The following is a 227,973-nucleotide window of genomic DNA, read 5'->3' on the forward strand; positions in this document are numbered from 1 at the left end:
TGCAGATCTACGACGCCAGCGAGCTCGGGCTGCTGCAGGCCGGCTTCAACGACATGGTGCGCGATCTGGCCGAGCGGCAACGGCTGCGGGACCTGTTCGGGCGCTACGTCGGCGAGGACGTGGCGCGCCGCGCCTTGGAGCGCGGCACCGAACTGGGGGGCCAGGAACGCGACGTCGCGGTGCTCTTCGTCGACCTGGTGGGCTCCACCGAGCTCGCATCGACCCGGCCGCCCAGTGAAGTCGTCAACCTGCTCAACGAGTTCTTCCGGGTGGTGGTCGAGGCCGTCGGACGGCAGGGTGGTTTCGTCAACAAGTTCCAGGGTGACGCGGCGCTGGCGATCTTCGGCGCCCCGATCGAGCACCCCGATGCCTGCAGCGCCGCGTTGGCGGCGGCCCGCGAACTGCACGACGGGCTGCTGCCGGTGCTGGGTTCGGAGGAGTTCGGCATCGGCGTCTCCGCCGGGCGGGCCATCGCCGGCCATATCGGCGCCCGCGCCCGATTCGAGTACACCGTGATCGGCGACCCGGTCAACGAGGCCGCCCGGCTGACCGAGCTGGCCAAGCTGGAGGAGGGCCACGTGCTGGCTTCGGCGGTAGCGGTCAGCGGCGCGGTCGACTCGGAGGCGCTGTGCTGGGAGGTCGGCGAGATCGTCGAGTTGCGCGGGCGCGCCGGCTCCACTCAGTTGGCGCGGCCGTTGAAGATTGCGGGCACCGATGCGGTCTCGTCCGAGAACGCCGGGACCCCGGCCGCGGCGGACTGACTCAGCGCTTGGTGGCTTTCTTGGCCGGCGCCTTGCGGGTGGTCTTCTTGGCAGCCTTCTTTTTCACCGGCCCCTTGGCCCGCCGGTCGGCGAGCAGTTCCGCGGCCCGCTCGTCGGTGATCGACGCCACCTCGTCGCCCTTGCGCAGGCTGGCGTTGGTCTCGCCGTCGGTGACGTAGGGCCCGAAGCGGCCGTCCTTGATCACCATCGGCTTGCCGGTCGCCGGGTCGGCGCCCAGTTCACGCAGCGGCGGCGCGGCAGCCGCTTGGCGGCCACGGCGTTTCGGCTCGGCGTAGATCTTGAGCGCCTCTTCGAGGGTGATCTCGAAGATCTGCTCCTCGGTGGACAGTGACCGAGAATCGGTGCCCCGCTTCAGATACGGACCATAGCGGCCGTTCTGCGCGGTGATCTCCTCACCCGAACCGGGGTCGACACCGACCACCCGCGGCAACGACAACAGTTTCAGCGCGTCTTCGAGCGTCACCGTCTGCAGATCCATGCTGCGCAGCAACGATCCGGTGCGCGGCTTGGGCCCGGTCGGCTTTTTACCCTTTTTGGCAGCTGCACCGGACTCGTCGTCCGGCGGGGGCGGCAGGATCTCGGTGACGTAGGGGCCGTAGCGGCCGTCCTTGGCGACGATCTCATGCCCGGTCTCGGGGTCGATGCCCAGCGACCGGCCCTCCTGCGGGGTGGCGAAACGTTCCTCGGCCAGCGCCAAGGTCAGTTCGTCGGGCGGCAGCGAGTCGTCGAGATTGGCGCGCTGCGGCGTCGGCTCGCCGTCGTCGCCGGCAACCATGCGTTCCAGGTACGGGCCGTTCTTACCGACCCGGACATACACCGGCCGGCCCTGCTCGTCGTCGAACAGCTTGATCGAGTTGATCTCGCGGGCGTCGATACCCTCCAGGTTGACCCCAACCAGCTTCTTCAGCCCCCCGGCGCGGGCGATCGAGCCCTCGACTCCGTTGTCGCCGCCGAAGTAGAAGTTGTGCAACCAGTCGGTGCGGCGCTGCCGCCCGGCGGCGATGCCGTCGAGTTCGTCCTCCATCGCCGCGGTGAAGTCGTAGTCCACCAGCCGGCCGAAGTGCTGTTCGAGCAGACCGATGACGGCGAACGCCACCCAGGTCGGGACCAGCGCGCTGCCCTTCTTGTAGACGTAGCCGCGGTCCTGGATCGTCTTGATGATCGACGAGTAGGTCGAGGGCCGCCCGATGCCCAACTCCTCGAGGGATTTGACCAGCGAGGCCTCGGTGTAACGAGCCGGCGGGTTGGTGGAGTGCCCGTCCGGGGTGGCCTCGGCGGCATCCACCCGCTGGCCCTGGGTCAGCTGCGGCAGCCGGCGCTCGGCGTCGTCGGCTTCACCGCCGGCCAGTTCGTCGACGGTCTCCACGTAAGCCTTGAGGAACCCGGCGAAGGTGATGGTGCGCCCGCTGGCGGCGAACGTCACCTGCTGACTCCCCGATTGCCCACCGATCCGCAGGCTCAGCGTGGTACCGCGGGCGTCGGCCATCTGCGAGGCCACCGTGCGCTGCCAGATCAGCTCGTAGAGCCGGAACTCGTCGCTGCCCAGCTCGTTGCGCACCGCGTCGGGGGTGGCGAACGTCTCGCCGGCCGGCCGGATCGCCTCGTGGGCCTCCTGGGCGTTTTTGACCTTGCGGGTGTACTGCCGCGGCGTCGGCGAGACGTACTCCTCGCCGTAGAGCTGGCGGGCCTGGGTACGCGCGGCATCGATGGCGCTGGCCGACAGCGTCGTCGAGTCGGTACGCATGTAGGTGATGTAGCCGTTCTCGTAGAGCCGCTGGGCGATGCTCATCGTCCGTTCGGCGGAGAACCGCAGCTTGCGGCCGGCTTCCTGCTGCAACGTCGAGGTCATGAACGGCGCATAGGGCCGCCGGGTGTAGGGCTTCTCCTCCACCGAGGTCACCGTCAGCGACGCGCCCTGCAGCCCGGCCGCCAGCGCGTTCGCGGCCGCCTCGTCGAGCACTCTGACCTCGTCGGGCTTCTTCAGCGCCCCCAGCGAGTCGAAATCGCGTCCACTGGCCACCCGCTGCTCGTCGACGGCCACCAGCCGGGCGGTGAAGGTGGGCGGGGATGCGGTCGGATCCGAGACGCTGGCATCCAGCTGGGCCACCACATCCCAGTAGGAGGCGCTGCGGAACGCCATCCGTTCGCGTTCGCGCTGCACGATGATGCGGGTGGCCACCGACTGGACACGGCCCGCCGACAGCTTCGGGGCGACCTTCTTCCACAGCACGGGGCTGACCTCGTAGCCGTAGAGCCGGTCCAGCACACGCCGGGTCTCCTGCGCATCGACCAGGTCGATGTCCAGGTCGCGGGGGTTCTCGGCGGCGTTGCGGATCGCCGGCTCGGTGATCTCATGGAACACCATCCGCTTGACCGGAACGCGCGGCTTGAGGGTCTCCAGCAGGTGCCAGGCGATCGCCTCCCCCTCCCGGTCACCATCGGTGGCCAGATAGAGCTCGTCGACGTCTTTGAGCAGGCCCTTGAGCTCGGTGACGGTGCTCTTCTTGTCGGGGCTGACGATGTAGAGCGGCTCGAACTCACCATCGACGTTCACCCCGAGGCGCGCCCACGGTTCGGTCTTGTACTTGGCCGGCACGTCGGCGGCGTTGCGCGGCAGGTCGCGGATATGGCCCCGGGAGGACTCGACGACGTAGCCGCTGCCCAGGTAACCGGCGATTTTCCGCGCTTTGGTGGGCGACTCGACTATGACGAGTCGCCGCACGGGTGTTTTATCGCCATTGCGGGCGCTCACCGTCTTAGCGTCAGCCACCTTGCGCTTACCACTCCACTTCTGTCCGCACCTGCGGGCCGTGCCGCCGGTGGACAACTGACAATCTCACACTCACAGCCGTGCCGACGCAAACCGACGTTCAGCACGGAATTCTCTCAAAGGTGGCCTCGATGGCCCGGGATCGGTGCCTCGACACGCGGCCACTGGGTCAACGCCTCGGGACCCGGCGGTGATTCCCCGACATTTTCCACCAGCCGCGCAAGCCTGCGGCGGCCGGTGATCCGCAACGCCGGGTGGCTGCCGCGGGTGCCGATCAAGGTGGGCGCTATCCCGACGCGCATCAAGGCCGAGGCCAGCGGCGCGAAGGTGTCGGGCGCGTGCGGATCCAGACCGAGCAGATACCGGTCGGCTTCTGCGGCGCCGGCCGCCAGCGTCCACGCCCGCAGTTCCCGCGGGCCCGGAACCCATTGCGGCGGAACGGTCTTCACCGCTCCTCGCGTCCAGGCCTGCGCCAGTGCGCGCAGCCGCGAATCCACTGCCGTCCGCACCAGCGGGGTGTCCTCTTCGGTGCGGGTGATCTCCGGCAGCAACCCGGCCTCGGTGATCAGCTCGGCCAGCGCCACCGCCCGCCACTGCGCATCGACCACGACCGACAGCCGCGCCTCGGCGCCCATGACGACGATCTGTCCCGGGCCGGCCAGCACCCCGGAGAGGTCGGCGACGCTCGGCGGCACCGACTCTGCCGAAAAGAAGGAAAGCTGGCTCACGTAACCGACAGTAAGCCGGTCCAGCATCCCCGGCGGCGTCCGGGTCGGCTCGTCCTGCCCGACCCGCCCGTTAACGAAACCCCCCGGCTTTGCTCCGTTGGTGGGAGCTGCCCGGGGGGTGTCGCCGAATCCCGTTGCTTAGACGGCGCGGACGCCGGTGGCCTGCGGGCCCTTGGGGCTCTGCCCGACCTCGAACTCCACTCGCTGATTCTCCTCGAGGGTGCGAAAGCCGGACCCTTGGATCTCCGTGTAGTGGACAAACACGTCCGCTGACCCGTCTTCAGGCGCGATAAAGCCGAAGCCCTTCTCCGCGTTGAACCACTTCACAGTTCCCTGTGGCATCTGTCGATCTTTCCTTACTCTTCTTGCCCGGTGCATAGCACCGTTGTTCGGGGCACCGCCCTTCGCTGCCCCGGGCCTGTTCCGGCCGCCGTACCCTGGCGGTCAGTCGGTGCTGCCACCGACCCATCCCCCGCGGGCACTGCGGCCGCAACCACAGATCCTGCGAAGGCTTGACACGAACACAGAAGCTACGACCGTCCATCAGTCAACCACGTTCCTCGCGCCGAGGACAGACTGCGGTGCCCAAAATGCCGGTCGGAGGGTGAACAATACGGCGGCGGACTTTCTGTGCAGGACTGAGGACAGGATGAATGACGGTGAATTTCGGCGGTGAATTGCTGGCCGCCGCGCTCGCCGGCATCGAACCGGGTGAAGATCCGCTGCGCCACGTCGCCGACCTGCCGGCGTCGCCAGGACAAGCGGTCGCCTGGCCGGACTGGGCCGGCGACGACGTCGTCGGCGCCTTCACCGGGCGTGGGATCGAGACGCCATGGTCGCATCAGCTGGCCGCCGCCGAACTGGCACACACCGGGCGTCATGTGGTGATCGGCACCGGCACGGCCTCGGGAAAGTCGCTGGCCTATCAGCTTCCGGTCATGGCGGCGCTGGCGGCCGATCCACGCGCCCGGGCGCTGTACCTGTCGCCGACCAAGGCGCTGGGCCACGACCAGCTGCGCACCGCGCACGCCCTGACCGCGGCGGTGCCGCGGTTGAGCGACGCGGCCGCTGCGGTGGCCCCGATCGCCTACGACGGCGACAGCCCCGCCGAGCTGCGCCGGTTCGCCCGGGAACGGTCCCGCTGGGTGTTCTCCAACCCGGACATGATCCATCTGTCACTGCTGCGCAACCATGCCCGCTGGGCGGTGTTCCTGCGCGGGCTGCGCTTCGTGATCGTCGACGAATGCCACTACTACCGGGGCGTCTTCGGCTCACATGTGGCGATGGTGCTCCGGCGGCTGCTGCGGTTGTGCGCCCGCTACTCGGGATCTGGGGCGCCTGGGCGCCAGGGCCCGACGGTGATCTTCGCCAGCGCCACCACGGCGGCACCGGGGGCCAGCGCGTCGGCTCTGATCGGGCAGCCCGTCGCCGAGGTGATCCAGGACGGCTCGCCGCACGGCGCCCGCACGGTCGCGCTGTGGGAGCCCGCACTGCGCGGCGACATGACCGGGGAGAACGGCGCGCCGGTACGCCGTGCTGCGGGCACCGAGGCGGCCCGGGTGATGGCCGACCTGATCGCCGAGGGTGCGCGCACGCTGACCTTCGTCCGCTCGCGCCGCGGCGCCGAACTGACCGCGCTGGCGGCCCGCACCCGGCTGGAATCGGTCGCCCCGGCGCTGGCCGACAAGGTCGCCTCCTACCGGGCGGGTTATCTGGCCGAGGACCGCCGGGGGCTGGAACGTGCGCTGGCCGACGGGGAGCTGTACGGGCTGGCCACCACCAACGCGCTGGAGCTCGGGGTGGACATCGCCGGGCTGGACGCGGTGGTGATCGCGGGTTTTCCCGGCACCGTGACGTCGTTCTGGCAGCAGGCCGGCCGATCCGGCCGGCGCGGTCAGACCGCGTTGATCGTGCTGATCGCCCGCGACGACCCGCTGGACAGTTACCTGGTGCACCATCCCGCGGCGCTGCTCGACAAACCGATCGAGCAGGTCGTGATCGACCCGGCCAACCCGTATGTGCTGGGGCCGCAGTTGCTGTGCGCGGCCACCGAGCTGCCGCTGACGGTGGCTGAAGTGGCGCAACTGGGCGCCGAGCGGGTCGCCGAGAGCCTGGTCGACGAGGGGTTGCTGCGTCGGCGCTCCGAGAGGTATTTTCCGGCGCCCGGGCTCGACCCGCATCCGGAGGTCGACATCCGGGGCGCTGCCGGCGGGCAGGTGGTGATCGTGGAAGCCGACACCGGCAGGTTGCTGGGCAACGTCGATGCCGGGCGGGCGCCGGCCACCGTGCACACCGGGGCGGTGTATCTGCATCAGGGCGAGAGTTACCTGGTTGATTCGCTGGACACCGAACGCCGGATCGCCTTCGTGCACGCCGAGGATCCCGGTTACGCGACGTTCGCCCGGGAGATCACCGACATAGCGGTGACCGGCGACGGCGAACGCGCGTGGTTCGGACCGGTCAGCCTCGGACTGATGCCGGTCATGGTGACCCGCCAGATCGTCGGCTACCTGCGGCGGCTGCCGACCGGCGAGGTGCTGGACTTCGTCGAGCTGGAGCTGCCCCCGGCGACGCTGCCGACCACCGCGGTGGTCTACACCGTCACCGCCGAGGCGTTGGCCGGCTGTGGCATCACCGAAGCGCGGATACCGGGGGCGTTGCACGCCGCCGAGCACGCGGCGATCGGGTTGCTGCCGCTGGTGGCCAGCTGCGACCGCGGCGACATCGGCGGACTGTCCACGGCGCTGGGGCCCGGCTCACTGGGCGCGCTGCCCAGCGTGTTCGTCTACGACGGCTACCCGGGCGGCGCGGGATTCGCCGAGCGAGGGTTCCGCTCGGCGGCCACCTGGTTGGCCGCCACCGCGGAGACGATCGAAGGCTGTGAATGCCCGCAGGGCTGCCCGTCATGCGTGCAGTCGCCCAAGTGCGGCAACGGCAACGACCCGTTGGACAAGGAGGGTGCGGTGGGGGTACTGCGGTTGGTGCTCGACAGGCTCAACGGCACGGGCCGGCACTAGTCGGGAAGCACGGTTGCGGGAGTCGGCCGACCCCCCGAACGGCCGACTCCCCGAACCGATACCCCGCGGACTCCCGTGGCAAACATGCCACCGGAGACGCCGACGGAGCAGCGAGACGAACGGCCGACAACAAACCGTTCCCCAAGACCCGGTACACAGCCGGATGCGGCCGTAAGTTACCGGCTGTACGGGACCAACGCAACTCGAAAACCAACCAGGTTACCTCGCGCCGCCGGATAAAACTGGGAAACGGCTGCTGTTGGTGCTGGTAGCGAACCGTTGGCCGTAAAATCCCCGGTTATGGCACACGACTGGTTGCTGGTGGAGACGCTCGGCGGTGAACCGGTAGTCGTCGCCCAGGGGCGCCAGGTGAAGAATCTGGTGCCGATCACCCAGTTCCTGCGTCGCAGCCCGCATCTGGCTGCGATCCGGACTGCGATCGCCGAGACGATGCGCACCGGGCAGAGCCTGGTCAGCATCACCCCCAAGCATGACCGGGTGATCCGGACCGAGCCGGTGGTGATGTCCGACGGCCACGTGCACGGCGTGCATGTCTGGAGTGGCCCGGCCGATGCCGAACCACCGGAGCGTCCCACCCCCGGCCCGCTGAAGTGGGACCTGACCCTCGGCGTCGCCACCGACACCGAGGAATCACTGGCCAACAGCGGCAAGGACCCCGCGGTGGAGGCCACCCACGGCCGGGCCTTCGCCGAGGAACTGCCCACCCGCGACTTCAACCCCAACGAGAACAAGGTGCTGGCACTGGCGATTCGGGCCGAACCCGACAAGACCATCTGCAGCAGTTGGGATGTCACCGATTTTCGCGGCGACACCATCCGGGTGGGTTTCGTGGCGCGCACCGCCTGGGAGTCCGATCCGGGCGGGCGTGAGCATCTGGTGGCGCGGGGCATGAACTGGCGCGGCCAACTCGACGGCACCGTGCAGCGTCCCGATTTTCTGGCGCAGCAGATCCTGCACGGGCTGGCGCAGCCCGGCGTGCACCGGGCCATGGTCGACCTGATCGACTGGCGGCTGCTGAAGTGGCTGGACGAGCCGTGCCCGTTCTACGACTGGCGCGGCACGGTGGAGGCCCCCCGGGTGCATCCCGACGACGAAGCCCGGGTCGCCCGCATGACGACCGATTTCACCGCCGGGCCGGCGACCGGAGTGCTGCGACTGCGCCAGCCGGACGGGGGCTGGGCGCCGGTGCACGTGACGGTGAACCGGATCGAGCTCGAAGCCGGCACCTACGCCGGCCTGATCGCGCTGCGGCTGCCCACCGACGACGAACTGGCCGAGGCCGAGCTGGAGCCGCCGGCCGACGTCTCGTAGCCGATCACCGGCGCCGCCTCGCCGACGGGGCCGGCGCGAGCGCTCGCCCTGGCCGGACCGATCCGCCAGCCGGGCACCGCGACCGCCACGGTGACCGTCAGGTCGAGCCCATCGACCGCACAACCGATGTCGCGGACGGCCATCTTTCGGGCCAGTCGTTGCGCCGCCGCGCATGCCGCATCCGGGCCGGCCGGAATGCGGGCCGCGCCGGCCAGCGCGGCCAAGTCGGCGACCGCCTGGGCCCGGTGCCGAGCGATGGCCGCCGCGCCCAGCAGCAAGCCCCCGCCGGTGACCGTCAGCATCACCGCGACCATCGCGGCGGCGGCCACCGTGGCCGCGCCGGCCTCACCGGGACGGCTCGGCGGCCGACACCGCCTCGGCGCTGACCACCAGGCCCGGCAGCAGCGCCGGGCGGACGGTGACCGTCGCGACCACGAAGCCGCCATCGGGCCGCAACCGGACCGCCGCGCCGGCCGGAGCGATCCGCCGCGCCACCGCCGTCGCCGCCGGCGCATCGCCACGCGCCGCCAACCTCGCCGCCTCGCGGGCGGCGTCGAGGCAGCGCAGCTGTGCGGACACCGCGCTGATCCCCGCCAGGCACAGCACCAGCACCGCGACCAGGGCCGCCAACGCGAACGCCGCCTCGACCGTGCTGGCGCCGGCATCGTCGGTGAGTCGGCCACGGCAAGCCAACGCCCGTCAGACCTTGGTGTTCAGTGCGCGCCCGATGACCCGATTCAGCGCGGCGACGATCGAATCCCCGGTGACGACGGTGTAAAGGATCGCCCCGAAGGCGGCGGCCGCGATCGTCCCGATCGCGTATTCGACCGTGGACATCCCCGACTCGTCTGCCGCCAGCAACATCAGCTTGAGCTGGGCGATTCGAAACACGTTGCGCGCCTGCAGTATCGGTGTTTTCACCAGACCTCCTCCATCATTTTCTCCGGCACCTTCCACGACACCTCCGCGGCGCGTCGCCCGCTCACAGCAGGCCCGACCGCAGTACGTCACCGGCCAGCCCGGCCACCACCGGCACGATGCCCAGGCACACGAAGGCCGGTAGGAAGCACAGCCCGAGCGGCCCGGCGATCAGCACGCCGGCCCGCTCCGCGGCGGCCGTGGCCTGATGTGCCGCCGCCGCTCGGCTTTGGGCGGCCAGTGCGGCGAGTCCGGTGGCCAGCGCCGCGCCGGAGGCACCCGATCGCCGGGCCAGTCGGAGCACCGCGGTGGTCGAGGGGTCGAGTGCATCGGCTGATCGGTCCGGCGGCGCCGACCACGCGACGCCCGGTTCGGCGCCCAGGGCCAACAGGTCCGCGCCGCGGCGCAGCACTTCCGCCAACTGCGGCGGCGCGTATCGGGCGGTGGCCGCGGCCGCACCGGAGACCGGCATTCCGGCGGTCAGGCATAAGGCGAACACCTCGAGGCCGGCGGCCAACGCCAGCGCGTCACCGCCCGGCGCCGGCCGGTGGCGCACCGGACGTTGCGGCCGCGGCATCCCGGCCCGCGCCCGCACCGTCGACGGGACGGCCAGCACGGCCATCGCGAGCAACACCGCGGCGGCGCTCATAAGGCGGCGCCGGTACATCCGGTGATCCGGTCCGACCACAGCAGCCCGGCGCAGATCAGGCTCACTCCGACCACCGACAGCACCCCGCCCGGACCGCCGAGCAGAAAGGCCACCGGACGGGCCCCGATCACTTGACCCAGCAGCACACCGAGCACCGGCAGGCAGCCCAGGATCGTCGCCGACGCCCGCGCGCCGGCCATCCCGGCCTCGGCTTGAGCCGAAAATCGTTGTCGGGCGGTGATATCACCGTGGGCGGCCTGCATCAGGGTGGCCACCGCCAGGCCCTGTTCGCCGCCGAGTTGCCAGTAGGCCGCGAGCCGCTCCCAGTGCGAGGGCATCGCCGAAGACCCGGCCGCATCACGTAGCCCCGTGACGACGTCGGCGCCCAGTCGGGCGCGGGCGACCACGCCGCGCAAGCCGGCGGCCACCGCGTCGTGGCCGGTTTCGGCGGCGGCAGCGGCGAACGCCCGCACCGGATGCGCTCCGATACGCAGCTCACCGACCAGCACATCGAGGGCGGCTTCCAGCGCCCGTGACTCCGCCGCGGCACGGCGACCGCGGCGGCGCCGGTGATGGCGCAGCGCGGCGGTGCCGACAGCCAGCGCCCCGGCCAGGCAGCCACTGGCCGGCAGCACGACCACGGCCAGTACGGCGGCGCAGCCGGCCGGCAACCCCAACACGGCCCACCGGTTGACCCGGTGGCCGCGGCGACCGGCCGGCCGGAGCCGCCGGCGCGGGGAACCGCCGAGCAGTGCGGCCGCAGCGAGCGCAAGCGCCGCGACCCCGTGGCCGGTCACGCCGGCTTCCGCTCGCGCAGCAGTGCCCGGAACTCGGCGGCATGCTCACTCAGACCCCGATCGACGTGCCACACCGGTGCAGCCTGCACCAGGCCGGTATCGGTGCGGCGCAGCACTGAGATGTCGGTGAGGCGGCGCCTGCCACCGGACTCGCGTCCGACGTGCAACAACACTTGGACCGCGGCGGCCAGTTGGCTGTGCAGCCCGGCGCGGTCCAGGCCGCCGAGTGCGGCCAGCGCTTCCAGGCGGGCCGGGACCTCGGCTGGGCTATTGGCGTGCACGGTGCCGGCGCCGCCGTCGTGTCCGGTGTTCAGCGCGGCCAGCAGATCGACCACCTCGGCGCCCCTGACCTCGCCGACCACCAGCCGATCCGGCCGCATCCGAAGCGCCTGCCGGACGAGATCGCGTAACCCCACCTCGCCGGCTCCCTCGACGTTGGCGGCCCGGGCGACCAGCCGGACCAGATGGGGGTGGCGCGGCTGCAATTCCGGGGCGTCCTCGACGCAGACCAGCCGCTCCCGCGGGTGCACCGCGCCCAGCATCGCCGACAGCAGTGTGGTCTTTCCGGCGCCGGTGCCACCGGAGACCAGAAACGCCAGTCGCGCGTGGACGATGTCGGTCAATAACGCCACCGCCGCGCGCGCGATCCCGCCGGCCGCGGCCAATGCGGCGATGTCCTGGGTCGCCGGCCGCAGCACCCGCAACGACAAGCAGGTCCCGTCGGCGGCGACCGGCGGCAGTATCGCGTGCAGGCGCACGGTGAACTCGCCGGTGCCGATCCCGCCGAGCCGGCCGTCGACCCATGGCTGGGCGTCGTCGAGCCGGCGGCCGGCTGCCGCCGCCAGCCGTTGAGCCAACCGGCGTACGGCGGCTTCATCGGCGAACCGGATGTCCGTGCGCCGCAAGCCGGCTCCGTCATCGATCCATACCGCGTCCGGGGCGGTGACCAGCACGTCGGTGGTGTCCGCCGCGCACAACAGCGGCTCCAGGATCCCGGCACCGGTCAGCTCGGTTTGGAGCGTCCGCAGGTTGGACAGCATCTCGGTGTCGCCAAGGACCCCGCCGGATTCGGCCCGGATCGCCGCGGCCACCGCCTCCGGGCGCAGATCCGAGGGTGCCGACGACTCCGAGGCCAGCCTTTCCCGGACCCGGTCGATCAGCGAATCCCTCATGCCGCCAGGGCCGTTCGGGCGGGCAACACATCGAGTACCCGGCCAGCAGCGGCCGCCAGCGCAGACCGGCGGTGCAGGCGCAACGCCGCGTGTTCGAGCCGCTCGGCCAGCCGCGGCTCGGCCCGCAGCGTCGCCAGCAGCGGCAACCCGGTGATCTCGGCCACCTCGGCGGCGCGAAGCCCACCGGGGGCCGGCCCGCGCACCACCAGCCCGACGTTGGGATTGGCCGCCCGCAGCCGCGGTGTGATCGCGGCGCCGGCCGCACACGAACGCACGTCACATGGGCTGACCACGACCACCAGGTCGGCAGCGACCAAGGCGGTCTCGACCGGATCGGTCAGGGCCCGGGGCAGATCACAGACCACCGTGATCCCGCCGCGGCGGCCGGCCTCGACCACCGCGTCAACGGTTCCGGCGTCGGCATCGCGGGGCTGCTGGCCGCGCCGGGCGCCCGATAGCACACTGACGCCGCGCTGGCGCGGCAGCGCATCACGCAGCGCCGGCCAGGTCAGCCGCCCGGTCTGCGCGGTCAGGTCGCACCAGCGCAGGCCGGTGGCGTTCTCGGTGCCGGCCAGCAGGTCGATGCCGCCGCCCCAGGGGTCCAGGTCGACCAGCAGCGCCTCACCGGCGCGCTGTGCCAGCGCCGTCGCCAGCAGCGATGCGCCGGCGCCGCCGCGCCCGCCGATCACCGCGATCACGTGGCCGCGACGCCCGCCGTCACGTACCGCCGCTGCCGCCTCGGCCAGCTCGGCCACCAACTCGTCACCGTCGGCGGGCAGGGTCAGGACGCGCTGTGCGCCGACCGCGACGGCGCCCTGCCAGCTGGCCGGGCCGGGCTGGGCCCCGGTGACGACGATGACGTTCGCGCGGCGCGGCAGTCGGGCCGCCGAACACCGGGCGGCGGCCGCCTCATCGACCACTATGGCCGCGGCCGCGGTCCAGGCTTTGCGGCTCGGCACCGACGTGGCATCGAGCTGGATGACCCGTACGCCGACGGCCGCAGCCACCCGGGCCAGTTCGTCGCGCATCGCGGGGTGGGCGATGAGGGTCAACAGGCCGGCGGTTGTGCTCACGCCCTCACCGTGGCGGTGCGACCGCTGCCGCGCCAGGCCCTCCGCGCCAGTTGTGGAGCGTTACCGCGACTGTGCAGAACCACCCGACAGGAGGCAGCGCAATATCAATACCAATCGGATCATAATTGCAATATTTCAGTACTTCCAGGAAGGCTCAGAGCTCGTTCCAGCGAAGAATGACCGGTTAAAAAAGACGACCCCCGCCAGGGGGGGAGGAGGCGGAGGTCGTCGTGTATCAACCCCGGGGGGTCGGGCCGATACACCCTCAGCATAAGCCGAGTGATGACACTATACACACGACATGCCGGTCCGGCGCAAGTGTTGTCACCAAATGGCGACACTCGGGACCGCACGGCCGCTGAAGTGCTCTTTCCGGCATAGCCCCGGTTCCGACAGCCCCCGCACCTATGCTGTAGCCGTGATCGCCTCCGACCCGGACACCCGGCAGCCGCAGCCGCAGGGACCGCCGAGGGACACCGGCAGCCGGACCCGCACCGCCGCCTTCCTGGACCTCGACCACACCATCATCGCCAAGTCCAGCGCGCTGGCCTTCAGCAAACCTTTTATGGACCAGGGGCTGATCAACCGTCGCACCGTGCTCAAGTCGAGTTACGCCCAGTTCCTGATGTTGCTGTCCGGGGCCGACCACGATCAGATGGAGCGGATGCGGACCCATCTGACCAACATGTGCACCGGCTGGAACGTCGAACAGGTCAAGGCGATCGTCAACGAGACGATGCACGACATCGTCAGCCCGCTGGTGTTCGCCGAGGCGGCCGAGTTGATCGCCGATCACAAGCTCTGCGGTCGCGACGTGGTGGTGGTCTCGGCCTCCGGCGAGGAGATCGTCGCGCCGATCGCCCGGGCGCTGGGCGCCACCCACGCCATGGCGACCCGCATGGTCGTCGCCGACGGCAAGTACACCGGCGAGATCGCGTTCTACTGCTACGGCGAGGGCAAGGTGCAGGCCATCCGGGAGCTGGCCGCCCGGGAGGGCTACCCGCTGGAGCACTGCTACGCCTATTCGGATTCGATCACCGACCTGCCGATGCTGCAGGCCGTTGGTCACCCCTCGGCGGTCAACCCCGACCGCGCGCTGCGCAAGGAGGCGGTCGCCAACGGCTGGCCGGTGCTGACCTTCTCGCGGCCGGTGTCGCTGCGTGACCGCCTGCCGGCCCCGTCCGGCGCCGCGGTGGCCACCACCGCCGCGGTCGGCATCAGCGCTGTCGTTGCCGGGGCGCTGACTTACTCGCTGCTGCGACACCGGGTGTTCTGACCCACTCCAGCAAACGCACGCGGTCACAATCCGGTGACGTCGTCGACGACGTTTGCGATTAGGCCTTGCTGTGTCGTGCGTCACGTAGTACAAAGGAGGCACGGAAGCCGGCAAGGCCAGGGTCGCTCCGGAAGAGAAGGATCGACCTCCCGAGCCGCACTTCCCAGTACGGATAGCGGTACCCACGCGGAGCCACAGCCGCGAAGATGGCAGAAGTGTTGCGGGCCTGCGTAATTGCGGAACGTAATCGGTCCCGACAGCCCTTTGGGTGGGGCTGCAGCCGAGGAGCACCGCACGAGCGCCGAGGCCACCCACGCAACCCACGTTGGACGCTTGGTAACCGTGTACCGTACTAGCGGGCGGCGAGCCGATTTCATCGGAGCGCCGCCCGCTTCGTTTTGCTCCGACGGCCCGGGATTCAGCGCTTGGCGCCCGCTTCAGCTATCCCCAGCGCATCCAGCGCGCCGGCGTGCAGCGCACCGCAGCACAACAGCAGCCAGTCCGTCACACCCTCGGTGGAACCGTCGGCGAAAGCCTGTGCGGCACGGCGATAGGCGCCCGCCTTGCGCATCCAGTGCACCTCGGGGACGCCGAGTCCGTGCCGGTCCAGCCCGCTGGCGATCGTCACCAGCCGGGCCGCGCCCCGAGCGACCACACCGTCGGCGCTGCCGAACGGCGCGAGCGTCAACAGCTCGCCGTGCACCACCGCGGCGAACACCGGTGCCGGCGCCCTGGTGCCGCCGGCGGCCAGGTCGGCCAGCAGCTCCAGCCGGCGCCCGACCTCGCCGCCGCCCGTCGGCCGGCCGAGGTGGTCTTCGTCGACCAGATCGGCCGCAGCCAACACATGCAGCCGGGCCAGCGCCTGCAGCGGGGCCCGCCGCCATACCTCCACCAGCGAGGTCTCCCCGCCTTCCAGGGCCTGGGCCACCCGCAGCGCGCCGGCGAACACCGGATCACCGGTCGAGCGTGCATCCACGGTGGTGGGGCCGCCGTCGAGCACCGACGACGCCCGGGCCGCCCGCAACGAGGCCTCGGCGGCACTGACCGCCCACCCCCGCACGTTGGTCTTGTGCCGGTGGGCCCGCGCCAGCTCATCGCGGACCTTCTCGCTGGCCTCGGCGACTCCGGGCAATTCGAGCAGCGGGGCCAATGGGTCGGTGATCACGGGCTGTGACACTACCGGCGGGTGGTTAGGCTGCTGACCGTGAGCCGGAACCCTGACACCGCCGCCCCCGCAGACTCGCCGTCGTCCTACCCGCCCTCCCCCGAGTTCGCCGCTCAGGCCAACACCGGCGCCGAGGCCTACCGTGCGGCCGAACACGACCGGCTGGCGTTCTGGGCCGAGCAGGCCAACCGGCTGCACTGGGCGACGCCGTTCACCGAGGTGTTGGACTACTCGCGGGCGCCGTTCGCCCGGTGGTTCGCCGACGGCAGGCTCAACGTCGCCTACAACTGCGTGGACCGCCACGTGGCGGCCGGTCACGGCGACCGGGTGGCGATTTACTGGGAGGGCGAGCCGACCGGCGACGCCCGCACCATCACCTATGCGGAGCTGCTCGCCGAGGTGAGCCGGGCCGCCAATGCGCTGACCGACCTTGGCCTGGTCGCCGGTGATCGGGTCGCCATCTATCTGCCGATGATCCCCGAGGCGATCATCGCGATGCTGGCCTGTGCCCGGCTGGGGGTGTTGCACACCGTGGTGTTCGCGGGCTACTCCGCGCACGCGCTGCGCTCCCGCATCGACGACGCGCAGGCGAAACTGGTGATCACCTCCGACGGTCAGTTCCGCCGCGGCCAGCCCGCTCCGCTCAAGCCCGCGGTCGACGAGGCGCTGAGCTCAGCCGAAGCGACAAGCACCGTCGAGCATGTGCTGGTGGTACGCCGCACCGGCGCCGAGGTTGCCTGGACTCCCGACCGCGACCTGTGGTGGCACGACGTCATCGACGCCGCATCACCCGAGCACTCCCCCGAGGCGTTCGAGGCCGAGCAGCCGCTGTTCCTGCTCTACACCTCGGGGACGACGGGCAAGCCGAAGGGCATCGTGCACAGCAGCGGCGGCTACCTGACTCAGGCCGCCTACACCCACTACTGCGTTTTCGACCTGAAGGCGGCCACCGACGTGTTCTGGTGCACCGCGGACATCGGGTGGGTCACCGGCCACACGTATGCGGTGTACGGGCCGCTGGCCAACGGCGCCACCGAGGTGATCTACGAGGGCACGCCGGATTTCCCGGACCAACACCGTCACTTCCAGATCATCGAGAAGTACGGCGTGACAACCTATTACACCGCGCCGACGCTGATCCGCACGTTCATGAAGTGGGGTCGCGACATCCCCGACGCGCACCGGCTGTCCAGTCTGCGGCTGCTGGGGTCGGTCGGTGAGCCGATCAACCCGGAGGCCTGGCGCTGGTATCGCCGGGTAATCGGCGGGGACGCGGTGCCGGTGGTCGACACCTGGTGGCAGACCGAGACCGGAGCGACGATGATCTGCCCGCTGCCCGGCGTGGCCGCGACCAAACCGGGCGCCGCGATGACCCCGCTGCCCGGAATCTCCGCGCGCATCGTGGACGACCACGGTGATCTGTTGTCCCCGAACGACACCGGCGGCGAACCGGTGTCGGGATACCTGGTGATCGATGCGCCGTGGCCGGCGATGGCCCGCGGGATCTGGGGGGACGAGCAGCGGTTCATCGAGACCTACTGGTCGCGGTTCGCCGAGCAGGGCTGGTACTTCGCCGGTGACGGCGCCCGCTATGACGCCGACGGAGACATCTGGGTGCTCGGCCGTATCGACGACGTGATGAACGTGTCCGGACACCGCATCTCCACCGCCGAGGTGGAGTCCGCGCTGGTCGGTCACGCCGCGGTGGCCGAAGCCGCCGTGGTCGGTGCCCTCGATGAGCAGACCGGGCAACGGATCTGCGCGTTCGTGGTGCTGGCGGCCTCGCACAGCACGGCCGGTGGCGCGATCACCGACGAGCTGCGCGAGCGTGTCACGGTGGAGATCTCGCCGATCGCCCGCCCGCACCAGGTCCATGTGGTCCCGGAGTTGCCGAAGACCCGCAGCGGCAAGATCATGCGGCGACTGCTGCGCGACGTCGCCGACGGCCGCGAACTCGGTGACACCTCAACCCTGGTGGACCCCAGCGTGTTCGACGCGATCCGGTCGGCCGACTGAAGGCGGCGGCCCGCCGGGGCTGCGATCGCCTGCCGGCCCGATCAGCCGATCGGGACGAACCCCGCCCCGGGCCGGTTGTTGGCGTTGATATCGCCCAGCACCGCGTTGATCGACACCACGACCGCGGGCGTGTGCAACGGGATGTACTTGACCACGCAGGTGGGCAGCGCCTCGCTGAACGCGCCGTGGATCATGCCGACCAGCATGTTGTTCACCACCACGGGGCCGCCGGAATCGCCCGGCCGACCGCACACCTGCATGACGATGGTTCCCGGGTCCTGGCCCGGACCCCAGGTGACGCCGCAGGAGTTCCCGGTGGTGCGGCCCTGCTTGCAGGCGATCTGGCCGAAGGACGGGTCTGGTCCGATGCCGCCGATGATGAAGCCGCCGAAGTTGGACACCGGCGTCACCCGCTCCGGGTCGAACTCGATCACCGCGTAGTCCAGGTTGTCGTTTCCGGCCACCATCAACCCGATAATGCCGTTGGACTCCGAGCCCTCGGCCGCGACTTTGGCGCCCGGGCCACCGCAATGTGCGGAGGTGAAGCCGATCAGCGCACCGGTGTTGTCATGGCCGATCGAGGTCAGCGTGCACATCGTGTCACCGTCGACGACGAGCCCGGCGCCGCCGCCCATCACCACCTTGTTGTCGGCGGCGACCCGTGCGGCCGGCACGGCAAGGCCGGCCATCGCAACGCATGACGCCAACGTCAGCACCGTCGCGATGGTGCGCAGCAACCAGCGGCGTGCGATCTGCACAGCGGTTCTCCCGTCGATCAGCTCCACCCCCGGTGGGTATAAAAACAGCTTAACGTGGGGCCTGCCCATTTCGGCCGCTGCTTTGCCGGGGTCGTCGGGGACTGCTACCGCATGGCAACATTAAGCCGCGACGACAGCGAACGGGAGGACAGCCAGTGAGCAAGGCCGATCGCAGGAAGGCGTCACGCGCCTCGGTTAGATCCGCCAGGGCGGACCGCAACGGGGTGCCCAACACCTTGGCGACCATCCCGTTGACGGATCCCCACGCGCTGCCGGCCGACCCGTCGCTGGGCGAGCTGGTCAAAGACGCGACGGCGCAGATGTCGACACTGGTGCGCGCCGAGGTCGAGCTCGCCCGCGCCGAGATCACCCGGGATGTCAAGAAGGGCCTGACCGGCAGCGTGTTCTTCATCGCAGCCTTGGTCGTGCTGTTTTACTCCACCTTCTTTTTCTTCTTCTTCCTGGCCGAGGTGCTCAACATCTGGCTTCAGGACTGGGCCGCCTACCTGATCGTGTTCGGGGTCATGCTGACCGTCGCCTCGGGCTTGGCGTTGTTCGGCTTCCTGCGGGTCCGGCGCATCCGGGGGCCGCGGCAAACCATCGAATCGGTGCGGGAGACGCGCGAGGCACTGCGCCCCGATCCCGACCGGCTGCACTCGTCGGGTCCGCAGTCGCTGAAGGCGCCGGACGGCAAACCGGCCACCGACCCCTCGGGCTGGTAGTGCCGCCACCGGATCCGTCGATCACCCGCATCGACGGGCCGTGGCGGCATCAGGACATCCACGCCAACGGCATCCGCTTTCATGTCGTCGAGGCGATCCCGGCCGGCGAAGACGCCGCCGACGGCCCGCCGATGGCACGGCCACTGGTGATGCTGCTGCACGGTTTCGGCTCGTTCTGGTGGACCTGGCGTCACCAGCTGCGGGGGCTCACCGGCGTCCGGGTCGTCGCGGTCGACCTGCGCGGCTACGGGGGCAGCGACAAACCGCCCCGCGGCTATGACGGCTGGACCCTGGCCGGGGACACCGCCGGACTCATCCGCGCCCTGGGGCACTCGTCGGCGACCCTGGTCGGCCACGCCGACGGCGGACTGGTGTGCTGGGCCACCGCGCTGCTGCACCCGCGATTGGTGCGCGCCATCGCCCTGGTCAGCTCGCCGCATCCGGCGGCACTGCGCAACTCGGCGCTGACCCGCGCCGATCAGGGCCGGGCACTGCTGCCGTGGTTGCTGCGCTACCAGCTGCCGTTCTGGCCGGAGCGCACCCTGACCCGCCGCGGCGGCGCCGAGATCGAACGCCTGGTGCGCAGCAGGGCCGGCGCGAATTGGCAGGCGAGCGAGGACTTCTCGGAAACCATCGGTCACCTGCGTACCGCGATCCAGATCCCGGCGGCAGCACATTCCGCGTTGGAGTACCAGCGCTGGGCGGTGCGTAGCCAACTGCGTTCGGAGGGCCGGCGATTCATGAAGGCGCTCGATCTTCGGACACTGAACATCCCGCTGCTGCACCTGCGCGGCGACGACGACCCCTACGTGCTGGCGGATCCGGTGGCCAAGACCCGGCGTTACGCACCCCATGGCCGGTACGTATCCCTGCCCGGCGTAGGGCATTTCGCCCACGAGGAGGCGCCGGATCAGGTCAACGAGCAGCTGATGCGGTTCCTGTCGTCGAGCTAACCACGCCGGGCGGCGATCCGACCCGGCTCACTCACCGCCGACGCAGGTCTGGGTCGACACGGGTGCGGTGTCGCCGATCCGGGCGAGCTGGTTCGACACCTCCTCGGCGGTCATCACGAACCCGGTGTCGGCGTCGTCAACCGCCGCACCGAACACCACGCCGAGCACCCTGCCCTCCATGTCGATCATGGGCCCACCGGAATTGCCTTGCTGCACAGTTCCTCTGATCGTGTAGACCCGGCGGGTGACGGTGGTGGTGCGGTAGATGTCGGGCCCCTCGAGGTTGATCGTGTCGCGAACCCGGGCCGGGGTGGCCTCAAAGACCCCACCGCCGGGATAGCCCAGCACCAGCGCATCGGTGTCGGGCTCGGCCGGCGAGGGCGCGAACGGCAGCGGCGGCAACGGCAGGTCCGGCACCGCCAGAATCGAGATGTCTTCCTTGGGATCGAAGGAGATCACCGTGGCGTCGTAGGACTTGGTGCCGCTCTCCACCGACACACTGTCCGACCCGGCCACCACGTGCGCGTTCGTCATCACTCGGTTGGGCGAGATCACGAAACCGGTGCCCTCCAACACTTTCTGGCAGTTGGGGGCTACGCCGCGGATCCGCAGCACACTCGGCGCAGTGGCCTCGACCACCGGGCTGGCGGCCAATCCGGGGTCAGGCGCGTCCACCGCGGCGATCGGTGTGCGGTTGAACGGTTCCAGCACGGCGGGCAGCCCGGAGTCGTCGAGCACCGCCGACAGCCGTCGCGGCACGTTCTTGAGCCAGCCCGGCGCCAGGTCGTCGACCTGGCGCAGCACCCGCGAGTCGTTGACCGCAGCGGCCAGGCTCGGCTGGTCGGAGGCGGTCAGCGGGGTGGCCAGCAGCCAGGCGGCGATCAGCACCACGACCAGCTGCAGCACCACGCCGACGACCGAATCCACCCCGCGGACACCGGGGCTGCGGATCGCTCCGCGCACCGCCCGGCCCAGCACCACGCCGGCGACCTCGCCGATGACGACCATGGCCAGGATGAGAAACAGCGCGGCGAACAGCTTGAGCCGGGCACCGGCGACGTGCTCGATCAGGTGAGGCGCCAGCAGCACCCCGGCCATCGCGCCGAGCGCCACGCCGACGAACGACAACAGCGAGCCGAGCGCGCCGGAGCGCCAGCCGGACACTGCGGCAACGAAGGCGATCGCCAGCACGGCGATGTCCAGCCACTGCGACGACGTCATATCCCGCCTTCTCCTCCAACCAGGGCCATCGCCTCGTCCAGGCCACGCACCTCGGTGTCGTCCCAGGGTTGCGCCCAGCCGGCTACATCCAACATCGCCGAGATCACCTGGGCGGTGAACCCCCAGACCAGCATCTCGTTGAGCCGAAACGCCGGCATGGCCCAACGCCTGCTGCGGGCATCACGGTAAACCATCAACCGGTTCGCGGGGTTGATGAACGCCCGGAGCGGAACCCGTGCCACCACCGCCGTCTCGGCCGGATCCACCACGCCGACCGGCCCGGGGTCCTCCGAGTAGGCCAGCACCGGCACCACCTGGAACCCCGAGGGTGCGATGAAGACCTTTTGCAGCACCGTCAGCGGGTGCACCCGGCGCGGATCGATTCCGGTCTCCTCGTTGGCCTCCCGCAGCGCGGTGGCCACCGGCCCGGAATCGCCGGGATCGACCGCCCCGCCCGGGAACGCGGCCTGGCCGGCGTGGTGGCGCAGCGTCGAGGCCCGCACCGTGACCAGCAGGTCGGCAGATTCCGGTATGTCACCGGCCTGCTGCGAAGGCGGACCGGAGAACAGCACCAGCACCGCGGCGTCGCGCTGGTGTCCGGTGATGTCGGCTTCGGCGTTGGCCGCGGTGACCATTCTGCGGATGTCGGCCGGCAGCCGACGCTGGTAGGCGTTGGGCATCTTGTCGGCGTTGTCGACCAGCGGGCGCAGCCAGGCCGGGGCCCGAGACCGGGAATCGCCAGCGTTCACCGCGTCTCCCTCTGCCCGCTCCCCATCGCCGCACCTCAACGCCCACTGCCCCCGACGGCGGCGGCGATCTCATCGGCGCTGGCGAAGGACTGCGGCAGGATGCGGGCAACGCTACCGTCCGCGGCGAGCACCACGGTCGCGGGCATCACGTTGGGCACCCGCAACGCCGCCGCCAGCTGGCGCCGGCCGTCCTGCAGCGTGGGCAGCCGCACGCCCAGCTCGGCCAGCAGCGCCAACCCCGCGGCCTGGTTGTCGTCTTGGTGCACCGTCACCACCATCACGTCCGGCCCGGCACGGCGCTGGTATTCGGCGAAGGCGGGCAACTCGTCGCGGCACGGCCGGCACCAGTAGGCCCACAGGTTCAGCACCACCCGGCGGCCGGCGAACATTGCGGCCACGTCGACAGGCGCGCCGTCGGCCGCGCATGCCAGGGTGACGCCGCGCAGCGCCGCCGGGCCGGCCCCGTCGGGTGCATCTCGGCACGGCGGCAGGCCGGCTTGCTCCCGCAGGGCGGTGAGGTCTTGGGCCGGCGCGGGCACGGGCGCGCCGCGGTCCGGCCGGACCGGTTCGCGGTGCAGCTCGATCACCAGCGCGGCGACCAGCGCGATGGCCACCGCCAGTACCGCCAGGGTCCACCAGGTCGACCTGCTCATGGGCCGCATCCGCATCAGGCCGCTACAGCCCGGCCAGGGCCAGCAGATGCTCGGTTTCGGGACCCCGGACCAGCGCGGCGGCCTCCATCGGATCGGTGGGCCCGAGCCCGAATGAGGGGCAGTCCCTGGCCAGCACGCACACGCCGCAGGCCGGTTTGCGAGAGTGACAGACCCGCCGGCCGTGGAAGATCACTCGGTGGGACAGCACCGTCCATTCCTTGCGCTCGATCAGTTCGCCGACCGCGTGCTCCACTTTGACCGGGTCCTCCTCGCGGGTCCAGTCCCACCGCCGCACCAGCCGCCCGAAGTGGGTGTCGACGGTGATGCCCGGGATCCCGAACGCGTTGCCCAGGATGACGTTGGCGGTCTTGCGGCCCACCCCGGGCAGCCGCACCAGTTCGTCCATGGTGTCGGGCAGTTCCCCGTCGTGGCGTTCGACCAGCGCCTGCCCCAGCTTGATCAGTGAGGTGGCCTTGTTGCGGTAGAAGCCGGTGGGCCGGATCAGCTCCTCCAACTCGGTGCGGTCGGCCTGCGCGTAGTCCAGCGCGGACGGGTAGCGGGCGAACAGCGCCGGCGTCGTGAGATTCACCCGCACGTCGGTACATTGGGCCGACAGCACCGTCGCGACGGCCAGCTCCAGCGGCGTGGTGAAGTCCAGCTCGCAGTGGGCATCCGGAAAGGCCTGCGCCAGAGTCCGATTCATTCGGCGAGCACGCCGTACCAACCCGATCCGGGTCTCCGTCCGCGCCGCGCGGGCGGCTTTGTCCACTGTCACCTCCGACAGGGTACTAATTTGTGACCGCAATGAGACCTTGCCCGGGTTTACTGTCACCTTGTGTCCTGGCTGCTGATCACCGCCATACCTGCGTTGCTGATGCTGGCAGCGGTGGGACTGGAGCGCATTGAGACCGGGTTGAGCCAGGTGGAGACGACGAATCCGCAGTTTCCCCGGACTCGGCGCGCCAATCGTGTGTAGCGTTGGCACGACGCTTGACGTTTGGCTCTAGACTCAGATGGCTGGCCCGGTAAAGGCTGGCGTCTGCGCGTTTCAAACCTTCATTCAAGAACATCTAAGGGGCAACGTGGACGAGATCCTGGCGAGGGCCGGAATCTTCCAGGGAGTTGAGCCCAGCGCCGTCGCCGCGCTGACCAAGCAGCTTCAGCCCGTGGACTTTCCGCGCGGACACACGGTGTTCGCCGAAGGAGAGCCCGGCGATCGGCTGTACATCATCGTCTCCGGGAAAGTGAAGATCGGCCGGCGGTCGCCCGACGGCCGAGAGAACCTGCTGACCATCATGGGACCGTCGGACATGTTCGGCGAGCTGTCGATCTTCGACCCCGGCCCGCGGACCTCCAGCGCGACCACCATCACCGAGGTGCGGGCGGTCTCGATGGACCGCGACGCGCTGCGGTCGTGGATCTCCGACCGGCCCGAGATCGCCGAGCAGCTGCTGCGGGTGCTGGCGCGCCGGCTGCGCCGCACCAACAACAACCTCGCCGACCTGATCTTTACCGACGTGCCCGGCCGGGTTGCCAAGCAGCTGCTGCAGCTGGCGCAGCGGTTCGGCACCCAGGAGGGCGGCGCCCTGCGGGTCACCCACGACCTGACGCAAGAGGAGATCGCCCAGCTGGTGGGGGCCTCGCGGGAGACGGTGAACAAGGCGCTGGCCGACTTCGCCCACCGCGGCTGGATCCGGCTGGAGGGCAAGAGCGTGCTGATCTCCGACTCCGAGCGGCTGGCGCGGCGGGCCCGCTAGTTACGCCGAGGCTGTCGTTAGCGCGGAAAAGTACGAGTAGCGGCCGCGCTAACAACAGGCTCGCGGCGAAACTAACGCCGTAGGAAGTCCAGTTGGGCCTGCACCGACCATTCGGCGGCGTCCCACAACTCCTCGTCGACGTCGGTGTAGACGTGTTCGACAACCTGACGTGCAGTAGCGTCGTCGCCCAGCGCCGCCAACGCCGAGCGCACCTGATCGAGTCGCTGCTCGCGGTGCGCCAGATACCCGGCCGCCACCGCGTCGATGTTCGGCAGCTCCGGCCCGTGCCCGGGCAACACGGTGCGCTCGCCCAGGCCGCGCAGCCGGTGTAGTGAGTCCAGGTAGTGCGCCAGATCGCCGTCTTCGGTGTCGATCACGGTGGTGCCGCGACCCAGCACGGTGTCGGCGGTCAGCACCGCATCGTCGAGCACGAATGACAGCGAGTCCGCGGTGTGCCCCGGAGTGGCGAACACGGTGATGCGCAGCCCCGCCGCCTCGATCACCTGGCCGTCGACCAGGCCGCCGCCGAGCCGGCGCTGGAATCCGCTGCCCGCGGAATACACCGGCACCCCCAGCGCGTCGGCCAGCTTGTCGATGCCGTCGGTGTGGTCGAAGTGGCGGTGGCTGATCAGCACCAGCGCGACCTTGCCGAGCTCGGCGAGCCGGCCGATGTGCTCGTCGTCGTCCGGGCCGGGGTCGACGATCACCACCTCGTCGCTACGCGGACCGCGCAGCACCCAGGTGTTGGTGCCCTCCAGGGTCATCAGGCCGGGGTTGTCGGCCAGCAGCACCGACGCGGTCTCGGTGACCGGTCGCAGCCGACCGTAGGCGGGATGACTCAGCGACACACCTATCCGATTTCCACGATCAACTCGACTTCGACCGGCGCGTCCAGCGGCAACGCCGAGACTCCGACGGCCGAGCGGGCATGCGCACCGGCCTCCCCGAACACCTCCCCGAGCAGCTCGGAGGCACCGTTGACCACGCCGGGCTGCCCGTTGAAGGTCGGTGCGGAGGCCACGAACCCGACCACCTTGACCACCCGGGTCACCGCGTCGAGCCCGACGAGGGCATCCACGGCGGCCAGCGCGTTGAGCGCACAGATCCGGGCCAGCGCGTGCCCCTCCTCGGGACTGACCTCGGCGCCGACCTTGCCGCTGCGGGCCAGCTTGCCGCCGGTCATCGGCAGTTGACCGGAGGTGTAGACCAGGTCGCCGGTCCGCACCGCCGGAACGTAGGCCGCCAACGGTGCGGCCGTCTCGGGCAGTTCGATCCCGAGTTCGCTCAGCCGCCCCCGCCAGCTCATTTCGGGCGCTTCAGGAAGGCGATGAGCTGCTCACCGGAGGGCCCGGGGAGCACCGAGACCAGCTCCCAGCCGTCCTCGCCCCACTGGTCGAGAATCTGCTTGGTGGCGTGCGTGATCAGCGGGACATTGGCGTACTCCCACGCGGTGCGTTCGCTCATAGCAGCGAGCTTATCGTTAGCCCGGGCAAGCGCTTGGTTAGCATGCAGTGGTGACAGCCTCACCGGGGAAGGACGGCGCGCAGGCGCCGACAGGCACGAGTCCCATCGGCTGGCCTTCGCGATTGACGAGGGCCCGGCTCCATTTCGTGACCGGTAAGGGCGGTACCGGCAAATCGACCGTGGCCGCCGCGCTGGCGTTGTCGCTGGCGGCCGGCGGGCGCCGGGTACTACTGGTGGAAGTCGAAGAGCGCCAAGGGATTGCGCAACTGTTCGACGTGCCACCGCTGCCCATTGACCCGCTCAAGGTCGCGACCGCCGAAGACGGCGGGCAGGTCGACGCGCTGGCGATGGACATCGAGGCCGCGTTCCTGGAATACCTCGACCTGTTCTACAACCTGGGTATCGCCGGCCGGGCCATGCGCCGCGTCGGCGCGGTCGAATTCGCCACCACCATCGCCCCGGGCCTGCGCGACGTCATCCTCACCGGCAAGATCAAGTACCACGTGATCCAGACCGACAAGAACAACAAGCCGGTCTACGACGCGATCGTGGTGGACGCGCCGCCGACCGGCCGGATCGCCCGGTTCCTCGACGTCACCAAAGCGGTGTCACAGCTGGCCAAGGGCGGCCCGGTGCACTCGCAGGCCGACGGCGTGGTGAAACTGCTGCACTCCGATCAGACCGCGATCCACCTGGTGACGCTGCTGGAGGCGTTGCCGATGCAGGAGACCCTCGAGGCTATCGAGGAGCTGCGGGAGCTGGACTTGCCCATCGGCAGCGTGATCGTCAACCGCGACATCCCGGCGCATCTGGAACCCGACGACCTGGCCAAGGCCGCCGAGGGAGTCGTCGACGCCGACGCGGTCCGCGCCGGCCTGACCGCGGCCGGCATCACGCTGTCCGACGACGACTTCGCCGGCCTGCTGACCGAGACCATCCAGCACGCCACCCGCATCAACGCCCGGACGGAGACGGCCGAGCAGCTGGAGCAGTTGGACGTGCCGCGGCTGCACCTGCCGACGATCACCGACGGGGTCGACCTCGGCAGTCTTTATGAGCTATCCGAGATTCTCGGCCGACAGGGGGTTCGATGACACCCGAAACGACCGGCAAGCCGGCGGCGCTGGACATGGCCGCCATCCTGGCCGACACCGCCAACCGCGTGGTGGTGTGCTGCGGCGCCGGCGGCGTCGGCAAGACCACCACCGCCGCCGCGATGGCACTGCGTGCCGCCGAATACGGCCGCACCGTGGTGGTGTTGACCATCGACCCGGCCCGGCGGCTAGCGCAGGCGCTGGGCATCGACGATCTGGGCAACAGCCCACAGCGGGTGCCGTTGGCACCGGAGGTGCCCGGCGAGCTGCACGCGATGATGCTCGACATGCGCCGCACCTTCGACGAGATGGTGGTCCAGTACTCCGGCCCGGAGCGGGCGGAGGCCATTTTGAGCAACCAGTTCTACCAAACCGTCGCCACCTCGCTGTCGGGCACGCAGGAGTACATGGCGATGGAGAAGCTCGGCCAGCTGCTCGCCGAGGACCGCTGGGATCTGGTGGTGGTCGACACCCCGCCGTCCCGCAACGCCCTGGACTTCCTGGACGCGCCGAAGCGGCTGGGCAGCTTCATGGACAGCCGGCTGTGGAAGCTGTTGCTGGGTCCCGGGCGCGGCATAGGCAAGCTGGTGGCGGGTGCGCTCGGCTTGGCAATGAAAGCGCTGTCGACCGTGCTCGGCTCGCAGATGCTCTCGGATGCGGCCAACTTCGTTCAGTCCCTCGACGCCACGTTCGGTGGGTTCCGGGAGAAGGCCGACCGCACCTACGATCTGCTCAAGCGGCGCGGCACCCAGTTCGTGGTGGTGTCAGCGGCCGAGCCCGACGCGCTGCGCGAGGCGTCGTTCTTCGTGGACCGGCTCGCAGGTGAGCACATGCCGCTGGCGGGACTGGTCCTCAACCGGACCCACCCGATGCTGTGCGAGCTGCCCATCGAGCGCGCCATCGACGGCATCGAAACGCTGCAACAGGCCCCGAGCGAGTCGCTCTCCGACGGGGCGAAGGCGCTGGCCACCGCGGTACTGCGGATTCACGCCGAACGCGGTGCCACCGCCAAGCGTGAGATCCGGCTGCTGTCCCGCTTCACCCGGGCCAACCCGCGGGTTCCCATCGTCGGGGTGCCCTCGCTACCGTTCGACGTCTCCGATCTGGAAGCACTCAGCGCCATCGCCGACCAGCTGACGGCGAAGTAGACGCAAAGAAGACTCAGTCGCGTTTCAGCCGGCGCCGCTTACCCGGCGTCACGCTGTTTGCGCTGGGCGACGAAGTAGTCGCGCCAGGAGGTCACCTCCGGGTGCTGCTTGAGCAGCGCCCGCCGTTGCCGCTCGGTCATGCCGCCCCACACGCCGAACTCGACCCGGTTGTCCAGGGCGTCGGCCAGGCATTCCAGCACCACCGGGCAGTGTCGGCAGATCACCGCGGCCTTGCGCTGTGCAGCACCGCGTACGAACAGCTCATCCGGGTCGGCGCTGCGGCACAGCGCCTTGGAGACCCAGGCGATCCTGCTCTCGTCCTGCACGCCGCGCAGGACGGTACGGGAGGCCGGTGTCGCCGGTGGCTTGGTCTTTTGAACCGCTGGCCGTGTAAGAGACACTGACGATCCTCCGTCCCGGCCGCCCCAGCAGCCACCTATTCAGTACCTTCGATATCAGCGTCGACCCAGCCATTGCGATCTGCGCCACATCGTGTCATGAGTGTTACCTGAATCGCACTCGATGTCCAAGTTAGGTGGTCAGGTGGCATTCGCGCAACTGGTAGAGACCCACTTTTTTGGGACAACCGTGCCGTCCGATCATGATCTGCACGGTGCCGGGCCGCTGCGAACGGTCTCGACTCGTCGTTTTCCGGGCGCCGCGGACCGGCCCCGGATCCAGCGCTGACCCCCGGCGTCGGGGTCTGCTGGGGACTTCAGTGAGCCTCACCCGGTACCGGCGTTAGTGTGTTAGCCATGTCGGAGCGTCCCCCGACCGGCCCAACCGTGCTCAAACTGGCCGGGTGTTGTTTGCTCGCCGCCGTGCTGCTCGCGGCGCTGCTGTTCCCGGTCGCCGGGGGTATCGGTCTGATGTCCAACCGCGCCTCCGACGTGGTCGCCAACGGCTCGGCCCAGTTGGTCGGCGGCGACGTCCCGGCGGTGACGACGATGGTCGACGCCAAGGGCAACACCATCGCCTGGCTGTACTCCCAGCGCCGGTTCGAGGTTCCCAGCGACAAGATCGCCGACACCATGAAGCTGGCGATCGTCTCCATCGAAGACAAGCGGTTCGCCGAACACAGCGGCGTGGACTGGAAGGGCACGCTTACCGGGTTGGCCGGCTATGCCTCCGGTGACCTCGACACCCGCGGCGGGTCCACCCTCGAGCAGCAGTACATCAAGAACTACCAACTGCTGGTGCTGGCCCAGACCGACGCCGAGAAGCGCGCCGCGATCGAGACCACCCCGGCGCGCAAGCTCCGCGAGATCCGGATGGCGCTCACCCTGGACCGCACCTTCACCAAACCGCAGATCCTGACCCGCTACCTGAACCTGGTGTCGTTCGGCAACAACTCCTTCGGCATCCAGGACGCCGCCCAGACCTACTTCGGCGTCGACGCCTCGGAGCTGAACTGGCAGCAGTCGGCGATGCTGGCCGGGATGGTGCAGTCGACCAGCGCGTTGAACCCCTACACCAATCCGGAGGGCGCGCTGGCGCGGCGGAACCTGGTGCTGGACACCATGATCGAGAATCTTCCCGACCAGGCCGACGCGCTGCGGGCGGCCAAGGAGGAACCGCTGGGCATCCTGCCGCAGCCCAACGAGCTGCCGCGGGGCTGCATCGCGGCCGGCGACCGGGCGTTCTTCTGCGACTACGTGCAGGAGTACCTGGCTCGCGCCGGCATCAGCAAGGAACAGGTGGCTCGCGGCGGCTACGTCATCCACACCACGCTGGACCCCGACGTGCAGGGCTCGGTCAAGCAGGCGATTGACAGTTTCGCCAACCCGAACGTGCAGGGCATCGCCAGCGTGATGAGCGTGATCAAGCCCGGCCCCGACGCGCACCCGGTGCTGGCGATGGCCAGCAACCGCACCTACGGGCTCAACGGCGACATCGGCGAAACCATGCGCCCGCAACCGTTCTCGCTGGTCGGTGACGGCGCCGGGTCGATCTTCAAGACGTTCACGGTGGCCGCGGCACTCGAGATGGGCATGGGCATCAGCGCCGAACTCGACGTGCCGGGCCGGTTCCAGACCAAGGGCATGGGCTCAGGCGGCGCCAAGGGGTGCCCCAAGGAGACCTGGTGCGTGGTGAACGTCGCGCCCTACCGGTCGCCGATGAACGTCTCCACCGCACTGGCCACCTCGCCCAACACCGCGTTCGCCAAACTGATCTCGCAGGTCGGGGTGGGACGCACCGTCGACATGGCGATCAAACTGGGGCTGCGCTCCTACGCCGATCCCGGTACCGCCCGCGACTACGACCCGGACAGCAACGAGAGCCTGGCCGACTTCGTCAAGCGGCAGAACCTCGGGTCGTTCACGCTGGGCCCGATCGAGGTCAACGCGCTGGAGCTGTCCAATGTCGCCGCGACCCTGGCCTCCGGCGGTGTCTGGTGCCCACCGAACCCGATCGACAAGGTCTTCGACCGCAACGGCAACGAGGTGGCCGTCACCACCGAGACCTGTGAACGGGTGGTTCCCGAAGGCCTGGCCAACACGCTGGCCAATGCGCTGGGCAAGGACATCGCCGGCGGCGGCACCGCAGCACCGGCGGCGGGTTCGGTGGGCTGGGACCTGCCGATGGCCGGCAAGACCGGTACCACCGAGGCCCACCGGTCGTCGGGTTTTTTGGGCTTCACCAACCGCTACGCGGCGGCCAACTACATCTTCGACGACTCCAGTTCACCGTCGGACCTGTGCTCGTTCCCGCTGCGGCACTGCGGGGACGGCGACCTGTTCGGCGGCAACGAGCCGGCCCGGACCTGGTTCGCAGCGATGAAGCCGATCGCCACCGACTTCGGTGACGTCATCATGCCGCCGACCGATCCCCGTTACGTCGACGGCGGCCCCAACTCGCGGGTGCCCAGCGTCGTCGGCCTGGACGTCGACGCCGCACGCCAGCGGCTCAAGGAAGTCGGGTTCCAGGTCGCCGAGCAACCGAACTGGGTCAACAGCAGCGCCCGCTCCGGAGCGGTGGTGGGCACCTCGCCGAGCGGACAGACCATTCCCGGCTCGATCGTGACCATCGAGGTCAGCAATGGCATCCCGCCGCCACCGCCACCGCCGCCGGAGGGCCTGCCGGCACCGGTGGGTTCGACGGTGGTGGAGATTCCCGGGTTGCCGCCGATCACCATTCCGCTGCTGCCGCCGCCGGCGCCGGGGCAGCCGTTGCCGCCGTAACCGCGGAGCCGCTGACGAGGCGCAGTAGTCTGAAACGCATGGCTCCATCACCCGCCCTGACCCGGTCCCTGGTCGCCGCATCGGCTGCGCTCGGACCGGCGGCCCTGGCCGTCGGCTACGGCGCGGTCATCGAACGCAACGCCTTCGTGGTGCGTGAGGCGACGATGCCGGTACTGGCGCCGGGTTCGTCACCGCTGCGGTTGCTGCACATCAGCGACATCCACATGCGCCCCGGCCAGCGCCGCAAGCAGGCCTGGCTGCGCGAGCTGGTCCGGCTGGAACCGGACCTGGTGGTCAACACCGGTGACAACCTGGCCCACCCGAAGGCGGTGCCGGCGGTGGTGCAGGCGCTCGGTGATCTGCTCTCGGTGCCCGGCGTGTTCGTCTTCGGCAGCAACGACTACTTCGGGCCGCGGCTGAAGAACCCGGCGAAATACCTGACCAAGCCCACGCATCGCATCTACGGCACGCCGCTGCCGTGGCAGGACCTGCGGGCGGCGTTCACCGAGCGGGGCTGGCTGGACCTGACCCACAACCGTCGGGAGTTCGACGTGGCCGGGCAGCGGATCGCCGCGGCCGGTGTGGATGACCCGCACATCGAACGGGACCGCTACGACACCATCGCCGGCCCGGCCGACCCGACCGCCGCACTGCGGCTGGGGCTGACGCATTCGCCCGAGCCGCGGGTGCTCGACCGCTTCGCCGCCGACGGCTACCAATTGGTGATGGCCGGCCACACCCACGGCGGGCAGCTGTGCCTGCCGTTCTACGGCGCGCTGGTGACCAACTGCGGCCTGGATCGCTCCCGGGCCAAGGGACCGTCGCAGTGGGGCGGCCATATGCGCCTGCACGTCTCGGCGGGTATCGGCACCTCGCCGTTCGCGCCGGTGCGCTTCGCGTGCCGTCCGGAGGCAACCCTGCTGACCCTGGTGCCCGCACCGACCGGCGGCGATGACTCGCGGCTCACTCGCGGCTCCTGGGAGCCGTCCGTGTCGGCTCGCTGAGCGGGCGGGGCGCCGACCACGGGCATCCACGCCGCCGGGCCGACAACGCGATCCGGCTGATCGAGGCCGACACCCGGCTGCTGCGCTACCCGCTGCCCTCGGCGTGGGCCACCGAATGTGCGGCGACCGCTACGCCGACACCTACTTCAGCGACGACTGGCCGGCACAGCAAGGGCTGGACCCGAGGGGGGCCGCGGTGGCGCCGTCTGAGTTCGAGCGATCCGGCCGCTTCGGGTTCGGGTGAGTCTGTTCTTCGACGTTGTCGGGGTTGGTGGCCACCAGCCACAGCGCAGCCAGCGTGAAGAAACCCGCATACACCGCTCCGCCCAACAGTGTCATGATCCGACTCCCTTGCACAGCGTTAGTTATTAGCCAGTCTGCCTAGTTTTGGCGGTGTTTGCAGCTTCCCGCGCCGGATTGTGGGGTGTTTCATGCTGCGCCGACGGAGTGACCTGTGTCCCGCAATCGGCTTCTGGGCAGTGCGTTTGGGTAGCTGCCGGAGCGGTGCGATACGCTGTCGTGGCTTCACACGGGGTGTGGCGCAGCTTGGTAGCGTGCTTCGTTCGGGACGAAGAGGTCGTGGGTTCGAATCCCGCCACCCCGACTCGTGTGATCGCAGGTAGAGGCCCTGACCGGGAATTCCGGTCGGGGCCTTCTTACTTCCCAGTCCGCAGCTGGTCCGCAGTGGCTGCCAGAGACCGCATTCGCGCGGCATCTAGTGCAACTGAAACTTGCTCCAGGTCGTCGGGGAACAGGTCGGCATACGTATCCAGGGTCAAGACCGCAGAAGCGTGTCCCAGCATCGTCTGAACAGCCTTGACGTTGGCCCCGGCGCTGATCGACAAGGACGCTGCCGTATGACGAAGGTCGTGAGGCGTGACGGTGGGATACGCCGGGTCTGCTTCCTGAAGCCGTTGGACAGCCATGTTGAACACCCGCGGCCGCCACGTCGACACTCGCAACAATGCTCCGCCGGGTGACGTGAACACCAAATCGTCTCGTCGCTTGCCGATCATGATCGCGGCCAGCGGATCAGCAAGGAACGCAGGGAAGGGCACCGAGCGACGCTCGTGGGATTTGGGTGACGACCACACCACACGTCCCTTGACCTCGGCGACCGCCTCACGGATATTTACCCTCCGGCGGAGCATGTCGAAGGACTCCACCCGTAGCGCTGCCATCTCGCCCCAGCGCAGCCCGGTGTAGGCCAGGAATCGAACAACAACGGCGTACTCGCCGACCTCGCGGGCCAGAAGCTCCACCTGCTGGTGTGTCAGGTAGCCCCGCGCTCGGTGCTGTCGTCGCGGCGACTTCACTCCTGTGCACGGATTGCGGGGGATCCGTCGATCGTCGACGGCCATCTCCAAGATCTGCCTCAGGACGCTGAGCGCGTTCTCGATGGTGGCCGGTTTGGCTCCGCCCGCCGCCAATTGCTGCACCCACGCCCTGATATCCGACGATTGCACGTCGGCTACAGCGACCGCGGCCCACCGGCCTTCGACGTAGCCCGACCAGGCGAATGCGCGTGTCGCAACCGTCGTCTCCTTCAAATGACCCTGTGTGCCAAGCCATTTCCCATGCAGCTCACGGACGGTGATGCGCCCGGCTTTCGGCGCGACATAGGTGCCGATCGTCTGAGCGGCCGTGATCTCATTGAGAAAGGCCTGAGCGTCCACCTTGCGGTCGAACGAACGCGTGTTCTCCCCGCCTTGATCGTCGACGTAACGGGCCAACCAGCGGCGGCCCATACCGCTACGTGCGGTGGGGCTCCCGTCTGATCGACGCCACCGGTCCTCGACACCAGCCCGACGGTTTCGTCGCTGCAAGTCGACCACCTCCTACCGCCAGTTTCACACCGACCACCGACAGCCGACGAAAGCGTTCGGCTGGAGTCAATTTGTAGGCGAAGTTGAGGGTACTGGTGGACAAATGCAGGGCGCCACCACCACCGTTGGATTCGTTGACAGAACCCACTATTGAGGAGCAGCTACATGGATCTACTGAGTGCCAAACAGGTTTCAGACATCATCGGCGTTCCCGTTGGAACTCTCCGCTACTGGCGCCACTGCGACATCGGACCGGCCAGTTTCACCTTGGGCCGCCGAGTCGTCTACCGGCGCGACGAAGTGCTGCGATGGATCTCGGAGCAAGAAACCGCAACCCGGCGCGGAGGCGGAGACGCCGCGTGAGATCCGCAAATGAGAAAGACCCCGGGTCCTAGCCGAGGTCTTTCATTCGAACCACCCGATCGCTCAACCGGAGGACTCCTCATGAGAATAACCTGCCATGCCCGCCTTCAGAAGCTTCGTAGGCGGGAAAAGCATTGAGTGCCAGGGCCGAGACCGACAAAAAGTCCGTTGCCGTTCGGCTGGTGGAGATGGCCCAAGAGCGATATTGCCTCGGCGTCTCCGAGGACGGTGAACCCTTCGGCGCCGAACGCACGCGGCCGCACCTGGCGATGCTGCTACGCGCCGGCAAGGCCGGCCTGCGAGCCGAACTCGCCTCGCGCTACTTCCGCGACACCGGCACTGTCGCCGGCGGCCAGGCACTCACTGACGCCACGTTGATCCTCGAAGGCATGGCCGCCAGCCAGGCTCCGGAGAAGTTGCACCTGCGCGTCGCAGAACTGGACGGTATCAACTACATCGATACCGGACTACCCAACGGCCAGGTGATTCGTATCCGACAGGGCCGGTGGACGCTGACCGAGCGGGCACCTGTGCGCTTTCTACGCACCAAGTTGACCGGAGCGATGCCGCTGCCGGCTCAGGGCGGGGATATCGAGAAGCTCTGGGATTTCGTCAACGTCGACTTCGAAGACCGACCGGTCCTCCTCGCTGCCCTCATTGCCGCTCTTGTCCAGACCGACGTCCCACACCCGATCTTGGCGCTGTTCGCCGAGCAGGGCAGCGCCAAGAGCACAACCACGCGCATGCTGGTCGATCTCATCGACCCGTCACCGGTTCCCCTACGGCAGGCACCGCGTGATTCCGATTCGTGGGTCACTGCGGCGTCCGGGTCGTGGGTTGTTGCCTTGGACAATCTGTCGACGATTCCGCCCTGGTTGTCGGATTCCCTGTGCCGTGCCGCCACAGGCGACGGCAACGTCAAACGGGCGTTGTACACGGACTCCGATCTCGCGGTGATCAAATTCCGGCGGTGCGTCATCATCAACGGCATCGACGTCGGCGCAGTGCGACCCGACCTCGCGGAGCGACTGGCGACAGTCGACCTGCGACGCATTGATCGCCACATGCGACAACCGGAAGCCACGATGCGACAACAGTGGCGCACGGCTCTACCAGGCATTTTGGGCGGGCTTCTTGATCTGGCCGCCGTGGTTCATCAACGGCTGGAAACCATTTCGGTCGACGTGTCGCCACGGATGGCGGACTTCAGTCGCACGCTGGCGGCCGTTGACGAGATTCTGTCGACCCATGGCTTCCGGCGTTACTTGTCACGCGCCAGTCAACTCTCCGAGGACAGCCTGTCCGCCGACCCGTTCATCGAACAGCTAAGGCTGCACATCCGGGAACCACTCATCGGAAAGTCCGGCGGCGACCTGCTGGCGACAGTCACGCCGACCGGCGACACCTGGCGCAGACCAAAGGAGTGGCCTCGGAACGGCCGGGATGTCACAGCCGTCCTGCGACGGCACGCACCTGCGCTCCGGAGTCTGGGTTGGGCGATCGAAGACGATGGCGCTCGAAATCATCGGAACGTGCTGCTGTGGACCATCTATCCGCCCTACAAAGATGTGTCGGCCAAACAACCCTCGCAATCCTCGCGTCCCTCGCGCATTTCGGCTCCGCGTGAGCTGTCGTCCTTTGTTCAAGATCTGCCGGCGCCCCGCCAGACCATCCCGAACAAGCATTCGGGCGACAATCTCGACGTCGAGGCCTCATGACCGCGCTCGTCGTCACGGCTGCGCCGGACCTTTCGGGCACAATCAGCACCACGTCCCTCTACGTGAGGAGTTGGTGTCCGTGAGCGCGCAATTCGAGGCGATCGCCCAGGCGGTCATCCACGACTGGCCTGACTACGGGTGGTCCGGCCGATTGGAGGCGGCCATCAAGCAGCTGTATCTGTCAGAACTTACTTATCCGGCAACATGGTCCAGCGACCGTTGCGAGGAGTTCGCAGAGAGCCACGCCGGCGACGACGCGCTCCTTCTCACCAGCTCACTGGACGACCTCATCGATACCGTCACAGATTGCTATGTGCGCGATCACGGAGTTCTCCCCCATGGTGACGATTCAGCTCTGTTACTTACAGCGGCGCGTCGGGACGTGCTCGACGAGCTGGAGCTCCGGTTCGCGGCTGACCTACCTGCCGAGATCGCCGCGTTGACAGCCCACGGTGTTGGAAGGGCAAATGGCTCTCTGACGGCGTGCGGGCCGGCCCAACGGCGGCAGAGCAGCACACTGCGCCTAAGCCGTCCTTAGGTAGGTTCCGTTTTGCGGCGGCACCATCCGCTTCGAAATGGCCTTTCGCACTCCCGTGTCGACAGACGAGATGCGATCGAGCGGCGCATAGATCCCTTGAAGCCGCGTTCGCTATTTCCGGACCGGGGGCCGCTGCCTCTCCTGCTCCTCATCTCTGACGATAGCGCCTACACTTGTCGGTAGGTGCATCTAAGGTGCATCTCTATGGACAGGACAGTATGACCATCGATCCACACACACTTCGCCCAGCTGAGGACGTTCCATTGGGGGGGCTGCCCTCGGCCGATCCGACCCTGCTCGGAAACGCTCCCCTCGAAGTCGCAGTGATCGAGATCCGGTATACCGCCCGTACCGACGAGATCACACCGGAGGTCGCCGCTACTTTCCGGGACGACCTTGTGGAGAACACGGGGGTGGACTTCCCGAGCATTCAACCCACCGTCCAACAGCAGATGAGGATCGACTTCGGGGCCAACGGCGTTTCCCAGGTGGCAGCGGAGTCCAGTGGGTGGCAAATTGCTTCCGCGGACGGAGCACACGTCACGCTCATGCCCGACATCCTGATCATGCAGGTCAACCGCTACGAGCGATGGCGTACCAGCATGAAGGCTCCGCTAACCGTTCTAGTCGAATCTCTCGGACGGTTAGTCAAGCCATCGTTGGTGCACCGCATCGGTCTGCGGTACGTCGACCGCTTCCATGACAGTGGGTTCAACTCTGCAGAGGCTTGGCGTGGCCGGATCGACGACACCCTTCTGGGCCCTGTGCTTAACCCAGTGTTCGGCGGCAGTGTTCGAGGTGCTCAACAGCAGGTGGAGATCCGGCTTGATGATCATCACGGCGCGTTGCTGCGGCATGGACCAGTTCGCGATGATTCGGGCAAGTGCGTGCAGTATCTACTCGATACGGACGTGTTCCGCCACTCCTCATTCACGTTCGACGTGCGAGAGGTCGTCATCTCAGCGGAGCGGCTGAACCGCACTTCGTTGTCACTTTTTCAGGCGTCGGTTACCGATACCTACCTGAAAGAGCTTCGAGAAGGGAGCGCGAAATGACGATCATGGAGCAGCAGCCGACCGGCTCCCGCGTGCTCCGGTCACCTTCCTGGGCCCGAGCACAAAAGGGCCTGTACCCGGCCCCTTGCGAGGACGGACTCTGGTCCAGCACGTTCGTGGAGATGAGTTCATCGCCGGGGTTGCGGGATGTCGTCGCGCATTTCTCTGGAGCCCTCGACCCGTGCGGATGGGATCAGGTTCGCGTCGAAGTTTTCAAGAGTCTCGACGGGCAGATGAACCTTCCGGGCTCGGCGCTGTGGTTGACGATGCCGTATACATTCATCGATACGGTGCTGTCCGACGAGCAACAGATCGACGAGACGGTCGACGTTCTTGATGCCTTCGAACGAATCCGAGCCGAACTGGGCCTAACGCAGAAGGAGATGTTCAAGGCCACCGGCATCAACAAGCGCACGTTCCACTCGTGGGCGGCAAAGCCCCCCGCCAGCCGGCCCCGTGTAGCCAGCTTGGGTGGACTGTGGGAGTTGGCGGACGCCGTCGACGACCTCCGCAGCACACTGGACCAGCCGATGAACAGGTGGCTGCGTGCCGACAAGAAGCGAGCCTCCGCACTACTCGACGGCCGGTTCGACGACCTCGTTGACCTGGCTGTGGATCGGACGCCGTTCCCTCGGCGAGAGATCGGCACTTCGGTATACGAGGGGATCGCCGAACACGTCGAGACACCGATCATTCGAACCGGTGGTCCGGTGGTGACCGAGAACGTCGAGGACGGATTCGCCCGGTGACTATTGATCGACTCCTGCCGGAGCGATGGCCCCCGCACACGCTTCTCGCTCTGGAGCGGTGGCGGCAAGGGCATCTTCTCCCGATGGATCGCGGCGCATGGATCGTCCCAGCGTGGGTAGATGACCCTGTAACCGGAGAACCCGCTGCCGATGGAGCGTTGGGTGAGGTGCGTGCTCGGTCAGCACCATTGAGCGACAGCGGGTATGCCGCGGTGGTGTCACAGACCTGCGACATTGCGGGCGGTCCCGGGATGCGGCATCCGCTGGTGCAGGCATGCCCGGTACGCGACATCTCAGTCTTTTCGACGGAGAAGGTCCAGCAGATCAAAGACCATCAGCTCTCCGACTACGTCTGGCTAAGTGAGCCTCCGGTTCCTGGAGCGGTTTGGGCCGTGGACCTGCGCGCGATCGTTCCGGTCAGCAAGGGTTTGCTCGCTGCGCAGGAACCGGTCGTGGGGTTCGCCTCGATTGAGGACGAGCTCATTCTCGGACAGCGCCTTGCCAGCAAACTTGGCCGGCCTGCTGTGCACGATGCGCTTGCCGGTCCGGTATTCGAAGCTCTGCGCAAACTCATTTCGAAGGCGAAGAAGTCGCAGGACTGGTGCGATGACGTCGAACAGCTTCGTTTGGAGATCGTCGAGGGGACCACACTGTATCCGAAGCGTGTGCGACTACTCGTGCTGACAGACGTCCGCTTCGGACCGTCGGAGAAGAAACCGCTTCGCGACGAATGGAAGTCCCATCGGAAGTCATTGAACGCCGCCGGGATTACTTGGGAACCAATCCATTTCCTCACGGTCGACAAATGCCCCGTGCGACTCTATCGCGCGTCGGTACCCATCGAAGCGCCGACTCTCGAGCGCGGACGGTTTGCATAGACCCACTCGGGGTGTCCGCCTCACCAATCGCACAGCTGATTTCGGACAGGGTGGCCCCACGTACCTATCGAAGCACGCCGCGGTCCGCTCCCGGCCGGATCGCGGAGTCAGAAGGCAGGTTACGAGCGACTGCGCTCACTGGCGACGGATCCGCCCTAGGGCGCTCGGCAACGCCGATGCCGATGTTGCGCAGGACGCACATCGATTGCCTGGCGGGTTATCTGCCACGTGACCCAGGTTACGCAGCGCGCATCACGCGGGCACAACGGGCGTTGACGACCAGATGATCGATACGGTTGCTGAGCCGTTCAGGCGCGATACGGATAAACAGCTTTGGCGAGATCACGCGCCGCCGTCAGAGTCGCTCGGTCGAGGTCCTTGTGCCGTGCCCGTTCCGTGAGCCTCGCTAGCAGCGTGCACAGCGCCCGCTCGTCCCGGGAGGCAATGTCTGCGGCGTCGAGCGCGCTGACAGGGACAGGAGCCGGTGAATCTTCAGGCGTCAGGGCGAGGTCGGTCGCGGAACCGGCCCTCGGCACCTCGACGACGCGGATCGGCGTTCCGTGGCGCTCGGCAGCCATGCGTGCAGCAGATGAGTCGCGCCGACACGTGTCCGAGCAGTAGAGCCGGCGGCGTCCGCGACGTGGCCTGTCTTCAGGATCCATCATCAACACATCGCATCGCACGCACCGCGGCCACTCCGTGTCCACACGAGCGTCGCGCCATGCATCAGCGCGCGCAGCCGGTTGCTTCTTAACGGTTTTCGCCGCCTTGCTGCGCAGCAGCGCGCGTATCTCTCTGACATCAACACCGACCAGCTCGGCGATAGCCGCCAACGTCGCGCCACGTTCCCGCATGTCCTTGATCGATGCACAGGCTTCCGCGTAATAGCGGCTGCGCCTGCGCTGCGCCTCCGCCTCCGCTTGCTGGCGAGACTGCGCGACGCGACGGGCCTGCCATTCGTCCACATCCTGCAGGCGTCCGATCAACGCCCGAACGGCGGTCGCGTCATCGGCGTTGGCACGGTCATGCTGCGCTCGCACTTCGTTCGCTCGGCGTTGCGCCTCGACGGCGCGACGACGCGCCTCCAGTTTCGACACAGCAGTCATGTCGACAACCTACGAAGCAACACGAGGTTTGGTCCACGACCACAGCCACATTCGTCTCAGTTCCGCGCGTCGCTCAGCGTCACTTCCGATGGCGCGCCCCGGCCGCTGTCGTCACTGCCGAGTAACCCGCCCCGCTTGCCACCAAGCCATCCCTGCCAGCCAGTTCCTCCATTCACCACACACCTGTTGCACTCTGGGGCCAGCACGATCACTTTTCGTCGGACGATAAACAGGCATCGATCCGCAATGCCATTGACGAAAGTGCTACGGGGTCTCAACGCGAGCAACCGTACTGCGAACGCTGAGGTGGTTCAGGTCGCCTGGCCCGACATAGTCGTCGTGGGCATGCCTGCGATCTGCGTGCACGGCCCCTAGCGAGTGACGGCGAAGATTTCGCCGGTGCCATCGCCGACGTGACTGGAGTGCAGAGGAAAGTTCAAAGACCAGCCAGACTGGGCGCAGTGAAACTCGTTGTGGCTAGAGGGCTAAGCGAGCGGTCGCCCTGCACGCAGACTCGCGGCCTTCACCCGCTTGGTCTCGCCATCGCCATCGTCGCTCTTGCGGTGGGCGGCGAGAAAGCCATCGACGAGGTTCTCGCAGTCGTCGTGAGTGATGGCGCGAATGCCGGTCATCCGGGCAAACGCCAGTGGGCCGACCAGTTGGCACAGCGCCAGTTCTCGGTCGAAGTTCTCCAACTCGGCTTGCGCCTTCGGGCTAGAGAGTATGGCGTCGAACGGTTGCCGGTACTGGTCGACGACTCGGGCCCGCAACGCTCCGGATGTGTGTCGATCATCGGCTTCGTTCGTCGGGCCGGTGGGACCAAGGGACAGCCATGCCAGCGTCGTGACATGCAGTGGCGCGTCGTTGAAAAGAGCGGCTTGGCGGCTTAGCAATTCGATCAACTGGTCACGCAGAGGGCCGCTGGTCGGTGTTGGAGTTGCCACCTGTGGAAGCAGTCGCTCGAACGTGGCTGCGAGCAGGTGCGACGAACTTTGGAAATGGCGGTAAAGCGTGGTTCTGGCCACTTTGGACGCTTTGGTGACGGCATCGATCGTGACGGCTTCCACGCCGCCAGTGCTCAGAAGGGTCGCGGCTGCATCCAGCAGTCGATTTCGGGACCGGATTCGCCGCGGGTCCACGTCATCGTCAGGGACCGGCGCTGGCTGACTGTCGCTCACTCAATTCACCTCGGCGGTCGATTTCACGCGATGCTGTCCTGTCAGTCTAGCATTGTGGTACTAACGGTATCGAAGCGAAACCGATAGTATTGGAGCGTGATTGTGCCGGAAAGCGCGTCGCTGCCGAAGCGGTTACCTTCGCACACGACAACGTGCATGGGTTGCGGCCCCGACAATCCCCACGGACTGCAGTTGGTGGTGCACCGCAGCGGCGACGCGGTGTACTCCGACGTGATTTTCGACGAGCGCCACATCGGGGCTCCTGGGCTGGCCCATGGCGGAGCAGTTGCGGCGGCGTGCGATGACGTCTTGGGATTCACATTGTGGATCGCCGGCACACCAGCGGTGACTCGCAGCCTGACAGTGGAGTATCTGCGGCCGGTACCTCTGCATCAACCCCACAGGATCACCGCCCACATCCGGTCCCGCGAAGGACGGGCTCTGCACGTCATGGCGACGGGCACTGATTCCGATGGGGCCAACCGCTTCACCGCCACTGCGGTATTTGTCGCGGTCAGCACGGATCACTTCGCTGCGCACGGCGATGTCAGTGCTTTTGGCGGCCTTCTCGAACAGTTCTCACGTCACGGCGGCCTCGACGACGGGCGATCATGACGCTCCCCCTTTCTCGCAGCCATGGCAAAACCCGACCGCTGGAGGCAAATTCAGCCGGGGGCCGGACGCGGACCGCTGTAGCGCCCGCCTCGCATTCATCCACCCAGCGCCGGGAAGCGATTCTGGACGCGGCCCTGCTCGTGGCCACGTCAGGTGGCCATGAGGCGGTTCAGATGCGGTCGGTCGCCGAGCGGGCCGGTATCGCCGTCGGCACGCTCTACCGCCACTTCCCGGCGAAAACCAACTTGTTGGTGGCGGCGCTGACGCGCGAGTTTCGCCGACTCAACTCGGCCGACGACTGGGCTAGCGGTGACGGCACGCCACTGGAACGGCTCGAACGTCTCACCACACACCTACATGACCGCTGGCAGCGCGACCCCTGGCTGACATCAGCCATGACACGAGCCTTCGCCGTTGCAGACACCCGGGCAGCCGCAGAACTAGACAGCGCCGCCGCCGAGATTCAGACCCTGCTGGCCCGCACGCTCAGGGGCGGCGAACCGACTCCCGCCGATCTACACATCGCCGCGATCATCTCCGACGTCTGGCTGGCCAACCTCGTGGCCTTCAGTGGCCACCGAGCGTCGGCCGCCGATACCCGCGAACGCATCGACCTAGCCACTCGGCGCGTGGTGACCAGCCGCGCACGGCCCGCGGAAACCGCATAACGATACTTCTAGTATCGCAGCGCTACCTGAAGTACCCTTAAGGCGAGACTCGATGATGCGTCGAAGGAGATTGCCATGTACACCCAATGGATCGAAAACTGTGTCGTACAACGCGTCTCCGTGCGCGACGGCCTGGTCCTGGACCTGGACGACTACAACGAGATTGTCATCTCGTGCCCCTTGCTGCTGACACTGCCTGCGGTCGACCGGTATCCCGTAGAAGCGGTGCGCATCGATCCACTCAAGATCGCGACAGACGAACGCCCGTTGTTGAACCTCGCCGGCGCGGTGTGCACTCAAGCCTGGTCCGGCGACGATGGAGGGCTACACCTGAGGTTCTCGCGTGGACACAGCATCGACGTCGACCCCGATTCCGAGGAAACGGCATGGGAGTTGTACGGCAAGCGCCACGGCTACATGGATGCCTATCCCGGGGGCGGGTACGCGTGGTTCGCCACGACCTCCCCGACAGCGACGACGCCAACATCGTCAACAACGCCGCACAACTGTCGGCGGGGTCGGCGCGACAGACGCACTAAATGCGACCGCGGACGGGGACGGGTCAACTTCGGCGGCAATGCGTGGATCAGATTGAACGTGGACCGGACTGCCCTGGCGACATCGAGGCGGGCGAGCATTCCCGAATGATGCTGTCGAGGTTTTGCTGCACGCGCTCGGGAGCGATGCCAACCGATGGTGAATACAGCATGATGTGGTCCAGGACGCCGTCGTAGCGGCTCAGTTGTTCACGGACCTCGTCTGCCGTCCCGGCGACACCCATGGTGTCGATCATCTCCTCCGACACCGCGGCGAACATCGCCGGGAAATCGCGCTGGGCGAATGCTTCCCGGATGGTTCGGCCTTCGCTGGCGAAGCCGTTTACATCGAGTACCGTCTCGTACGATTTGACCGAGGAGTAGAACGCAATCTGCTGCGCCAGTTCGCGCCTCGCAACCTCGGCGTCGTCGTGAATGGCGCACATCACCATGGAAATGATTTCCACGTCATTGGGGTCGCGGCCCGTGTGCGCGGCACCCCGGGCGATAGCGGGCCGGACGATCTCCTCTACGTAGGTGGTCGTGAACAGGGGATGTCCGGCCAGGCCGTCGGCCACCCGCCCGGCCGCCTCGCACATCCGGGGCCGAACACCGGCAGTGACGATCGGGATCGCCCGGCTGGAGGGTCCCACGTCGCCGGTCGGGGTGAGATTCATTCTGTAGAAACGGCCCTCGTGATGGATCGGGCCTTGATGCAGGTTCCATATCCGGCGCAGCAGCATCACGAGTTCTTCCATCCGCAGTGCGGGTGCGGAGGTGTCGGGCACGCCGTGCCAGTCGCTCATCATCCGTTTGGTGCCGTTGCCGATGCCCAGCACCAGTCGTCCGTTGGAGAGTTCGTCGAGGTCGCGCGCCTCGGTGGCCAGCACCAGGGGGCTTCGGCCGACGCCGTAGAGAATGGAGGAACCGATCCGGCAGTTCTGTGTGCGGTTGGCCATCGCGGCCATGGAGATTGATCCCGACCGGGAGTAGAACTCCGAGGCCCATACGGCGTCGAACCCGGCCGCGTCGGCGGCCTGTGCGGTCTGGGCCAGTGACTTCAAATCCGCGCCGAGAACCGACAGGCCGTAGGTGCTCATGACCGGTCTCCTGTGCGCGGGCGCGGCCCGTCGAATATGACGGTGCTGACCCGTGGCCGCCGTCTGGTGGAGGTGATCCTCGGCGACCAGGTACATGAGTGCGTTGATGGTGTTTGCGTCGAGCGGGGTAAGAGACGTGGAACGCGCGCGGCCAGCCGTGCGCCACCTCCAAGGCTGGTGCTCAGCATCTTCCCTCCCTGGGTGACCGCACAATGCAGGGTGTCGAAGTAGCCTTCTGTATGGAACTAGTGAAGTGCGCCATCGTGACGACGACGAATAACCCTGAGGCGGACGCGACTAGCTGACCGGTAGTCTCCTCGCGCAATTCTGTCCGGACTTCGAGTTTCCGGCCGGTCTTGGACACCAGCTCGGCGCTGACCTCGTAGGGGACCCCCAGCAACACCGGCGCGTAGAACTCGGTATCGAACTTGCGGGTGACGGCCATCTCACCGACGACGTACAGCAACATGCCCACCATGTCGTCGAGTACGGTCATGACTGCGCCGCCATGTGCGATACCGGGTGCGCCGCGATGTCTGCCGTCGAAGATATGCCTGGCACCCACCCCGTCGCCATGCCGACGCGCTCGCAGGCGATGACCGTGCGGATTGTCTGTGCCGCAACCAAGGCACCACGGGTGGTGCGCATCAAGGTAGTCGCCGTCGGCGGCGACAGCACGATTCTGAAAGCTATGCCACCATGCGATGGCCGAATCTTCTTCCGCTTGCTCTTCGATGACGAAACCCTCCTAAATAGACCCTCGTAGCGCGTGGTTCACCACACGACTGAAGAATTGCGCCGGCGTCGACTGGGCTGATCGCCGGTAGATATGTATGTAGGACTCGTTAGCCCGCCGAGATCATCGCTGCGACACACCTTCCGATTAGGACACTGTCGGCTATCTGGTCCTGCCCGTAATCCCTTGGACTGCAGTGTATTCATAGCCGGCCAGATCGCGTCACAATGAACTGGCACACAGTCCGCAGCGCCTCACAACTCCTGGGAGAAGGCGTCACGCTGGGCTCCAGCGCCAGCCATGAGCGGGCCGTACCGGTGATGCAACTCTGTAACGATGTCGGTGAAGGGGAGATCGTGGTACCAACCGCGGTCGTTGAGGTACTCCATGTGTTGGCTTCCCCCACCGTCGTAGGCATGGAGGAGCGCATCGGTGTGGCCGTCGAAGTCGATCGGAGGTACACCGAATCGCGCGCAGAGCTCGGCATTGAACGCCGGAGTGGCCTTCACCCAGCGGTTGTTGAGTTGTAATTCGCTATATCCGTGGTAGACGAACACGTCGGTACCTCCCATCCGGGCACGCAATGTGGTGGTCTGCAGATGGTTGCGCACGTCCGCGAATCCGAGCCGGGCCGGAATGCCCGCCGCACGAGCTGCCGCGGTCAGCAGCACCGCCTTCGGTATGCAATACGCCCTCGACGCTGTCGCTACATAGCTCGCCCGATAATGCTCGGGATCGTCGTCGGTGCTATAGGGATCGTACCAAATCCTGTCCCGCACAGCGGTGAAGATCAACCTCGCCTTCTGCACAGGGTCACGAACGTCACCGACCGCGTCCTCGGTGAAGCGCTGTACATCGTCGTGCTGCCAATCGAGGAACCCAGTTGTCTCCAGGAAACTCGATTCGTTTGAAGTGTCGCTCACAGATAGCCTTTCAGATAAGCCTCGAGGCCGGTATCGACAGTGCCAACGGATCGACTGGCCGTTTCGAGGGCTTCGACGAGGCGTGTTTCGGAGTCCGGGATCGTCGCGGCGATTTTGGCCGCAGCGAGACTACGACTCCGTAGCGATGTGCCGGCATCGGTGGCTGCGGCCGCAAGCTCAGACCACGCTTGGGAAGCGTGTCGGGCCGCGGCCGCCGCTTCGGCTGCGGCGGCGTCCCCGAGGAGATCGGCGATATTCTGGCAACCTTGTGCTTGCAGCATACGAAAGAGCCCGCCACCGGTTCCGGCTTTCTCGATGAACGCCCCGAGCCCGAACAATGCCGCGGTCAGGGCGTCGTCATCAAACACCGTTGGCCAATGCCGTACGTCATCGGCGAACTCCTGCACACCCTTCAAACCGGAAGCCTCGACTTCAGCTGCCTCGATGCGCAGTAGCGGCGCACCTACGGCACCGCCGCGCATGAAAGCTGCGCTCGCGGCTAATGCAGTGGCGGCAATCGGCCCAAGGTCGGGCACTCGCTCCGGCCAGTCGACGTGATATGTGGTGTGCCGGGTCGGTGTAGGGAACCCTACCGAGGACCGCGCCCGGCGCAGGTCGTCATAAGCCACCGTTTGGGTGGTCTCGCGGTCATTATCGACCACATAGGCAACCCCTTGTTCGTCATCATATCCGGTGATGACGATGTCGTGACGGCTCATGTGCAATCGGACGCGCAGGTAAGGAAGTTCGCCGATGTCAGCCCAGACCATGACGGGTCGGCCCTTGTCGACTTCGTCGGTAACAAATGACCATCCCACGTCTGCGTCATCGGTCGATCGCACTACGCAGTTTGCACCAACTCGGGAGAGGTAGTCTTTTTCCAGGTCGCTTCCTCGTCCTACTAGGTAGATCTGGGGAAACAATTGCGTAGAGCGGACGTACGAGAAGTCCAAGGCTCCGCCGAGGGTGAAGACCAATCCTTCACTGAGTGTTTCTGTCCCCCATCCTAGTTGTGCCCATTCAGTAAGGTCACGCAGCGCACCGGAACCACAGTGCCCTCCTCTCCTGTGGGGATAGGGAATTTCAATCCTCGCCATCGCCGCTTCCTCTCTTGTCCAATAGCACTGTTAAGACTCATCGAAAGCTACGTTCCATCAAGGCGTCGCGGCTGGCGGTAGGTGCCAGAACTGGTCGACCGCAGCCAATCTCACCCGCGCAGCTCGACCGCCTATGACTATGGGAAACATTGCCTTCTTTCGATCGCTATCCCGCATCAAAGCGTCAACGGTGAGAGCCCCTGACCCGCAGCATCGCCATCGTTGTACTGAGCTCGCTTGGTGCCGTTTTGCGCTCCCCTGCTTTCGGTGCTCTGTCAGAATCGGATGAGTCCTCGGATGTTGCGGCCTGACCGCATGTCGTCGTAGCCCTCATTGATCTCATCGAGGGTGTACTCACGGGTGATCAGCTCGTCGAGTTTGAGTTGTCCGGAGTTGTAGAGTTCGACGAGCCGCGGGATGTCGTGGGCGGCGTTGGACGAGCCGTAGAGGGCACCGCGGATCTGCTTTTCATACAGCGTTAATTCCAGCAGCGAGCCCGACATCGACGTGTCTTCGGGGTGTCCGATCGCGGTAATGACCACACGGCCGCGTTTACCGACCAGTGATAGCGCCTCAGCGGTGTAGGCCCCTTCGGCGACGTCGGTGGTCAAGACGCAGACGTCGGCGAGTTTGCCACGGGTGATGTCGCTGATCAGTGACCAGGCCTCATCGATGGTGGCAACGGCATGCGTCGCGCCGAAACCGCCAGCTTGTTCGCGCTTGAACTCCACTGGGTCGACAGCCACGATGGTCAACGCGCCAGCGATGCGGGCGCCTTGGATCGCATTCATGCCGATGCCGCCGGCGCCGATCACGACCACGGTATCCCCGGCGCGCACGTCACCGGTGCGTACCGCCGAGCCGTAACCGGTCGTGACACCGCAACCGATCAAGGCCGCCTTGTCCAACGGTGTCCCGTGGTCAACCTTGACCAAGGAGGCCTTCGGCACCACGGTGTATTCCGAGAACGTGCCCAGCAAGCACATCTGGCCGACATCCTCGCCGCGGGCATGGAAGCGGTAGGTGCCGTCGATCTGGGGTCCCATCATGATCGCCGCACCCATGTCGCACAGGTTTCCCATCCCGCGCGCGCAGTAAGAGCAGTGCCCGCAAGACGGCAGGAACGTCAGGATGACCGAATCGCCCTCGGCCAGGTCCTCGACACCTGCACCCACCTCGACCACGGTGCCGGCGCCTTCATGACCACCGACGACGGGCAGCGGAAACGGCAGATCACCGGTCACCAGGTGTTCGTCTGAATGGCACAACCCGCTGGCGGTCAACCGGACCAGCACTTCATCCGCACCGGGCGGATCCAGCTCGATCTCATCAACCTCCCACTTCTCTCCCAAGCCCCAGAGCACGGCAGCGCGTGTTTTCATGTGTGTCCTCTCCTCAACGTCGGTGCTTCCGTAGCAGTGGATGGTTCACGCCAGCGTCTCGACGGCGAGCTCACCGTCGGCATGCTGGCGGCGCAGCTTCTTCTTGTCGAACTTGCCAGTAGACGTCAACGGAACGTCGGCGACGAACGCCCACCGTTCCGGTAGCCACCACTTGGCCACCCGTGCACGCAGGAACTCAGTCAACTCCGCAGCGGTGGCGGTGCAGTCAGCGGCCAGGACCACCACTGCCAGCGGCCGTTCCTGCCACTTGTCGTCGGGCACTCCAATCACCGTGGCGGTGCGTACTGCAGGGTGAGCGGCCAACTCGTTCTCCAATTCCACCGAGGAGATCCACTCCCCTCCAGACTTGATCACGTCTTTGGCGCGGTCGGTGAGAGTGATGAACGCATCGGCGCTGATGGTCCCGACATCCCCGGTGCATAACCAACCGTCCGGCGACACCGCCGGACTGTCATGCTCGTAATAGGACTGAGTGATCCACGGGCCGCGGATCTGAATCTCCCCCACCGACAGTCCGTCCCAAGGTTGTTCTGCACCGCTGTCATCAACGATGCGCGCCTGCACACCGGCCACTACCCTGCCTTGGGTTCCCCGCAGGTAAAGGGACCTCTCCGGGGTGTCGGTGTTCCGCGGCAGAGCGACCGCAGCCAGCGGGGAGGTCTCAGTCATCCCCCAGGCCTGCACGATTCGGATGCCCAGTTCGTCATAGGCAGTCATCAACGACCTCGGAACCGCCGAACCACCGCACGCCACCATCTCCAGCGAACTCACGTCGTGGCCGGGATTGTCGCGCAGGTAGTGCAAGACATCGGTCCAGATCGTCGGCACAGCGCCCGCCATCGTGGGCCGGGCCGCCTCGATCATCTCCACCAATGGCCCCGCCTGCAGGAAACGGTCAGGCAGCAGAAGCTGCGCCCCCGCCATCATCGCCGCATACGGCAACCCCCAGGCATTAGCGTGGAACATCGGAACGATCGCCAACACCGTGTCGTCATGACCGATGCCCAAGGCGTTCGAGGTGCACGCCGATTGAGAGTGCAACCACGTCGAACGGTGGCTGTAGACAACGCCTTTCGGGTGCCCGGTAGTACCGCTCGTGTAGCACATCGCTGCGGCCGACTGCTCGTCGACGTCGGGCCAGTCGAACGTGCTCGGCTGGGCTGCCACCACATCGTCGTAGCGAAGGACGTCCTTTCCGCAGCCCTGCACTGCGGTAAGATCACCCGTGCCGGTCACCAGCACCGTGCGCACCGAGGTCATCGACGGCAACGCCGCCGCCAACAGGTTCAGCACCGTACCGTCGACGATGATCACCTGATCTTCGGCATGATTGGCGATCCACGTCAGCTGTTCAGGTGGCAGCCGCAGATTCAACGTATGTAGCACCGCACCCATCGACGGCACCGCCGCGTAACAGTCCAGGTGCTCCTGGTTGCTCCACTGCAGCGTCGCGACACGCTCGTCTCCACAAATGCCTATCTCGCGCAACGCATTCGCCAACCGCGCCGCACGCTGCCCCAACTCATGATACGACACCCCAGAGATCTGTTGGGGTCCGCGTGCGGTCAACACCTCGCGATCGCCATGGACTGCCGCAGCATGGGCCACGATCGCGGGCACCGTCAACGCAACGTCCTGCATCGTGCTCCTCATCGAGAGCCCGCCCGACAACCCTTGATGAGGCGACGGTCACGCATCGATGAGGTCCTGCCGATCCTGACTCTGCAGCATCAACCGGTACTCGGGGAACAGATTCTTGGCCTGCGGAATCAACTTGATCAACTTCGGCACCGGGCCCTTTGCGCGCACCGTCCCCTTGGCCATCGCCATCGTCAGGTTCACCTTGCCCAGCCAGAACTTGTTTCCAGTGTCCGCCGACATGAACAACTCCACGTTGGGCACCGCGGTACTGGCCGCTCCGGTCTCCACCACCTTCTTCGGCATGTCCACCGTTACCACCGCGTCCGGATCGGTGTAGTGCACCCGTAACACCACACCCGAATTTGCGAGCTTGTCCGCCAGTCCCTCCTTCTCCAAGCCCCGTTGAAAGATCCCACCCAAGAAGGCATAGACCTCGTCCTCGTCCTTGAATACCGCCACCGTCAATCTCCACCAATCTCGTTGTCAGAACAGAACAGTCGCGAGCATCGACTCAAGACGATGCTCCCTCCGCAAAAATCGTCACGCCTGTTGGCGACCTCCACTAGCTTCTGATGCGCTGCGGTAACACCGCCGAGGTGCCCGGCGGCATCCGCTAGCCAGTCCCCGCGGCCAGCGGAGTTGGATGGCGGTTCTCGCTGACGTTCGTCTCCGAGACACGCGTCGCAATCGCAGTCGCCGTCCCATCGCCCATGCAGCCATGACCTCAGACCGAGCCGGCGAGCATGAGTTCGGCCCGTTCGACGGGGACCTGCTGCGTAATGACCCGCTTGCTGAACATGAAGTCGCGGGGGCGATTGATGCAGTCGGCGGCGATGAGCTCGCCGGCACGCAGGTAGAAGCAGGTGAAGTCGCGGTCGCGGGTCGGGTCGCCGCTGAGGACCACCTCGTCGTACCCGGTGTTGAGACCCGCGATCTGGAGCTTGAGGTCGTATTGATCTGACCAAAACCAAGGCAGCGCTGATATCTTCTTGGACTTCCCGCACAAAGTCGCCGCCGCGACTTTGGCCTGCTCGGCCGCACTGGGCACGGACTCCAGACGTATACGGCGGCCGTAACGAGCCATGTCGTGGCTGACGCAGTCCCCGGCGGCCATGATGGCGGAGTCGCTGGTCTGGGCTTGGTCGTCGATCACGACGCCGTTGTCGACGACCAAGCCCGCGGCAGCGGCGAGCTCGGTGTTCGGCTCAACGCCGATGCCGACAATGACGAGGTCGGCGGAAATCGATTCGCCACCGGCCAGGACTACTTCGCCGACTTTGCCGTCGCCAGACAGAGCCTCGACCCGCGCGCCCGTCTGGATGTTGACGCCCGCCTCCCGGTGGATCCGGTCGAAGAACGCCGATACCTCCGGGGCGGTCACCCGTTCGAGGACGCGCTCCGTCGCCTCGAGCACGGTGACCTCTAGACCCAACGCACGCAAGGAGGCAGCCGTCTCCAATCCGATGTAACCGCCGCCGATGATCACGGCTCGACGCCCCGGTCTGGTGGCGTCTCGGATCATCTCGACGTCCGCCGCGGTGCGTAGGTAGAAGACTCCGGCCAGGTCGGCGCCTGGGGTGGAGAGCCGACGGGGGCGCGCGCCCGTGCACAGCGCGAGCCTGTCGTAGGGCAGCACCTCGCCGGTGCTCAGCGAGAGGTGACCCGCTGCGCGATCGATCGCCTCCACCGTCGCATCCAGAACTTCGATTCGCAGCTGGGTGTAAAACTCGGCGCTGCGGATCGCGAGCTTGTCGACTGCGCAGTTCCCGGCCAGATATGCCTTCGACAGCGGAGGGCGTTGGTAGGGCGCTGCCGATTCATTGCCGACGAGGACGATCTCGCCGTCCCATCCTTCTTGACGAAGGCTGGCCGCCAGTTGGGCGCCCGCGTGGCTGGCGCCCACGATGACCGCTCGATGCAAAGTCATGCGCCGGCTTTCGGGGTGAGGCGGACCATCAGCTTGCTGATTCCCCTGACGAAGTTGGATTGCACGTATTCGGGCTCACCAATGACCTCGATCTTCTCGAAACGAGGAAGCAGCTCCTCCCACAGGATCCGCAACTGCATCTCGGCCAACCGGTTGCCCATACAGCGGTGGACGCCGAACCCGAAAGAGATGTGGTTGCGGGCGTTGTCCCGGTCGATGATGAAGTCGTCGGGCCGATCGAATACGCGCTCATCGCGGTTTCCCGATGCGTACCACATCACGACCTTGTCACCCTTGCGAATGAACTGACCATTCAGCATGGTGTCGGCCTTGGCGATCCGGCGCATGTAGGCGAGTGGCGTCTGCCATCGGATAATCTCGGAGTTCATGTTGGGGATCAGGTCGGGATTTGCTTTCAGCTTCTCGAACTGGTCCGGGTGGCGGTTTAACGCGAGAACGCCGCCGCTCATCGAGTTCCGGGTCGTGTCGTTGCCTCCGACGATCAGCAGCAGAAGGTTGCCCAAGAACTCCATCGGCCGGTCGATCAGGTCTTTGGTGCTTTCATTGCTCTGCAGCATGGTGATCAGATCGAACCCAGGCTCTTCTCCGGCACCGGTCCGGGCCGCCTTGTCGTGCCAGTGCCGGCTGAGATCTCGGGCCATGGCGCGCATGCCGACGAACGTCTCGTCAAGGTCCGAGGGACCGCCGTTGGTTTGCTCCATCGAGGTTGCCAGATCCGACCACTCGACAAGCTTGCGACGCTGCTCGTACGGAAAGTCCAGCAGGGTCGCAAGCATTCGAGCGGTCAGCTCGATCGAGACGTCGTGAACCCAGTCGAACGGCTGATCCACGGGGAGGTTATCCAGCACCTCCCTTACGCGCGAGCGAATCAGACCCTCCATTTCCCGTAGGTTCTTGGGTGCGACCACCCCTTGGACAGCCGCCCGCTGCAGGTCGTGGCGTGGTGGATCCATCGCGATGAACATCTTGATATCCAGGAAGCGGGGCGGCACCCCGATGACGATCAATGGCTCAGCGGAGAAGACCTCATGATTCTTGTCGACGGCCACGATGTCGGCATGCCGGGTGACGGACCAAAACGGGCCGAAGGCACTGTGCCGCTGATAATGGACCGGAGCTTCGTTACGCAGGCGCTCGTAGTATGACTGCCAGCGCCCCTGGCGATAGAGGAAAGGATTGCTGAGATCGATGTCGGCGAGTTCGACCTCCTCGGCCGGCGGAATAGGACGCTCTACAAAGAGTTTCTTCCCGTTCGTACCGGTCACCCAACGCCGAGTTTTGTCGTAGGCGTGTGCACCTTGAATCTGCAGGTCGATCGGGATGGTCGCCTGAACTTTCTCGGCGACCTTTTCAGAGATTTTTACCATGTTTGACCACTTCCCTTCGTCGTCACATCTGGAACTCCGGCAGATGGACGATCAAGCCGTCCCATGCCTCGGAGGCCGTCATCTGGCAGGACAGCCGAGAGGTCGGCTGACGCTCGGGGTTCATCGCGAGCATCTCCTCTTCGCCGACGCCGGAGGAGCCGACCTGATCGGACCACTGCGGATCGACGACGACGTGGCAGGTACCGCACGCCGCTTCGCCTCCGCAGTCGCCGTCGATGCCAGGCACTGCATTGTTGGTCGCGACCTGCATGAGTGACTGGCCTTCATCGAGAGGCACCTGGTGCTTGTCGCCGTCGTGGGAGACAAAAGTGACAACGGCCATTACCGACTCCTCTTAAGTTGCCCCTGAATGTGAATACTTGTTAACAGGATTGTCCAATCCGAGCGCTTCCGCTATGTTTGCGCGGATCAGGAACTTGTGGATTGGGCTCAGGGGGCACGATCGGTGAAGTTCAGCAACGCCGGTGTGCCTCCGGTCGCGTTCGTGCAAATGCTGGAGAGCCAGGCACTCGACCCGGACGCCGTCGCGCGGCTTCGCACCATCATGGCGCGCGAGGGAACCGACGAGGCGACGCTGATGCAGCACGATGTCCAGGCGCCACTGCGGTGGTTTCGCGATCTGTACCCCGATCTAGACGTCGACCGGGCAACCCTGCTCGGCTTCTCGTTTGCAGGACAGGCACAGTTGACATCTTTCGGCCCGTTGAGCGTCCCGCTGGTCAGCGCAGGCTCGGTAGCCGAGATCGTCGAGCTGCTCACCTATCTACCGTTGATCACCACGGCGATCAATGCACAATTCCGTCCAAATGACCAAGGTCTCACCGTCGGGCTCTGGGGGCACACAGGCGATCGGGCCCTGGACTGCTTAGCAGTCACATATACCGGCTCGGCGTTGTTACGACTGCTGGACATGCTCGTCAGTGACACGCTGACCGTCACGCTCCACTTGAGTTGGTCAGCGCCGGTCTCCCTGAACAAACTCGCGGCAGAGATGGTACTAGCCGGGCGTCTGTTCTTTGACGCACCGATGTCCTACCTTCATGTTCCCGTCAACGCGCTCGATGATGTGTGCCGGTTCTCCGATCCCCTTGCGTATCGACTCGCCGTCGCCGAGCTGAGGCGGACCCTCGACGAGCAGAGCGGAGCCACGTCCTTCTCCAAGAAGGTGAGACGGTTGTTGGACGAGGATCCCGGACAGCGAAGTTGCCAGCGGGTCGCAGACGAACTCTCGGTATCCACCAGCACACTCAAACGCCGGCTCGCCGAAGAGGGCACCACCTTTCGCGAGTTGCGCCAGTCGTGTCTGCGGGAGAGCGCGATGATGCTGTTAATCACCCGATCAATGTCGGCAAGCCAGATCGCGACCGAGCTCGGATACGGCGATCTTGCTAACTTCTCACACGCCTTCAAGCGATGGACCGGCCGCTCTCCGAGCGAGTACCGACGCTCACAACGCTGAGGATGTCCCCGCACGCCCGGAGATAGCCGGTCATGGGTAGCTTCTTCTTCTGAAAAGAAGTAACCGGTGCTTAAGAATCAGCCACGACGTCACCGAACGGCCGTGGAGGCCGCTGACCGAAGTCGAGTGAGTCATCAGTAGCAGGCCAAACCGTGCCCGACACGGCGACTGAACGGCAGAGCCGGGCGCTGGTGTGAATAGTCATTCGCTATTGTCGATACATGCCAGCGAAGACAGTCCGCACCGAACTCACCTCGGGCGCCATCGAAGGATTCACGCGGGACGGCGTCAATCGCTGGCGTTCCATTCCCTACGCCAAGCCACCAGTCGGCGCGCTGCGGTTCAAGGCTCCCCAGCCGGTCGAAGCGTGGGACGGCGTCCGACCCTGCCACCGATTCCGCTACTGCGCTCCACAGCCCCGCCGATACACCATCGTCGGTCCGGGCAAGTTCCAGCCCATGAGCGAGGACTGCCTCACCCTGAATGTCGTTGCACCCGTCGGCGGCTCGGACCGACCTCTGCCCGTGATGTTCTTCATTCACGGCGGGGCGTACTTCCTGGGCAGTTCCGCGACACCGATCTATGATGGCGCGTCGCTTGCCCGCAGCGGTTGCGTGTACGTATCGGCAAACTACCGCCTCGGCGCCCTAGGGGCTGTCGACCTGTCGTCGCTGTCCACCGCAGACATCCATATTGACGACAACCTCTACTTGCGTGACCTCGTGTCGGCGCTCAGGTGGGTACGCGAGAACATCGCGGCATTCGGCGGCGATCCCGATAACGTGACGATCTTCGGAGAGAGCGCGGGCGCGCACGCCGTTACCACTTTGCTGGCCGTGCCAGCGGCTAAAGGGCTTTTCGCACAGGCTATCTCACAAAGTCCGGCCGGCGCGCTATCCCGCTCCCAGGAGCTGGCCGCGGAGTTCGCCGCCAAGTTCGCATCCATTCTCTGCGCCGACGAGCGGGAGCCCGCCCGCCTCCTGTTGGCGGCGCGTCCGGCTCAACTGGTGAATGCATTCGATCGCTTGCTCACCACGAGTGCATCGGACCTTGCTGGCGGTTACCCGGTGGGATGCACATTCGGAACCGACTATCTACCGTCCGAGCCCATTCAAGCGATGCGCGACGGCGAGGCGTACCGTGTGCCGCTGATCGTCGGTACGAACGCCGACGAGGGCCGGTTGTTCACTCGCTTCCTCAAACTCCTCCCGACGAACGAAGCCAAGATCGAAGCGTTACTAGCGGGAGCGGAACCCACCTGTCGTGAGCGAATTACCGCTGCCTATCCCGAATATCCGGCCCCCGATGCCTGTATCCGACTGGGGGCCGACTTCACATTCGGATCGACACTGTGGCAGCTCGCGGATTCCCACAGTCGGCACGCCCCCACATATCTGTACCGCTATGACTTCGCCCCGCGAACTCTGCAATGGGCCGGGCTGGGTGCCACCCATGCGACGGAGCTTCTTGCGGTGTTCGACGCCTACCGCACGCCGCTCGGTCGGCTACTCAGCGCCGGAGCCGATCGCCGCTCGGCCCTACGCGTGAGCGACGACATGCAAGGGCGCTGGGATGCTTTCGCACGCACCGGAGTTCCAGGAGACGGCTGGCCGCGGTACACCAGCGACGCCCGTCCGGTCCTGGTCTTCGATCGCGCTTCGCGAGTGGACAACGACCCCCACGCCGACCGCCGGAAAGCATGGGAAGGCTTTCAAGTCCTCGGACGCTGACGAGCGGTCCCCCGCGGCGACGCATGCGTTCACAGCATTTGGCACCGATTGTTTCTGGGAGCCAAGGGTGAAACGGTGGCAAGGAGCACCTCCGGCGTGCCAATCCCAAAAGGCCGAAGAGGGCCACATTCTTGCCGAGGATTTGACGTACGAACGCAACCCGTGTTGCGGCCTTGGGATCCGATCTCGTCAATCGCTCGAACCGAATGCGGCCGACGAGGTGGCGAACCCACATTTACGGAACTGGCCACGCCGGTCGGGTTGCGCCGCCGGAGGCGACGCGTTCGCTCACCAACTGGTCCTCGCGACATTCTGCCGGGTAACGTACTGCGAGTGAACGAGCCCTCACATCGGGAGGGCGGGTGCCGATCAGGACGGGGATTGATGAGCGAGGAAGCGATCACCTACGAGGTCGTCGACGGGGTGGCCTGGTTGACGATCAATCGCCCCGAGGCACGGAACGCGCTCAACGGGGCGGTCCGGCAGGGACTGTTCCACAGCGTTCACCGCTTCAACGCCGACGACTCCGCCAAGGTTCTGGTGCTGACCGGGGCAGGCGATAAGGCGTTCTGCGCCGGAGGGGACCTTAAAGAGATGGCGGAGACGGCGCTCACGGTTCCGCCGCCGGACTTCGCGCCGCAATTCGGGCGCAACATCCAGGTCGCCAAGCCGACCATCGCCGCGGTGAACGGCGTCGCCTTCGCTGGCGGATTCCTACTGGCCCAGCAGTGCGACCTTGTCATCGCAGCCGAGCACGCCAGGTTCGCGGTCAGCGAGGTCAAGGTAGGTCGCGGCTCGCCATGGGCTGTCCCGCTGTCGTGGCTGCTGCCGCCGCGGATTGCGCTGCAGATTTTGATGACCGGCGACCCGATCACTGCCGAGCGCGCCCGCGAGGTCGGCATGGTGAACGAGGTCGTGCCCGCAGCGGAGCTGCGGGCACGAGTTCAGGAGATCGCCCTGCGGATCGCTTCCAACGCACCGCTGTCCGTACTCGCGGCAAAAAAGACCGTATACCTCTCCGCAGCGCACCACCTGACGGAGGCCTACGCCCACGCCGACCAGATATGGGAGCCGGTGTACCTCAGCGCCGACGCGCTAGAGGGTCCCGCCGCGTTCCGCGAGAAGCGCACACCGGTTTGGAAGGGACGTTAGACGTGGCCGTGCCGATGGAGTCCTTGATCACCGACATCGGGGCGGAAACGGCCGAGCTGTGGTCGCTGATCGCCGAGCTGCCCGAGGGGCAAGCCGGGTGGGACGCGCCCACCCCCGCGGCAGGCTGGGCGGTCCGCGATCAGATCAGCCATCTTGCGTTCTTCGACGACGCCGCGGTGCGCTCAGCCACCGACCCCAAAGGGTTCACGGCCGAGGTGCTGCCCATGCTCGCTGACGGCCGGATCTCCCCGGACACCATCGCCGAGCGCTACCGGCCGATGCCGACAGCGGAGCTGCTGTCCTGGTTCGACGGCGCGCGCCGCGCCCTCGTCGCTGCCTTCGCAGCGATCGACCCCTCGATGCGGGTGCCGTGGTTCGGCCTCCCCATGAGCGCGGCTTCCTCGCTGACCGCGCGGATCATGGAGACCTGGGCGCACGGTCAGGACATCGCCGACGCGCTGGGAGTGACCCGTGTGCCCTCGGCCCGGTTGCGCCACGTCGCCCACATCGGCGTGGGAGCGCGGGCGTTCAGCTACATGGCCAACGGCCTGGAGGTGCCCGAGGAACCCGTCCGTGTCGAGCTCACCGCACCGGGGGGCACGCTGTGGACCTGGGGCCCCGACGGCGTGCCCAACCGGGTCACCGGCACTGCGCACGACTTCTGCCTGCTCGTCACCCAGCGCAGGCATCGCGACGACACCGCACTGCACGTCACCGGTCCGCTCGCCGACCAGTGGCTCTCCATCGCGCAGGCCTTCGCCGGACCTCCCGGTGGCGGGCGCACCGCAGGACAGTTCGACGGAGGTGTGTCGTGAGGGACCCGGTACGCATCGGAAATTGCTCGGGCTTCTACGGCGACCGGATCGCCGCGGCGCGGGAGATGGTCGAGGGCGGGACGGGCGAGCAGAGCATCGACGTGCTGTGCGGGGACTACCTCGCTGAACTGACGATGCTCATCCTGGCGAAGGCCCAGGCGAAGGATCCGGCGGGCGGTTACGCGCGCACGTTCCTGACCCAGATGGAGCAGGTGTTGGGCACCTGTTCCGACCGCGGTATCAAGATCGTGGCCAACGCCGGTGGGCTCAACCCGGCCGGGCTGGCCGTCAGATTGCGCGAGCTTGCGGACCGGCTCGGTATCACCGTCCGGATCGCCCACATCGAAGGTGACGACTTGCGCGGGAACCTCTCCGCGATCACCCCTGCGGTCGGTGAGGTCAAGCCGGTCTCGGCCAACGCCTACCTCGGGGGTTGGGGTATCGCCGAAGCGCTGGGTGCGGGCGCCGACGTCGTCGTCACCGGACGGGTGACAGACGCCTCGCTGGTCGTCGGCCCGGCCGCCTGGTGGCACGGGTGGGAGCGCACCGACTGGGACCGGCTCGCCGGTGCCGTCGTGGCCGGCCACGTCATCGAATGCGGACCACAGGCCACGGGCGGCAACTACGCCTTCCTCGACGAGATCACCGACCGTCGCTACCCGGGCTTCCCGATCGCGGAGGTGGCGGCCGACGGCTCGTCGGTGATCACCAAGCACGCCGACACCGGGGGGCTGGTGTCGGTCGGTACGGTCACCGCCCAGCTGCTCTACGAGATCGCCGAGCCGGCCTATCTGGGGCCCGACGTGGTGACTCACTTCGACACGATCTCGCTGGCCCAGCAGGCCGAGCACCGGGTGGCGATCACGGGTGTCACCGGCAGCCCGCCACCGGAGACGCTCAAGGTGGCGCTGAACGAGGTCGGGGGCTACCGGAACACCATGACGATGGTGCTCACCGGCTTGGACCTGGAGGCGAAAGCCGCGTTCGCGCAGCAGCAGCTGTTCGACATCCTCGGCGGCCGGGGATCCTTCGCCGAGGTCGACGTCCGGTTTCTGCGTTTCGACACACCGGACGCCCCCACCAACGACCAGGCGTGCGCGCACTTGCGGATCACGGTCAAGGACACCGACCCGCGCAAGGTCGGCCGGGCGTTCTCGAGCGCAATCATGGAGATCGCTCTGGCCGGGTATGCCGGCTTCCACACCACCACGCCACCCACGTCGGAGTCAGTGTTCGGCGTGTATCGCCCAGCGACCGTGCCCCGGTCGAGCGTGACGCAGGTCGTGGTGCTGCCCAACGGTGAGCGCCGGAGGATCGCCGATCCGCCGACCGGTAGCGTGCCGGCCGCGAAGGTCCGGGGCAGCGCGGCAGCCGCGCCGCCGACCGAGCCGACATGCCGCGCGCCGCTGGGCGCGGTTCTGGGCGCGCGGTCCGGCGACAAGGGCGGCAACGCCAATATTGGTCTCTGGGCCCGCGACGACGCCGGCTATGCCTGGGTGCGCGAGCACTTAACCGTCGAGCGACTGCGCGGGCTGCTCGGCCCGGAGGCTGCGCAGCTGCGCATAGAGCGATTCGAGCTGCCCAACCTGCGTGCGCTCAACGTTGTGGTGCACGGGCTGCTGGGGGAAGGCGTGGCATCCTCGACCCGGCCGGATGCCCAGGCGAAGGGCTTGTGCGAGTACCTGCGCTCCCGCATCGTGGACATACCGCAATCCCTTGTCGGCGCGACCTGACAAATCCCGAATTTGGAGTAGCCGGGCCACTCTGTCGACGTATCGCCAATCAAGTCGCCGTCCTCTGCCTGCTGCTTGACGTAGCCCCTTTGCCAAAGCCGTGTTGCCGAACGATGTGATGACGATCGGATGACGCCAACAGCGTCCGGCAGACGGAGAGATGGCTTTGTCCAGTTCCTTGCCGAACTGGACATCCAAAGAGGGCGCAGCGATCTGCCCACGCGGTTGCCGATCTTGGCCAATGAGCGGGCACATCCACGAATGGGGATCACACGCGCAGGCGCCAGCCACCTGCCACTGGGCGTCTACATTTCAACTCAACCTGGGATTGTGAGCAGGTGTTAACGTTCGTAGTGTAGCTCCCGGCGCTGCAGTGCTGCGCGAGCCCTGGTTGCGAGCGAAGGAAGGTAGTAGTGAACAAGGTGGTCGTTGCCGGACGTACCCGGGTCGGCGGCGAACGTCGGGAACGGATTCTCGCCTCTGCCACCGAGTTGATTGCCGAGCGGGGCTACCACGCTGTCTCCATGGCCGACATCGGCGTTGCATCAGGGGTTGTCGGGCCGGCCATCTATCGCCATTTCAACAGTAAGAGCGATCTACTGGCGGCCCTCTTCGAGCGAGTGGTGGACAAACTCCTTAAGCGTGCGACGGCGATCGTCGAGCAGTCCCGCGACGAGGCGGAGGCGCTGACCCTGCTGGTGTCAGACCAAGTCGCCTTGGTAATGGATCAACGCGAGCTGGCAATGGTGTATTACCGCGAAGTGCACAATCTGTCGGATCAGCACCAGAGCCGGTTGCGCCGAAAGCAGCGACTCTATCTAGAAGAGTGGGTACACCTCGTCGGAGAATTGCGGCCCGCGGTCGATGAGATTGAACTTCGGGCGATGGTTCATGGAGCGATCGGAGCCATTCAATCGATCTTGCACTACCGCGGCACTGGCCTGGCTCCCGAACAGACCTCTGCGCTGCTCGTTGCGATGGGTCACGCCGTGCTCGGCGTCCCCGCGTCGAGTCACCAGGTGCGCGGCGTGAACACTGAACCATCCTGTCCGCGTCCCGGTACGCCGCAGCACTAAGCAGGTCCAGGGTGTCAGCAACACACGAAGACGACCTCGCTCAGTATGTCTGCACGACGGTCTTGAGGGCGACAGCCGCCAGGAAAGGACTCATCTAATTGCCTGGCTGCATGCCCAGGGCTTCACGATTGATCAAAGCCGACTGGTGGCCCCAACCCCTCTCCTTCTTCCTACAAGCCGCGTACTGGGTGATGAGGGACGGTACGTCTCTCTGCGCGAGCTGAGCACGGAAACCGGAATCCAGACGAAACAGTCGCCATATTGCGGGCCCTCACGGAAGGCATCGGGCAGGCCACGGAGATGATGCGTGGCTTCGCGCGCTGAACATGTTGAAAGCTTCAGCCCGACGATTTGGAGAGGCTCGCGAATCGACTCGCGACTGCTGCGCGCGAGGCTGCCAACCCACCGGTTGAGATTCGTGAAACCCTCGGGGCGCGGTCATGCTGGTCTCATCACGACCGACGCCGCTGGTGACGACGATGCTGGACCTGATCGACAGCGCGTCAGCAAATGACCTGCCTTCCTTGAGGATTGGCGTGGCGTCCGGGTCAGCGGTCTCGCGCGCGGGCGACTGGTTCGGCAACCCCGTGAACCTGGCCAGCCGAGTGAGCGCGGCGGCGCGGCCAGGCGCAGTGTTGGTGGGACTCCACGCGGGTGATCGTCGACGACGCAGGCCTCCGGTGGTCGTCCGCCGGCGCATATCGTCTGAAGGGCGTCAGCAGCAAGGTCAACCTGTCTCGGGCGCGGCGCGCCCAGGCCGGCCGAGTAAGGCCCCCGTTTGAAGCGAGCTCGCCGGGTATCCGCCTAGTGAACAGTGACCGCCTAATGAACAGTCACCACCGACTTGATAAGCGAACGCCACCTCGCTATCGCGGCCCCTCGTAACCAATCTAGCGGTCGAATTCGATCTAAAGCGACCGAGCAATGATCTCCTTCATAATCTCGTTTGTCCCACCGTAGATCTTCTGAACGCGAGCATCGGCCCACATCCTGCCGATGGGATACTCGGTCATATAGCCGTAGCCGCCGTGGAGCTGCAAGCAGTCATCAAGGGCGACCATCGCACGCTCAGTAGTCCACCATTTCGCCATCGCGACGGTGGGGATGTCGAGTTCACCGCGCAGATGGCGGGCGACGCAGTCGTCGATGAAAACGCGGCTGATGTGGGCGTCGGTGGCGACCTCGGCGAGCTTGAACTTGGTGTTTTGGAAGGCGAAGACGGGCTTGCCGAAGGCATGCCGATCTTTGGTGTATTCCACAGTGAACTCGAGCGCTGTTTCTAGTACTGTCACTGCACCAAGCGCAAGGATCAATCGCTCTTGGGGAAGTTGCTGCATCAACTGAATGAACCCCTGGCCTTCAGTCGTACCCAGGAGGTTCTCAACCGGAATGTGCACATCTTCGAAATAGAGCTCGGAGGTGTCCTGTCCGCGCTGACCGACCTTGTCCAACACCCGACCCCGCCGAAAGCCCGGTCGATCGCCTTCGACCAAAACCAACGAGATTCCGTTCGCTCCGGCACTGGGGTCGGTCTTCGCAACGACGATGATGAGGTCGGCCTGAGCGCCGTTGGTGATGAACGTTTTGGAACCGTTGACAACGTATTCGTCTCCAACGCGCGATGCCTTGGTCGTGACAGATTGGAGATCGGAGCCAGTGCCCGGCTCCGTCATCGCAATCGCGCCAACCATCTCACCAGTTGCCAGTCTGGGAAGAAAGCGTTCCTTCTGCTCATCGGTGCCGTACTCGAGCAGGTAGTGGGCGACGATTCCACTATGAAGCGGCGCGCCCCATGCCGAATCGCCGATGCGGGCCTGTTCCTCAATCAAGACTGCTTCGTGAGCGAACGTTCCCCCACCTCCGCCGTACTGCTCGGGGATTGACATGCACAGCAACCCAAGATCACCCGCCCGGGTCCACAGGTCCCGATCCACGTGGTGCTGCTCGATGAAGCGGGCACTGTGCGGCGCGACCTCCTTCTCACAGAACGTACGTGCCAAATCCCGCAGTGCGTCGAGGTCGTCGTCCATCCAGCTAGAGCGGTTGGCTGCCATTACAAAGTCCTCACTGTGTTTGCTTGCGCACCGATCCCGCAATGGTCTCGCTTCGCCTGTGGGTACATGGTGTACCACGAATCGCACGCCGGGTACAACACGTACCCAGAACTTTCCAGAGCGCGGGGCGTTACGGTGACATCGTGGAGCGACAGCACTGGGTGGACACCACAGCGGTACGCCGCGCGGCCAGTAGGTTGCCGGGCCGTGAACTACGTCGTGAACAGATCATCGAAGCGGCGCTCAGCGCAATCGAAGAGAACGGGCCCCACGCACTCACGGGCCAAATCGCAGACAAGGCCGGTTTGGGACGCACACACTTCTACCGCCACTTCGCAAGTAAAGAAGAACTCGATCTTGCCGTGGCTCGTCACGTCCACCGCGAACTCACTGCGAAGATTCGCCTAACTCTGGATGTCCAGGGATCGCCGCTAGACGTGATACGCGCGCCGGTCACTCAGCACGTCATGTGGGCTGACGAACACCCCAACCTCTATCGGTTCCTGGTGAACCGACACTATCGGCGCAGCACCGAGAAGACCGCGCCCGGCAGCAGCGCATTCGCCTCTGAACTCGCCGTCGCGGGTGCCCGTTACTTTCCTCGCTACGGCGAGGACTCAGAGGCGGCAGACCGCAATGTCGCCGCCATCATGGGCTTGATGGACGCTTCGGTCCTATGGTGGCTGGACCATCGCGACTCCACTCGTGACGAACTCGTCATTCGGTTGACACGGCAAACCTGGTTGATAATCAATGACAGGCTGCAGGAACTGGGATTCCAGCTTGATCCCCACTTACCACTCTGCGAACCGAAAACCTGACCAGGTACAATTCGAGCCTCCCCACGCTAAACCCTCCGTCTTCGACACCGCCATCAACGATGATTGCGTTGGCGCCGCTCACCGACGCCGCGCATCAACGCGAAAGCTTTCAATCCAAGCGACGGCGCAGCATCGCTAGTGCGCGCAACTACGCCACGCCACCGAGGAACTACCCGGAATATCTGGCGACTCTCCAGCAACTCGAGTCCCGCGCGGGCCACGGCCGCAGCATCCATTGGACGCGGTCCGGCGAACAGAAGCGCCGCCCCAGGGTCGGCAACTCGGTCGGTGACCATTTTCGTACTTACCACGTCAGGGCATAGCGCCCGTGCGTGGATTGGCAATCCCGCATGGTCAAGGTCGCCCTGCAGCGATGTGGTGAACGACAATACGGCCGCTTTGGTTGCTGCGTACATCGCTAATCCAGGGATGGGCGCCAGAGCCGAGAGGGACGCGATGTTGAGGATCGCGCCCCCACCCGCGCCCATAGCGACAACTGCCGCGTGTGAGCCGGCAACGACACCTCGTACATTGACATCGAGGATCGACGCAATCTCGGCATCGCTGTGACTCCAGCTGTTACCCGCGAGTAGGATCCCAGCGTTGTTTACCCACACCGCCAGAGGGCCAGCGGCTAAAGCCTGAGCAGCGACTTCCCGATGACCCGACGGATCTCGTACGTCGTGCGTGGCGCTCCAAGCGCCACCGCCGACCTCGGTGGCAGCGCGCTCCGCTGCGTCGCCATCCACATCCGTGAGCAAAACCTTGTGACCGGCAGCGGCGAGTTGTCTCGCGATCTCCAGACCAATCCCTCGACCTGCTCCTGTGACGACGGCTGTTGATGGTTCTAGCATGACCATCCTTTCCGGCAGTTTGCGTAGGTTTGCCGACTACGGTTCGCCGGGGTTTGTTGAGGATCTCCGAGGCCACTTGGAGGACTGCGTCGATTCCGCCGGCGCCCTGTGAGGGCGATGTGCTCGGCTAAGCACTCAAAAGTCTCGTGGAATGACCTAGATATCATCGGCGACACAACGTAATAGGTAGGCCGTCGACAGGGAACAGGCAGGGACGTATTGTCCCACCGAACGCGGTAGCCGTCATCCAGACTCCAGGTGAATTCCCGCAGCATCTCGTGCAGTATTGCCTTCACCTCCAAGGTGCCGAAGTGCATCCCGATGCGCTTGTGCGCGCCTCCTCCGAACGGAAGCCAGGCGAAGCGGTGGGCCTGATCCTCGCGCCGTGGCGGCTCGAGTCGCGTTGGGTCAAACCGGTCCGGCTCGGTCGACACTGTGGGCGCAAAGTGGTTGACCGCAGGCGTGATGGCGACGAGCACTCCGGAGGGGACGTAGTAGCCATCAATTACGGTGTCGGTCACTGTCTTACGCATAACCAACGGTACCGGTGCAACTAGTCTGAGCGACTCCTTGATGACCAAGTCCATCGCCGTAAGCCCCTCCAGGTCCTCAATGTCCGGCAGATCGTCGCCTAGACGGTCAGACTCAGCACGAAGTCGATCCTGCCATTCAGGATTCTTCGCCAAGAAGTACGCCACAGCGGCAGTGGTGATCGTTGACGTGTCATGAGCGGCCATCATCAGAAAGATCATGTGATTTATGATGTCCGCATCAGTGAAGCGTTCGCCGTCCTCGGCGCGCGCCTCACATAGCGCGGCGAGTAAATCACCATTCTGCCCCGAGCGTGCCGCCGGTAAGTTCCGGGCGAAGGCCAACGAGAGGCAATCCCTGATCGCCGATAACTGGCTTCAATCCGCTACCTGTCGGCGGCGCGGCGAGTTCGCGAACCGGCCATCGTCGACTCACTCCTGGATAGCGCGCTCGACGCGCTGCGGGAGGGGATTCAGTAGTACCGACAACAGCCGGTCACGGGACTTGCTTGCCGAACCGGACGGCGATTTGGTCATCGAGTGCCCCCTTGATGTTGTTTCTCGCATTATCGGAAGGATTTCACCCATCGTTTACACCGGTGACCACCCTGTCAACGGCGGTCACAGTTGCCGCTCGAATGTCGGCGACTCCCCGCCGTCCTCGGATACCCGTCACTGAACAGAGCCGCCACTAGTCGACGCTATCGGCCCCGCTTGGGGCATAGGGCATGTCGGCCAGATGGGTGTTGGCCGGCTCGGGTGTCCCCCTGCGCGACGAGTTCGCGGGCGCGGGACGCGACAGGACGTAAGCGCGCCGCTTCGGCCTGCGCGCACGAAGGCGATACAAGAAGGTCGGGCTGGGCCAGTTGGTAGAGATCGACCCGCGCGCCGAGCGATACCAGCTCGTGCACATAGTCCACACGGATCTGTCCAGGCGGCGACTCAACCGGTCGTTGAAGCGCTTCTCCACATCGGCACGGACCTCGATAACACTTCCTGGATGGGCACGGAGAACCTTCATCAACCTGACGATGTGTCGGGCCTGCGATTCGAGCATGTAGACGATGGACCCGGATCCCACGTTGGTGTTGGGCCCGTACATCATGAGGAAATTCGGAAACTCTGGCACCGATAGGCCGTAGTAGGCGTGCGCGCCATCCGCCCACACGTCCGACAATTTTCGGTCCGAGCGGCCGTAGACCTCCATCGGGGAAAGAAACTCGGTGGCACTGAAGCCAGTGCCGTAGATGATCACGTCGGCGGCGTGGAAGTCGCCGTTCACCGTGCGGATTCCGCCAGGTTCTACTGCCCGGATATCGTCGGTGACCAATGAAACGTTGGGACGTGCGAGCGCGGGGTAATAGTCGCTGGAGAACAGAATCCTCTTGCACCCGGGCGCATAGTCCGGCGTCAGGTGGGAACGCAGCCGGGCATCCGACACCTGGCGACCTAGGTGCCGGAGGGCGATGACTCCCAAGACTCGCGCTACTGGCTTCGCGTCGACGAGTGCCAACGCCAAGAACTCGAATATCGTCCAAATCATCAGACGTTCGCTGAGCCGCAGAATGGGCAACTTGCGCAGCAGTTGGTGATGCCGCCCACCGTACTGACGGTCGAATTTGGGCAGCACCCATGGGGCTGACCGTTGGAAAACGTCCAAGTGCTCAGCGCCTGCGGCGACCACCGGGACGAACTGCACCGAACTAGCGCCGGTGCCGACGACCGCAAGCCGCTTGCCGCTGAGATTCAGATCGTGGTCCCAATTCGCGGAATGAAACGACGGGCCCGCGAAGCCCGAGATTCCAGGAATATCAGGAACTGAGGGTCGGGACAGCTGGCCCACGGCCGAAATGACGACATCGCACTCCAATTCCTGACTCGTAGTCGTGGTCAGACGCCATGTGTTCGTGCGCTCATCGAAGGCCGCCTTAGCGATTTCGGTTTTGGTCCGAAGGAGGGACAGCAAACCACTTTCGTCGGCGACGCGGCGAAGGTAGGCGAGGATATCGCCTTGTTCTGCGTAACGCCGACCCCACCTGGGATTCGGCGCCGAGGAGATCGAGTACAACTGCGACGGGACGTCACAGGCCGCCCCTGGGTAGGTGTTCTCCCGCCAGACTCCCCCGACACCATCGCCCTTTTCGACAATGAGGACCCTGTCGAACCCTGCGCGTTTGAGGCGAAGTGCAAGGGTAATTCCGGCGAAGCCAGCGCCGATGATGACGATCGAGGGGTTACCAGGGGGATTGTCCTGGGTTGGTTCACGTTTCACGGGTTTCATCGTTAGCTCATACAACCTTCGTGCTGGGGCGCCTCGTGGTCAAGGCGTGCGCAGGGACGCTGTCAACGGACGGTGGCCGAAGTAGCCAAGAACTCGCCACCGAGCCTGAGGGCCTCACGTGCTTCTGGCAGTAGGCGAAACATCGCCTGGAAGACATGGATCTGGCCGCGGAAAACTTGCAACTGCGAGGAGACCCCTGCAGTTTGCAGACGTTTGGCAAAGACTCTGGAGTCGTCGAGCAACATCTCTCGTCCGCCGACCTGAATCAAAGTTGGTGGCATGTCCGTGAGATCAGCATCGAGCACGCTTATCCTCGGGTCGGCTGGATCGGCGCCCGCCACGTACAGACCAATTGTTCTCGACGCAGAGATGGCGGACGCAAAGGGGTCCCGTCTGCGCAGATCACGGTCCATCGCGAGTTGGCATGTCAAATCCAGCACCGGCGACATCAGCAGCATGGCATCCGGCGTCGGCAGTCGATGTTCCCGAGCGCCAAGCGCCGTCGCCGCAGCAAGCTGGCCGCCTGCGGAATCGCCGGCGAGCGCCACCGTGCCAGAAGACGCGGTGATCGCGCTTCCCTCTGTCAACCATCGATAGGCGATCAGTGCATCATCTGCGGCCGCCGGGAAGGGATATTTCGGGACCAATCGATAGCGCACGGCAAATACCGGCCTGCGGGCGGCCGCGGACAGTTCGCTGATGAGGCCACGGTGGGTCTCGGGAGAGCACATAGAAAATGCGCCGCCGTGTATATAAAGAATCGGCGGAGCATCCGAGGCCACGTTGGCCGCCTTGACCCAGTCGCCTCGCACACGTTCACCGGCGAAGGGCGTGTCTACCTTCTCGACACTGATTGCGCGCCTTGGCCGCGACACCACGAGTGTTCCCCGTAGCACGCGGTCCATGACCGCGAAGCCATGGTCGTTGGCCGGAATCACTTGCGTGAGAGGTCGAAGAACGCCTCGCGCCGTTGCCGCGACCAGGTGGCTCGCCATGCTCGGATTCGGCCTGGCAGGTGAACTCATCCGGCGGTGTCCACCTTCTGTGGGGCAGTGTCCGCCTTTTTCGCCGGTCGCCGTTCGAAACGGTAGTCGGCCAAGTCGAATCGTCGACTGCGCCAGATCGACTCGACCGTCGTCGTGGGACGCAGAGGCACGTCCCCATGCTTGTCGAAGTAATAGCTGTTCGCGCCCGCGCAGCTGTCCTGCCAGAAGACCTGCGTATGCCGCCGTGCCAGCATCTCCGCGAAGAAGCGTTGATTCGCCTCCTCGCGTACCTCGACGTAGTTCGAGTCGGCCGTCCTGGCATGCCGGAGGCAACGGAGAATGTGACCCGCCTGTGCCTCGATGAGTGCGAAGTAGGACGACCCGTTGTATCCGTACGGGCCAAACACTGAGAAATGGTTCGGGAATCCTGGCACGCTGACTCCCTCATATGCCTGGAGTCGGTTCTCGTCCCACCACTGTGCCTGGTCTCGGCCGGCGACACCTCTGAGCGAGTAGGTGGGCATGCTGTCCGATTCCATGACCTTGAATCCCGTTGCCAGGACGAGCACGTCGATCTCGTGTCTGACGCCATCGGCCGTAATTACCGCGGTCTCATCCACCCGGGTGATGGGGTTGGTTTCAAGAAGGACGTTCTCGCGGTTGAACGTCTTCAAATATTCGTTGTGAAAGCTTGGTCGCTTGCAGCCCAGCGCGTAACGCGGCGTCAGCTTCTCCCGAACGACCGGGTCGGTGACCTGCCGACGCATATAGCTGATCGCTGCACGCTCGATCGCCGACGCCAGCGGTATGGCGGTATGGAAGTGCGCTGCGACGGGAAAGGTGAGTTCGACAAAGGCCTGGCTGGCTCCCCGCGCGGCGATCTGCGCTCCGGGTGCGAGCCGGAGAAGAGCACTCAGCGGGCGGGGCACCGCGAAGTCGAATTTCGGCAGACACCATATCGGGGTGCGCTGAAAGACGGTGAGTGTGTCCACGTCCTTGGCTATCGAGGGGATCAGTTGCACCGCCGAGGCGCCCGTCCCGATGACGGCGACCCTCTTTCCGGTGAGGGTCTGCTGGTGGTCCCAGCGCGACGTGTGCATCGTGACCCCGCCGAAGTCCCCGACCCCCGGTATGTCCGGCGATTTTGGTCGCGTGAGAACCCCGGAGGCATTGATGACGAACCTCGCTGTCAGTTCCTCGTCCGTCGAGGTAAACAAACGCCACAATGTCGATTCTTCGTCGAACTCAGCCCTCACAACCGTGACTCCGAAGCGGATGCGCGACGCGAGGCCATATTTTTTCACGCAATGCTTCGCGTAGTTCTTCAGTTCGATCCCCGGCGCATAGGTACGGGACCACGACGGGCGTTTCTCAAAGGAGAATTGGTAACTATATGACGGAATGTCTACTGCAATCCCCGGGTAGGTATTCCAGTACCAGGTTCCACCCACCCCTTGGGCCTCATCAACGATGAGGAAGTCCGAGAAACCTTCCTTCAGCAGCTTGATGCCCACTCCGATCCCGGAGAATCCAGCTCCGATGACCAATATCTCGTGGGTGGGGACCTCGTACGTAGGGGCTCCGGAGGTGGGGGCATTCTCGTCGCCCGCAACATGGACACTCAAGCGTCTTTCCTCACTCTCGAGGCTGCGCGCTTAGGCGGTACCTTCCCGACGCCCACGTCCAGGATGTCGGCTTTGACGTCAGACCGCGTTGGCAGGGCGCCTGCGCTTTTTCGGCCCTGGGCTACCTTGGCCTTGCGGCCCTGGGCAACCTTGGCCACATTCGAGCCGTTTTGGGCGTGTTCGGTTGGGTGGTGCTCAGTTCGTGCGGTTGTCGGGGTCGTTACATAATCACCCATGTCGAACTTGGACAGTGCGCGCTTGAACTGGGTGGCGAAACCGGGGTACATGGTGCCGTTGTATCCGTCATTCGTGAGGTACCAACTCTTACAGCCCGAATTCCATGTCGTACTTACCAACCGTTGCTGGACCTCGCCGTGGTAATCATTTTGCCGATCTTCGCGGACCTCGAGCGTACTAAGATCATTTTCGATGATCGCGCCGATGGCTTTGACGATGTAATTGATCTCGGCTTCCATGTACACGAGGGCCGAATTATGGCCGGGCCCTGAATTGGGACCGAAGGTGAAGAACAAATTGGGATAGCCCGCGACAGTGACACTCCGGTACGCATAGGCGCCCTCGGACCACTCGTCGGAGAGCTCACGACCATGCGCGCCGCGGATGGGAAAAGGTGTGCCGGCCTTGCATACATCGAAGCCGGTGGCAAAGACGATGCAGTCCACTTCGTGTTCGATGCCATCTGCGGTCCGTATGCCATTCGGCGACAGGGTCGCGATCGGCCATGAGACGAGCTTGCAGTTGTCGCGTTGCAGAGCCGGGTAGTAATCGCTGCTCATCAGCATCCGTTTGCAGCCGGCGCGGAAGTTCGGCGTCAGCTGGCGCCTGAGCCAGCTATCCGAAACCTGCCTCCGCAAATTTGCCTTCGCCACCAGCTGGATGCCGGTGGTGACAGGGGTATCCCAGACCATGCCGACGGCCATGAGCTCGTGCACCCAGAACCACGCCTGCCGTGCGGCATTCTGCACGAGAGGCGCTCGACGAAACGCCGTGCGCGCCCACTGCGGATGGGAGAAGTCGGGCCGAGGCAGGACCCAGCCCGGGGTGCGTTGGAAGACCTTCACCGAGCGTGCAGTGTTCACCAGTTCGGGGATGATCTGAACAGCGCTGGCGCCGGTGCCGACCACGGCGACACGTTTGTCGCTCATGTCGTAGTCGTGATCCCAACGCGCACTGTGGATCTTGTGACCAAGGAAGGTGTCCAGTCCGCGGATGTCAGGCAGGCTCGCATTCGCCAGCGGCCCGCTGGCCATCACTGCGGTGCGCGCCGTGAACTGCGAACCGTCAGCTGTCTGCGCTGTCCACAGTGCGCTTTCGTCGTCGAACTCCAGACCGGTGACGTTCACTCCGAACCGGATGAAACGCGACAGCGAGTATTTGTCCACCATCGTCTTGATGTAGTCGAGGATCTCGGCGCTGCCCGAATACGCGCGGGACCAGTCCGGATTTTGCTCGAACCCGTAGGAATAGAGCAGCGACGGAATATCGCACGCCGCACCGGGATACGTGTTGTCCCGCCATGTGCCACCCACCTCGTCGGCGCGTTCAAGTATGACGAAATCGTCAATACCCTGTTGTAGCAGCCGAATTGCGGTTCCCAGGCCGGCGAAACCAGCACCGACGATCAAAGCGGTCGTGGTGTCGCTCATCTGGCCACCGGTTCGTAGGTCAGCTCTTCTGTCCACGTCGGTGACTTACCGAGCACCTCGGTGGGGAAGTGGTCGATCGCGGTACGCAACCGCTGCGAAATGTAATGCAATGGCTGAGAACGCTTGATGCTGGCGGACATGTGAGCCTTCAGGATGTGGTAGCCCGGAACGCGGCGCGTGAACTCACTACGATCGCCTACGTTCTCGTAGCGCATCACCGCGTTGTACAGCTTCTCCTCCGACAACCCCATGGCGTTGAGGTTGGTCAGCATCCTGGTGAGCAACGGCACGTAGAGGACGCCGCCCAGAAGGATTCTCGGGTCGATGAGCGCCCCCATCGTCTGCATCGCGTGAATGCGCATCGGGCTGGCGCCGAGGTCATTCAGAACCTGGAATCCGACTGCCAAGTGCCGCGATTCGTCGTTGTTGACCTTGTTGAAGACCTCGGCGCAGAGCGGATCCTGCACCTCGTCGAGCAGGAACTTGAGCAATGCTCCGTCGAGCGCAGTCTCCAACGCGGGGATCGCCGCTCCGATCACCGTCAGCGGGAGGGCCTCGGCGTAACGGTCGATCCACTCGATGACCAGCCGAATGTTCTTGTTCGGCACCGGGATTTCCCCTTCCTCGAGCATCCCCCACCGCTGCATGAGCGCCAGCTCCGCATTGGCGTGCCGCTGCTCCTCGGCATGGAAATACCGGTAGATGTCACCTAGAGCCTCGAACGGCGCCTTCGGCGCCATGGCGGCGAAAGCGCGTGCGCCGACATGTTCTATCCACACCACGTCAGCCATGAACTGCTTCAGTTCGGGCCGCTGCTCATCAGTGATTTTATCGGCGCCCGGCGCGTCCCAATCGATGTCGGCCAGCGCCCACTGCCGATTCTTGATCGTCTCGAGCATATCGCTGTATTTAAATGCCATTGTAGCCTCCTTTGTTCTTGTCTGTCATGACTTAGCGCGCGATTCGCTCGACCAAGCCGAGCGCACGGGTATACGTGGCAGGCACTGCCCGCTTAAATAACCAGAGAATCTTCGCGTCGACTTGGGGTAGGACGTGCAACTGACCGCGATCGTTCGCGTCCAACGTTTTGCGCGCCACCGATTCCGCCGACACGCCCGTCCACTTCATCAAATTCGTTGCCAGCTTGGCGGCCGACTCCTCAATACCAGGGTTATCGACGATGTTGGTCTTGACAAATGTCGGGCACAGTACAGTCACCGCCACACCAGTACCACTCAGCTCGGCCGCCAAAGTCTCGGATAGCGAGAGCACGCCGGCCTTGCTGACGTTATAGGCACCCATCCGGGGCGCTGCTCCAAAACTTGCAGCCGATGCGACGTTGATAATTCCCCCGCTGCCCTTCGCACGAAGTCGCGGTACGAAGATCTCGCAGCCGTAAATCACTCCCCACAAGTTGACTGAAAGTGTCGCTTCCCAGTCCCGCTTGGGCGTCGCGCCGATGACATTGCCACCGATTCCGATGCCCGCGTTGTTGATCACCAGGCTGGCTGCCGCGCCGAACCACTTCTCGGCGCTGTCGGCGAGTTCGCGGACCTGCTCTTCGTCCGTGACATCGCATGCGATGTCGAGCCCCTCGCCGCCGGCTTGGACGACGAGCCCGACCGTCTCCTTGGCACGCACCGGGTCGATGTCGGCACACACCACTCGTCCACCTCTACGGGCGAGCTCCACCGCGAAGGCACGGCCAATTCCGCTGCCCGCTCCCGTTACGACCGCGTTGGCGCGGCGGCTCAGGCGAGGCGGTCTGTCCCACCTCAAGATATCCATCACTACTGAATCCTTTGCAGATTACGGCGACGCCTGACCTGTGAGACAAGCCGGCCTGCAGCCATCTGGTGGCGGCGAACACAATTGTGGTCGCCTGCCACCAGTTTGATGCGGCGCTCCTGCCTTTGTCAAGATGTATTCGTGCGGACAAAGGCAGCAAGGTGGGGCGGGCGTACTGGCGCCGAACGACGGGCTGACCGGCGGCGGCGCCTAGTGAACGCGGCGACGGAGATCTGGACGGAAAGCGGATGGGCTGCCGTGACAATGCGTGGGGTCTGCTCCAGAGCCGCGCTGAACGACCGATATTTCTACGAGGAGTTCAAGACGCGCGATGAGTTGCTCGTAGCAGCGTGGGACAACGTGCGGGACGAGATGCTCGGCGAGGTTTCGGCAACATTTGCCGAACGCGTCGGTCAACCACCGATCGAAACCATTCGCGCCGCAATCTCGATCGTTGTTCTCCGCATCGCGCAGGATGCCGGGCGAGCACAGATCCTGCTGACACAGCACGTCGGCAGTTCAACATTGCAAGATCGCCGAGCGGTGGCCTTGCAGGAAGCAACCCAGCTCGTCATGGCCGCCAGCAAGCCGCATCTGAAGCCTGACGCAGACGAAATGGCTCTGCGTATGGACACGTTTGTAGCGGTCGGCGGCTTCGTCGAACTGATCAGCGCTTGGCACGCAGGACTACTGGTCGATGTAAGTCAGGTCGACATCGTCGAACATACGAGTAGACTTGCTGAGACGCTGGCTCGCCGCTACGTGGTTGATAAGTTTGGCTAGCTGGTACTCCGGATGCAATTTCCCGGTGGCGGAGGCTGCATTGGCCGCAGGGGTCGTGACACACCGTTGACTAACCTTAGAAACGGTGGAAGGTCCGTCTCGTCGACCTGCCAAGCCGACGCTCCTGCTGTCGAATGGCGGCTTCACTCAGAGGCCAATCTGCTTGGCGATGATCTCCTTCATGATTTCGGTGGTGCCGCCCCCGATACCCAGGATGCGCGAATCGCGATAGTGCCTTTCGACCTCGGTCTCGCGTAGGTAGCCCATGCCACCGTATAGTTGGACGGCCGTGTCAACGGCGAGCGCGCAGGCCTCTACGGCTTGGTTCTTGGCCATCGAGACCATCCGCACGTCGGTGTCTCCGGCGACGATGCGGTCCACAGCGGCACGGGTGTACGTACGGGCGACGTCGACGGCCGTCGCGATATCGACGATCTTGTGCCGCACCACCTGTCGGGTGGATAGCGGTCGACCGAAGGTTTCGCGCTTCTTCACCCAATCCAGCGTCAGGTCGAGGCAGCGCTGGGCCGTGGCGTAGCACTGGACGGCGATGAAAGCACGTTCGACCTGGAACTGTTGCATGATCTGCAGGAATCCGCTGCCTTCGGGGCCAACCAGATTGACCACCGGCACGCGCACGTCGGTGAATCCGAGTTCGGCGGTATCGGAGCACAGCCAGCCCATCTTCTTCAGTGCCCGCGAGACCAAGAAACCCGTGGCGCCACGCTCCACCACGAGCAGAGAAATCCCCGACGGGCCCGGGCCGCCGGTACGCACGGCGGTGGTCACGAAATCGGCGCGGACACCCGAGGTGATGAACAGCTTCGCACCGTTGACCACGTAGTGGTCGCCGTCGCGCCGTGCGGTAGTGCGGATGCCGGCGACGTCAGAACCGGTGTCGGGTTCGGTGATGCCAAGGCTGCCGATCTTCTCCCCGGCCAGGGTCGGCGCCACGAAGCTGCGGATCTGCTCGGGATCGCCCTGCGCGGCCATATGGGGCACTGCGATGTGATGCGTAAGTAGGCTGGCCAGTAAGCCCGACGAGCCGCCGGCCTCCATCACGGCCTCGGTGAGCAGCACCAGGTCGCGCAGGTCACCGCCGGAGCCACCGATCTCTTCGGCGAACCCGATGCCCAGCAACCCCGCTGCGGCTGCGCGGCGGTGGAGTTCTCTAGGGAGCTCTCCGGCGTCCTCCCAGTCTTGCAGGTGAGGAACGATCTCCTTCTGGGTGAACGACATCGCGAGGTTGCGCAACGAGATGCGCTCGGGCGTCATCCACGGGTCGGCTGCGGCCGCCTCCGCTTCCCGCTGATCCGGCTGTTTCATGTGAGTTGCTCCTGCTGTGATCACTCGGGGACGGCACGATTGCCACGTCGACCCCATTGTCGTCGAATGTTAATGACCGATAACGTAGCGTGTCAGGAGATCGACGTTGATGTCACCTGGAGGAAAGTTGATTGACGTCCTGCCCGACCGGGTCGACACCCGCGCGCCGGTATACCTCGAGAATCGCGAGGGACTCATCGCGCAGCTCCATGCGCTCGCCGAACAGCTGGCGCTGGCCAACGGTGGCGGCGGCGAGAAGTACGTCGCCCGGCACCGTAGCCGCGGCAAGATGCTGGCTCGGGAGCGCGTCGAGCTGCTGCTCGACCCCGACACGGCCTTCCTGGAACTCTGTCCGTTCGCGGCGTGGGGCACGAAGTTTCCGGTGGGCGGCAGCGTTGTTGTCGGCATCGGCATCGTCGAAGGCGTCGAGTCGATGATCATCGCGCACGACCCGACGGTGCGCGGCGGAGCCTCGAACCCCTACACCTTTCGCAAGGTGTTCCGGGGCATGGCGGTTGCCCGCGAGAACCGGCTGCCCATCATCAACGTCGTCGAGTCGGGCGGGGCGGACCTGCCCACGCAGGCCGAGATCTTCGTGCCCGGCGGCCAACTGTTCAACGACCTCACCCAGCACAGCGCGCTGGGCCTGCCGACACTGGCGCTGGTATTCGGTAACTCGACGGCAGGCGGCGCGTACATCCCCGGCATGTGTGATTACGTGGTGATGGTCCGCAACCGGTCCAAGGTCTTCCTCGGTGGTCCGCCGCTGGTGAAGATGGCGACCGGCGAAGTGTCCGACGACGAGTCGCTCGGCGGCGCCGACATGCACGCCCGCACCTCCGGGCTGGCCGACTACATGGCCGAGGACGAGCAGGACGCCATCCGGATCGGGCGGCGCATCATGGCCAGACTGAACTGGCGCAAGCTCGGGCCCGGCCCGACACAGCCACCGACCCCCCCGCTGCGAGACCCCGACCAACTCCTCGGGATCGCTTCGGTGGACCCGAAGGTTCCCTTCGACCCACGTGATGTCATCGCCCGAATCGTGGACGGGTCCACCTTCGACGAGTTCAAGCCGCTATACGGCACCTCGCTGGTCACCGGTTGGGCCTCGATCCACGGATACCCGGTAGGGATCCTTGCCAACGCGCGCGGAATCCTGTTCAGCGAGGAGGCGGAGAAGGCCGCCCAGTTTATTCAGCTGGCGAACCAGATCGACACGCCACTGGTGTTTCTGCAGAACACCACCGGCTACATGGTCGGCGCGGAGTACGAGCAGGGTGGCATCATCAAGGACGGCGCGAAGATGATCAACGCCGTCTCCAACAGCGCTGTCCCACACCTGACGATCGTGATGGGCGCGTCCTACGGTGCGGGCAATTACGGGATGTGCGGGCGGTCCTACTCTCCCCGCTTCCTGTTCACCTGGCCCAACTCGCGTTCGGCCGTCATGGGCCCGGCCCAGCTCGCGGGCGTGCTGTCGATCGTGGCCCGCGAGTCGGCCGCCGACCGGGGGCTCCCGTTCGACGAGGAGGCCGACGCCCAGATGCGCGCTGCCGTCGAGGGCCAGATCGAGCGTGAGTCGTTGGCGCTGGCCAACAGCGGCAGGCTCTACGACGACGGGATCATCGACCCGCGCGACACCCGTACCGTTCTCGGGTTCTGCCTTTCCGTGGTCCACAACAGCGAGATCCGTGGCCAGCGTGGCTACGGCGTGTTCCGGATGTGATGGCGATGCCCGTGATCAAGAAGCTGCTGGTGGCCAACCGGGGAGAGATCGCCCGACGCGTGTTTCGCACCTGTCGCGAACTCGGCATCGCGACCGTCGCCGTGTACTCCGACGCCGACGCCGACGCCTGGCACGTGGACGATGCCGACGAGGCCGTCCGGCTACCGGGTTCCTCGCCGGCGGAGACCTACCTCGACGGTGACCGGGTGATCGCCGCCGCCCTCCTCACCGGCGCCGACGCCGTGCATCCCGGCTACGGCTTCATGTCGGAGAACGCCGGCTTCGCGCGGGCCTGCGCCGACGCCGGGCTCGTGTTCGTCGGCCCGCCGCCGGATGCCATCGACGCGATGGGTTCCAAGCTGACGGCCAAGGCGATGATGGCCGATGCGGGCGTGCCGGTTCTCCCGGGCGGCGACGCGACCGGCCTGGACCCCGACAAGCTGCGCAAGCTCGGCGCCGAGATCGGCTACCCGCTGCTGGTCAAGGCGAGCGCGGGTGGCGGCGGGCGCGGCATGCGGGTTGTCGAGTCGGCCGACGACCTCGACGGAGCCGTGGCCTCGGCCTCGCGCGAGGCGATGTCGGCGTTCTCGGACGGCACGGTGTTCCTCGAGCGGTACGTGCAGCGTCCCCGCCACGTTGAGATCCAGCTGTTGGCCGACATGCACGGCACGGTTGTCTCGCTGTTCGAGCGGGAGTGCTCGGTGCAGCGCCGCCACCAAAAGGTCATCGAGGAGGCGCCCTCGCCCGTCGTCGACGACGACCTGCGCGCCCGGATGGGCGCGGCGGCGGTCGCGGCGGCACAGGCCGTGGGTTACGTCGGGGCCGGAACGGTCGAGTTCGTCCTCGACGCGAACGGCGGCGATGACGACGGGACGTTCGCCTTCCTGGAGATGAACACCCGGCTGCAGGTCGAGCACCCGGTCACCGAACTCGTCACCGGGCTCGACCTCGTGCGCCTGCAGTTGCTGGTGGCGATGGGTCGGCCACTGCCTGCCGAGGTGAGCAAGCCGCGGATCACCGGCCACGCGGTCGAGGCCCGGCTCTACGCCGAGGACCCCACGAAGGGCTACCTGCCGCAGACCGGAACGCTGCGCACGATGCAGATCCCCGACCACGTCGGGGTCCGGGTGGACTCCGGCGTGCGCGACGGCTCGGTGGTCAGCCACCACTATGACGCCATGCTGGCCAAGGTGATCGCCTGGGCGCCCACCCGCGCCGAGGCGCTCGGCGCGCTGTCCGCCGCGCTCGCCGGCGCCCGGATCCACGGACTCACCACCAACCGGGATCTGCTGGTTCGCGTTCTGCGCCACGACGAGTTCGCCGGACGCGGCACCGACACCGGGTTCCTCGACCGCCACGACGTGGCCGACCTCGGCGCAGCCCTCATCGACCGCGACGGGGAGGGCTTGCACGCCATCGCGGCCACACTCGCCCAGGTCGCGGGACGCCGCGCGGCGGCCCCCGTCCAGCCGACGCTGCCTGCCGGGTGGCGCAACAACCCGTCCCAACTGCAGTCCACCGGATGGCTGACCGCCGACGGCCGCGAGCGTCGGGTGGGCTATGCGCTGCTCCGCGACGGCGTCGAGGTCGAAGTCGACGGCAAGCCCGTCGAAGACGTCAGCGTGCTCGTGCAGCGGCCGGACCGGGTGGTCCTGGAGACCGGCGGGGTGCGGCGCGGCTACGACGTCGTCCTCGACGCCGACATTGCCTATGTCGACAGCCCTGCCGGGTCCACTGCGTTTACGCAGGTACCACGGTTCCTGGACCCGAGCGCGCTAAAGCCGGCGGGCTCGCTGACGGCGCCTATGCCGGGTTCGGTGATCCGGCTGCCCGTCGCCGCGGGCGACGTCGTGACGGCCGGGCAGGCGCTGGTGGTGGTGGAGGCGATGAAGATGGAACACACCATCGTCAGCCCAATCGACGGGATCGTCGCCGAGCTTTCGGTCGAGGTGGGTCAGCAAGTGTCCACCGGCGATGCCCTCGCGGTGGTCGGAGCGGCCGCCGGTGCAGATCAGGATTGAGCACCATCGGACCCGTCACCGGCCCCGGTGGCCGGTGACATCGAAGTAGGAGAGCGGTATGGAACTGCACGAGACCGAGGAGCGGCGAGCGCTGCGCAAGGCCGTGTCCGAGATCGCCAAGGACTTCGGGCACGACTACTACGTGGCCAAGTCGCTCGGCGGGGAAAAGAGTTCGGAACTCTGGCACGCCGTCGGGGAACAGGGGTTCCTCGGGATCAACATCGCCGAGGAGTACGGCGGCGGTGGCGGCGGCATCTACGACATGCAGATCGTCGGTGAGGAACTGGCCGCGGCCGGCTGCCCGCTGCTGATGACGGTGGTCTCCCCCACCATCTGCGGCACGATCATCCAGGCTTTCGGCAGCGACGAACTCAAGGCACGCTGGCTGCCGGGCATCGCCAGCGGCGAGGTCATCATGGCGTTCGCGATCACCGAGCCGGATGCGGGCTCGAACTCGCACAACATCTCCACCTACGCCAAGCGCGTCGGCGGGGATTGGATACTCAACGGCACCAAGTACTACATTTCCGGCGTCGACGAGGCGGAGGCCATCCTGGTCGTCACCCGCACCGCGACCGACGACCGCGGACGCGGACGGCTGAGCCTGCTCGTGGTCCCGACCGACGCGCCCGGGCTGACCAAGACCCTCATCCCGGTGCAGGCGGTGACACCTGAAAAGCAGTTCACGCTGTTCTTCGACGACGTGCGGGTGCCGGCCGAGAACCTGATCGGCGCGGAAAACGACGGTTTGCGTCAGGTATTCATGGGCCTCAACCCCGAACGCATCATGGGCGCCGCCCTGGGAAACGGCATCGGCCGCTACGCGCTGGACAAGGCCTCTGCCTACGCGCGCGAGCGCAAGGTCTGGGACGTGCCGATCGGAGCCCACCAGGGCCTGTCCCACCCGCTTGCGCACGCTAAAATCCAGCTGGAGCTGGCCCGGCTGATGACCCAGCGGGCGGCCTCATTGCACGACGCCGACGATCCCGGTTCCGCGGAGGCGTCGAACATGGCCAAATACGCTGCGGCCGAGGCGGGCATCCTCGCCCTCGACCAGGCGATCCAGACCCACGGCGGCAACGGGTTGGCCACCGAGTACGGGCTGGCCACTCTCTGGGGCCCGGCGCGGCTGATGCGGACCGCGCCGATCAGCCGAGAGATGATCCTCAACTACGTGGCACAGCACAGCCTCAACCTGCCACGATCGTACTGAGCATCCTTCATCCGTTCCTGTCCGCTTCCGTCTACCAAGACGGACAGTGGTGATCGGTCGCCCGCCGGGGCCGGGTCCTGCCTTAACGAGCATTTGTCAACCAAAACTGCCGAGGAGGCAAATCAACATGGATCGCGGTATCGGTCAGTGGGTCACCAAACGGGCCTTCCTCAACGGGCAGCGCACAGCGCTCGTCCAAGGTGACACCAGCTTCACGTACTCCGACTTCGATCGGCGCACCAACCAGGTGGCCTCGAGCCTGTTGCGTCTCGGTGTCCGTAAGGGGGACCGGGTGGCCATACTGCTGGTGAACTCGGTCGAGTTCCTGGAGGTCCTCCTCGGCTGCGCGAAGATCGGCGCCATCACCATCCCGATCAACGTCCGGCTCGCCGGCCCGGAGATCGGCTACATCCTCGCCGACTCCGGCGCCGACGTGTTCGTGTTCCACGCGCCGCTAGCAGCGGCGGCGGTCAGCGCGCTGACCGAGCCTGGGGTCCGGGTCCGCCACACCCTCCGGGCCGGGGGCGCCCCGGCCGACGGCGAGATCCCCTACACCGACCTGCTCTCCGACGGTGCGCCCGCGCCACTCGACAGCGACGTCGAGGGCCGCGACCCCGCGTTCATCATGTACACCTCGGGCACCACCGGCCGCCCGAAGGGCGCCATCCTCACCCACGACAACCTACGGTGGAACGCCATCAACGTGCTGGGCGCCGAACAAGGCCTGACCGGCAGCGACGTGACTGTCGCAGTCGCCCCGATGTTCCACATCGGCGGGCTCGGGGTACATACGTTGCCGTTGCTCTACGTCGGCGGGACCAGCGTGATCCTGCCGTCGTTCGACCCGGTGGGCACGCTCAAGGCGATGGCCGAGAGCCGGGCCACCGTCCAGTTCATGGTGCCGGCGATGTGGTCGGCGCTGACCCAGGTGCCCGACTTCGACTCCTACGACCTCTCCGCGCTGCGTCTGGCCATGGGCGGCGGCGCACCGATGCCGCTGACTGTCATCGACTTCATGCACCAACGCGGAGTCCCCTTCACCGAGGGATTCGGGATGACCGAGACCGCCCCCATGGTCTCGGTCTTGGACGCCGCCAACATCACCACGCGGGCCGGGTCGATCGGCCGGGTCGCCATGCACGTCGATGCCCGAATCGTCGACGCCGACGACCGGGACGTCCCGGCCGACACCGTCGGCGAGCTCCTGGTGCGCGGACCCAACGTGTTCGTCGGGTACTGGATGAAGCCGGCGACCACCGCCGAGGCCTTCCGGGGCGGCTGGTTCCACACCGGCGACCTCGGCCGGATCGACGCCGACGGCTACATCACGCTCGTCGACCGCAAGAAGGACATGATCATCTCGGGCGGGGAAAATGTCTACCCCATCGAGGTCGAGCAGGTGCTGTTCCGTCACCCCGGTGTGCTCGACGCCGCGGTGGTCGGCGGTCCGGACGACAAGTGGGGTGAGCGCGTCGTCGCGGTGGTGGTGGCCGACCCAGCCGCCGAGCAGGAACCCAGCGCCGACGAACTGATCGCCTGGTGCCGCGAACGGCTGGCGCATTTCAAGTGCCCCCGCGAAGTGCACCTCCTTCCCGAGCTGCCCCGCAACGCCACCGGCAAGCTCCTCAAGACCGAGCTGCGCAAGCGATTCACCGGCGTCGAGGGCGGCGTCGTCCAGCGCTGAGGCACGACACCGGAGGCGGAGCGCGGGTTTGGGAAGTGTTGTCACGACGAGTAGCCACGGTCGCCGCTGCAAATAGCTGAAGATGTTAATCGTCGCTAACGTCTAGCGCGTGGCAAGACCACGCGCGCCACTTGTCGGATGTTCTTATCCTCGATCCACCGATGAATTGGCTGGTCGTGGGGTGTCGGAATGAGGAAAGTGCCCTCTGAGCTGCGATGATGAGTGTTCTCTACGCACTTATCGGCACAACTCGGAAAGGCACTTCCGGTGCAAGTGTCCCATAGGTTCGCCGCATCGTCGGCGGTCTTCGATGATGAGCGTCTGGTGTCGTGCGCAGGCCTGGTACCGGTGATGGCCCTTGCCGAGCAGACCGGACTGTCATCGTCATTGGCCGACAAAGTTCGGTTCAGCTGCGAGCGGGTCAAGTCCGGTGCGGCCAATCCGTCGCCGAAGCTGACCACGCTGATCGCCGGGATGTGCACCGGCGCGGACAGCATCGACGACCTCGACGTAGTTCGTAGCGGCGGGATGAAGACCCTGTTCGGCGAGGTGTACGCCCCGTCGACCATCGGAACCTTGTTGCGGGAGTTCACCTTCGGCCATGCCCGGCAACTGGAGTCGGTGCTCAGTGAGCACGTGGGCGCTCTGTGCGAGCGTGTCGATCTGTTGCCCGGCGCCGACGGGCGGGTGTTCATCGACATCGACTCACTGCTGCGCCCGGTCTACGGCCAGGCCAAACAAGGTGCGAGCTACGGCCACACCAAAATCGCCGGCAAGCAGATCCTGCGCAAGGGTCTTTCCCCGTTGGTGACCACCATCAGCACCGAACACTGCGCTCCGGTGATCACCGGAGCACGACTGCGGGCGGGCAAGACCAACTCGGGCAAAGGCGCGGCCCGCATGATCGCCCAAGCCGTCGCCACCGCCCGCGGCGCCGGTGTCACCGGGCGCATCCTGGTGCGCGGCGACTCGGCCTACGGCAACAGCAGCGTGGTCACCGCCTGCCGCCGCGCCGGTGCCCGGTTCTCGCTGGTGCTGACCAAGACCGCCGCAGTCGTCGCGGCCATCGCCGACATCAATGACACCGCGTGGATCCCGGTGTGCTATCCCGCCGCGATCCCGACACCGGTGCCTGGATCTCCGATGCCGAAGTCGCCGAAACCACCTGCACCGCTTTCAGTTCCACGAAGACTCCGATCACGGCACGGTTGATCGTGCGCCGGGTCAAAGACGCCCGATACCCCGACGCCCTGTTCCCGGTCTGGCGATATCACCCGTTCTTCACCGACACCGACGAACCCGTCGACGTCGCTGACATCACTCACCGCCGCCACGCGATCATCGAAACCGTGTTCGCCGACCTCATCGACGGACCCCTGGCCCACATGCCCTCGGGACGTTTCGGGGCGAACTCTGCCTGGATACTGTGCGCGGCCATCGCCCACAACCTGCAGCGCGCCGCCGGCATCCTGGCCGGCGGTGCACACGCGGTGGCTCGCGGCGCCACCCTGCGCCGACGCCTCATCACCATCCCGGCCCGACTGGCCCGCCCCCAACGCCGACCCATCCTGCACCTACCAGCCCACTGGCCGTGGGCGACGCACTGGCTCCGATTGTGGCGCAACACCATCGGCCACAGCCCGCCAGCAACCGCCCCCACCTGACCAATCCGCCGAAAGGCCACGACCGGAGCACACAGGAAAAAGCTGGACAGACCAGCCGATACCCCCTGCTCACAGCCAGCAAGCGACCACCAAACCATTCCAGCCTCAGCCACGACAGCTCATCGGTGGATCAAGGCTTATGCCTCCTGGTTGTCTGGGCCGACAAGTCGCAACCTGCGCCACGACTCGCCTGTCGCCTTGCGCGATGGGTGCTTGAGCGTGTCTGACGTCGATGAGCTTTGGTGAATGGGTTGCTTCAGCTCCGTACGGCGGCGATCGACGACTCCACTCGATCAGCCTGCCCGCAGCAGAGCCCCGCGGCAGCGTCGAAACATGAATCGAACTCGGATTATCAGGCCGGGCGGCGCCGGATCGTCGCGCTGACCATCCTCAGATTCGGCGTGTTCGTCAGTAGACGGCACAGTTACGCAGCAAGGGCGTTCGCGGGACACGAACGACTAGGACCGCCCCAAGGCTTGTGTTGGGTTCAGTGCTACTTCGCCGAGCCAATAGCACATCAGTAGGGCGACCTCGACGTCTAATCGTTCCGCGGCGATCGGGCGACCGCGGCGCTCGAGTGCTCGATTTACGCGATACTTGACGGTATTGGCGTGTATCTGCAATTCGTTGGCGGCGGCTTTGAAGCTGGAACCGGCACGCAAGAACACCCTCAGCGTGTCTCGTAGACGCTGGTCCGATGCAGTGTTCTGAGCCAACGGGCCCAGCACATCGTGAATCCATTCCTTCAGAGTCGCGTCATCGGTCATCAGCATCGAGGCCAGGGCCACACCGGGATCTCGTGCAGCGACGATCCGGTGCCGTGAGGAGCCGTCGGCTGCCACCGCGACCACACGGGCCTGCTCAGCCTGTCGGTAGGTGCGGCGGAAGCCTTCAATCCCCGGAAGTGGTTCACCGACGGAAAGTCTTGGGCCGTCAGGTTGAGCCCGGACGAAGTCGCGCAGCTGCGATAAATAGTCCGACGGGCGGTGAACCGTCATCCATGCGCATCCGACGAGGCGGTCGATGGAGAAGTAGACCGATTGCTTCGCTCCAGTGGCGGAGACCGCGTGTTGCATGAAGCGCTCCATGGCGATGAACTCGTCGGTGTCGGCGCCCGCATCTCGGTCGAGCCATACCATGAGAGCCACATGCGTTGCGCCCAAGAAGTACCTCATAGCCGACGACGCTTCGGTCAGGTCTACGTCGCGTCCGTTGAGGATGTCTCGAATGGCTTGTGCACGCAAACTTCGTCGGCGCTCGTCCCACTCCGCGCGTTCAGTCTGATATGTCTCCAAGACCTGCTCAGACATCCAGTCGATGTAGCGGAAAGACACACGGGTGATGTGTTCAATGAGCGCCAATTTCTCCTCGGGCGGTAGGTCCGCGCTCCGAAGGCCAGCGATGATGAGGTTCAATCCATACTGGTGCCCGAGCCTGTATGCCCGCAGCAGCGCGTTGACGGGTACCTCGCGTTGCGCCATCCTCCGGGCGTGTTCAAGGGCGGCCGTCGGTGACTCCATGCGGTCGAACGGGATCGAGTGACGGACGACGGAGAACCAAGTGTCTACGTTCGCGGCGACGGTGTCACTCAGTAGCTCTTTGAGCTGTTGATCGGCAGCGAGTTCGGCAACTTGCTCAATCAGAAGGCCATGTATGGACTCGGGCAATTCTCTGACGAGGTCGCCGAGGTCTCGGAATAGGTGATGAACCGCGTGACCGGGGGTGTCTTGAACTTCGGATGAATCAAGCACAGCTGCGACCGTACTCGATTACTTGTCTTTGCGAGACAACAGACGCCCGCAGGTTCGACCCTTCGAGACATACCGATCGCGGATCCGGGTATCTACGCTGTTAAGGAGCGGTGAGCCACGTTTTACCATTTCAGCAGCCGAACGAGGCATTGCTGTGGGCCACGGCGAACGGATGCGCGTGAAGAGGAAGGCGGAGGCATGAGTTGTCTGCTCGCAATAACCTTGTTTGCGGCCTTCGCGGCCGGAGCAGCCCCATTGCGAGGAACGATCAGCACCGCCCTGGCCGCAATAGACGACTTTCTCGATCGTTTCGGCCACGAAGTTTCCGGAACTGCTCATGCGAAGGAACGCCCGCCGCTCTGACGAGGTGGTCGAATCGGGCGCCGGATATGCCCGCCCGCCTCCCGCATACCGAAGCTGAAGCCTGGATAGCAGTAGGCTGTCCTCTGGACTCGCCCCCGGCCGTCGACTGACTCCAAGATCCCAACAGCAGCGCCGATCTGATCCGGGTCGCCCCGGCGGCGGGTGTGTTCGTCAAGGTGTGCGGGCACTGGTTCGGAGAACTCCGACCGCTCGATCCGACCTGGACAGCGCCCACCAGCAAAATGCTTCGGTTCGAATGATAATTCGGCCCAGGCGATGGTCGAACCATACGGTTTGGCATCGCTGCCTTCGGATGCGCCGATACTGCGCCGCCGGGGTTCCGTTCATGGAGGTAGTTCTGACACCTCGACAACGAACCAGAGTGGCCGGGCCGCGGCCATCGCAGGGCCCTGAAAGACGCTCAGTCCGACGAGTCGTTCAGCGTGCGGTCGAGAAAATCTGCGACTGCCGAAGTGAAGGCGTCGTTGTCGTCGCCCGCAACCATGTGGCCCGTGCCCGAAACGTCGACAGCCTCGGCGTGCGGTACGACTTCGAGGAACTCCTCGACCGACTGCTGCGACGTCACGTCGGAGTGAACGCCGCGAATGAGAAGCGTTGGTGCTCGCACGCGGCGGGCCCCTTCGATGAGAAGGTCGCTTATGGCGCCGAATTCTTTGGCACCAGTTGCTGGGTCGCCCTGCAGGAACTCGAAGTTGGAAGCTATGAACGCCGGATCCCATCGCCAGATCCACCGACCGTCGTCGCGCTGCTGCAAGACCTTTCGGAGACCGTCCAAGTTCTTGGGCCGAGCGCGATGCCGGTTGTACTGGGCAATGACGTCCGCGGCCGCGTCGAGCGTATCGAATCCGTCGGGATGGGCGCCCATGAAAGACACGACGCGGCGTGCTCCGTGAAACTCCATTCGCGGAGTTATGTCGACCAGTACGACGGCTCCCCACAGATCGGCAGGCGCCACCAAATGCGTTCCCAACACCGTCATGCCGCCCAAGGATGCGCCAACGACAGCTGGCGGGCGGCCATCGCTGGCATATCGGCGAATCGACAGCAGGTCGGATGCAAGTCGGTCGAGATCGTATCGACCATCGGGGTCCCACTCGCTGTCGCCGTGACCGCGGGCGTCGTAAGCGACGACGGTATACCCGCGCGCGTGTAAGCGGCGCGCGGTAGTCGCCCAGGCATGGCGGTTCTGTCCACCGCCGTGCAGCAGTATGACGACCGCGCGGGCGGATTCGTGTCGGTAGACATCGGCTGCAAGGGCGGTTCCGTCTTCGTTGCGGACGCGCTCGAACGTTGAGGTCATTTGCTGTGTCCTCGATGGTCGCCTTGGGCAGCGTTCTCGTTCCGCGACCGGATCACGAGGCGCTCTGGGCGACGACGGTCACTGTTCCCTGTGCGGCGCATACCGGGCGTCCCGTATTGGTGATGTCGATCCTGGCGACGCCGCTACGCTTCCCCAGCGCGATGATGTCGGCGACCGCAACGCAGACTCCACTGGACACCGGACGTAGGAGGTTCAGTTTGAATTCGGTTGTGGCCACCCATGACCCAGGTGGGATCACCGGATAGAACACCACGCCCAAGCAGTGGTCGACCATCGCTGACAGGCATCCGCCATGCAGAGTGCCGAAAGGAGTCAACAAATCGGCTCGGGCGTCCATTTCCACTACCAGTCTCCCGGCGGAGAACTCGATGTGGCGGAAGTCCAAGTACTTGGCGAGCCCTCCCGAGGTTCCCCCCGCGTGCTGGAGCTCCTCGGCTATTTGCTTGTTGAACTGGGGGAAGTCCATGGTCAGCGCCTCGTTTCGTTCAGCGATACCGATGCCATCGCTGAGACACTACTCCGCAGTTGTCGCAGCAATGCAACTGTGAGTGTCGGCCAGTAGCGCGGGAAGCAGGAATCGGCGCAAGAAAGCATCGATTCCTTCGGGGCTGCGGTGCCGGGGGCCGCGAACCGCGAGCAAGCTGAGGATGATGCGCAAAATCCATTCGGCGGCGTCATCGACCGAAACGCCGGCTTCGAGTTGATGCCAGTGTGCGGCGAACACGGGTCGCAGAAACTCGGCGACGAGTTCGAACAGCGCCACCGACGTTCCCTCGGCCAGTCCCACGCCGGCGAGTTCATCGTCGCTGGCGAAGAGCATGCCGATTATCGGTTCGCGGCGTGCCGCGCGCACCGTGACTGCAACGAAGTCCAATATGGCAGAGCCCAAGTCGGTGTGCGCCAAGATCCGTCCGCTGGTGCGGTGCAGGTAGCGTTCCGCTGCGCGGACGATGACACCGGATACGACGGATTCGCGACTAGCGAAGTAGCGATAGACCGTGGCGCGCGATACGCCCGCATGCCTGGCGATATCCTCCATCGTGGTGCCCGACAGCCCCTTGCCTTGCAGGCACGTTTCGGCGGCGTCGAGTAGGCGATCGCGCGCCATATCGCGGTTTCGCCCAGGAGTCGCGTCGCCCCGCCGCAACGATCTCTTCGTCACGGGTACGAGTATGCCCTGTCAAGGGACCCGCTCTGTCGAACACCCGCGGTTGTCGCATGGAAACGGATGTGACAATATCGCAGTCGTGTCGCATAGAAGACCTCGACGATGAGCGTGATCTGACCGTTGGCCATCCCACCACGCACTCCGGTTGTCGTCGGCGTCGGTGAACTCACACATCGCGGTGAAGGCACCGTCGATCCCATCGATTTGGCCGCCGAGGCCGCGCGTCGAGCGCTGCATGATGCTTCGGCCGCGATCGGGCATCGCATCGATACCGTGGCGACGCCCGGAATCTTGATGATCCCACGCGACAACCCCGCGTCGAGGATTGCCGAAGCGACTGGGCTGACGCCGGATCATCGCATCAGTTGTCCGGTCGGCGGCAACACCCCCCAGTATCTGGTCGAGGTCCTCGGCCGCCGCATTTGGCGCGGCGTCAGCGACGCGGCTCTGATCGTCGGAGCGGAAAGCGGCGCGTCAGCACGCAAAGTCGCATCCGGTAGCGCACTTTTGGAGCCCAAACCCATCGCAGCACAGGACGAGTCACTCGGTGACACCCGCCCGGGACTGAGCGAAGCCGAGGTGGGCGCCGGGTTACATTGGCCGCACGAGGTGTACCCGATCTTCGAATCCGCGATCGCGGCCCGATCAGGCCGCACATTCGACGAACAGCGCCGCTGGCTGGGTGACTTGATGGCTCCGTTCACGGTTGAGGCGTCCCGACATCTCGAGCAGGCCTGGTTTCCGCGTGCCCGTAGCGCAGACGAGCTCAGCACGGTCTCCCCGGCTAACCGGATGGTGTGCGAGCCGTATCCGAAGCTGCTCAACAGCATCATCGCCGTGGATATGGCTGCCGCTTTCGTGATCATGGCCGCCGAAGTCGCCGAGGAACTCGGAGTGCCCAGTGATCGTTGGGTCTTCCCGTGGTCGTCGGCCACATGCAACGACGTGTATTTCCCGGTTCAGCGGCCTGATCTGGGTCGTTCCGCCGGAATAAGGGCCGCCGGCAAGGCGGTATTGGCGGCCAGTGGACTTCACATCGACGACATTAGATGGTTTGATTTCTACTCTTGCTTTCCTTCCGCGGTCGAGGCGGCGATCGACGCCTTGGATCTCGACCCGGCGGATGACCGCGGGTTCACGGTGACCGGCGGACTGCCCTACCACGGAGGGCCGGGTAACAACTATGTCAGCCATTCGATCGTCGAGATGGTGCGACGCTGCAGGAGCGACCCGGACGCCGTCGGGCTCGTGTCCGGACTGGGCTGGTACATCACAAAGCACTCGCTGGGTCTGTGGTCGGCGACTCCACCGCCAACGGGATGGCAGACTCCGGACATGGCCGATGCGCAGTCTGCGATCGACGGCACCTCCCTCCCGGTCGCTTCTCCCGCCGACGCATCCGGAGAGGCGACCATAGATGGATACACCGTCGTGCACGACCGTGACCAAGGCCCCTCCTGGGTGCCGATTTTCGCGCGCATGACCGACGGCCGCCGCGTCGCGGCGCGCAGTGACGATGCCGAGGTGGCGGTGGCAATGTCACGAGACATGTGCGTCGGACACCAAGTCGCCGTGCGGCAGGCGGACGGACACGTCGAATTCGAACTGTCGTGAACGCCGACGCGCTCGTGCTGACCAAGCCGCGCACCCTTGAACGGCGGCATCTTCCGGTGCCGCGCATCGACGACGAGTCCGGTCTCCTGCGGATCGAGGCGTGCGGGCTCTGCGGAACCGACCACGAGCAGTTCAGCGGACACCTGCCGACGGGGTTCGCCTTCATCCCCGGACACGAGATCATCGGCGTCATCGAGGGAATCGGTGACGCCGCGCGCGAGCGTTGGGGCGTCTCGGTGGGTCAGCGAGTCGCCGTCGAGGTGTTCCGATCGTGTCGGGAGTGCGACTCGTGCGGCCGCGGCGAGTATCGCAGGTGCTCGAGCAACGGCCTCGCCACCATGTTCGGCTTCGTCGACGTGAACATCCCGCCCGGCCTGTGGGGAGGCTATGCAACCCACCTGCATCTGCCGTTCGATTCCATGCCGTTGCCGGTCCCGGACGGACTCGACCCGATCGTCGCGACGTTGTTCAATCCGCTTGGGGCAGGGATCAAATGGGCTGCCATGTTGCCCGAGACAAGCCCGGGCGACGTCGTCGCGGTCCTCGGACCAGGGATCCGCGGGATTTGTGCTGCCGTAGCCGCCAAGGAGGCCGGAGCGGCATTCGTCGCGATGACCGGGGTCGGCCCTCGCGACCGAACTCGGCTAGCCGCAGCCCACCAGTTCGGCGTGGACCTGACCATCGACGTCACCGAAGACGACCCGGCGCAGGCCCTGCAAATGGCGACCGGCCGGCTCGCAGATGTCGTCGTCGACGTCACCGCGAAGGCGCCAGCCGCATTCGCGGACGCCGTCGCACTCGCGCAGCCCGGCGGACGCGTGGTGGTCGCGGGCACACGCGGCGGCGGCGGAGCGCCGGGCTTCGAGCCAGACCTGCTCGTATTCAAGGAACTACGCATCTTCGGTTCGTTGGGGGTCGACTACCCCGCCTACCAGAGCGCCATCGAGCTGCTGGTCTCTAGGCGTTGGCCCTTCGAAGAATTGCACCGCGAGATCACCGGTTTCGCCGGCCTGCCCAGGCTGCTCGACCTTCTGGCCGGCAACGAGCCGGACCGGGTCCCCGCTCTGCACAACGTCTTTGTGCCGATCGCCTGACAGCGCCAACTAGCGCCCAACCGGAAGGATCCACCGTGAGCAGCCAAAGCCGGGTTGACATGCTTGCCCTGACAGATGCCCGCGAGCGCGCCGCTCAATGCGGGATTCCGGACGCCATGGCTGAACTGTCTGTTTTCAGGATCGCGCTTCATCAGCCCCCTGTAGCCGTCGCATTGCATGGAATGCTGGAGGCGTTGCTGTGGAAAGGCGCGCTGGATGCGCGGCTACGGGAGCTGATCATCATGCGAATCGGCTGGGTCACTGATTCGGTCTATGAGTGGACGCAACACTGGAGGGTTGCCCGCTTGCTCGATGTGCCCGAACGCGACCTGCTCGGGGTGCGCGACTGGCAGAACGCCGGCCACTTCGGCGAAGCCGAGCGGGCGGTACTGGCGGCGACAGACGAGACGTTGCGTGACGGCACCATCTCGGATGAAACCTGGGCTGAGTGTCAGCGCGCGTTGCACGGGGACCCGGCCGTCCTCGTCGAACTCGTCGCCGCGATCGGGAATTGGAGATTGTTCTCAGCGCTGCTGCGGTCCTTGCACGTGCCGCTAGAAGACGGCCTCGAAGGATGGCCCCCTGACGGAGTTCGACCCTCCGTTGACTGAAGGGTGATCGGCTCGCCATGTCGACTCCGTGCTATGACTCTGCCCCTAGCACCTGTTGGTCGGGATCTGACGATGTCGAACGGTCGGGCGGTTGCATCTGCAGACGGCGATTCCACCACCGAGGATTGCGCCGGGCCTGAAGACTGAGCCGACGGAATTCCATCCGCTGCAGTCGAAGGAGAACTGGAACACCCAGCAGCGGGACGATCGCACCACGGACCGCACCTCGGCGACCATTCTCCAGCAATCCGGCTACAGCACTGAGCCCCGAAATGTAAAGAATACCGTTGTAAGGCACCAGGATTGGGCCGCATAGTCCTTCGCACTCGGACAGGCTTGGCACACCAAATCTCCAGCGCTTCGGCCAGTGTATGAAGTGAGCCAACACGGTCGTCAGGAACAGGCCGTTCACAACACCGAGGACAGCCTCGTGACGCTTATCGGCACGTTCCGCCATGCGAAGTACTACTGCGGTGCTCATGCCCCAACCCGTCGCTGCCGGCACCGGACCAATCACCGACGCGAACGGCATCGCAACTCCGGACAGCAATTCGTAGAAGACATGCGCGCTCGCTGACACGGCGCCAACTTGTGTGCAGATTTGCCGGGACGTCTTCGGACGCTGACGGGACGGCGGTAATGGCCCTTCCGCCCGCATCAGCGGAATGCCTGAACGCGCGATGCGGCCACGGCACAACGCACTTCTTCGTGAAGAGGTCGTTCCATATGGCGGCTTTCACCACAAAAGTACTTGTCGACCTACACGTTACTCCGTAGCTGTTGGCCGCCATCGGCGTCGAAGAGTTCCTTGGTCCAACGTTCGAGGATTTCTGCGCTATCCCAGTCGTCGGGATGGAACCCGGCGTGGGTGTAGGAACGGAAGCGCTCAATCGCTGCTCGGCTGAACAGCGGGTTATGACGGAAGGCTCGAAGGCTGCGCAGCAACCGCACCGGGTTGTAGGCGGCACGATCGCCGGCCAGAGAGCGGGTGGTCTGGATGACCAACTCGGTGAACAATAGGAGACTGGCGATCCGCATTCCCCAGACCCTGGTGCGTTCGCTTCCACCGACCGTCTCGTAGACATCGAAAGCGACGGCCTTGTGCTCGCATTCCTCCAGTGCGTGCCAAAGCAGAATCGGCCGCACCTCGGTGTAGCCGATCAGTTCTTGAGCTTCGTCGCTGGTGAGAATGATCTCGGCGAATGTCGCCGTGTAGTGCTCGAGGGCTGCCGTCACAGCCAGGCGCATCTTGGGAGAAAAACGCTTCTCGAGTCGGCCAACCAACTTCTTGATATGCCGATCGATCCCCTCGGTGGGATAGCCCATCGCTTGAAGGCGATCGTTGAGCAGCCGATGCTGGTGCCGGTGGGTGGCCTCTTGAGCGATGAATCCCTTGACCGCCTCCTTCAGGTCAGCGTCGCTGATGTGGTCCCGGTACTCGCGGACTGACCGGATGAAGAAGTCTTCGCCTTCGGGGAACGTGGCCGACAAGGTGGACACAAAGTGGCTCATCACCAAGTCGCCATCGACGAAGTGCTGCCGACTGGTCTCAGCAGGCATGTCGAATCGGACACGGCGCGGCTTCGGGACGACCCGCGTGGTGGGCCGTGTGGACGAATCGTCGCTCATGTTGTTCTCCTGTTGTCATGGGCACTGATGATCTGACTTTACGCCTAGTCAGAATTAGATGGCAAGCTATGCGTTGTGCGATCGGTGCGGGTGTACAGCGGGATGTCCGCCGAGGAGCGTCACCGGAACAGGCGCACGCGTCTCATCGAGGCCGCGATGGAGTTGATCGGCACGCACGGCGTTGCCGCCGCCACGGTGACTGCCGTATGCGCTGAATCCGGCGTGACGTCACGCTACTTCTATCAGCATTTCCCTGACAGAGACGCCCTCTTGCGAGCTGTCTACCAGCAGCTCTACGCAACCTTCCAGGAGGTGATAGTTGACGCGATCCCCGATGCCGGCGCCCCACCCGAGGTGCTCGCGTACGCGCCGATCCGCGGGCTGGTCAGCATGATCAACAATGATCCTCGACTGGGTCGGATCTTGTTCGTGGAATCTGCAACGGAGCCGCTGCTTCGGGAGTTACGCAGCGACATGATGACCGGTTTCACCGACCTCGTATTGCGTGAGGCCAGACTTCACCTTGACATCGCCGACTCCGCAGTGGGCGTTGCCCATTTGGCCTCGACATTGGGTGTGGGTGGGTTATTCGAAGTCTTGCGCCGCTGGCTCGACGGAGAACTCGAGTTCACCACCGATGAACTCGTTCAGCACTGCGCAGGTTTCCTGGGCAGCCTCGGCAGCTATGTGCTGCTGCAGAACGCAGTCGAGTCGGCCACGACCAAAGCCAAACCTCAGAGTTAGCTTCTGGCGCCTCCCGGCCGCGCTTCGCGAATGTCGAGGTGCCTCCGCTTGCTTCATTCCGGACTGAACACATGAACGCCGCTGTACAACATTAGAGGCCAGCGTCGTCGACCAAATAACGTTCGGCGAGCGTCTCGGCAAGGCGACTCGTGTGCTCCACGATCTCCCCCTGGATGACGTCAAGCAAACCTGCATGCCATGCGGTGATCAATTCGACGAAGCCACCAACGGCCACCAGTGTGTCCATCCGAAGGGCGGTTTCATCGGCTTCCGGCCTCAGGTGTGGCTCACTGGCTGCGATCACCAGGTGTGTCGCCTCCTGCAGTGCGACAGCGCGCCGATCCTGAAGCGGGGAACTGCCCACGTGTTGAGCCAGTAGAATCTTCGCCCTGCCCGGATCCTCTGCAATCCGGTCGACCACCGCGGCGATGGTCACGCGGATGGTCTCCATCGGCGGCTGCCCGATGCGTTCTGCGAGCGTCGCAGAAACCTCACCGAGCATCTCGTTGCGCACGCCGTCCCATGCAGCGACAAGTAACTCGTCGCGGGTCTTGAAGTCTTCGTAGAAGTAACGGTCGTTCAGGCCGGTTTTGGCGCACACTCCTCTCATCGTGACTGCTGCCCAACCGCTTTCACTCCAGATTTCCGTCGCGGCATCAATGAGGCGCTGACGGCGCTCCGCCCGGCGTTCAGCACCGGTACGCCCGCCCCATCTCTTCGACCGCGTCCGCACATGTCCATCTTGGCAAACCACAGTAGGTCGCAACACTTTGGTAGCATCCGCCCCCAATGGGGGCGCGTGCCACCATAGGACTCCGCGGAGGGCGGCGATTGACGATCAGAACGCTCAAACTTCGAGTTCTCAGAGACGTGGCAGCGGCTGTCGTCATTCCCGCCCCCAGCAGTGATCGTGCGGCACTGGCGACGGTGGCGGTAGGAGGCGCCCTGCACGCCGTGCAGGTATTCGCGGCCGACTGGCCCGCCGCAATCCCGTAGGGAGTCGACTCATGACGCTCTTGAGCGAGGCCCCCACCGGTCGCCGTCACCACTTGCACTACGTGCGGTAGCGTACCGATACCGGCAGTATCGCTACCAGTGGAGGCCAAGTGACCGACGGCAGTGCAGATGCCCCAAGCCAGGCCAAGCGGCCTGGTCGGCGCGCCAACGGATCCACCGATCCGGCCGACACTCGCGAGTACAGCGAACGGTTGGCGACCCTGGCCCGGTTCACCCTCCGACACAAAGCGCTCGTCATCGGGGTATGGCTAGGCGCCGCGGTGGTTCTCGCGCTGCTGTTCCCACAGCTGGAAACCGTGGTGCGCCAACAGTCGGTGGACCTCATTCCTCGCGACGCCCCGTCCTTGCAGACGGTTGACCGCATGAGCGCCGCGTTCGGCGAAGAAGGCTCGAAAACCATGGTGTTTGTCGCCATGGAAGACCCCACTGGCTTGACTCCAACTGCACGGCAGCGCTACGGCGAACTCGTGCGCCGGTTGCAGGCCGAGGGCGACCACGTCCTGCTGGTGCAGGACCTGCTGGCCGATCCGATTACCGAAGCTCAGGCAGTCAGCGCCGACCGCAAAGCCTGGTATCTGCCCGTCGGTGTCACCGGCACCCTCGGAGACCCCACGGCAGCCGAATCCTTGAACGCGGTGCGCGACATCGCCGCGGAGGTGTTCACCGGATCGACCACGACCGTCCAAGTGACGGGACCACCGGCGACCTTCAGCGACATGATCGCCTCCGCCGAGCACGACCTGCTGTTGATCTCGATCGCTACCGCCGGCGTGATCGCCCTGATCTTGCTGATCGTCTACCGGTCAGTGTTCACCGCGCTGTTGCCACTGCTGGTAATCGGGTTGAGCCTGGCGGTTGGGCGCGGCGTGCTGTCCGCCCTCGGCGAGATGGGCATGCCGGTCTCCCAGTTCACCGTCGCCTTCATGACGGCGATCCTGCTCGGCGCCGGAACTGATTACACAGTTTTTCTGATCAGCCGATACCACGAGCAGCGCCGCGCCCAAGTACCCGCCGATCAGGCGATCATCCACGCCACCGCCAGCATCGGGCGCGTCATCCTGGCGTCCGCCGCCACCGTGGCACTCGCGTTCTTGGCCATGGTCTTCGCGCGGCTCAGCGTCTTCGCCGCCCTGGGCCCCGCGTGCGCCATCGCCGTGCTGTTCGGATTTCTGGCGACCGTCACCCTGCTGCCACCCGTGCTGTCGCTAGCCGCCAAACGCGGCATCGGTGAACCCAAATCCGACCGCACCCGCCGCTACTGGAACAGCGTCGCCGTCGCCGTGGTCCGCCGTCCGGTGCCACTGCTGATCGTCAGCCTGGCCATCCTGCTCGCCCTATCGGCAGCCGCTGCGACCATCAAAATCAGCTACGACGACCGCAAGGGACAACCAGACACCACGGCCAGCAACCAGGGCTACCAACTTCTGGACCGCCACTTCCGCAAGGACGTCGTCATCAGCGAGTTCCTCGTCGTGGAAAACCCGACCGACATGCGGACCGGGAAAGGACTGGCCGACCTCGACGAGATGGCCTCCCGCGTCTCCCAGATCCCCGGCGTCACCAAAGTTTCCGGAGTCACCCGCCCCACCGGAGAGCGCCTCGACCAAGCAGAACTGGCCTGGCAGAACGGCCAGATCGGCGACAAAATGGCCGGCGCGGTCGCCGAGGGCAACTCACGCAAAGACGACCTCGCCAAACTCACCGGCGGCGCCGACCAGCTCGCCGACGGCCTCGCCCAACTCGACAGCACCGTGCGCACCGCCCTCGCGCCACTGGCCGGAATCCTCACCCAAGCTCAATCCGCGGGAACTCAGGTCAACCAATTCCGGCCACTGCTGCAACAGCTTTCCGCCACTGCCCCCGCCGTCGACCAAGCCATCCAATCCGGCCCAGGACTGCGACCGCTGGCCAACCAGGCGCAGAACGCGATCACCCAGCTCGATCCACTCGTGGGCGCGCTCAACACCTCACCGTGGTGTGCCGCCACCCCGCAGTGCGCCCAAATTCGTGACCAGGTGAAGATTTTGGTCAGCCTGCGCGACAGCGGATTCTTCGACCAGATCGCCGACCTCGGGGACCGCTACGATCCCGCGACCAATGCCACCGTTGGTGGCACCCTCTCCAACGTCCAGAACGCAGTCGCCTCGCTGGACAAGGCATTCGGAGCCCTCGGTGACCCCGCCGACCTGGCCACCAATCTCCGCCGATTGCAGGACGGAATCGGACAGCTCGCCTCCGGCGCTCAAGCACTCGCGACCGGTGTCCGCACCCTCGCCGACAGCAACATCGAAATGCTGTCCGGTATGAGCCAGATCGCCACCCAACTACAGAATTCCTCACGCGCAGCGGCGGACTCCGACTCCTCGAGCGGTTTCTACTTGCCCGCTAATGCATTCGAGAACCGGCAATTCACCGATGTTGCCAAGCAATTCCTCTCACCGGACGGCAAGACCGCGCGGTTCATGATCGAAAGCAGCCACGACCCTTACAGCGTCGAAGCCATGGAGCTCGCCAGCCGCATCACCGACACCGCCAACACCGCACGACCCAACACGTCGCTCGCCGACGCCACCGTATCCGTCGCCGGCTTCCCCGCCGTCAACTCCGATATCCAACGATTCCTATGGGCCGACTTCGCACAACTGGCCGTCGCCACCATAATCATCGTCGGCGTCATCCTGGTCCTACTGCTGCGCGCACTCCTGGCACCGCTCTACCTCTTAGGCACCGTCGTGCTGAACTACCTCGCCTCGCTCGGCATCGGCGTTGTGGTATTCCAATGGGGACTGGGCTACGAAATCGCTTGGCCCGTACCATTACTGGCATTCATCATCCTCGTCGCCGTCGGCGCCGACTACAACATGCTGCTCGTCTCACGGCTCCGCGAAGAATCCGGGACCAACATCCGCGTCGGCGTCCTGCGCACCGTGGCAAACACCGGAGCCGTCATCACCTCAGCTGGTCTGATATTCGCCGCCAGCATGTTCGGCCTCATGGTCGGCTCAGTCGCAATCATGATCCAAGCCGGCCTCATCATCGGCTTCGGACTGCTGCTCGACACCTTCCTCGTGCGCACCCTCACCGTGCCCGCGATCGCCACACTCCTACGCGAAGCCAGTTGGTGGCCCACCAAAGCAACGCGGACCCCAGTAGCTGACACCGCCACGCAGAAATAATGAGCAACGCACTACTAGTGGAAGCGAGGAATGCGAGGGCCATTCACAGCCGTGATCTTTGGTTGCGGATCCGTCGGAATCTGGCGTTGCAAGCCCGTCGAGTAAGCGTCCATGAACTGCTGCAGCTTTGCGTTCAGGCGCCGCCCATAGCCGACTGGATCGTCTTGGTAGCCCACCTGGATAGGGGGTCCGACCAGCCGTTCCATGCCAGTGAATCGCGCCAGCACGCCGACGAATGCTCAGTATTCTAGAGCCGCGAGCACACCGTCACACTGAAATATTCGGTCGTACCGGCCCGAAGTTCGTTGGCGCAGAATTCCTTTGTCCACCAATTTTGTGATGGCGGTGTTCGCTGCCTGGTAGGAAACACCGTGCAACGCTGCCGCAGCCGACGCCGTGATCATCGGGTAACCGATCAGGTCGTCAGCGATCCTGAGCGAGACCCCTTTGGCTCCGCGCAAGATCACCTGAAATTCCTCACGGAGCGCCAGGAGCTTGTCCACTCGCTCAACGACTTCCAAGGCCTCGGCATGGATGGCCGCGGAAATGAAGCACACCCAGCTGTCCCATCCACCGGTCTGCGACACGCGCAACAATCCGTCCTGATACTCGGTGCGGTGTTGCTCCAGCCACGGTGAGATGTTCAGGACCGGAAAACGCAGTTCACCAGCACTCATCAACTGCAGCGCCATGACGAGACGCCCCAGCCGGCCGTTGCCGTCATGAAACGGGTGCAAGGTCTCGAACTGATAGTGCGCGACCGCTACTCGGATGATCGTCGGTATTGCGCTGGGTTCCCGGATCCAGTCCTGCCACAGCCGCAACCCGTCGAGCAGCCGATGATCAGCCGGAGGCGGCACGAACCGAGCCGACGTGACACGCCGATTGCCGAGTCCGATGAAAACCTGAGTGGTGCGGACGCTGCCCGCGTGCGAGCCATCACTGGCGGTCCCACGCAGGAGTTCGCGCTGTAAATCCTCGAGCATCCGAACCGATATCGGTTGCCCTTCGGCCACGAGTTCGTATGCCCGCTCAGCTGCGGTGACGTAGTTCCTGACCTCACTGACCGAACTGGTGAGCTCCTCAGCTTCGAGAAAGTCTGCTTCGAAAACGTCCGCCAAGAACGCGTAGGTGCCCTCCAGCGCGGAGGTACTTACCGCTTCCCGACGAGTGGCCGGCCGAGCGAGCAGGCTCGGGTTCGGCAGCAATGAAGACGCTTGGTCGGCACGTGCCATCGCCGCCGCGGCGTCGATCACCGCGGCATAGGTCTGAGCTTCCAGTTTGAGGTCCGCAGGAAGGGGGTCCGGCACGTAGGCGACGTATTCGTACGCCTCACCTAATCGGGGGTCATGACCCCCGATTGGCACCAACCGTCCGATCGGGCTGTTACGAAGCGCCTCGATATCCATCGGATCCACCTCAACTCGCCAAGCTTGAATTCCAGGAGTGCAATTTCAAGGTTAGCGCCTCAACCTTGAAAACTGACATCCTGATTTCAAGGTTCCCGCTCTCGGTAGATCAGAAGCGGCCTTGACCACCAAGGTGTCTCAGTCCGCAGGCAGTCCGCAGTAGATTTTCGCGACTCCTGCGCGCGCCAACCCACCCAATACAGCTGAGCTGGGAAACTTACGCGGGCCAACGTACCCAACGTCATCAAAACCCCAGGTGGCGTGGTTCGGGACGAAGAGGTCGTGGGTTCGAATCCCGCCACCCCGACTGGCGTTGATGCAGTTCACAGGCCCTGACCAGCAAGTCCGGTCAGGGCCTTTGGCTTGCTCGGTCCGCCGGACATGCCGCCGTCAACGCAGCGAAGCGCTGCCTAGCGCCGGCCGGGGCCGACCGGGCCGGGGCCGACCGGCCCGGGTCCGACCGGCCCGGGTCCGACCGGGCCCACAACACCGCCGGGTCCGACGGGTCCGCCGACGCCGACACCCGCGGGTCCGGCGGGTCCGATGAACGGATGCGGGTCGATCCCCCCGGGTTCGCACTGGTTTGTCTCTGTGTTGAAGTACATGCCGTAGCCACAGCCATCGACGGGGTAGGCCCGACTGATGGCCGGTGCGGCGAGTCCCATCAGCGATCCTGATGTCGCGACAACGGCAAACATGGCGGCTCGGCGCCCCAACAATCGGCTCATTGCCGTCTCATTTCTGTTGTCAGCCGGTCGCTGATCACGGTGTTGACTGGTCCACCATAGGCGCGGGTAACCGGTTTCACCGGTGGCTCACTCGAATTGGGTCCAGCCGGCCGGCGGTGCGCGCGTTCGGCCTGACTGAGCGTCATGGCGTGAGTCGCGGTGGCCTAATGACGGCGGCCAGTCGAGATATCGCTAATCGCACATGCCGCAGACCCCGGTAACCGACAGCTGCATACCGCAGCCGCAGAAGTCTGCTTCGCGACGGACGTCGCGCGCGCGGTCGGTGCGCTGATGGACCCGGGTTGTGGGATGCTCCACCAACCAGGTCCCCTTACGTGAACTCGGTCTACGCTCAGCCCCCTCGCCGACAACCTGGACGATCTCGTCTTCGGAGCCGAACCCGTTCGTATACCCCCAGGCGATGTGGAGATCCGCGCGACCATCGCGCCGCCGAGCGATCACGTACGGCTTGTCCGTCGTCCCCGCTGCGCGGTATTCGGCGATATCGACAGCGTCCACGATCCGCTTGACGAATGCGTGATTCTCCGCGGGAATCCGCGCCCACTTCATCGCTGAGATCAACGACTCGGAGAACTGCTCGGGTGTGGCCATGCATTGATCTTCACCTACCGCACCGACAACCTGCCGCGCCACTCACTTCAGGAGCTGCAGCCGCCACTCCCGCAATATCGGCTCGACCATCACGAAATAGGTGGTGTTGTCGTCGCCCTCGGGGCCGCCCGTCAGTATTCCCGCGGCGCTGATGGTGCCATCGGGGTTCGTCACGAAACCCGGGCTGCCGCTGTCGCCTTCAGTGCTGTACAGATTCGTCACCACGAGGTTGCCGGCGACTTCGGTCACGACCCCGCACGTCTCCCCGGTCCGCGAGCCCACCTTGCAGAACGGCATGCCAACGTGGATCTGGCCGGGACCCAATACATCCCGGATGTGGTAACGGCCGTCGACGCCACCGTTGGGCGGGGGTGTTCCCGGGCGCAGTCGGATGATGGCCGCGTCGCGGTCGTCGCCGTTGTTCTCGCTGGCGAAGATCGGGCCCAGTGGCGCGGCCGCGGCGTCGGTCCATTCCGAGCCGTCGCCGGAATCGCAGTGCCCGCTGGTGAACAGGAAGTAGTCGCCGAAGCGGTTCTGGGCGGCGAAGCCGGCGGTGCAGACACTGTCGTCGTTGCCGACCTCCATGCCGGCCGTCGGGTTGGCCGGCGCCGCGCCGGCGAGCACCACACCGGCCGCCGCGAGCGCGGCCGTGAGCAGGCTCGGCTTCCACATGTCACGCAACCCCGGGACCACCCGGTGATGTTAGCCCGGCGCTGACCGCTCGAGACCCGAATCGCCGGCCATCGCCGCCCGGCCCGGGTCAACCGCTCCCACCGGGCTTGGTGCGCGTCGATTCCCCGCTGAGCCCCCGCGCGGTGTTGACCAGACCCACCATCGAAAACGCCTGCGGCGTATTGCCGACCTGGCGCCCGGAGTCGGTGTCGTACTCCTCGGAGAGCAATCCGACGTCGTTGCGCAAGCCCAACAGTCGCTCGAACAGCGCCCGCGCCTCGTCGCGCCGGCCGATGCCGTGCAGTGCGTCGGCGAGCCAGAATGTGCAGACCAGAAACGCCCCCTCGGTCCCGGGCAGCCCATCGACCGATCCGTCGGATGTGTCATAGCGCCGCAGGAAGCCGTCACTGGACAGCTCGCGCTGTACCGCCTCGACGGTTCCCACCACCCGCGGGTCGTCCCACGGCAGGAACCCCACCCGGGGAATCAGCAGCAGCGCCGAATCCAGGCCGGCCGAACCGTAATACTGGGTGAACGTGCCACGCTCGGTGTCGAAGCCGTGCTCACAGACGTCGGCGTGGATGGCATCAGCAAGCTCCCGCCACCGATCGACGGGACCTTCCCGACCGTGGTTGCGCACCGCGTGCACCGCCCGGTCCACCCCGGCCCAGGCCATCACCTTCGAATGCACGAAATGCCGCTGCGGGCCGCGGACTTCCCACAGGCTGGCGTCGGGAGAGTCCCAGTGGCCTTCGAGGAAATCCAGCAGGGCGCGCTGGATGTCCCAGGCGGTGTCCTCGCATTCCAGCCCGCAATCCAGCGCCAGGTTCAGGCCGTCGAGCACTTCGCCCCAGACGTCGAGCTGGAACTGGCCCGCGGCCTCGTTGCCGGTCCGCACCGGCACCGAACCCTCGTAGCCGGACAGCCAGTTCAGGGTCTGCTCGGGCAACCGACGAGTGCCGTCCAGGCCGTACATGATCTGCAGCTTGGCCGGATCGCCGGCCACGGCGCGCACCAACCATTCCCGCCACGCTTTGGCTTCGGCGGCGTAGCCGGTGCCCAGCAGCGCCTGCAGAGTGAAGGTGGCGTCACGCAGCCAGCAGTACCGGTAGTCCCAATTACGCACGCCGCCAAGGCATTCCGGTAGCGACGTGGTGGCTGCAGCGACGATCCCGCCGGTCGGGGCGTAGGTGAGTGCCTTGAGGGTGATCACGGCGCGGCGCACCGCGTCGGCCCACTGGCCGCGGTATTGGCACTGGTCGATCCAGTTCTGCCAGAACGATTCGGTTTTGCCCAGTGCCCGCACCGCCTCGGACCGCACGGCCTCCGGCAGCAGGTGCGACGGGGTGTGGGTCAGCACGAACGGCACTTTTTCGCCGGCAGCCACCTCGAACTCGGCGACGGTGGTCATGTTCTCGCCCCGCATGCCGACCGGACTGGACAGACAAAGCGTGTCGGGGCCGGCGACCGCGATCAGCCCGTCGTCACGGCGGCGAATCCAGGGCACCACATTGCCGTAGTCGAACCGGATCGTCAGGTCCATTCGCATCGAGACCCGCCCCGACACGCCTTCGACGATCCGGACGACGTCGGCGCTCTTCCCGCGCGGCGGCATGAAGTCGGTGACCCGCACCGTGCCGCCCGGGGCGTCCCATTCGCTGTCGACGATCAGCGTGTCGCCGCGGTAGCCGCGCCGGGTCGCCGGGCCACCGCCGGCCGGGGCGATGCGCCAGTAACCGGCGGATTCGTCATGCAGCAGCGCCGCGAAACAGGCCGGGGAGTCGAACCGGGGCAGGCACAGCCAGTCGATGCTGCCGTCGCGGCCCAGCAACGCCGCGGTGTGCAGGTCACCGAGCAGCGCGTAGTCCTCGATCAGTGCTGATGCCATCGGCCGCTAGAGGCGTTCCTTCACCGCGGCAGACAGCCGGGAACCGTCGGCCTTGCCCGCCGCGATCGCAGTGGCGGCCTTCATCACCAGGCCCATGTGCTTCATGTGCGGCCGCTCGCCGATCTCCTCGGCCACCTGGGCCAGTGCCGTTTCGACGACGTCGGCCAGTTCGGCCTCGTTGAGCGGTTCGGGCAGGTACTCGGCGATGATCCGGGCCTCGGCGTGTTCTTCGGCGGCGAGCTCACCGCGGTTGTTCTGGGTGTAGATCTCGGCCGACTCCGCCCGCTTGCGGGCCTCGCGGGTCAGCACCTTGAGCACGTCGTCGTCGGTCAGCTCGCGGGCTTGCTTGCCGGAGACCTCCTCGGACTGGATCGCGGCAAGCAGCATCCGCAGGGTTGCGGTACGCAGCTTGTCCTGCGCCTTCATCGCTTCGGTCAGGTCCGCCCGCAATCGGGATTTGAGTTCCGCCATGGCGCATAACGCTACGCTCAGCCACATGGTGAATCCGCCGCCGCCCGGCTATCCGGACCCTGGCTTTCCCCCGCCCGGCTACGGCCCGCAGTCCGGGTATGGCCCGCAGCCCGATTACGGCCCGCCACCCGGTTACGGACCACCACCGCCCGGCTACGGACCACCACCGCCCGGCTACGGACCACCCCCGCCCGGCTACGGACCACCACCGCCCGGCTACGGCCCACCCCCCGGCTACGGCCCACCCCCCGGTTATGGCCCACCACCGCCGGGCTATGGCCCTCCGCCCGGTTACGGGCCACCCCCCGGTTTCGGTCCGTCTTCGGGCTATCCGCAGCCGGAACTCAAACCGGGCGTGATCCCGCTGCGCCCGCTCAGCCTGACCGACATCTACAACGGCGCCGTCGGCTACGTCCGCGCCAATCCGGCCGTCGTGCTCGGGCTGACCGCGATCGTCGTGGTGGCCACCCAGATCATCAGCGGGATCGCACTGGCCGGCCTACTGAAGGCAGTCGCGCCGGAGCATCGCGGCTCGTCGTCCGGCGAGATCTCCGGCGGGGACGTGGTGGCGTGGCTGATCGCGTTCGCGGGCGCGGGACTCGTGACAGCCCTGGGCACCATCGTGCTGACCGGCATGCTGACCGCCGTCGTCGGACGTTCGGTGTTCGGCTCACCGATCACCGTCGGGGAAGCCTGGGCTATCGTCCGCACCCGCTTTGCGGCGCTGATCGGCCTGACCGTCCTGGTCGGCCTGGCGGCGGCGGTACTGTGCGGATTCGCCGCGTTCGTCATCGTGATGGCCGGCGGCGCCGGAGGGCCCGGCGCCGCGGTGCTGGTGGGACTGCCGCTGGTGCTGGCACTGATCGCAGCGCTGGGTTACGGCTATGCGGTGGTGGTGTTCGCGCCGACGGTGATCGTGCTGGAACGCCAACCGGTGTTCGAGGCGATGCGCCGGTCGTTCACGCTGGTGCGCAACAGTTTCTGGCGAGTGCTGGGAATCCTGGCGCTGACCGCGCTGATCGCGTCGCTGGTCAGTAGCGCGGTCGAGTTTCCGTTCAACATCATCGGGATGGCAGTCACCCATGGCGCCGACGCCCTGACCACGGCGGCGCAGCTGGACGTGTTCTCCCGGATAGGCGCGACGATCGGCCAGATCATCGTGCTGCCGTTCACCGCCGGTGTGGCGGTGCTGCTGTATACCGATCGCCGTATCCGCTCCGAAGCGTTCGATCTGGTGCTGCGCACCGGCGTGGCAGGCGGACCGTACGCCGCCGGGTCGACCGACCAGCTGTGGCTGACCCGGCCCCCGGGGTGAGGACTGCCGGGTGCCCACCGTCGACATTGACCGCGAAGCCGCCCGGGAGGCCGCCGAACGCGAGCTGGCCAACCCGATGTATCCGCGGCCATCGCCGAAGCAGCAGTTCATCGACTACCTCGAGACACTGGTTCAGCGGCTGATTCTCAAGGGCGCAGAGCTGCCGGGCGGGTGGTTCACCATCAGTGTGCTGCTGATCCTGCTCGCGGCCGCGGTGGTGGCCGCGGTCGCAGTCGGTCGGCGCATGCTGCGCGACGGCCGCGGTGACCCGCGGTTGTTCGGCCCCTCACCGCGCAGCGCCGCCGAATACCGCGCGGCCGCGCAACACTGTGCGGCCGCAGGAGATTGGGGCGAGGCGATCCGGCACCGCCTGCGGGCGGCGGCACGCGAACTCGAGGAAACCGGGGTGCTCCATGCCGCTCCGGGGCGCACCGCAACCGAACTGGCACGCGACGCCGGCACCGCGCTGCCCCACCTGGCGGCCGCCTTGCTGCGGGCCGCCGAGACGTTCAACGATGTCAGCTACGGCGAGCTGCCGGCCACCCCGGACGGCTACCGGATCGTCGCCAACATCGACGAGCAGGTGTGCGCCCTGACGCCGCGGCGGCAGTACCGGTGACCGGCACGCGGCGCAAGAGCCTGTGGGTCGCGGTCGCCCTGGCCGTGATCGTGGTCGTATCGGTGGCCGGCGCCTATCTGACCAGTCCCCGTCCGGGCGGCCGGATGGACCCGACCGCCACCACGCCACAGGGCGCCCACGCCGTGGTGACGCTGTTGCGCGACCGCGGCGTCGAGGTGGTGATCGCCGGCACCGTCGACGACGTGGCCCGCGCGGCCCGCCCGGATGCGCTGATGCTGGTCGCCGAGACCCAGCGCATCGCCGGCGACGAACTCCTGGAGCGGCTGGCCCGGCTTCCCGGGGACCTGCTGCTGGTGGCGCCCGATTCGCGGGCGCGCAAAGCCCTGGTGCCCGAGATCCGATCGGGACCGGCGCGCCCGTTCACCCGCCGACCCGCCTGTAATCTGCGCGAGGCCGAGCGGGCCGGGACGGTCGATCTCGGCGCCACCGCCACCTACGTTGCCTCGCAAGACGGTTCGGTACGCAGCTGCTACAACGGTGCGCTGGTGCGTTATCGAAGCGGCCATCGCACCATCACGGTGATCGGCAGCCCGTCCTTCATGACGAACACCGACCTGGCCCGCGAAGGCAACGCTGCGTTGGCGATGAACCTGGCCGGCGCGCGGGACCGCCTGATCTGGTATGCGCCCCAACGTCTCGAAGGCGGAAGAGCCGGTAGCGCAACGATTCTCGGGCTGATCCCGAGCAATGTTACCTGGCTGGTCTGGCAGCTGTGCGTCGCACTGGCGCTGGCCGCAATGTGGCAGGGACGCCGACTCGGCCCGCTGGTCGCCGAAACCCTGCCGGTCGTGGTGCGCGCATCCGAGACCGTCGAGGGTCTCGGCCGGCTCTACCGGTCCCGCCGGGCCCGCGACCGGGCTGCCGCCGCACTACGTACCGCATCGCTGCGCCGGATCGCCCCACGCCTGGGCCTGGGGCCTGCCGAGGATCCGCCGGCGGTGATCGCCGCGGTGGCCCAGCGCACCGGAGCACCTCCGGACTGGTTGTGGCACTTGCTGTTCGGCCCGCACCCGGAAAACGACGACGCGCTGGTCGATCTTGCCCGCGCACTCGACGACATCGAAAGGCAGGTCATCGAATCGTGACACAGACTCCCCCGCCTCCCCCGGCCCGCGAGGCACTGCTGGCGTTGCGCAACGAGGTCGCCAAAGTGGTGGTCGGCCAGGACGCCGTGGTCAGCGGCCTGGTGATCGCCCTACTGTGCCGCGGCCACGTGCTGCTCGAAGGCGTTCCGGGTGTGGCCAAGACGCTGCTGGTCCGGACGCTGAGCGCGGCGTTGCGACTGGACTTCAAGCGGGTCCAGTTCACCCCCGATCTGATGCCCGGAGACATCACCGGATCGCTGGTCTACGACACTCACACCGCACAGTTCGCCTTTCGCCCCGGCCCCATCTTCACCAACTTGCTGCTGGCCGATGAGATCAACCGCACCCCGCCGAAAACCCAAGCGGCACTGTTGGAGGCGATGGAGGAGGGGCAGGTCAGTGTGGACGGGGCAGCCAAGCCGCTACCCGAAGTGTTCATGGTGGCGGCCACCGCAAACCCGATCGAGTACGAGGGCACCTATCGGTTGCCCGAGGCCCAGCTCGACCGTTTCCTGCTCAAGCTGACCGTCCCGCTGCCGGGGCGGGAGGCCGAGATCGACATCTTGTCCCGGCACGCTCGGGGTTTCGACCCGCATGACCTGTCCGCGGTCGCTCCGGTGGCCGGCGCCGCGGATCTGGCGGCCGGCCGCGCTGCGGTGCGCCAGGTGCTGGTCGCCGACCAGGTGCTGGGCTACATCGTCGACGTGGTCGGCGCGACCCGGCACTCCCCGGCTCTGCAACTGGGCGTCTCGCCGCGCGGCGCGACCGCATTGTTGGCCACCTCGCGATCGTGGGCGTGGCTGTCCGGGCGCAACTACGTGACGCCCGACGATGTCAAGGCGATGGCCCCGGCAACCCTGCGGCACCGGGTGATGCTGCGTCCAGAGGCCGAACTCGAAGGAGCCAGCGCCGACGGTGTGCTCGACGGCATCCTGGCCTCGGTTCCGGTGCCGCGCTGGTGATCCTGACCGGTCGAGCCGCGCTGATCGCACTGGTCTGCGCCCTACCCGTCGCGCTGGCCCCCTGGCCGGCGACGGCGTTCACCGTGCTGCTGGCCGGGCTCGGCGCCGCGGTGGTGCTCGACATCGCGTTGGCGGCCGACCCCGCCAGGCTGGCGATCACCCGGACCATGGACAGCGCGGTCCGGCTGGGCCAGTCGGCGGCGACCACTTTGTCGGTCGTCAACGGCGGCCGCCGGTTCCGCGGGCAGCTGCGTGACGCCTGGCCTCCCAGTGCGCGCGCCCACCCGCGCGACCATCTGCTCGATCTGCCGGCCGGCCAGGAGCGTCGGCTGCTCACCGAGCTGCGTCCGATTCGCCGGGGCGACCAGCACGCCGCGCTGGTCACGGTCCGCTCGGTGGGCCCGCTGGGGCTGGCCGGCCGGCAGCGGTCCCGGCGGGTGCCGGCGCGGCTGCGGGTGTTGCCGCCGTTCTTGTCCCGCAAGCACCTGCCGGCACGGTTGGCGCGGCTGCGGGAGATCGACGGGAATCTGCCGGCGTTGGTCCGCGGCCAGGGCAGCGAGTTCGACTCGCTGCGCGAGTATGTCGTCGGCGACGATGTGCGTTCGATCGACTGGCGCGCCACCGCCCGGCGCTCCGATGTGGTGGTGCGGACCTGGCGGCCGGAACGGGACCGGCGGGTGGTCATCGTGCTCGACACCGGCCGGACCGCGGCCGGCCGGATCGGGGTCGACTCGACCGCGAGCGACCCGGCGGGCTGGCCCCGGCTGGACTGGTCGATGGATGCCGCACTGTTGTTGGCGGCGTTGGCGTTGCGCGCCGGGGACCACGTCGATCTGCTCGCCCACGATCAGGTGACCCGCGCCGGTGTGTTCGGAGCCGCCCGCAGCCGGCTGTTCGCCCAGCTCGTCGACGCCATGGCACCGCTGCAGCCGGCGCTGGTCGAATCCGACTCCGCGGCAATGGTTTCCGTGTTGTCCCGGCGGGCCCGCCGAGGCAACTTGGTGGTGCTGTTGACCGACCTCAACGCCTCCGCGCTCGAGGAGGGGTTGCTGCCGGTGTTGCCGAAGCTGACCGCGGACTATCAGGTGATCCTGGCTGCGGTCGCCGACCCGCGGGTGGAACGGCTGGCGCGGGGACGCACCGACGCGGCCGCGGTGTATGACGCGGGCGCCGCCGAACGCGCCCGCAACGACCGGCAGGCGCTGGCGACCAGGTTGCGCCGCAGCGGCGTGCGGGTCATCGACGCGCCGCCCGATGACCTGGCGCCGGCACTGGCCGATGCCTATCTGGCGATGAAGGCTGCCGGACAACTCTGATCCTTTTCGTCGGCGAGCAGTCGCGAAAACCCCCAAATTGCGTGTGAAAAAGGGGCTTTCATGTCCGCTCGGCGGAGGAAATCAGCCGGTGGGGACGACGTCGGGCGCGTCGGCGATGTCGCCGGTCTCGTCGGCGGCCACCGCCTTGCGGCCGAAGTGCACCACGTAGGCCAGAAACGCCGCCTCGGCCAGCACCCCGATGCCCACCCGCAGCCACGTCGGCAAGGGCGAGGGCGTCACCATCGCCTCCAGCAACCCGGCCACCGCCAGCACCGCGACGAGCCCCACGGCGACCGCGACCACAGCGCGGCCCTGCTCGGCGAGCACCTGTCCACGCGGACGGTCGCCCGGTGCGATCACCATCCAGCCCAGCCGCATGCCGACCGCACCGGCCAGGAACACCGCGGTCAGCTCCAGCAGGCCGTGCGGCGCCAGCAGGCCGAGCATGAAGCCGCCCCGGCCGGCGCCGAACATCAGCCCGAGTGCCACGCCGAGGTTGGCGGCGTTGGCCAACAGCAGCGCCGGGATCGGCAGCCCCAGCAACACCGAGAACGCGATGGCGCGCGCGGCCACCCAGGCGTTGTTCACCCAGACCTGCAGCGCGAAGGCCCCGGCCGGGTGATCGCTGTAGTACGAGGCGAAGTCGTGGTTGATCAGCTGGTCGAGCTCGGCCGGTGTGCCGATCAGCGCCTGCACGTCGGGGTCGCCGGCCACCCAGGCTGCGATAACCACCGCGACGGCCAGGAAGGCGGCGGCGGTGCCCAGCCACCACCGCCAGGCCCGGTAGGCCACCACCGGAAACGACACCGTCCAGAAGCGGACGAACTCCGAGGCCAGCGGGGCGTGCGCACCGGTGACGGCGGCACGCGAGCGTGCCACCAATCCCGAGAGCCGGCCGATGAGCGCCGAATCCGTCGACGACGAGCGCAGCACCGACAGGTGAGTGGAAACCCGCTGGTAGAGCTCCACGAGCTCGTCGATTTCGGCGCCATCGAGCCGCCGGCGCTTCTTCACCAGTTCCTCCAGCCGATCCCAGGCCGGGCGATGGGTCAGCACGAAGGCGTCGACATCCACGGCGTCGAGCGTAGCGAGACAGGTCCCGCCATAGGTACGGCCAGGAGTTCTCCGCCGGTGCCGGATCGGCGGGTAGCGTCTGCGCTATGCCGAATCGCAGCCACGAGCTGGTGACCGGCGACGCCGTCGTTCTCGACATACCGATCGCGCAGCTGCCGGTGCGCGCGGTCAGCGCGCTGATCGACATCACCGTCGTCATGGTGGCCTACGTGTGTTCGATGGTGCTGTGGGCGATGACTCTCGGCCGTTTCGACGCCGCCCTGACCGCCGCGATCATGATCATCTTCGCGGTGGTGCTGCTGGTGGGCTATCCGGTCACCATCGAGACCCTCACCCACGGCCGGTCGCTGGGCAAGATGGCGATGGGACTGCGGGTGGTCTCCGACGACGGCGGCCCGGAACGCTTCCGGCAGGCGCTGTTTCGGGCGCTGGCCGGCGTGGTGGAGATCTGGGCGCTGACCGGCAGCCCGGCGGTGATCACCAGCCTGCTGTCGCCGCGAGGGAAACGCCTGGGCGACATCTTCGCCGGCACGATGGTGATCAGTGAACGCGGGCCGGCCGCGGCGCCGCCACCGCAGATGCCTCCCGGGCTGGCGTGGTGGGCATCCACCCTGCAACTCTCGGGGCTGCGATCCGAATCAGCCGAGCTGGCAAGGCAATTCCTCGGCCGCGCCGCACAACTCGATCCGCACACCAGGCAGATGATGGCCTACCGGATCTCCGGTGAGGTGCTCGCCCACATCTCACCGCCCCCGCCGCCGGACGCGCCGCCGGAACTGGTGCTGGCGGCAGTGCTCGCCGAGCGCCATCAACGTGAGCTGGCCCGACTGCAGGCCGGGCCACCCATCCCCTACCCACCGCCGGTGTCCTGGCCGCCGGCGGGACCGGGCGGGTACGCGCCACCGCGCTGATTCGATCAGAGCTGTTCGACGGTGCGGCGCTGGTATCAACCGTCCCGGGCGCCGAGCCCAGCGCGTCGCGCAGTGCTTTCGGCACCGCAATCCGGCCTACGGAATCGATGACAACCTCCAGTGGGATGGAATTACCAGCCGTTTCCCAGTTCTACGCCTTGCTAGGCCGATAGTTTCCGATATATCGTGACAGTATCGGAAGAGCCCGTGGGCGCTTTCGGTCCCAGAGCACGAGAGAGGTGAACTATGAATGTCCCCTTCGGTCCGCCCGGCGGACCCTTCACGCACGACCCTGAGCAGTCCGGCGGATTCGGGTTCGGAGCTGCCACCCCGCAGCAACGCCGGGCGGCCCACGCGGTGCGCCGGCAAGCCCGGCGCGAGTTCCGCCGGCAGCTGCGCGACCACAGCGCCGAGCCCTGCGGGCCGCTCGGCTTGCACCCCGGCCACGAGGCCGGCGAGTCGGGCTTCGGAAGGGGCTTCGGCCCCGACTTCCGCCACGGTTTCGGCCCGGGCTTGGGCCCCGGTTTCGGCCCGGGGGGTCCCGGTTTCGGTTTCGGCTTCGGCCCGCCCAGGGGCCGCGGGCATCGGCGGGGCCACCGCGGCCGGCGCGGTGACGTGCGGCTCGCCATCCTGGCGCTGCTGGCCGAGGGCCCGATGCACGGTTACGAGATCATTCAGCAGATCGCCGAACGCAGCCAGCAACTGTGGCGCCCCAGCCCGGGGTCGGTGTATCCGACGCTGCAGATGCTGGTCGACGAGGGATTGATCAGCGGCAGCGAAACCGGCAAGAAGCGCCTTTTCGAGTTGACCGAGGACGGTCGCGCGGTCGCCGAGGAGATCGAGACCCCTCCGTGGGAGGAGATCGCCGACGGCGCCGACCCGGGGCAGCTTCGGCTGCGCACCGCGGTCGGCCAGCTGTTCGGCGCGGTCGCGCAGGCCAGCCAGGCCGCCACTTCCGAACAGCAGCAGCGCATCGTCGACATCGTCAACGGCGCCCGCAAGGAGATTTACGGCATCCTCGGCGAGACCGACTGAACCGGACTGTCCAACTCAACAGCCGGCTCGTCCCTCGCCCGCATCGTCGCCGGCTGAACCGGACTGTCCGACTCCTCAGCCGGCTCGTCCCTCGCCCGCATCGTCGCCGAACGGGCCGGACTGTCCAACTCAACAGCGACGCAGAATCCGGTGCATCGCGGACTTCTCGTTCGCTGAAACCCAGAGTCCGTAGCTGGTTTTGACGGCGACCTGACGGGCCACGAATTCACATTCGAACGCGGCGTTCGCCGGCAGCCAACCGGCGGCGTCGCGAAATGCCTTGTCGAAGTTGGCCTGTGCGCTCACCGCCAGCAGATTACGCGGGTCGTTGGCGAAGTCGCGGCGCCGCGCGTCGTCCCAGGCTCGCGCGCCCTTGTACCAGGCATCTGCCAGCGAAACCAGGTGGTCGACCTGCACGGCCTCGGATGTCGCAGGGCCGCGGACGAATTCGATGGTCTGCCCGGAATACGGGTCGTGCAGGAGACCGCGCTGGACCAGGCAGGTGCCGCGGCGCAGTTCGACCCGGGTCAGATCGCGGCGCAGGATGTCGTCACGGGTGTTGCAGCCGTTGTGGCCGAATTCGACATCGACGTCGTCGCTCCAGCGCTCACCGAACCGGTAGCGCTCGAAGTCCTTCGCCCGGTCCCAGCCCTTGACCGGCAACCCATCGAGCATCCGGCGGGCCGCGTCGTAACCCGGGTTCAACGGCGCGGCGCTCGGTGCGGGCGGCGTCCAGGTCGGCGACGGCGCGGGCGAAGAGCCGCTGTTCTGCCACCATGCCCACCCGGCGACAGCTGCCGCCACCAGCACGACCACCGCACCGGCCAGCACCCGCTTGCGTGCGGCCATTGTCAGGGAAGTTCGACCCAGTCCAGCGTGCGCTGCACCGCCTTTCGCCACCCGGCATAACCTTCGGCGCGCTGGTCCTGCGACCAGGTGGGGGTCCAGCGCTTGTGCTCTTGCCAGTTGGCACGCAGGTCGTCGGGACTCTTCCAGAACCCCACTCCCAGCCCGGCCGCGTACGCCGCTCCCAGCGCAGTGGTCTCGGCGACTACCGGTTTGACCACGTCGACGCCGAGCACGTCAGCTTGGATCTGCATGCACAGGTCGTTGGCGGTGATGCCACCGTCAACCTTCAAAACCCCCAAGTGCACACCGGAATCGGCTTCCATCGCCTCGGCCACGTCCCGGCTCTGATAACAGATGGCCTCCAGCGTCGCCCGGGCCAGGTGCGCGTTGGTGTTGAATCGCGACAACCCGACGATCGCGCCGCGGGCATCCGAACGCCAGTACGGCGCGAACAACCCGGAAAATGCCGGCACGAAGTACATCCCGCCGTTGTCGGTGACCTGGCGGGCCAGCGACTCCACCTGGGTGGCGCCGCTGATGATGCCCAGTTGGTCGCGCAACCACTGCACCGCCGATCCGGTGACCGCGATCGAACCTTCCAGGGCGTAGACCGGTTTGGCATCGCCGAACTGGTAGCAGACCGTGGTGAGCAGCCCGTTGTTCGAGCGGACGATCTGCTCACCGGTGTTGAGCAGCAGGAAGTTTCCGGTGCCGTAGGTGTTCTTGGCCTCGCCCGCCGACAGGCAGACCTGCCCGACCATCGCACTCTGCTGATCGCCCAGGACGCCCGCGATCGGCACCTCGCCGCGCACCGGCCCGGTACTGACGGTGACCGCATGTCGTCGCCGCGACGACGACGGTGTGATGCGCGGCAGCATCTCGCGCGGGATCGAGAACAACGCCAGCAATTCGTCGTCCCAGTCCAGGGTCTCCAGGTTCATCAGCATGGTGCGACTGGCGTTGGTGACGTCGGTCAGGTGCACCCCGCCGCGCGGGCCGCCGGTCAGGTTCCACAGCACCCAGGTGTCACAGGTTCCGAACAAGGCGTCGCCGCGTTCGGCGTCGGCGCGCACCCCGTCGACGTTGTCGAGAATCCACTGCAGCTTGCCGCCGGAGAAATAGGTGGCGGGCGGCAGCCCCGCCTTGCGCCGGATCAGCTCGCCATGGCCGTCCCGCTCCAGCGCGGCGGCGATGTAGTCGGTCCGGGTGTCCTGCCAGACGATCGCGTTGTAGTACGGCTGACCGGTGTTCTTGTTCCACACCACCGTCGTCTCGCGCTGATTGGCGATACCCATCGCTGCCAAATCGGAGGCTTGCAACTTGGTGGTGTTGAGGGCGGAGACCAACACCGCCGCGGTGTGGTTCCACAGCTCGAACGGGTCATGCTCCACCCAGCCGGCGCGCGGCAGGATCTGTTCGTGTTCGAGTTGGTGACGGCCGACCTCGGCGCCGTCATGGTCGAAGATGATGCAGCGGGTGCTGGTGGTGCCCTGGTCGATCGACGCGACGAAATCGCCCAAGTCTGACCTCCTGTCCACGTGCCCTGCCGGTCCGTGCGTCCATCATGACCCACCTGGCGTGGATCGGGCGGCGCTACACCGGCCCACGACACGACGACGACTCCCGTCCACAAAATTAGACACTCTTCACGAAGCCACAGTCAGCGTTCATTCGCACGATCGCATATTTCGATGTGTCACCGGTAGATGTCGTATTGGTGAACAAACGGTGTCGGTGGACATCCGCGAAGCCGTCTGACGCCCTCGTCGCCGGGCCGGCGCGTGCAGGTCAAAACTGAATCGGAGGAGCAATGGACGTTGTTCTCGGTGTGGCGCTTGCCTCAAGCCCGCCTGCCACCATCCACACCGTGCTGGTGGGCGGTGACATCGGGGACGGCGTCATCCTGGAGACGCACAACTTTGATCTGCCGACCGACCACACCACCGCATTCGCCGCGGTCGACGCGCTGATCGCCGCGATTCTGCGGGCACGCAACGCCGCCGACACGGCGGGGTATCGCCTGGTGTCGACCGGGGTGACCGTGACGGACCCGCTCGATGCCGCTGAATTGAGTTCGCGGCTGGCGGCCGGTGACCTCGATGAGCTGAAAGACATCGCGCTGATCTCGCCCGACCTGGCCGCCGCCAGCTTGGCCCGCAACCTGGGCCAGACCGTCGGTTGTGACCGGATGGGCCTGCTGTCGGTGGGGCCGTCCGACGCGACCCTGGCCGTGGTCGATTGCATCGACGGCTCCATCACCCGGCTCTTCCGGCAGTTCCTGGCCGACGGTGACGCCACCGCCGCCGTCGAGTCCGTCGCCCAGCGGCTCAACACCCCGGAGACCCGCCCCGACGGGCTTTTCCTGGTCTGCAGCGAGGCCGCCGCGACCGCGATCAGGCCGCGACTCGAGGCGACGGTCGGACGGGAGGTGTGTGAGCCCGCCGAACCGCAGGCGGCGCTCGCCCGCGGCGCCGCGCTGGCCTCGACCCAGGTGACCAGGGCTGTTGAATACTCCACCGCGGCGCTGGCCTATACCCAGGAAGCCGACTCCGGTGCGATGGCGCCCGGCTACTACGACATCCCCGGTCTGGACGTCCCCGGCCTGGGAACCGACGACGTGGCCTACAGTGCGGTCCCCGACGAGGAGGACGAGACCGCCACCGAACTCATTCACCCCGTCGGCGTGTCGACCCGACGTCCGCTACTGGTCGCCGGGACGGTACTGGCCTCCGCCACGTTCGCTGCGGCCTCGGCGCTGATGGTGTCGATGGCGCTGGATATCACCCCCAATCTGGTCGCATTGCGGCCGGAGATCGGTCGGGCGCTGAGCTTTCCACTCACCCCGCCGAAGATGCAGGAACCGGCCTTGCAACCCTATGTCGAGCCGCCGGTGGCAATGAGTCAGCCGGACGCGCTGCCGCTGCCCCCGCTGGAAATGCCACCGGCCGCCCCGGTTTCGGTTCCGATGCCGCCGTCCCCCGCGGCACCTCCGGTGTTCGGTCCCGCGTTGCAGCCGCCGCCAGCTGCGGTGCCCCTGGCAAGCCCGTTCACCTTCACCCCGGCGCCGCTGCCGCTGCCCGTGCCGGTGCCGGTGCCGGTGCACCACTCGACGCCGTCGATTCGGCCGGTCGCAGCGGCGCTGCCCGACCTGTCCTTCCTGCTCGGGTTGCCTGCGAAGCTGCCCACCGCGCCCACACCGCCCAGCGTGGTCCCTGCTCCGCCGCTCGAGCTGCCGGCCCCGCCGGTGGTCAAGCCCGATCCCCCGGATGTCAAACCGGTGCCACCGGTCGTCGTCAAACCGTTGCCGCCGGTCGTCAAGCCCAACCCCCCCGTGGAGATTCCGATCCCGCCCGTGGTCAAGCCGGATCCCCCGGTGATCAAACCGATCCCGCCGGTGATCAAGCCCAACCCACCGGTGCAGCTGCCCGACCCGCCGGTGGTCAAGCCCGATCCCCCGGTGATCAAACCGAACCCACCGGTGATCAAACCGATTCCGCCGGTGGTCAAACCCAATCCGCCGGTGCAGCTACCCGATCCCCCGGTGATCAAACCGAATCCACCGGTGCAGTTGCCCGACCCGCCGGTCCAGCTCCCTGACCCCCCGGTGCAGCTCCCGACCCCACCGGTGATCAAACCGAATCCGCCGGTCCAGCTCCCCGAGGCGCCGATCAAGCTGCCCGACCCACCGGCCGCCAACCCCAACCCGCCGTTCCAGTGGCCCGGTCTGCCGATCTCACCACCGAAATCGGCGCCGCCGGCCGGCCTGCCCCAATCGCCGGTGATCCCGTCGCTGCCGGCACCCAAGGCGCCGACCATGCCGGCATCACCCGGTATCCCGGCATTCAACCCGCCGAGCCTGCCGGGCCTGCCGGCGCCCAACTCGCCTGCGCTGCCGTCGCTTCCGGCGCCCAAGGCACCGGCGATCCCGTCGCTTCCGGCGCCCAAGGCACCGGCGATCCCGTCGCTTCCGGCGCCGGGCGCACCGTCCCTGCCCAAGCTCGGGGGAGGCTCCGGCGGTGGGATCTTCGGCGGCAAGCCCGGTGGCGGCATCTTCGGTGGCAACCCGGGCGGCGGCATCTTCGGCGGTAAACCCGGTGGCGGGATCTTCGGCGGCGGTAAACCCGGTGGCGGGCTGTTCGGCGGCGGTGGTGGCGGGCTGTTCGGCGGCGGGGGCGGCGGGCTGTTCGGCCGCTAGCGAATCGCGCCGGCCCCCTCGGTCGGGGGGCCGGCGCGGCGCGCGGGTGTCAGGGCTGCCACCAGGGCCGCAGCGGCAAGCCCCCGTCCTCGCCTCGCTCACCGACCTTGGTGGCCAACACGTGGTGCAGCTGAAACAGGTTGCGCTCGAAGCCCAGCACCGACGCCGCCATGTACAGGCCCCACACCTTGGCGCGGCCCAAGCCGACCTCGGCGACCGCCTCGTCCCAGTGGTCGACCAGGTTCTGGCTCCAGCCGCGCAGCGTCTTGGCGTAGTGATGTCGGAAGTCCTCCTCGTGCACCACCTCGAAACCGGCCTGCTGGATCTCGGTGATCACTCGCCCCGCGCCGGTGATCTCCCCGTCGGGAAAGACATACCGGTCGGTGAACGCGTCACCCTTGAACGTCGAGTTGTCCGGCAAGGTGATGCAGTGGTTGAGCAGCAGGCCACCGGTGCGCAGTTTCGACTTGAGGAAGCCGAAGTAGGACGGGTAGTTCTTCACCCCGATGTGCTCGGTGAGCCCGATCGAGGAGACCGCGTCGAACCCGGTGTCGGGCACGTCGCGGTAGTCGCAGTGCCGGACTTCGGCCAGGTCGCAGAGCCCCTCGTCGGCGATCGCCCGCTGTGCCCAGTCAACCTGCTCGGCCGACAATGTGGCGCCGATTGCGCGCACTCCGCGACGGGCCGCATAGCGCACCATCCCACCCCAGCCGCAGCCGACGTCGAGCAGCCGGTCGCCGGGTTGCAACCGCAGCTTGTCGAAGATCAGCCGGTACTTGTTCTCCTGGGCTTCCTCCAGTGTGGCGTCGGCGTTCGGGTAGATCGCGCAGGTGTAGGTCATCGACGGGCCCAGCACCCACTCGTAGAAGGTGTTGGACACGTCGTAGTGGTGGTGGATGGCGTCGGCGTCACGGGCCTTGGAGTGCCGCAGTCCCGCCGCGGTACGGCGCCACTTGGCCGGCGCTTCCTCCGGCGGCGGCGCGATCGGCTTGAAGTGCCGAAAACCGATCGACCGGATGATGTTCAGCAGCGCCTGCGGTGAGGGCTGCCGGAACTCCAGATCCGCCAGCGCGTTGAGGACCTGGTAAGGATTTCCCGGGTGCACGCCACGCAGTTCCAGGTCACCCGCGATGTAGGACCGGGCGATCCCCAGTTGTCCCAGCGAGGTGGCCAGATAGGTGGTGGCGCGCGGATTGAGCAGATCCACGCCCAGCTCGGCGTCATCGGGACCGACGCTGCTGCCGTCGTAGGCGGTGATCTTGATCGGCGGCTGCCCCCCGCCGGCCAGCAGCACCAGGATCTCGGCCAGGCCCAGCCGGCCTTTGGTAGCGCGAGCATGCTCCGTGGTCGATGTGGTCATCGTTTTCGATCTGGTCATCGTTTTCGATCTGGTCATAGTTGCACCCGTCCAGCCGTCGTATCCCCCCGTTTACGGGCGGCGTTTTCGTCCATACCCACATCACGGACCATTAACCAGGGAAACGGTGCTGGACCTGCAACGGTTCAACACGCTGCGGTCACGGCCACCAAATCCTGGGCGAACGTCGCCAAATCCGCCTCGGTGGTGTCGACGTGCGGTGAGATCCGCAGCACCGGCGAGGTCAGTTCCAGCGGTGCGCGTTCGACGCCGGCCGCCGTGATGACGATGCGGTGCTGGGCGAGCAGGCCGGTGCGCACCGCCGCCGGGTCGGCGCCGGCCACCGGCGCCAAGGTGGTGATCGCGCTGGGCTCCTCGACCGGCTCGATTACCCGCCAGCCCGGCACGTCTGCCAGCACCCGCCGGCTCAGCGCACCCATGTCGGCCAGTCGGGCCCGCACCAGCGCGGGCCCGGCCGCCAGATGCTCAGCCACGGCAACGGAAAACCCCACCTGCGCGGCGACATTCACATCACCGCCTTGCGGTGCGGGCTGCAGCCGCCCGGCCAGCTGCGACCGTATCGCCAGCGCCCCCACGCCGCGGGGACCGGCCAGCCACTTGCGCGACGAGGAATAGACGGCGTCGGCGCCGACCACGCAGTCGATCTGGCCCAGCGCCTGGGCGGCATCGACCACCAGCGGCACTCCCGCGTCCGCACAGATTTGTGCCATGCCGGCCAGTGGCTGCACCAGTCCCCGGTGGCTGCTGACCGGGGTCAGGTGCACCAGGTCCGGCGGGTCGGCGGCGAGCGCGGCCGCCGCCTCGTCCAGCACCAGCCGCCCGGTGGCATCGACCGGCAGCAGCTGTCGGGTGAAGCCGTGAGCCGCCATGATCGCCAGGTTGGGGCCGTACTCCCCGGGCAGGCAGGCCAGCTTACGGCCGGCGGCCGGCCACCGCGACAGCAGTAGATCCAGCGCGTGTCGCGACCCGGTGCTGAACTCGACCTCGGCGGCAACCATGCCGGTCAGTGCCGCGACAGCGGCCCGGGCGGTGTCCAGCACCGGTGCGGCGGCCTCGGCGGCGACGTAGCCACCGACCTCGGCCTCGTGGCGGGTATGACGGGCGGCGGCGTCCATCGCGGCATGGCTCTGCCGCGAGCAGGCGGCGCTGTCCAGGTGCAGTCCGGCGACCGGCGGCCGGGCCGCCCGCCAGGCGTCGGCAAGGCTCATCTGAAGGCGAGCGACAGGCCGAAATCGCCCGCCGCATCGGTCCACCATCGCCGGCGGCGCAGTCCCACGGCGGCCAACTCGGCGGCCACCTGCTCCGGCCGGAACTTGCAGGACACCTCGGTCAGCATCTCCTCGCCAGCCGCGAACTCGACCGACAGGTCCAGCGCCGCGACCACCACGCGCTGCCGGCGGCGCGACCGCAACCACATCTCGATGCGCTGCTCGCCGGAGTTCCACCGCGCCACATGAGCGAACGCGTCCAGGTCGAAGTCGGCGCCAAGTTCCCGGTTGACCACGGCGAGCACGTTGCGGTTGAACGCTGCCGTGATGCCGGCGGCGTCGTCGTAGGCACGCACCAGCCGCGCGGTGTCCTTGACCAGGTCGGTTCCCAGCAGCAGGCCGTCGCCGTCACGCATCACCGCGGAGAGATCCGCCAGGAAGTCGGCGCGCGGACCCGCCGTCAGGTTGCCGATGGTGGACCCGAGGAACACGAACAGCCGCCTGTCACCCCCGGGGATCTGCGCCAGATGGTGCTCGAAGTCGCCGCAGACGGCATGCACCTGGATCCCGGGATAGTCGCGGGCGATGGCCTCCCCCGCCGTCTCCAAGATGCCGGCGTCCACGTCGAACGGGACGAATCGGCGCAGCGACCCGTTGTCGCGCAACGCATCAAGCAGCATCCGGGTCTTCGCCGAGGTACCGCTGCCCAGCTCGATCAGGGTGTCCGCGGCGGACAGCGACGCCACTTCCGCGGAGTGTTCGCGCAGGATCTCCGTCTCGGCGCGGGTCGGGTAGTACTCCGGCAACCGGGTGATCCGATCGAACAGTTCACTGCCGGCGTCATCGTAGAACCATTTGGGCGGCAACGTCTTCGGATGTTGCTGCAGGCCGAACCGGACGTCGTCGCGCAGCGCGGTGCGGGCGGCGTCGGCAGCCAGGTGATTGGACAGCGAGACCGCCGCATCGAAACCCGTCATCGACTTCCTTCCAACGCGGTGACACTGACCTCGCCGTCATGGGCGTCGACCAGGTGCCGGTCCGGTATGTCTATCCAGCGCGGGTCGTCGTCGTAGGGTTCGCTGGCCAGCACCACGCCGTCAGCACCGTGCAACATCGACAAGGTATCGCCCCAGGTGGTGGCCAGCAGGCGGGAGCCGTTGGCGGCCAAGATGTTCAGCCGCGCCTGCGGATCGGCCGCGGCGGTCTCGACGATCACCTCCGCCAGCGAGTCCGCCCCGTGCTCGAAGATCGTCGCGGCCAGTATCGCGCTGTCACAGACGGATTCGGCTCCCGCGCAGGTGGGCAGCACCGCGCGGTTCACCACACCGTTGTGCGACAGCAGCCAGTGCCCGTCGGTGAACGGGGCGGTGGCGCTGGCCTCGATCGGCATGCCGACGGTGGCCGAGCGCACCGCCGCCACCACACAATGACTCGACAACACCGGCGCCACCGAGGCGAACGAGGTGTCACTCCACAGCGGCGAGGCGCTGCGCCAGCGCCGCGGTTCGTCGCTGCCGCTGCCATCGAAGAACCCGGCGCCCCAGCCGTCGGCGTTGAGCAGCCCGTGCTGTTGGCGGCGCGGCGCATAGGACTGCACCAGCAGACCGTACGGCGGTTCCAGCATCAACTCGGCCAGCGAACGCGGTCTGCCCAGCCAGCCCAGATGCCGGCACATCAGACGTCCCAGGCCAAGCGGACGCCGGCGAAGATCTGCCGACGGTACGGGTGGTCCCAGTTACGGAAGCTGGGCCGTAGGATCTCGGGCGCGACCGCCCATGACCCGCCGCGCAGCACCCGGTAGTCGCCGCCGAAGAACGGTGCGGAATAGCGTTGGTAGATCATCGGCGTAAAGCCCGGCCACGGTTGCAGCGGGGAACTGGTCCACTCCCAGACGTCGCCGAGCAGCTGTTCGGCCCCGTAGGCCGACGCGCCGTTCGGATACGCCCCGACCGGGGCCGGGCGCAGTGCCGCGCCGCCGAGGTTGGCCAGTTGGTCCGTCGCCTCGCCGTCGCCCCAGGGGCGGCGACGTCTCGCGCCCGCCTGCGGATCCCACGCGCAGGCCTTCTCCCATTCGATCTCGGTGGGCAGCCGGGCGCCTGCCCAGGCCGCGTAGGCCTGCGCCTCGAAGTAGCTGACGTGTTGCACCGGTTCGTCGTCGGGGAGGTCTTCGAGGTGACCGAAGCGGGTCCGACAGCTGTGGTCGGGACTCCAGAACTGTGGCGCGGTCAGGCCGGCCTGCATCCGGTGGGACCAGCCGCGCTCGGTCCACCACCGCGGTTGCCGGTAGCCGCCGTCGTCGATGAACGCCCGCCATTCGGCATTGGTCACCGGCACCCGGCCGATCCGGAAGGCCGCGACCTGTACGCGATGCGCCGGCCGCTCGTTGTCGAGCGCGAAGGGTTCGGCCGTGGCATCGACGCCGAGCACGAACTCGCCGGCAGGCACCAGCACCGAGGTCCCGGCCACGCCGGGCCGGCCCGCCGGCAGCGGGCGGCCGGCATCGAGCAGCGGCGCGCCGGTGCGCAGGTTCAGTGCCTGCAGCATGGTCTCGTTGTGCTGGTGTTCGTGACTGACCACCATCCCGAACACGAAACCGTCCGCGAAATCACCGGGCAGCGCGTTCAGTTCGTCGAATACCTTGGATCGGACTGTGGCGCAATATTTCCGGGCCTGCTCCGGGGAGAGCAGCGGCAGGTCGACACGGCTGGCCCGCGGATGAACGAAGGCGTCGTAGAGGCCCTCGACGTCGGCCGGCAGCATCCCGGGCCGGTCCGGGTCCCCGCCGCGCAGCAGCCATAGCTCCTCCTGCTGGCCGATATGGGCCAGGTCCCACACCAACGGGCTCATCAGCGGGTCGTATTGGCGATGCAGTTCGGCCTCGTCGAAATCGACGAGCGCCAGCGTGCGTTCCCGTGCCCGCGACAGCTCACCGGCCAGCGTCTCGGCCTTGGTGACGCCCTTGGTGACGGCCTTGGTCACAACCGTGCTCCCGCCAGCCTCGCCACCGTCGCGGTCACGCCGGCGCGAGCCACCTCGTCGGCGACGTCGTCGGCCGGACAGCGGGCCCATTCGACCATCTCGGCCAACCGGTCCATCCCGTCACGCAGCGAGGCCGGTGCCCGACCGGCCACCAGTCCCACGCATCGCCGGGCAGCCGCGTGCAGCCGCGTGTCGGCCAGTCCGATCCGGGCGGCGACGTCCCAGGCGGTCGCGACGGGCGCGACGGCGTCGGCGGCAGCGTCGGCCGCGGCCGGGTCGTCGAGCAGGGTCGCCAAGGTGAAGACGATCGCCGGCCAGAGCGCATCCCCGACACTGTCGAGGTAGCGGATCTCCAGCCAGCCGCGGGGGCGCACCGGCGGGAACAACGTGGTCAGGTGGTAGTCGAGGTCGACGCTGGTGGCGCGGCGGCCACCCAGGCGCACCCGTCCGTCGGCCCAGTCGGCGAACGGCACATACCGGCTGACCGGGATGGCCTCGGGTGCATGCACCAGCATCACCGGCGCCTTCAGGGCGTAGCGCGCCCAATCGGAGGCCGGGTCGGTGCCGTCCAGCCCCAGGACCGGACCGCACCGCATCGAGTCCAGCCGGCTCCAGACCCGTTGCCGGGTGGAACGCCAGCCGGAGAATTCGCCGCTCAACAGTGGGGAATTGGCGGCGATCGCAACCATGGTCGGGCCCAAGGCGTGCGCCAGCCACACCCGGTCGGCCCAGCTGGAACGCCGGCCGGCATCCAGGTTGAGCTGGACCGACGCCGTCGACGTCATCATCGCCGCACCGGCCGAACCGGTGTGGCTGGCGGCGAAGAACTGCTCCATGGCCGCGTAGCGCGGACCCGGGTTGATGCGCTGCGTCGGCCGCAACGGGTCGGCACCGAGGGCCACCAGCCCCAGCCCCGCATCGGCGAACGCGGCTCGCAGCACCGCCTGGTCGGCGGCCATCGCCGCGATCGCAGCGGGCGCGCCGGCCAACGGCGGGCTGGACAACTCCACCGCGCCACCGGGTTCCACGGTGACCCTGCTGCCACCCGGCAACACCGGCAGCGACGCCAGCACCTCGCCGATCTCCGCCCAGCCGGGGCGCCGACGCGGATCGACCGGGTCGAAGCAGTGGGCCTCGATCTCTAAGCCGACCCGGCCCGGCGGCGCATCGGTGAGGCAGCGGTCGGCGATGTATTCGGCGGCTTCGGCGGAACCGGACAGTTCGGTCTCACCGGGGCGCGGCTCATCGACGCGGGACAGTTGAGTCGCCGCGGCGAGCGCCATATATCAACCCCTCCGCCCGTCGATCGTTTCGACGTTACCGGAGCCACCCGACACCGTGACGGCCCGTTACTGGCCTAGCGAGTTCTGCATCGCTCCCGCCAGCACGTTCACCGCCGGTCCGGCGTTACCGGACTGGCAGACTTTGGCCTGCAGCAGCACGTTGAGCCGCAGCCGGGTCTGGTTGAAACAGCGCCGATCGGTGCCGGCTTCCTGCTTGACCCAGGCGGCATCGGTCGCCCCGGCCGGCCCGCCGTCGAACGCCCACACCTGGGTGGTCCCGCTGTCCAGGTGCATCGCAGTGGTGCGTCCCGAGCACCCAGCGGTGCGGTCGGTGATGCGGTGGAAGGCCCGGTCGGCGGCGGCCTCGGTGGCGAACACCCCCACCGCCTGCTTGACGAAATGCGTCTGGTCGTTGGCCGCGGTCTGGGTGACCGCGCTATTGAACGACGCCAGGTCGGGGTCGTTGTAGACCTCGGGCAAGCCGATGTCGGCCCAGTTGTTGCAGGCCGGATAGTCGACCCAGAACGCCTGGAACGGCTGGCCGGACGGTGCGTCCCAGGTCATCGGGGCGCCGACGATGTTGCCGACCGAGCCCTTGGGCAACACCGCGTAGGACACCACCCCGGGTTCGGAGGGCCGCGCCACAGCGGCCGGGGCGATCGCCGTGGACATCACGCCCAGACCCAGGCTCGCCACCACCAGTCCCGCAGCGGCTCGCATGCTTACACCTTCGCCGAAACGATGAAGTCGGCGTTTCCGGTCGCGGAGCGGACGTGGCCGTCTCGGCCACCGCCGGGCACGGTCGACCCGGTGGCGAAAACGACGTTGATGCTCATGGCTCGATCATGCCAGGACGGCCCGCCCGTCAGGCAAGGTTGGCCCGCACCCCGGCCTCCACATTGCGGCCCAGGTCCTCGTCGACGTTGTGCCAGTACTCGAACACCCGCGACAGCACCGGCTCGCGAACGCCGGCGGAGACATGGCCGATAATGTTGGCCGCCAACCGTTTCCGCTGCTCCTCGTCGAAAACGTGACGGACCAGGGTTCCGGCCTGTCCGAAGTCGTCGTCGGCGTCACGCAGCGTGTACGCCGTGCGCACCATCTCACCGTCGGCATGCCAGCGCACTTCGGCGGCGCGAGCCGAGTCGGCGGCCGGGCCGCCGACCGAGTTCGGCGCGTACACCGGGTCGGACGCGTTGCGGAACCGCATGGTGCCGTCCTTGGAGTAGGTGTGCACGTCGGTCTTCGGCGCGTTGACCGGCAACTGGTTGTAGTTGGTTCCGATCCGGGCGCGGTGGGCGTCGGCGTAGGAGAAGCCGCGGGCCAGCAGCATCTTGTCGGGGCTCAGCCCGGTGCCGGGCACGGTGTTGCTCGGTTCGAACGCCGCCTGCTCGATCTCGTTGTGGTAGTCGGCGACGTTGCGGTCGAGGGTGAAACGCCCGACGTCGATCAGCGGGTAGTCGGCGTGCGGCCACACCTTGGTGAGATCGAACGGGTTGAGCCGGTAGGTCTTGGCGTCCTCGAACGGCATGATCTGCACCTTCACCGCCCAGCTGGGGTATTCGCCGCGTTCGATCGCGTCGTACAGATCACGCTGGTGGTAATCGGCGTCGGCGCCTGCGAGCCGCTCTCCCTCGTCCTGGGTGAGGTACTCGACGCCCTGATCGCTGATGAAGTGGTACTTGACCCAGAAGATCTCGCCGACGGCGTTGACCCAGCTGTAGGTGTGGCTGCCGTAGCCGTTCATGTGCCGCCAGGTTTTCGGCAGACCCCGATCACCCATCAGATAGGTCACCTGATGCGCCGATTCCGGACTGAGCGTCCAGAAATCCCACTGCATGTGGTGGTCGCGGAGATTGCTTGCCACCAGCCGTTTTTGGGATCGGATGAAGTGCTGGAACTTCATCGGGTCCCGGATGAAGAAGATCGGGGTGTTGTTGCCGACGATGTCGAAGTTGCCCTCGGAGGTGTAGAACTTGAGCGCGAATCCGCGCACGTCGCGCCAGGTGTCGGGGCTGCCGCGTTCACCGGCGACGGTGGAGAACCGGGCCAGCATCTCGGTTTTGACCCCCGGCGCGAACACCGCCGCACGGGTGTAGGCGCTGACATCGGCCGTCACCTCGAGGTGCCCGAATGCCCCGCCCCCCTTGGCATGCGGCTGGCGTTCCGGGGTGCGCTCCCGGTTGAACATCGCCATCTGCTCGAGCAGGTAGTGGTCCTGCAGCAGGATCGGGCCGTCCGGGCCGACCGTGAGCGAGTCGGTGTCACTCGGTGCCGGAGCACCGGCCTCGGTGGTGGTGTGGTGCTCGGCCATCCGTCAGGTCTCCTCGTTATTTCAAAGGGCTTTGGCCAACGAGGCCCGTGAGTGTGCGGTTTGCGTTACTCGCCATGCGAGGCGTCGGAAACCGCACACTCGGCGGGTCTCGTGGGAATTACCGGTGCGGTGCCGGCGGTGCCGGCGGCGCGGACGGCGGCCCCGGCGGCGGACCGACCGGACCGCCGGGCGGGTTACCCGGGCCGGCGGGACGGAACCCCGGCCAGCCCGGTTCGTTGCCGGGGCCGGCGGGCCCGAAGCCGTGGCCCATCGGCGGGCCGTGGTGCATCATGCAATGCCCATGCTGGTGTCCGTGCCAGCCACCGTTGCTGAGGTAGCTGCCGGCGCAGAAGATCACCGCGGCCACGAACACGGTCCCGGCGATGATCACCACCCACGCTGCGGCCTGATACAGCCTGTTCGGTTTGGCCGCCGGTGCTGCCGGTGGCGGCGGTGGCGGCGGCGTCGGTGCAGGTGTTTCGGTCATATCGCCCAATCATGCCTGACAACGACGCCAGCCGCCGCCCTTCGGGAGGGGCGGCGGCTGGTTGTTCGTGGCCGGGGCTTACCGGCCCGGCGTCGGCGCCGGGGGCCGGGTGACCAACGGCGGAACCTCACCGGGTCCCGGGCCTTCCGGTCCCGAGGGAGGAGCCATCGAACCGGGACCGCGGTGGGGGCCATGGTGGAACCCTCCGTGGAACCCCTCGTGGAAGCCCTTGTGGAACATCGCCCCGTGGTGTTTGTGGTGGCAGTGATGCCCGCGCGGACCGCCCTTGCTGGCCCACACTCCGGCGAAGAAGATCGACGAGACGATGAAGACGATCCCGGCGACGATTGCGACCCAGGCCGCGAGCCGGTAGAGCCAGTAAGGCTTGGGCTCACCCGGTGGTGCGGGTGGGGTGGTTGTGGTGTCAGGTGTTTCGCTCATGGTTGACATGGTGCGCGAGTAATCGCCCAGCCCCGCTAGGTGCTGGCTATGCGTCCGCTATGAGCCCGAGGGTGCCGCCGTAATCGGCAAATCCCGAGTCGACCCTGTACGGCAGTTCAGAAAGTCCAGGGAAAACCCTGTATCGCAGCCGTGCGTTGCGCTCCTACCGTCAGGACTACACCAGCCAGGTCGGCTGGAAGGTAGGGGAAGGCACGAACATGGGGAATCTGAAGCAAGTCAGCAGTCTGGGCATGCTGGCGCTGGGACTCGGGGTCGGGGCCGCCTTGGCAGCCGCGCCGATCGCGGGCGCGGGAACACTCTCGGCTGACGGCGGCGCCGGCGCGTTGGGTGTCGCCGGCGCGCTGGCCGCCGCGGACCTCGGCGACGCCGTCGCCACGGTGGGTACGGCGGCCGCGACAGCACCGACCCTCCCCGACGACTTCGGCAACATCGCATTGTCGATCAGCGGGTTCGACTTGTTGTCTCTCGGCAATGCGAACGCGAGCTCGAGCTTCGGCAACATCGCCTTCGCCTACGGGGAATTCGCCAACGCCAACGCCATGAGCGGTTTCTTCAACTACGCCTCGGCGCAAGGCGACCACAGCAACGCCGCGGTCGGCGACACCGGGTCGTTCAACTATGCGTCCGCGCTGGGCGATCACGCCAGCGCGTCGGCGGCGTGAGGCAACGGCAACGTGGCGACCGCCACCGGCGACTATGCCGTCGCGAATGCGGGTGCCTCTGTCGTGCCCGGCGTCTACGACAGCCATTTCAACACCGCCACCGCCGAGGGCCTGCACGCCATCGCCTACGCCGGCTGGGACGGGAGCAGCAACAATGTCGCGAGCGCCCTCGGCGACAACATCCAGGACTACGCGCCGGACGTCACCCCCTCAGGTCCGGCCGACGCGGACCTCGATCTGCTCGGCGACACCGGATCGGGCGGCGACTTCTGGACCGACCTGTGGGGCCTGTTCAGCTGACCGACCACGGCTTGAACGGGTTGACCGCGAACTGGATCACCCGATACGGCGCCCGGGCGCGCGGATCGCTGTTATGCCACTGGCTGATGAACACCCGCAGCTCGTCCAGCGTCGACCCCGGTGAGATGTAGCCGCCGTAGGGCTGGGCCAGCCGGTTGTCGAACGGCGAGGGCAGGGTCTCGACGGGCACCGGCGGATCCGGCCACTCGGCGTGCTGCACCACCGTGGTCACCGGCGCCGTCCCGAGACCGGTCGGGTCGTAGGCCACCCGCACCTCCATGTTCCCGGTGGTGCCGTTGAAGTAGGACAGCACCGGCTTGCCGTCGACCTGGCGCAGGCTCAGCTCGCCGATCTGGTCGTTCCACAACGGCGTGGGCTTATGCCCCCAACCGTTGCCGGCGGCCCAGCCCTGCCAGGCCGACCGGTCGGTGAACTTGTCCGGGGTGACCCGGTACAACGTCACCGACGCGCTGCGGTCGAAGTTGTTGGCCACCACGTACACCCAGCCGGTGACCGAATCCGGTGTCGGAACCGGATCGTAGTAGCCGCTGATCTGGGACTGACCGAAATCCTGGTAAGAGGCCGGTCGTACCGATCCCGGTACCGTCTGCCAACCCGGTTGCGCCGGATCGGCTTTCACCAGCCGGGATGACTGCGGCACCAGCATCGTGGCGGTGGTCACCATCAGGTAGTTGGTCCGGTTGATCGAGACGATCCCGGCCGGCAGTTGCGTGCTGCCGGCCGGTGCGGGGTCGGCCAGCAGCGGCCGGTCCACCCCGATCACCCCGGTGTAGCGCACGCCGTCGGCGTCGTCGACCGAGTCCGGATCCAGCCGCAACGCGATCGGTGAGTACCAGCCGCCGAACCCCACGCCTTGGCCGGCGAAGCTGTCCCCGCAGATCTGCAGCACCGCGCTGGGGAACTCCATGAACTCGCACAGATCGGTCGCCCCGATGCCGTAATCACCGGTGAGCGTGCCGGTTCCGGCACTCGGGCCGATCCGGACCACCTGCCCCTCGGCCAGCGGCCACAACACCGGACGCGGGATCGGCGCCGGCGGTTCGGCGTGCGCGACCAGCGGGCCCGTCATCAGCGCCACCACGGCCATACCCGTCGCCGAGCGTGCAATCACCGCGATATTCGTTGCGATCTTTCGCAGCCGGTGCACGTTCGGCGCCCAACGCTGCCGGACTAGGACGCAGCCAGCAGCTCGGCGATCTGAATCGTGTTAAGCGCCGCACCTTTACGCAGGTTGTCCCCGGAGACGAACAACGCCAGGCCGCGCCCGTCGGGCGCGCCGGGGTCGACCCGGATCCGGCCCACCAGGGAGTCGTCGGCGCCGGCGGCGGCCAGCGGAGTGGGCACGTCGGTCAGCGTCACACCCGGTGCGGCCTTGAGCAGCTCGGTGGCCCGCTCCGGCGAAATCGGCCGGGCGAACTCGGCATTGATCGACAGCGAGTGCCCGGTGAACACCGGCACCCGGACGCAGGTACCACTCACCAAAAGGTCTGGGATACCGAGGATTTTGCGGCTCTCGGACCGCAGCTTCTGATCCTCGTCGGTCTCACCGGAACCGTCGTCGACGTAGCTGCCGGCCAGGGCGACCACGTTGAAGGCGATCGGCGCGACGTAGGTGTTCGGCGCCGGGAAGTCGACGGCGCTGCCGTCGTACACCAGCTGCTCGGCGCCGTCGGCGACCGCGCGGACCTGCCCGGCCAACTCCTGCACCCCGGCCAGTCCGCTGCCCGAGACCGCCTGATAGGTCGAGACGATCAGCCGGGTCAGGCCGGCCTCCTCGTGCAACGGCTTGAGCACCGGCATCGCCGCCATGGTGGTGCAGTTCGGGTTGGCGATGATGTTCTTGGCCAACTTCTTCCCACGCACGTCCCGGTCGAAGTTCACCTCTGCGACGACCAGCGGAACCTCGGGGTCCTTGCGCCACGCCGAGGAGTTGTCGATCACCGTGACCCCGGCGGCGGCGAACCGCGGCGCCTGCACCTTCGACATCGCCCCACCCGCCGAGAACAGCGCGATGTCCAGGCCGGCGGGGTCGGCGGTCTCGGCGTCCTCGACCTCGATCTCGACGCCGCGGAACGCCAGCTTGCGCCCGGCCGACCGCGCCGAGGCGAAGAACCGCAGGTTGTCGGCGGGGAAGTTGCGCTGCTCGAGCAGGGTGCGCATCACCTGGCCGACCTGGCCGGTCGCGCCGACCACTCCTATGGCGGCCATGTCAGCGCCCCGTTCCGGCGTAGACGGTGGCTTCCTCGTCGCCGCCGAGGTCGAATGCCTGATGCAGTGCGACTACGGCCTTGTCCAAGTCGTCCTCGGCCACCAGCACCGAGATGCGGATCTCGGAGGTGGAGATCAGGTCGATGTTGATGCCGTTGTCGGCCAGCGTCTCGCAGAAGGTTGCCGTGACGCCCGGGTGGCTGCGCATACCCGCACCGACCAGCGACACCTTGCCCACGTTGGTGTCGTAGAGCACCTCGGTGAAGCCGATCTGGGTCTTGAGCGATTCCAGCTTGGCCACCGCGGCCGGGCCGCTGTCGCGCGGACAGGTGAAGGTGATGTCGGTCTTGCCGTCTTCGAGCTTGGAGACGTTCTGCAACACCATGTCGATGTTGATGTCGGCGTCGGCGACCGCGCGAAAGATCTTGGCGGCGTAGCCGGGCAGGTCAGGGATGCCGACGACGGTCACCTTGGCTTCGCTCTTGTCGTGGGCGACTCCGGTCAGCAGCGCGTCTTCCATGGGGATGTCCTTGATCGATCCGGTAACGATGGTGCCGGGCTTGTCCGTGTACGACGAGCGCACATGAATCGGCAGGTGGTAGCGGCGGGCGTACTCGACGCAGCGCAGCATCAGCACCTTGGCGCCGCAGGCGGCGAGCTCGAGCATCTCCTCGAAGGTGACGGTGTCCAACTTCTTGGCGTTGGGCACGATGCGCGGGTCGGCGCTGTAGATACCGTCGACGTCGGTATAGATCTCGCAGACGTCGGCGTTCAGGGCCGCGGCCAGCGCCACCGCGGTGGTGTCCGAGCCGCCGCGGCCCAGCGTGGTGACGTCCTTGGTGTCCTGGCTGACGCCCTGGAAGCCCGCGACCAGCACTACCTGATTCTCGCCGAGCGCAGCCTGCAGCCGGCCCGGGGTGACCTCGATGATCTTGGCCTTGCCGTGCACGCCGGTGGTGATCACCCCGGCCTGCGATCCGGTGAAGGAGCGGGCCTGACAGCCCAACTCCGCGACGGCCATCGCCACCAGCGCGTTGGAGATCCGCTCGCCGGCGGTGAGCAGCATGTCCAGTTCCCGGGCCGGTGGCGCCGACGACACCTGTTGGGCCAGGTCCAGCAGGTCATCGGTGGTGTCCCCCATCGCCGAGCACACCACGACGACGTCGTCGCCGTCGTTCTTGGTCTCGACGATGCGCTCGGCGACGCTGCGGACCCGATCGGCATCGGCCACCGACGAGCCGCCGTATTTCTGCACGACGAGCGCCACTATTGGTCCCTTCCTCAGCTGGGCTCGTCCCAGAATAGGGGAAGCGGCTGTGGGCGCTGACGCTGCGCCCGGGGCCGTTTCCCCAACACCCGGCTGAGCGCGTAAACTCCACGATGTGCAGCGGGTGCTCCTTCTCGGACGCCGCGGCGGGGTCTGATCCAGACCGGCCTCCCGTCGCGGGTCTTTCGCGATGCGCCGGTCTCCAATCCCATCTGAGAACCCCGGAGCAATCACCGTGACCAGTTTTTCGCAGGCCTCCCCCGACGCCTTCACGTCGGGACGCCGCATCACCAAACCCGTCGGGCCGCCCAACCCCGGCCAACCCGGCTGGAACACCCAGCGCGGCTCGGCGATGCCGATCAGCCGGTACCGCAGTTTCGCCGATGAGGTGGAGCCCATCACCCTGCCCGACCGCACCTGGCCCGACCGGGTCATCGAGCGTGCCCCGATGTGGTGCGCCGTCGACCTGCGCGACGGCAACCAGGCACTGATCGACCCGATGAGCCCGGCCCGCAAGCGGCGGATGTTCGACCTGTTGGTGGCCATGGGCTACAAGGAGATCGAGGTCGGATTCCCCTCGGCCAGCCAGACCGACTACGACTTCGTCCGCGAGATCATCGAAGCCGGCGCCGTCCCCGACGACGTCACGTTGCAGGTGCTCACGCAGTGCCGCGACGAGCTGATCGAGCGCACCTTCTCCGCCTGCGACGGTGCTCCGAACGTGATCGTGCACTTCTACAACTCGACGTCGATCCTGCAGCGTCGGGTGGTCTTCCGGGCCGACCGCGCCGCGGTGCAGGAGATCGCGGTGGCCGGGGCGCGCAAGTGCCTGGAAGAGGCCGCCAAATATCCGGGCACCCGGTGGCGCTACGAGTACTCCCCGGAGTCCTACACCGGAACCGAACTGGAGTACGCCAAAGCGGTCTGTGATGCGGTGGGCGACGTGATCCAGCCCTCGCCCGATTCGCCGATCATCTTCAACCTGCCGGCCACCGTGGAGATGGCCACCCCCAACGTCTACGCCGACTCGATCGAGTGGATGCACCGCAACCTCAAGCGGCGTGACTCGGTCATCTTGAGCCTGCACCCGCACAATGACCGCGGCACCGCGGTCGCCGCAGCGGAGCTCGGCTACCAGGCCGGGGCGGACCGCATCGAGGGCTGCCTGTTCGGCAACGGCGAGCGCACCGGGAACGTCTGCCTGGTGACGCTCGGGCTGAACCTGTTCTCCCGCGGAGTGGACCCGCAGCTCGACTTCTCCAACATCGACGAGATCCGCCGCACCGTGGAGTACTGCAACCAGCTTGGTGTGCCCGAGCGCCACCCCTACGGCGGCGACCTGGTCTACACCGCGTTCTCCGGCAGTCACCAGGACGCCATCAACAAGGGCCTGGACCAGATGAAGATCGACGCCGATGCCGCCGACTCGGATGTCGACGACATGCTCTGGCAGGTGCCCTACCTGCCGATCGATCCGCGCGACGTGGGCCGCACGTATGAGGCGGTGATCCGGGTCAACTCGCAGTCGGGCAAGGGCGGGGTGGCCTACGTGATGAAAACCGACCACGGGCTGGTACTGCCGCGGCGACTGCAGATCGAGTTCTCCAGGGTGATCCAGCAGTTGACCGACGGCGAGGGCGGCGAGGTCACCCCCAAGGAGATGTGGGACACGTTCGCCGAGGAGTACCTGAACCCGATCCGTCCGCTGGAGCGGATGCACCAGCGGTTGATCGCCGCCGAAACCGACGACGGCACCGACCGCATCGAGGCCACGGTGTTGGTCGACGGGGTGGAGACCGAGATCGCCGGCGCCGGCAACGGGCCGCTGGCCGCGTTCGTCGACGCGTTGACCGACGTCGGGATCCACGTCAACGTGCTGGACTACTCCGAGCACGCGATGAGCGCCGGCGAGGAGGCCCAGGCCGCGGCGTATGTGGAAGCGTCCGTGACGATCGCGAACGCGGCCGGTGAAGCGGGTCGGCACGCCGAGGCCACAGCCGGCGAGACGGTCTGGGGTGTCGGGATCGCGTCGTCGATCACCACGGCGTCACTGCGGGCGGTGGTCTCGGCGGTGAATCGGGCGGCTCGATCGGGCTGAGCCCCGTGGGTAACTCCGGCCCCAGAAGCCACGGCGGGGACGGCATGTGATTGTTGCCCACCTTTGCGCGACAACTGGCGTTATGTCAGCCCGCCCGCCGGGCGATTCTGCGGGTCGCCGACGTCGGCGACGAATTGCGGCTTGACATAACGAACGTTGTCGCTCGAAGGCGGGCAAAAGCGATGCACCCACCCCGTCGTGACAACTGGGACAACGTGCCAGCTGGGACCACCGTGCCAGCTGGGACAAGCGGGGCGAAGGCAGCTGGTGGGCGCCTGCGGCGTCAGGAAGCGGGGTGCCGCTCAGAACAGCGAGATCTGCTCACCGGCCGGTCCGGTGTCGGCGAACTGCTCGACGTCGGTGCCTCCGACGACCCCGCCCACGCTGTCGACGCAGGCCATGAACTGCTCGTCGGAGACCGTCGGCACGCCGAGTTCCCGCGCCAGGTAGCCCTTGCCCTGCTCCGCGCTGTCGTCGTTGCAGATCACCAGCGAGGTGTTGGCGTCCACGACGTCGCTGTAGGCCAACCCGGCGAACAAGATCCGTTCGACGAGTTCCTCGTGGGTGCGGCGGCATTCCGCCGACAGCGCCACCCGCATGCCCTGCACCAGCGGACGTCCCCGCACGTAGCGGCCCGGGTTGAGGTAGGCGCACGGCATCCGCGAGGCCAGCGCCTTCAGCGGCCGCAGCTCGTCGTGGGTGATCCGGCCGTTGGGCCACCGGCGCCGCGTCACCGGCCGCACCGGCAGCCACACATCGCGCTCCCGGGCCCGCTGCAGCGCCGGCTCCAGTACGCCGGCCAGCACCCGGGCGTCATCGAGCGCGTCGTGCGCCCTCGTCTGCACCACACCCCAGTGCGCTGCCAGCGTCTGCAACCGCAGGTTGGCCAGGCCCAGGTCGAGCCGCCGGGTCAACTCCAGGGTGCACATCACCGAGTCGACGGGCAGTTCCGCGCCGGCCATCTCGGCCTCGGCGGCCAGGAACGTGTAGTCGAACGCGACGTTGTGGGCCACCAGGGTGCGGCCGACCAGCAGCGCGGCGACCTCGTCGACCACATCGGCGAACTGGGGTTGGCCCGCCAGCATCTCGGCGGTCAGCCCGTGCACATGGGTGGGGCCCGGGTCGGTGCCCGGATTGACCAGGTGCGACACCGACTTCTCGATTCGCCCGTCGGCGTCGAGTGCCAGGGCCGCCAGGCTGAGCACCCGGGCCTGCCCGGGCCGGAACCCCGACGTCTCGACGTCGACGACCACCCAGCCGTCGCCGGGTTCGCGGGCCGGGCGCCCCCACAGCGCACTCATGCCATGAGAATGGCACGTCGGGGTGAGCGATAGCGGTCGGCGAGGGCCCGTGTCGGCGACTCAATTGGTCGAGGGGCGACCCAGTGCGCCCGGCGCGGACACCGCGCTTGTGGTCGCCCCTAAACTCGTCGGGTGATCACCGCCCGTGGACGCCTCGCGCTGGCCGCCGGAGCAACCGCCCGGTGGGCGTCTCGCATCACCGGCCGCGGCGCCGGCGCGATGATCGGCGGCCTGGTCGCGATGACGCTGGACCGCTCGATCCTGCGGCAGCTCGGCACCGGGCGGCGCAGCGTCGTCGTCACCGGCACCAACGGCAAGTCGACCACCACCCGGATGATCGCGGCCGCGCTGCGCGACCTGGGCCCGGTGGCCACCAACGCCGAGGGCGCCAACATGGACGCCGGGCTGGTGGCGGCGCTGGCCGCCGACCGCACCGCTGGGCTGGCCGCACTCGAGGTCGACGAGATGCATGTGCCGCATGTGGCCGACGCGGTGTCACCGACGGTGGTGGTGTTGCTGAACCTGTCGCGCGACCAGCTGGACCGGGTCGGGGAGATCAACGCGGTGGAACGCGCCCTGCGCACCGGCCTGGCCCGGCATCCGCAGACGATCGTGGTCGCCAACTGCGACGACATCCTGATGACCTCGGCCGCCTATGACTGTCCCGACGTGGTGTGGGTCGCCGCCGGCGGCGGCTGGGCGGGCGACTCGGTGAGCTGCCCGCGCAGCGGCGAGGTGATCGACCGACGCGACGACCACTGGTCCTCCACCGGATGCGACTTCGCCCGGCCCACCCCGCAGTGGTGGTTCGACGACGACTCGCTGTACGGCCCCGACGGGCTGGTGCTGCCGATGCGGCTCGCCCTGCCCGGCACCGTCAACCGTGGCAACGCCGCCCAGGCCGTCGCCGCCGCGGTCGCCTTGGGCGCCGACCCCGTCAAAGCCGTGGCCGCGGTCTCCTCGGTCGACGAGGTGGCCGGGCGCTATAAGTCGGTGCAGGTCGGCCAGCACACGGTGCGCATGCTGCTGGCCAAGAACCCGGCCGGCTGGCAGGAGGCGCTGTCGATGGTCGACCACCACGCCGCCGGGGTGGTGATCGCCGTCAACGGGCAGGTGCCCGACGGCGAGGACCTGTCCTGGCTGTGGGATGTCCGGTTCGAGCACTTCGAGGGTGTCCACGTGGTGGCGGCCGGCGAGCGCGGCACCGACCTGGCGGTGCGACTCGGCTACGCCGGTGTGCAGCACACCCTGGTACACGACACCGTCGCCGCGATCGCCTCCTGCCCGCCCGGGCCGGTCGAGGTGGTCGCCAACTACACCGCGTTCCTGCAGCTGCAGCGGAGGTTGGACCGTGACTGAGCCGGTGCGGATCGGGTTGGTGCTGCCCGACGTGATGGGCACCTACGGCGACAGCGGCAACGCGGTGGTGCTGCGGCAGCGGCTGGCGCTGCGCGGTATCGCCGCCGAGATCGTCGAGATCACCCTGGCCGACCCGGTCCCGGAGTCACTGGACCTCTACACGCTCGGCGGCGCCGAGGACTACGCGCAGCGGCTGGCCACCCGGCACCTGATCCGGTATCCCGGCCTGCAGCGCGCCGCCGAACGCGGCGCACCGGTGCTGGCGATCTGCGCAGCCGTCCAGGTGCTCGGGGCCTGGTATGAGACGTCGGCCGGCGACCGTGTCGACGGCGTCGGCATGCTGGATGTGACCACCGCACCGCAGCAGACGCGCACCATCGGCGAGGTGGTCGGGGACCCGCTGCTGGCGGGCCTGACCCAACCCTTGACCGGCTTCGAGAACCACCGCGGCGGCACCGTGCTGGGTCCGGCCGCATCGCCGTTGAGCAAGGTGACCAAGGGCGCCGGCAACCGGGCCGGCGACGGATTCGACGGCGCGATCCAGGGCAGCGTCGTGGCCACCTACCTGCACGGGCCGTGCCTGGCCCGCAACCCGGAACTGGCCGATCTGCTGCTGTCGAAGGTGGTCGGCGAGCTGGCACCGCTGGAGCTGCCCGAGGTGGAGATGCTGCGCGCCGAAAGACTGAGCGCGCCCCGGCGAGCCTGACTACGTTTGCGACCATGACCGATCTGAGCACCGTCGCCGAGGCCGCGATCGGAATCTCGCAGCGGCTCTACGACCACCTGGCCGAAACCACCCAGGTGATCGAGGATCTGATCGCCAAGGAGTCACCGGACCTGACCGCGGATTCGTCGTTGCTGCAGCTGTTGCACGAAACGGTGGCGGCCAACGTCGACACGTACTTCTCGGCGATCCGCCACAACATCCCGGTGGCCGAAATCGCCGCGCCGGCCGTGGCGCTCGAGCACGCACGGCGGCTGGCGCAGCGCGGGGTCCCGGTGAACGCGTTGGTCCGGGGTTACCGGTTGGGCCACTCGATGGCGTTGCGGGTGGTGCTGGAGGAGATCCGTTCCGCCGAGCTGGATCCCGACCTTCGCCTAGACGTGCTCTCGGAGATGTCGACGCTGATGTTCGGCTACATCGACGAGATGTCGCAACAGGTGTCCGCCGTCTACCAGGCCGAACGAGAACGCTGGCTGGAGAGTCGAAACGCGGTGCGCGCGTTGCGGGTCCGTGAGATCCTCGCCGGACACAGCCTGGATGTCGACGCGATGACCACCGCAATCCGCTACCCGCTGCGGCGGACCCACGTGGCGCTGATCGTCTGGTACCCGGAGTCTGTCGGCGACAAGCTCGCAGCCGCTGAGGGTTTCATCAAGCAGCTCTCCGAATCTGTTGCCGGACAAGGCGCACCGCTGTTCATCCCGGCCGACAGCGCCACCGGCTGGGCCTGGATTCCGTTGGCGTCGAACGCCGGGCACGACGCGGTGGAACAGATCCGCGGCTGCGCGCAGACCGCGCCCGGCGAGCCCTGGGTGGCGATCGGTGATCCGCTGCCCGGCGTCGAGGGTTTCCGCCGGTCTCACCAGCAGGCGCTGGCGGTACACACCCTGGCGGTGGCCTCCGGTGTCACCCGGGTCAGCGCGGCAGCCGATCCGGGGCTGTCGGCGGCGGCACTGCTCGGCGGCGACAACGTGGCCGCCGCACGCGCCTGGGTCGGTGAGGTGCTCGGTCCACTGGCCCGTGCCACCGACGGCGACGAGCGACTCCGCGACACCCTGCGGGTGTTCCTGCGGGCCGGCTCCAGCTTCAAGGCGGCCGGCGAGCAGCTGCACTTCCACGTCAACACCATGAAGTACCGCGTCCAGCGCGCTATCGAACGTCGCGGCCGCCCGATCACCGAGGACCGGCTCGACGTCGAGATCGCGCTGCTGCTCTGTCAGTGGTACGGCGCCGCCGTGTTGTCCCCGTTGTCTCCGCAAGACGAATAACCCGCCGAATTCCGGTTCCGCGGGACGAGCGACGAGGCGGCACGGCTACCTAACGTCGGCGACATGAATGCCGAACTGAGTGACAAGCCAAAGATCTGGCACGACAACAAGCGACAGCTGTGGCTGCTGGGCCTGTTCGTGCCGACCATGATGTTCCTGATGCTGCCGCTGGTGTGGGCGATGAACCAGGCCGGCTGGCAGACCGCGTCGCAGCTGCCCTTCTACATCGGGCCGATCCTGCTCTATGTGATCCTGCCGGTGCTGGACCTGGCCGTCGGGGCCGACGGACAGAACCCGCCCGATGAGGTGATGGCCGCGCTGGAGAACGACAAGTACTACCGGTATGCGACCTACGCCTATATCCCGTTCCAGTACGCCAGCGCCATCCTGGGCGCTTACCTGTTCACCGCGTCGGACCTGGGCTGGCTCGGCTTCGACGGGTCGCTGGGCTGGCTGGGCAAGATCGGTGTGGCGATGTCGGCGGCGACGGTGGCCGGCGTGGGCATCAACACCGCCCACGAGCTCGGCCACAAGCGGGAGTCACTGGAGCGCTGGCTGGCCAAGATCACCCTGGCCCAGGTCTGCTACGGGCACTTCTACGTCGAGCACAACCGCGGCCACCACGTGCGGGTCGCCACCCCCGAAGACCCGGCGTCGGCGCGTTTCGGCGAGACGTTCTGGGAGTTCCTGCCGCGCAGCGCCTGGGGCGGTATCCGTTCGGCGTGGGAGCTGGAGGCGGCGCGGATCCGCCGGACCGGCAAGAATCCCTGGAACCCGCGGACCTGGCCGGGCAACGACGTGATCAATGCGCTGGCGATGTCGCTGCTGTTCTGGGGCGTGATGATCGCGGTGTTCGGTGTCGCGTTGATCCCGTACGTGCTGATCAACGCCTGCTACGGCTCGTCGCTGCTGGAGTCGGTGAACTACCTGGAGCACTACGGGCTGGTGCGCCAGAAGCAGCCCAGTGGCCGCTACGAGCGCTGCACGCCGCAGCACAGCTGGAACTCCGACCACCTGGTGACCAACTTGTTCCTGTACCACCTGCAGCGCCACAGCGATCACCACGCCAACCCGACGCGGCGCTACCAGACGCTGCGCAGCTTCGACGACTCGCCCAACCTGCCGGCAGGCTACGGAGCGCTCATCGGGGTGACCTATTTCCCGCCGGTGTGGCGCAAGCTGATGGACCACCGGGTGCTGGCGCACTACGCCGGCGACATCACCCGGGCCAACATCTCGCCGCGCCGCCGGGAGAAGATCCTGGCCCGCTACGCCGCAGCGGCGGTGAACGCCTGATGGCCCGCTACCGGTGCCCCGGCTGCGGCTACGTCTACGACGAGGGTGTCGGCGCGCCACGCGAAGGCTTCCCGGCCGGGACGGCGTGGGCGCAGATCCCCGACGACTGGACCTGCCCGGACTGTGCGGTCCGCGAAAAGCTCGATTTCGAACCGATGGGAGTGAACTCATGAACGACTACAAACTGTTCCGGTGCCTGCAGTGCGGCTTCGAGTACGACGAGGCGCTGGGCTGGCCGGAGGACGGCATCGACCCCGGCACCCGCTGGGCCGACATCCCCGAGGACTGGAGCTGCCCGGACTGCGGCGCGGCGAAGGCCGACTTCGAGATGGTGGAGGTGGCGCGGCCGTGAGCGGGGTGCTCATCATCGGTGGCGGGCTGGCCGCGGTCCGCACCGCCGAACAGCTCCGCCGCAACGACCACACCGAGCCGATCACCATCGTCGGCGCCGAGATCCACCCGCCGTATGACCGCCCGCCGTTGTCCAAGGAGATGCTGCAGCGCGAGGCCGTCACCGCCGCGGACGTCGCCCTCAAACCGGCCGCGTTCTACGAGCAGCACCGCATCGGGTTGCGGCTGGGCTGCGCGGCCCGCACCGTCGACGTGGCGGCCCACACCGTGACCCTGGCCGACGGAGAAGTGCTGGGCTATGACCAGTTGGTGATCGCCACCGGCCTGGTGCCCAACCGCATTCCGTCGTTTGCGGACCTGGACGGGATCCACGCGCTGCGCTCGTTCGACGACTGCTTGGCGCTGCGCCGGCGGGCGGCGGGTGCGCGCCGCGCCGTGGTGATCGGGGCGGGCTTCATCGGCTGCGAGGTCTCGGCCAGTCTGCGCGGCGCCGGTGTTCAGGTGGTGCTGGTGGAGCCGCAGCCCACCCCGCTGGCCGCCGCACTGGGCGAGCAGGTGGGCGCGTTGATCACCCGACTGCACCGCGACGAGGGCGTCGACGTGCGCACCGGCGTGAAGGTGGACTCGGTGTCCGGGTCCGACGGCGTGGAGTCGGTGACGCTGTCCGACGGTTCGGCGATCCCAGCCGATCTGGTGGTCGTCGGGGTCGGATCACGGCCCGCCTGCGACTGGCTGGCCGGCAGCGGAATCGCGGTGGCCGACGGCATCGTCTGCGACGAGGCCGGCCGTACCAGCGCCCCGGATGTCTGGGCGATCGGCGACGTGGCGTCGTGGCGGGACTTGTCGGGGGCGCAGGCGCGCGTCGAGCATTGGAGCAACGTCGCCGAGCAGGCGAAGACCATGGTGTCGGCGATGCTGGGTTCGGCGGTGGTGCCCCGGGCGGGAGTGCCCTACTTCTGGAGCGACCAGTACGACCTCAAGATCCAGTGCCTGGGCCACCCCCGGACCGGCGACACCGTGCACCTGACCGAGGACGACGGCCGCCGGTTCGTCGCCTATTACGAGCGCGACGGGGTGCTCGTCGGCGTGGTCGGGGCGGGCATCCCGGAGAAGATCCGGACGGCTCGCGCCGGGATCGCCGCGCGGCTGCCGATCTCCGAGGTGCTGGTGCCGGTTTAGGGTTGCCAGCCGCGGGACCGCATGGCGTCGATGACGCGGCGGATGACGTCGCTGGGCGCGTCCTCTTTGATCACCCGGATGTTGATCCAGCCCAAGGCTTCCAGCCTGCGCTGACGCCGGTGGTCCCGGACGTACTGCGGGCGGTCCTTGCGGTGCTGATCGCCGTCGTACTCGACGGAGACTCGATATTCCTCCCAGCCCATATCCAGCCAGGCGAACGGCCAATACCCCCGCTCGACCACCGGGATCTGGGTGGTCGGCGCCGGTAGGCCGGCGTCGATGAGCCTCAGTCGCAGCCGGGACTCCCGGGGTGAGGCAGCGCCGGGGTCCACCAGCGGAAGTGCCGCCCGCAGCCGTTGTAAGCCCCGAGCGCCACGGTGGCGTTTGGCCAGCAGCAGCACATCCTCGGTCGAGTACGGAGTGGCCCGCGCAAGGGCGTCGAGGCGGGCCACCGCCTTGCCGCGCGGCAGGTGACGGCCCAGGTCGTAGGCGGTGCGGGCAGGCGTGGTGACCGGTAGGCCGGCGACTTGGGTCAGCTCGTCGTCGGCGAGGGTTTCGTCGCGAGCGATGACACCGTCCGGTGGGCGGGTGTTCGACCAGATCAGCTCGATCGGGATATCGGCGTCTACCCACTCGGCCCCGTGTAGGGCCGCGGCGGCCGCCCCGGCGATCACGCCTCGTCGGCCAGATCGCAGCCACGCCCCCTCGATCCGGTCGCGCAGGGTGGGCTCATGCCTTGCCGGCACGTACACGTCGCGGAATATCGCCCGGTGCCAGCGGCGCAGTTCGTACTCGGTGAGCCGGCCCTGCGCCAGCGCTTCGCTACCGATGAAGACCTCTCCCATGGCCTGAGGTTGCCAATGGGGACTGACATGGCCGCGAAGCTGTAGTTAGCGCGAAGAAATGCGAGTAGCGAGCACGGTAACTACAGGCTCGGCGAGGGGGGAGGGGGCTCGGCGAGGGGAGAGGGAGGCAGGGCGGAAAAGGGAACGTCAGGCCATGGCACGGCGGCCGGTGAAGGCCCGGCCCAGCGTCAACTCGTCGGCGAACTCCAGGTCGCCGCCCATCGGCAGCCCGGACGCCAGGCGCGTCACGGAGAGCCCGGGGATATCGCGCAGCATCCGCACCAGGTAGGTGGCGGTGGCCTCGCCCTCGGTGTTGGGGTCGGTGGCGATGATCACCTCACTGACGTCGACGCCGTCGACCCGCTCCCCGACCCGGTTCAGCAGCTCACGCACCCGCAGCTGCTCCGGCCCGATCCCGCTCAACGGGTCCAGCGCCCCGCCCAGCACGTGGTAGCGACCGCGGAACTCTCTGGTGCGCTCGATGGCGGCGACGTCCTTGGGTTCCTCGACCACACAGATCTGGGCGAAGTCTCGGCGCGAGTCCCCGCAGATCCGGCAGCGCTGCGCGTCGGAGACGTTGCCGCACACCTCGCAGAACAGCACCCCCTCGCGGACCCTGGTGAGCACCGCGGTGAGCCGGTCGATCTCGGACGGCTCCACCGACAACAGGTGAAACGCGATCCGCTGGGCGCTCTTGGGGCCGATACCCGGCAGCTTGCCCAGCTCGTCGATCAGGTCCTGAACCGGGCCTTCAAACAAGGTGGCACACCTACGTACCCGGCATACCGAGGGCGTTGCCCATGCCACCGGCCAGCGGGGAGAGCCGCTCCTGGGCCAGCGTGTGCGCCTTCTTCGACGCATCCGCGAGCGCGCCGACGATCAGGTCCTGCAGCGTGTCGATATCTGTCGGGTCGACGACCTTCGGGTCGATCTGCACGGCCAGCACCTCGCCGCTGCCGTTGGAGGTCACCTTGACCAGGCCGCCACCGGCCTCGCCTTGCACCTCGGTGGCGGCCAGCTCCTGCTGCGCGGCCAACAGTCGCTGCTGCATCTGCTGGGCCTGCGCCAGCAACGCCGACATGTCGGGCGGGCCTCCTGGTTGCATGACACTCCCCTTGCGTTGTTGTGCGTGGTCTCGACTTGGTTGCGGCTTGGTTTCAGCTCCAAGACCGGGCGCGTGTTGAAACTCCAGCGTAGTCGGCGCGAGCCTACGTTGGCGGCGTGCGCGTACCTGTTCTTTCGCGTGTCGGCGTCGCGATCATCACCGGCCTGGTGGCGGCCGCCGCGGTCCCGAGCGCCCCGTCATCCTGGGCAGCCCCCGGCAACATCGCCGGCATGATCGTGTTCCTCGACCCCGGTCACAGCGGCACCGCCGATCCCGCGGCCATCGGCCGCCAGGTCACCAACGGCCGGGGCGGCACCAAGAACTGCCAGACCAGCGGGACCACCACCAACTCCGGCTATCCCGAGCACAGCTTCGCCTGGGACACCACGCTGCGGATTCGGCAGGCCCTCAACTCCGCGGGGGTGCGCACCGCGATGTCCCGCGGCGACGACAATGGGCCGGGACCGTGCGTCGACCAGCGCGCCGCGATGGCCAACTCGCTACACCCCAACGCGATCGTGTCCATTCACGCCGACGGCGGACCGGCCACCGGCCGCGGGTTCCACGTCAACTACTCCGCGCCGCCACTCAACCCGGCCCAGGAGGGCCCGGCGGTGCGGTTGGCGCAGGCGATGCGCAGCCAGCTGCAGGCCGCCGGCATTCCGCCGGCCAACTACATCGGCACCGACGGGCTGAAGGGACGCGCCGACCTGGCCGGGCTGAACCTGGCCGAGTACCCCTCGATCCTGGTCGAGCTGGGCAATATGAAAAATCCCGCGGACGCCGCGCTGATGGAGAGTCCGGGGGGACGGCAACGCTACGCCGACGCCGTGGCCCGTGGCATCGCCGGCTACCTGAGCACGCAGGGCGCGCCACAACAATCCCAGTGAGCCCGGCCGCGTCGAGTGCGCGGCCGACGATCGGCCGCTAGCGTGGGAGGTGATGTCCGTCCGGCCGGTCGACGCACCGACATCCCACACGCGGGGGGTGCGACGCCTGCTGGACAGCTACCGGGCGATTCCCGCGAGCGCGTCGGTGCGGCTGGCGAAACCCACCTCAAACCTGTTCCGGGCCCGCGCCAAACGCGATGCCCCGGGCCTGGACACCTCGGGCCTGGTGAATGTCATCGGCATCGACGTGGCGAACCGCACCGCCGACGTCGGCGGTATGTGCACCTACGAGGACCTGGTCGCCGCGACGCTGCCGTACGAGTTCGCACCGCTGGTGGTTCCGCAGTTGAAGACGATCACGGTCGGCGGGGCGGTGTCCGGCCTGGGCATCGAGTCAGCGTCGTTCCGCAACGGCCTGCCGCATGAGTCGGTGCTGGAGATGGATGTTCTCACCGGCGCCGGCGAGCTGCTGACCGTTTCCCGTGACCGGCACGCGGACCTGTTCCGGGCATTTCCCAATTCCTATGGCACGCTGGGCTATTCGACGCGACTGCGGATCGAGCTGGAGGCGGTCAAACCGTTCGTGGCGCTACGGCACATCCGGTTCCATGCGCTGGACGACCTGATCGCGACGATGGACCGGATCATCGACACCGGCGGGTTCGACGGTGTCGCGGTGGACTACCTCGACGGTGTGGTGTTCTCCCCCACCGAGAGCTACCTGTGTCTGGGGATCGAGACCGACACCCCGGGTGCGGTCAGTGACTACACCGGCCAGCGGGTCTACTACCGCTCGATCCAGCACGGGCACGGGATCAAAGACGACCGGCTGACCATCCACGACTACCTGTGGCGCTGGGACACCGACTGGTTTTGGTGCTCGCGGGCGTTCGGGGCGCAGCACCCGTTGGTGCGGCGCGCCTGGCCGCGGCGCTATCGGCGCAGCAGTTTCTACTCGAAGCTGATCGGCTACGACAGGCGGTTCGCCATCGCCGACCGGATCGAGAAACGCCAGGGCCGGCCGCCGCGCGAGCGAGTGGTGCAGGACATCGAGGTGCCGTTGGGGCGCTGCCGGGAGTTCTTGGACTGGTTTTTCGACCACGTGCCGATCGAGCCGGTGTGGCTGTGCCCGCTGCGACTGCGCACCGACGAGAACTGGCCGCTGTACCCGATGCGGCCCAACCGCACCTACGTCAACGTCGGTTTCTGGTCCTCGGTCCCGGCGGGCGCCACCGAGGGAGCCACCAATCGGCTGATCGAGGCAAAGGTGAGCGAACTCGACGGCCACAAGTCGCTGTACTCCGACTCCTACTACACCCCCGCGGAGTTCGATGAGCTCTACGGCGGGGAAACCTACCGCCAGGTCAAGCGGACCTACGACCCTGACTCCCGGTTGCTGGACCTCTACGACAAGGCGGTGCGACGACGATGACCACCTACAAGGAGCAGACGCACACCGGCAGGCTGACCCTGGCGGAGGTCCTGGAGACGCTGGCCACCGACGGTCACCTGCCGCTGCGGTTCACCGCCTACGACGGCAGCAGCAGCGGACCCGACGACGCCCCGCTGGGCCTGGAACTGCTCACCCCGCGCGGCACCACCTATCTGGCCACCGCGCCGGGCGACCTGGGCATGGCCCGGGCCTACGTCGCCGGAGACCTGGCAGCGCACGGCGTGCACCCGGGCGACCCCTACCGCCTGCTCAAGGCGCTCGCCGAAGAACTGCACTTCAAACGGCCGTCGCCGCGGGTGCTGGCCAACATTGTGCGCTCCATCGGGATCGAGCACCTGGTGCCCATCGCACCGCCGCCGCAGGAGGCCCGCCCCCGGTGGCTGCGCGTCGCCGACGGCCTGCGACACAGCAAGCATCGAGACGCCAGCGCGATTCAACACCACTACGACGTGTCCAACGCCTTCTACGAAGCCGTGCTGGGGCCGTCGATGACCTACACCTGCGCGGTCTATCCGAGCCCGGACGCGACGCTCGAGGAGGCCCAGGAGAACAAGTACCGGTTGATCTTCGACAAGTTGCGGCTGCGCCGCGGCGACCTGCTGCTGGATGTGGGCTGCGGCTGGGGCGGCATGGTCCGCTACGCAGCGCGGCACGGTGTGCGCGCCATCGGCGCGACGCTCTCTGCCGAGCAGGCCCGGTGGGCCCAGCGCGCCATCGCCTCCGAGGGGTTAGCCGAACTGGCCGAGGTCCGCCATTGCGATTACCGCGATGTGCGTGAGACCGAATTCGACGCGGTCTCCTCGATCGGCATGACCGAGCACATCGGCGTCGCGAACTACCCCGCCTACTTCGGATTCCTCAAATCCAAGCTGCGCCGCGGCGGCCTGCTGCTCAACCACTGCATCACCCGCGCGGACAACAAATCCAGCGCCACCGCGGGCGACTTCATCGACCGCTACGTGTTCCCGGACGGCGAACTTGCCGGGTCGGGACGGATCATCAGCGAAATCCAGGACGCCGGTCTGGAGGTGGTCCACGCCGAGAACATCCGGCACCACTACGAGCTGACGCTGCGGGACTGGTGCGCCAATCTGGTGGCGCATTGGGACGAGGCCGTCGCCGAGGTCGGGCTGGCCACCGCGAAAGTATGGGGTCTCTACATGGCCGGTTCGCGACTGGGCTTCGAGCACAACGCCATTCAGCTGCATCACGTGTTGGCGGCCAAGCTCGATGACCGCGGCGGCGACGACGGCCTGCCCTTACGGCAGTGGTGGCAGCCCTAGCCGGCGGATCACCGCGATCGGCTAGCGCCGGGCGAACGACGGCGCCCGCTCCGGGCGCACCCCCACGCCCACCAGATACGCCGGAATCGCGGACAGCCAGGGCAGTTTGGCGATCACGGTGCCGAAAGCCGCCGGCGGGCTGAGGTTTTTACCGCGCAGGATCGGCGTGAGTGCGCGGTGCAGCACCCGCTGAACCGACTGGGTGACGACGGTGGGAAACGCCCGGCGCCGTTGCACCGCCGCCAGATCACGCCCGGTCACCTGGCCACGCCGCAGCGGCTCGGCCAGAATGGTGGCGGCGGCGACCGCGTCCTGCACGGCCAGATTGATGCCGACCCCGCCCACCGGGGACATGGCGTGCGCGGCGTCGCCGATGCACAGCAAACCGTCGATGCTCCACCGCCTCAGCCGGTTCACCCGTACGTCCAGGTGTTTGACGTCATCCAGGCTGCGCAGTGCGCCCACCGCATCGGCGGCCTCCGGGATCAGTTCGACGACCTCGCGCCGAAACGCCTCGATGCCGCGCTCCCGCAGCGCCGCATCGCCGCCCTTGAGCCCGAGATAGGCGACCTGGAAGTAACCCTCGCGCGGGATCATGATGGCGGCGCGGCCCGGACCGAGCCGCGGCAGCAGTGTCGGCTTCGCATCTTCATCGTTGGGCAGGCGGAACCACCACACGTCGAAGTTCACCGGAAACTCCCGGAACCGCAGGCCGGCCTCCTGCCGCGCGATCGACCACCGCCCGTCGCAGGCCACCGTCAGCCCGGCACGCAGTTCGCCCGGACCGTCGGGGCCTTGGTAGCGCACTCCGGCGACCCGGCCGTTCTCGTGCAGCAGTCCGGTGACCTCGGTCTGCATCCGCAGCGTGAAAGTCGGCTCGGTCTGCGCGGATTCGGCGAGCAGGTTGAGCAGATCCCACTGCGGCACCATCGCGATGTAGGGGTGCGGCTGGCCCCGAAGCCGGCCGAAGTCCACCACCGTGACGCCCCGGCCGGCCACGTCGAGGACGACCTGGTGGATCTCACTGTGTGACAGCGCCGCGAAGCGGTCCCACAAGCCGAGCTCGTCGAGTAGCCGCAGCGTGGTGGGATGCACGGTGTCGCCGCGGAAGTCGCGCAGGAAATCGGCGTGCTTCTCCAGCAGGGTCACGTCGACCCCGGCACGGGCCAGCAGCAGCGCCAGCACCATGCCGGCGGGACCGCCGCCGACTATCGCGCAGGAGGTGGTGTCGGTGATGTCGTCCAGTCAGTCACCACCGATACGCCGAGCGCCCAACTCACTCTGCAGCAGTTCCAGGGCCGCCTCCTCGGGATCGCGGCGCGGCGCCGGGTCGGAGCGCTCGGCCTCCGCCTCGGCCAGCATGGCATCCTCGTCGGCTCGCCGCGCCAGGTCCGCGGCCACCGGCGCGGCCGGCGCCGCCGATGCGGGTTCGGCCGGCGGCGCCCCGGCTTCGCAGCGCACCCGCCAGTTCACCCCGAGGGCATCTTTGAGCGCCTCGACGATGACGTCGGCGTTGCGTTGTTCGCAGAGCCGCTTGGCCAGCGGAGCCGACTCGTGGCTCAGCACCAGGGTGTCGCCGTCGACGGCGCGCACCGTCGCACCGGCCAGCATCACCTCGGTGGTGCGGCTGCGCTGGCGCACCTTCTCCCGCACGGTGCTCCACATGGCACGGACGGCGGCGGCATCAGGTTCTCCCGGCGCGGCCGAACCGGGTGCCGGCGCAGCGGACGGCGGTGCCGCGGCCGGAGGTGGCGGTGCTGCAGCCGGGGGCGACGGTGCTGCAGCCGGGGGCGGCGGTGCTGCCGGTGCCGGTCCGGGTGGCGAAACGGGCTCGGGAGCGGTCTTCGGCTCGGGCACCGGCGCGGCGGGCGGCGCCACCGGGGCCGCGGGTTCCGGGGCGGGCGGTCGCGGGACGGCCGGCTCGGCGGCCTGCGAGCGGCGGGTGAACTGCCTGGCGGCGGCCGCGGCGTCACCGGCTGCCGGCTGGGCGGCCGCCGCACTCGGGATCGACATGTCCAACCGGCTCTCGATGCGCTCGACCCGCTGCAGCAGCGCGGCTTCGGTGTCGGCGGCCGACGGCAGCAGCAGCCGGGCGCACACCACCTCCAGCAGCAGCCGCGGTGCCGTCGCGCCACGCATCTCACCGAGACCGGCGTGCACCACCTCGGCGTAGCGGGCCAGGGTCGCCGAGCCGAGCCGGGCGGCCTGGTCATGCATGCGTTCCAGGATGTCTTCGGGCGCGTCGACCACACCCTTGGCGACCGCGTCCGGCACGGCCTGCAGCACGATCAGATCGCGGAATCGTTCCAGCAGGTCGATGGCGAACCGGCGGGGGTCGTGGCCGGCATCAACAACGGCTTCGACCGCCGCAAATACCGACGCCGCATCGCCAGCGGCCAGCGCGTCGACCGCCTCGTCGATCAGGGCGACGTCGGTGGCGCCCAGCAGGCCCAGTGCCCGCTGGTAGTGGACGTGGTCGACCCCGGCCTCGTCGCGCTCCGAGCCGGCCAGCAGCTGGTCGAGCACCGACAGGGTGTCGCGTGGCGAGCCGCCGCCGGCGCGGATCACCAGCGGGTAGACGGCGTCATCGACGGCGACGTTCTCCTGCTCGCAGATCCGCCCGATGAGCTCGCGCATGGTCCGCGGCGCCAACAGCCGGAACGGATAGTGGTGGGTGCGGGAGCGGATGGTCGGCAGCACCTTCTCCGGTTCGGTGGTGGCGAACACGAAGATCAGGTGCTCGGGTGGCTCCTCGACGATCTTGAGCAGCGCGTTGAAGCCCGCGGGGGTCACCATGTGCGCTTCGTCGATGATGAAGATCCGGTACCGCGACTGGGCGGGGGCGTAGAACGCGCGGTCGCGCAGGTCTCGGGTGTCGTCGACGCCGCCGTGGCTGGCCGCGTCGAGTTCGACGACGTCGATGCTGCCCGGACCGTTCGGGGCCAGCGCCACGCAGGAATCGCAGGTCCCGCACGGCGTGGGCGTGGGCCCCTGCGCACAGTTCAGCGACCGGGCCAGGATGCGCGCCGACGACGTCTTGCCGCAGCCGCGCGGCCCGGAGAACAGGTAGGCGTGGTTGATCCGGCCCGCCGACAGCGCGGTGCACAGCGGTTCGGTGACGTGCTCCTGCCCCACCACTTCGGCGAAGGTTGCCGGCCGGTACTTGCGGTAGAGCGCCACGCCAGCAGGTTACTTGCTCGGGCCGACGCCGGTGCGCCGCCCGGCGGCACCGGCGCTACACCTTCGGGCGCAGATAGCCCAGCGTGTTGTAGGCGGGGCTGAAGTCACGCCAGTTCAACGTCACGAACAACCGGCCGCCGGAGTTCTGGTCGGCCGTCTCGTAGCCGAACAGCGGACCGTTTCCGCGCACGGCGGTGACCACCGCGGCGTGCCCGTGCTCGCTGACGTACCCGCCCGGTCCGTAGACGACGATGTCGCCGACCTGCGGCAGGTTCATGCCGCCGTCGAACGGCACCGGGTCGAAGTATTCGCCCAGGCCGTTGGTGGGGAAATGTTGGTAGAGGTCGAACGCGTTGCCGCTGGGGTCGCGATTGCGCCAGGGGTACCCGAGCGCGCGGATGTATTGCAGGATCAGCGGGTAACACTGGCCGTCGCCGTACATCACCGGGTGGCCATGGGCGGCGTCGGCGGCCGCTCCCCGGAAGACGTCGAGTGCCTCGTTGACCTTGGCCGGCAACGCCTCGGCCGGACCGGGCCCGGCATCGCCGACGTGGACCGGCGAGTGGTCGATCACCGGATCCGCCCGGCTGGGGGCGTACGCCGCGGGAACCTGGCCGAGCCCGAAAGCGGCCATCGCCGCCACCGCGCAGCCCACAACACCGATCTTGTTCGCCATTTCTCGGCCTCCACCGGCATTTTGACGGGTTCCCGACGCAACTTTCGGGAAATGTTAGGCGGCGGCGCCCGCCGGTACGCCGAATTCCACGCGGTGTCAGCCCAGCAGGTGCTCGGCGGCGGCCAGCAGCGCGCAGGTGGCCAGGCCGTCGACAGCGTCGCGCAGGTCGTCGGTGGACGGGAACGACGGGGCGATCCGGATGTTCTTGTCGTCGGGGTCCTTGCGGTAGGGGAAGGACGCGCCGGCCTCGGTGACGGCGATCCCGGCGTCCTTGGCCAGCGCCACGGTGCGCCGCGCGGTGCCGGGCAGCACGTCGAGGCTGACGAAGTAGCCGCCCTTGGGGTCGGTCCACGACGCGATCTTGGATTCGCCGAGCCGGTTCTGCAGGATCTCGGCGGTCAGCGCGAACTTCGGCGCCAGGATCTCCTGGTGGCGGCGCATGTGCAGCCGCACCCCGTCGGCGTCACCGAAGAACCGCAGGTGGCGCAGCTGGTTGACCTTGTCCGGGCCGATCGACTTCTTGCCGGCGTACTGCAGGTACCAGGCGATGTTGCCCAGCGAGCCGCCGAAGAAGCTGACGCCGGCGCCGGCGAAGGTGATCTTCGAGGTGGAGGCGAACACGTAGGGCCGGTTCGGGTTGCCGGCGGCGGCGGCCAGCCCGAGCACGTCGACCTGGTGGGGGAACTCGGTGGTCAGGGTGTGCACCGCGTAGGCGTTGTCCCAGAACAGCCGGAAGTCGGGCGCGGCGGTGGCCATCTGCACCAGCCGGCGCACCGTCTCCCAGGAATAGGTGATGCCGGTCGGGTTGCCGAACACCGGCACCGTCCACATGCCCTTGATCGCCGGGTCGGCGGCGACGAGTTCCTCGATGAGGTCGACGTCCGGGCCGTCCTCGCGCATCGGGACGGGGATCATCTCGATGCCCAGCGTCTCGGTGATCGCGAAGTGGCGGTCGTAGCCGGGCACCGGGCACAGGAACTTGACGGCGGCTTCCTGACTCCAGGGACGCGGCGAGTCGACACCACCGTGCAGCATCGAGTAGACGACGACGTCGTGCATGAACTCCAGGCTGGCGTTGTTGCCGGCGATCAGGTTGGGCACCGCGATGCCGAGCAGTTCGCCGAAGACGGCCCGCAGCTCGGTCAGACCGTGCAGGCCGCCGTAGTTGCGGGTGTCGGTGCCGTCGTCGGCGCGGTAGTCGTCGATGCCCGGCAGTGCCAGCAGGCCGTTGGCCAGGTCGAGCTGCTCGGGCGCCGGCTTGCCGCGGGTGAGGTCCAGCGACAGTTTCTTGGCCTGTAGCTCGGCGTAAGCGCGCTGGTAGCTCTCGTGTTGAGCAGCCAAGTCGGCACGGCTGAGGTTCTGCAGCGACACGGGTGCGCCTCTCACAATCGAAGGCCAAACACATAAGGGGACCCCGCGCACCCGCCAGAGCCCATTGACCCTTGCTGCCTTCCGGCCCTGGGGGAGTTCACAGGATAGACGCCGCGCGGGGTCCGAGTGCCAAGTCTAGCGGTGGTCACCAGCGCGGCGAAGCCGGGCGCGGGGGCACCTCCCGCTTGCGGGGGATGGGCCACCGCCACCGGCACCGTGGTCACCCAGCGCGGCGAAGCCGGGCGCAGTGGGCCACCGCCACCGGCACCGTGGTCACCAGCGCGGCGAAGCCGGGCGCAGTGGGCCACCGCCGCCAGGCACGGTGGACCTGGGTGAGGAGCGCGCGGCCCCGCAAGGGTCTCCGCTACCATTGCCGACGGAGGATTCGCCTAGTGGCCTATGGCGCTCGCCTGGAACGCGGGTTGGGTTAATAGCCCTCGCGGGTTCAAATCCCGCATCCTCCGCACCGCAGGTGCGACCGGACCGCAATTCCGCGGTCTGGTCGCACCTGAATCACTACTGACGAAACACGGGAGGTGGCGTGAGTCGCACCGTTGCCACGGTTTGGCACGCGTCGCTCTCGACTCTCGCCGCCATCTTGTACTTCCTGTTCGTAATTCCCCGGTGGTGGGAGCTGACCGGCTTCTCCCCGCATGTGCTGGGCACGGTGCTGCGGATCTTCCTCGGACTGCTGGTGGCCGGGACCGCGCTGCCGGTGGTGGCAACCCTCAGGCACGCCCGCAAACCGGAGTACGGAACTCCGCAGCTGACGCTGACGCTGCTGACCGGTTCGATCGTGGGCCACGTGGTGGCCGGAATCCTGATCGCGGGGACCGCGATCAGCGAGATCTGGCTGTCGCTGGACACCGCCGGAGTATGGCTGTTCGGCATCTACGGGGCCGCGGCCGCGATCGCACTGTTGGGCATCGGCGCGTTCTACCTGTCGTTCGTGGCCGCAATGCCCCCGCCGCCGCCCAAACCGCTCAAGCCCAAGTCGGAGAAGCAGTCGACGCTGCGGCGCTGGCGCGCCAAGAAGGCGAAGAAGTCAGCCGCGGCCGCCAACGATGTTGAGGACGGCGACACCGACGAGGAGACCGACACCGACGCCGGCACCGACGCCGACACCGACGCCGACGAAGACGCCGGGTCCGGCGAGACCGTCGAGGCCGACTCGGCCGCGGAGGTCACCGAATCGGCCGGCGAAGAAGCCCCCGAACTCGCACCGACCGGAGCGCAGCAGAAGTTGCGCCCGTCCGGCAAGCGCCGGGCGAAAAAGAGCAAGTAGGACCAACGCCGCCCGGTTAACCTTTGCCCCATGACCGAGAACCGCGGTGCTTTCGCCGACGCGGCGCGGGCGCGGGAGAACAAGCTGGTCAACCGGCTGGAGGCCTCCGTGGCAGCCGACCGGGACTTCCAGGCGATCCTGCGGGAGGCGGTCCGCAACAACTCGGCTTCGCGTCAGCGCCTCGACGCGATGGCCGCCGAGATCAGGCAGGCCGCGGCCACCTGGCCGGGGCTGGACACCCCCGCCGGCTCCCGTCAGTTCCAGCGGTACCTGACCGGCAAGACCCGCGAGATCCACAAGATCGTCAACGACGCTCACGCCGACAGTGAGCACCGGGCAGGGCTGGTACGGAGCCTGACCAATCGCTACCAGCTCGACGGCGACGGCGACACGGATCCGCACATCCGCTTGGTGGACAATGAAACACCGGCTCCGCGCGATCCCAGCATCGCCGGCTCGGGCAGCCCACCGGTGCCGGAGGACCAGGAGGGCTCGCCCTACGACCTGGGCGCCACCATCCCGGGCACCGGAATCGTCATCACCGGAGACCCGGAGACCGGTCATCCGCGGCTGCACATCCCCGGACAGCCCGACATCGACAACCCGTTTCCCGTCGACGAGGGTTTTCGGGCGCTGCCCACCGGGACGGCCGTCGGGCCCGACGGTCAGCAGTACGCGTTCTACAGCGTGCGCCCCTACGGGCCCGGGACCTCGCCGGACAACTTCATCGCGCCGGAGTCCCGGGTACAGAACCTGGCTGATCCCGCAACGGATCTGGGGCCGCTGATGGGCACCACGATCGGCTCGGACACCAAGGTGGGCATCTCGCAGGCCAGCGGGGTCTTCGACGCCGAGTCGGGACGGATGATCATCGTCGGCAACATCGGTCAGGACGGGCAGCGCGCCATGTGGCAATCCGATCCGGTCGCCGCCGGTGCCCCTCCCAACGCGTGGATGGACAGCCTGCATCAGGTCGGCACCTTCACCAATCTGGGCGCCGGCGACCGGGAGAACCAGATCGTGTCGCTGCCCCAGGGCGGCTACCTACTGACCAGCGCGAGCAACGGCAGCCAGATCGTCGGTGTGACCGCGGGCAGCCCGCAGGGGCTCCTCACCGCGCCGTCGCACGAGCTCACCGGCCCGGGCTTCATTCCCAGCCCGGGCAATCAACCGGCCGTTCCCTACGGCCCGAGCGTCGTCAACATCGAGACGCTCCCGAACGGGCAGGAACAGGTCACCATGCGGATCAGTACCTGGCCGACGCCCGAGGGCTGGCCCATCGGGCCGGATGCTCCGCCGCCGCCCTACCACCCGCGGACCTACACCACGACGTTCAACATCAACCCGTAATCGGGACGGCCGGGTTCGCCCGGGGCTCAGAACGCTGTGCTGCCGGACGGTCGCAGCACGAAACCGTGGTGGCCCAACGAGGTGTCGAGGCAGGCGACCAGCTGGTCGGCGCCCACCGCACACGTCACATTGCCGTAGGACAGCTTCTGCCCGACCCCCAGGAACGCTCCATTGGAGAACTGGCGGCCGCAACTCGCCGACTCACGGTTCAAGCGCAGACCCGCCGCGCCCTGGGAACGCACCGTCCCGATCACACAGCCGTCGGCCACCGGAGCGCCCGAACTGAGCGGCGCGTTCGCCATGCCCGGCATGTCGCCGTCGCACATGATGGCCTGCGAGGAACCCGCCGGCGGCTCGGTGGCGTCGAACTGGCAGGCGATGTTGTAGGGCGTGGAGAAATTCACCCAGCGGCCGGGCCCCTTGGGGCCCGTCGTGATGTAGTCCTCGATCGGGGCCGGGCTGAAGGTATCCAGATCGGGGAACCCCGCCGGCTGCGCCAGCGCCGGTGAACCCGCAGTCGCGACCAGACCGGCCACCATGCCGGCGACGGCCAGAGCCTGCGTGATTCGACGAACGAAACCGGTCATCGGTGGCTCCGGTCAGGGCTTGGGCGACCAGTCCCACACCGACATGTCGTCACGCGGGTACTGGCTGCAGGCTTCGGTCGACTTGGCGACGACACCCTTGTTGTTGAAGAAGATCTTGGCGTGGTTGGGCCAGGAAACGGTCAGCGGGTCGGCGAAGTTCGTCGCCAACTCCTCCGAGTAGGCCCGGCGCTGCTCGGGGCTCAGCGAGAAGAACCAGTGCATCTTGTCGATGGTGGCCTGCTGCACCTGTACCGGCTTGTTGTGCATGTCGATCATGTAGCGCTCGTAATAGACCGGCGACAGGTCGCGGCTGGCGGCCAGCATCTGCTCGGCGCTGCAGTCGGTGCGGATCACCCGGCGCGGGATGGGAAAGTCGTCGGTGGCGTCGGCGGAAGCGGTCACCGGCAACAAGGCGGCGGTCAGCGCGGCCAGGCCGGCCGCGGCGGCCACCGCGGCGCCGCGGCGGCGGATCGGGCGGTGGGTGGGCATGGAATCCACTGTAACCATTCCCCGGTCCTTTCCCCTATGTCAGTTTCTGATGCCGATCCCCGCTGTTCAGACCGATGATCCGGGTGAACCCGCTGCGCGAAAAACCGGTGGCGGGCGGTGACGAACTCGGAAAACAATGCTACATAACTTTAGCCTTGCTACCTAATTAGGTGTAGCCCCTGATCGCATGGGATCACTCACAGTCGATCAGCGCCTGTCGGCCAACGCATCGGCCGCCTCGGCGTCGGCACCGTGCGCGGCGGCGGCCGCCTCTCGGTCCCGGGCGGCCTTACCGCCGACGTACGGCAGCACGTTGATGGGCCACCAGAACCAGCGGCCCAGCAACGCCGCGATCGACGGCGTCATGAACGCCCGCACGATCAAGGTGTCGAACAGCAGGCCCAGCCCGATGGTGGTGCCGATCTGGCCGATGATGCGCAGGTCGCTGACGGCCATCGACGCCATGGTGAAGGCGAACACCAGCCCGGCTGCGGTCACCACCTTCCCGGTACCGCCCATCGCCCGGATGATGCCGGTATGCAAGCCGGCATGGATCTCCTGTTTGAATCGGGAGACCAGCATCAGGTTGTAGTCCGATCCCACCGCCAGCAGCACGATCACCGACATCACCATCACCAGCCAGTGCAGTTGCATGCCGATCAGGTACTGCCAGACCAGCACCGACAGCCCGAACGACGCCCCCAACGACAGTGCGACGGTTCCGACGATCACCAGCGCGGCGATCAGCGCACGGGTGATCAGCAGCATGATGACGAAAATCAGGCACAGCGAAGCGATTCCGGCGATCAGCAGGTCATAGTAGGAACCGTCGTGCATGTCCTTGAACAGGGCCGCGGTCCCGCCCAGATAGATCTTGGCGTCCTCCAGCGGCGTTCCCTTGAGCGCCTCCTCGGCAGCGATGCGGATCTGGTCGATGCGCGCAATGCCTTCTGCGGTAGCCGGATTGCCCCGGTGCGAGATGATCATCCGCACGGCCTTGCCGTCCGGCGAGACGAACATGTTCATCGCGCGCTTGAAGTCTGGGTTCTCGAAGACCTCTGGCGGCAGGTAGAACGAGTCGTCGTTCTTGGCCTCGTCGAACGCCTTGCCCATCGCGGTGGCGTTGTCGCCCATCTCCTCCATCTGGGCGAAGATCCCCGACATGGTGCTGTGCATCGTCAGCATCATGGTCTGCATGGTCTGCATGGTGTCGATCATGGGCGGGAAGGTGGTCAGCATCTGCGGCATGAGCGCATCCATGTCGGCCATGTGCGCGATCATCTTGTCCATGCTCTCGCTCATCGGATCGACACTGTCGACCATGTCGAACGCCGAGCGCAGCGAGAAGCAGATCGGGATGTCGTAGCAGTGCGGCTCCCAGTAGAAGTAGCTCCGGATCGGCCGCCAGAAATCCTCGAAATCGGCGATGTGGTCCCGGATCTCGTAGATCTGGGCCTGTAGCTCGTCCATGTCGACCACCATCTCGTGGGTGGTGTTGGCCAATTGGCCCATGTAGCCGAGCATTTCGCGCATGGTGGCGATGGTCTCCCCCATCGCGTCGGCCTGGGTGAGCATGTCGTCCATGCGCTTCTTCTGGAACTGCATGGTCTGCATCTGGCCGGCGTTCTGCATGCTCATCTGGAACGGGATCGAGGTGTGTTCCAGCGGGGTGCCCTGCGGCCGGGTGATCGCCTGGACCCGGGAGATCCCGACCACCTTGAACACCGCCTTGGCCAGCTTGTCGATGACCAGGAAGTCAGACGGGTTGCGCAGGTCGTGATCGGCTTCGACCATCAGCACCTCCGGCATCATCCGGGACTGCGAGAAGTGCCGGTCGGCGGCGTTGAAGCCCTCGTTGGCCGGGATGTCGCTGGGGATGTACTGGCGGTCGTCGTAGGCCGGCGTATAGCCCGGCAACGCCAGCAGGCCGACGGCCGCGATCGCCATTGAGGCAACCAGGATCGGCCCGGGCCAGCGCACGATCGCCGTCGCCAGTTGCCGCCAGCCGCGGGTGCTCATCTTGCGCTTGGGTTCGAACAGCCCGAACCGGCTGCCGACCGTGATGATCGCCGGACCCAACGTCAACGCGGCGAGCACCGAGACGACCATGCCGACCGCACACGGGATGCCGAGCGAGACGAAGTAGGGCATGTGAGTGAAGTGCAGACAGAACACCGCGCCGGCGATGGTCAGGCCGGAGCCCAGGATGACGTGCGAGACGCCGTTGAACGCCGTGTAGTAGGCCGTTTCGGGATCTTCGCCGTCGTGGCGGGCCTCGTGATAGCGGCCGATCAGGAAGATCGCGTAGTCGGTGCCGGCGGCGATCGCCAGCGAGACCAGCAGGTTGACGGAGAACGTCGTCAATCCGACCAGGTGATGGTGGCCCAGGAAGGCCACCACGCCGCGGGCGGCGGAAAGCTCCATGCCGACCGTGGCCAGCAGCAACACCACGGTGGTGACCGACCGGTAGACCGCCAGCAGCATGGTCAGGATCACCGCGACGGTGACCGCCATCATCCGCAGCATGGACTTGTCGCCGGCGTGGTTCATATCGTTGGCCAGCGCCGCAGTGCCGGTGACGTAGACCGTCAGCCCAGGCGGCTTCTCGATCGAGTCCACGATGGTGCGGACCGACTCGACGGACTCATTGGCCTTGGCCTGGCCGATGTTGCCGACCAGATTGAGTTGCACGTAAGTCGCTTTGCCATCGGCACTCTGGGCGCCGACAGCGGTCAGCGGATCCCCCCAGAAGTCCTGGACGTGCTGCACGTGAGCGGTGTCGGCTTTGAGCCGCTCGACCATCTCGGCGTAGTACTCGTGCTCGGCATCGCCGAGTTCGTGGTCGGCCTCCAGCACGATCATCGCGGTGCTGTCGAAGTCCGATTCCTGGAAGACGCGGCCCATCTCGGTCATCGCCTGCATGGACGGCGCTGTCGTCGGGCTGGCCGACACGGCGTTCTCTTTGCCGATCTGTTCCAGTGACGGCACGGTGGCGCCGAGCAGCAGGATCAGGCCCACCCAGCCCAGGATGATCGGAATCGACAACCGGCGAATGGTGCGCGCGATGAATGTCCGCTCCGGATGTCCGCCCGCGCTACCGGTTATCGGCGGGCTCATGCCGCCTTCAGCAGGCAGAAGGTGTAGGCGTTGACCTCATTGGAGATGCGCTCGGCCTTCACCTCCCCGTCGACGGTGATCCGGCAACCGATGCTGTTGCTGTTGCCTTGCGCCATAATGCTTCCCACCACCGCCGGGAGGGTGGTGACAATCTCGAGTTGCCACGGCAGTGCGACGTCTTGGACGCGTTGCGGCTCGGAGTTGACGTCGAAATAGCTGATGTCGGCCACGGTTCCGGGTGGGCCGAAGATCTCGTAGGTCATGCGCTTGGGGTTGAAGGGCTTGGTCTCGTCGATCTGGCCGTCGGCGTAGGACGGGCGCTTCTCGGATCCGAACAGCCCGTGGATGCGCGTCACCGTGAACCCGGCGACACCGACCACGGCCAGTATCACCAGGGGTATCCACACCCGGCTCAGCACCTTGAAAATCGGAGTCCCCTTCGCCTAGCACCTTTGGGTACCCTAACCCAAGTCCACGTGCGTAAACGCACGCTACAGTACCGCCCAGAACGGTCGCAACGCACAGCATGTGCGTTATCCTCGCGCCGTGCGGCAGGTCTCGTTCCAGCGCGCTCGCAGCGCAGAAGAGAAGCGCCAGCGCGCAGCAGCCCTGATGGAAGCGGCGCGTTCGGTGGCCCTGGAGGCCGGTGTCGCATCGGTGACGCTGACCGCGGTGGCCGCCCGGGCCGGGGTGCACTACTCGGCCGTGCGCCGCTACTTCAGCTCCTACAAGGAGGTGCTGCTGCGCCTGGCGGCCGAGAGCTGGCAACGGTGGTCGGCGGCAGTCTGCACCGGATTGGACCAGCCCGGGCCGATGTCCCCCGAGCAGGTGGTCGAGATCCTGGTCAGCGGCTTGGCGGCCGATCCGCTGTTCTGCGACTTGCTGTCCAACCTGCACCTTCACCTGGAACACGAGGTGGACGCCGAACGGGTGATCGAGGTGAGGCGGGTCAGCGCCGCGGCGGTGATGACCAGTGCCGGCGCGATCGAGCGGGCGCTGCCGGGGCTCGGGCCCCGTGGCGCCCTGGATCTGCTGCTGGCCGCCTATTCACTGGGCTCGGTGCTGTGGCAGCGGGCACACCCGCCGGAGACGCTGACCAACGCCTACTCCGACGAACCGGAGCTGTTGCCGGACTGGAACCTGGACTTCACCACCGCCTTGACCCGGCTGCTCACCGCCACCTGCGTGGGGCTGCTGGAGCAGGCATCCTGACGCCCGACACCTCGCCCACATCCCGATGCGGTGTGACTGCCGTTGCGGTCGCGGAACCGCAGCGCCACGTTTTATCGGGTCAAGTCGGTGTCCCGGCTGGGCTGCACCCGCTTGGGCTCGCCGGGCATTTTCGGATAGTTCGGCGGGTACGGCAGGTCGCCCAGCCCGCGGGCTTCGTCGGCGGCCACCATCTCCAGCAGTGGCTGCAGGGACTGCTCGAGGCCGTCGATGGTGTCCCACGCGTCGCCGCGCCGCGCGATCAGCTCGGGCACGGTGGCGATGGTGTAGTCGTCGGGGTCGGCACCCTCGGCCAACTCGTCCCAGGTCAACGGCATGGAGACGGTGGCGATCGGGGTGGCACGCACCGAGTAGGCCGACGCCATGGTGCGGTCGCGGGCGTTCTGGTTGAAGTCGATGAAGATCCGCTTACCGCGTTCTTCCTTCCACCACGACGAGGTGACCGCCTTCGGTGCGCGCCGCTCGAGCTCGCGAGCCAGCGCGATCCCGGCCCGCCGAACCTCGATGAAGTCCCAGTCGGTCTTGATCCGCAGGAAGACGTGCAAGCCGCGGCCACCGGAGGTCTTGAGGTGGCCGACCAGGCCGAGCTCATCGAGCAGCGGGCGCAGCACCTCCAGCGCGACCGCGCGTGCCTCGGCGAAGCCGGTGCCTGGCTGGGGGTCCAGGTCGATGCGCAGCTCATCGGGATGGTCGGTGTCACCGCAGCGCACCGGCCACGGGTGAAAGGTGACGGTGCTCATCTGCACCGCCCACATGATGTCCGCCGGCCGGGTGACCTTGAGCGCGTCGGCGGTGCGGCCCGACGGGAACGTCACCCGGCAGGACTGCAGATAGTCGGGATGCCCGCGCGGCAGCCGCTTCTGGTAGACCTCGTCACCACCGCTGCCGTCCGGGAACCGCTGCAGGTGGGTGGGCCGGTCCCGCAACGCCGCCAGCAGCGGGCCATTGGCCACCGCCAGGTAGTAGTCGGCCAGCGCCCGCTTGGTGCCGCCGGCGCCGAGCCGGGGAAAGTACACCTTGTCGCCGCTGGTGAACCGGACGGCGGTGCCGTCGACGTCCAACTCCTCGGCTTCAGGCATGTCAGGTCTCCAGCACGTCGGCGAGATCGTAGGTCAACGGGACGTCGAGTTGGTCGAAGGTGCAGCTGGCCGGGTCGCGATCCGGGCGCCACCGCAGCAGTTTCACGGTGTGCCGGAAGCGATCCCCCTCCATCTGGTCGTAGGCGACCTCGGCGACGCGCTCCGGCCGGATCGGCACCCACTGCTTGTCGGCCGCGGAGTTCCAGCGGCTGGGCTCGCCCTCGCGGACGTCGCCGATGCGCAGCGGCTCCAGCTCGGCCAGGAGCTTGAGGCGGTCGGCATCGGTGAACGACGCCGCGCCCCCGACCATCGCCAGCTCGCCGTCGGGGCGGTACAGCCCCAGCAGCAGCGAACCGATGCCGTTGCCGCTCTTGTGGATTCGGTATCCCATCACCACGCAGTCGGCGTCTCGGCGGTGTTTGACCTTGACCATCTCGCGCTTGCCGGGCAGATACGGCCCGTCGCTCCGCTTGGCGATCACCCCGTCCAGTCCGGCGCCTTCGAACGTGGTGAGCCAGACCATGGCCTGTTCGGGATCGTCGGTCGCACGGGTGACATGACAGCTACGGCCCCCGTGGATCGAGTCCGCCAGCGCCTGCCGTCGCACCCGGAACGGTTCGCCGAGCAGCGACGCCGAGCCGGTGGCCAGCGCGTCAAAGCCGATGAATTGCGCCGGAGTCTGCTCGGCCAGCAGCCGCACCCGGCTCTGGGCGGGATGAATCCGCTGGCTCAGCGACTCCCAATCCAGCCGGGTCCGGCCGTCGATCTGCCGGGGCACCACCACCTCCCCGTCGAGCACGCAGCGCGGGGCCACCTCGGCGCGCAGCGCCTCCAGCAGTTCCGGGAAGTAGCGGCTCAGCGGTTTGCCGTTGCGCGATTGCAGCAACACCTCGTCGCCGTCACGGAACGCGATGGCGCGAAAGCCGTCCCACTTGGGTTCGTAGGACCACCGGCCTGGCTCGTCGGGAACCTTGGCCGCCGCCTTGGCGAGCATGGGATCCACCGGCGGGGCCAGGGGCAGGTCCATGCTGTCCATGATGGATGCTGCGGCCTCATCTGTCACAGAAGCCACCGCCGGGAGGTGGTGTGTCTGTTGCCCGCCTTCGAGCGACAACCGGGGCTCGCCCAGGCCAGCTGGCGACCATCCGGCGACAACCCACCAACGTTGTCGCTGAAAGGCGGGCAAACATCCCTATCCCTCTCCGGCGGGTTCCTCTCCGGCGGGTCCCTCTCCGGCGGGTCCCTCTCCGGCGGGTCCCTCTCCGGCGGGCGCACACGGTCAGCGCCGCAGGAACTCCACGATGTGGCGGGCCAACTCCTCGCCGGCGTCCTCCTGCAGGAAGTGGCCGGCGTCGTGGATCACCGGGTGGGCGCGTCCGCGTGCGCCGCGCATCTCGCGCTGGAAGATCGGCCCCATCGCCCCGGTGATCGGGTCACCGTCACTGAAAGCCACCAGCATCGGGGTCTCCGAGGCGCACAGCGTCGCCCACGCCGCCCGGTTGGCCGCCGCGGCCGGGTCCTCGGGGCTGGTCGGGACCAGTGACGGCATGGCCCGGGGCCCGACGCAGTAGCTGTCGTCGGGGAACGGCGCGTCGTAGCCGGCCCGGGCGGAGTCGGTCATCGGCTTACGGCATCCGGACTGCACGAACCAGCCGACGTCGATTTTCGGTGCGGTCTGGATGCTCTCCCGGAAGCGCCACCAGATCTCCGGCATCGGGATATCACCGGTGGGCAGGCCGGTGTTGGCCACCACGACGCCGCTGAACCGATCCGGGTTCTCCGCGACCAGCCGCAGCCCGATCAGTCCGCCCCAGTCCTGGCCGACCAGCGTCACGTTCTGCAGGTCGAGGTGGTCGAACGCCAGCGCCCGCATCCACTCGACGTGGCGGGCGTAGGTGTGGTCTGAGGCTTGGGTCGGCTTGTCCGAGCGCCCGAACCCGACCAGATCCGGACAGATGACCCGGTGCCCCGCCTCGGCCAGAATCGGCATCATCTTGCGGTACAGATACGACCACGACGGCTCGCCGTGCAGCATCAGGATCGGGTCGGCTTCCTCGGGGCCGTCGGCCACCCAGGCCACCCGCAGTGTGCCGCCGTCATCGTCATCCAGGTCGCAGAACTGGGGCGAATATCCGAAATCGGGGAGGTCGACGAACCTGTCATCGGGGGTGCGCAGGGTCTGCATGAGCCGACGATACCGTGAGGGTATATACCCACGGGGGTATACTGGAGCGTGATCACCACGATCAAGGAGACGACCAAGGAGGCCTCATGTCCGTCGCAATGAGCACCACGGTGACCGGCGCCGATTTCGGCACTGTTGCCGCCAAGACCCGGGAGCTGCTGAAGGACAACGGTTTCGGCGTACTGACCGAGATCGACATGCAGGCGACGCTCAAAGCCAAGCTCGGCGAGGACATGGAGCGCTACCTGATCCTGGGCGCCTGCAACCCGCCGTTGGCGCATCGCGCGGTGACCGCCGAGAAACGCATCGGGGTGCTGCTGCCGTGCAACGTCGTGGTTCGCGAGGACCCGCAACAGCCGGAGACGGTGCACGTCGAGGCGATGAACCCGCAGCTGATGGCCCAAGTCGTCGACAATCCGGCGCTGGCGCCGATCGCCGACGAAGTGACCGAGAAAATCCGTGCCGTCATCGATACCCTGGCTGATGCATTGCGCACCGCCTGAGAGGAACCGCTGATGTGCTACCCCGTACCGTGCCGGGTCTGCGGCAAGACCACCTGGGACGGCTGCGGCGAGCACATCGCCGACGTCCGCATGCAGGTGCCACCCGAGCAGTGGTGCGAGGGGCATCGCGAACAGCAGACCCGACAGCGTTCCTGGTGGCGACGCTGAGCCCAGCGACTATGGTGTCGGGATGCCAGCGCAGACACCGCCGACCGTGCCTACCCTGGTGGAGTTGCTGCGGTTGCAGGCCGAGCGGTACGCGGACAAGGTCGCGTTCAGCTTCGCCCCCGATGGGAAGCAAATCACCGCCCGGCTGACGTACCGGGAGCTCGACATCCGGGCGCGGGCAATCGGGACCACCCTGCAACATGACGGCGCCGCCGGTGAGCGTGCACTGGTGATCTGCCGGCCCGGCCTGGACAGCATCGTCAGCATTTTCGGCTGCTTGTACGCCGGCGCGGTCCCGGTGCCGGTGGACACCCCGCTCCCGCGCCTGAAACTGGTCGCGCCCGATACGCAAGCCGCCTTCGCGGTCGCGACGGCCGGCACCCGGAACCAATTGCAGGCAGTGGCCGCCGACGTGCCGGGCCTGTCGACGGTGCGGTGGTGCGCCATCGATGAGTACACCGCCGACCCCGAAGACTGGGAGACCCCCGACGTCGACTCGAGCACCACGGCCTTGATCCAATACACCTCCGGTTCGACAAGATCGCCCAAGGGCGTGGTCGTGACGCACGGCAACCTCATGGACAATCTGGAGGCCATTCGGCGGGCCTACCACGGCGACGAGCACCAGACGAGCGTCTACTTCCTGCCGCAGCAGCACGACATGGGGCTGATCGGCGGGGTGCTGGAGATGATCTACGTCGGCTGCACCACCGTATTGATGTCGCCGATCGTCTTCTTCCAGCGGCCGATGGCGTGGCTGGAAGCCATGTCTCGGTTTCGCGCCAACACGACCGCGGCACCCAACAGTGCCTACCGGTTGTGTGTCAAAAGCAGCACCCCCGCGCAGCGCGCGGCACTGGATCTGTCGCACTGGACCACCGCCGCGAGCAGTTCCGAGCCGATCCACGCGTCGACCATTCAGGAGTTCTCCGACGCGTTCGCCCCGGCCGGCTTCCGGCTTGAGGCGTTTCTACCGTGCTATGGCCTGGCCGAGGCCACCTTGCTGGTCGCCGCCGGCCCCAGCCACGGCGTCGCCGGCGTCCGTTACGTCGACGCCGCGGCACTGAGTGAGAACCGGGCCGTGGACGTCACTGCCGACACCGCGGCCGTCCCGGTGGTCAGCTGCGGTCCGCCGGTGTACGGCCAGCGGGTCATGATCGTCGATCCGGAGACCCGGCTGCAATGCGGACCCGACGAGGTCGGCGAGATCTGGGTATCGGGTCGCAGCGTCGCGCAGGGTTACTGGGGCCGACCGGAGGAGACCGCGCACACCTTCGCCGGTTTCCTGGCCGACACCGGTGAAGGCCCGTTCCTGCGCACCGGCGACCTCGGCTTCCTTTGTAAGGGCGAGGTTTTCGTCACCGGACGCTGGAACGACCTGATCACCATTCGAGACGGCAACTACTACCCGAACAACATCGAGCCGACCGTGCATGCCTGCCATCCGGCATTGCTCGCCGACCGCGGTGCGGTCGTTGCGGTGCAAGGCAACCAGGGCGCCGACAACCACCTGGTCGTCTTGCAGGAGGTGGACCACCAGCAGCAGGTCGCCGCGGACGAGTTCCCCGGCATCATCGACGCCATCCGGGCGGCGGTGCGTGCGCAGCACGGCCTCGAGGCGCACGATGTGCTGCTGGTGCCGGCGATGCGGTTGCCCACCACCTCGAGCGGCAAGATCAGGCGCGCAGAATGCCGGCGGCAGTTCCTCGACGGCGAACTGGCGGCGCTGGCCGAATGGCATGCCCCGGCGCCGCTGGCCGAACGGACCCCGAACGCCGGCGCAGCGGGCGGGCTGGCCCGGCTGATCTCCAACAGTCTGGCGCAGCGCCAGAAGCAACAGCAACAGCGCGGAATACCGCCTCGCGCCGGCGGTTAGGGCCCGCTTCCCGCACCGGCCACCAACCGGTCCAGGATGGGCCGCTGACCGGCCAGCAGTTTGGCGCGCGCTCGGGCAATGGTGAACCAGCCGACCCGGTCGACTTCGGGGAACTCCCGCAGCTGTCCCGACCGCGGCGGCCACTCCATCTCGAAGGTGTTGCTGCGCGCGTCGGTGACGTCGAGGTCGCCGTGCACGGCGAACACCGTGACCACTTTCCCGCCGGCCTGCCGCACCACGCCGAGGTCCAGTCGCTCGCCGTCGGGCGGGTCCAGGCCGATCTCCTCGGTGAATTCCCGGCGCGCGGTGTCCCACGGGTCTGCACCGTCGGGATGCTCGCCTTTGGGGATCGACCACGCGCCGTCGTCCTTGCGTGCCCAGAACGGCCCGCCCGGATGGGCGATCAGCACCTCGATTCCATCGGCGCCCCACCGGTAGAGCAGCAGTCCGGCGCTGCGTCTGGCCACGCCTCACACACCCACGGCGCGTTCCAGGTCTTCCAGCGAGCTGTCGAGGTGGCCGAGCAGCCGCTGCAGCCGCGGCACCGAGCGGCGGCAGCCGACCAGGCCGAAGTCGAGGTTGCCGGCGTTGCTGACCACGGTCATGTTCAGCGCCTGGCCGTCCAGGGCGATCGACAGCGGATAGTTGCCGTCCAGGCGGGCGCCCCGCCAGTACATCGGTTCGGCCGGACCGGGAACGTTGGAGATGACGATGTTGAACGGCGGCGGCGCCGTCGAGACGAAGCCGGGGATGGCCGTCAACGCCAGCGGCGCCATGTTGGCCGCCGACAGTGCCAGCGCCTGCGTGCGCGGCAGTTCGCTGAACACCTGCTTGTTGCGGCGCATCGATTCGCTGATGGTGGCGAGTCGTTCTGCGGGGTCGGCCAGATCGGTGGCGAGATTGCACAAAATAGTGCCGACCATGTTGCCGCCGGAATCGGCGTCGGCTTCGGTGCGAAGACTCACCGGAACCATCGCCACCAACGGATGCTCCGGCAGTGCCTGCCGTTCGTCGAGGTAGGCCCGCAGCGCCCCGGCGCACATCGCCAGCACGACATCGTTGACGGTCACCCCGGCGGCCCGTTTGATCGCAACGACGCGCTCCGCCGGCCAGGACTGTGCCGCACACCGGCGGGCGCCGCCGATCTTGACATTGAACATGGTGCGCGGCGCTTCGAACGGGAGCGTGAGCTGCTGCTCGAACAATGCCGCGCGCGCCAGCTTCACCGTCGAGGGACCCAGCGCCGCAACGCCTTTGACCAGCCCGGTCAGCTCACGAAGCCGGGACGGGGCATCGGAGCGCGGCCGCGACGGCGGCCGCATCGACCACGGGGCGCGCAGCTCGGGCTCTCGCGGATCGGCCGACAGCGTGCGGCGCAGCAACCGCAGCAGCGACACCCCGTCGATCAAGCTGTGGTGGATCTTGACGTACACCGCGAATCGGCCGTCGTTGAGACCCTCCACCAGGTGCGCCTCCCACAGCGGCCGGTGCCGGTCGAGCAGGCTGCCGTGCAGCAGCGACGTCAACTCCAGCAGGTCACGCACCCGGCCGGGAACCGGCAGCGCCGACCGACGCACGTGGTACTCGATGTCGACCTCGTCATCGAAGGCCCACCCGACGTTCGCGATCCCCCCGAGCAGGGTCGCCGGTCGTTTACGGAAGGCCGGCTGGAGATCGCGGGCGCCCAGCAGTCCCTGATAGATCTCGCCGACGAATTCCGGCCCGGCACCCTCCGGCGGCTCGAACAGCATCAGGCCACCGACATGCATCGGATGCTCGCGGCTTTCGGCCAGCAGGAAGACCGAATCGGTCGGTGACATCAACTGCATCGACCCATTACACCGCGACCGGCCGGCGGCCGCTTGCTTGCTAGTCTTTTCGGGTGCGTCGCCGGACCATCGTCTGCGTCGGCTTCACCGCGTGCTTAGTGGCGGCCGGCATCGGTGCGCCCGCTGCTCCCGCGAACCTCGATGTCGCCGGTAAGACGGTGTTTCTGGATCCCGGGCACGCCGGCGCGAACGACTCGTCGATCGCCCGGCAGGTCCCCAACGGACGCGGCGGCAGCAAGCCGTGCCAGACCAGCGGGACGGCCGCCGACGACGGCTATCCCGAGCACAGCCTGAACTGGGACGTGACCAACCGGATCCGCGCCACCCTCGACGGGATGGGCGTGCACACCGAACTCTCGCGTGCCGACGACACCTCGCCCGCCCCCTGTATCGACGCGCGGGCCGCCGCGGCCAACGCCGCACGCCCGGACGCCATCGTGTCCATCCATGCCGACGGCGGGCCGGCCTCGGGCCGCGGGTTCCACGTCAACTACTCCAGCCCGCCGCTCAACGACGCCCAGTCAGGTCCGGCGGTGCGGTTGGCCGGTGACATCCGCGACTCGCTGTCGTCCGCCGGCATCGCCACCTCCAGCTACCTGGGCGCCGACGGACTCTACGGTCGGGCGGATCTGGCCGGGCTGAACCTGGCCGAGTATCCGGCGGTGCTGGTCGAACTGGGCAACATGCGCAACGCCGATGACGCGGCCCTGCTGGGCAGCCCCGACGGGCGGGCGCGGTACGCCGCTGCCGTCACCAACGGGATCGTCGCCTTCCTCAGCGGGTGATGATGTCGAGTCAGCGCCCCGGCCGTTTGGCCAGAACGCTTTTCGGCGTGGCCTGCGTGATGCTGGCATTGACCGGCTGCGCGGACACCACGCCCACGGTGGTGACCGGTCGCGCAGTGTCGATGCTCTACAACCCCGGGCGGGTCGGCGGGTTACCGACCGCCGAGGGGCCCAGTGGCCCGCGTGGCGACGTCCCGCCGGTCACCGCCAGGGTGGGCAACAGCGACGGCGGCGAGATCGACCGACTGTCACTGTTTGCGATCGACGACATCGAGGAGTTCTGGACGCAGCACTACACCGACTCCCTTCGCGGACGCTTCGAGCCGGTGTCGACGTTGATGTCGTATGACTCGACCGACCCGAAGAGCCCGCCGGTGTGCGGCGGCGACGTCTACCACCTGCCGAACGCGATGTACTGCCGACGGGCCGACACCATGGCCTGGGATCGGGCCAAGTTCATGCCGACCGCCCGAAAGTACTTCGGCGACATGGCCATCAACGGGACGCTCGCCCACGAATACGGTCACGCCCTGCAGGCCATGGCCGACATCGTGAACCCGCTGACCCGAACCCTGGTGCGCGAACAGCAGGCCGACTGCTTCGCCGGGGTGTACCTGCAGTGGGTGGCCGCCGGCAAGTCGTCGCGCGCGACGTTGAGCACCGGCGACGGCCTCAATCACGTGCTGGCCGGGCTGATCGTGATCCGCGATCCGGTTTCGACGCCGGAAAATCCGGTGTCGATCTCCGACGAGCACGGCACCGCGCTGGACCGCGTCGGCGCCTTCCAGACCGGCTTCGACGGCGGCGCCGAGATGTGCGCCGCGATCGACATGGATGAGATCCGCAAGCGCCGCGGGAATCTGCCGCACGCGCTGTTCGATTCGGAGAACCCGCAGAGCGATCTGACCATCGACGAACACGTGCTGTCGACCCTGATGGAGCAATTGGGCCAGATCTTCGCGTTGTCCCGCCCGCCCGCGCTGGCGACGACCGGTAAATGTCCCAGCGGGCATCAGCCCGATCCGGTGGCCTACTGCCCGGAGTCCAACACCGTCGTCGTAAATCTGGCCGGATTGCAGGAGATGAGCGCACCCACCGACCAGTCGACACTGAGTCTGCCGCAGGGCGACAACACCGGGTTGTCGGCTGTCACGTCGCGGTATGCGCTTGCGGTGCAACGCGAACGCGAGGTCGGTCTGGAGTCGGCGGCCGCGGCGCTGCGGACAGCGTGCCTGACCGGGGTGGCCCAGCGCCGGATGGCCGAGCCGATGAGCTTGCCGTCGGGCCCGGGTCTGACGCTGGCCGGCGGCGACCTCGATGAGGCGATCACCGGTCTGCTGATGAACGGTGTGGTTGCCAGCGACGCCGACGACAACACCGTGCCGGCCGGATTCACCCGGATCCTGGCGTTTCGCTCCGGGCTGCACGGCGACATCGACGGCTGTTTCGAGCGGTTCCGGTGATGGTGGCGCGATGAACCGTCGAGAGGACCCACGCGATCCGGCAGAACGGCGGACCAGGCCGGTGCCGCGCCAGCCGCAGCGCCCACCCGCGCAGCCGCAGCGTCCAGCGTCGCCACCCCCGCGCCGGCCGGCGCCGCCGCCCCCGCAGCAGCCCTGGTATCTGGAGTTGCGCCGTCCCCCGGCGCAGCCGCCGCGGGTTCCGCCGCGGCAGCCCGCCCCCGGCCCGCGCCCGCCGATTCCGCCCACATCGGCATCGCCGCCGTATTCGCCGCGGTCTTCGGCGAAAAAGGCTGGGCCGCAACAGCCGTCGAATCGGATGCTGTTGGCCGCGGCGGCCGTCGCCGGAACACTCGTGCTGGCCATGCTGGTGACATTGGTGCTGCGCGGTGTCGCCGACTCCGGGCCGGTCGAACTCGATGTCGGCCACGCCCAAGACGGTGTCTGGCGGGTGCTCACCGATCCGGTCAACGGCTACGGGCGCGACGACGTGACCGACGTCCGCTGCAACAACGGCGTCAACCCCAGGGTGCGCAAGGGCGGAAGTTTCACCTGCACGGTCATCGTCGACGGCGTCCAGCGCCAGGTGCTGGCGGAGTTCGCCGACGACGCGGGGACCTACGAGGTCGATCGGCCGCGGTGAGGGCTGACCCGGAGCGGTGACTACCGAGCCTCCGGGGCTCGACCGGACATTCGGCAGTTTATTCGAGCGACGAGCGCACAAGTTGTCCATGTCAGGCATTCATCCGAACTACCATCGCTACGTGTCCCACCACGCCAACCATGCCCTGTTGCTTTCAGCTGCGATCAAAGAGGCGCGAGAGTCGTTCGCCAATTCCGGTATCCCGATTGGGGCCGTTCTGGTTAATTCAGCCGGCACGATCGTCGGCCGTGGCCACAATCTGCGCGTCCAGACGGGCGACCCCATCGCACACGGTGAGATGTCATGCCTGCGTAACGCGGGACGGCGTCGCGACTACCAGAGTTTGACCATGTACACGACACTCGCACCATGCATCATGTGCACCGGCGCCCTGTTGCTGTACAAAATACCGAGAGTAGTGGTCGGGGAATCCAAGACATTTCCCGGAGAAATCGACCTGCTACGCGCGAATGGCGTCGAGGTAAATATACTCGACGACGTCGAATGTATTGAACTGATGCGTGAATTTATCGGCACGCATCCAGATGTCTGGAATGAAGACATCGGAATCCCGTCGTGACGGAAACCGGCGAGGAGAGTTCGACGGTCGCCACCCCGCTATCCGCACGACCTGGCCTCAATCCTCGCCTCAAGAGCCGCCATTGTCATCACGACAGCGCGCACCCGAGCGTGCGCGCTGGTATGCCCGGCCCCCGGCATGTCGCGGACAGCCACGCCCGCTGGCGGGTTGGTTTGGCGGTGGCGGAGGGATTTGAACCCTCGGAGGGGGGTTACCCCTCACACGCTTTCGAGGCGTGCTCCTTAGGCCGCTCGGACACGCCACCGCGGGACAGCCTACCGAACGACGGTCCCGTCAGCCCAATCGCTGCCGGGCGAAGAACGCCTCCAGTGGTGCGGCGCACTCGGCCGCCAGCACGCCGCCGCGCACTTCCGGGCGGTGGTTGAGGCGGCGGTCGCGCACCACGTCCCACAGTGAGCCGACCGCCCCGGTCTTGGGTTCGAAGGCCCCGAACACCAGTCGCGCCACCCGGGCGGCCACCAGCGCTCCCGCGCACATGGTGCACGGCTCCAGGGTGACGGCCAGCGTGGCGCCGGTCAGCCGCCAGCCGTCGCCCAGCACCGCGGCGGCCTCCCGGATCGCCAGCAGTTCGGCGTGGGCGGTCGGGTCCCCGAGGGCTTCGCGGGCGTTGGCCGCTCGGGCCAGCACGGTGCCGTCGGGACCGACCACCACCGCGCCCACCGGGACGTCGCGGGGACCGGCCTGTCCGGCAGCCGCCAATGCCGCGCGGATCAGGTCCTCATCTGCGGCCGGGCCGGTCACCGACCGCGTCGCGGCAGCGCCGCGGTGAGCTGCTCGTCGAAGCCCATCTCGCTGGCGATCCGGTGCAGTTGCTCATCGACGGCCAGATCGGATTCGTCGAGGATGACGCCGAGCACCGCGGCGGGCAGCCCGATGTCGGACAGCAGGCCCAGATCGCCCTCTTCGAACGGGTCGGCATCCTCCAGGTCGTCGGCGTCGATGTCGGCGTCGAGCTCCTCGAGCACCTCGTCGGCGATGTCATAGTCGAGTGCGGCCGTGGCATCCGACAGCAGCAACCGGGTGCCCGCCGGGCCGGGCCGGATGATCACGAAGAATTCGTCGTCGACGTTGAGAAGTCCGAAAACCGCTCCGGCGCTGCGTAGTTCACGCAGCTCCGTCTCCGCCTTGGTAAGGCTGGTCAACGCCACCGCACGCATCGACGTGCAACGCCACTTGCCGTCTTCGCGCACAACAGCGACACCGAAGCCGTCCAGCGTGTCCGCCGGCCGGCCCTGTGTGGACGCGCCCTGTGCTCCCATGGCCGCCAACGGTAGTCGCCGTTCACGCCCTTGACCAGCGTGTGCCAACCTGGAGAGGTGGTGGCAAGTGCAGTGAAAACTCCGGTGTGTGTATTGGGGCTGGGCCTGATCGGCGGCTCGGTGCTGCGCGCCGCCGCGGCCGCCGGCCGGGAGGCGTTCGGTTACAACCGGTCGGCCGATGGGATGAACGCCGCGATCGCCGACGGCTTCGACGCCACCACCGAGCTGGAGACGGCGCTGACCCGGGCGGCGGAATCCGGCGCGCTGATCGTGCTCGCCGTCCCGGTGCCGGCGCTGCCGGCGTTGCTCGACCACATCCGTCGGCTCGCCCCCGAGTGCCCGCTGACCGACGTCACCAGCGTCAAGGCGTCGGTGCTCGACGCCGTCACCGCCGCCGGGCTGCAGCACCGCTTCGTCGGCGGACACCCGATGGCCGGCACCGCCCACTCGGGCTGGCCGGCCGGGCACGCCGGGTTGTTCGAGGGCGCGCCGTGGGTGATCAGTGTCGATGACCACGTCGACCCGGCGGTGTTCGCAGAAGTGCTCGACCTGATCCTGGACTGCGGCTCGATCGCGGTGCCGGCCCGCTCCGAAGAGCACGACGCGGCGGCGGCAGCGATCTCACACCTGCCGCACCTGCTGGCCGAGGCGCTGGCGGTCACCGCCGCCGACGTGCCGCTGGCGTTCGCGCTGGCGGCGGGATCGTTCCGGGACGGCACCCGGGTCGCCGGGACGGCCCCGGAGCTGGTGCGGGCGATGTGTGAGGCGAACTGGCTGCACCTGCTGCCGGCGCTGGACCGGGTCATCGAACTGCTGGGTGACGCGCGGGATTCGCTGTCCGCCGCGGACTCGGTGGCCGAGCTGGTCAACCATGGCCATGCCGCCCGGACCCGCTACGACAACTTCCCGCGCCACGAGATCGTCACCGTCGTGGTCGGGGCGAATGACTGGCGCCGGGAGCTGGCCGCGGCGGGCCGGGCCGGCGGGGTGATCAGATCCGCGTTGCCAACCCTGGATAGTCGATGACGAACCCGTCCTCGTCGACGGTGATGGTGGTGCCGTCGCGGTCGGTGCCCGGGGTCAGGATCGTGATACCGGCCTCGGTGCTGCGGTAGCTGGCCTCGGCCGCGACCACCGACATCTCCGGAAGCCACAGATAGACCGTCGGGAGCGCCACGGCGGCCGCCCGCTCGTGCAGCCGGGCCCGCCGGATCGGCAAGGTGTTGAAGAACGGGCTGAACACCACGTCGATGTCCAACGCCCCGTCGTAGGCGGCGCGTGACTGCCCGCGGGAGTCGGTGATCAGCCACATGTTCTCTTCATCGCGGGCGATCACCAGCTGGCGGTCACGTTCGGCCACTGTGACGGTGACTCCCAGCCGTTTGGTGGCTCCGGACTCGTCGGTCGCCAGGTCGTAGTAGGCGCTGAAGGCCGGATGGGCGTCGGTGGCACCCGCCACGATCCGGCCGTTGGCCTTGATGCGGTTACCGGACAGCTGCACCCGCACCGATTCCATACGCGGGGCGTCGGGCGCCCGCCAGGTCAGGATCGCCGGCCACGAGCCGGACGGGGCTGCGCTCACCGGACTACCGTAAGCGACCGGTCGGCGATCCGCAGCCTCACACCCCCTATTCGGAAACTGCCCAGAACACGGTCATAACCGTTTCAGAACCGGCAAGATGGAAACCATGAGCAGCGACCACACCGTGCCAGTCGACCCATCTCCGGGTGAACCCGGTGCACCTCCGCCAGGTGCTGCGATGCCGTTCACCCGCGCCGGGGCACTGTGGAGCGCCCTGATCGCCGGTTTCCTGGTGCTGATCGTGCTGTTGGTGTTCGTCACCCAGAACACCGATCCGGTCGACCTGCGATTCCTGGCGTGGCAGTGGAGTCTGCCGCTGGGGGTGGCGATCCTGCTGGCGGCCGTCTGCGGCGGACTGGTCACCGCGCTGGCCGGCACGGCACGCATCTTCCAGTTGCGGCGCGCCGCCAAGAAGTCGCTCGCCGCCCGGCGGTAGCCGGCAACTAACCCGTTGCTTCGGCGGCGTCGTTGCCGGGCAGCCGGGATTGGTTGCGTGGCAGCAGGTCCCAAACATGTTCGGTGCCGTTGGTGGATGCCACCGCGGCCTGCCCGGACCGCGAATACAACAGCCGGGTCACCGACACGTAGTCGATCGGGAACGACAGCAGCCGCGCGGTGCCCAGGATCTGGTGCAGCACCACGTTGATCACGCCGCCGTGGCTGAACACCGCCACGGTGTCGTCGGCGTCGGCGGCGGCCACCACGTCGGTGACAGCGGCGGCCACCCGGGCACAGAACGCGCTCTCGTCGACGTCGCCGGGTAGGTGACCCTGCGACATCCGGGCCCAGTCCTGCGGGCGCTCGGTGCGCAACTGCTCGATGGGCAGATAGCCGGCCATGTCCCGGTCGTACTCGGCGAACCGCTCATCGATGTCGATGGCCATGGCGCGCCGACGGGCCAGCGGTTCAGCGGTCTGCACGGCCCTGCGCTGCGGGCTGCTGACCAGCCTGGTGATCGGGTAGCGCTGCAGCGCATCGGGCAGGCGCAGCGCCTGCTCGAGTCCGATCTCGGACAGCTCGGGGTCCGACCCCTGGCCGTATTCGCTGCGCAGCGGGAGCGCGTGACGGATAAGCAGCAATTGCACGCTGCCATCCTAGGTGGCGCCGGTCACGAGGCGGCGGCGTCGCGAGGGCGCTAGCGGTGTCTAGCTGCGCCGCTTGAACGGGTTCAGCGCGCCCAGCGCGTCGAGCAGCCGGGTCGGCCAAGAGCGAGGAGCCACCCTGTCCTGCGTCTGCTGCGCCTCCTGGGCGTAATCCTGAATGGATTCGTCGCCTTCTTCCGCACGCACGGGTCTCACTCCTCCGGTGGGTCTTCGGGCACCAGCCGCTCCGGTGTCTCTTCGGGGGCCAGCCGTTCGGGCGGGTCCGCGGGGACCAGCCGTTCGGGCGGGTCCTCGGGCACCCGCCGAGGCGGCGGCTCTTTCGGCGTCCCCGGTTCGGGGGGCAGCTCGGGATTCATCTGCGTCGCCTACCCGGCGGGCGGCGGGGGCAAACCCGCGGGGCGAGGGTGCGCAGTTGTACGTCAAACCGCGGCGTGTTGCCGGGCAAACACGCACGCTCGCGGGGGGTGGAGGGGGTGGAGGGGGTGGAGGGGGTGGATGGGGTGGAGGGGGTGGAGGGGGTGGAGGGGGCGCACTGACTACAGCGGGAGGCGGACGGTGAACTCGGTGTGGCCGGGTCTGCTGGTCACCGCGATGGTCCCACGGTGCGCGCGGACCACCGCCGAGGCGATCGCCAGCCCGAGCCCGGTGCTGCCGCCCTTGCGGGACCGGGAGGTGTCACCCCGGGCGAACCGTTCGAAGATCTCCGGCTGAAATTCCGCCGGGATGCCCGGACCGTCGTCGGTCACGCTGAGCACCGCCTCGGCGCCGTCGACACCGAGTCGGGTGGTCACCACGGTTCCGGCGGCGGTGTGCACCCGGGCGTTGGCGAGCAGGTTGGTCAGCACCTGATGCAGCCGGGCCGGATCGCCGGGCACCGTCACCGGCTCCTCGGGCAGGTCGAGTTCCCACTGGTGATCCGGGCCGCCGACATGAGCGTCGCTGACCGCGTCGACCGCCAGCCGCGACAGGTCCACCGGCTCATGTTCGAGCGGCCGCCCGGAATCGAGCCGGGCCAGCAGCAGCAGATCCTCGACCAGCTGGGTCATCCGCTGGGTCTCGGACTGCACCCGGCTCAGGGCGTGCGCCAACGATTCGGAGTCGACGCCGTCGGCCACCGGGATCCGTTGCGCCAACTCGGTGTAACCGCGGATCGCGGTCAGCGGGGTGCGCAGCTCATGGCTGGCGTCCGCGACGAACTGGCGCACCCTGGTCTCGCTGGCCTGCCGGTTCGCCAACGCCGCGGCGATGTGGTCGAGCATCCGGTTGACCGCGGCGCCCAGTTGGCCGACCTCGGTGCGCGGGTTGGTGTCGGACTCGGCGACCCGCACCGGCAGCGTCGCCTCCCCGCGGTCCAACGGCAGGTCGGCGACTTCGCCGGCGGTCTGCGCGACGCGACGCAGCGGGGCCAGCGCCCGCCGGGTGACGACACTGCCGGCCGTGGCCGCGGCGGCCACCGCCACCAGGGTGACCAACCCGAAGATCAGCAGCACCCGCACCATGGTGGCGTCCACGGCCGCCAGCGGCAGCCCGATGATGATCGTCTCCCCACCGTGGCGGGCGTTCGTCGCCACCAACCGGTAGCGGCCGACACCGTCGAGCCGCCGGGTGACCGGCGCCGGCTCAGCGACGATACCGGCCAATTGCGTTGTCGCCGAAACACTCAGCTCCTCACGCGAACCGGAGGTGCTCAGACAGCCGGCGTCGGTGATCCGGTCCTCACCGTCCGCCGAGTCCGCCACCGCGCCGACCATGCCGACCGGCTGGCCGGGAGCGTCGAGGAAGTCCGGCCCCGGCCCCGGCCGCGGTCGATGGCGGGGTCGGTGCCCGGGCGGTGCCGGCGGCTGGCCGTGCAGCCGCGCCGAACGGCGCGCGGCGTCAGACAGTTGATGGTCGAGTTGGCTGACCAGGTACTGATAGAGCGCCAACTCGGTCACGGCGCCGATACCGAGGCAGGCCACGGTGAGCAGCGCGACCTGGCCCGCGAGCAGTCGCGCCCGCAGCGACCAGCTGCGGCGGGTATCGGCGCGCAGCGATTCAGCCGGCCGGCTTGAGGACATACCCGGCGCCGCGCAGCGTGTGGATCATCGGCTCTCGACCGTTGTCGATCTTCTTGCGCAGATAGGAGATATAGAGCTCGACGATGTTGGCCCGGCCGCCGAAGTCGTAATCCCATACCCGATCCAGGATCTGCGCCTTGGACAGCACCCGCCTGGCGTTGTGCATCAGGTAGCGCAGCAGCTCGAATTCGGTGGAGGTCAGGGTGATCGGGTCCCCGCCGCGCGTCACCTCGTGGGAGTCCTCGTCGAGCACCAGGTCGCCGACCACGATCTGCGCCCCGGCCTCGGCGGTGCTGACCCCGGTGCGCCGCAGCAGCGCCCGCAACCGCAACACCACCTCTTCGATGCTGAACGGCTTGGTGACGTAGTCGTCGCCGCCGGCGGTCAGCCCGGCGATGCGGTCCTCCAGCGCGTCCTTGGCGGTCAGGAACAGTACGGGCAACCGCGGGTTGATCTCCCGCAGTTTGCGCAGGACGTCCAGCCCGCTCATGTCCGGCAGCATCACGTCGAGCACCACCACGTCGGGGCGTTCGGCTTTGGCCGCGGCGATCGCCGAGGTGCCGTCGCCCGCGGTCGCGGTGGTCCAGCCCTCGTAGCGCAGTGCCATCGACACCATCTCCGCGAGCACCGTCTCGTCGTCCACCACCAGCACGGTGATGGGCTTACCGTCGGCGCGCGCCATCACGACACGTTCCACCGATCCCCGTGGCGCAGTCATCGCGTTCCAGTATGTCGCCGGCGATGGGTCTTGCCTGTATCGACACTATGGCGGCGCTGTGAACCGATATCGTCGGTGCATGGCCCGCACCCCGCAGGAGATCTTCGACCACCACCTCCACGCACTACTCACCCGCGACGTCGACGACTTGCTGATCGACTACACCGACGACTCGGTGCTGATCACCGCCGCCGGCGTCGCAACGGGCCTCGACGGCATCAGGGCGGCGTTCAGCCAGCTCTCGGACGCGCTGGCCTCCGCGGTGTTCGACATCAAGTCGAAGACCTACCACGACGAGATCCTGCTGCTGGAGTGGACGCTGGATTCGCCGGGGTTCCAGGTCGACGGCGTGGACACTTTCGTGTTCGGCGACGACTCGATCCGGGTGCAGACCATCTCCCAGCTGGCACGCCCCAAGGGCTGAACACCGCATGGATCTGGCACCGGTAGCGCAGTGGATGTCCGACCGGCAGCTCGGCGAAGGCCCGCTGTCCGACGTCACGGAACTGTCCGGCGGCACCCAGAACGTGATGTTGCGTTTCACCCGCTCGGGCCGAAGCTATGTGCTGCGACGCGGGCCGCTGCACCTGCGACCGCGCAGCAATGACGTAATGCTGCGGGAGACCCGGGTGCTGGCCGCGCTGGCCGACACCGACGTGCCCCACCCGGGGTTGATCGCGGTCTGCGACGACCCCGCGGTGCTCGGTGACGCGGTGTTCTACCTGATGGAGCCGATCGACGGGTTCAACGCCAGCGGCGAGCTGCCCGAGTTGCACGCCAACGACCCCGCGGTGCGCTACGAGATGGGGCTGTCGATGGCCGACGCGCTGGCCAAGCTCGGCGCGGTCGACCATGTCGCGGTGGGGCTGGCCGACTACGGAAAGCCGGACGGCTTCCTGGAACGCCAAGTGCCGCGGTGGCTTTCCGAGCTGGACTCCTACCGGCAGTTCGAGAACTACCCCGGGCCCGAGCTGCCCGGCCTCGACGAGGTCGCCGACTGGCTGCAGCGCAATGTGCCGGCGTCGTGGCAGCCCGGCATCCTGCACGGCGACTACCACGCGGCCAACGTGCTGTTCTCCCCCACCGGGCCGGAGGTCGCGGCGATCGTGGACTGGGAGATGTCGACGATCGGGGATCCGCTGCTGGACCTGGGCTGGCTGCTGGCCACCTGGCGCCAGGACGACGGATCCAGCGTGTTCAGCCACACCCTGACCGGGATGGACGGCCTGGCCTCCACCGACGATCTGGTGCAGCGGTACGCCAAGGGCAGCTCCCGCGACCTGTCGCACATCGGCTGGTATGAGGTGATGGCCAGTTTCAAGTTGGCCATCGTGATCGAGGGAACGCTGGCGCGGGCGTCGGCGGGCAAGGCGCAGCAGGAGGTCGGCGACCAATTGCACGAGGCCGCGGTGTGGCTGTTCGAGCGGGCGCAGGCCCTGATAGCGAGCAAGACATGACGGATCACCTCGACGGGAGCGACGCGATCGACGAGATCGACAGGATTGTTCAGGCCGACACCCGCCGGCTGGTCGACATCTTCAAGGACCTGCACCGCAACCCCGAGTTGGGCTTCGAAGAGGTGCGCACCGCGCGGATCGTCGCGCAGGCGCTGGGCAACCTCGGATTCACGGTGACCACCGGCATCGGCCGGACCGGCGTGGTGGCCGTGCTGGCCAACGGCCCCGGCCCGGGGCCGGTGGTGATGTACCGCGCCGACATGGACGCGCTGCGGGTGCCGGAGGCCACCGGCCTGGACTACGCCAGCAGCGACCCCTCGCTGGGGCACATGTGCGGCCACGACGCGCACGTGACCTGGATGCTGGGGATGGCCAAGGTGCTGGCCGAGACCACCGGCTCCTGGTCGGGAACCGCGGTGCTGATCGGTCAGCCGGCCGAGGAGTTGATCGCCGGCGCGGCGGCCATGGTCGACGACGGCCTCTACGACGTGGCCCCGCCTCCGGACTCGTTCATCGCCCTGCACACGGCGCCGGTCCCGGTGGGCATGGTGGCCGCCGCGGGCGGTGAGCGGATGGCCGGCACCGACCAGCTCGAGATCGTGTTCCACGGCGTCGGCGGACACGGGTCGCTGCCGCAACTGGCCAAGGACCCCGTGTTGATGGCCGCCCAGGCCGTCGTGCAGTTCCAGGGCATCATCAGCCGCAGCATCGCCCCGAGCGAGGGCGCCGTGCTCACCGTCGGCTCGGTGCAGGCCGGCACCACCTATAACGTCATCCCGGACCAGGCGCGGCTGTTGGTCAACCTGCGCTGGTACAACCCGGAGGTTCGCGAGCAACTGCTCAGCGGGATCCGGGCGATCAGCGAGGGCCTCGCGCACAGCTTCGGCTTGCCCGACGCGCTGCTGCCCGTCATCACCATGGGCGGCGGTTCCACCCCGCTGGTCAACGACGCGGATCTGACCGGCCGGCTGGCCGCCGCCCTGCGCGGTGCGCTCGGAGAGCACAACATCATCACCGAGCTGCCCGCGGTCTCGGCATCGGAAGACTGCCACCTGCTCAAGGGGCCGCACCGCGACGTGCCGCTGGCCTACTTGATGGTGGGTGTCGCCGATCCGCAGGTGTACGCCGAGGCGGCCGCGCGCGGTCAGCTGTTCCCCTACACCCCGCACTCGCCCGATTATGTCGTCGACCTCGCCGCGATCCCGGTGGGCGCCCGGATCGCGAGCCGGGCGATGCTCGAGCTACTGGCGACGGGTTAGGTTCTGCGACAGTTTCCGTACTTCCGTTATGATCGAGTGGTTGTGCAGTCTACGAATACGAGCTAAGGTTTATTGCTGTGGACGATCGTCACAAAGACCCAACCGTGGTGCTGCCCTACCTTGTCGGCAGGCCGCTTGGCGCGACCGAGGTCTACGAGGCATTCGGTTACCGCAAGTCGGCCTACTACAAGGCGGCGCATGAGGGCCGGCTCATCAGTGCCGACAATCTGATTCGGGTTGCCAGGTACTTCGGGTTGAACCCCGTTGACCTGCAAGTCCGGTTCGGATTGATCGAGCATGATGCCGTCACCGAATATCTGGACTCGTCGTCGCGGCCGCTGCGCCTCGGTGATCTCAAGGCGGATCTGGACAAACCGCCGGTCTAAGCGGAACCACAGGAAGTACCGTCGACGCATGACGTCGGCCTTCATCGGTGCCACCGTGCTGGTGGGGTTCTACAGCCTATGGGTGCGCCGCGAAACCTGGTGGTCGCGCTGGGAGATCGGCATCACTCTGGCGATCGCGCTGGAGGTCTGCGCAGTGGTGCTGATGTCACCGTGGGCATCGGCAGTGCTCGGCCCGACGATGCACAGCGTCACCCGGATATGGAACGTCCAGCAGTTGGTCGGCCACATCTGCTTCATCGTGGCGATCGCGGCCAACATCTATCACGTGCTGCCCCGGCTGGCGGACTTCGGCCGGGTCCGGCCGTTGTTCCGCCGACACGTGGCACGGCCCGTGCGGTTCGGTCTGGTGGCGTTGGTGGCGGCCTTCGTGGTCGCCGACGCCGATTACCGCCCGGACGGTCTGTCGACCGGCAACGACACCGGCGCCTGGTCCGAGATCTACTGGCTGCTGTTCTGCGGAATGCTGATCTACCTCTCCGGCTACGCGACACGGCTGCTGCTGATGGTGCGATCCGATCCCCGGGCCCGGGAGACCGTGGAGCTCTACACCGCCTCGGCGGCGTTTGCAGTGGCCGGCCTGGTCGCCCAGCTGAGCACCACGTGGACCAACGCCGATGCCAGCCCACTGGTCTGGCCGTGCGCATGCATCTCGGTGGTCATCTTCGCCTACGGCTCTGCCCGCTCATGGCAGGCGAAGGCGGCGTGGTTCGCTGCCCGCACTCGACCGGTCAAGGAGCCCAACCCGCCGCCGGCGCTTTCGTGAGAGCGTGTGATGACGTCGGGATTCATCGCCGCCACGTTGGCGCTCATCGCTTACAGCTCTTGGATACGTCGCGATACCTGGTGGTCGCGGTGGGAGATCGCCGCCTCGCTCGCACTGGTGCTGGAAGGCGCTGCGCTGCTGTTGATGTCGCCGTGGGGCGCCCCCGTCTTCGGGCCGGTGCTGTACCGCGTTCTGGGGACGTGGAATGTTCAGCAGATGCTCGGCCACTTCTGCCTGATCGTGGCTGTCAGTGCGAACGTGTATCACATGCTGGTGCGACTCGCCGATCCCGATCAGGTGCGCTCGATCATGCGCCGCCACCTGATGCCGCCGGTGCTGCTCGGCATCGGGCTGATGGCACCCTCGTATCTGCTCGCCGACCAGGAGTACCACCCGGACATGTTCGCCGCCGCAAGCAATGATCCCTGGCTGACCGTCTACAAACTGGTGGGCTCCGCCCTGGTGATCTACCTCAGCGGCTACGTCAGCCGGCTGATGCTGATGCTGCGGAAGGATCCGCGGGCCAAGTCCACCATCGACCTCTACCTGGTGTCGATGACATTCGCCACCGCGGCCTGTCTGATCGTGGTCGGTGCGGCATGGGGCGGCCGTGCCGATGCCGGTCCGGCGATCTGGGCCTGCATCTGCTTGTCGGTGGGAACCTTCGCGTTCGGGTCGGCGCGATCGTGGCAGGCCAAAAGCGCATGGTTCACCTCGGGGGGCGGCACGGCGATCGGCGCGCAATGACGTCGGCGTTCATCACCGCCACACTGGCGGTGATCCTGTACAGCCTGTGGGTTCGTCGCGACACCTGGTGGTCCCGGTGGGAGGCCGCCGCCACCTTCGCCATCGCGACGGAGGGATGCGCACTGGTGTTGCTGTCGCCGTGGGCCGGCGCCGAACTGGGGCCGCGGCTGTACCACTGGCTGGGGCTGTGGAACGTCCAGCACCTGCTCGGCAGCCTCGTCCTGATCATGGCGGTGATCGCGAACATCTACCACATGATGGTGCGACTCGCCGATCCCGACCAGGTGCGGCCGCTCATGCGTAAACACCTCCAGCTGCCGCTGGGGGTGGGCATCGCGGTGCTGCTGGTCACCTTCATCAAGCTCGAGCGGGGCCATGAGCCCGACATGTTCGCCAACCTGGCCGGCAACGGCTGGTGGCTGACCGCCTACGAGGTGGCCGCGTGCTGGATCGTGCTCTACTTGAGCGCCTACGTCGGCCGGCTGATGCTGGCGCTACGCCACGATCCCCGCGCAAGGACCACGGTCAACCTGTACCTGGCGTCGATGTCGTTGACGGTGGTGGCATGCCTGATCGCGATCGTCTCGATCTGGGCCGGCGGCTATGCCGGGCCGGCGATCTGGGGCTGCATCTGCCTATCGGTGATGATCTTCGCCTACGGGCTGGCGCGATCCTGGCAGGCCAAGCAGGCCTGGTTCTCGCCGGGCGCCTCCGCGCCGAGATGATCGGGGGGCGCTCGTCGGGTTGACGCTGCACTCAGGGCGGTGGCTACCGGCGCTTTCTCGCCGTAGCCGCAGCGTCAACGGAGGAAAATGAGTGCGCCCGAAGGGATTCGAACCCCCAACCTTCTGATCCGTAGTCAGATGCTCTATCCGTTGAGCTACGGGCGCCTGTCTTCAATTGTTCGGTCGAGCAAGCCCGGCCGTGGCGGAGGCGAGAGGATTTGAACCTCCGGTCCCCCGTTAAGGGGACAACTCATTAGCAGTGAGTCCCATTCGGCCGCTCTGGCACGCCTCCTCGAACTTGTCGAGGGTACCGGATCGATGCCCGAGCTTCTAAACCGCGGTTCATACGGCCCACATATGCTGTGGTCCGTGACCGTCCGCCTGCGCCCCGAGATCGCCGCACTGCCGGCCTACGTCGAGGGCAAGACGGTACCCGGATCGATCAAGCTGGCCAGCAACGAGACGGTGCTGGAGCCGCTGCCCAGCGTGGTCAAGGCCGTCGAGGCCGCCCTGGCCGGCATCAACCGCTACCCGGACAACGGCTACGCGACGCTGCGCGCCCGGCTGGCCAGCCACGTCGGCTTCGCCCCCGAGCAGGTGGCGGCCGGCTGCGGGTCGGTGAGCCTGTGCCAGCAACTCATCCAGATCAGCTCCGGCGCCGGCGACGAGGTGGTGTTCGGCTGGCGCAGCTTCGAGATCTACCCGTTGCAGGTGCGCACCGCCGGCGCCGTCCCCGTACAGGTGCCGCTGCGTGATCACACCTATGACCTGGACGCGATGCTGGCCGCCATCACCGAGCGCACCCGGCTGATCTTCATCTGCAATCCGAACAACCCCACCTCCACCGTCGTGCACCCCGACGCGCTGGCGCGGTTCGTGGCGGCGGTGCCGCCGCACATCCTGGTCGCCATCGACGAGGCGTACGTGGAGTACATCCGTGACGGCCTGGCGCCCGACAGCCTGGGCCTGGCCCGCGACCACCCCAATGTGGTTGTGCTGCGAACCTTTTCCAAGGCCTACGGGCTGGCGGGCCTGCGGCTGGGCTATGCGGTCGGTGATCCGGAGATCATCACCGCACTGGGCAAGGTCTACGTGCCGTTCACCGTGTCCAGCGTGGCGCAGGTCGCCGGGATCGCCTCGATGGACGCCGGTGACGAACTGCTGGCCCGCACCGACGCGGTGGTCGCCGAGCGGGCCCGGGTCGCCGCGGCGCTGCGTGACGCCGGGTTCGAGCTGCCGGATTCGCAGGCCAACTTCGTGTGGCTGCCGCTGGCGGCGCGCACCGCGGACTTCGTGGCCGCCGCCGCGGACGCCCGCATCGTGGTACGCCCCTACGGCCAAGACGGGGTCCGGGTGACCATCGGCGCGCCGGAGGAGAACGACGCGCTGTTACGGTTCGCTCAGGACTGGATCTGACGAGGAGATCTATGCACGCCACCGCAACCGCCACTGTCGCCGCGCCCGCATCCCGGGTGTGGGAGGTGCTCTCCGACTACGAGGGCATGTCCTCCTGGGCTCCCGGTCTGAAGATCACCGTGGTCCGGCCCGGGGCCCCCGAGCCCAACGGCGTCGGCGCCCAGCGGCGCATCCAGGCGGTGCCGGGGATGGCACCCCTGGTGGAGGAGATCACCGTGTTCGATCCCGACCACCGGCTGACCTACCGGGGGGTGTCGGGCATCCCGTTCCGCAACTACGTCGGCGACGTGGTGCTGCGCCCCGAGGGTTCCGGCACCCAGATCAGCTACACCGTCAGCGCCGACAACGGCCTGCCCGGGGTGGCCTCGGTATTGGCCAACGTGTTGCTGTTCGGGCTCAAGCGGGCCGTCAAGAAGGCTGGATGAGGAGTTAGACGCATGAATGAGGACCTGGCCCGCAAGACGTTCACCGCGTTCAAGGAGCGCACCGACACCATCGCGGATGCCGAACTGGACGAGTTCTGGGCGGCGCTGCCCCCGGCCACCCTCGATCAGCTGATCGGCGAGTGGCGCGGCGGCGAGTTCGTCACCGGCCACAAGATGAACGGGTTGTTGGAGAAGGCCCGCTGGTTCGGCAAGACGTTCAATTCGATCACCGACGTGCAGCCGCTGGTCTGCCTGGATGAGGACGGCAACAAGTTCTCCAACACCAAGCTCGGCAAGGGCGAGGCCAGCCTGTGGGCCGAGGAGTTCCGCGGCGAGGTGGTGGCCACCATGGTCTACGACGGCCAGCCCACCCACGACCACTTCAAGCGGGTCGACGACGACACCGTGTTCGGCATCATGAACGGCAAGGGCGTGCTCGATGACGGCCGCTACTTCTACTTCTACCTCGAGCGGGTCTAAAGCCACGATTGGTCGCCCCGGCGGGCGGGAACCCTCCGAGGCATGTCTACCTACCGAGTACTGAACCCGCACGGCGAGGTCGTGGGCACCAAGGACATCGCCAGCGCCGACGACGCGCACGCCTGGTTCGTCGACGTCAAGGCCGACAACACCGAACTGGGTTGGCGGATGGAGGTCGACCTCGACGGCCAGTGGCGGTTTTTCGACAGCACCGAAGGCGACCGCTCTTAGGCCACCGGCGGGCTGACCGCGATCAGCGGTGCAGCGCGAGCTCGGGCTCGGGCTCGCTAACTGCTGCGTGTCGGCGGTGCCGCAGTGAGGCGATGATCGTGGCGGCGAGCACGCCGACGATCACCAGCAGCGAGGTCCCGGTGCCGATCTCGATGCCGCCAACGCCCTGTTCGTGCATCGCGTGCATGATCAGCTTGATGCCGATGAAGCCGAGGATCACCGACAGGCCGTGCGACAGGTACACCAGCCGGTCGAGCAGGCCGTCGATCAGGAAGTAGAGCTGCCGCAGACCCAGCAGCGAAAACGCCGTAGCGGTGAACACGATGTACGGGTTCTGCGTCAGGCCGAAGATCGCCGGGATCGAGTCCAGCGCGAACAGCACATCGGTGCCGGCGATCGCCAGCATGACCAGCAGCATCGGGGTGATTACCCAGCGCCCGCCGATCCGGGTGAACAACCGGTCGCCGTCATAACGCGCGGTGGTGGGCACCACCTTCTTCGCCAGCCCGACGATGACATCGGGGGTTCGGTGGGCCTCCTCTTTGCGGCCCGACCTGAGCATGTTGCCCGCCGCCAACAGGAGGAACAGGCCGAAGAAGTAGAACACCCAGGCGAAACGGTTGATCAGCGCGGCACCGAGCAAGATGAAAGCGGTCCGCGCGGCCAAAGCCATGACGATCCCGAACAGCAGCACCTTCTGCTGGTCGGCTCGAGGCACCCGGAAGCTGGCCATGATGACCAGGAACACGAACAGGTTGTCGACGGACAGCGCCTTCTCGGTCATGTAGCCGGCGAAGTACTCCGAACCCGCGTCCACGCCGCCGAAGATCAGCATTCCGAACCCGAACAGCACCGCCACGCCGACGTAGCCGGCGGACCAGCCGGCAGCTTCTCGCAGCGTCGGGATATGGGCCCTGCGGACGTGGAACACGTAGTCGAACGTGAGCAATCCGACCAGGCCGACGATCGTCAGCCCCCATAACCACCCCGAAGTGTGCATGTCCTGACCACGGTAGCCACGTTCGGCGACACCGGGCTGGCGCACAGGTTGCCGGCCGGTGAATGCGCTCAACCGGCGGCGCCGCTCGCACGCTACCGTCTGGGGTATGGCCGAGACCTATGAATCCGTCACCGTCGAGATCTCCGAGCACGTCGCCCAGGTCACGCTGATCGGGCCGGGCAAGGGCAACGCGATGGGTCCGGCGTTCTGGTCGGAGCTGCCGGTGGTGTTCACCGAGCTGGACGCCGACCGTGACGTGCGGGCGATCGTGCTGACCGGGTCCGGCAAGAACTTCAGCTACGGGCTGGACCTGGCCGCGATGGGCGGCACCATGACCCCGATGCTGGCCGAAGGGGCACTGGCCCGGCCGCGGGCGGACTTCCACCGCGAACTGCAAAGCATGCAGGCCGCGATCAGCGCCGTCGCCGACTGCCGCACCCCGACGATCGCCGCGGTGCAGGGCTGGTGCATCGGCGGTGGGGTCGACCTGATCTCCGCGGTCGACATCCGCTACGCCTCGGCCGACGCCAAGTTCAGCGTGCGCGAGGTCAAGCTGGCCATCGTCGCCGACGTCGGCAGCCTGGCCCGGCTGCCGCTGATCCTGTCCGACGGGCACCTGCGGGAGCTGGCGCTGACCGGCAAGGACATCGACGCGGCCCGGGCGGAGAAGATCGGCCTGGTCAACGACGTCTATGCGGATGCCGAGGCGTGCCTGGCGGCCGCGCACGCCACCGCGGCCGAGATCGCCGCCAACCCGCCGCTGACCGTCGCCGGGGTCAAAGACGTGCTCGACCAGCAGCGCACCGACCGGGTGGCGGCCAGCCTGCGCTACGTCGCGGCGTGGAACTCGGCCTTCTTGGCGTCCAAGGACCTGATGGAGGGCATCGGCGCCATCATGGGCAAACGCAAGCCCGAGTTCACCGGCGAGTGATGGCCTGGGTGCTGCTGCTGGGGGCCATCGGATTCGAGGTCGCCGGGACGCTGTCGTTGCGGGCCTCCGACGGGTTCAGCCGGCTCGGCTGGGCGGTCCCGGTGGTGGTCGGCTACCTGCTGTCGTTTGCGTTGCTGGCGGTCGTGCTGAAGCGGGGCATCCCGGTCGGGGTGGCCTACGGGGTGTGGTCGGGGGTCGGGGTGGCGCTGACGGCGGTGCTGGCGAGATTTCTGTTCGATGACCCGTTCACGGCGGTGATGGCCGGCGGGGTGGTGCTGATCGGGGCCGGGGTGTTCTTGCTGGAATACGGGGCGCACGCATGACCTCCGAGCTGACTCACCGCCAGCCCGCGCTGGCCGACGTCGTCGCCACGCTCGACGTCGACCGCATCGACGACGAGCACTTCCTGGCCACCCAACTCGACAACCCGCAGCATCACATCGTCGGCGGGCACATCGCCGGCCAGGCGCTGATGGCGGCGGCCCGCACCGCGCCGGGGCGCGTGCCGCACAGCATGCACGCCTACTACGTGCGGGCCGGGGACGCCCGCCGCCCGGTCGACCTGCACGTCGAGGTGGCGCGCGACGGCGGCACGCTGTCCACCCGGCAGGTCACCGCCCGCCAGGACGGCCAGATCCTGCTGGAGGTGCTGTCCTCATTCAGCGCCGACGTCGACGCGCCGTCGTATCAGCAGTCGATGCCGGATGTACCCGACCCGGAATCGCTGCCGACATTGCAGCAGCAACTGGCGGACTACGCCGGCGAGCTGGGCGGCTACTGGGTCCAGCCGCACCCGTTCGACCAGCGCTATATCGACCCACCACCCCGGCTGGCCCTGGAAACTCCCGAGCCGTCACCGCGAATCAGGTTGTGGTGGAAGCCTTCCGAGCCGGTTCCGGCCGACCCCGCACTGCACAGTGCACTGCTGACCTACTTGTCGGGCACCAAGATGGTCGAGACCGCGGTGACCATGCGGCGAGCCACGGTAGCCAGCGCGTTCAATGCGCTGATCGATCATGCACTGTGGTTTCAGCGGCCCGTGGAGCTGTCCGATTGGGTGCTGTCGGACCAGTTCTCACCCAGCGGCGTCGCCGGGCGCGGGCTGGCGACCTCCACGATGTATAACCGGGCGGGACAGCTGGTCTGCGTTGCCACGCAGGAACTGTACTTCGGCAGGGGGCCGCGACGCTGAGCAGCGATTGCGGCCGGCGCACGTAATCTGACGGGCATGACACCCGAAGGCACCATCCGTGTTCCCGACGATCTCGATGCCGTCACCGCGATCGGCGACGAGGATCACTCGGGTATCGACCCGGCGGCCGTGGACCGGATCTGGCAGAGCGCCCGGCACTGGTATCAAGCCGGACTGCATCCGGCCATCCAGTTGTGCCTGCGCCACAACGGCCGCGTGGTGCTCAACCGCGCGATCGGGCACGCGTGGGGCAACGGCCCGTCCGATCCCGCCGATGCCGAACTGATCCCGGTGGGTGTGGACACCCCGTTCTGTGTGTACTCGACCGCCAAGGCGATCACCAGCACGGTGCTGCACATGCTCGCCGAGCGCGGCGTGTTCAGCCTGGATGACCGTGTCAGCGACTACCTGCCCGACTACGGCCGACACGGCAAGTCCCGCACCACCATCCGGCACGTGATGACGCACAGCGCCGGTGTGCCGTTCGCCACCGGACCCAAACCCGACCTCAACCGCGCCGACGATCCCGAGTACGCCCAGGCACAGCTGGCCAACCTGCGGCTGATCTACCCGCCGGGGTTCATGCACATGTATCACGCCCTGACCTGGGGGCCGTTGACCCGCGAGATCGTGCGCGCCGCCACCGGCAAGGACATCCGGGAGGTGCTGGCGACCGAGATCCTCGAACCACTGGGATTCCGGTGGACCAATTACGGTGTTGCACCGCAGGATATCACGCTGGTGGCACCCAGCCACGCCACCGGAAAGCAGCCGACCGGTGCGGCGGTAGCGGTGTTCCGCAAGGCGATCGGCGGATCGGTGTACGAGATCATCCCGGTCACCAACAGTCCGTTCTTTCTGACCACGGTGGTGCCGTCATCCAACACCATCTCCACCGCGGACGAGTTGTCGCGGTTCGCCGAGATCTGGCGCCGGGGCGGGGAACTCGACGGGGTGCGGGTGCTCTCGCCGGAGACCATGGCCGCGGCCACCGCGCAGTGCCGCCGGCTGCGGCCGGATGTGGCGACCGGGCTGGCGCCGTTGCGCTGGGGCACCGGTTTCATGCTGGGGTCGAAGCGGTTCGGGCCGTTCGGCCGCGGCGCACCTGCCGCGTTCGGGCATCTCGGGCTGGTCAACTGCGCCATCTGGACCGACCCGGAGCGGGGGCTCTCGGCCGGGTTGATCTCCAGCGGCAAGCCGGGCCAGGACCCGGAGGTCAAGCGCTACCGCGCACTGATGGACCGGATCACCGGCGAGATCCCGCGGCTTCGCTGACGCTGCGTCCAGAGCTTCGTTGACGCTGCGCCCAGGGCGAGCAAGTGCGGGTAGGCCGCGCCGTGGGCGCAGTGTCAACGGCGAGTGGGATGCGCCCGGGGCGTGGCGCGGCCGGAATTCGGGTAGCGCCGACGCCGATTATCGATAATTCCTATAGTTGGTCGATGGAGCTGCGGCACCTCACATACCTGCTGGCGGTCGCCGACCACCAGAACTTCACCCGGGCCGCCGAGGCGCTGCACGTCTCCCAGCCGACGCTGTCGCAGCAGATCAAGCAGCTCGAGCGCACTCTGGGCGTGGAGTTGTTCGACCGGTCGGGGCGCACCGTCCGCCTCACCGACGCCGGAGCGGCCTATGTGCACCATGCCCGGCTGGCGATGCGGGATCTGCAGGCCGGCGCGCGGGCCGTGCACGACGTCCGGGATCTGTCCCGCGGCCACCTGCGGATCGCGGTCACGCCGACGTTCACCGCGTACCTGGTCGGCGTGCTCACCCACAGTTTCCGGGTGGCCCACCCCGGCATCAGGGTGACCGTCCTGGAGACCAACCAGGATCGGGTCGAGGCCGATCTACTGGCGGACCGGCTCGACCTCGGAATCGGCTTCGACGGCCAGCATGCTGCCGGGATCGAGACCCGCACACTGTTCACCGAAACGCTGTGCCTGGTCGTCGGCACGGATCATCCGTTGGGGACGGCGACCACGGCGGTGCCGATCTCGGCACTGGCCGACGAGCCGCTCGGCCTGCTCAGTTCGGACTTCGCCACGCGCAAGCACGTGGACGAGTATTTCGCCGAACACCAGGTACAGCAGCACATCGCGATCGAATCGAACTCGATCAGCGCGTTGCTGGAGCTGGTGCGCCGCAATGTCGTGGCCACCGTGTTGCCCGATGCAATCGCCCGCGAACGCGCTGATCTGCACCCGGTGCCGCTGCAGCCACCGCTGCCGGCGCGCACCGTGCAACTGCTGCAGCGGGCCGGCGTCTACCGGTCCGCGGCGACACGAGCGTTCACCGAGACGCTCGACACGGTGGTGGCCGCACGACAGGGCCCGACCGGCAGCTATTGATCTGACCAATAGCTCCGCGTGGGTCTGCGTATTGGACAGCACGGTGACCGCCTCCCATGCTGAATGTCGGCTGAGTAAACGGCTTTCAAACAGCTGGAAACGTCGAGGACGAGAAAGGCAGGGTGACCACTTGCTGACGAGCACCCTCTACGACGACCCCGCCAGCGCGCCGGGGTTGGCCCAACTCGAGCAGACATTGGACATCGACCGCCACCACCGCGTGGCGGTGATCAACGCCCCCGCCGACTCCGTGCTGCGGCTGCTGCCGAACAGTCGCGCGAATCCCGGCCACGCCGACGTGGTCATCGCGTTCGCCACCCGGCGGGTGGACCTGGCGTTTCTGCGTGCGGCCTACCACGCGGCCGGCTCCGGCCGCATCGCGTGGGTGGTCTACAGCGAACCCGGCCAGCCGGGCACCGATCTGCGCTGGGAGTGGTTTCTCGCCGCGTTGCGCCAGTACGGCGTCGAAGCGGTGCGCCACCTCCGGATAGACCAGGGCTGGTCGGCGGTGCTGCTGCAGCGGCGGCGCAGCGGTGAGGCGGAGCCCGGTCTGGTGGGCTGAGCCAGGCACCGCCGGCCAGCTCGCTGTCGCGTTTCGCGCGACGCGGTGGTCGGCACCCGACCCGAGCAGATCACCCCGGCCCACGGCCGGGGTGATCTGTGAGCGATGACGCGAGATAGTTCTCCATGGGGTGCACCCGGGGGGATCCGTCGGCCAAGTGGCGGTTGCGCGCGGAGATAGCGACACTTAGCCGATAAGTGTCGCTATCATGTCGTCGTGGCGACACTTGCTCCGCTGACATACGAGACACTGCAATGGCAGCCGAGTCTCGATCTCGGGTACGCCCGAAGCTCCCGTCGCGCAGCTCCCTACTCGGCTGCGGTCCCGGTCACCATCGCTGATCTGGATATTTCGTTGCCGCCGTCCGCTGACGCCGAGATGGAGGATGCCAGTCACGAGATCGCTCGCTTCGACGCCGAGCTTGGCGGTGAAATCGTGCCGTTCGCCTCGGTACTGTTGCGTTCGGAGTCTGCGGCCAGTTCCCGAATCGAGAATCTCACCGCCTCGGCTCGATCCATTGCCGAAGCCGAATTGTCGAACGGGAGGGGCAAGCCGACCGCCGAACTCATCGTGGCCAACACTGCCGCGATGCAGGCCGCGATCGAACTGTCGGCCACCATCACACCTGGGGCCATCCTGGCGATGCACGCGGCCTTGTTGAAAGGGCAGACGCGGCACACGCCCGGACAGTGGCGAACCGAACCGGTGTGGATAGGGGGAGGCAATAGTCCGATCGCAGCTGAGTTCGTCCCTCCTGAGCACACCCGTGTCCCAGCGGCGATCGATGACCTGATCGCTTACGCGCAGCGCGGTGACGCTCCGCTGCTGGCACAGATTGCGATCACGCACGCCCAGTTCGAAACGATTCACCCGTTTACTGACGGCAACGGACGCACCGGGCGCGCACTGGTCCAGGCGATGTTGCGTAACAAGGGCTTAACCCGCCAAGTCACCGTTCCAGTTTCGGCTGGCTTGCTCGCTGACACGGCGGGCTACATCGACGCGCTTACCGCGTACCGCCAGGGCGATGCCGTTCCGATCGTCGAGAAGTTCGCCCAGGCGAGCATCCGAGCCGTCGTCAACGGAAGACAACTGATCACCGAACTGCGCGATATACGGTCCAGCTGGAATGACCGGCTCACCGCACGATCGGACTCGGCCGTGTGGAAAGTCGCCGACCTTCTGACTCGACGCCCGGTCGTCAACAGTGTGTTGCTACGCGACGAACTCGGGCTGAGAACCGATCACCCACGGCGTTATCTCGATCCCCTGGCTGAGGCTGGGATTGTCATCGAATCCTCGGGGCGGACACGCAACCGGATCTGGCGGGCACCGGAGGTCCTCAAAGCACTCGACGCATTCGCCGAGCGGGCAGGACGGCGCGGCTGATCAGCACCGCTGACGTGGCCTGGCAGCTATATCCAAAGGTATGACACCGCCCCGCACCGTCGCCTGGATCATCGCGCACCAGGACGAGTTCGCCGCGGCTTTCGAGAGCTACGTCCCGAAGCCGCGGGATCTCCGCGACCCGCACAGCTGATCCGCGCCGCGGTCCGGGCCGCATCCTGGGTCAGAGTCTTGAGGCGGCTTCCGAGCCTCGACTACTGGCCCGGAAACCATCCTCGACCGGCGGTGGCGGAGGGATTTGAACCCCCGGACGGTTTTAGCCGTCTCTCGCTTTCAAGGCGAGTGCATTAGGCCGCTCTGCCACGCCACCGCGGGAAATCGTACCCTGGCCACCATGCATGCCATCGTCGCCGAGTCCGCTGATGTGTTGTCCTGGCGGGAGGTTCCCGATCTCCAGCCCGGCCCCGGTGAGGTGCTGATCCGCGTCGCCGCGGCCGGGGTGAACCGCGCCGACCTGCTGCAGGCCGCCGGCAAGTACCCGCCGCCCCCGGGAGCCAGCGACACCATCGGGCTGGAGGTCTCCGGGGTGGTTGCGACGCTGGGTGATGACGTCGCCGATTGGGCTGTCGGACAAGATGTTTGCGCGTTGCTATCCGGCGGCGGCTACGCCGAGTACGTCGCGGTGCCGGCACCACAGGTACTGCCGATTCCCGCGGGCGTGGATCTGCTGGACGCCGCCGGCCTGCCGGAGGTGGCCTGCACGGTCTGGTCGAACCTGGTGCAGACGGCGGGCCTGTCCGAGGGCCAGCAGTTGCTGGTGCACGGCGGGGCGAGCGGGGTCGGCAGTCACGCCATTCAGGTGGCCCGCCAGCTCGGGGCGTGGGTGGCCGTGACCGCCGGCTCGGAAGCCAAGCTGGCGCTCTGCCGCGAGCTGGGCGCCGAGGTCACCATCAACTATCACGACGAGGACTTCGTCGCGCGGATCCGCGAGGCCGGCGGCGCCGACGTGATCCTGGACATCATGGGCGCGGCGTATCTGGACCGCAATATCGATGCGCTGGCCAACGACGGGCGGCTGGTCATCATCGGTATGCAGGGTGGGGTCAAGGGCGAGCTCAACATCGGCAAGCTGATTGGCAAGCGCGCCGGGGTGATCGGCACCGCGCTGCGCGGCCGGCCGGTGGAGGGCCCTCGCGGCAAGGGCGCCGTCGTCGCAGCGGTGACCGACAAGGTGTGGCCGATGCTGGCCGACGGTCGCATCAAGCCGGTGATCGGCGCGCGGTTGCCGATCGAGCAGGCCGCCGACGCACATCGGCTGCTGGCATCGGGTGAGGTGACCGGGAAGGTCGTGCTGACCGTCTAGCGGCGCGAACCGGCACGGCCATGCACCACGAGTTCCACTGTGGTGAGGCCGATCTGCCGCGAGCTGGGCGCCGAGGCGATCGGCACCGCGCTGCGCGGTCGGCCGGTGGTGGGCCCGCGCGGCAGGGCCGCCGTCGTCGCACCGCGGACCGAGAAGTGTGGCCGATGCCGGCCGATGGCCGCATCAAGCCGGTGATCGGCGCGCGGTTGCCGTGTTGACGGTCTAAAGCGGCGAGCGTGCGTCGAATGTCAGTTTGTGCGGCGTGTCGGCGTACAGACCCGCACGCTCGCGCGTGGACGTAGCATCATCGGTGAACCGATTGGCGACGGCGCTGCCGTCAACGGACTTTCAGGAGGCAAGTGTCATGGCGACCGAAACCACGTCGGCTACAACGGATTCGGGTGCGCGATGAGTACACGTATGCCGCGGCAGCGGGTTGATCTACCGGACGAGATTCTGATGGTTCCGCCGCCGCCGCTGCCGGTGTTCCCCGACCCGTACAGCGTGCGTTACGCCGACCCGGCCGGCGACGCCGAGTTGATCTCCGACTGGATGAACCGGCCGCATCTGGCGGAGACCTGGAACTACGCCTACCCGGCCGATCAGTGGCGCCAGCACATGGAAGTCCAATACGGCGCCAACTATTCGCGCCCGTACGTCATCAGCATCGACGGCCGGCCAATGGCATACATGGAGTTGTTCCGGGCCGCACAGGATGACCTCGCCACCGTCTACGCCGCCGATCCCTACGATGTGGGGTTGCATATCGCCTTCGGCGAGTTCGACATGCTCAAACGCGGGCACGGGATAATCCTGTTCAAAGCGCTCGTCGAAGGCGTGTTCGACGTCGAACCGCAGTGCCGGCGGATCATCGGAGACACCAACGCCGACCCGAATTCCTACGGGCGCCGCGCCTGGGAGCGGCGTCAGGGGGCGTTCCTCGGCGAGCACTACATGGCCAAATGGGATCAGCGGATCGCGGTGTTCGCGTGGCCGCGAACCCCCGACGACATCCCGGGCCATCGCGAGACGCTGTAGCACGCCAGCCGCCGTAAACGAGGGCGGTGACGGATCTTCCATCCGTCACCGCCTTTGTTGTCGGTGCCGCCGGCAACGCAACGGACCAGATCCGCGCCCGCTACAACCGACCGAGTGCCCGGTCCGACAGCAGTCGGACCGGGCACTCGGTCGTTACGGGAAATCCCCTCCGGCGCGGGAGCTTACGGTGCGCCCACACCGCCGGCGCCGCCGGTGCCGCCCTTACCGACGGTGCTGCTACCGCTGACGGCCTTGCTGCCGGCGACACCCGCCTGACCCGACGAACCGGCAACGCCGTCGCCGTTGGTGCCACCGGCACCACCGCGGCCGCCGTCGCCGCCGCTGCCGGCCCAGTTGGACTTGCTGGGCTTGGAGGCACCGTTGACGCCGTTGCCGCCCTTGCCGCCCTGGCCGCCGGACCCGCCCTGCGCGGTGGTGCCGTCGGCGTTCAGACCGCCCTGACCGCCGGTGCCACCGGTGCCACCGCTGCCACCGCTGCCGCCGGTGCCGCCACCGCCGGTGCCCTGACCAGCCAGGCCGTTGTAGCCGGCGCCACCGGCGCCACCGTTACCGCCGACGCCCGCCGCGCCGCCCGTGCCGCCCTTGCCGCCGACACCGCCGGCTCCGTGCGCACCGGACTGGCCGTCACCGAGCGCCACACCACCGGCACCGCCCTGGCCGGCGTTGCCGCCGACGCCGCCGTCGCCGCCCTGGCCGCCCTCGCCGCCGGTACCGCCGGTACGCCCGGGCAAGCCGAGACCGCCGGCACCACCGGCACCGCCGGTGCCGCCGTTACCACCGGTACCGCCCTTGCCGCCGATGCCGCCGTTGCCGCCGAGGCCGCCCTCGCCGCCGTCACCGGAGACGGTGCCACCGGCACCACCGACACCGCCGGTGCCGCCCGCACCACCGGCGAACCCGGTGGCGCCCTTGGCCCCCTGGCCGCCGGGCCCACCAGGCATGGAGTTGCCGTTCGGGTCCTTGGTCACCGCGCCGGTGCCGCCGTTCGCGCCCACCGAGGTGTTGTTGCCGGCGTTGCCGCCGTCACCGGCGTTACCGCCGGTGCCACCGATGCCGTGTTGGGCGGCCGCACCGCCGTTACCGCCGTTGCCGCCGGCCGCGCCGGCCCCGTTGGTGGCATTGGTTCCCGAGGTGCCGTTGGCGCCGGTTCCGCCGTTACCGCCGGTACCGCCGTTGCCGTACTCACCGATGGCATTGCCGCCGACACCGCCGTGGCCGCCGGCCTGCGGGAGGCCACTGCCGAGCGTCACACCGTTGCCGCCGTTACCGCCGGTGCCACCGACGGCAACCGCACCACCGTCGCCCACCGCGCCGTCATCGGCTTGAGTGACGCCGTCGCCGGCAAACCCGCCGGCCCCGGCCTCGCCGCCCGCACCGGCGGTGCTGCTGCTGTTGCCGCCCGCGCCGCCGGAGCCGGCAATGGCATTGGTCCCGCCGCCTGCACCGTCGCCACCGCGACCGCCCACGCCGGCGTTGCCGCCCGCACCGCCGTCGCCGCCGATGCCGCCGTCCCCGTCGGCACCGTTGTTGCCGACGTTAGCGACACCACCGACACCACCGGTACCACCGGCACCACCGGCACCGCCGTTACCGGCCGCTCCAGTGGCGTCACCGCCGGTGCCGCCGTTGGCGCCGCTTCCTGCCGCAGCATTGGCTCCCGCGGTGCCGTCGGCGGCGTTGCCACCGACACCACCGACACCACCGGCACCACCCTGGCCGCCCGCGCCGCCGTCGCCACCGTTGGTGCCACCGGCACCACCGACGCCGCCGTTACCGCCGGCCGCACCAGCTGTGCCGTCGGTGCCGTCGCCGGACGCCTCGGTCACCCCGGCCAGGCCGGCCGCACCGGCACCGCCGTCGCCACCGTTACCGCCCTGGCCGACCGTGCCCGCCGCGCCACCGGAACCGCCGTGACCACCGGCCTGGCTGACGTTGCCCACGATCTGGCCATCGCCACCGGCACCGCCGTCACCGCCGTTACCGCCGAGCACGGCGCCGTCCGAACCACTCTCGGCCGCGGTGCCGTCACCACCGGTGCCACCGGCACCGCCCTGGCCGGCCGTGCCCGCGATACCGCCGTGGCCGCCGTTACCGCCGCTTCCGGCAATGTCGTTGGCGCCGCCGCCGGCGCCCGCACCGCCGTTGCCGCCGTTGGCACCGTCGCCGGTGTTACCACCGGCGCCGCCCACGCCACCGGCGCCGTCAACACCCGCGCTGCCGTTGGTCGCCGCACCGCCGGCACCGCCGGCACCGCCGTTACCGCCGTTACCGCCGTTGCCGTTGGTGCTGGTGGCGTCACCGCCGTCACCGCCGTTGTCGCCGCTGCCGGCCGCTGCATCCGCGCCCGCAGCGGCATTGTCACCGGCACCGCCGTTGCCGCCGGCACCGCCGCCGCCACCGAGACCACCGGCACCGCCGTCACCGAGGATGCTTCCGCCGAGACCACCCTGGCCGCCGCTACCGCCGTTGCCGCCGGCCGTGCCGTGGGTGCCGTCGCCGGCTCCGTCGGTGATTCCGTCGATGCCGGCAGAGCCGGCGCCACCGTTACCACCGGCGCCACCGGTGCCGATCGTGCCCGCGTTGCCGCCCTTACCGCCGGCGCCACCGTCCTGAGCGGTGCTGTCCGGCAAGGTCTGGCCCTGACCGCCGTTGCCGCCGGCACCGCCGTCACCGCCGGAACCGTTGGTGCCGTCCTGGCCGGCAGCTGCCTGGCCGCCCACACCGGTGCCACCGGCACCACCGGCACCACCGAGGTCGCGGTTGCCGCCGTCGCCGCCGTGGCCGCCGTTTCCGGCGGTGGCGTCAATGCCGCCGTCACCGCCGTGGCCGCCTGCACCACCGTTACCGGCCGCACCGGCGTTACCGCCGGCACCGCCGACGCCACCGGCACCGTTGGTTGCATCGCCGCCCAGACCGCCGGCGCCACCGGCAGCGGCGTTGCCGCCCAGACCGCCGTTCCCACCGGTGCCGCCGGCGACACCCAACACGCCGTCGCCGCCGTTACCGCCACTGCCACCGGTGCCGCCCGCACCACCGGCGCCCGCCGCACCCGATGTGGTGCCACCTGCGCCACCGTTACCGCCGTGGCCGCCGACACCGCCGTTACCGCCGGTGGTGCCGTTGCCGTCGACGTCGGTCCCGCCGGCCACACCGTTACCGCCGGCACCGCCGGCGCCGCCGACGCCGCCGGTGCCGATCGCGCCGGCCGCGCCACCGTTACCGCCGTAGCCGCCGGCCTGGCCGGTCACGCCGTCGGCGAGAAGCCCGCCGGTACCACCGTTACCACCGGCGCCACCATGGCCTCCGCCGCCGTCGCCGCCGGCCGTACCGCCGGCCCGGTAGGTGACGCCGTCACCGTTCAGGCCGCCCTTGCCGGCAGCGCCGCCGGTGCTGCGGTCGCCACCGACACCGCCGTTGCCGCCGTGGCCGGCGGTGTCGTTCGCGCCACCGCCCGCACCGTGGCCGCCCCTGCCGCCGTCGCCCGCGGCTCCGGCGTTGCCACCGTTGCCGCCAATGCCACCGGAACCGTTGAGGCCGGCGGTGCCGTTGGTTGCGCTACCGCCCTTGCCGCCGCTGCCGCCGGCACCGCCATTACCACCGGCGCCGCCGTTACCACCGTTGGTGCCGTCGCCGCCGTTGCCGCCGCTGCCTGCGGCAGCATCGCTGCCCGCAATGCCCGCGATACCCGCGCCGCCGGTGCCGCCGTTGCCGCCGGCGCCGCCGACGCCGCCCAGACCGCCGTTGCCGGAGATCGAGCCGCCCTTGCCGCCGTTGCCCGCGCTACCGCCGGCCGCACCGTCGCCACCGGTTCCGCCGTTGGCGGTAGCGGTCGATCCGGTTGCGCCTTGGGCACCGGCGCCACCGTTACCGCCGGCACCACCGTTGCCGATCGTTCCGGCGTCACCACCGTGACCGCCGGCACCGCCCTGCTGCGCCGTGCCGTCGGCCAGCAGCACACCGGTGCCGCCCTTGCCGCCGGCGCCGCCGTTGCCGCCCACGGCCCCGGCACCGGCATTGCCGCTGCTCGCCTGGGTGGTGTTCCCGGCGTTCCAGCCGCCTTCACCGGCCGTGCCCGCCGTACCGCGGTCGCCACCGGCGCCGCCGTTACCGCCGGAGCCCGCGACAGCACCGGTGCCGCCGCCGGCGCCATCGGCCCCGCGGCCACCGTTGCCGGCATTGCCGGCGTTGCCGGCATCACCGCCGGCGCCACCGGCACCGTCCGCACCGGCGTTGCCGCCGGTGCTGGTACCACCGGCGCCACCGCTACCGCCGACCCCGCCGTTACCGCCGATCCCGCCGTTGCCGCCGTCGGTGCCGTCGGCCCCGGACGCGCCGCTGCCGGAGGTGACCACGGCGCCGTCGACGCCCGCGGCACCGTGGCCCGCGTTGCCACCGGCCCCGCCGACGCCGCCGTTACCGCCCGCGCCACCGTCACCGGAGATCGTGCCTCCCGCGCCGCCCAGGCCGCCCCAGCCGCCGGCGCCGCCGTGGGTGCCGTTGGTGCCGTTGCCGTCGAGGTCGGTGATCCCGGCCTCGCCTGCCGCACCCGCACCGCCGTCACCGCCGGCGCCGCCGTTGCCGGTCAGCGCGGCGTTACCGCCTTGGCCGCCGGTGCCGCCGGCCTGGCCGATGTCGGTGCCGGCGATCACGCCCTCACCGGCGCCACCGTTTCCACCGGCACCGCCATCACCGCCGACGCCGGCCGCGCCGTCGTTGCCGTCCGCTCCGACGCCGTCCGTGCCGACGCCGCCGATGCCCGCCAGACCGGCCGCAGCGCCCTCGGCGCCCTCGCCGCCCGCGCCGCCGTTGCCGCCCGTGCCGCCGGTGCCGCCCTGCATGCCGTTGCCGCCGTTGCCGCCGTTGCCGCCGGCGACGGCCGCGTCGGCCCCGTTCGATCCCGAGCCGCCTGCCCCGCCGGTGCCGCCGGCGCCACCGGTTCCGCCGCGGCCGCCGTCGCCGTATTGGGCCGACAGGCTGGAGCCGCCCGCGCCGCCGACACCGCCCACGCCGCCGGCGCCGCCGGCGAAGCCGGCTGTCCCGGCCACCCCGGTGGCGCCGATCCCGCCGTTGCCGCCGGCGCCGCCGTTGCCGAACCACCAGGCGATCGCGTCACCACCGGCTCCACCGGCCCCGCCGACACCGCCGTTGACACCGATCCCGCCGTCGCCGCCGGCGCCGCCGTTGCCCATGATCGATCCGCCGGCGCCACCGATACCTCCGGCGGCACCGGCGCCGCCGTCACCGCCGGCTCCACCGTCGCCGAACATGCCGGCTGCCCCGCCGTTGCCGCCGGCCACCCCGGCCGCGCTCTGGTCGTAGCCGTTGCCGCCGTCGCCGAACCACAGGCCGCCGGCGCCGCCGTTGGGGTTCTCCGCCGTCCCGTCGAGACCGTTGCCGATCACGTAGGACCCGAGCAGCTGGTTGATGCCGTCGTTGATCTGTTCGCCGAAGGGGCTGGTGATCCAGGCCTGGAGTTGGGCGTGCAGCGGGTCGTAGATGAACTGGTCGAACAGTGCCGCGGCGTCGAATGGGTCGGAGTCGGCGGCCACCCCCGGCGTGAACAGGTCGATGAGCCAGTCCAGGTCCGCATCGGCGTGCGCCGACGGTGCGGGAGCGACGGGGCCGAGCCCGAACGTCCCGCCGATGGCGCCGGCGGCCAGCACGGCGCCGATCGCGGTGCGGGTCCGGCGCCGGTGACTTGGCTTTGAATTACGTCGGCGCATCGCCCACCTTGCCTAGATCGAGGGCGAAGCCTGCCCGTAGGCCCACGCGCGACAGCGTGGTCCAGCCAAAGTACTACCTAAGCAAGCACTGAACAACGGACAAGTGGAATCCGCAGGCAGAAACACGGACGGTTAAGTGGACGCGACCCTGGGTGCCAAGACCACCACCGGGATCGGCCGGGAGGTGCGCCGCTGGTAGGCCTCATAACGGTGGGCGTTGTTGGCGTTGACGATCTGCCACAGCCGGGCATAGTCGGAGTCGTCGGGCAGCACCGGCCGCGCCGTGACGGCCAAGCGTCGCGGCCCGACATTGATCTCGACGTCCGGGTGCGCCTTGAGATTGTGGTACCAGCCGGGAGAGCGCGGCGCCCCGCCCATCGACGCGACAATCAGGTAGGTGTCCCCGTCTCGGGCGTAGGTCAGTGAATTGGTGCGGGCCTGGCCGGTCTTGGCGCCGACGGTGTGCAACAGCAGGCTGGGAGGGAGGCCGGGAAACCGGTGCCCGATCCGTCCGTTGGTGCCCTGATACAGCTTGTTGTGCAGGCGCAGCAGTCGCACCCCGAGTTGATCCTCGACCCAGCTGGAAATGTCCATGACTCAGTCTGGCGCAGCAGCGTCCAACCGTGCCACCGCCGCGCGCAGCAGCTCCCCGGTGTGCTCGCGGTCGGGGTCGCGGCGCACCAGCATGCCCTTGGCGAAGGACAGCTTGGCGCCCAGACCGACACCGCGACGCGGCACCACGTGCAGGTGGATGTGGAACACGCTCTGAAACGCCGCCGTGCCGTCATTGATCGCCAGGTTGTTGCCGTCGGCGTGCAGCCCGGACGCCCGAGCCGCCCGGGCAACCCGCTGGCCGACCGCGACCATGCCGGCCAGGGTTTGCGCCGGGGTGTCGGTCAGGTCGACGAAATGCTGTTTGGGGATCACCAGGGTGTGGCCGCGGGTGAACGGCCGGATGTCGAGGAACGCCAGGTAGTCGTCGTCTTCGAAGATCCGCACGGCCGGGGCGTCGCCGGCCACCACGGCGCAGAACACGCAGGACATGTCGCCACCGTAGCGGCTGCGCTCAGCGGCCCTGCTCGGCCCACTGCGACAGTCGCCGGTCCCGCTCGGCGGGTGAGATGTCCTCGACGCGGGTCATCACGGTCCAGCGTTGCCCGAACGGGTCGCGGATCGAGGCGAACCGGTCCCCGGTGACGAAGGTCTGTGCGGGTTCGCGGATGACGGCACCGGCCTGCGCGGCGCGGGCGACGACGGCGTCCACATCGGGGCAGTACAGCGCCATTGAGTGGGTGACGACGTCACCGTCCTCGCCGGGCGCGGTCAGTCGGTAGTCCGGCTGCGGATCCGACAGCTGCAGCCGGCCGTTGCCGAAGTCGAGTTCGGCGTGCGCAACGGTGCCGTCCGGTCCGTCCATGCGGTCGATAACGGTGGCGCCGAACACCGCGGTGTAGAAGTCGATCGCGTCGGCGGCGCGGCCGACGCACAGGAACGGGGTCAGGCTGGTGTAGCCCGGGGGAATCGGATTGACGGTCATGGTCCCGAGTTTCGTACCCTCGGCGGGGTGCGATCTTGTAAAAACACGACAACGCAGGCGCAGCTTGGCGTGGTGGGCCGTGCCGGTTCGACGTCGGCTTTCGATCTGACCCGTTGGGCTCCGACACCGCCGAACGACGAATTCGTCGAGCATTTCTGGTCGGTCCGCTGGGATCTGCGCGGCCGCGATCCGCACGACAACACGGTGATCACCTTCCCGGCGGTGCACCTGACCCACGAGTGGGGGACCGATCAGCTGCGGCACGGCCACCGGCTGCCGGCGACGCTGGTGCACGGCGTCGTCACGCGGGTGTTCCAGACCCGGATCAGCGGGTGCGGCGCGGTGGTCGGCGCCCGGTTCCGGCCCGGCGGCTACGCCGCGCGGTTCGGGCGCGATGCCGGCGCGCTCACCGACACGGTGGTGGCGGCGCACACCGAATTGGCCGGCGAGTCATGGGTTCTCGACGAGGATGTTGCCACGGTCTCGGCCGCCCTCGAAGGGCTGATCGCCGCCGCGGCGCCCGAGCCGGACCGCACCTACCGGGCATTGCGCACCCTGGTGGACCGGATTCGCGAAGATGACGGTCTGCGCCGCGTCGAACAGGTGATGGACGTCTCGCCCTGGAGTACCCGCACCACGCAGCGGGTGTTCCGACGCTACGTCGGGGTGCCGGTGAAGTGGGTGCTGTGCCGCTACCGGCTTCAGCAGGCGGCGCTGGAGATCGAGACCCATCCCGCGACGGATTTCGCCGATCTGGCGGTGCGGCTCGGCTGGTATGACCAGCCGCACTTCGTCAACGATTTCCGTTTGATGCTGGGCTGCACCCCGGGTGAATATGCCGCCCGCTACGGCGCCTAGCCGTTGAGCGCGCCGGCCATCGCGTCGATGGCCCGGTCCAGGATCGCTCGGGTGGTGCCGAAGTTCAGCCGCGCAAAGCCGGGCCCGGCCCCGAACGGGATGCCGGGACTCAATGCCACGCGTGCGTTGGTCAGCAGGTAGTCGGCCGGCTCGGCGGGCAGCGTCAATTCCCGGAAGTCAACCCAGGCCAGGTAGGTGGCCTCGGGCCGGTTGACCCGCAGCCCCGGCACCGCCGCGGGCAGCACCTTGCTCAGGTGGTCGCGGTTGGCCCGCAGGTAGGTCAGCAAGCCGTCGAGCCAGTCGGCGCCGTGGCGGTAGGCGGCGATGTTGGCGCGGATGCCGACGGTGGCAGCGCCCATGACGTGCAGCATGTTGATGCGGCGCCACGCGTCGACGTCGCGCTGGTTGGTCAGGATCACCTGGGCGCACATCAGACCGGGCAGGTTCCAGCCCTTGGAGGCCGACATCAGCGTGACGACGGTGTCGGCGGCGGCCTCGGAGACCGAGGCGGCGGGCACGTGGCGGCCGTCGTAGACCAGCGGTGCGTGGATCTCGTCGGCGATCACCCTGGCCCCGTGACGCGCGGCGATCTCGACGATCGCGCTGATCTCGGCGGCGGTGAACGCGGTGCCCAGCGGATTATTCGGATTGCACAGGATGAGCGACCCGGCGCCGGCGGCGAACGCGGCGTCCAGCGCATCCAGATCGATCACGTAGCGTCCGGAATCCTGCTGCAACATCGGGATCTCCACCCGCTGCCGCCCGGCGACCTGCAGTAGGTCGAAGAACGGCATGTAGGCCGGCACCGGCAGCACCACCGGGCTCTCCGGGCGGGTGAGAAACGCGATGACCACTTCCATGCCCTTGAGCACGTCGGGCACGGTGCGCACCCATTCGGGCCGCACGGCCCAGCCGTAACGCTGCTCGCACCAGCGCGCGGTCGCCACCGGAAGGTCGGGCGAGCCCAGCGCCGGATAACCGAACTCCTCGTCGGATGCCCAGGCCCGCACCCCGTCGAGCACCGCCGGCGCGGTGGGGAAGTCCATCTCGGCGATCCACAGCGGCAGCACGTCGGGGTCGTAGTGGTTCCACTTGATGGTGTTGCGGGCCCGCAACCTTTCGTCGGTCAGGGAGTCGAAGACTTCAGCCACACCGACAGTCTGCCGGGAGATACGTTTGCGGGCGTGGCTGATCCCCAGATCGACGACCTGCTCGACGGGCTAGACGGCGACGCGCGGGCCGAACGCGCCGAACTGATCGAATGGCTGCTGAGGCAGGGCATCAGCGCCGAGGAGATCCGCGTCTCCGCGTCCCCGATGCTGTTGGCGTCGCGGCGGCTGATCGGTGACGACGGCAGCTACGTCTCGGCGCGTGAGATCAGCGAATCCGCCGGAGTGGACCTCGAGCTGCTGCAGCGCCTGCAGCGCGCGGTCGGGCTGCCCTGGGTGGACGATCCCGATGCGGCGGTGCAGATGCGCGCCGACGGCAACATCGCGGTGCATGCCCGTCGATTCATCGAGGCGGGCATCGATGTCGAGCACGCCCTGCAGACGCTGCGGGTGCTGGCCGACGGGTTGGCGCACGCCGTCGACCCGATGCGTGTGGCGATGCTGGCGGCCATCGTGGAGCCGGGCGCCACCGAGCTGCAGATCGCGCAACGCTCCCAGGAGCTGGTGGGCCGGCTGGCGCCGCTGCTGGGCCCGTTCGTGCAGGACATGTTGCTGATGCAGCTGCGTCATCAGTTCGACACCGACGCCGTCAACGCCGGGGAGCGGGCCGCGGGCGCACCCTTGCCTGGTGCGCGGCACATCACCGTCGCGTTCGCCGACCTGGTCGGCTTCACCCGGCTCGGCGAGCTGGTCCCGCCCGAGGAACTGGTCCAGCTCGCCGAGCGCCTGACCGGGCTGGCGCGGGAGATCGCCGTTCCGCCGGTGCGGTTCATCAAGACCATCGGCGACGCGGTGATGTTCGTCTGCCCGGAGCCGGCGCCCCTGGTCGATGCGGTGCTGCGGCTGGTCGAGGCGGCCGCGGCCGATGAGAGCCTGCCGCGGCTGCGCGCCGGCGTCGCGGCGGGGGAGGCGGTGAGCCGGGTCGGGGACTGGTTCGGCAGCCCGGTGAACCTGGCCAGCCGGGTGACCGGGGCGGCGCGTCCCGGGTCGGTGCTGGTCGCCGGGCCGGTGCAGGCGGCACTCGCCGATGACGACGCCTTCCGCTGGTCGTTCGCCGGGGCGCGACACCTCAAAGGCATCAAGGGCGAGGTCAGCGTGTTCCGGGTTCGGCGTGCTGCACCGGCCTGAGCGCTGTCCGTCCCGGCTCCCGGGCGCATGATTTTTGCCCGCCCCGTAGCGACAACGCGTCAATTTGTCGCTGTGAAGCGGGCAGCTGACGACATGGTCGGCAATCGGCGACGACGGACGCGGGCTGCGGACCAACGCCGACCGGCCGGTGACCAACGGCCCCTGTCGCGGCTGCGCCCGGACTGGGAGCCTAGGGGCAACGGGGCTGCTGGAGGTGGCTGATGCCGGACACGATGGTCGATCTCGAGGTTCTCACCGAAGCGGTGCGGCTGGCATGCCGGGCGCCGTCGCTGCACAACAGCCAGCCGTGGCGATGGGTTGCCGAGCGCGGCCGACTGGAATTGTTCTTGGAACCGACTCGAGCGGTGCACGGCGATCAGTCGGCGCGCGAGGCGTTGATCAGTTGCGGCGCGGTGCTCGATCACCTGCGGGTGGCGATGGCCGCCGCCGGCTGGACAGCCGAGGTGGAGCGGTTCCCGGATGCGCAGCGGCCGGACCACCTGGCCTCGATCGGCTTCACCCCCGGCGGGCGCGTCAGCGATGTGCAGCGCTATCGGGCCAACGCGATCCTGCTGCGGCACACTGATCGGCTGCCGTTTATGGCGCCGAGCAACTGGGAGCCGTTCGAGGCGGTGCTGCGTGGCAGCGTCGACGATCCGGTGCGGCTGTGCGTGCTCGGCGACGAGGTGCGCTCCAAGCTGGCCGAGGTGTCCCAGCTCTCCGAGGCGCTGCGACTCTACGACGCGGCATATCACGCCGAAATCAACTGGTGGACGGCACCGTTCGAGGTCCGGGATGGGATTCCGCAGAGCGCGCTGGTGTCGGCCGCCGAAAGCGACCGGGTCGACATCGGGCGCGCCTTCCCGGTCACCCGGAATCGGGAGCGTCGTGTCGAGGTCGGCGACGACCACGCAACGATCGTGCTGCTATCGACGGCCACTGACAATCCGTCCGACACGCTGGCCTGCGGTGAGGCGCTCTCGGCGGTGCTGCTGGAATGCACGATGGCGGGCTTGGCCACCTGCCCGGTGACGCATGTGACCGAGGTGCCGGCCGGGCGGGCCATGCTGGCCGGGGTGGCCGGTCGCGATGACCTACCGCAGGTCCTGATCCGGATCGGCGGCACACCGGCGCTGGAGAAGGCGCCGGAGCCGACACCGCGACGTGCGCTCGCCGAGGTGCTGCACGTCAAGGGCTGATCGGCGAGACATGGGGCAGGCCCGGAAGGACGTGGGGGGCGTCTCACACTTCCTGCGCGGCTGGCTTCCACCCACTGGACCAGCTCTTCGGATCGGTCACGACCGGGCCTGCTTCGGGCACGAATCTACGCCGGTGACCACTGGTCAGCAATGGGGGATCTGACCCGAATTCTCAACTGTCTTCGGCCATCGCCCAGTACGCCCCGCGGCGGGCCAGCAGCTCGGCGTGAGTGCCCTGTTCGATGATGCGGCCGGCCTGCATCACCAGGATCACATCGGCGTCGCGGATCGTGGACAGTCGGTGGGCGATGATGAAACTCGTTCGGTCCCGGCGCAATTCGCGCATCGCCCGCTGGATCAGCAGTTCGGTGCGGGTGTCCACCGAGCTGGTCGCCTCATCGAGGATCAGCAGTTGCGGGCGGGCCAGGAAGGCCCGCGCGATGGTGATCAGCTGTTTCTCCCCGGCGCTGATGCCGGCGCCGTCGTCGCTGACCCGGGTGGCATAGCCCTTCGGCAGGGTGCGGACGAAGGCGTCGACGTGGGCGGCGCGCGCGGCCGCGAGCACCTCGTCCTCGGTGGCGTCGGGGCGGCCGTAGCCGATGTTGTCGGCGATGGTCCCGGTGAACAGCCAGGTGTCCTGCAGCACCATGCCGATCGACGACCGCAGCGCGGCGCGGTCCACGGCTGCGATGTCCACCCCGTCGATCAGGATCTGCCCGCGATCCACCTCGTAGAAGCGCATCAGCAGGTTGACCAGGGTGGTCTTGCCGGCCCCGGTCGGCCCGACGATCGCCACCGTGCTGCCCGGCTCGATGCTCAGTGACAGGTCTTCGATCACCGGGACGCCGGGCCGATAGCCGAAGCTGACATCACGAAACTCGACACGGCCGCCGGAACCGTTGAGCGACTTGACCGACGGCGGTGCCGCCGGCTCCTCGGGCTCATCGAGGAACGCGAACACCCGCTCGGCGCTGGCCGCCCCCGACAGCAGGGTGTTGTACATGCCCGCCAGGTTGCCCAGTGGCTGGTTGAACTGCCGCACGTAGGCGATGAACGCCTGGATGCTGCCCAGGGTGATCTGGCCGGTCGCCACCTGAAAGCCGCCGATCACCGCGACCGCCACGTAGCCGAGGTTGCCGACCAGCCCGGTAGCCGGCGCCACCAGACCGGAGAAGAACTGGGCGCCGAACCCGGCCCGGTACAGCTCGTCGTTGTGCTCATCGAAGCGCTGCTGCGCCCAGTCGCGGTGGCCGAACGTGCGCACCAGTGTGAAGCCGCTGTAGGTCTCCTCCAGGTGGGCGTTGAGCCGCCCGGTGGCAGCCCACTGCGCGGCGAACAGTCGTTGCGAACGCCGGGTGATCCACCGCACCGCCAGCAGCGACACCGGCACCCCCAGCAGCGTGACCGCGGCCAGCAGCGGCGAGATGGACAGCATCATCGCCAGCACCACCAGCACGGTCAGCACCGAGCTGAACAGTTGACTGACCGTCATCGACACCGACGTGGCGGTGTTGTCGACGTCGTTGGTGACCCGGCTGAGCAGCTCACCGCGGCGCTGGGTGTCGAAGTAGCGCAACGGCAACCGGTGCACCTTGTCCTCGACGTCGCGGCGCAACGTGCGCAGCGTGCGCTGCAGGATCGCGTTGAGCAGCCGGGCCTGGGTACCGATCATCACCGCGCCGAGCAGATACAGTCCCATCGCCAGCGCCAAGGTGCGTGCCACCGCGGCGAAGTCGACGCCGGCGCCGGGCACCACGTCCATCCCGGACAGCATGTCGGCGTAGGTGCCGTTGCCGGCGGCGCGGGCAGCCTCGATCGCCTGCTGCTTAGTTATGCCCGCGGGCAGGCCGCGGCCGATCACCCCGTTGAAGATCAGATCGGTGGCGTGCCCGAGGATCCGCGGCCCGGCCACCCCGATCGCAATACCGGCCAGCGACAAACCGATCACCGCGGCGATCAGCCGGCGCTGCGGGGCCATCCGGCGCACCAGCCGCATCGCGGTCACCGAGAAATCGGCGGCCTGCGCGGCCGGATCCATCGCCGGGCCCGTCACGCCGGCTCACCTGCCAAGGACTGGGATTCGGCGAGCTCGGCGTAGGCGGGGCACCCAGCCAGCAGTTGCTGGTGGGTGCCGGCGCCGACCACCCGCCCGTCGTCGACGACGATCACCTGATCGGCCCGGGTGACCGTCGAGATCCGTTGCGCCACGATGATCACCGTCGCCGCGGTGGCGACCTCTGCCAGGGCGGCGCGCACCGCGGCATCGGTGCGGGTGTCCAGCGCGGAAAACGCGTCGTCGAACAGATAGATCGACGGCCGGCGGATCACCGCCCGGGCGATCGCCAGCCGTTGCCGCTGCCCGCCGGACAGGTTGATGCCGCCCTGGGCCACCGGCATCGCCAGCCCGTCACGGTGTGCGGCCACGAAATCGTCGGCGGCGGCCACCCGCAACGCCTTCCACAGCTGCTCATCGCTGACCGATGTGCCGGCCGGGGCGCCGTAGCGCAGGTTGTCGGCGACGGTGCCGGAGAACAGGTAGCCGCGTTGCGGCACCAGCCCGATGCCCGACCACAATTGTTCGGGGTCGCGGTCGCGCACGTCCACGCCGTCGATGAGCACCGCGCCCTCGGTGACGTCGCGCAGCCGGCAGATCAGCGACACCAGCGTGGATTTCCCCGACCCGGTGGAGCCGACGATCGCGGTGGTCGTCCCGGGCGACGCAACAACGGACACGTCGCGCAGCACTGCCCGGTCGGCGCCGGGATAGCGGAAACCCACTCCGGCCAGCCGGACCTCGCCGGTGGCGACAGCCGGTGTCACCGGGTGCGCCGGCGTGCCGATCGTCGGCTCGGTGGACAGCACCTCGGTGATCCGCTCGGCGCATACCGAGGCGCGCGGCAGGATCGCCACCACCATGGTGGCCATCAGCACCGCCATCAGGATCTGCATGAAATAGGACAGGAAGGCGATGAGTGAGCCGACTTGCATGTGTCCGGCGTCGATGCGCAGTCCGCCGAACCAGATCAGCGCGACGCTGGAGGCGTTGATGATCAGCGTGGTGGCCGGCAGCATCAGCGCCTGTAGGTTCCCGACGGCCAGCGAGGTGTCCGACAGGGCGTGGTTGGCGCGGGCGAACCGGTCTTGCTCGTGGGCCTCGCGAGCGAACGCCCGAATCACCCGGATCCCGGTGAGCTGGTCGCGCAGCACCCGGTTGATGTTGTCGATCAGCATCTGCATGCGGCGAAACAGCGGCAGCATCCGCACCACGATCGCGTAGTTGGCCCCGGCCAGTGCCGGCACGGCCACCGCCAGCAGCCAGGCCAGCCCGGCGTCCTGGTGCAGCGCCATCAGCAGTCCGCCGATGCTCATGATCGGCGCGGCGACCAGCACGGTCGCGCCCAACTGCACCACCAGCTGGATCTGGCGGACGTCGTTGGTGGTGCGGGTCAGCAGCGTCGGCGTGCCGAACCGGGTGGTCTCGCGCTCGGAGAACCCGATGACCCGGGTGAACACCGCCCGGCGTAGATCGCGGCCGAAACCGGTGCCGGTACGCGCCCCGAAGTAGACCGCCGCCACTGCGCACATCACCTGCAGGCCGGTGACCGCCAGCATCACCGCGCCCAGCCGGGTGATGACGGCGGTGTCGCCGCGCACCACCCCGTCGTCGATGATCGAGGCGTTGAGGGTCGGCAGGTACAGCGAGGCCAGCGTGCTGATCAGCTGCAGCGTCATCAGCGCCGCGACCGGCCACCGGTACGGCTTGATGTAGCAGCGCAGCAGCGCCAGAAGCATGGGGTTACTGTCGCACACCGGGGTGCACCGGCCGCGGTAGCGACGGTCGCGGCGCGACACAAAGCCACTGGTCACCCGCTGTGTCGTGGTTGGTGGTCGGTGGTGCCGCTACAGTGCATCGTGTGCGGCTCAAACTGACGGTCCCGGCCTTGGCGGTCGCTGCCGTGATTCCGATGGTCGCCGGGTGTTCTGACTCCGGCTCGACCGAAGCCCAGTCCGGCGAGTCACCGGCGTCGAAGTCCGATCAGAGCACCCACGGGCCGTTGTTCCCGCAGTGCGGGGGCGTGAGCGACGAGACCGTCACCAACCTGACCCGGGTGTCCGGGCTGGTGAACACCGCACAGAACTCGGCGGGCTGCCAGTGGCTGGCCCGCGGCGGCATCATGGGCCCGCACTTCTCCTTCTCCTGGTATCGGGGCAGCCCGATCGGGCGGGAACGCAAGACCGAAGAGGTGTCGCGCACGTCGGTGGAGGACATCAACATCGACGGCCACAGCGGCTTCATCGCGATCGGCACCGCGCCGACGATGGGTGACAACCTGTGTGAGATCGGGATCCAGTTCAAGGACGACTTCATCGAGTGGTCGGTCAGTTTCGCCCAGAAACCGTTCCCGGACCCGTGCGACGTCGCCAAGGAACTGACCCGCCAGTCGATTGCGAACGCCAAATGAGCCGCCGGATTCTCGCCAGTGCCGCCTGCGTGTTGGCGGTGATGATCAGCTTGACGGGCTGCTCCCGTGAGGTGGGCGGCACCGCGGTCAAGGCCGGTGCCGGTGACACCCAGCGCAACAACAACTCCGAACGCCAGTACCCCAACCTGCTCAAGGAGTGCGAGGTGCTGACCACCGACATCTTGGCCAAGACGGTCGGGGCGGATCCGCTGGACATCCAGAGCACCTTCGTCGGCGCGATCTGCCGCTGGCAGGCGGCCAACCCGGCCGGGCTGATCGACATCACCCGGTTCTGGTTCGAGCAGGGCAGCCTGGACAACGAACGCAAGGTCGCCGAGTTCTTGCAATATCAGATCGAGAACAAGTCGATCGTGGGCGTGCCGTCGATCGTGATGCGTCCGGCTGATCCCAACGGTGCGTGCGGGGTGGCCAGTGACGCCGCCGGTGTGGTCGGCTGGTGGGTGAACCCGCAGGCGCCCGGCATCGACGCGTGCGAGCAGGCGATCAAGCTGATGGAACTGACGCTACAGACGAATTCGTAGACGCGGTCCTGTCGCGGTCTGTCGCCGTATCGCTTGTCGCGCCGCAGGCCGACAGGATGTGTGCCCGGCTTCGAGCGACAACTCCCGGTCGGGACGGTCTTGACGCGTCTGGATCCGCTCAGCGGTCAAGCCGGCGAAGTCCGTCTCCTCGTCGCGCGCACCAGTTCGTTGGGATTCGCTGTGCCCTAGCCGAATCCCGCGTCGGGGCGGTGCGGGACCGCTACAGTCAGCTGCTATGAAGCGTCACCTTTTTCTCGCCGCGGTAGCTGCGATCACAGCGGCCATGGGCGCCGTCCTCGCACCGGCGGTCTCGGCTGGCCCGCCGTACCAGAACTGCTCCGAGGCCCATGCCGACGGCCGTTACAACATCCCGAAAGGTGACGAGGCCTACCGGTCCAAGCTGGATCGCGACGGCGACGGCTTGGCCTGCGAACCCAAGCCGTGAATCCGGGCGGCCCGATGGGGATCCTGACGGCTCTACCGCGGCACGTGAAACCCGACCAGTGCCGCCGACCGTGGCTCCACGTCGGACCAGCTACCGCTGACGCGTAACACCGCTATGCCCGACGTCGGGAACTTCTCCGAGATCTGTTGGGCAACAGCGGCGTCGGTGCCCGCTGCACCCGCGAGCCCCAGCGCGACGCTTGACATCGTCGGCTCGTGGCCGATCACCAGCAGGGTGCCGACGTCGTCACCGACGGTGTTGATCGCGGCGATGACGGTTCCGGGCATGGCGTCATAGAGCTCGTCGAGATAGCTGACGGCAGCGTCGATGCCGGTGCGCTCCAGGGTGTTTCGGGTACGGGTGGCCGTCGAGCAGAGCACCCGGTCGATGGTCGGCGCGTTGGCGCGCAACCAGTCCCCGGCCAGTCCGGCCTCGCGTATCCCGCGTTTGGCTAGCGGCCGGTCATGGTCGGCGACCCCGGGCGGATAGTCCGACTTGGCGTGGCGAAGCAGGATCAGCGTGCGCGGTGCGGCGTTCATCCGCCCAAGGTTAGGCCAGCGCGGCCGGTGAGGTGAGCGGCGCGACGTCGCCGGCGCCGGCCGTTGCGGACGGCCCACCTGCGCCCGCGGCGTGACGGATGTGTCGGGTGTGACGTGCGGGACCGGCGTCGTCCCCGCACGCCGAGACCTGCCGATCAGGGTCCGCGGACTTGTCGGTGGACGGCCATACACTCGCGGTGCCCGGCCCCAGCCAGGTGAAAGGACGACAGACATGCGATTCCTGCACACCGCCGACTGGCAGCTCGGCATGACCCGGCACTTTCTGGCCGGTGACGCTCAGCCGCGCTATTCGGCGGCCCGGCGCGACGCGGTGGCCGGCCTCGGCGCGCTCGCCGCGCAGACGGGTGCAGAGTTCGTCGTTGTCGCCGGGGATGTGTTCGATGACAATCAGCTCGCCCCCGAGGTCGTCAGTCAATCACTGGAAGCCATGCGCACCATCGGGATTCCGGTGTACCTGCTGCCCGGAAACCACGACCCGCTCAACGCCGCATCGGTCTACACCAGTGCGTTGTTCACCGCCGAACGCCCCGACAACGTCGTCGTCCTCGACACCGCCGGGGCGCATCAGGTGCGCCCCGGGGTCGAGATCGTCGCCGCACCGTGGCCCGCCAAACGGCCCACCTGCGACTTGGCGGCCGCGGCGCTAGAGGGCCTGCCCGCCGACGGCACCACCCGGATCCTGCTGGCCCACGGCGGCGTCGACGTGCTCGACCCCGACCCGACCAACCCGGCGCTAATCCGGCTCGCCGTGCTGGAGGACGCGCTGGACCGCGGCGTGATTCGCTACGTCGCCTTGGGGGACAAGCACTCCCGTACCCGGGTCGGTGCCACCGGCCGGATCTGGTACTCCGGCTCACCGGAAGTCACCAACTACGACGACATCGAACCCGACCCCGGCCACGTGCTGGCCGTCGACATCGACGAGACCAGCGGCGCGGTCAGCGTCGAGTCCCACCGGCTGGGCAGGTGGCGGTTCATCACGCTGCACCGCCAACTGGACACCGGCCGCGACGTCGCCGACCTGGACATCAACCTCGACCAGCTGCCCGACAAGGACCGCACCGTGGTGCAGTTGGCGCTGACGGGCTCGCTCAGCGTCACCGACCGGGCCGCCCTCGACGCGTGCCTGGACCGGTATGCGCGGCTGTTCGCCTGGGCGGGCACCTGGAACCGCCACACCGACCTGGCGGTGGTGCCCGCCGACGGGGAGTTCACCGACCTCGGGCTCGGTGGGTTCGCCGCCGACGCGGTCGAGGAACTGGTGGCCGCCGCCCGCGCCGGTGACACCGACGGCGCCGATGACGCCCACGCCGCGCTGGCACTGTTGCTGCGGCTCGTCGACCGGGGTGCGGCATGAGACTGCACCGGCTGACCCTGACCAACTATCGCGGCGTGGCGCACCGCGAGATCGACTTTCCTGATCACGGTGTGGTGGTGGTTGCCGGCGCCAATGAGATCGGCAAGTCCTCGATGATCGAGGCGCTGGACCTGCTGCTGGAGTCCAAGGATCGCTCTGCCAAGAAGGATGTCAAACAGGTCAAGCCGACCCACGCCGACGTCGGCGCGGAAGTCACCGCCGAAATCAGCACCGGCCCTTACCGGTTCGTCTACCACAAACGCTTCCATAAGGCGCCCCGCACGCAGCTGACGGTGTTGGAACCCCGCCGGGAGCAGCTCACCGGTGACGAGGCCCACGAGCGGGTCCGGGCCATGCTGGACGAGACCATGGACACCGGGCTGTGGCAGGCACAACGGGTGCTGCAGGCCGCCTCGACGGCCGCGGTGGATTTGTCCGGCTGCGACGCGCTGTCTCGCGCGCTGGATGTCGCCGCCGGTGACACCGCCACTCCCAGCGGTACCGAACCCGTTCTCATCGAACGCATCGACGCCGAATACGCGCGCTACTTCACCCCCACCGGACGCCCGACGGGCGAGTGGGCCGCTGCGGTTGCCGCGCTGGCGACCGCCGACGCCGAGGTGGCGCACTGCACTGCCCGGCTCGCCGAGGTCGACGACCGGGTGCTTCGCCACACCGAACTCTGCGAGCAGCTGGCCCGGGTGACCGAAGACCGGGCGGCGGCTGAAGCCCGCCACGGTGCCGCGAAGGCCGCGGGGGAGGCCATCGCCGCGCTGCGTGACCAACGGCGCGACGCGCAACTGGTGGCCACCGCGGCCGAAGCAACCGGCGCCGCAGCCCGCACCGCCCACGCCGAACGGCAACGGCGCTGCGATGAACTGCAATCCCGGGCGGCCGCGATCGCCCTGCTGGACAGCGAGCTTGCCGAGGCCACCCAAGCCCACAACACCGCCGAGGCCGAAGCCACCGCCGCGGAAGGCGCCGCGACCGAAGCCGTGCAGCTGCTGGCCGCCGCCACCGAACGCGTCGACACCGCCCGCCGGGTCGTCGACCAACTCGCCGCCCGCGACGAGGCCGCCCGGCTGGAAGCCCGGTTGGGCCGTATCGATGCCACCGAACACGACCTCGAGCAGGTGGTGGCGCAGTTGGCCACGACCACCGTGACCGAGCCGGTGCTGCGCCGAATCGAGGACGCCGCGGCCGCCCTCGACCGCGCCCAGGCCGCCTTGGCCGCGATCTCGGCGACCCTGGAAGTCACCGCGGCCGCCGACGTCGAACTGCTGATCGGTGGCGAGTACACCCCGTTGGCCGCCGGCCAGAGCTGGTCGGCGCCGGTCACCGCGGGCGCCGAAGTGGAGTTGCCCGGGCTGTTGAGCGTGCGGGTCAGGCCCGGCGACAGCGCCCAGGAAGCCACCACCAAACACGCTGCGGCGCAAGAGGAACTGGCTGCCGCCCTGGCAGCGGGCGGCGTCGCGGATCTGGCTGCTGCCCGGCGTGGCGACCAGCGGCGCCGCGAGCTGCAGGGCAGCCGTGATCAGCTGGCCGCCACCCTGGTGGTGTTGCGCGGCGACGACGCGGTCGAGGAGCTGCGCACCCGACTGGTGCAGCTGCGCGGCGAACACGCCGAGCTGGGCGCCGCCATCACACTCGAAGCCGCGCGCGCCGAACGCGATGCCGCCGAGACGCAGCGCACCCAGGCCCACGCCGACTGCGAAACCCGGCGTCGGGCCGCCATGGAGTCGGCGGCCCGACGCACCGAGGCCGCCACCCGCGTGACGCTGCTCCAGAGCCAGGGCGCCACCCAACGCGCCGAGCTGGAGGCTGTCACCCAACGCCTCACCGAAGAGCGGGCGTCGGTCAGTGATGAGGATCTGGCGGCCGCCGCCGAATCCAGCGGCCAGGCGCTGCACGACGCGCAGCAGCGCCTCGCCGAGGTCTGCGAGCGACTGGCCGCCGCCGCCCCCGAGTTGGTCGAGGCCGAACTTGCCGACGCGGCGCAGCAAGTGCAGGCACTGGAGGACCGGCACGCCGAGACCGCCCGCGAACTGCACCAGGTCGAGGTCGAACTGGCGGTGTTCGGCACCGAGGGCCGCAAGGGCCAACTCGATGCCGCCCAGAGCGCGCGGGAACACGCTGCGGCCGAACACGATCGGATCGGTCGGCGGGCCCGGGCGGCAGCCCTGTTGCGGTCGACCATGATCCGGCATCGTGACGACACCCGGCTGCGCTACGTCGAACCGTTCCGCGCCGAGATCCAGCGGCTGGGCGTACACGTCTTCGGCGCCGACTTCGAAGTCGAGGTCGACACCGACCTGAAGATCTGCGCCCGCACCCTCGACGGGCGCACCGTGCCCTACGAGTCGCTGTCGGGTGGGGCCAAGGAACAGCTCGGCATCCTGACCCGGCTCGCGGGCGCGGCGCTGGTCGCCAAGGAGGACAGTGTCCCGGTGGTGATCGACGACGCACTGGGCTTTACCGACCCCGACCGGCTGGAGAAGATGGGCGCGGTGTTCGACGCCGTGGGCGCGCAGGGCCAGGTGATCGTGTTGACCTGCAGCCCGGACCGCTACCGCAGCGTCAAGGATGCGCACCGGATCGACTTGAGTGCCTAACTATTTCGCCACGATGTGGCCGCGGTGCCGATGTTCGCCGTTCGGTGAGCCGGGCGACGGCCCGGCACATCAGTCCTTCATGAACCCGATCGCCGTGTAATCCAGATCCGCCAGCCCCGGCGCCCCGAAGTTCGCCAGCGAACTGCGCACCGCCACATTGCCGGTCGTTTGAATCAACGGCAGGCTGAAACCCTCGGCCCACAGCAGCTCGTCGACCTCATTGGCACGGGCGCGGGCCGCCGCCGGATCCAATGCCTGCAGCGTCTCCTCGATCTTGGCGTCGATCTGCGGGCTGCCGATCTTGCCGAAGTTGGCCTCCCCGTAGGAGGCCGAGATCTGGTTCAGCCCCGCCAGCGGGAAAGCGTCACCGACCCAACTGAACTGGGCGATGTCGAAGTCGCCGACATTGACGTAGTCGGTGAAGAACCCGCCGCCGGCTTTGGCGTCCAGCTGCAGCTTCACTCCGATTTGGGCCAGATTGTGTTGTGCCACCTGGGCGAACTGCCGGGTACTCGACGCGTCGTAGAACAGGTGCCGGATCACCAGCGGGCGACCGTCCTTCTCCCGGAACTTCCCATTTAGCTTCCAGCCCAGCTCATCGAGTTCTCGCGCGGCACGCTGCGGGTCGTAGGCCACCACGCCGGAGTTGTCCTGGTAGCCCTCCTGGCCGGCGACGTAGATGTGATTGTTCAGCGGCACCGGGTCCGACGTCAGGCCGCGCTGGGTCACCTTGGCGATCGTGGTCCGATCGATACCGCGCATCACCGCCAGCCGCAACGCCTTGTCGGACAGGATCGCCCCCGGCGCACCGTTGAAGGTGAAGTGGTTCCACGCCGGGGTCGGCGCGCGGCGGATCGCGATGCCCTCGGTGCGCCGGGCGATCGTCAACTGGTCCAGGGTGGCCACCCCGGCGGCGTCGATGGTGTGGTTCTGCAGCGCCGGCATCCGCGCGGACTCGTCGAGCACCAGGTAGTTGATGGTGTCCAGCTTCGGCGTGCGGCCCCACCAATCGGGGTTGCGCACCAAGGTGATCCGCTGGCTGGTGCGGTCCAGGGTGGCCAGCTTGAACGGCCCGGCAGACGGCCCGGGGCTTTGCAGCTGCGCCTTGTTGAAGGTCTCCGGGTCGGCGGTCATGCCCGCCGGCAGCAGCATCGAGTTGCCGGCGAACATGCCGCGCCACTCCGCGTACGGCTTGGCGAACCGCACCACGGCTTGGCGGTCGTCGACGCCGCGGGTGACCGAGGCGACCCGTTCGGCGCCGTTGGTGGTGGCGATCGCATAGCCGGGATCGGCGCCGCTGGTGGCGTGGATCTGGCTGGCGATGTCATTCCAGGACAGCGGTGTCCCGTCGCTCCACGTGGCTTTCGGGTTGATGGTGTAGGTGACCACCTGCGGGTTGGTGCCGGTCAGTTCCACACTGGTGAAGTAGTCGGTGTCCACCGTCGCCGAGCCATCCGGGCCGATAATGAACGCCCGCGGCATGGTGGCCTTGAGCATGGCGGCGTTCTCGGCGAGGTTGCCGTCGATGTGCAACGGGTTGAAGTTCGGCGGGAACTGGCTCATCGACAGCCGCAGGCTGCCGCCGTCGCGCAGGGTGGCCGGGTCCTGCGGGTTGATGTCGCTGGCGCTGCCCACTGCCGAGACGCCCTCGGGGGCGGTGATATCCACCGCGGCGCACCCGCTCAAGGCGAGCGTCAGCGTTACTGCCACGTTGACACTGCGTCCAGGGCGTGCCCTTCTCGCAAAACCTCGCCATGAGCGCAGCCTCAACGCCGGAGTCATGAGCGCACCACCGGCTGGGGGACCGCGGCCAGCAGCCGGCGGGTGTAGTCGTGTTCGGGCCGGGCGAATACCTGCTCGGCATCACCCTGCTCGACGATCGTCCCGGCGAACATCACCGCCACCTGGTGCGCCAGGTGTTTGACCACCGACAGATCATGCGAGACGAACAGATACGACAGCCCGAACTGCTGCTGCAGATCCAGCAGCAGGTTGATGATCCCGGCCTGAATCGACACGTCCAGCGCCGACACCGGCTCATCGAGCGCCAGGATCTTCGGCTGCAACGCCAGCGCCCGGGCGATCCCGATCCGCTGTTTCTGACCGCCGGAGAACTCCGCCGGGTACCGCAGCGCATCGCCACGGCGCAGCCCCACCAGTTCCAGCAGCTCGGCCACCCGGGCATGGGTCGCGGCCTTGTCGAACCCGTTGGCGCGCAACGGCTCGGCCAGCACCTCGAAGACCGGCAGCCGCGGATCCAGCGAGGCCACCGGATCCTGGAACACCACCTGCAGATCGCGGCGCAGCGCGCGGCGGCCGTCGCGTGTCAACGCCGCGACATCACTGCCGAGCACCTCGATCGAACCCGCCTGGGGGGCGGCCAGTTCCAGCACCTGATGCAACGTGGTGGATTTGCCCGAGCCGGATTCGCCGACGATCCCCAGGGTGCGGCCCTGCTGCAAGGCGAAGCTGACACGAGAGACGGCCCGGACCTCACCGACCCGGCGGCGCAACACCCCCTTGGTCAGCGGGTAGGTCTTGACCAGGTCGCGCACCCGCAGCACCGTCGCCGAATCCGTGACAGCGGGTGAGGCGACCGCGGTGGGTACGCGATAGATGTCGGCAGCACTGCGCCCGGTCACCTGATCGGTGTGGATGCAGGCGGCGCTATGAGATGCCCCGACGGTCAACAGCTCCGGTTCCTGCGCCCGGCATTCGTCGGTCACCAGCGGGCAGCGCGGCGCGAACGGACAGCCCGGCTCGATGTCGGCCAGCGACGGCGGCGCACCCGGGATCGGCACCAGCCGGGTGCCCTGCGGCGCATCCAGGCGCGGCACTGAGCCCAACAGCCCCACCGTGTAGGGCATCCGCCGGTCGGCGTACAACGCTGCCACCGGTGCGGCTTCCACCACCCGCCCGGCGTACATCACCAGCGCCCGGTCGGCGAACTCGGCCACCACCCCCAGGTCGTGGGTGATGATCAGCACCCCGGCGCCGGTCACATCACGGGCGGTCTTGAGCACCTCGAGGATCTGGGCCTGCACCGTGACATCCAGTGCGGTGGTGGGCTCGTCGCAGATCAACAGGTCCGGGTCACAGCAGATCGCGATCGCGATCACCACCCGCTGGCGCTCCCCGCCGGAGAGCTCGTGCGGGAAGGCCCGCGCCCGCTGCTCAGGCCGTGAGATACCCACCAACTCCAGCAGCTCCACCGCGCGCCGGCGCGCCGCGGCCCGCCCGATCCGAGGCTGATGCACCTCGATGGCCTCGGCGATCTGATCACCCACGGTGTAGACCGGCGTCAGCGCCGACATCGGATCCTGGAACACCATGCCGATCGAGGCGCCGCGGATCTTCGACATCGCGGTGTCGCCCAACCCGAGCAGCTGCGTACCGGCCAGCCGCACCGAACCGGACACCTGCGCGTGTTCGGGCAGCAACCCCATCACCGCCATCGCCGCCGCGGACTTGCCCGAACCCGATTCGCCGACCATCGCCACGACTTCGCCGGGATCCACCCGATAGCTGATGCCGCGCACCGCATGTACCGCGTCGCGGCCGGCGCCGAACGTCACGGCCAGGTCGGAGACCTCTAGCAGGGCGCTCATCGGCGGCCCCGCAAGCTGGCGGCGTCGGGGTCGAGCGCGTCACGCAGGCCGTCGCCGGCGAGGTTGGCGCAGACCAGGATCGTGATCAGCACCCCGGCCGGGAACAGGAACACCCACGGGAAGGTGATGGCCGAGGCGGTGCCGTCGGCGATCAGGGTTCCCAACGACACGTCGGGCGGCTGGATGCCGAAACCCAGGTAGCTCAAGCCGGTTTCGGCCAGGATCGCCACCGCGACGTTGAGCGCGGTGTCGATGATCAGGATGGACGCCACGTTGGGCACGATGTGGTCGATGATGATGCGCCGGCTGGAAACACCCATATATCGTGCGGCGCGGATGAATTCACGTTCCCGCAGGCTCATCGTGAGCCCGCGCACCATGCGGGCGCTGATCATCCAGCTGAACCCGGCCAGCAGCAGCACCAGCAGCGCGATGTTGCCGCTGTTCTTGGTGCGCGGGGTGATGATCGCGATCAGGATGAACGCCGGCACCACCAGCAGCAGGTCCACCAGCCACATCAGCACCCGGTCGCGCCAGCCGCCGAAATATCCCGAGATCGCCCCGACCGTCGCGGCGATCACCGTGGAGATCAGCGCCACGCATACTCCGATCAGCATCGACTTCTGCATGCCGCGCAGGATCTGGGCCAGCAGGTCCTGGCCCAGAGCGTTGGTGCCCAGCCAGTGCTCGGCGCCCGGCGGCACCAGCAGCGCGTCGTAGTCCAGATCGGTGTAGGAGTAGGGCAGCAGTCCCGGCAGTGTGTAGCAGCCGACGAACATCACCGCCAGCAGCGCCAGCGCGGCGACGGCGGTGCGGCTGCGCAGGAATCGACGCAGCACCAGGGTGCGCCGGGAGGCGAACGTGATCTCGGTGCTCATTGGCGCCGCTCCTCCCCATCGCTGCGCTCTGCATCGTCGGCGGCGCGGCTCATGACACCCGCACCCGCGGATCCAGCAGCGCATAGATGACATCGGAGAGCAGCCCGGCCAGCAGCACCACCGCACCGGAGAACACCGTGATCGCCGCGACGATATTGGTGTCCTGGGTGGCGACGCCTTGCACCACCCATTCGCCCATGCCGTGCCAGCCGAAGATCTTCTCCACGAACACCGCGCCGGTGACCAGGCCGGCCACCCCGTAGGCGAACAGGGTGGCCATCGGGATCAGCGCGGTGCGCAGCCCATGTTTGAACAACGCGCGGCGCCGGGTCAGCCCCTTGGCGCGCGCGGTGCGGATGAAGTCCTGGCCGAGCACGTCGAGCATCGCGTTGCGCTGATAGCGGCTGAAGCTCGCCGCCGCCCCCAGCGCCAGCGTCAGCGACGGCAACACCAGGTGCTGCAAGCGATCGACCAGTCCGGGCCAGAAGCCGGTGACCAGCCCGGGGGACGTCTCGCCGGTGTAGTCGAACAGTTGCGCACCCAGCGCCCAGTTCACCCGTAGCGCGCCCAGGATCACCAGGTTGGCCAGCACGAACGTGGGCACCGACAGCACCAGCAGCGCCGCCATTGTGATGACCCGGTCAGAGAGCCGATACTGGCGCACCGCCCCCCAGGCGCCGGCCACCACCCCGATCACCGTGCCCGCCAGCGAACCGACCACCAGCAATCGCAGGCTCACCCCGATGCGCCGGCCCAGCTCGTCGGAGACCGGTTGGCCGGTGACGGTGACACCGAAATCGCCGCGAACGGCATGCGAGGCCCAGTGCGCGTAGCGCAGCGGAATCGGCTTGTCCAGGCCCAGTTCGGCGGCCTTGGCGTCGATGACCGCCTGCGGCGGGCGCGGGTTGCGCTGCATCAGGCTGTCCAGCGGGGCGAACGCCAGCGAGGTCAGGCAGAACGTCAGAAATGACGCGAGGCCCAGCAGCACCAGGTAGTTCAGCGCCCGGCCGGCCAGAAACCGCATCATGGCCAAAAGGGTAGAGCCCTCTGGGGCGAGCGCGCCGGACGCCTCATTCCCGCCAACGTGCGTGTCCCCGGCCGACGCGCCGTGGGAATCGTCGGGTTTACGCTCGCTCGCGACGTGAGAGGCGCTGTCGGATCATCGATTCGAATGATTTTTACCCGTGGAATCTCGGCGCTCGTTGATTGGCGCCTCCGGCTTTTCTGTGGGTTTGGCCGCAGCCGGACCGCTTCATCCCGCTCAACGGCCAGCCGGGGCGGGCGTCGAGGAGTCCGGGCTGCCCGCCTGTGGGCGCAGCAGGGCGCCGAGGGCAGCGATCACCGGAGTGAGGACTTCGACCTCGGCGGGGCTACCGACGCATTCGGTGATCCCGGCGCCGACCACGTTGAGTCCGCGCAAGGAGCTCAGCATCTCGACTAGGCGGTCGATGGTCAGCCCGTCGGGCTCGGGCATGTTGTGGCCCTGGAACTGGCTCGGGTCGAGCACGTCGACGTCGACGTGTACGTAGACGTGCGTGGCGTCGGCCAGCACCGCGGCCGGATCCTCGGTCTCGGTGCCCATGCCTCGGGCGATCATGTCCTTTTCCGCCGGGATCGCGGCCCGTGCCCCGACCAGTGCGACCTTGTCGCGGTCGACCGGCGGCGCAGCGGTCAACGCCGGATCGCTCTCGCCGAGCAGACCGGCCAGCACCATTGCATGGTAGGCACCGTCGTGGGCGGCCTCTGGGGTCTTCAAGTCCGGATGAGCGTCGAACCAGGCGACGCCCAGGCCGGCACCGAAGCGCTCGCGCATCACCCGGATCGGCTCGAACTCGACGCCGCAGTCGCCGCCGATCGTCAGGAGCGCCCCGTCGACACCGGCGATCGCCGCGCGCTGGGCAGCCAAGTTCGGGCCGGTGAGAATCGCCCGGTTGCTCACACCGTCTTCGCGTGGGGAGGTCTCGGCGGACTGCTCGACCGTGATCACGGGCACGTCGAGGACGCGTCCGGCCAGCTCGGCCAACGCTCGGCAGCCGTCCGGCAGCCCCGGTGCGCGCGGAGTCATCGCACCTTGGAACTGGGGGACAGCATGGATTCTCATGACCCCAAGGTACTGAGGCCTCGGGGCCGCGGCCGGAAAGAAAGGCGCTTCCGGAAAGCACCCATTGATTAGTCTCAGTCATCAGACCGCAACAGAGGGAGAACCCCGTGACCGTCACCGACGACTACCTGGCCAACAACGCGGAGTACGCGAAGACCTTCAAAGGTCCGCTGCCCATGCCGCCGAGTAAGCACGTGGCGATCGTCGCCTGTATGGACGCCCGGCTGGATGTCTACCGGGTGCTGGGGATCAACGAAGGTGAAGCGCATGCGATCCGCAACGCCGGCGGCGTCATCACCGAGGACACCATCAGGTCGCTGGCCATCAGCCAGAAACTGCTGGGCACCCGGGAGATCATCCTGATCCACCACACCGACTGCGGGATGCTCACCTTCACCGACGACGAGTTCAAGCGTTCGATCCTGGAGGAGACCGGTATCCGGCCGGGCTGGGCGCCCGAGGCGTTCCCGGATCCGGCCGAGGACGTCAAGCAGTCGCTACGCCGGGTCAAAGCCAGCCCGTTCATCACCCAGACGACCTCGCTGCGCGGCTTCGTCTTCGACGTCGCCACCGGCAAGCTCGGCGAAGTCACGCTGTAGCCCGGTCGCGCCGCCTTTCGCCGCGGCCGCCAGGGTCACCGCTGCCGGCCAGGGTGCGCAGATGTACGCCGTTATAGGCGTGTCGGCGGACAAACACGCACGCTCGCGCCGAAAACGGGCGCGGGTGCGCGGATCACATTGACAGCGTGCCCGCCGGCCTGGTTACATACCCCACTATAACCAACTAATCTTGGTAAGTCTCACCAAGATTATCGGATATCTCCGGCGAGGAGCCCATGACCAGCAACATCACCGCGCCCTCGGAGCCGTCCACGCCCGGGCGGTATCAGCTGACGCATCTGCGCACCCTGGAGGCCGAGGCCATCCACATCATCCGGGAGGTCGCCGCGGAGTTCGAGCGGCCGGTGCTGCTGTTCTCCGGCGGCAAGGACTCCATCGTGATGCTGCACCTGGCGGTCAAGGCGTTCGCGCCGGGCAGGCTGCCGTTCCCGGTGATGCACGTCGACACCGGCCACAACTTCGACGAGGTCATCGCCGCGCGTGATGAGCTGGTCGCCCGCACCGGCGTGCGACTGGTGGTGGCCAGCGTCCAAGACGACATCGACGCCGGACGGGTGGTCGACGACGGGCCGTCGCGCAACCCACTGCAGACCGTCACCCTGCTGCGCGCCATCCGGGAGAACAAGTTCGACGCCGCGTTCGGCGGCGCCCGCCGCGACGAGGAGAAGGCCCGCGCCAAGGAGCGGGTGTTCAGCTTCCGCGACGAGTTCGGCCAGTGGGACCCCAAGGCGCAGCGACCCGAGTTGTGGAACCTCTACAACGGGCGGCATCGGCCCGGCGAGCACATCCGGGTGTTCCCGCTGTCGAACTGGACCGAATTCGACATCTGGTCCTACATCGGCGCCGAGGAGATCCTCTTGCCCTCAATCTATTTCGCCCATCAGCGCAAAGTCTTCCGCCGCGACGGCATGCTGCTGGCCGACCACGAGTTCCTGCGCCCCGCCAACGGCGAGGACGTGTTCGAGGCCATGGTGCGCTTCCGCACCGTCGGCGACGTCACCTGCACCGGCTGTGTGGAGTCCACTGCGGCGACCGTCGAGGACGTCATCGCCGAGACGGCGGTATCGCGGTTGACCGAGCGCGGCGCCACCCGCGCGGACGACCGGATCTCCGAGGCAGGCATGGAAGACCGCAAGCGGCAGGGGTATTTCTGATGAGCGCGGCCACCACGCTGCTTCGTATCGCGACGGCCGGATCGGTCGACGACGGCAAGTCCACCCTGATCGGGCGGTTGCTGTTTGACTCCAAGGCCGTCATGGAGGACCAGTTGGCCTCGGTGGAGCGCACCTCCCGGGAGCGCGGCCACGACTACACCGATCTGGCCCTGGTCACCGACGGGCTGCGCGCCGAGCGCGAGCAGGGCATCACCATCGACGTGGCCTACCGTTACTTCGCCACGCCCAAGCGGAAATTCATCATCGCCGACACTCCGGGTCACATCCAGTACACCCGCAACATGGTGACCGGTGCCTCGACCGCTCAGCTGGCGATCGTGCTCGTCGACGCGCGCCACGGACTGCAGGAGCAGTCGCGCCGGCACACCTTCCTGGCGTCGCTGCTGGGCATCCGCCACATCGTGCTGGCCGTCAACAAAATGGATCTGATCGACTGGGACGCGGGCAAATTCGAGGCGATCCGCGATGACTTCCATTCGTTTGCCACCCGGCTGGACGTGCACGATGTGACGACCATCCCGATCTCGGCGCTGCTCGGCGACAACGTGGTGACCAAGTCCGACAAGACGCCCTACTACGAGGGCCCGTCGCTGTTGTCGCATCTGGAAGACGTCTACATCGCCGGTGATCGCAACCTGGTCGACGTGCGCTTCCCGGTGCAGTACGTGATCCGCCCGCAGACCCACGAGCACGCCGATCACCGCAGCTACGCCGGCACGGTCGCCAGCGGCGTACTGCGTCCCGGCGACGACGTGGTGGTGCTGCCGTCCGGGAAACCGAGCCGGGTCGCGGCGATCGAGGGCCCCAACGGCCCAGTGGGCGAAGCATTTCCGCCGATGGCGGTCTCGGTCAGTCTCGAAGACGACATCGACATCTCCCGTGGCGACATGATCGCCCGCACCAACAA

214 protein-coding genes, 6 tRNA genes, 1 other RNA gene and 4 pseudogenes (2 of these 225 cut by a window edge) are annotated in these 227,973 nt (G+C 67.7%); 109 read left to right on the top strand and 116 right to left on the bottom strand.

All coding sequences use genetic code 11. The features are described from left to right. Positions 1–761 carry the end of an adenylate/guanylate cyclase domain-containing protein gene (locus ACAG20_RS11475; RefSeq protein WP_370492755.1) on the top strand. It extends 928 nt beyond the left edge of the window, so 761 of the gene's 1,689 nt are visible here — the last part of the coding sequence; the start codon falls outside the window, past its left edge; the stop codon is at positions 759–761. A 1-nt stretch (position 762) separates the two neighbouring features. On the opposite strand, the gene topA is transcribed toward ACAG20_RS11475, so the two are convergent. From topA to ACAG20_RS11490, 3 genes are all read right to left on the bottom strand, one after another. Further along, entirely contained in the window at positions 763–3,534 is a 2,772-nt protein-coding gene (topA, locus tag ACAG20_RS11480) for a type I DNA topoisomerase (protein ID WP_370492609.1), read from the bottom strand. Positions 3,535–3,668: 134 nt separating this feature from the next. Next, complete coding sequence (locus tag ACAG20_RS11485) at positions 3,669–4,280, bottom strand: hypothetical protein (RefSeq protein ID WP_112688776.1); 612 nt, start codon at positions 4,278–4,280, stop codon at positions 3,669–3,671. A 138-nt stretch (positions 4,281–4,418) separates the two neighbouring features. Further along, the gene (locus ACAG20_RS11490; RefSeq protein ID WP_005138711.1) at positions 4,419–4,622 is read right to left on the bottom strand and encodes a cold-shock protein; all 204 of its coding nucleotides are present in this window, start codon (positions 4,620–4,622) and stop codon (positions 4,419–4,421) included. Positions 4,623–4,933: 311 nt separating this feature from the next. Here ACAG20_RS11490 and ACAG20_RS11495 point away from each other — a divergent pair, with 311 nt between their 5' ends. Continuing rightward, positions 4,934–7,297 carry a DEAD/DEAH box helicase gene (locus ACAG20_RS11495; RefSeq protein ID WP_370492610.1) on the top strand — a complete coding sequence of 788 codons (2,364 nt, stop codon included), beginning with the start codon at positions 4,934–4,936 and terminating at the stop codon, positions 7,295–7,297. Positions 7,298–7,597: 300 nt separating this feature from the next. Continuing rightward, complete coding sequence (locus tag ACAG20_RS11500) at positions 7,598–8,629, top strand: PAS domain-containing protein (RefSeq protein ID WP_370492611.1); 1,032 nt, start codon at positions 7,598–7,600, stop codon at positions 8,627–8,629. Here ACAG20_RS11500 and ACAG20_RS11505 read toward each other — a convergent pair. The 7 genes from ACAG20_RS11505 to ssd all read right to left on the bottom strand — a co-directional run bounded on the left by ACAG20_RS11505 (position 8,545) and on the right by ssd (position 13,238). Further along, positions 8,545–8,958: an Rv3654c family TadE-like protein gene (locus tag ACAG20_RS11505; RefSeq protein ID WP_370492612.1), complete on the bottom strand. Its 414-nt coding sequence runs from the start codon at positions 8,956–8,958 to the stop codon at positions 8,545–8,547. The genes ACAG20_RS11500 and ACAG20_RS11505 overlap by 85 nt on opposite strands. A gap of 16 nt (positions 8,959–8,974) precedes the next feature. After that, on the bottom strand, positions 8,975–9,322 hold the full coding sequence (locus tag ACAG20_RS11510; protein WP_370492613.1) for a TadE family type IV pilus minor pilin: 348 nt from the start codon (positions 9,320–9,322) through the stop codon (positions 8,975–8,977). A gap of 6 nt (positions 9,323–9,328) precedes the next feature. Beyond that, a complete protein-coding gene (locus tag ACAG20_RS11515) occupies positions 9,329–9,493 on the bottom strand; it encodes a DUF4244 domain-containing protein (protein WP_081465680.1) in 165 nt (54 codons plus the stop codon). 118 nt (positions 9,494–9,611) lie between these two features. Next, on the bottom strand, positions 9,612–10,196 hold the full coding sequence (locus tag ACAG20_RS11520; RefSeq protein ID WP_370492614.1) for a type II secretion system F family protein: 585 nt from the start codon (positions 10,194–10,196) through the stop codon (positions 9,612–9,614). Then, a complete protein-coding gene (locus tag ACAG20_RS11525) occupies positions 10,193–10,993 on the bottom strand; it encodes a type II secretion system F family protein (RefSeq protein ID WP_370492615.1) in 801 nt (266 codons plus the stop codon). The genes ACAG20_RS11520 and ACAG20_RS11525 overlap by 4 nt, the downstream gene beginning before the upstream one ends. Beyond that, entirely contained in the window at positions 10,990–12,165 is a 1,176-nt protein-coding gene (locus ACAG20_RS11530; RefSeq protein WP_370492616.1) for a TadA family conjugal transfer-associated ATPase, read from the bottom strand. The genes ACAG20_RS11525 and ACAG20_RS11530 overlap by 4 nt, the downstream gene beginning before the upstream one ends. After that, positions 12,162–13,238 carry a septum site-determining protein Ssd gene (gene ssd / locus ACAG20_RS11535; RefSeq protein ID WP_370492617.1) on the bottom strand — a complete coding sequence of 359 codons (1,077 nt, stop codon included), beginning with the start codon at positions 13,236–13,238 and terminating at the stop codon, positions 12,162–12,164. The genes ACAG20_RS11530 and ssd overlap by 4 nt, the downstream gene beginning before the upstream one ends. Before the next feature lie 418 nt (positions 13,239–13,656). On the opposite strand from ssd, the gene ACAG20_RS11540 reads away from it, so the two are divergent. Continuing rightward, a complete protein-coding gene (locus ACAG20_RS11540; protein WP_112689548.1) occupies positions 13,657–14,514 on the top strand; it encodes an HAD-IB family hydrolase in 858 nt (285 codons plus the stop codon). 418 nt (positions 14,515–14,932) lie between these two features. Here ACAG20_RS11540 and ACAG20_RS11545 read toward each other — a convergent pair whose 3' ends face one another. Further along, complete coding sequence (locus ACAG20_RS11545; RefSeq protein WP_370492618.1) at positions 14,933–15,679, bottom strand: oxidoreductase; 747 nt, start codon at positions 15,677–15,679, stop codon at positions 14,933–14,935. A 39-nt stretch (positions 15,680–15,718) separates the two neighbouring features. Here ACAG20_RS11545 and acs point away from each other — a divergent pair, with 39 nt between their 5' ends. Next, entirely contained in the window at positions 15,719–17,695 is a 1,977-nt protein-coding gene (gene acs / locus ACAG20_RS11550; RefSeq protein ID WP_370492619.1) for an acetate--CoA ligase, read from the top strand. 41 nt (positions 17,696–17,736) lie between these two features. Here acs and ACAG20_RS11555 read toward each other — a convergent pair whose 3' ends face one another. Further along, positions 17,737–18,453 carry a serine protease gene (locus ACAG20_RS11555; protein ID WP_370492620.1) on the bottom strand — a complete coding sequence of 239 codons (717 nt, stop codon included), beginning with the start codon at positions 18,451–18,453 and terminating at the stop codon, positions 17,737–17,739. Between the two features lie 155 nt (positions 18,454–18,608). On the opposite strand from ACAG20_RS11555, the gene ACAG20_RS11560 reads away from it, so the two are divergent. Together ACAG20_RS11560 and ACAG20_RS11565 are read left to right on the top strand one after the other, a co-directional pair. Beyond that, entirely contained in the window at positions 18,609–19,175 is a 567-nt protein-coding gene (locus ACAG20_RS11560) for a phage holin family protein (protein ID WP_370492621.1), read from the top strand. Further along, positions 19,175–20,128, top strand: coding sequence for an alpha/beta fold hydrolase (locus tag ACAG20_RS11565; RefSeq protein WP_112688829.1), 954 nt, complete (start codon positions 19,175–19,177; stop codon positions 20,126–20,128). The genes ACAG20_RS11560 and ACAG20_RS11565 overlap by 1 nt, the downstream gene beginning before the upstream one ends. 27 nt (positions 20,129–20,155) lie before the next feature. Here the strand turns inward: ACAG20_RS11565 and marP are convergent, their stop codons facing one another. From marP to nth, 4 genes are all read right to left on the bottom strand, one after another. After that, a complete protein-coding gene (marP, locus tag ACAG20_RS11570) occupies positions 20,156–21,349 on the bottom strand; it encodes an acid resistance serine protease MarP (protein ID WP_112688831.1) in 1,194 nt (397 codons plus the stop codon). Continuing rightward, a complete protein-coding gene (locus ACAG20_RS11575) occupies positions 21,346–22,029 on the bottom strand; it encodes a CoA pyrophosphatase (protein ID WP_234825765.1) in 684 nt (227 codons plus the stop codon). Before ACAG20_RS11575 ends, marP begins: the two co-directional genes overlap by 4 nt. Before the next feature lie 104 nt (positions 22,030–22,133). Then, on the bottom strand, positions 22,134–22,751 hold the full coding sequence (locus ACAG20_RS11580) for a TlpA family protein disulfide reductase (protein WP_370492622.1): 618 nt from the start codon (positions 22,749–22,751) through the stop codon (positions 22,134–22,136). 22 nt (positions 22,752–22,773) lie between these two features. Next, positions 22,774–23,454 (bottom strand): endonuclease III, encoded by a 681-nt coding sequence (gene nth, locus ACAG20_RS11585; RefSeq protein WP_370492756.1) that lies wholly within the window; start codon positions 23,452–23,454, stop codon positions 22,774–22,776. Positions 23,455–23,586: 132 nt separating this feature from the next. Between nth and ACAG20_RS11590 the strand changes: the two genes are divergently transcribed. Next, complete coding sequence (locus tag ACAG20_RS11590) at positions 23,587–23,727, top strand: hypothetical protein (protein WP_165606145.1); 141 nt, start codon at positions 23,587–23,589, stop codon at positions 23,725–23,727. 106 nt (positions 23,728–23,833) lie between these two features. Next, complete coding sequence (crp, locus tag ACAG20_RS11595) at positions 23,834–24,508, top strand: cAMP-activated global transcriptional regulator CRP (protein WP_013830875.1); 675 nt, start codon at positions 23,834–23,836, stop codon at positions 24,506–24,508. 71 nt (positions 24,509–24,579) lie between these two features. Here crp and ACAG20_RS11600 read toward each other — a convergent pair whose 3' ends face one another. The 3 genes from ACAG20_RS11600 to ACAG20_RS11610 are packed head-to-tail and all read right to left on the bottom strand — an operon-like array spanning position 24,580 to position 25,972. Beyond that, the gene (locus ACAG20_RS11600) at positions 24,580–25,356 is read right to left on the bottom strand and encodes an MBL fold metallo-hydrolase (RefSeq protein WP_370492623.1); all 777 of its coding nucleotides are present in this window, start codon (positions 25,354–25,356) and stop codon (positions 24,580–24,582) included. Between the two features lie 2 nt (positions 25,357–25,358). Continuing rightward, positions 25,359–25,814 (bottom strand): RidA family protein, encoded by a 456-nt coding sequence (locus tag ACAG20_RS11605; protein ID WP_370492624.1) that lies wholly within the window; start codon positions 25,812–25,814, stop codon positions 25,359–25,361. Then, a complete protein-coding gene (locus tag ACAG20_RS11610; RefSeq protein ID WP_013830878.1) occupies positions 25,811–25,972 on the bottom strand; it encodes a hypothetical protein in 162 nt (53 codons plus the stop codon). The genes ACAG20_RS11605 and ACAG20_RS11610 overlap by 4 nt, the downstream gene beginning before the upstream one ends. A 50-nt stretch (positions 25,973–26,022) precedes the next feature. Between ACAG20_RS11610 and ACAG20_RS11615 the strand changes: the two genes are divergently transcribed. Together ACAG20_RS11615 and ACAG20_RS11620 are read left to right on the top strand one after the other, a co-directional pair. Then, on the top strand, positions 26,023–27,066 hold the full coding sequence (locus ACAG20_RS11615) for an ArsA family ATPase (RefSeq protein ID WP_370492625.1): 1,044 nt from the start codon (positions 26,023–26,025) through the stop codon (positions 27,064–27,066). Next, on the top strand, positions 27,063–28,214 hold the full coding sequence (locus tag ACAG20_RS11620; RefSeq protein WP_370492626.1) for an ArsA family ATPase: 1,152 nt from the start codon (positions 27,063–27,065) through the stop codon (positions 28,212–28,214). The genes ACAG20_RS11615 and ACAG20_RS11620 overlap by 4 nt, the downstream gene beginning before the upstream one ends. A 38-nt stretch (positions 28,215–28,252) precedes the next feature. On the opposite strand, the gene ACAG20_RS11625 is transcribed toward ACAG20_RS11620, so the two are convergent. Next, complete coding sequence (locus ACAG20_RS11625; protein WP_370492627.1) at positions 28,253–28,615, bottom strand: WhiB family transcriptional regulator; 363 nt, start codon at positions 28,613–28,615, stop codon at positions 28,253–28,255. Positions 28,616–28,969: 354 nt separating this feature from the next. Here ACAG20_RS11625 and ponA2 point away from each other — a divergent pair, with 354 nt between their 5' ends. The 4 genes and pseudogenes from ponA2 (at position 28,970) to ACAG20_RS11645 (ending at position 33,004) form a co-directional block, all read left to right on the top strand. After that, a complete protein-coding gene (ponA2, locus tag ACAG20_RS11630; RefSeq protein WP_370492628.1) occupies positions 28,970–31,396 on the top strand; it encodes a transglycosylase/D,D-transpeptidase PonA2 in 2,427 nt (808 codons plus the stop codon). A 38-nt stretch (positions 31,397–31,434) separates the two neighbouring features. Next, positions 31,435–32,400, top strand: coding sequence for a metallophosphoesterase (locus ACAG20_RS11635; RefSeq protein ID WP_370492629.1), 966 nt, complete (start codon positions 31,435–31,437; stop codon positions 32,398–32,400). A 121-nt stretch (positions 32,401–32,521) separates the two neighbouring features. Further along, a pseudogene (locus ACAG20_RS11640) lies at positions 32,522–32,644 on the top strand (PLP-dependent cysteine synthase family protein); the annotation flags it as partial. A 286-nt stretch (positions 32,645–32,930) separates the two neighbouring features. Beyond that, positions 32,931–33,004: transfer RNA gene (locus ACAG20_RS11645), tRNA-Pro, on the top strand. A gap of 52 nt (positions 33,005–33,056) precedes the next feature. Here the strand turns inward: ACAG20_RS11645 and ACAG20_RS11650 are convergent. Next, a complete protein-coding gene (locus ACAG20_RS11650) occupies positions 33,057–34,148 on the bottom strand; it encodes a site-specific integrase (protein ID WP_074243618.1) in 1,092 nt (363 codons plus the stop codon). Between the two features lie 243 nt (positions 34,149–34,391). Here ACAG20_RS11650 and ACAG20_RS11655 point away from each other — a divergent pair, with 243 nt between their 5' ends. The 6 genes from ACAG20_RS11655 (at position 34,392) to ACAG20_RS11680 (ending at position 39,527) form a co-directional block, all read left to right on the top strand. Then, on the top strand, positions 34,392–34,589 hold the full coding sequence (locus tag ACAG20_RS11655) for a helix-turn-helix transcriptional regulator (RefSeq protein ID WP_370492630.1): 198 nt from the start codon (positions 34,392–34,394) through the stop codon (positions 34,587–34,589). A 188-nt stretch (positions 34,590–34,777) separates the two neighbouring features. Beyond that, positions 34,778–36,307, top strand: a complete 1,530-nt coding sequence (locus ACAG20_RS11660; RefSeq protein WP_370492757.1) for an ATP-binding protein — start codon at positions 34,778–34,780, stop codon at positions 36,305–36,307. Between the two features lie 79 nt (positions 36,308–36,386). Then, the gene (locus tag ACAG20_RS11665) at positions 36,387–36,845 is read left to right on the top strand and encodes a transposase (RefSeq protein ID WP_370492631.1); all 459 of its coding nucleotides are present in this window, start codon (positions 36,387–36,389) and stop codon (positions 36,843–36,845) included. Positions 36,846–37,063: 218 nt separating this feature from the next. Next, positions 37,064–37,900: a TIGR04255 family protein gene (locus ACAG20_RS11670; RefSeq protein WP_370492632.1), complete on the top strand. Its 837-nt coding sequence runs from the start codon at positions 37,064–37,066 to the stop codon at positions 37,898–37,900. A 122-nt stretch (positions 37,901–38,022) separates the two neighbouring features. After that, a complete protein-coding gene (locus ACAG20_RS11675; RefSeq protein WP_131830098.1) occupies positions 38,023–38,649 on the top strand; it encodes a hypothetical protein in 627 nt (208 codons plus the stop codon). A gap of 188 nt (positions 38,650–38,837) precedes the next feature. Then, a complete protein-coding gene (locus ACAG20_RS11680; protein ID WP_133052441.1) occupies positions 38,838–39,527 on the top strand; it encodes a hypothetical protein in 690 nt (229 codons plus the stop codon). Positions 39,528–39,835: 308 nt separating this feature from the next. Here ACAG20_RS11680 and ACAG20_RS11685 read toward each other — a convergent pair whose 3' ends face one another. Further along, on the bottom strand, positions 39,836–40,633 hold the full coding sequence (locus tag ACAG20_RS11685; protein ID WP_370492633.1) for a hypothetical protein: 798 nt from the start codon (positions 40,631–40,633) through the stop codon (positions 39,836–39,838). A 485-nt stretch (positions 40,634–41,118) separates the two neighbouring features. Further along, on the bottom strand, positions 41,119–41,811 hold the full coding sequence (locus ACAG20_RS11690; protein WP_370492634.1) for a TetR/AcrR family transcriptional regulator: 693 nt from the start codon (positions 41,809–41,811) through the stop codon (positions 41,119–41,121). Positions 41,812–41,967: 156 nt separating this feature from the next. Here ACAG20_RS11690 and ACAG20_RS11695 point away from each other — a divergent pair, with 156 nt between their 5' ends. The 3 genes and pseudogenes from ACAG20_RS11695 to ACAG20_RS11705 all read left to right on the top strand — a co-directional run bounded on the left by ACAG20_RS11695 (position 41,968) and on the right by ACAG20_RS11705 (position 43,633). Next, positions 41,968–42,426: a PaaI family thioesterase gene (locus tag ACAG20_RS11695; RefSeq protein ID WP_208411447.1), complete on the top strand. Its 459-nt coding sequence runs from the start codon at positions 41,968–41,970 to the stop codon at positions 42,424–42,426. After that, the gene (locus tag ACAG20_RS11700) at positions 42,423–43,094 is read left to right on the top strand and encodes a TetR family transcriptional regulator (RefSeq protein ID WP_370492635.1); all 672 of its coding nucleotides are present in this window, start codon (positions 42,423–42,425) and stop codon (positions 43,092–43,094) included. Before ACAG20_RS11695 ends, ACAG20_RS11700 begins: the two co-directional genes overlap by 4 nt. A gap of 75 nt (positions 43,095–43,169) precedes the next feature. Further along, positions 43,170–43,633, top strand: a pseudogene (locus tag ACAG20_RS11705) (DUF6188 family protein). Between the two features lie 47 nt (positions 43,634–43,680). On the opposite strand, the gene ACAG20_RS11710 reads toward ACAG20_RS11705, so the two are convergent. Both ACAG20_RS11710 and ACAG20_RS11715 read right to left on the bottom strand, forming a co-directional pair. After that, positions 43,681–44,730 carry an LLM class flavin-dependent oxidoreductase gene (locus ACAG20_RS11710; RefSeq protein ID WP_167163470.1) on the bottom strand — a complete coding sequence of 350 codons (1,050 nt, stop codon included), beginning with the start codon at positions 44,728–44,730 and terminating at the stop codon, positions 43,681–43,683. Between the two features lie 181 nt (positions 44,731–44,911). Then, positions 44,912–45,295 (bottom strand): PaaI family thioesterase, encoded by a 384-nt coding sequence (locus ACAG20_RS11715; RefSeq protein WP_167163471.1) that lies wholly within the window; start codon positions 45,293–45,295, stop codon positions 44,912–44,914. On the opposite strand from ACAG20_RS11715, the gene ACAG20_RS11720 reads away from it, so the two are divergent. After that, positions 45,263–45,496: a hypothetical protein gene (locus ACAG20_RS11720; RefSeq protein ID WP_162291742.1), complete on the top strand. Its 234-nt coding sequence runs from the start codon at positions 45,263–45,265 to the stop codon at positions 45,494–45,496. The genes ACAG20_RS11715 and ACAG20_RS11720 overlap by 33 nt on opposite strands. 224 nt (positions 45,497–45,720) lie before the next feature. Here ACAG20_RS11720 and ACAG20_RS11725 read toward each other — a convergent pair whose 3' ends face one another. The 8 genes from ACAG20_RS11725 to ACAG20_RS11760 form a co-directional block, all read right to left on the bottom strand. Further along, complete coding sequence (locus ACAG20_RS11725) at positions 45,721–46,389, bottom strand: transglutaminase family protein (protein ID WP_043985051.1); 669 nt, start codon at positions 46,387–46,389, stop codon at positions 45,721–45,723. Next, on the bottom strand, positions 46,386–47,486 hold the full coding sequence (locus ACAG20_RS11730) for a BtrH N-terminal domain-containing protein (protein WP_067992202.1): 1,101 nt from the start codon (positions 47,484–47,486) through the stop codon (positions 46,386–46,388). The genes ACAG20_RS11725 and ACAG20_RS11730 overlap by 4 nt, the downstream gene beginning before the upstream one ends. A gap of 275 nt (positions 47,487–47,761) precedes the next feature. Beyond that, entirely contained in the window at positions 47,762–48,868 is a 1,107-nt protein-coding gene (locus tag ACAG20_RS11735; protein WP_067992199.1) for an NDMA-dependent alcohol dehydrogenase, read from the bottom strand. Positions 48,869–48,913: 45 nt separating this feature from the next. Beyond that, on the bottom strand, positions 48,914–50,542 hold the full coding sequence (locus ACAG20_RS11740; protein WP_068001990.1) for a fatty acid--CoA ligase: 1,629 nt from the start codon (positions 50,540–50,542) through the stop codon (positions 48,914–48,916). Positions 50,543–50,578: 36 nt separating this feature from the next. Then, positions 50,579–50,989 carry an SCP2 sterol-binding domain-containing protein gene (locus ACAG20_RS11745; RefSeq protein WP_067992196.1) on the bottom strand — a complete coding sequence of 137 codons (411 nt, stop codon included), beginning with the start codon at positions 50,987–50,989 and terminating at the stop codon, positions 50,579–50,581. 265 nt (positions 50,990–51,254) lie between these two features. Beyond that, positions 51,255–52,457, bottom strand: a complete 1,203-nt coding sequence (locus ACAG20_RS11750; protein ID WP_083000312.1) for an NAD(P)/FAD-dependent oxidoreductase — start codon at positions 52,455–52,457, stop codon at positions 51,255–51,257. After that, entirely contained in the window at positions 52,454–53,845 is a 1,392-nt protein-coding gene (locus ACAG20_RS11755; RefSeq protein ID WP_083000314.1) for a cytochrome P450, read from the bottom strand. The genes ACAG20_RS11750 and ACAG20_RS11755 overlap by 4 nt, the downstream gene beginning before the upstream one ends. Positions 53,846–53,867: 22 nt before the next feature. Next, on the bottom strand, positions 53,868–54,188 hold the full coding sequence (locus ACAG20_RS11760; protein ID WP_011895435.1) for a 2Fe-2S iron-sulfur cluster-binding protein: 321 nt from the start codon (positions 54,186–54,188) through the stop codon (positions 53,868–53,870). A 123-nt stretch (positions 54,189–54,311) separates the two neighbouring features. On the opposite strand from ACAG20_RS11760, the gene ACAG20_RS11765 reads away from it, so the two are divergent. The 7 genes from ACAG20_RS11765 (at position 54,312) to ACAG20_RS11795 (ending at position 62,135) form a co-directional block, all read left to right on the top strand. Beyond that, positions 54,312–55,325: a helix-turn-helix domain-containing protein gene (locus ACAG20_RS11765; RefSeq protein ID WP_370492637.1), complete on the top strand. Its 1,014-nt coding sequence runs from the start codon at positions 54,312–54,314 to the stop codon at positions 55,323–55,325. A gap of 221 nt (positions 55,326–55,546) precedes the next feature. Then, positions 55,547–57,055: a carboxylesterase/lipase family protein gene (locus ACAG20_RS11770; RefSeq protein ID WP_370492638.1), complete on the top strand. Its 1,509-nt coding sequence runs from the start codon at positions 55,547–55,549 to the stop codon at positions 57,053–57,055. Between the two features lie 384 nt (positions 57,056–57,439). Then, positions 57,440–58,207, top strand: coding sequence for an enoyl-CoA hydratase/isomerase family protein (locus ACAG20_RS11775; protein ID WP_370492639.1), 768 nt, complete (start codon positions 57,440–57,442; stop codon positions 58,205–58,207). Between the two features lie 2 nt (positions 58,208–58,209). After that, positions 58,210–59,022 carry a TIGR03084 family metal-binding protein gene (locus ACAG20_RS11780; RefSeq protein ID WP_370492640.1) on the top strand — a complete coding sequence of 271 codons (813 nt, stop codon included), beginning with the start codon at positions 58,210–58,212 and terminating at the stop codon, positions 59,020–59,022. Then, positions 59,019–60,755, top strand: a complete 1,737-nt coding sequence (locus tag ACAG20_RS11785) for an acyclic terpene utilization AtuA family protein (RefSeq protein WP_011895440.1) — start codon at positions 59,019–59,021, stop codon at positions 60,753–60,755. The genes ACAG20_RS11780 and ACAG20_RS11785 overlap by 4 nt, the downstream gene beginning before the upstream one ends. A 413-nt stretch (positions 60,756–61,168) precedes the next feature. Further along, entirely contained in the window at positions 61,169–61,831 is a 663-nt protein-coding gene (locus ACAG20_RS11790) for a TetR/AcrR family transcriptional regulator (protein ID WP_011895441.1), read from the top strand. A gap of 106 nt (positions 61,832–61,937) precedes the next feature. Beyond that, positions 61,938–62,135: an adenylate cyclase regulatory domain-containing protein gene (locus ACAG20_RS11795; RefSeq protein ID WP_231963591.1), complete on the top strand. Its 198-nt coding sequence runs from the start codon at positions 61,938–61,940 to the stop codon at positions 62,133–62,135. A 604-nt stretch (positions 62,136–62,739) separates the two neighbouring features. On the opposite strand, the gene ACAG20_RS11800 is transcribed toward ACAG20_RS11795, so the two are convergent. Beyond that, positions 62,740–63,885, bottom strand: coding sequence for an acyl-CoA dehydrogenase family protein (locus tag ACAG20_RS11800; protein ID WP_011895443.1), 1,146 nt, complete (start codon positions 63,883–63,885; stop codon positions 62,740–62,742). 143 nt (positions 63,886–64,028) lie between these two features. Between ACAG20_RS11800 and ACAG20_RS11805 the strand changes: the two genes are divergently transcribed. Further along, positions 64,029–64,706, top strand: a complete 678-nt coding sequence (locus ACAG20_RS11805) for a TetR/AcrR family transcriptional regulator (protein WP_225397498.1) — start codon at positions 64,029–64,031, stop codon at positions 64,704–64,706. Between the two features lie 53 nt (positions 64,707–64,759). Here ACAG20_RS11805 and ACAG20_RS11810 read toward each other — a convergent pair whose 3' ends face one another. The 8 genes and pseudogenes from ACAG20_RS11810 to ACAG20_RS11845 all read right to left on the bottom strand — a co-directional run bounded on the left by ACAG20_RS11810 (position 64,760) and on the right by ACAG20_RS11845 (position 74,437). Next, positions 64,760–65,566: an SDR family oxidoreductase gene (locus ACAG20_RS11810; protein WP_011895445.1), complete on the bottom strand. Its 807-nt coding sequence runs from the start codon at positions 65,564–65,566 to the stop codon at positions 64,760–64,762. 157 nt (positions 65,567–65,723) lie between these two features. Then, positions 65,724–66,429 (bottom strand): annotated as a pseudogene (locus ACAG20_RS11815) (cytochrome P450); the annotation flags it as partial. A gap of 352 nt (positions 66,430–66,781) precedes the next feature. Beyond that, positions 66,782–68,371: an NAD(P)/FAD-dependent oxidoreductase gene (locus ACAG20_RS11820; protein WP_068001988.1), complete on the bottom strand. Its 1,590-nt coding sequence runs from the start codon at positions 68,369–68,371 to the stop codon at positions 66,782–66,784. A gap of 62 nt (positions 68,372–68,433) precedes the next feature. Beyond that, positions 68,434–69,396, bottom strand: a complete 963-nt coding sequence (locus tag ACAG20_RS11825; RefSeq protein WP_067992185.1) for an alpha/beta hydrolase — start codon at positions 69,394–69,396, stop codon at positions 68,434–68,436. Then, on the bottom strand, positions 69,393–70,907 hold the full coding sequence (locus ACAG20_RS11830) for an NAD(P)/FAD-dependent oxidoreductase (RefSeq protein WP_041800854.1): 1,515 nt from the start codon (positions 70,905–70,907) through the stop codon (positions 69,393–69,395). Before ACAG20_RS11830 ends, ACAG20_RS11825 begins: the two co-directional genes overlap by 4 nt. Positions 70,908–70,978: 71 nt before the next feature. Beyond that, on the bottom strand, positions 70,979–72,649 hold the full coding sequence (locus tag ACAG20_RS11835) for a flavin-containing monooxygenase (protein ID WP_370492642.1): 1,671 nt from the start codon (positions 72,647–72,649) through the stop codon (positions 70,979–70,981). Then, a complete protein-coding gene (locus ACAG20_RS11840; protein ID WP_370492643.1) occupies positions 72,646–73,569 on the bottom strand; it encodes a ferritin-like domain-containing protein in 924 nt (307 codons plus the stop codon). Before ACAG20_RS11840 ends, ACAG20_RS11835 begins: the two co-directional genes overlap by 4 nt. A gap of 31 nt (positions 73,570–73,600) precedes the next feature. Continuing rightward, positions 73,601–74,437 (bottom strand): SDR family NAD(P)-dependent oxidoreductase, encoded by an 837-nt coding sequence (locus tag ACAG20_RS11845; protein WP_011895452.1) that lies wholly within the window; start codon positions 74,435–74,437, stop codon positions 73,601–73,603. Positions 74,438–74,545: 108 nt separating this feature from the next. Between ACAG20_RS11845 and ACAG20_RS11850 the strand changes: the two genes are divergently transcribed. Beyond that, a complete protein-coding gene (locus ACAG20_RS11850) occupies positions 74,546–75,220 on the top strand; it encodes a TetR/AcrR family transcriptional regulator (RefSeq protein ID WP_011895453.1) in 675 nt (224 codons plus the stop codon). A 147-nt stretch (positions 75,221–75,367) separates the two neighbouring features. Here ACAG20_RS11850 and ACAG20_RS11855 read toward each other — a convergent pair whose 3' ends face one another. Next, positions 75,368–76,567, bottom strand: coding sequence for an acyl-CoA dehydrogenase family protein (locus tag ACAG20_RS11855; protein WP_370492758.1), 1,200 nt, complete (start codon positions 76,565–76,567; stop codon positions 75,368–75,370). Positions 76,568–76,673: 106 nt separating this feature from the next. Between ACAG20_RS11855 and ACAG20_RS11860 the strand changes: the two genes are divergently transcribed. The 5 genes and pseudogenes from ACAG20_RS11860 to ACAG20_RS11880 all read left to right on the top strand — a co-directional run bounded on the left by ACAG20_RS11860 (position 76,674) and on the right by ACAG20_RS11880 (position 84,857). After that, positions 76,674–78,275 carry an acyl-CoA carboxylase subunit beta gene (locus tag ACAG20_RS11860; RefSeq protein ID WP_081437685.1) on the top strand — a complete coding sequence of 534 codons (1,602 nt, stop codon included), beginning with the start codon at positions 76,674–76,676 and terminating at the stop codon, positions 78,273–78,275. A gap of 5 nt (positions 78,276–78,280) precedes the next feature. Next, positions 78,281–80,296: a biotin carboxylase N-terminal domain-containing protein gene (locus ACAG20_RS11865; protein WP_011895456.1), complete on the top strand. Its 2,016-nt coding sequence runs from the start codon at positions 78,281–78,283 to the stop codon at positions 80,294–80,296. A gap of 58 nt (positions 80,297–80,354) precedes the next feature. Next, entirely contained in the window at positions 80,355–81,509 is a 1,155-nt protein-coding gene (locus ACAG20_RS11870) for an acyl-CoA dehydrogenase family protein (RefSeq protein ID WP_011895457.1), read from the top strand. Between the two features lie 127 nt (positions 81,510–81,636). Then, positions 81,637–83,193: a long-chain fatty acid--CoA ligase gene (locus ACAG20_RS11875; protein ID WP_011895458.1), complete on the top strand. Its 1,557-nt coding sequence runs from the start codon at positions 81,637–81,639 to the stop codon at positions 83,191–83,193. 267 nt (positions 83,194–83,460) lie between these two features. Continuing rightward, positions 83,461–84,857: pseudogene (locus tag ACAG20_RS11880) on the top strand (IS1380 family transposase). A gap of 458 nt (positions 84,858–85,315) precedes the next feature. On the opposite strand, the gene ACAG20_RS11885 reads toward ACAG20_RS11880, so the two are convergent. The 5 genes from ACAG20_RS11885 to ACAG20_RS11905 form a co-directional block, all read right to left on the bottom strand. Then, positions 85,316–86,608 (bottom strand): CdaR family transcriptional regulator, encoded by a 1,293-nt coding sequence (locus ACAG20_RS11885; protein ID WP_011895461.1) that lies wholly within the window; start codon positions 86,606–86,608, stop codon positions 85,316–85,318. A gap of 18 nt (positions 86,609–86,626) precedes the next feature. Next, on the bottom strand, positions 86,627–86,926 hold the full coding sequence (locus tag ACAG20_RS11890) for a hypothetical protein (RefSeq protein ID WP_131805205.1): 300 nt from the start codon (positions 86,924–86,926) through the stop codon (positions 86,627–86,629). A gap of 466 nt (positions 86,927–87,392) precedes the next feature. Next, positions 87,393–88,292 (bottom strand): alpha/beta fold hydrolase, encoded by a 900-nt coding sequence (locus ACAG20_RS11895; RefSeq protein WP_011895462.1) that lies wholly within the window; start codon positions 88,290–88,292, stop codon positions 87,393–87,395. A gap of 52 nt (positions 88,293–88,344) precedes the next feature. Then, positions 88,345–88,779 (bottom strand): PaaI family thioesterase, encoded by a 435-nt coding sequence (locus ACAG20_RS11900; RefSeq protein ID WP_011895463.1) that lies wholly within the window; start codon positions 88,777–88,779, stop codon positions 88,345–88,347. A gap of 48 nt (positions 88,780–88,827) precedes the next feature. Continuing rightward, positions 88,828–89,421 (bottom strand): TetR/AcrR family transcriptional regulator, encoded by a 594-nt coding sequence (locus ACAG20_RS11905; RefSeq protein ID WP_011895464.1) that lies wholly within the window; start codon positions 89,419–89,421, stop codon positions 88,828–88,830. Between the two features lie 180 nt (positions 89,422–89,601). On the opposite strand from ACAG20_RS11905, the gene ACAG20_RS11910 reads away from it, so the two are divergent. From ACAG20_RS11910 to ACAG20_RS11920, 3 genes are read left to right on the top strand one after another with little or no spacing between them, the layout of a single operon-like run. After that, positions 89,602–91,095, top strand: a complete 1,494-nt coding sequence (locus ACAG20_RS11910; RefSeq protein ID WP_041800306.1) for an acetyl-CoA acetyltransferase — start codon at positions 89,602–89,604, stop codon at positions 91,093–91,095. Beyond that, positions 91,092–92,189: a zinc-binding dehydrogenase gene (locus ACAG20_RS11915; RefSeq protein WP_011895466.1), complete on the top strand. Its 1,098-nt coding sequence runs from the start codon at positions 91,092–91,094 to the stop codon at positions 92,187–92,189. Before ACAG20_RS11910 ends, ACAG20_RS11915 begins: the two co-directional genes overlap by 4 nt. A 35-nt stretch (positions 92,190–92,224) precedes the next feature. After that, positions 92,225–92,800 (top strand): carboxymuconolactone decarboxylase family protein, encoded by a 576-nt coding sequence (locus ACAG20_RS11920; RefSeq protein WP_041800308.1) that lies wholly within the window; start codon positions 92,225–92,227, stop codon positions 92,798–92,800. Between the two features lie 31 nt (positions 92,801–92,831). Here ACAG20_RS11920 and ACAG20_RS11925 read toward each other — a convergent pair whose 3' ends face one another. Together ACAG20_RS11925 and ACAG20_RS11930 are read right to left on the bottom strand one after the other, a co-directional pair. After that, positions 92,832–93,380, bottom strand: a complete 549-nt coding sequence (locus ACAG20_RS11925) for a hypothetical protein (RefSeq protein WP_052537336.1) — start codon at positions 93,378–93,380, stop codon at positions 92,832–92,834. A gap of 179 nt (positions 93,381–93,559) precedes the next feature. Then, entirely contained in the window at positions 93,560–94,429 is an 870-nt protein-coding gene (locus ACAG20_RS11930; RefSeq protein ID WP_011895469.1) for a metal-dependent hydrolase, read from the bottom strand. Between the two features lie 102 nt (positions 94,430–94,531). Between ACAG20_RS11930 and ACAG20_RS11935 the strand changes: the two genes are divergently transcribed. Continuing rightward, positions 94,532–95,173, top strand: a complete 642-nt coding sequence (locus tag ACAG20_RS11935; RefSeq protein ID WP_011895470.1) for a TetR/AcrR family transcriptional regulator — start codon at positions 94,532–94,534, stop codon at positions 95,171–95,173. Positions 95,174–95,264: 91 nt separating this feature from the next. Here ACAG20_RS11935 and ACAG20_RS11940 read toward each other — a convergent pair whose 3' ends face one another. Further along, entirely contained in the window at positions 95,265–95,906 is a 642-nt protein-coding gene (locus tag ACAG20_RS11940; protein ID WP_085981140.1) for a TetR/AcrR family transcriptional regulator, read from the bottom strand. Between the two features lie 373 nt (positions 95,907–96,279). Between ACAG20_RS11940 and ACAG20_RS11945 the strand changes: the two genes are divergently transcribed. Then, on the top strand, positions 96,280–99,366 hold the full coding sequence (locus ACAG20_RS11945) for an RND family transporter (protein ID WP_370492648.1): 3,087 nt from the start codon (positions 96,280–96,282) through the stop codon (positions 99,364–99,366). A 239-nt stretch (positions 99,367–99,605) separates the two neighbouring features. On the opposite strand, the gene ACAG20_RS11950 is transcribed toward ACAG20_RS11945, so the two are convergent. The 5 genes from ACAG20_RS11950 to ACAG20_RS11970 form a co-directional block, all read right to left on the bottom strand. Beyond that, positions 99,606–100,775, bottom strand: a complete 1,170-nt coding sequence (locus ACAG20_RS11950; RefSeq protein WP_062660257.1) for a Fic family protein — start codon at positions 100,773–100,775, stop codon at positions 99,606–99,608. A gap of 920 nt (positions 100,776–101,695) precedes the next feature. Then, positions 101,696–102,115: a hypothetical protein gene (locus tag ACAG20_RS11955; protein ID WP_370492650.1), complete on the bottom strand. Its 420-nt coding sequence runs from the start codon at positions 102,113–102,115 to the stop codon at positions 101,696–101,698. A gap of 42 nt (positions 102,116–102,157) precedes the next feature. Then, a complete protein-coding gene (locus ACAG20_RS11960) occupies positions 102,158–102,787 on the bottom strand; it encodes a S1 family peptidase (RefSeq protein ID WP_112689206.1) in 630 nt (209 codons plus the stop codon). Between the two features lie 88 nt (positions 102,788–102,875). Next, on the bottom strand, positions 102,876–104,675 hold the full coding sequence (locus ACAG20_RS11965; protein WP_370492651.1) for a glycoside hydrolase family 15 protein: 1,800 nt from the start codon (positions 104,673–104,675) through the stop codon (positions 102,876–102,878). A gap of 6 nt (positions 104,676–104,681) precedes the next feature. Continuing rightward, on the bottom strand, positions 104,682–105,146 hold the full coding sequence (locus ACAG20_RS11970) for a GatB/YqeY domain-containing protein (RefSeq protein WP_112689210.1): 465 nt from the start codon (positions 105,144–105,146) through the stop codon (positions 104,682–104,684). A 25-nt stretch (positions 105,147–105,171) separates the two neighbouring features. On the opposite strand from ACAG20_RS11970, the gene ACAG20_RS11975 reads away from it, so the two are divergent. Genes ACAG20_RS11975 through ACAG20_RS11995 form a run of 5 tightly spaced genes read left to right on the top strand, consistent with a single transcriptional unit; the run spans position 105,172 to position 110,464 of the window. Continuing rightward, positions 105,172–106,461 carry a hypothetical protein gene (locus ACAG20_RS11975; RefSeq protein ID WP_370492652.1) on the top strand — a complete coding sequence of 430 codons (1,290 nt, stop codon included), beginning with the start codon at positions 105,172–105,174 and terminating at the stop codon, positions 106,459–106,461. A gap of 10 nt (positions 106,462–106,471) precedes the next feature. Beyond that, positions 106,472–107,080, top strand: a complete 609-nt coding sequence (locus tag ACAG20_RS11980) for a DUF4129 domain-containing protein (RefSeq protein WP_370492653.1) — start codon at positions 106,472–106,474, stop codon at positions 107,078–107,080. Then, positions 107,077–108,186, top strand: a complete 1,110-nt coding sequence (locus ACAG20_RS11985) for a DUF4350 domain-containing protein (RefSeq protein WP_370492654.1) — start codon at positions 107,077–107,079, stop codon at positions 108,184–108,186. The genes ACAG20_RS11980 and ACAG20_RS11985 overlap by 4 nt, the downstream gene beginning before the upstream one ends. Beyond that, positions 108,183–109,148, top strand: a complete 966-nt coding sequence (locus ACAG20_RS11990) for an AAA family ATPase (protein ID WP_370492655.1) — start codon at positions 108,183–108,185, stop codon at positions 109,146–109,148. Before ACAG20_RS11985 ends, ACAG20_RS11990 begins: the two co-directional genes overlap by 4 nt. Continuing rightward, positions 109,145–110,464 (top strand): DUF58 domain-containing protein, encoded by a 1,320-nt coding sequence (locus tag ACAG20_RS11995; RefSeq protein WP_370492656.1) that lies wholly within the window; start codon positions 109,145–109,147, stop codon positions 110,462–110,464. The genes ACAG20_RS11990 and ACAG20_RS11995 overlap by 4 nt, the downstream gene beginning before the upstream one ends. A gap of 81 nt (positions 110,465–110,545) precedes the next feature. Here the strand turns inward: ACAG20_RS11995 and ACAG20_RS12000 are convergent, their stop codons facing one another. Continuing rightward, the gene (locus tag ACAG20_RS12000; protein WP_370492658.1) at positions 110,546–111,538 is read right to left on the bottom strand and encodes a stage II sporulation protein M; all 993 of its coding nucleotides are present in this window, start codon (positions 111,536–111,538) and stop codon (positions 110,546–110,548) included. Between the two features lie 86 nt (positions 111,539–111,624). On the opposite strand from ACAG20_RS12000, the gene ACAG20_RS12005 reads away from it, so the two are divergent. Both ACAG20_RS12005 and ACAG20_RS12010 read left to right on the top strand, forming a co-directional pair. Then, positions 111,625–112,449, top strand: a complete 825-nt coding sequence (locus ACAG20_RS12005; RefSeq protein WP_370492659.1) for an RDD family protein — start codon at positions 111,625–111,627, stop codon at positions 112,447–112,449. Positions 112,450–112,695: 246 nt separating this feature from the next. Next, positions 112,696–113,484 carry a PadR family transcriptional regulator gene (locus ACAG20_RS12010; RefSeq protein ID WP_370492660.1) on the top strand — a complete coding sequence of 263 codons (789 nt, stop codon included), beginning with the start codon at positions 112,696–112,698 and terminating at the stop codon, positions 113,482–113,484. Between the two features lie 129 nt (positions 113,485–113,613). On the opposite strand, the gene ACAG20_RS12015 is transcribed toward ACAG20_RS12010, so the two are convergent. Together ACAG20_RS12015 and glpK are read right to left on the bottom strand one after the other, a co-directional pair. Further along, the gene (locus tag ACAG20_RS12015; RefSeq protein ID WP_370492661.1) at positions 113,614–114,333 is read right to left on the bottom strand and encodes an HNH endonuclease family protein; all 720 of its coding nucleotides are present in this window, start codon (positions 114,331–114,333) and stop codon (positions 113,614–113,616) included. 2 nt (positions 114,334–114,335) lie between these two features. Further along, the gene (gene glpK / locus ACAG20_RS12020) at positions 114,336–115,871 is read right to left on the bottom strand and encodes a glycerol kinase GlpK (RefSeq protein ID WP_370492662.1); all 1,536 of its coding nucleotides are present in this window, start codon (positions 115,869–115,871) and stop codon (positions 114,336–114,338) included. Positions 115,872–116,143: 272 nt separating this feature from the next. Here glpK and ACAG20_RS12025 point away from each other — a divergent pair, with 272 nt between their 5' ends. Beyond that, entirely contained in the window at positions 116,144–118,528 is a 2,385-nt protein-coding gene (locus ACAG20_RS12025; RefSeq protein WP_370492663.1) for a hypothetical protein, read from the top strand. 49 nt (positions 118,529–118,577) lie between these two features. Here ACAG20_RS12025 and ACAG20_RS12030 read toward each other — a convergent pair whose 3' ends face one another. The 10 genes from ACAG20_RS12030 to ACAG20_RS12075 all read right to left on the bottom strand — a co-directional run bounded on the left by ACAG20_RS12030 (position 118,578) and on the right by ACAG20_RS12075 (position 128,618). Then, positions 118,578–119,888 carry a class I SAM-dependent methyltransferase gene (locus ACAG20_RS12030; RefSeq protein WP_370492664.1) on the bottom strand — a complete coding sequence of 437 codons (1,311 nt, stop codon included), beginning with the start codon at positions 119,886–119,888 and terminating at the stop codon, positions 118,578–118,580. Positions 119,889–120,031: 143 nt separating this feature from the next. After that, a complete protein-coding gene (gene egtE, locus ACAG20_RS12035; RefSeq protein ID WP_370492665.1) occupies positions 120,032–121,114 on the bottom strand; it encodes an ergothioneine biosynthesis PLP-dependent enzyme EgtE in 1,083 nt (360 codons plus the stop codon). Beyond that, positions 121,111–122,091, bottom strand: a complete 981-nt coding sequence (gene egtD, locus ACAG20_RS12040) for an L-histidine N(alpha)-methyltransferase (protein WP_370492666.1) — start codon at positions 122,089–122,091, stop codon at positions 121,111–121,113. The genes egtE and egtD overlap by 4 nt, the downstream gene beginning before the upstream one ends. Further along, on the bottom strand, positions 122,088–122,789 hold the full coding sequence (egtC, locus tag ACAG20_RS12045; protein WP_370492667.1) for an ergothioneine biosynthesis protein EgtC: 702 nt from the start codon (positions 122,787–122,789) through the stop codon (positions 122,088–122,090). The genes egtD and egtC overlap by 4 nt, the downstream gene beginning before the upstream one ends. Then, a complete protein-coding gene (gene egtB / locus ACAG20_RS12050) occupies positions 122,789–124,093 on the bottom strand; it encodes an ergothioneine biosynthesis protein EgtB (protein ID WP_370492669.1) in 1,305 nt (434 codons plus the stop codon). The genes egtC and egtB overlap by 1 nt, the downstream gene beginning before the upstream one ends. Next, positions 124,090–125,376 carry an ergothioneine biosynthesis glutamate--cysteine ligase EgtA gene (egtA, locus tag ACAG20_RS12055; protein WP_370492670.1) on the bottom strand — a complete coding sequence of 429 codons (1,287 nt, stop codon included), beginning with the start codon at positions 125,374–125,376 and terminating at the stop codon, positions 124,090–124,092. Before egtA ends, egtB begins: the two co-directional genes overlap by 4 nt. A gap of 66 nt (positions 125,377–125,442) precedes the next feature. After that, a complete protein-coding gene (locus tag ACAG20_RS12060) occupies positions 125,443–126,096 on the bottom strand; it encodes a sensor domain-containing protein (RefSeq protein WP_370492671.1) in 654 nt (217 codons plus the stop codon). 145 nt (positions 126,097–126,241) lie between these two features. Then, positions 126,242–127,690, bottom strand: coding sequence for a catalase (locus ACAG20_RS12065; RefSeq protein ID WP_370492672.1), 1,449 nt, complete (start codon positions 127,688–127,690; stop codon positions 126,242–126,244). 118 nt (positions 127,691–127,808) lie between these two features. Next, the gene (locus tag ACAG20_RS12070; RefSeq protein ID WP_370492673.1) at positions 127,809–128,177 is read right to left on the bottom strand and encodes a hypothetical protein; all 369 of its coding nucleotides are present in this window, start codon (positions 128,175–128,177) and stop codon (positions 127,809–127,811) included. Between the two features lie 78 nt (positions 128,178–128,255). Then, positions 128,256–128,618: a hypothetical protein gene (locus ACAG20_RS12075; protein ID WP_370492674.1), complete on the bottom strand. Its 363-nt coding sequence runs from the start codon at positions 128,616–128,618 to the stop codon at positions 128,256–128,258. A gap of 218 nt (positions 128,619–128,836) precedes the next feature. On the opposite strand from ACAG20_RS12075, the gene ACAG20_RS12080 reads away from it, so the two are divergent. Continuing rightward, a complete protein-coding gene (locus ACAG20_RS12080) occupies positions 128,837–129,301 on the top strand; it encodes a hypothetical protein (protein WP_370492675.1) in 465 nt (154 codons plus the stop codon). Positions 129,302–129,313: 12 nt separating this feature from the next. Next, positions 129,314–129,601 carry a hypothetical protein gene (locus tag ACAG20_RS12085; RefSeq protein WP_370492676.1) on the top strand — a complete coding sequence of 96 codons (288 nt, stop codon included), beginning with the start codon at positions 129,314–129,316 and terminating at the stop codon, positions 129,599–129,601. Here ACAG20_RS12085 and ACAG20_RS12090 read toward each other — a convergent pair. From ACAG20_RS12090 to ACAG20_RS12100, 3 genes are all read right to left on the bottom strand, one after another. Beyond that, the gene (locus ACAG20_RS12090) at positions 129,594–130,709 is read right to left on the bottom strand and encodes a DUF4185 domain-containing protein (RefSeq protein ID WP_370492759.1); all 1,116 of its coding nucleotides are present in this window, start codon (positions 130,707–130,709) and stop codon (positions 129,594–129,596) included. The two genes, ACAG20_RS12085 and ACAG20_RS12090, sit on opposite strands and share 8 nt — an antisense overlap. An 83-nt stretch (positions 130,710–130,792) precedes the next feature. Continuing rightward, positions 130,793–131,830, bottom strand: coding sequence for an aspartate-semialdehyde dehydrogenase (locus ACAG20_RS12095; protein WP_370492677.1), 1,038 nt, complete (start codon positions 131,828–131,830; stop codon positions 130,793–130,795). 1 nt (position 131,831) lies between these two features. After that, entirely contained in the window at positions 131,832–133,097 is a 1,266-nt protein-coding gene (locus tag ACAG20_RS12100) for an aspartate kinase (RefSeq protein WP_370492678.1), read from the bottom strand. A gap of 190 nt (positions 133,098–133,287) precedes the next feature. On the opposite strand from ACAG20_RS12100, the gene leuA reads away from it, so the two are divergent. Continuing rightward, a complete protein-coding gene (leuA, locus tag ACAG20_RS12105) occupies positions 133,288–135,195 on the top strand; it encodes a 2-isopropylmalate synthase (RefSeq protein ID WP_370492679.1) in 1,908 nt (635 codons plus the stop codon). A gap of 302 nt (positions 135,196–135,497) precedes the next feature. Here leuA and ACAG20_RS12110 read toward each other — a convergent pair whose 3' ends face one another. After that, positions 135,498–136,496, bottom strand: a complete 999-nt coding sequence (locus tag ACAG20_RS12110) for a DEDDh family exonuclease (RefSeq protein WP_112685923.1) — start codon at positions 136,494–136,496, stop codon at positions 135,498–135,500. Between the two features lie 132 nt (positions 136,497–136,628). On the opposite strand from ACAG20_RS12110, the gene ACAG20_RS12115 reads away from it, so the two are divergent. The 7 genes from ACAG20_RS12115 (at position 136,629) to ACAG20_RS12145 (ending at position 142,673) form a co-directional block, all read left to right on the top strand. Next, positions 136,629–137,855, top strand: a complete 1,227-nt coding sequence (locus ACAG20_RS12115) for a Mur ligase family protein (RefSeq protein WP_112685925.1) — start codon at positions 136,629–136,631, stop codon at positions 137,853–137,855. Between the two features lie 4 nt (positions 137,856–137,859). Further along, positions 137,860–138,561, top strand: coding sequence for a type 1 glutamine amidotransferase (locus ACAG20_RS12120; protein WP_205868871.1), 702 nt, complete (start codon positions 137,860–137,862; stop codon positions 138,559–138,561). Positions 138,562–138,575: 14 nt separating this feature from the next. Next, positions 138,576–139,847, top strand: coding sequence for a PucR family transcriptional regulator (locus tag ACAG20_RS12125; protein ID WP_370492680.1), 1,272 nt, complete (start codon positions 138,576–138,578; stop codon positions 139,845–139,847). A 63-nt stretch (positions 139,848–139,910) separates the two neighbouring features. Then, positions 139,911–141,143 (top strand): alkane 1-monooxygenase, encoded by a 1,233-nt coding sequence (locus ACAG20_RS12130; RefSeq protein WP_370492681.1) that lies wholly within the window; start codon positions 139,911–139,913, stop codon positions 141,141–141,143. Beyond that, positions 141,143–141,316 (top strand): rubredoxin, encoded by a 174-nt coding sequence (locus tag ACAG20_RS12135; RefSeq protein ID WP_370492682.1) that lies wholly within the window; start codon positions 141,143–141,145, stop codon positions 141,314–141,316. Before ACAG20_RS12130 ends, ACAG20_RS12135 begins: the two co-directional genes overlap by 1 nt. Next, positions 141,313–141,495, top strand: a complete 183-nt coding sequence (locus tag ACAG20_RS12140; RefSeq protein WP_083038852.1) for a rubredoxin — start codon at positions 141,313–141,315, stop codon at positions 141,493–141,495. The genes ACAG20_RS12135 and ACAG20_RS12140 overlap by 4 nt, the downstream gene beginning before the upstream one ends. Further along, positions 141,492–142,673: an NAD(P)/FAD-dependent oxidoreductase gene (locus ACAG20_RS12145; RefSeq protein ID WP_370492683.1), complete on the top strand. Its 1,182-nt coding sequence runs from the start codon at positions 141,492–141,494 to the stop codon at positions 142,671–142,673. Before ACAG20_RS12140 ends, ACAG20_RS12145 begins: the two co-directional genes overlap by 4 nt. On the opposite strand, the gene ACAG20_RS12150 is transcribed toward ACAG20_RS12145, so the two are convergent. The 3 genes from ACAG20_RS12150 to ACAG20_RS12160 all read right to left on the bottom strand — a co-directional run bounded on the left by ACAG20_RS12150 (position 142,670) and on the right by ACAG20_RS12160 (position 144,623). Then, positions 142,670–143,518 (bottom strand): DUF559 domain-containing protein, encoded by an 849-nt coding sequence (locus ACAG20_RS12150; protein ID WP_370492684.1) that lies wholly within the window; start codon positions 143,516–143,518, stop codon positions 142,670–142,672. The genes ACAG20_RS12145 and ACAG20_RS12150 overlap by 4 nt on opposite strands. A gap of 147 nt (positions 143,519–143,665) precedes the next feature. After that, entirely contained in the window at positions 143,666–144,277 is a 612-nt protein-coding gene (gene recR, locus ACAG20_RS12155; protein WP_112685937.1) for a recombination mediator RecR, read from the bottom strand. Between the two features lie 10 nt (positions 144,278–144,287). After that, complete coding sequence (locus ACAG20_RS12160; protein WP_370492686.1) at positions 144,288–144,623, bottom strand: YbaB/EbfC family nucleoid-associated protein; 336 nt, start codon at positions 144,621–144,623, stop codon at positions 144,288–144,290. Positions 144,624–144,739: 116 nt separating this feature from the next. Here ACAG20_RS12160 and ACAG20_RS12165 point away from each other — a divergent pair, with 116 nt between their 5' ends. The 3 genes from ACAG20_RS12165 to ACAG20_RS12175 are packed head-to-tail and all read left to right on the top strand — an operon-like array spanning position 144,740 to position 148,249. Beyond that, positions 144,740–145,513, top strand: coding sequence for an Rv3717 family N-acetylmuramoyl-L-alanine amidase (locus ACAG20_RS12165; protein ID WP_370492687.1), 774 nt, complete (start codon positions 144,740–144,742; stop codon positions 145,511–145,513). A 52-nt stretch (positions 145,514–145,565) separates the two neighbouring features. After that, a complete protein-coding gene (locus tag ACAG20_RS12170) occupies positions 145,566–146,945 on the top strand; it encodes an FAD-binding protein (protein ID WP_370492688.1) in 1,380 nt (459 codons plus the stop codon). Then, a complete protein-coding gene (locus ACAG20_RS12175) occupies positions 146,942–148,249 on the top strand; it encodes a class I SAM-dependent methyltransferase (RefSeq protein ID WP_370492690.1) in 1,308 nt (435 codons plus the stop codon). Before ACAG20_RS12170 ends, ACAG20_RS12175 begins: the two co-directional genes overlap by 4 nt. Positions 148,250–148,270: 21 nt before the next feature. On the opposite strand, the gene ACAG20_RS12180 is transcribed toward ACAG20_RS12175, so the two are convergent. From ACAG20_RS12180 to ffs, 5 genes are all read right to left on the bottom strand, one after another. Further along, complete coding sequence (locus ACAG20_RS12180) at positions 148,271–149,485, bottom strand: FAD-dependent oxidoreductase (protein WP_370492760.1); 1,215 nt, start codon at positions 149,483–149,485, stop codon at positions 148,271–148,273. 9 nt (positions 149,486–149,494) lie between these two features. Next, positions 149,495–151,429: a DNA polymerase III subunits gamma/tau gene (locus tag ACAG20_RS12185; RefSeq protein WP_370492691.1), complete on the bottom strand. Its 1,935-nt coding sequence runs from the start codon at positions 151,427–151,429 to the stop codon at positions 149,495–149,497. Between the two features lie 55 nt (positions 151,430–151,484). Further along, positions 151,485–152,105, bottom strand: a complete 621-nt coding sequence (locus ACAG20_RS12190) for a CHAP domain-containing protein (RefSeq protein ID WP_370492692.1) — start codon at positions 152,103–152,105, stop codon at positions 151,485–151,487. 96 nt (positions 152,106–152,201) lie between these two features. Continuing rightward, positions 152,202–153,476 (bottom strand): aminotransferase class I/II-fold pyridoxal phosphate-dependent enzyme, encoded by a 1,275-nt coding sequence (locus tag ACAG20_RS12195; protein WP_370492693.1) that lies wholly within the window; start codon positions 153,474–153,476, stop codon positions 152,202–152,204. Positions 153,477–153,508: 32 nt separating this feature from the next. Next, positions 153,509–153,603: signal recognition particle sRNA small type (gene ffs / locus ACAG20_RS12200), an RNA gene on the bottom strand. Between the two features lie 251 nt (positions 153,604–153,854). Between ffs and ACAG20_RS12205 the strand changes: the two genes are divergently transcribed. The 3 genes from ACAG20_RS12205 (at position 153,855) to ACAG20_RS12215 (ending at position 156,111) form a co-directional block, all read left to right on the top strand. Further along, positions 153,855–153,940: transfer RNA gene (locus tag ACAG20_RS12205), tRNA-Ser, on the top strand. A 77-nt stretch (positions 153,941–154,017) separates the two neighbouring features. Further along, a complete protein-coding gene (locus tag ACAG20_RS12210; protein WP_370492694.1) occupies positions 154,018–154,761 on the top strand; it encodes a hypothetical protein in 744 nt (247 codons plus the stop codon). A gap of 30 nt (positions 154,762–154,791) precedes the next feature. Further along, positions 154,792–156,111, top strand: coding sequence for a DUF4226 domain-containing protein (locus ACAG20_RS12215; protein ID WP_370492695.1), 1,320 nt, complete (start codon positions 154,792–154,794; stop codon positions 156,109–156,111). Positions 156,112–156,137: 26 nt separating this feature from the next. On the opposite strand, the gene ACAG20_RS12220 is transcribed toward ACAG20_RS12215, so the two are convergent. The 4 genes from ACAG20_RS12220 to ACAG20_RS12235 all read right to left on the bottom strand — a co-directional run bounded on the left by ACAG20_RS12220 (position 156,138) and on the right by ACAG20_RS12235 (position 160,723). After that, complete coding sequence (locus ACAG20_RS12220; RefSeq protein ID WP_112686706.1) at positions 156,138–156,698, bottom strand: hypothetical protein; 561 nt, start codon at positions 156,696–156,698, stop codon at positions 156,138–156,140. A gap of 12 nt (positions 156,699–156,710) precedes the next feature. Then, positions 156,711–157,169 (bottom strand): DUF5078 domain-containing protein, encoded by a 459-nt coding sequence (locus tag ACAG20_RS12225; protein ID WP_112686726.1) that lies wholly within the window; start codon positions 157,167–157,169, stop codon positions 156,711–156,713. A 225-nt stretch (positions 157,170–157,394) separates the two neighbouring features. Next, positions 157,395–160,304: an RND family transporter gene (locus tag ACAG20_RS12230; RefSeq protein ID WP_370492696.1), complete on the bottom strand. Its 2,910-nt coding sequence runs from the start codon at positions 160,302–160,304 to the stop codon at positions 157,395–157,397. Then, entirely contained in the window at positions 160,301–160,723 is a 423-nt protein-coding gene (locus ACAG20_RS12235) for an MmpS family protein (protein WP_041319066.1), read from the bottom strand. The genes ACAG20_RS12230 and ACAG20_RS12235 overlap by 4 nt, the downstream gene beginning before the upstream one ends. A 109-nt stretch (positions 160,724–160,832) precedes the next feature. On the opposite strand from ACAG20_RS12235, the gene ACAG20_RS12240 reads away from it, so the two are divergent. Further along, positions 160,833–161,516: a TetR family transcriptional regulator gene (locus ACAG20_RS12240; protein WP_370492697.1), complete on the top strand. Its 684-nt coding sequence runs from the start codon at positions 160,833–160,835 to the stop codon at positions 161,514–161,516. Positions 161,517–161,587: 71 nt separating this feature from the next. On the opposite strand, the gene ACAG20_RS12245 is transcribed toward ACAG20_RS12240, so the two are convergent. The 3 genes from ACAG20_RS12245 to ACAG20_RS12255 all read right to left on the bottom strand — a co-directional run bounded on the left by ACAG20_RS12245 (position 161,588) and on the right by ACAG20_RS12255 (position 164,798). After that, entirely contained in the window at positions 161,588–162,613 is a 1,026-nt protein-coding gene (locus ACAG20_RS12245; RefSeq protein ID WP_370492698.1) for a DNA polymerase domain-containing protein, read from the bottom strand. 1 nt (position 162,614) lies between these two features. Further along, on the bottom strand, positions 162,615–163,649 hold the full coding sequence (locus ACAG20_RS12250; protein WP_370492761.1) for an ATP-dependent DNA ligase: 1,035 nt from the start codon (positions 163,647–163,649) through the stop codon (positions 162,615–162,617). 243 nt (positions 163,650–163,892) lie between these two features. Continuing rightward, on the bottom strand, positions 163,893–164,798 hold the full coding sequence (locus tag ACAG20_RS12255) for a haloalkane dehalogenase (protein ID WP_370492699.1): 906 nt from the start codon (positions 164,796–164,798) through the stop codon (positions 163,893–163,895). A gap of 86 nt (positions 164,799–164,884) precedes the next feature. Here ACAG20_RS12255 and ACAG20_RS12260 point away from each other — a divergent pair, with 86 nt between their 5' ends. Genes ACAG20_RS12260 through ACAG20_RS12270 form a run of 3 tightly spaced genes read left to right on the top strand, consistent with a single transcriptional unit; the run spans position 164,885 to position 167,345 of the window. After that, entirely contained in the window at positions 164,885–165,301 is a 417-nt protein-coding gene (locus tag ACAG20_RS12260) for a DUF302 domain-containing protein (RefSeq protein ID WP_112686716.1), read from the top strand. Positions 165,302–165,313: 12 nt separating this feature from the next. Continuing rightward, complete coding sequence (locus ACAG20_RS12265) at positions 165,314–165,469, top strand: hypothetical protein (protein ID WP_165825029.1); 156 nt, start codon at positions 165,314–165,316, stop codon at positions 165,467–165,469. Positions 165,470–165,491: 22 nt separating this feature from the next. Next, positions 165,492–167,345, top strand: a complete 1,854-nt coding sequence (locus tag ACAG20_RS12270) for a fatty acyl-AMP ligase (protein ID WP_370492700.1) — start codon at positions 165,492–165,494, stop codon at positions 167,343–167,345. On the opposite strand, the gene ACAG20_RS12275 is transcribed toward ACAG20_RS12270, so the two are convergent. Both ACAG20_RS12275 and ACAG20_RS12280 read right to left on the bottom strand, forming a co-directional pair. Beyond that, on the bottom strand, positions 167,342–167,812 hold the full coding sequence (locus ACAG20_RS12275) for an NUDIX domain-containing protein (protein ID WP_370492701.1): 471 nt from the start codon (positions 167,810–167,812) through the stop codon (positions 167,342–167,344). The two genes, ACAG20_RS12270 and ACAG20_RS12275, sit on opposite strands and share 4 nt — an antisense overlap. 3 nt (positions 167,813–167,815) lie before the next feature. Further along, positions 167,816–169,174, bottom strand: a complete 1,359-nt coding sequence (locus ACAG20_RS12280) for a wax ester/triacylglycerol synthase family O-acyltransferase (protein WP_370492702.1) — start codon at positions 169,172–169,174, stop codon at positions 167,816–167,818. 53 nt (positions 169,175–169,227) lie between these two features. Here ACAG20_RS12280 and ACAG20_RS12285 point away from each other — a divergent pair, with 53 nt between their 5' ends. The 4 genes from ACAG20_RS12285 to ACAG20_RS12300 all read left to right on the top strand — a co-directional run bounded on the left by ACAG20_RS12285 (position 169,228) and on the right by ACAG20_RS12300 (position 172,642). Continuing rightward, a complete protein-coding gene (locus ACAG20_RS12285; protein WP_370492703.1) occupies positions 169,228–169,959 on the top strand; it encodes an Rv3717 family N-acetylmuramoyl-L-alanine amidase in 732 nt (243 codons plus the stop codon). Continuing rightward, complete coding sequence (locus ACAG20_RS12290) at positions 169,959–171,422, top strand: neutral zinc metallopeptidase (RefSeq protein ID WP_370492762.1); 1,464 nt, start codon at positions 169,959–169,961, stop codon at positions 171,420–171,422. Before ACAG20_RS12285 ends, ACAG20_RS12290 begins: the two co-directional genes overlap by 1 nt. A 10-nt stretch (positions 171,423–171,432) precedes the next feature. Next, entirely contained in the window at positions 171,433–172,062 is a 630-nt protein-coding gene (locus tag ACAG20_RS12295) for a DUF4333 domain-containing protein (RefSeq protein ID WP_370492704.1), read from the top strand. 121 nt (positions 172,063–172,183) lie between these two features. Next, on the top strand, positions 172,184–172,642 hold the full coding sequence (locus ACAG20_RS12300) for a nucleoside deaminase (protein WP_370492705.1): 459 nt from the start codon (positions 172,184–172,186) through the stop codon (positions 172,640–172,642). Positions 172,643–172,816: 174 nt separating this feature from the next. On the opposite strand, the gene ACAG20_RS12305 is transcribed toward ACAG20_RS12300, so the two are convergent. From ACAG20_RS12305 to ACAG20_RS12315, 3 genes are all read right to left on the bottom strand, one after another. Further along, positions 172,817–172,907, bottom strand: a tRNA-Ser gene (locus ACAG20_RS12305). A 29-nt stretch (positions 172,908–172,936) separates the two neighbouring features. Then, a complete protein-coding gene (locus ACAG20_RS12310; protein WP_112688760.1) occupies positions 172,937–173,404 on the bottom strand; it encodes a nucleoside deaminase in 468 nt (155 codons plus the stop codon). Then, on the bottom strand, positions 173,401–173,922 hold the full coding sequence (locus ACAG20_RS12315; protein ID WP_041319077.1) for a tRNA adenosine deaminase-associated protein: 522 nt from the start codon (positions 173,920–173,922) through the stop codon (positions 173,401–173,403). The genes ACAG20_RS12310 and ACAG20_RS12315 overlap by 4 nt, the downstream gene beginning before the upstream one ends. 84 nt (positions 173,923–174,006) lie before the next feature. Here ACAG20_RS12315 and ACAG20_RS12320 point away from each other — a divergent pair, with 84 nt between their 5' ends. Continuing rightward, positions 174,007–174,948, top strand: a complete 942-nt coding sequence (locus ACAG20_RS12320) for a prephenate dehydrogenase (protein WP_370492763.1) — start codon at positions 174,007–174,009, stop codon at positions 174,946–174,948. Here the strand turns inward: ACAG20_RS12320 and ACAG20_RS12325 are convergent. After that, positions 174,914–175,504, bottom strand: a complete 591-nt coding sequence (locus ACAG20_RS12325; RefSeq protein WP_370492706.1) for a putative glycolipid-binding domain-containing protein — start codon at positions 175,502–175,504, stop codon at positions 174,914–174,916. The two genes, ACAG20_RS12320 and ACAG20_RS12325, sit on opposite strands and share 35 nt — an antisense overlap. Before the next feature lie 106 nt (positions 175,505–175,610). Here ACAG20_RS12325 and ACAG20_RS12330 point away from each other — a divergent pair, with 106 nt between their 5' ends. Further along, positions 175,611–175,940, top strand: a complete 330-nt coding sequence (locus ACAG20_RS12330; RefSeq protein WP_112688768.1) for a lipopolysaccharide assembly LapA domain-containing protein — start codon at positions 175,611–175,613, stop codon at positions 175,938–175,940. Between the two features lie 7 nt (positions 175,941–175,947). Here the strand turns inward: ACAG20_RS12330 and ACAG20_RS12335 are convergent, their stop codons facing one another. The 5 genes from ACAG20_RS12335 to ACAG20_RS12355 all read right to left on the bottom strand — a co-directional run bounded on the left by ACAG20_RS12335 (position 175,948) and on the right by ACAG20_RS12355 (position 179,346). After that, entirely contained in the window at positions 175,948–176,589 is a 642-nt protein-coding gene (locus ACAG20_RS12335; RefSeq protein ID WP_112688766.1) for a histidine phosphatase family protein, read from the bottom strand. Positions 176,590–176,649: 60 nt separating this feature from the next. Continuing rightward, complete coding sequence (locus ACAG20_RS12340) at positions 176,650–176,793, bottom strand: hypothetical protein (RefSeq protein WP_165825098.1); 144 nt, start codon at positions 176,791–176,793, stop codon at positions 176,650–176,652. A gap of 5 nt (positions 176,794–176,798) precedes the next feature. Beyond that, the gene (locus tag ACAG20_RS12345) at positions 176,799–176,963 is read right to left on the bottom strand and encodes a hypothetical protein (protein WP_165825099.1); all 165 of its coding nucleotides are present in this window, start codon (positions 176,961–176,963) and stop codon (positions 176,799–176,801) included. Between the two features lie 180 nt (positions 176,964–177,143). Continuing rightward, complete coding sequence (locus ACAG20_RS12350; RefSeq protein ID WP_370492707.1) at positions 177,144–178,664, bottom strand: sensor histidine kinase; 1,521 nt, start codon at positions 178,662–178,664, stop codon at positions 177,144–177,146. Continuing rightward, positions 178,642–179,346, bottom strand: a complete 705-nt coding sequence (locus ACAG20_RS12355; RefSeq protein ID WP_370492764.1) for a response regulator transcription factor — start codon at positions 179,344–179,346, stop codon at positions 178,642–178,644. The genes ACAG20_RS12350 and ACAG20_RS12355 overlap by 23 nt, the downstream gene beginning before the upstream one ends. Before the next feature lie 115 nt (positions 179,347–179,461). Here ACAG20_RS12355 and ACAG20_RS12360 point away from each other — a divergent pair, with 115 nt between their 5' ends. The 7 genes from ACAG20_RS12360 (at position 179,462) to ACAG20_RS12390 (ending at position 184,740) form a co-directional block, all read left to right on the top strand. Continuing rightward, positions 179,462–179,806 carry a nuclear transport factor 2 family protein gene (locus ACAG20_RS12360; protein ID WP_370492708.1) on the top strand — a complete coding sequence of 115 codons (345 nt, stop codon included), beginning with the start codon at positions 179,462–179,464 and terminating at the stop codon, positions 179,804–179,806. Between the two features lie 7 nt (positions 179,807–179,813). Continuing rightward, positions 179,814–180,839: a phosphotransferase family protein gene (locus ACAG20_RS12365; RefSeq protein ID WP_370492709.1), complete on the top strand. Its 1,026-nt coding sequence runs from the start codon at positions 179,814–179,816 to the stop codon at positions 180,837–180,839. Then, entirely contained in the window at positions 180,836–182,098 is a 1,263-nt protein-coding gene (locus ACAG20_RS12370; protein ID WP_370492710.1) for an amidohydrolase, read from the top strand. The genes ACAG20_RS12365 and ACAG20_RS12370 overlap by 4 nt, the downstream gene beginning before the upstream one ends. 77 nt (positions 182,099–182,175) lie before the next feature. Further along, positions 182,176–182,484 carry a hypothetical protein gene (locus tag ACAG20_RS12375; protein WP_370492711.1) on the top strand — a complete coding sequence of 103 codons (309 nt, stop codon included), beginning with the start codon at positions 182,176–182,178 and terminating at the stop codon, positions 182,482–182,484. A 28-nt stretch (positions 182,485–182,512) separates the two neighbouring features. Next, positions 182,513–183,268 carry a hypothetical protein gene (locus tag ACAG20_RS12380; protein WP_370492712.1) on the top strand — a complete coding sequence of 252 codons (756 nt, stop codon included), beginning with the start codon at positions 182,513–182,515 and terminating at the stop codon, positions 183,266–183,268. Between the two features lie 6 nt (positions 183,269–183,274). Beyond that, positions 183,275–184,015: a hypothetical protein gene (locus ACAG20_RS12385; protein WP_370492713.1), complete on the top strand. Its 741-nt coding sequence runs from the start codon at positions 183,275–183,277 to the stop codon at positions 184,013–184,015. Then, the gene (locus ACAG20_RS12390; protein WP_370492714.1) at positions 184,012–184,740 is read left to right on the top strand and encodes a hypothetical protein; all 729 of its coding nucleotides are present in this window, start codon (positions 184,012–184,014) and stop codon (positions 184,738–184,740) included. The genes ACAG20_RS12385 and ACAG20_RS12390 overlap by 4 nt, the downstream gene beginning before the upstream one ends. A 92-nt stretch (positions 184,741–184,832) precedes the next feature. Here ACAG20_RS12390 and ACAG20_RS12395 read toward each other — a convergent pair. Together ACAG20_RS12395 and ACAG20_RS12400 are read right to left on the bottom strand one after the other, a co-directional pair. Next, a tRNA-Arg gene (locus ACAG20_RS12395) sits at positions 184,833–184,905 on the bottom strand. A gap of 35 nt (positions 184,906–184,940) precedes the next feature. Continuing rightward, a tRNA-Ser gene (locus ACAG20_RS12400) sits at positions 184,941–185,032 on the bottom strand. Positions 185,033–185,109: 77 nt separating this feature from the next. Here ACAG20_RS12400 and hisC point away from each other — a divergent pair. From hisC to ACAG20_RS12420, 4 genes are read left to right on the top strand one after another with little or no spacing between them, the layout of a single operon-like run. Next, on the top strand, positions 185,110–186,156 hold the full coding sequence (gene hisC / locus ACAG20_RS12405; protein WP_370492715.1) for a histidinol-phosphate transaminase: 1,047 nt from the start codon (positions 185,110–185,112) through the stop codon (positions 186,154–186,156). Positions 186,157–186,167: 11 nt separating this feature from the next. After that, a complete protein-coding gene (locus tag ACAG20_RS12410) occupies positions 186,168–186,581 on the top strand; it encodes an SRPBCC family protein (protein WP_370492716.1) in 414 nt (137 codons plus the stop codon). 12 nt (positions 186,582–186,593) lie between these two features. Then, on the top strand, positions 186,594–187,061 hold the full coding sequence (locus ACAG20_RS12415) for a DUF4334 domain-containing protein (protein ID WP_370492717.1): 468 nt from the start codon (positions 186,594–186,596) through the stop codon (positions 187,059–187,061). A gap of 42 nt (positions 187,062–187,103) precedes the next feature. Next, positions 187,104–187,292, top strand: a complete 189-nt coding sequence (locus ACAG20_RS12420; RefSeq protein ID WP_112686955.1) for a hypothetical protein — start codon at positions 187,104–187,106, stop codon at positions 187,290–187,292. 22 nt (positions 187,293–187,314) lie between these two features. On the opposite strand, the gene ACAG20_RS12425 is transcribed toward ACAG20_RS12420, so the two are convergent. Then, complete coding sequence (locus ACAG20_RS12425; protein ID WP_370492718.1) at positions 187,315–188,292, bottom strand: TerC/Alx family metal homeostasis membrane protein; 978 nt, start codon at positions 188,290–188,292, stop codon at positions 187,315–187,317. Positions 188,293–188,398: 106 nt separating this feature from the next. On the opposite strand from ACAG20_RS12425, the gene ACAG20_RS12430 reads away from it, so the two are divergent. From ACAG20_RS12430 to ACAG20_RS12460, 7 genes are all read left to right on the top strand, one after another. After that, the gene (locus ACAG20_RS12430; RefSeq protein ID WP_370492719.1) at positions 188,399–189,223 is read left to right on the top strand and encodes a crotonase/enoyl-CoA hydratase family protein; all 825 of its coding nucleotides are present in this window, start codon (positions 188,399–188,401) and stop codon (positions 189,221–189,223) included. Next, on the top strand, positions 189,223–189,546 hold the full coding sequence (locus ACAG20_RS12435) for a multidrug efflux SMR transporter (protein ID WP_112686949.1): 324 nt from the start codon (positions 189,223–189,225) through the stop codon (positions 189,544–189,546). The genes ACAG20_RS12430 and ACAG20_RS12435 overlap by 1 nt, the downstream gene beginning before the upstream one ends. Continuing rightward, positions 189,543–190,415 (top strand): acyl-CoA thioesterase, encoded by an 873-nt coding sequence (locus tag ACAG20_RS12440; protein WP_370492720.1) that lies wholly within the window; start codon positions 189,543–189,545, stop codon positions 190,413–190,415. The genes ACAG20_RS12435 and ACAG20_RS12440 overlap by 4 nt, the downstream gene beginning before the upstream one ends. Before the next feature lie 36 nt (positions 190,416–190,451). Next, positions 190,452–191,690: a lipase LipE gene (gene lipE / locus ACAG20_RS12445; protein ID WP_370492721.1), complete on the top strand. Its 1,239-nt coding sequence runs from the start codon at positions 190,452–190,454 to the stop codon at positions 191,688–191,690. A gap of 164 nt (positions 191,691–191,854) precedes the next feature. Continuing rightward, a complete protein-coding gene (cynR, locus tag ACAG20_RS12450) occupies positions 191,855–192,760 on the top strand; it encodes a transcriptional regulator CynR (protein WP_370492722.1) in 906 nt (301 codons plus the stop codon). Positions 192,761–192,890: 130 nt separating this feature from the next. Then, positions 192,891–193,322: a hypothetical protein gene (locus ACAG20_RS12455; RefSeq protein ID WP_370492723.1), complete on the top strand. Its 432-nt coding sequence runs from the start codon at positions 192,891–192,893 to the stop codon at positions 193,320–193,322. Positions 193,323–193,538: 216 nt separating this feature from the next. Further along, entirely contained in the window at positions 193,539–194,711 is a 1,173-nt protein-coding gene (locus ACAG20_RS12460) for a Fic family protein (RefSeq protein WP_370492724.1), read from the top strand. Between the two features lie 241 nt (positions 194,712–194,952). Here ACAG20_RS12460 and ACAG20_RS12465 read toward each other — a convergent pair. After that, a tRNA-Ser gene (locus tag ACAG20_RS12465) sits at positions 194,953–195,039 on the bottom strand. Positions 195,040–195,063: 24 nt separating this feature from the next. Here ACAG20_RS12465 and ACAG20_RS12470 point away from each other — a divergent pair. Next, the gene (locus ACAG20_RS12470; RefSeq protein WP_370492725.1) at positions 195,064–196,032 is read left to right on the top strand and encodes an NAD(P)H-quinone oxidoreductase; all 969 of its coding nucleotides are present in this window, start codon (positions 195,064–195,066) and stop codon (positions 196,030–196,032) included. 408 nt (positions 196,033–196,440) lie between these two features. Next, complete coding sequence (locus tag ACAG20_RS12475) at positions 196,441–197,070, top strand: GNAT family N-acetyltransferase (protein ID WP_370492726.1); 630 nt, start codon at positions 196,441–196,443, stop codon at positions 197,068–197,070. A 182-nt stretch (positions 197,071–197,252) separates the two neighbouring features. Here ACAG20_RS12475 and ACAG20_RS12480 read toward each other — a convergent pair whose 3' ends face one another. The 4 genes from ACAG20_RS12480 to ACAG20_RS12495 all read right to left on the bottom strand — a co-directional run bounded on the left by ACAG20_RS12480 (position 197,253) and on the right by ACAG20_RS12495 (position 204,351). Further along, positions 197,253–202,814, bottom strand: a complete 5,562-nt coding sequence (locus tag ACAG20_RS12480) for a PGRS repeat-containing protein (protein WP_370492727.1) — start codon at positions 202,812–202,814, stop codon at positions 197,253–197,255. A gap of 132 nt (positions 202,815–202,946) precedes the next feature. Then, positions 202,947–203,408 (bottom strand): nitroreductase family deazaflavin-dependent oxidoreductase, encoded by a 462-nt coding sequence (locus tag ACAG20_RS12485; RefSeq protein WP_370492728.1) that lies wholly within the window; start codon positions 203,406–203,408, stop codon positions 202,947–202,949. Between the two features lie 3 nt (positions 203,409–203,411). Continuing rightward, positions 203,412–203,858, bottom strand: coding sequence for an HIT family protein (locus ACAG20_RS12490; protein WP_370492729.1), 447 nt, complete (start codon positions 203,856–203,858; stop codon positions 203,412–203,414). 22 nt (positions 203,859–203,880) lie between these two features. Beyond that, on the bottom strand, positions 203,881–204,351 hold the full coding sequence (locus ACAG20_RS12495) for a VOC family protein (protein WP_370492730.1): 471 nt from the start codon (positions 204,349–204,351) through the stop codon (positions 203,881–203,883). A 27-nt stretch (positions 204,352–204,378) separates the two neighbouring features. On the opposite strand from ACAG20_RS12495, the gene ACAG20_RS12500 reads away from it, so the two are divergent. Beyond that, the gene (locus ACAG20_RS12500; RefSeq protein ID WP_370492731.1) at positions 204,379–205,209 is read left to right on the top strand and encodes a DUF6597 domain-containing transcriptional factor; all 831 of its coding nucleotides are present in this window, start codon (positions 204,379–204,381) and stop codon (positions 205,207–205,209) included. Here ACAG20_RS12500 and ACAG20_RS12505 read toward each other — a convergent pair. Continuing rightward, a complete protein-coding gene (locus tag ACAG20_RS12505; protein WP_370492732.1) occupies positions 205,206–206,360 on the bottom strand; it encodes a MalY/PatB family protein in 1,155 nt (384 codons plus the stop codon). The two genes, ACAG20_RS12500 and ACAG20_RS12505, sit on opposite strands and share 4 nt — an antisense overlap. A 33-nt stretch (positions 206,361–206,393) precedes the next feature. On the opposite strand from ACAG20_RS12505, the gene ACAG20_RS12510 reads away from it, so the two are divergent. Both ACAG20_RS12510 and ACAG20_RS12515 read left to right on the top strand, forming a co-directional pair. Continuing rightward, complete coding sequence (locus ACAG20_RS12510; protein WP_370492733.1) at positions 206,394–207,506, top strand: adenylate/guanylate cyclase domain-containing protein; 1,113 nt, start codon at positions 206,394–206,396, stop codon at positions 207,504–207,506. Positions 207,507–207,727: 221 nt separating this feature from the next. Further along, entirely contained in the window at positions 207,728–208,705 is a 978-nt protein-coding gene (locus ACAG20_RS12515) for an NAD(P)H nitroreductase (RefSeq protein WP_370492734.1), read from the top strand. A gap of 172 nt (positions 208,706–208,877) precedes the next feature. Here the strand turns inward: ACAG20_RS12515 and ACAG20_RS12520 are convergent, their stop codons facing one another. Then, on the bottom strand, positions 208,878–210,743 hold the full coding sequence (locus tag ACAG20_RS12520) for an ABC transporter ATP-binding protein (RefSeq protein WP_370492765.1): 1,866 nt from the start codon (positions 210,741–210,743) through the stop codon (positions 208,878–208,880). A gap of 11 nt (positions 210,744–210,754) precedes the next feature. Further along, positions 210,755–212,497: an ABC transporter ATP-binding protein gene (locus tag ACAG20_RS12525; RefSeq protein WP_370492735.1), complete on the bottom strand. Its 1,743-nt coding sequence runs from the start codon at positions 212,495–212,497 to the stop codon at positions 210,755–210,757. Between the two features lie 173 nt (positions 212,498–212,670). Here ACAG20_RS12525 and ACAG20_RS12530 point away from each other — a divergent pair, with 173 nt between their 5' ends. The 3 genes from ACAG20_RS12530 to ACAG20_RS12540 all read left to right on the top strand — a co-directional run bounded on the left by ACAG20_RS12530 (position 212,671) and on the right by ACAG20_RS12540 (position 214,155). Then, the gene (locus tag ACAG20_RS12530) at positions 212,671–213,168 is read left to right on the top strand and encodes a DUF3558 domain-containing protein (RefSeq protein ID WP_370492766.1); all 498 of its coding nucleotides are present in this window, start codon (positions 212,671–212,673) and stop codon (positions 213,166–213,168) included. Then, complete coding sequence (locus tag ACAG20_RS12535; RefSeq protein WP_112687604.1) at positions 213,165–213,710, top strand: DUF3558 domain-containing protein; 546 nt, start codon at positions 213,165–213,167, stop codon at positions 213,708–213,710. Before ACAG20_RS12530 ends, ACAG20_RS12535 begins: the two co-directional genes overlap by 4 nt. Before the next feature lie 235 nt (positions 213,711–213,945). Next, entirely contained in the window at positions 213,946–214,155 is a 210-nt protein-coding gene (locus ACAG20_RS12540) for an excalibur calcium-binding domain-containing protein (protein ID WP_370492736.1), read from the top strand. A 32-nt stretch (positions 214,156–214,187) separates the two neighbouring features. On the opposite strand, the gene ACAG20_RS12545 is transcribed toward ACAG20_RS12540, so the two are convergent. Then, a complete protein-coding gene (locus tag ACAG20_RS12545) occupies positions 214,188–214,694 on the bottom strand; it encodes a histidine phosphatase family protein (protein ID WP_370492737.1) in 507 nt (168 codons plus the stop codon). Positions 214,695–214,926: 232 nt separating this feature from the next. On the opposite strand from ACAG20_RS12545, the gene ACAG20_RS12550 reads away from it, so the two are divergent. Then, positions 214,927–216,072, top strand: a complete 1,146-nt coding sequence (locus tag ACAG20_RS12550; protein ID WP_370492738.1) for an exonuclease SbcCD subunit D — start codon at positions 214,927–214,929, stop codon at positions 216,070–216,072. Beyond that, positions 216,069–218,684: an AAA family ATPase gene (locus ACAG20_RS12555; RefSeq protein ID WP_370492739.1), complete on the top strand. Its 2,616-nt coding sequence runs from the start codon at positions 216,069–216,071 to the stop codon at positions 218,682–218,684. Before ACAG20_RS12550 ends, ACAG20_RS12555 begins: the two co-directional genes overlap by 4 nt. Before the next feature lie 69 nt (positions 218,685–218,753). On the opposite strand, the gene ACAG20_RS12560 is transcribed toward ACAG20_RS12555, so the two are convergent. From ACAG20_RS12560 to ACAG20_RS12580, 5 genes are all read right to left on the bottom strand, one after another. Further along, positions 218,754–220,466, bottom strand: coding sequence for an ABC transporter family substrate-binding protein (locus tag ACAG20_RS12560; protein WP_370492740.1), 1,713 nt, complete (start codon positions 220,464–220,466; stop codon positions 218,754–218,756). Then, positions 220,463–222,292 carry a dipeptide ABC transporter ATP-binding protein gene (locus ACAG20_RS12565; protein ID WP_370492741.1) on the bottom strand — a complete coding sequence of 610 codons (1,830 nt, stop codon included), beginning with the start codon at positions 222,290–222,292 and terminating at the stop codon, positions 220,463–220,465. Before ACAG20_RS12565 ends, ACAG20_RS12560 begins: the two co-directional genes overlap by 4 nt. Continuing rightward, positions 222,289–223,170 (bottom strand): ABC transporter permease, encoded by an 882-nt coding sequence (locus ACAG20_RS12570; RefSeq protein WP_112687496.1) that lies wholly within the window; start codon positions 223,168–223,170, stop codon positions 222,289–222,291. Before ACAG20_RS12570 ends, ACAG20_RS12565 begins: the two co-directional genes overlap by 4 nt. Positions 223,171–223,219: 49 nt before the next feature. Next, on the bottom strand, positions 223,220–224,197 hold the full coding sequence (locus tag ACAG20_RS12575; RefSeq protein WP_112687498.1) for an ABC transporter permease: 978 nt from the start codon (positions 224,195–224,197) through the stop codon (positions 223,220–223,222). Between the two features lie 234 nt (positions 224,198–224,431). Further along, on the bottom strand, positions 224,432–225,271 hold the full coding sequence (locus tag ACAG20_RS12580; protein WP_370492742.1) for an arginase family protein: 840 nt from the start codon (positions 225,269–225,271) through the stop codon (positions 224,432–224,434). A gap of 107 nt (positions 225,272–225,378) precedes the next feature. Between ACAG20_RS12580 and ACAG20_RS12585 the strand changes: the two genes are divergently transcribed. The 3 genes from ACAG20_RS12585 to cysC form a co-directional block, all read left to right on the top strand. Next, complete coding sequence (locus ACAG20_RS12585; protein ID WP_112687502.1) at positions 225,379–225,870, top strand: carbonic anhydrase; 492 nt, start codon at positions 225,379–225,381, stop codon at positions 225,868–225,870. A 236-nt stretch (positions 225,871–226,106) separates the two neighbouring features. Then, positions 226,107–227,045 carry a sulfate adenylyltransferase subunit CysD gene (cysD, locus tag ACAG20_RS12590; RefSeq protein ID WP_370492743.1) on the top strand — a complete coding sequence of 313 codons (939 nt, stop codon included), beginning with the start codon at positions 226,107–226,109 and terminating at the stop codon, positions 227,043–227,045. Further along, positions 227,045–227,973, top strand: partial view of an adenylyl-sulfate kinase gene (gene cysC, locus ACAG20_RS12595; protein WP_370492744.1) — the 5' portion only. Its footprint extends 925 nt past the window's final position; 929 of the gene's 1,854 nt are visible here — the first part of the coding sequence; the start codon lies at positions 227,045–227,047; its stop codon lies beyond the right edge, outside the window. Before cysD ends, cysC begins: the two co-directional genes overlap by 1 nt.

This window comes from Mycobacterium sp. pW045 (genome assembly GCF_041287085.1).
GTDB lineage: Bacteria > Actinomycetota > Actinomycetes > Mycobacteriales > Mycobacteriaceae > Mycobacterium > Mycobacterium algericum_A.

What these genes read in the sequence shown, in the direction of transcription:
- ACAG20_RS11490 (WP_005138711.1), bottom strand. Translation starts at nt 4,622, where the DNA reads ATGCCACAGGGAACTGTGAAGTGGTTCAACGCGGAGAAGGGCTTCGGC.
- ACAG20_RS11495 (WP_370492610.1), top strand. Translation starts at nt 4,934, where the DNA reads ATGACGGTGAATTTCGGCGGTGAATTGCTGGCCGCCGCGCTCGCCGGC.
- ACAG20_RS11500 (WP_370492611.1), top strand. Translation starts at nt 7,598, where the DNA reads ATGGCACACGACTGGTTGCTGGTGGAGACGCTCGGCGGTGAACCGGTA.
- ACAG20_RS11515 (WP_081465680.1), bottom strand. Translation starts at nt 9,493, where the DNA reads ATGTTGCTGGCGGCAGACGAGTCGGGGATGTCCACGGTCGAATACGCG.
- ACAG20_RS11520 (WP_370492614.1), bottom strand. Translation starts at nt 10,196, where the DNA reads ATGAGCGCCGCCGCGGTGTTGCTCGCGATGGCCGTGCTGGCCGTCCCG.
- ACAG20_RS11530 (WP_370492616.1), bottom strand. Translation starts at nt 12,165, where the DNA reads ATGAGGGATTCGCTGATCGACCGGGTCCGGGAAAGGCTGGCCTCGGAG.
- marP (WP_112688831.1), bottom strand. Translation starts at nt 21,349, where the DNA reads ATGACGTCGTCGCAGTGGCTGGACATCGCCGTGCTGGCGATCGCCTTC.
- ACAG20_RS11575 (WP_234825765.1), bottom strand. Translation starts at nt 22,029, where the DNA reads ATGCCCAACGCCTACCAGCGTCGGCTGCCGGCCGACATCCGCAGAATG.
- ACAG20_RS11580 (WP_370492622.1), bottom strand. Translation starts at nt 22,751, where the DNA reads ATGAGCAGGTCGACCTGGTGGACCCTGGCGGTACTGGCGGTGGCCATC.
- nth (WP_370492756.1), bottom strand. Translation starts at nt 23,454, where the DNA reads ATGAATCGGACTCTGGCGCAGGCCTTTCCGGATGCCCACTGCGAGCTG.
- ACAG20_RS11605 (WP_370492624.1), bottom strand. Translation starts at nt 25,814, where the DNA reads ATGAGCTGGCGGGGGCGGCTGAGCGAACTCGGGATCGAACTGCCCGAG.
- ACAG20_RS11610 (WP_013830878.1), bottom strand. Translation starts at nt 25,972, where the DNA reads ATGAGCGAACGCACCGCGTGGGAGTACGCCAATGTCCCGCTGATCACG.
- ACAG20_RS11620 (WP_370492626.1), top strand. Translation starts at nt 27,063, where the DNA reads ATGACACCCGAAACGACCGGCAAGCCGGCGGCGCTGGACATGGCCGCC.
- ponA2 (WP_370492628.1), top strand. Translation starts at nt 28,970, where the DNA reads ATGTCGGAGCGTCCCCCGACCGGCCCAACCGTGCTCAAACTGGCCGGG.
- ACAG20_RS11635 (WP_370492629.1), top strand. Translation starts at nt 31,435, where the DNA reads ATGGCTCCATCACCCGCCCTGACCCGGTCCCTGGTCGCCGCATCGGCT.
- ACAG20_RS11650 (WP_074243618.1), bottom strand. Translation starts at nt 34,148, where the DNA reads ATGGGCCGCCGCTGGTTGGCCCGTTACGTCGACGATCAAGGCGGGGAG.
- ACAG20_RS11655 (WP_370492630.1), top strand. Translation starts at nt 34,392, where the DNA reads ATGGATCTACTGAGTGCCAAACAGGTTTCAGACATCATCGGCGTTCCC.
- ACAG20_RS11660 (WP_370492757.1), top strand. Translation starts at nt 34,778, where the DNA reads ATGGCCCAAGAGCGATATTGCCTCGGCGTCTCCGAGGACGGTGAACCC.
- ACAG20_RS11670 (WP_370492632.1), top strand. Translation starts at nt 37,064, where the DNA reads ATGACCATCGATCCACACACACTTCGCCCAGCTGAGGACGTTCCATTG.
- ACAG20_RS11675 (WP_131830098.1), top strand. Translation starts at nt 38,023, where the DNA reads ATGAGTTCATCGCCGGGGTTGCGGGATGTCGTCGCGCATTTCTCTGGA.
- ACAG20_RS11685 (WP_370492633.1), bottom strand. Translation starts at nt 40,633, where the DNA reads ATGACTGCTGTGTCGAAACTGGAGGCGCGTCGTCGCGCCGTCGAGGCG.
- ACAG20_RS11695 (WP_208411447.1), top strand. Translation starts at nt 41,968, where the DNA reads ATGGGTTGCGGCCCCGACAATCCCCACGGACTGCAGTTGGTGGTGCAC.
- ACAG20_RS11700 (WP_370492635.1), top strand. Translation starts at nt 42,423, where the DNA reads ATGACGCTCCCCCTTTCTCGCAGCCATGGCAAAACCCGACCGCTGGAG.
- ACAG20_RS11710 (WP_167163470.1), bottom strand. Translation starts at nt 44,730, where the DNA reads ATGAGCACCTACGGCCTGTCGGTTCTCGGCGCGGATTTGAAGTCACTG.
- ACAG20_RS11720 (WP_162291742.1), top strand. Translation starts at nt 45,263, where the DNA reads ATGTCTGCCGTCGAAGATATGCCTGGCACCCACCCCGTCGCCATGCCG.
- ACAG20_RS11730 (WP_067992202.1), bottom strand. Translation starts at nt 47,486, where the DNA reads ATGGCGAGGATTGAAATTCCCTATCCCCACAGGAGAGGAGGGCACTGT.
- ACAG20_RS11735 (WP_067992199.1), bottom strand. Translation starts at nt 48,868, where the DNA reads ATGAAAACACGCGCTGCCGTGCTCTGGGGCTTGGGAGAGAAGTGGGAG.
- ACAG20_RS11740 (WP_068001990.1), bottom strand. Translation starts at nt 50,542, where the DNA reads ATGAGGAGCACGATGCAGGACGTTGCGTTGACGGTGCCCGCGATCGTG.
- ACAG20_RS11750 (WP_083000312.1), bottom strand. Translation starts at nt 52,457, where the DNA reads ATGACTTTGCATCGAGCGGTCATCGTGGGCGCCAGCCACGCGGGCGCC.
- ACAG20_RS11755 (WP_083000314.1), bottom strand. Translation starts at nt 53,845, where the DNA reads ATGGTAAAAATCTCTGAAAAGGTCGCCGAGAAAGTTCAGGCGACCATC.
- ACAG20_RS11760 (WP_011895435.1), bottom strand. Translation starts at nt 54,188, where the DNA reads ATGGCCGTTGTCACTTTTGTCTCCCACGACGGCGACAAGCACCAGGTG.
- ACAG20_RS11770 (WP_370492638.1), top strand. Translation starts at nt 55,547, where the DNA reads ATGCCAGCGAAGACAGTCCGCACCGAACTCACCTCGGGCGCCATCGAA.
- ACAG20_RS11775 (WP_370492639.1), top strand. Translation starts at nt 57,440, where the DNA reads ATGAGCGAGGAAGCGATCACCTACGAGGTCGTCGACGGGGTGGCCTGG.
- ACAG20_RS11800 (WP_011895443.1), bottom strand. Translation starts at nt 63,885, where the DNA reads ATGGCAGCCAACCGCTCTAGCTGGATGGACGACGACCTCGACGCACTG.
- ACAG20_RS11810 (WP_011895445.1), bottom strand. Translation starts at nt 65,566, where the DNA reads ATGGTCATGCTAGAACCATCAACAGCCGTCGTCACAGGAGCAGGTCGA.
- ACAG20_RS11820 (WP_068001988.1), bottom strand. Translation starts at nt 68,371, where the DNA reads ATGAAACCCGTGAAACGTGAACCAACCCAGGACAATCCCCCTGGTAAC.
- ACAG20_RS11825 (WP_067992185.1), bottom strand. Translation starts at nt 69,396, where the DNA reads ATGAGTTCACCTGCCAGGCCGAATCCGAGCATGGCGAGCCACCTGGTC.
- ACAG20_RS11835 (WP_370492642.1), bottom strand. Translation starts at nt 72,649, where the DNA reads ATGAGCGACACCACGACCGCTTTGATCGTCGGTGCTGGTTTCGCCGGC.
- ACAG20_RS11840 (WP_370492643.1), bottom strand. Translation starts at nt 73,569, where the DNA reads ATGGCATTTAAATACAGCGATATGCTCGAGACGATCAAGAATCGGCAG.
- ACAG20_RS11845 (WP_011895452.1), bottom strand. Translation starts at nt 74,437, where the DNA reads ATGGATATCTTGAGGTGGGACAGACCGCCTCGCCTGAGCCGCCGCGCC.
- ACAG20_RS11850 (WP_011895453.1), top strand. Translation starts at nt 74,546, where the DNA reads ATGCGGCGCTCCTGCCTTTGTCAAGATGTATTCGTGCGGACAAAGGCA.
- ACAG20_RS11865 (WP_011895456.1), top strand. Translation starts at nt 78,281, where the DNA reads ATGCCCGTGATCAAGAAGCTGCTGGTGGCCAACCGGGGAGAGATCGCC.
- ACAG20_RS11870 (WP_011895457.1), top strand. Translation starts at nt 80,355, where the DNA reads ATGGAACTGCACGAGACCGAGGAGCGGCGAGCGCTGCGCAAGGCCGTG.
- ACAG20_RS11875 (WP_011895458.1), top strand. Translation starts at nt 81,637, where the DNA reads ATGGATCGCGGTATCGGTCAGTGGGTCACCAAACGGGCCTTCCTCAAC.
- ACAG20_RS11895 (WP_011895462.1), bottom strand. Translation starts at nt 88,292, where the DNA reads ATGACCTCAACGTTCGAGCGCGTCCGCAACGAAGACGGAACCGCCCTT.
- ACAG20_RS11900 (WP_011895463.1), bottom strand. Translation starts at nt 88,779, where the DNA reads ATGGACTTCCCCCAGTTCAACAAGCAAATAGCCGAGGAGCTCCAGCAC.
- ACAG20_RS11905 (WP_011895464.1), bottom strand. Translation starts at nt 89,421, where the DNA reads ATGGCGCGCGATCGCCTACTCGACGCCGCCGAAACGTGCCTGCAAGGC.
- ACAG20_RS11930 (WP_011895469.1), bottom strand. Translation starts at nt 94,429, where the DNA reads ATGAGCGACGATTCGTCCACACGGCCCACCACGCGGGTCGTCCCGAAG.
- ACAG20_RS11935 (WP_011895470.1), top strand. Translation starts at nt 94,532, where the DNA reads ATGTCCGCCGAGGAGCGTCACCGGAACAGGCGCACGCGTCTCATCGAG.
- ACAG20_RS11950 (WP_062660257.1), bottom strand. Translation starts at nt 100,775, where the DNA reads ATGGATATCGAGGCGCTTCGTAACAGCCCGATCGGACGGTTGGTGCCA.
- ACAG20_RS11955 (WP_370492650.1), bottom strand. Translation starts at nt 102,115, where the DNA reads ATGGCCACACCCGAGCAGTTCTCCGAGTCGTTGATCTCAGCGATGAAG.
- ACAG20_RS11960 (WP_112689206.1), bottom strand. Translation starts at nt 102,787, where the DNA reads ATGTGGAAGCCGAGCCTGCTCACGGCCGCGCTCGCGGCGGCCGGTGTG.
- ACAG20_RS11965 (WP_370492651.1), bottom strand. Translation starts at nt 104,675, where the DNA reads ATGGCATCAGCACTGATCGAGGACTACGCGCTGCTCGGTGACCTGCAC.
- ACAG20_RS11970 (WP_112689210.1), bottom strand. Translation starts at nt 105,146, where the DNA reads ATGGCGGAACTCAAATCCCGATTGCGGGCGGACCTGACCGAAGCGATG.
- ACAG20_RS11975 (WP_370492652.1), top strand. Translation starts at nt 105,172, where the DNA reads ATGGTGAATCCGCCGCCGCCCGGCTATCCGGACCCTGGCTTTCCCCCG.
- ACAG20_RS12005 (WP_370492659.1), top strand. Translation starts at nt 111,625, where the DNA reads ATGCCGAATCGCAGCCACGAGCTGGTGACCGGCGACGCCGTCGTTCTC.
- ACAG20_RS12010 (WP_370492660.1), top strand. Translation starts at nt 112,696, where the DNA reads ATGAATGTCCCCTTCGGTCCGCCCGGCGGACCCTTCACGCACGACCCT.
- ACAG20_RS12015 (WP_370492661.1), bottom strand. Translation starts at nt 114,333, where the DNA reads ATGGCCGCACGCAAGCGGGTGCTGGCCGGTGCGGTGGTCGTGCTGGTG.
- ACAG20_RS12025 (WP_370492663.1), top strand. Translation starts at nt 116,144, where the DNA reads ATGGACGTTGTTCTCGGTGTGGCGCTTGCCTCAAGCCCGCCTGCCACC.
- ACAG20_RS12030 (WP_370492664.1), bottom strand. Translation starts at nt 119,888, where the DNA reads ATGACCACATCGACCACGGAGCATGCTCGCGCTACCAAAGGCCGGCTG.
- egtE (WP_370492665.1), bottom strand. Translation starts at nt 121,114, where the DNA reads ATGAGCCTTGCCGACGCCTGGCGGGCGGCCCGGCCGCCGGTCGCCGGA.
- egtD (WP_370492666.1), bottom strand. Translation starts at nt 122,091, where the DNA reads ATGACGGGTTTCGATGCGGCGGTCTCGCTGTCCAATCACCTGGCTGCC.
- egtC (WP_370492667.1), bottom strand. Translation starts at nt 122,789, where the DNA reads ATGTGCCGGCATCTGGGCTGGCTGGGCAGACCGCGTTCGCTGGCCGAG.
- egtA (WP_370492670.1), bottom strand. Translation starts at nt 125,376, where the DNA reads ATGGCGCTCGCCGCGGCGACTCAACTGTCCCGCGTCGATGAGCCGCGC.
- ACAG20_RS12060 (WP_370492671.1), bottom strand. Translation starts at nt 126,096, where the DNA reads ATGCGAGCCGCTGCGGGACTGGTGGTGGCGAGCCTGGGTCTGGGCGTG.
- ACAG20_RS12065 (WP_370492672.1), bottom strand. Translation starts at nt 127,690, where the DNA reads ATGGCCGAGCACCACACCACCACCGAGGCCGGTGCTCCGGCACCGAGT.
- ACAG20_RS12070 (WP_370492673.1), bottom strand. Translation starts at nt 128,177, where the DNA reads ATGACCGAAACACCTGCACCGACGCCGCCGCCACCGCCGCCACCGGCA.
- ACAG20_RS12075 (WP_370492674.1), bottom strand. Translation starts at nt 128,618, where the DNA reads ATGAGCGAAACACCTGACACCACAACCACCCCACCCGCACCACCGGGT.
- ACAG20_RS12080 (WP_370492675.1), top strand. Translation starts at nt 128,837, where the DNA reads ATGGGGAATCTGAAGCAAGTCAGCAGTCTGGGCATGCTGGCGCTGGGA.
- ACAG20_RS12090 (WP_370492759.1), bottom strand. Translation starts at nt 130,709, where the DNA reads ATGGCCGTGGTGGCGCTGATGACGGGCCCGCTGGTCGCGCACGCCGAA.
- ACAG20_RS12095 (WP_370492677.1), bottom strand. Translation starts at nt 131,830, where the DNA reads ATGGCCGCCATAGGAGTGGTCGGCGCGACCGGCCAGGTCGGCCAGGTG.
- leuA (WP_370492679.1), top strand. Translation starts at nt 133,288, where the DNA reads ATGCGCCGGTCTCCAATCCCATCTGAGAACCCCGGAGCAATCACCGTG.
- ACAG20_RS12110 (WP_112685923.1), bottom strand. Translation starts at nt 136,496, where the DNA reads ATGAGTGCGCTGTGGGGGCGCCCGGCCCGCGAACCCGGCGACGGCTGG.
- ACAG20_RS12125 (WP_370492680.1), top strand. Translation starts at nt 138,576, where the DNA reads ATGACCGATCTGAGCACCGTCGCCGAGGCCGCGATCGGAATCTCGCAG.
- ACAG20_RS12130 (WP_370492681.1), top strand. Translation starts at nt 139,911, where the DNA reads ATGAATGCCGAACTGAGTGACAAGCCAAAGATCTGGCACGACAACAAG.
- ACAG20_RS12135 (WP_370492682.1), top strand. Translation starts at nt 141,143, where the DNA reads ATGGCCCGCTACCGGTGCCCCGGCTGCGGCTACGTCTACGACGAGGGT.
- ACAG20_RS12140 (WP_083038852.1), top strand. Translation starts at nt 141,313, where the DNA reads ATGAACGACTACAAACTGTTCCGGTGCCTGCAGTGCGGCTTCGAGTAC.
- ACAG20_RS12150 (WP_370492684.1), bottom strand. Translation starts at nt 143,518, where the DNA reads ATGGGAGAGGTCTTCATCGGTAGCGAAGCGCTGGCGCAGGGCCGGCTC.
- ACAG20_RS12160 (WP_370492686.1), bottom strand. Translation starts at nt 144,623, where the DNA reads ATGCAACCAGGAGGCCCGCCCGACATGTCGGCGTTGCTGGCGCAGGCC.
- ACAG20_RS12170 (WP_370492688.1), top strand. Translation starts at nt 145,566, where the DNA reads ATGTCCGTCCGGCCGGTCGACGCACCGACATCCCACACGCGGGGGGTG.
- ACAG20_RS12175 (WP_370492690.1), top strand. Translation starts at nt 146,942, where the DNA reads ATGACCACCTACAAGGAGCAGACGCACACCGGCAGGCTGACCCTGGCG.
- ACAG20_RS12190 (WP_370492692.1), bottom strand. Translation starts at nt 152,105, where the DNA reads ATGGCGAACAAGATCGGTGTTGTGGGCTGCGCGGTGGCGGCGATGGCC.
- ACAG20_RS12215 (WP_370492695.1), top strand. Translation starts at nt 154,792, where the DNA reads ATGACCGAGAACCGCGGTGCTTTCGCCGACGCGGCGCGGGCGCGGGAG.
- ACAG20_RS12220 (WP_112686706.1), bottom strand. Translation starts at nt 156,698, where the DNA reads ATGACCGGTTTCGTTCGTCGAATCACGCAGGCTCTGGCCGTCGCCGGC.
- ACAG20_RS12230 (WP_370492696.1), bottom strand. Translation starts at nt 160,304, where the DNA reads ATGAGCCCGCCGATAACCGGTAGCGCGGGCGGACATCCGGAGCGGACA.
- ACAG20_RS12245 (WP_370492698.1), bottom strand. Translation starts at nt 162,613, where the DNA reads ATGCCTGAAGCCGAGGAGTTGGACGTCGACGGCACCGCCGTCCGGTTC.
- ACAG20_RS12250 (WP_370492761.1), bottom strand. Translation starts at nt 163,649, where the DNA reads ATGGACAGCATGGACCTGCCCCTGGCCCCGCCGGTGGATCCCATGCTC.
- ACAG20_RS12255 (WP_370492699.1), bottom strand. Translation starts at nt 164,798, where the DNA reads ATGCAGACCCTGCGCACCCCCGATGACAGGTTCGTCGACCTCCCCGAT.
- ACAG20_RS12260 (WP_112686716.1), top strand. Translation starts at nt 164,885, where the DNA reads ATGTCCGTCGCAATGAGCACCACGGTGACCGGCGCCGATTTCGGCACT.
- ACAG20_RS12265 (WP_165825029.1), top strand. Translation starts at nt 165,314, where the DNA reads ATGTGCTACCCCGTACCGTGCCGGGTCTGCGGCAAGACCACCTGGGAC.
- ACAG20_RS12270 (WP_370492700.1), top strand. Translation starts at nt 165,492, where the DNA reads ATGCCAGCGCAGACACCGCCGACCGTGCCTACCCTGGTGGAGTTGCTG.
- ACAG20_RS12280 (WP_370492702.1), bottom strand. Translation starts at nt 169,174, where the DNA reads ATGCAGTTGATGTCACCGACCGATTCGGTCTTCCTGCTGGCCGAAAGC.
- ACAG20_RS12290 (WP_370492762.1), top strand. Translation starts at nt 169,959, where the DNA reads ATGATGTCGAGTCAGCGCCCCGGCCGTTTGGCCAGAACGCTTTTCGGC.
- ACAG20_RS12295 (WP_370492704.1), top strand. Translation starts at nt 171,433, where the DNA reads ATGAACCGTCGAGAGGACCCACGCGATCCGGCAGAACGGCGGACCAGG.
- ACAG20_RS12315 (WP_041319077.1), bottom strand. Translation starts at nt 173,922, where the DNA reads ATGGGAGCACAGGGCGCGTCCACACAGGGCCGGCCGGCGGACACGCTG.
- ACAG20_RS12330 (WP_112688768.1), top strand. Translation starts at nt 175,611, where the DNA reads ATGAGCAGCGACCACACCGTGCCAGTCGACCCATCTCCGGGTGAACCC.
- ACAG20_RS12345 (WP_165825099.1), bottom strand. Translation starts at nt 176,963, where the DNA reads ATGAATCCCGAGCTGCCCCCCGAACCGGGGACGCCGAAAGAGCCGCCG.
- ACAG20_RS12350 (WP_370492707.1), bottom strand. Translation starts at nt 178,664, where the DNA reads ATGTCCTCAAGCCGGCCGGCTGAATCGCTGCGCGCCGATACCCGCCGC.
- ACAG20_RS12355 (WP_370492764.1), bottom strand. Translation starts at nt 179,346, where the DNA reads ATGGCGCGCGCCGACGGTAAGCCCATCACCGTGCTGGTGGTGGACGAC.
- ACAG20_RS12360 (WP_370492708.1), top strand. Translation starts at nt 179,462, where the DNA reads ATGGCCCGCACCCCGCAGGAGATCTTCGACCACCACCTCCACGCACTA.
- ACAG20_RS12365 (WP_370492709.1), top strand. Translation starts at nt 179,814, where the DNA reads ATGGATCTGGCACCGGTAGCGCAGTGGATGTCCGACCGGCAGCTCGGC.
- ACAG20_RS12370 (WP_370492710.1), top strand. Translation starts at nt 180,836, where the DNA reads ATGACGGATCACCTCGACGGGAGCGACGCGATCGACGAGATCGACAGG.
- ACAG20_RS12380 (WP_370492712.1), top strand. Translation starts at nt 182,513, where the DNA reads ATGACGTCGGCCTTCATCGGTGCCACCGTGCTGGTGGGGTTCTACAGC.
- ACAG20_RS12390 (WP_370492714.1), top strand. Translation starts at nt 184,012, where the DNA reads ATGACGTCGGCGTTCATCACCGCCACACTGGCGGTGATCCTGTACAGC.
- ACAG20_RS12410 (WP_370492716.1), top strand. Translation starts at nt 186,168, where the DNA reads ATGCACGCCACCGCAACCGCCACTGTCGCCGCGCCCGCATCCCGGGTG.
- ACAG20_RS12415 (WP_370492717.1), top strand. Translation starts at nt 186,594, where the DNA reads ATGAATGAGGACCTGGCCCGCAAGACGTTCACCGCGTTCAAGGAGCGC.
- ACAG20_RS12420 (WP_112686955.1), top strand. Translation starts at nt 187,104, where the DNA reads ATGTCTACCTACCGAGTACTGAACCCGCACGGCGAGGTCGTGGGCACC.
- ACAG20_RS12425 (WP_370492718.1), bottom strand. Translation starts at nt 188,292, where the DNA reads ATGCACACTTCGGGGTGGTTATGGGGGCTGACGATCGTCGGCCTGGTC.
- ACAG20_RS12430 (WP_370492719.1), top strand. Translation starts at nt 188,399, where the DNA reads ATGGCCGAGACCTATGAATCCGTCACCGTCGAGATCTCCGAGCACGTC.
- ACAG20_RS12435 (WP_112686949.1), top strand. Translation starts at nt 189,223, where the DNA reads ATGGCCTGGGTGCTGCTGCTGGGGGCCATCGGATTCGAGGTCGCCGGG.
- ACAG20_RS12440 (WP_370492720.1), top strand. Translation starts at nt 189,543, where the DNA reads ATGACCTCCGAGCTGACTCACCGCCAGCCCGCGCTGGCCGACGTCGTC.
- lipE (WP_370492721.1), top strand. Translation starts at nt 190,452, where the DNA reads ATGACACCCGAAGGCACCATCCGTGTTCCCGACGATCTCGATGCCGTC.
- cynR (WP_370492722.1), top strand. Translation starts at nt 191,855, where the DNA reads ATGGAGCTGCGGCACCTCACATACCTGCTGGCGGTCGCCGACCACCAG.
- ACAG20_RS12470 (WP_370492725.1), top strand. Translation starts at nt 195,064, where the DNA reads ATGCATGCCATCGTCGCCGAGTCCGCTGATGTGTTGTCCTGGCGGGAG.
- ACAG20_RS12475 (WP_370492726.1), top strand. Translation starts at nt 196,441, where the DNA reads ATGAGTACACGTATGCCGCGGCAGCGGGTTGATCTACCGGACGAGATT.
- ACAG20_RS12480 (WP_370492727.1), bottom strand. Translation starts at nt 202,814, where the DNA reads ATGCGCCGACGTAATTCAAAGCCAAGTCACCGGCGCCGGACCCGCACC.
- ACAG20_RS12485 (WP_370492728.1), bottom strand. Translation starts at nt 203,408, where the DNA reads ATGGACATTTCCAGCTGGGTCGAGGATCAACTCGGGGTGCGACTGCTG.
- ACAG20_RS12490 (WP_370492729.1), bottom strand. Translation starts at nt 203,858, where the DNA reads ATGTCCTGCGTGTTCTGCGCCGTGGTGGCCGGCGACGCCCCGGCCGTG.
- ACAG20_RS12495 (WP_370492730.1), bottom strand. Translation starts at nt 204,351, where the DNA reads ATGACCGTCAATCCGATTCCCCCGGGCTACACCAGCCTGACCCCGTTC.
- ACAG20_RS12515 (WP_370492734.1), top strand. Translation starts at nt 207,728, where the DNA reads ATGCCGGACACGATGGTCGATCTCGAGGTTCTCACCGAAGCGGTGCGG.
- ACAG20_RS12520 (WP_370492765.1), bottom strand. Translation starts at nt 210,743, where the DNA reads ATGGATCCGGCCGCGCAGGCCGCCGATTTCTCGGTGACCGCGATGCGG.
- ACAG20_RS12525 (WP_370492735.1), bottom strand. Translation starts at nt 212,497, where the DNA reads ATGCTTCTGGCGCTGCTGCGCTGCTACATCAAGCCGTACCGGTGGCCG.
- ACAG20_RS12530 (WP_370492766.1), top strand. Translation starts at nt 212,671, where the DNA reads ATGGTCGCCGGGTGTTCTGACTCCGGCTCGACCGAAGCCCAGTCCGGC.
- ACAG20_RS12535 (WP_112687604.1), top strand. Translation starts at nt 213,165, where the DNA reads ATGAGCCGCCGGATTCTCGCCAGTGCCGCCTGCGTGTTGGCGGTGATG.
- ACAG20_RS12540 (WP_370492736.1), top strand. Translation starts at nt 213,946, where the DNA reads ATGAAGCGTCACCTTTTTCTCGCCGCGGTAGCTGCGATCACAGCGGCC.
- ACAG20_RS12545 (WP_370492737.1), bottom strand. Translation starts at nt 214,694, where the DNA reads ATGAACGCCGCACCGCGCACGCTGATCCTGCTTCGCCACGCCAAGTCG.
- ACAG20_RS12550 (WP_370492738.1), top strand. Translation starts at nt 214,927, where the DNA reads ATGCGATTCCTGCACACCGCCGACTGGCAGCTCGGCATGACCCGGCAC.
- ACAG20_RS12555 (WP_370492739.1), top strand. Translation starts at nt 216,069, where the DNA reads ATGAGACTGCACCGGCTGACCCTGACCAACTATCGCGGCGTGGCGCAC.
- ACAG20_RS12560 (WP_370492740.1), bottom strand. Translation starts at nt 220,466, where the DNA reads ATGACTCCGGCGTTGAGGCTGCGCTCATGGCGAGGTTTTGCGAGAAGG.
- ACAG20_RS12565 (WP_370492741.1), bottom strand. Translation starts at nt 222,292, where the DNA reads ATGAGCGCCCTGCTAGAGGTCTCCGACCTGGCCGTGACGTTCGGCGCC.
- ACAG20_RS12570 (WP_112687496.1), bottom strand. Translation starts at nt 223,170, where the DNA reads ATGAGCACCGAGATCACGTTCGCCTCCCGGCGCACCCTGGTGCTGCGT.
- ACAG20_RS12575 (WP_112687498.1), bottom strand. Translation starts at nt 224,197, where the DNA reads ATGATGCGGTTTCTGGCCGGCCGGGCGCTGAACTACCTGGTGCTGCTG.
- ACAG20_RS12580 (WP_370492742.1), bottom strand. Translation starts at nt 225,271, where the DNA reads ATGAGAATCCATGCTGTCCCCCAGTTCCAAGGTGCGATGACTCCGCGC.
- cysD (WP_370492743.1), top strand. Translation starts at nt 226,107, where the DNA reads ATGACCAGCAACATCACCGCGCCCTCGGAGCCGTCCACGCCCGGGCGG.